243 protein-coding genes, 7 pseudogenes and 2 riboswitches (1 of these 252 running past the window's edge) are annotated in these 230,686 nt (G+C 49.5%); of the genes and pseudogenes, 52 read left to right on the plus strand and 198 right to left on the minus strand.

The window, feature by feature from the left end:
- The 4 genes in view from PG862_RS00440 to PG862_RS00455 are tightly spaced (at most 46 nt apart) and all read right to left on the minus strand, a layout consistent with a single transcriptional unit that may run on beyond the window.
- Window positions 1-107, minus strand: the beginning of a protein-coding gene (locus tag PG862_RS00440; RefSeq protein WP_118522173.1) for a Gfo/Idh/MocA family protein. The gene continues 1,027 nt to the left of window position 1, outside the view; only the first 107 of its 1,134 coding nucleotides appear in the window; the start codon lies at window positions 105-107; the stop codon falls past the left edge of the window.
- Window positions 108-153: 46 nt separating this feature from the next.
- On the minus strand, window positions 154-1,014 hold the full coding sequence (locus PG862_RS00445; protein ID WP_118522174.1) for a sugar phosphate isomerase/epimerase family protein: 861 nt from the start codon (window positions 1,012-1,014) through the stop codon (window positions 154-156).
- Between the two features lie 26 nt (window positions 1,015-1,040).
- Complete coding sequence (gene fsa / locus PG862_RS00450; protein ID WP_118522250.1) at window positions 1,041-1,697, minus strand: fructose-6-phosphate aldolase; 657 nt, start codon at window positions 1,695-1,697, stop codon at window positions 1,041-1,043.
- Between the two features lie 31 nt (window positions 1,698-1,728).
- Complete coding sequence (locus PG862_RS00455) at window positions 1,729-3,114, minus strand: MFS transporter (protein ID WP_118522175.1); 1,386 nt, start codon at window positions 3,112-3,114, stop codon at window positions 1,729-1,731.
- 437 nt (window positions 3,115-3,551) lie between these two features.
- Here PG862_RS00455 and PG862_RS00460 point away from each other — a divergent pair, with 437 nt between their 5' ends.
- Together PG862_RS00460 and PG862_RS00465 are read left to right on the plus strand one after the other, a co-directional pair.
- The gene (locus PG862_RS00460) at window positions 3,552-4,469 is read left to right on the plus strand and encodes a helix-turn-helix transcriptional regulator (RefSeq protein ID WP_270706183.1); all 918 of its coding nucleotides are present in this window, start codon (window positions 3,552-3,554) and stop codon (window positions 4,467-4,469) included.
- A 144-nt stretch (window positions 4,470-4,613) separates the two neighbouring features.
- Entirely contained in the window at window positions 4,614-5,957 is a 1,344-nt protein-coding gene (locus tag PG862_RS00465; protein WP_270706184.1) for an MATE family efflux transporter, read from the plus strand.
- A 170-nt stretch (window positions 5,958-6,127) separates the two neighbouring features.
- On the opposite strand, the gene PG862_RS00470 is transcribed toward PG862_RS00465, so the two are convergent.
- Together PG862_RS00470 and PG862_RS00475 are read right to left on the minus strand one after the other, a co-directional pair.
- Window positions 6,128-10,120: a glycosyltransferase gene (locus tag PG862_RS00470; RefSeq protein WP_270706185.1), complete on the minus strand. Its 3,993-nt coding sequence runs from the start codon at window positions 10,118-10,120 to the stop codon at window positions 6,128-6,130.
- A 16-nt stretch (window positions 10,121-10,136) separates the two neighbouring features.
- Entirely contained in the window at window positions 10,137-11,717 is a 1,581-nt protein-coding gene (locus PG862_RS00475) for an ABC transporter ATP-binding protein (RefSeq protein WP_117796861.1), read from the minus strand.
- Window positions 11,718-11,916: 199 nt separating this feature from the next.
- Here PG862_RS00475 and PG862_RS00480 point away from each other — a divergent pair, with 199 nt between their 5' ends.
- The 3 genes from PG862_RS00480 to PG862_RS14325 all read left to right on the plus strand — a co-directional run bounded on the left by PG862_RS00480 (window position 11,917) and on the right by PG862_RS14325 (window position 14,305).
- Entirely contained in the window at window positions 11,917-12,381 is a 465-nt protein-coding gene (locus PG862_RS00480) for a methylglyoxal synthase (protein ID WP_117796860.1), read from the plus strand.
- An 87-nt stretch (window positions 12,382-12,468) separates the two neighbouring features.
- Window positions 12,469-13,782, plus strand: a complete 1,314-nt coding sequence (locus tag PG862_RS00485; RefSeq protein WP_118637832.1) for an MATE family efflux transporter — start codon at window positions 12,469-12,471, stop codon at window positions 13,780-13,782.
- A 97-nt stretch (window positions 13,783-13,879) separates the two neighbouring features.
- On the plus strand, window positions 13,880-14,305 hold the full coding sequence (locus tag PG862_RS14325; protein WP_309403200.1) for a hypothetical protein: 426 nt from the start codon (window positions 13,880-13,882) through the stop codon (window positions 14,303-14,305).
- A 48-nt stretch (window positions 14,306-14,353) separates the two neighbouring features.
- Here PG862_RS14325 and PG862_RS00495 read toward each other — a convergent pair whose 3' ends face one another.
- The 18 genes from PG862_RS00495 to PG862_RS00580 all read right to left on the minus strand — a co-directional run bounded on the left by PG862_RS00495 (window position 14,354) and on the right by PG862_RS00580 (window position 31,836).
- Window positions 14,354-14,560, minus strand: a complete 207-nt coding sequence (locus tag PG862_RS00495) for a hypothetical protein (RefSeq protein WP_107000704.1) — start codon at window positions 14,558-14,560, stop codon at window positions 14,354-14,356.
- Window positions 14,561-14,996: 436 nt separating this feature from the next.
- Window positions 14,997-15,275, minus strand: coding sequence for a helix-turn-helix domain-containing protein (locus PG862_RS00500; RefSeq protein ID WP_107000705.1), 279 nt, complete (start codon window positions 15,273-15,275; stop codon window positions 14,997-14,999).
- 17 nt (window positions 15,276-15,292) lie between these two features.
- On the minus strand, window positions 15,293-16,423 hold the full coding sequence (locus PG862_RS00505) for a type II toxin-antitoxin system HipA family toxin (protein WP_107000706.1): 1,131 nt from the start codon (window positions 16,421-16,423) through the stop codon (window positions 15,293-15,295).
- 364 nt (window positions 16,424-16,787) lie between these two features.
- Window positions 16,788-17,924 carry an alginate O-acetyltransferase AlgX-related protein gene (locus tag PG862_RS00510; RefSeq protein ID WP_182448400.1) on the minus strand — a complete coding sequence of 379 codons (1,137 nt, stop codon included), beginning with the start codon at window positions 17,922-17,924 and terminating at the stop codon, window positions 16,788-16,790.
- A 116-nt stretch (window positions 17,925-18,040) separates the two neighbouring features.
- Complete coding sequence (locus tag PG862_RS00515; RefSeq protein ID WP_118469204.1) at window positions 18,041-19,447, minus strand: MBOAT family O-acyltransferase; 1,407 nt, start codon at window positions 19,445-19,447, stop codon at window positions 18,041-18,043.
- Between the two features lie 137 nt (window positions 19,448-19,584).
- Window positions 19,585-20,400, minus strand: coding sequence for an ABC transporter permease (locus PG862_RS00520; protein ID WP_022360049.1), 816 nt, complete (start codon window positions 20,398-20,400; stop codon window positions 19,585-19,587).
- Between the two features lie 18 nt (window positions 20,401-20,418).
- Complete coding sequence (gene rfbC, locus PG862_RS00525) at window positions 20,419-20,973, minus strand: dTDP-4-dehydrorhamnose 3,5-epimerase (protein ID WP_022360048.1); 555 nt, start codon at window positions 20,971-20,973, stop codon at window positions 20,419-20,421.
- A 90-nt stretch (window positions 20,974-21,063) separates the two neighbouring features.
- On the minus strand, window positions 21,064-21,447 hold the full coding sequence (locus tag PG862_RS00530) for a DUF2304 domain-containing protein (protein WP_107000709.1): 384 nt from the start codon (window positions 21,445-21,447) through the stop codon (window positions 21,064-21,066).
- A gap of 4 nt (window positions 21,448-21,451) precedes the next feature.
- Window positions 21,452-22,189 (minus strand): glycosyltransferase family 2 protein, encoded by a 738-nt coding sequence (locus PG862_RS00535; protein WP_107000710.1) that lies wholly within the window; start codon window positions 22,187-22,189, stop codon window positions 21,452-21,454.
- Entirely contained in the window at window positions 22,179-23,129 is a 951-nt protein-coding gene (locus PG862_RS00540; RefSeq protein WP_270706186.1) for a glycosyltransferase family 2 protein, read from the minus strand. Before PG862_RS00540 ends, PG862_RS00535 begins: the two co-directional genes overlap by 11 nt.
- On the minus strand, window positions 23,126-23,974 hold the full coding sequence (locus PG862_RS00545) for a glycosyltransferase family A protein (RefSeq protein ID WP_270706187.1): 849 nt from the start codon (window positions 23,972-23,974) through the stop codon (window positions 23,126-23,128). Before PG862_RS00545 ends, PG862_RS00540 begins: the two co-directional genes overlap by 4 nt.
- 117 nt (window positions 23,975-24,091) lie before the next feature.
- Entirely contained in the window at window positions 24,092-26,152 is a 2,061-nt protein-coding gene (locus PG862_RS00550; RefSeq protein WP_270706189.1) for a DUF2142 domain-containing protein, read from the minus strand.
- 128 nt (window positions 26,153-26,280) lie between these two features.
- Window positions 26,281-27,000: a phosphocholine cytidylyltransferase family protein gene (locus PG862_RS00555; RefSeq protein WP_270706190.1), complete on the minus strand. Its 720-nt coding sequence runs from the start codon at window positions 26,998-27,000 to the stop codon at window positions 26,281-26,283.
- Window positions 26,997-28,088 carry a pyridoxal-phosphate-dependent aminotransferase family protein gene (locus PG862_RS00560; protein WP_270706191.1) on the minus strand — a complete coding sequence of 364 codons (1,092 nt, stop codon included), beginning with the start codon at window positions 28,086-28,088 and terminating at the stop codon, window positions 26,997-26,999. Before PG862_RS00560 ends, PG862_RS00555 begins: the two co-directional genes overlap by 4 nt.
- Window positions 28,089-28,284: 196 nt before the next feature.
- The gene (locus PG862_RS00565; RefSeq protein ID WP_333491307.1) at window positions 28,285-29,568 is read right to left on the minus strand and encodes a lipopolysaccharide biosynthesis protein; all 1,284 of its coding nucleotides are present in this window, start codon (window positions 29,566-29,568) and stop codon (window positions 28,285-28,287) included.
- Window positions 29,568-30,428: a LicD family protein gene (locus tag PG862_RS00570; protein ID WP_233430211.1), complete on the minus strand. Its 861-nt coding sequence runs from the start codon at window positions 30,426-30,428 to the stop codon at window positions 29,568-29,570. Before PG862_RS00570 ends, PG862_RS00565 begins: the two co-directional genes overlap by 1 nt.
- Before the next feature lie 119 nt (window positions 30,429-30,547).
- Window positions 30,548-31,030, minus strand: coding sequence for a threonine/serine exporter family protein (locus PG862_RS00575; protein ID WP_243099882.1), 483 nt, complete (start codon window positions 31,028-31,030; stop codon window positions 30,548-30,550).
- Window positions 31,030-31,836: a threonine/serine exporter family protein gene (locus PG862_RS00580; protein ID WP_107000715.1), complete on the minus strand. Its 807-nt coding sequence runs from the start codon at window positions 31,834-31,836 to the stop codon at window positions 31,030-31,032. Before PG862_RS00580 ends, PG862_RS00575 begins: the two co-directional genes overlap by 1 nt.
- Before the next feature lie 244 nt (window positions 31,837-32,080).
- Between PG862_RS00580 and PG862_RS00585 the strand changes: the two genes are divergently transcribed.
- Window positions 32,081-32,674, plus strand: a complete 594-nt coding sequence (locus PG862_RS00585; protein WP_022360036.1) for a cupin domain-containing protein — start codon at window positions 32,081-32,083, stop codon at window positions 32,672-32,674.
- Between the two features lie 137 nt (window positions 32,675-32,811).
- Here the strand turns inward: PG862_RS00585 and PG862_RS00590 are convergent, their stop codons facing one another.
- From PG862_RS00590 to PG862_RS00735, 30 genes and pseudogenes are all read right to left on the minus strand, one after another.
- Entirely contained in the window at window positions 32,812-34,011 is a 1,200-nt protein-coding gene (locus PG862_RS00590; RefSeq protein ID WP_270231203.1) for an amidohydrolase family protein, read from the minus strand.
- Between the two features lie 404 nt (window positions 34,012-34,415).
- Complete coding sequence (gene leuA / locus PG862_RS00595; RefSeq protein ID WP_270706194.1) at window positions 34,416-36,083, minus strand: 2-isopropylmalate synthase; 1,668 nt, start codon at window positions 36,081-36,083, stop codon at window positions 34,416-34,418.
- Between the two features lie 476 nt (window positions 36,084-36,559).
- Window positions 36,560-37,114, minus strand: a complete 555-nt coding sequence (locus tag PG862_RS00600) for a phosphatase PAP2 family protein (protein ID WP_333491420.1) — start codon at window positions 37,112-37,114, stop codon at window positions 36,560-36,562.
- A 23-nt stretch (window positions 37,115-37,137) separates the two neighbouring features.
- The gene (locus tag PG862_RS00605) at window positions 37,138-38,490 is read right to left on the minus strand and encodes an MATE family efflux transporter (protein ID WP_107000719.1); all 1,353 of its coding nucleotides are present in this window, start codon (window positions 38,488-38,490) and stop codon (window positions 37,138-37,140) included.
- A gap of 154 nt (window positions 38,491-38,644) precedes the next feature.
- Window positions 38,645-39,934, minus strand: a complete 1,290-nt coding sequence (locus tag PG862_RS00610) for a type II restriction enzyme (protein WP_270706195.1) — start codon at window positions 39,932-39,934, stop codon at window positions 38,645-38,647.
- The gene (locus PG862_RS00615; RefSeq protein ID WP_118493355.1) at window positions 39,921-40,769 is read right to left on the minus strand and encodes a DNA adenine methylase; all 849 of its coding nucleotides are present in this window, start codon (window positions 40,767-40,769) and stop codon (window positions 39,921-39,923) included. The genes PG862_RS00610 and PG862_RS00615 overlap by 14 nt, the downstream gene beginning before the upstream one ends.
- Window positions 40,770-41,083: 314 nt before the next feature.
- Window positions 41,084-41,479: a prepilin-type N-terminal cleavage/methylation domain-containing protein gene (locus PG862_RS00620; protein WP_270706196.1), complete on the minus strand. Its 396-nt coding sequence runs from the start codon at window positions 41,477-41,479 to the stop codon at window positions 41,084-41,086.
- Window positions 41,480-41,614: 135 nt separating this feature from the next.
- Window positions 41,615-42,958 (minus strand): MATE family efflux transporter, encoded by a 1,344-nt coding sequence (locus tag PG862_RS00625; protein WP_270706197.1) that lies wholly within the window; start codon window positions 42,956-42,958, stop codon window positions 41,615-41,617.
- Between the two features lie 4 nt (window positions 42,959-42,962).
- The gene (locus PG862_RS00630; RefSeq protein ID WP_182457033.1) at window positions 42,963-43,100 is read right to left on the minus strand and encodes a hypothetical protein; all 138 of its coding nucleotides are present in this window, start codon (window positions 43,098-43,100) and stop codon (window positions 42,963-42,965) included.
- A 240-nt stretch (window positions 43,101-43,340) separates the two neighbouring features.
- Window positions 43,341-44,009, minus strand: a complete 669-nt coding sequence (locus PG862_RS00635; RefSeq protein ID WP_118742821.1) for an aspartate/glutamate racemase family protein — start codon at window positions 44,007-44,009, stop codon at window positions 43,341-43,343.
- 78 nt (window positions 44,010-44,087) lie between these two features.
- On the minus strand, window positions 44,088-45,029 hold the full coding sequence (locus tag PG862_RS00640) for an aminopeptidase (protein ID WP_270706198.1): 942 nt from the start codon (window positions 45,027-45,029) through the stop codon (window positions 44,088-44,090).
- A 13-nt stretch (window positions 45,030-45,042) separates the two neighbouring features.
- Entirely contained in the window at window positions 45,043-45,720 is a 678-nt protein-coding gene (locus tag PG862_RS00645; protein ID WP_243032015.1) for an AroM family protein, read from the minus strand.
- Window positions 45,721-45,886: 166 nt separating this feature from the next.
- Window positions 45,887-46,972 (minus strand): DUF917 domain-containing protein, encoded by a 1,086-nt coding sequence (locus tag PG862_RS00650; RefSeq protein ID WP_118469235.1) that lies wholly within the window; start codon window positions 46,970-46,972, stop codon window positions 45,887-45,889.
- Between the two features lie 42 nt (window positions 46,973-47,014).
- The gene (locus PG862_RS00655; protein ID WP_270252219.1) at window positions 47,015-48,328 is read right to left on the minus strand and encodes a cytosine permease; all 1,314 of its coding nucleotides are present in this window, start codon (window positions 48,326-48,328) and stop codon (window positions 47,015-47,017) included.
- A 16-nt stretch (window positions 48,329-48,344) separates the two neighbouring features.
- Window positions 48,345-50,033 carry a nitrilase-related carbon-nitrogen hydrolase gene (locus tag PG862_RS00660; protein ID WP_118637816.1) on the minus strand — a complete coding sequence of 563 codons (1,689 nt, stop codon included), beginning with the start codon at window positions 50,031-50,033 and terminating at the stop codon, window positions 48,345-48,347.
- A gap of 243 nt (window positions 50,034-50,276) precedes the next feature.
- Entirely contained in the window at window positions 50,277-51,059 is a 783-nt protein-coding gene (locus PG862_RS00665; protein WP_118471480.1) for an IclR family transcriptional regulator, read from the minus strand.
- A 109-nt stretch (window positions 51,060-51,168) separates the two neighbouring features.
- On the minus strand, window positions 51,169-51,708 hold the full coding sequence (locus PG862_RS00670; protein ID WP_117796838.1) for a histidine phosphatase family protein: 540 nt from the start codon (window positions 51,706-51,708) through the stop codon (window positions 51,169-51,171).
- Between the two features lie 312 nt (window positions 51,709-52,020).
- A complete protein-coding gene (locus PG862_RS00675) occupies window positions 52,021-52,293 on the minus strand; it encodes a hypothetical protein (RefSeq protein WP_243022403.1) in 273 nt (90 codons plus the stop codon).
- A 3-nt stretch (window positions 52,294-52,296) separates the two neighbouring features.
- Window positions 52,297-53,481 (minus strand): AI-2E family transporter, encoded by a 1,185-nt coding sequence (locus PG862_RS00680; protein WP_270706202.1) that lies wholly within the window; start codon window positions 53,479-53,481, stop codon window positions 52,297-52,299.
- Between the two features lie 105 nt (window positions 53,482-53,586).
- Window positions 53,587-53,739 carry a CNNM domain-containing protein gene (locus PG862_RS14405; RefSeq protein ID WP_243017127.1) on the minus strand — a complete coding sequence of 51 codons (153 nt, stop codon included), beginning with the start codon at window positions 53,737-53,739 and terminating at the stop codon, window positions 53,587-53,589.
- 56 nt (window positions 53,740-53,795) lie between these two features.
- On the minus strand, window positions 53,796-54,542 hold the full coding sequence (locus PG862_RS00690) for a YoaP domain-containing protein (RefSeq protein WP_270706204.1): 747 nt from the start codon (window positions 54,540-54,542) through the stop codon (window positions 53,796-53,798).
- Window positions 54,539-55,195 carry a TetR/AcrR family transcriptional regulator gene (locus PG862_RS00695; protein WP_107000730.1) on the minus strand — a complete coding sequence of 219 codons (657 nt, stop codon included), beginning with the start codon at window positions 55,193-55,195 and terminating at the stop codon, window positions 54,539-54,541. Before PG862_RS00695 ends, PG862_RS00690 begins: the two co-directional genes overlap by 4 nt.
- Before the next feature lie 194 nt (window positions 55,196-55,389).
- Window positions 55,390-55,860: a flavodoxin gene (locus PG862_RS00705; protein ID WP_107000731.1), complete on the minus strand. Its 471-nt coding sequence runs from the start codon at window positions 55,858-55,860 to the stop codon at window positions 55,390-55,392.
- 122 nt (window positions 55,861-55,982) lie between these two features.
- Window positions 55,983-56,120: pseudogene (locus PG862_RS00710) on the minus strand (LysR family transcriptional regulator); the annotation flags it as partial.
- 37 nt (window positions 56,121-56,157) lie between these two features.
- Entirely contained in the window at window positions 56,158-56,376 is a 219-nt protein-coding gene (locus PG862_RS14410) for an ArsR/SmtB family transcription factor (RefSeq protein ID WP_408639985.1), read from the minus strand.
- Window positions 56,377-56,436: 60 nt separating this feature from the next.
- Window positions 56,437-58,437, minus strand: a complete 2,001-nt coding sequence (locus PG862_RS00715) for a heavy metal translocating P-type ATPase (protein WP_333563175.1) — start codon at window positions 58,435-58,437, stop codon at window positions 56,437-56,439.
- A gap of 98 nt (window positions 58,438-58,535) precedes the next feature.
- Entirely contained in the window at window positions 58,536-58,754 is a 219-nt protein-coding gene (locus tag PG862_RS00720; protein ID WP_107000734.1) for a cation transporter, read from the minus strand.
- A 247-nt stretch (window positions 58,755-59,001) separates the two neighbouring features.
- Window positions 59,002-59,109 (minus strand): annotated as a pseudogene (locus PG862_RS00725) (DNA-3-methyladenine glycosylase I); the annotation flags it as partial.
- Window positions 59,100-59,936, minus strand: a complete 837-nt coding sequence (locus tag PG862_RS00730; protein ID WP_270706205.1) for an SIR2 family NAD-dependent protein deacylase — start codon at window positions 59,934-59,936, stop codon at window positions 59,100-59,102. The gene PG862_RS00730 and the pseudogene PG862_RS00725, both read right to left, overlap by 10 nt.
- A gap of 60 nt (window positions 59,937-59,996) precedes the next feature.
- Window positions 59,997-60,953, minus strand: coding sequence for an SIR2 family NAD-dependent protein deacylase (locus PG862_RS00735; RefSeq protein WP_270231197.1), 957 nt, complete (start codon window positions 60,951-60,953; stop codon window positions 59,997-59,999).
- Window positions 60,954-61,080: 127 nt separating this feature from the next.
- Here PG862_RS00735 and PG862_RS00740 point away from each other — a divergent pair, with 127 nt between their 5' ends.
- The 4 genes from PG862_RS00740 (at window position 61,081) to PG862_RS00755 (ending at window position 63,590) form a co-directional block, all read left to right on the plus strand.
- Entirely contained in the window at window positions 61,081-61,524 is a 444-nt protein-coding gene (locus PG862_RS00740) for an Rrf2 family transcriptional regulator (RefSeq protein WP_117796831.1), read from the plus strand.
- A 244-nt stretch (window positions 61,525-61,768) separates the two neighbouring features.
- Window positions 61,769-62,131, plus strand: coding sequence for a CGGC domain-containing protein (locus PG862_RS00745; RefSeq protein WP_107000739.1), 363 nt, complete (start codon window positions 61,769-61,771; stop codon window positions 62,129-62,131).
- Window positions 62,132-62,184: 53 nt separating this feature from the next.
- Window positions 62,185-62,571, plus strand: coding sequence for an ArsR/SmtB family transcription factor (locus PG862_RS00750; RefSeq protein WP_270706207.1), 387 nt, complete (start codon window positions 62,185-62,187; stop codon window positions 62,569-62,571).
- On the plus strand, window positions 62,568-63,590 hold the full coding sequence (locus PG862_RS00755) for a helix-turn-helix domain-containing protein (protein WP_270706208.1): 1,023 nt from the start codon (window positions 62,568-62,570) through the stop codon (window positions 63,588-63,590). The genes PG862_RS00750 and PG862_RS00755 overlap by 4 nt, the downstream gene beginning before the upstream one ends.
- Before the next feature lie 126 nt (window positions 63,591-63,716).
- On the opposite strand, the gene PG862_RS00760 is transcribed toward PG862_RS00755, so the two are convergent.
- From PG862_RS00760 to PG862_RS00770, 3 genes are all read right to left on the minus strand, one after another.
- Window positions 63,717-64,310 carry a sugar O-acetyltransferase gene (locus PG862_RS00760; protein ID WP_118522255.1) on the minus strand — a complete coding sequence of 198 codons (594 nt, stop codon included), beginning with the start codon at window positions 64,308-64,310 and terminating at the stop codon, window positions 63,717-63,719.
- An 83-nt stretch (window positions 64,311-64,393) separates the two neighbouring features.
- Entirely contained in the window at window positions 64,394-64,504 is a 111-nt protein-coding gene (locus PG862_RS00765; protein WP_147353120.1) for a DUF2200 domain-containing protein, read from the minus strand.
- 142 nt (window positions 64,505-64,646) lie between these two features.
- Window positions 64,647-65,042, minus strand: a complete 396-nt coding sequence (locus tag PG862_RS00770) for a pyridoxamine 5'-phosphate oxidase family protein (protein ID WP_118481843.1) — start codon at window positions 65,040-65,042, stop codon at window positions 64,647-64,649.
- A gap of 119 nt (window positions 65,043-65,161) precedes the next feature.
- On the opposite strand from PG862_RS00770, the gene PG862_RS00775 reads away from it, so the two are divergent.
- Complete coding sequence (locus tag PG862_RS00775; RefSeq protein WP_107000743.1) at window positions 65,162-65,500, plus strand: winged helix-turn-helix transcriptional regulator; 339 nt, start codon at window positions 65,162-65,164, stop codon at window positions 65,498-65,500.
- A gap of 411 nt (window positions 65,501-65,911) precedes the next feature.
- On the opposite strand, the gene PG862_RS00780 is transcribed toward PG862_RS00775, so the two are convergent.
- Window positions 65,912-66,226: a hypothetical protein gene (locus PG862_RS00780; RefSeq protein ID WP_333563176.1), complete on the minus strand. Its 315-nt coding sequence runs from the start codon at window positions 66,224-66,226 to the stop codon at window positions 65,912-65,914.
- A gap of 12 nt (window positions 66,227-66,238) precedes the next feature.
- Window positions 66,239-66,502: an AAA family ATPase gene (locus PG862_RS00785; protein ID WP_333489792.1), complete on the minus strand. Its 264-nt coding sequence runs from the start codon at window positions 66,500-66,502 to the stop codon at window positions 66,239-66,241.
- A gap of 324 nt (window positions 66,503-66,826) precedes the next feature.
- Here PG862_RS00785 and PG862_RS00790 point away from each other — a divergent pair, with 324 nt between their 5' ends.
- Window positions 66,827-68,587, plus strand: coding sequence for a diguanylate cyclase domain-containing protein (locus tag PG862_RS00790; RefSeq protein WP_118637961.1), 1,761 nt, complete (start codon window positions 66,827-66,829; stop codon window positions 68,585-68,587).
- A gap of 370 nt (window positions 68,588-68,957) precedes the next feature.
- Complete coding sequence (locus PG862_RS00795) at window positions 68,958-69,248, plus strand: hypothetical protein (protein ID WP_182426667.1); 291 nt, start codon at window positions 68,958-68,960, stop codon at window positions 69,246-69,248.
- Here PG862_RS00795 and PG862_RS00800 read toward each other — a convergent pair.
- Complete coding sequence (locus PG862_RS00800; RefSeq protein WP_118469108.1) at window positions 69,234-70,385, minus strand: sensor histidine kinase; 1,152 nt, start codon at window positions 70,383-70,385, stop codon at window positions 69,234-69,236. The genes PG862_RS00795 and PG862_RS00800 overlap by 15 nt on opposite strands.
- Window positions 70,382-71,059, minus strand: coding sequence for a response regulator transcription factor (locus PG862_RS00805; protein WP_118469106.1), 678 nt, complete (start codon window positions 71,057-71,059; stop codon window positions 70,382-70,384). The genes PG862_RS00800 and PG862_RS00805 overlap by 4 nt, the downstream gene beginning before the upstream one ends.
- A gap of 147 nt (window positions 71,060-71,206) precedes the next feature.
- Between PG862_RS00805 and PG862_RS00810 the strand changes: the two genes are divergently transcribed.
- From PG862_RS00810 to PG862_RS00825, 4 genes and pseudogenes are all read left to right on the plus strand, one after another.
- Entirely contained in the window at window positions 71,207-71,353 is a 147-nt protein-coding gene (locus tag PG862_RS00810) for a CD1871A family CXXC motif-containing protein (RefSeq protein WP_182426666.1), read from the plus strand.
- 25 nt (window positions 71,354-71,378) lie between these two features.
- A complete protein-coding gene (locus PG862_RS00815; RefSeq protein ID WP_182430897.1) occupies window positions 71,379-72,272 on the plus strand; it encodes a 4Fe-4S binding protein in 894 nt (297 codons plus the stop codon).
- Between the two features lie 5 nt (window positions 72,273-72,277).
- Window positions 72,278-73,234, plus strand: a complete 957-nt coding sequence (locus PG862_RS00820) for a TlpA disulfide reductase family protein (protein ID WP_270231193.1) — start codon at window positions 72,278-72,280, stop codon at window positions 73,232-73,234.
- A gap of 101 nt (window positions 73,235-73,335) precedes the next feature.
- A pseudogene (locus PG862_RS00825) lies at window positions 73,336-73,566 on the plus strand (peptide-methionine (R)-S-oxide reductase); the annotation flags it as partial.
- Window positions 73,567-73,902: 336 nt separating this feature from the next.
- Here the strand turns inward: PG862_RS00825 and PG862_RS00830 are convergent.
- Together PG862_RS00830 and PG862_RS00835 are read right to left on the minus strand one after the other, a co-directional pair.
- Window positions 73,903-74,040, minus strand: a complete 138-nt coding sequence (locus tag PG862_RS00830; RefSeq protein ID WP_233430213.1) for a hypothetical protein — start codon at window positions 74,038-74,040, stop codon at window positions 73,903-73,905.
- Between the two features lie 211 nt (window positions 74,041-74,251).
- The gene (locus tag PG862_RS00835; protein ID WP_107000749.1) at window positions 74,252-75,568 is read right to left on the minus strand and encodes a hemolysin family protein; all 1,317 of its coding nucleotides are present in this window, start codon (window positions 75,566-75,568) and stop codon (window positions 74,252-74,254) included.
- A gap of 567 nt (window positions 75,569-76,135) precedes the next feature.
- On the opposite strand from PG862_RS00835, the gene PG862_RS00845 reads away from it, so the two are divergent.
- Both PG862_RS00845 and PG862_RS14330 read left to right on the plus strand, forming a co-directional pair.
- A complete protein-coding gene (locus PG862_RS00845; RefSeq protein ID WP_270706406.1) occupies window positions 76,136-77,587 on the plus strand; it encodes a helix-turn-helix transcriptional regulator in 1,452 nt (483 codons plus the stop codon).
- 26 nt (window positions 77,588-77,613) lie between these two features.
- The gene (locus PG862_RS14330; protein WP_333491304.1) at window positions 77,614-78,279 is read left to right on the plus strand and encodes a type I restriction-modification system subunit M N-terminal domain-containing protein; all 666 of its coding nucleotides are present in this window, start codon (window positions 77,614-77,616) and stop codon (window positions 78,277-78,279) included.
- 521 nt (window positions 78,280-78,800) lie between these two features.
- Here PG862_RS14330 and PG862_RS00855 read toward each other — a convergent pair.
- The 21 genes from PG862_RS00855 to PG862_RS00960 form a co-directional block, all read right to left on the minus strand.
- A complete protein-coding gene (locus PG862_RS00855; RefSeq protein ID WP_227589447.1) occupies window positions 78,801-78,962 on the minus strand; it encodes a hypothetical protein in 162 nt (53 codons plus the stop codon).
- Between the two features lie 294 nt (window positions 78,963-79,256).
- Window positions 79,257-80,186 carry a thioredoxin-disulfide reductase gene (gene trxB / locus PG862_RS00860; RefSeq protein WP_118494270.1) on the minus strand — a complete coding sequence of 310 codons (930 nt, stop codon included), beginning with the start codon at window positions 80,184-80,186 and terminating at the stop codon, window positions 79,257-79,259.
- 14 nt (window positions 80,187-80,200) lie between these two features.
- Window positions 80,201-80,524, minus strand: a complete 324-nt coding sequence (locus tag PG862_RS00865) for a thioredoxin family protein (protein ID WP_107000750.1) — start codon at window positions 80,522-80,524, stop codon at window positions 80,201-80,203.
- Window positions 80,525-80,685: 161 nt separating this feature from the next.
- Entirely contained in the window at window positions 80,686-81,867 is a 1,182-nt protein-coding gene (locus tag PG862_RS00870; RefSeq protein WP_117470959.1) for an FprA family A-type flavoprotein, read from the minus strand.
- 37 nt (window positions 81,868-81,904) lie between these two features.
- The gene (locus PG862_RS00875) at window positions 81,905-82,948 is read right to left on the minus strand and encodes a ribonucleotide-diphosphate reductase subunit beta (protein ID WP_270706210.1); all 1,044 of its coding nucleotides are present in this window, start codon (window positions 82,946-82,948) and stop codon (window positions 81,905-81,907) included.
- Between the two features lie 10 nt (window positions 82,949-82,958).
- Window positions 82,959-85,475 (minus strand): ribonucleoside-diphosphate reductase subunit alpha, encoded by a 2,517-nt coding sequence (locus PG862_RS00880; protein WP_181357201.1) that lies wholly within the window; start codon window positions 85,473-85,475, stop codon window positions 82,959-82,961.
- A gap of 165 nt (window positions 85,476-85,640) precedes the next feature.
- Window positions 85,641-86,852, minus strand: a complete 1,212-nt coding sequence (locus tag PG862_RS00885) for an FprA family A-type flavoprotein (protein WP_107000753.1) — start codon at window positions 86,850-86,852, stop codon at window positions 85,641-85,643.
- A 22-nt stretch (window positions 86,853-86,874) separates the two neighbouring features.
- Complete coding sequence (locus PG862_RS00890) at window positions 86,875-88,788, minus strand: acyl-CoA dehydrogenase family protein (RefSeq protein ID WP_107000754.1); 1,914 nt, start codon at window positions 88,786-88,788, stop codon at window positions 86,875-86,877.
- 22 nt (window positions 88,789-88,810) lie between these two features.
- Window positions 88,811-89,242 carry an RrF2 family transcriptional regulator gene (locus tag PG862_RS00895; protein WP_015553424.1) on the minus strand — a complete coding sequence of 144 codons (432 nt, stop codon included), beginning with the start codon at window positions 89,240-89,242 and terminating at the stop codon, window positions 88,811-88,813.
- Window positions 89,243-89,585: 343 nt separating this feature from the next.
- Window positions 89,586-90,257 (minus strand): GTP pyrophosphokinase, encoded by a 672-nt coding sequence (locus PG862_RS00900; RefSeq protein WP_107000755.1) that lies wholly within the window; start codon window positions 90,255-90,257, stop codon window positions 89,586-89,588.
- On the minus strand, window positions 90,254-91,948 hold the full coding sequence (locus PG862_RS00905) for an FAD-dependent oxidoreductase (protein WP_270706212.1): 1,695 nt from the start codon (window positions 91,946-91,948) through the stop codon (window positions 90,254-90,256). The genes PG862_RS00900 and PG862_RS00905 overlap by 4 nt, the downstream gene beginning before the upstream one ends.
- On the minus strand, window positions 91,945-92,265 hold the full coding sequence (trxA, locus tag PG862_RS00910) for a thioredoxin (RefSeq protein WP_107000757.1): 321 nt from the start codon (window positions 92,263-92,265) through the stop codon (window positions 91,945-91,947). The genes PG862_RS00905 and trxA overlap by 4 nt, the downstream gene beginning before the upstream one ends.
- A 28-nt stretch (window positions 92,266-92,293) precedes the next feature.
- Window positions 92,294-92,869, minus strand: a complete 576-nt coding sequence (locus tag PG862_RS00915) for a 4Fe-4S binding protein (RefSeq protein WP_270706214.1) — start codon at window positions 92,867-92,869, stop codon at window positions 92,294-92,296.
- Entirely contained in the window at window positions 92,866-93,069 is a 204-nt protein-coding gene (locus tag PG862_RS00920; RefSeq protein WP_107000759.1) for a 4Fe-4S binding protein, read from the minus strand. The genes PG862_RS00915 and PG862_RS00920 overlap by 4 nt, the downstream gene beginning before the upstream one ends.
- A gap of 12 nt (window positions 93,070-93,081) precedes the next feature.
- Entirely contained in the window at window positions 93,082-93,327 is a 246-nt protein-coding gene (locus tag PG862_RS00925) for a ferredoxin-thioredoxin reductase catalytic domain-containing protein (RefSeq protein WP_270706216.1), read from the minus strand.
- A gap of 132 nt (window positions 93,328-93,459) precedes the next feature.
- Entirely contained in the window at window positions 93,460-93,618 is a 159-nt protein-coding gene (locus PG862_RS00930; RefSeq protein WP_107000760.1) for a rubredoxin, read from the minus strand.
- An 89-nt stretch (window positions 93,619-93,707) separates the two neighbouring features.
- Window positions 93,708-93,920: a DUF6219 family protein gene (locus PG862_RS00935; RefSeq protein WP_107000761.1), complete on the minus strand. Its 213-nt coding sequence runs from the start codon at window positions 93,918-93,920 to the stop codon at window positions 93,708-93,710.
- A 76-nt stretch (window positions 93,921-93,996) separates the two neighbouring features.
- Window positions 93,997-94,371, minus strand: a complete 375-nt coding sequence (locus PG862_RS00940; protein ID WP_033120174.1) for a desulfoferrodoxin family protein — start codon at window positions 94,369-94,371, stop codon at window positions 93,997-93,999.
- A 20-nt stretch (window positions 94,372-94,391) separates the two neighbouring features.
- The gene (rbr, locus tag PG862_RS00945) at window positions 94,392-94,934 is read right to left on the minus strand and encodes a rubrerythrin (protein WP_107000763.1); all 543 of its coding nucleotides are present in this window, start codon (window positions 94,932-94,934) and stop codon (window positions 94,392-94,394) included.
- Window positions 94,935-95,013: 79 nt separating this feature from the next.
- Window positions 95,014-95,670 carry a Crp/Fnr family transcriptional regulator gene (locus PG862_RS00950; RefSeq protein ID WP_107000764.1) on the minus strand — a complete coding sequence of 219 codons (657 nt, stop codon included), beginning with the start codon at window positions 95,668-95,670 and terminating at the stop codon, window positions 95,014-95,016.
- A 1-nt stretch (window position 95,671) separates the two neighbouring features.
- Window positions 95,672-97,561, minus strand: a complete 1,890-nt coding sequence (locus tag PG862_RS00960) for a recombinase family protein (RefSeq protein ID WP_456298764.1) — start codon at window positions 97,559-97,561, stop codon at window positions 95,672-95,674.
- Window positions 97,562-97,885: 324 nt separating this feature from the next.
- Between PG862_RS00960 and PG862_RS00965 the strand changes: the two genes are divergently transcribed.
- The 19 genes from PG862_RS00965 to PG862_RS01055 all read left to right on the plus strand — a co-directional run bounded on the left by PG862_RS00965 (window position 97,886) and on the right by PG862_RS01055 (window position 117,747).
- Window positions 97,886-98,869 carry a DUF6017 domain-containing protein gene (locus PG862_RS00965; RefSeq protein ID WP_002569163.1) on the plus strand — a complete coding sequence of 328 codons (984 nt, stop codon included), beginning with the start codon at window positions 97,886-97,888 and terminating at the stop codon, window positions 98,867-98,869.
- Between the two features lie 23 nt (window positions 98,870-98,892).
- Window positions 98,893-99,114, plus strand: coding sequence for a DUF5348 domain-containing protein (locus PG862_RS00970; RefSeq protein WP_002569164.1), 222 nt, complete (start codon window positions 98,893-98,895; stop codon window positions 99,112-99,114).
- Window positions 99,115-99,155: 41 nt separating this feature from the next.
- On the plus strand, window positions 99,156-99,632 hold the full coding sequence (locus PG862_RS00975; protein WP_002569165.1) for a PcfB family protein: 477 nt from the start codon (window positions 99,156-99,158) through the stop codon (window positions 99,630-99,632).
- A complete protein-coding gene (locus tag PG862_RS00980; protein WP_002569166.1) occupies window positions 99,629-101,437 on the plus strand; it encodes a VirD4-like conjugal transfer protein, CD1115 family in 1,809 nt (602 codons plus the stop codon). The genes PG862_RS00975 and PG862_RS00980 overlap by 4 nt, the downstream gene beginning before the upstream one ends.
- Window positions 101,424-101,594, plus strand: coding sequence for a hypothetical protein (locus PG862_RS00985; protein WP_002569167.1), 171 nt, complete (start codon window positions 101,424-101,426; stop codon window positions 101,592-101,594). The genes PG862_RS00980 and PG862_RS00985 overlap by 14 nt, the downstream gene beginning before the upstream one ends.
- A gap of 417 nt (window positions 101,595-102,011) precedes the next feature.
- A complete protein-coding gene (locus PG862_RS00990; protein ID WP_002569168.1) occupies window positions 102,012-102,227 on the plus strand; it encodes a Maff2 family mobile element protein in 216 nt (71 codons plus the stop codon).
- Between the two features lie 19 nt (window positions 102,228-102,246).
- Window positions 102,247-103,116: a VirB6/TrbL-like conjugal transfer protein, CD1112 family gene (locus PG862_RS00995; protein WP_002595174.1), complete on the plus strand. Its 870-nt coding sequence runs from the start codon at window positions 102,247-102,249 to the stop codon at window positions 103,114-103,116.
- Between the two features lie 177 nt (window positions 103,117-103,293).
- Window positions 103,294-103,695, plus strand: coding sequence for a PrgI family protein (locus tag PG862_RS01000; RefSeq protein ID WP_002569171.1), 402 nt, complete (start codon window positions 103,294-103,296; stop codon window positions 103,693-103,695).
- Window positions 103,646-106,084, plus strand: coding sequence for a VirB4-like conjugal transfer ATPase, CD1110 family (locus PG862_RS01005; RefSeq protein ID WP_002569172.1), 2,439 nt, complete (start codon window positions 103,646-103,648; stop codon window positions 106,082-106,084). The genes PG862_RS01000 and PG862_RS01005 overlap by 50 nt, the downstream gene beginning before the upstream one ends.
- The gene (locus PG862_RS01010) at window positions 106,081-107,040 is read left to right on the plus strand and encodes a DNA-methyltransferase (RefSeq protein ID WP_002569173.1); all 960 of its coding nucleotides are present in this window, start codon (window positions 106,081-106,083) and stop codon (window positions 107,038-107,040) included. Before PG862_RS01005 ends, PG862_RS01010 begins: the two co-directional genes overlap by 4 nt.
- Window positions 107,041-107,075: 35 nt before the next feature.
- Entirely contained in the window at window positions 107,076-109,145 is a 2,070-nt protein-coding gene (locus tag PG862_RS01015) for a C40 family peptidase (RefSeq protein WP_002569174.1), read from the plus strand.
- A 34-nt stretch (window positions 109,146-109,179) separates the two neighbouring features.
- A complete protein-coding gene (locus PG862_RS01020; protein ID WP_002569175.1) occupies window positions 109,180-109,458 on the plus strand; it encodes a DUF4315 family protein in 279 nt (92 codons plus the stop codon).
- The gene (locus PG862_RS01025; protein WP_002569176.1) at window positions 109,451-110,152 is read left to right on the plus strand and encodes a DUF4366 domain-containing protein; all 702 of its coding nucleotides are present in this window, start codon (window positions 109,451-109,453) and stop codon (window positions 110,150-110,152) included. The genes PG862_RS01020 and PG862_RS01025 overlap by 8 nt, the downstream gene beginning before the upstream one ends.
- The gene (locus PG862_RS01030) at window positions 110,149-110,337 is read left to right on the plus strand and encodes a hypothetical protein (RefSeq protein WP_002569177.1); all 189 of its coding nucleotides are present in this window, start codon (window positions 110,149-110,151) and stop codon (window positions 110,335-110,337) included. Before PG862_RS01025 ends, PG862_RS01030 begins: the two co-directional genes overlap by 4 nt.
- Before the next feature lie 15 nt (window positions 110,338-110,352).
- On the plus strand, window positions 110,353-112,443 hold the full coding sequence (locus PG862_RS01035; protein WP_002569178.1) for a DNA topoisomerase 3: 2,091 nt from the start codon (window positions 110,353-110,355) through the stop codon (window positions 112,441-112,443).
- Window positions 112,444-112,655: 212 nt separating this feature from the next.
- Entirely contained in the window at window positions 112,656-116,219 is a 3,564-nt protein-coding gene (locus PG862_RS01040; RefSeq protein WP_002569179.1) for a YodL domain-containing protein, read from the plus strand.
- Between the two features lie 3 nt (window positions 116,220-116,222).
- Window positions 116,223-117,176, plus strand: coding sequence for a hypothetical protein (locus tag PG862_RS01045; RefSeq protein ID WP_002569180.1), 954 nt, complete (start codon window positions 116,223-116,225; stop codon window positions 117,174-117,176).
- Window positions 117,177-117,178: 2 nt separating this feature from the next.
- A complete protein-coding gene (locus tag PG862_RS01050; protein WP_002569181.1) occupies window positions 117,179-117,385 on the plus strand; it encodes a transposon-transfer assisting family protein in 207 nt (68 codons plus the stop codon).
- On the plus strand, window positions 117,382-117,747 hold the full coding sequence (locus tag PG862_RS01055) for a cysteine-rich VLP domain-containing protein (protein WP_002569182.1): 366 nt from the start codon (window positions 117,382-117,384) through the stop codon (window positions 117,745-117,747). The genes PG862_RS01050 and PG862_RS01055 overlap by 4 nt, the downstream gene beginning before the upstream one ends.
- Window positions 117,748-117,924: 177 nt before the next feature.
- Here the strand turns inward: PG862_RS01055 and PG862_RS01060 are convergent, their stop codons facing one another.
- The 4 genes from PG862_RS01060 to PG862_RS01075 all read right to left on the minus strand — a co-directional run bounded on the left by PG862_RS01060 (window position 117,925) and on the right by PG862_RS01075 (window position 120,497).
- Complete coding sequence (locus tag PG862_RS01060; RefSeq protein ID WP_002569183.1) at window positions 117,925-118,176, minus strand: helix-turn-helix domain-containing protein; 252 nt, start codon at window positions 118,174-118,176, stop codon at window positions 117,925-117,927.
- 63 nt (window positions 118,177-118,239) lie between these two features.
- On the minus strand, window positions 118,240-119,586 hold the full coding sequence (locus PG862_RS01065) for a relaxase/mobilization nuclease domain-containing protein (protein WP_002569184.1): 1,347 nt from the start codon (window positions 119,584-119,586) through the stop codon (window positions 118,240-118,242).
- Window positions 119,547-119,876, minus strand: a complete 330-nt coding sequence (locus tag PG862_RS01070; protein WP_002569185.1) for a plasmid mobilization protein — start codon at window positions 119,874-119,876, stop codon at window positions 119,547-119,549. The genes PG862_RS01065 and PG862_RS01070 overlap by 40 nt, the downstream gene beginning before the upstream one ends.
- A 267-nt stretch (window positions 119,877-120,143) precedes the next feature.
- Entirely contained in the window at window positions 120,144-120,497 is a 354-nt protein-coding gene (locus tag PG862_RS01075) for a helix-turn-helix transcriptional regulator (protein ID WP_002569186.1), read from the minus strand.
- Window positions 120,498-120,881: 384 nt separating this feature from the next.
- On the opposite strand from PG862_RS01075, the gene PG862_RS01080 reads away from it, so the two are divergent.
- From PG862_RS01080 to PG862_RS01110, 7 genes and pseudogenes are all read left to right on the plus strand, one after another.
- Window positions 120,882-121,061 (plus strand): cysteine-rich KTR domain-containing protein, encoded by a 180-nt coding sequence (locus PG862_RS01080; RefSeq protein WP_002588768.1) that lies wholly within the window; start codon window positions 120,882-120,884, stop codon window positions 121,059-121,061.
- Window positions 121,062-121,084: 23 nt separating this feature from the next.
- Window positions 121,085-122,074 (plus strand): 23S rRNA (adenine(2503)-C(2))-methyltransferase RlmN, encoded by a 990-nt coding sequence (rlmN, locus tag PG862_RS01085; RefSeq protein WP_002569187.1) that lies wholly within the window; start codon window positions 121,085-121,087, stop codon window positions 122,072-122,074.
- 250 nt (window positions 122,075-122,324) lie between these two features.
- A complete protein-coding gene (locus tag PG862_RS01090) occupies window positions 122,325-122,510 on the plus strand; it encodes a hypothetical protein (protein WP_009243795.1) in 186 nt (61 codons plus the stop codon).
- 107 nt (window positions 122,511-122,617) lie between these two features.
- A pseudogene (locus PG862_RS01095) lies at window positions 122,618-123,052 on the plus strand (RNA polymerase sigma factor); the annotation flags it as partial.
- Window positions 123,033-123,293 (plus strand): helix-turn-helix domain-containing protein, encoded by a 261-nt coding sequence (locus PG862_RS01100; RefSeq protein WP_002569189.1) that lies wholly within the window; start codon window positions 123,033-123,035, stop codon window positions 123,291-123,293. The pseudogene PG862_RS01095 and the gene PG862_RS01100, both read left to right, overlap by 20 nt.
- A gap of 417 nt (window positions 123,294-123,710) precedes the next feature.
- Entirely contained in the window at window positions 123,711-123,938 is a 228-nt protein-coding gene (locus PG862_RS01105; protein WP_004613661.1) for a transposon-encoded TnpW family protein, read from the plus strand.
- A 100-nt stretch (window positions 123,939-124,038) separates the two neighbouring features.
- Window positions 124,039-125,715 carry a recombinase family protein gene (locus PG862_RS01110; RefSeq protein ID WP_002569190.1) on the plus strand — a complete coding sequence of 559 codons (1,677 nt, stop codon included), beginning with the start codon at window positions 124,039-124,041 and terminating at the stop codon, window positions 125,713-125,715.
- A 48-nt stretch (window positions 125,716-125,763) separates the two neighbouring features.
- Here the strand turns inward: PG862_RS01110 and PG862_RS01115 are convergent, their stop codons facing one another.
- The 47 genes and pseudogenes from PG862_RS01115 to PG862_RS01345 form a co-directional block, all read right to left on the minus strand.
- The gene (locus PG862_RS01115; RefSeq protein ID WP_073383015.1) at window positions 125,764-125,970 is read right to left on the minus strand and encodes a recombinase family protein; all 207 of its coding nucleotides are present in this window, start codon (window positions 125,968-125,970) and stop codon (window positions 125,764-125,766) included.
- A 54-nt stretch (window positions 125,971-126,024) separates the two neighbouring features.
- The gene (locus tag PG862_RS01120; protein ID WP_002596259.1) at window positions 126,025-126,216 is read right to left on the minus strand and encodes a hypothetical protein; all 192 of its coding nucleotides are present in this window, start codon (window positions 126,214-126,216) and stop codon (window positions 126,025-126,027) included.
- A 70-nt stretch (window positions 126,217-126,286) separates the two neighbouring features.
- On the minus strand, window positions 126,287-126,517 hold the full coding sequence (locus PG862_RS01125) for a YdbC family protein (protein WP_002596258.1): 231 nt from the start codon (window positions 126,515-126,517) through the stop codon (window positions 126,287-126,289).
- Between the two features lie 45 nt (window positions 126,518-126,562).
- Window positions 126,563-127,417 carry a ParB/RepB/Spo0J family partition protein gene (locus PG862_RS01130; protein ID WP_002596257.1) on the minus strand — a complete coding sequence of 285 codons (855 nt, stop codon included), beginning with the start codon at window positions 127,415-127,417 and terminating at the stop codon, window positions 126,563-126,565.
- An 8-nt stretch (window positions 127,418-127,425) separates the two neighbouring features.
- Window positions 127,426-128,391, minus strand: a complete 966-nt coding sequence (gene mobV / locus PG862_RS01135) for a MobV family relaxase (RefSeq protein WP_002596256.1) — start codon at window positions 128,389-128,391, stop codon at window positions 127,426-127,428.
- Window positions 128,392-128,397: 6 nt separating this feature from the next.
- On the minus strand, window positions 128,398-128,577 hold the full coding sequence (locus PG862_RS01140) for a hypothetical protein (RefSeq protein ID WP_004613323.1): 180 nt from the start codon (window positions 128,575-128,577) through the stop codon (window positions 128,398-128,400).
- A 330-nt stretch (window positions 128,578-128,907) separates the two neighbouring features.
- Window positions 128,908-129,939 (minus strand): AAA family ATPase, encoded by a 1,032-nt coding sequence (locus tag PG862_RS01145; RefSeq protein WP_002596255.1) that lies wholly within the window; start codon window positions 129,937-129,939, stop codon window positions 128,908-128,910.
- 155 nt (window positions 129,940-130,094) lie between these two features.
- Complete coding sequence (locus tag PG862_RS01150; protein WP_002596254.1) at window positions 130,095-130,568, minus strand: RNA polymerase sigma factor; 474 nt, start codon at window positions 130,566-130,568, stop codon at window positions 130,095-130,097.
- Between the two features lie 76 nt (window positions 130,569-130,644).
- Window positions 130,645-131,076 (minus strand): RNA polymerase sigma factor, encoded by a 432-nt coding sequence (locus PG862_RS01155; RefSeq protein WP_002596253.1) that lies wholly within the window; start codon window positions 131,074-131,076, stop codon window positions 130,645-130,647.
- A 95-nt stretch (window positions 131,077-131,171) separates the two neighbouring features.
- A complete protein-coding gene (locus PG862_RS01160) occupies window positions 131,172-131,681 on the minus strand; it encodes a sigma-70 family RNA polymerase sigma factor (RefSeq protein WP_002596252.1) in 510 nt (169 codons plus the stop codon).
- Between the two features lie 474 nt (window positions 131,682-132,155).
- A pseudogene (locus PG862_RS01165) lies at window positions 132,156-132,345 on the minus strand (cysteine-rich KTR domain-containing protein).
- A gap of 51 nt (window positions 132,346-132,396) precedes the next feature.
- Window positions 132,397-134,316, minus strand: coding sequence for a tetracycline resistance ribosomal protection protein Tet(O) (gene tet(O), locus PG862_RS01170; protein ID WP_002596250.1), 1,920 nt, complete (start codon window positions 134,314-134,316; stop codon window positions 132,397-132,399).
- Window positions 134,317-134,682: 366 nt separating this feature from the next.
- Window positions 134,683-135,057: a TnpV protein gene (locus tag PG862_RS01175; protein WP_001129922.1), complete on the minus strand. Its 375-nt coding sequence runs from the start codon at window positions 135,055-135,057 to the stop codon at window positions 134,683-134,685.
- Between the two features lie 51 nt (window positions 135,058-135,108).
- A complete protein-coding gene (locus tag PG862_RS01180) occupies window positions 135,109-135,648 on the minus strand; it encodes a DUF134 domain-containing protein (RefSeq protein ID WP_270706223.1) in 540 nt (179 codons plus the stop codon).
- A gap of 188 nt (window positions 135,649-135,836) precedes the next feature.
- A pseudogene (locus PG862_RS01185) lies at window positions 135,837-137,147 on the minus strand (VirB4-like conjugal transfer ATPase, CD1110 family); the annotation flags it as partial.
- Complete coding sequence (locus PG862_RS01190) at window positions 137,134-137,697, minus strand: helix-turn-helix domain-containing protein (RefSeq protein WP_270706224.1); 564 nt, start codon at window positions 137,695-137,697, stop codon at window positions 137,134-137,136. The gene PG862_RS01190 and the pseudogene PG862_RS01185, both read right to left, overlap by 14 nt.
- Window positions 137,678-137,845 (minus strand): hypothetical protein, encoded by a 168-nt coding sequence (locus PG862_RS01195; RefSeq protein WP_002576412.1) that lies wholly within the window; start codon window positions 137,843-137,845, stop codon window positions 137,678-137,680. Before PG862_RS01195 ends, PG862_RS01190 begins: the two co-directional genes overlap by 20 nt.
- On the minus strand, window positions 137,842-138,195 hold the full coding sequence (locus PG862_RS01200; RefSeq protein WP_243021893.1) for a phage antirepressor KilAC domain-containing protein: 354 nt from the start codon (window positions 138,193-138,195) through the stop codon (window positions 137,842-137,844). Before PG862_RS01200 ends, PG862_RS01195 begins: the two co-directional genes overlap by 4 nt.
- 36 nt (window positions 138,196-138,231) lie before the next feature.
- Window positions 138,232-138,672: a BRO-N domain-containing protein gene (locus PG862_RS01205; RefSeq protein WP_243098978.1), complete on the minus strand. Its 441-nt coding sequence runs from the start codon at window positions 138,670-138,672 to the stop codon at window positions 138,232-138,234.
- Between the two features lie 433 nt (window positions 138,673-139,105).
- Window positions 139,106-139,495 carry a 30S ribosomal protein S9 gene (rpsI, locus tag PG862_RS01210; RefSeq protein WP_022358510.1) on the minus strand — a complete coding sequence of 130 codons (390 nt, stop codon included), beginning with the start codon at window positions 139,493-139,495 and terminating at the stop codon, window positions 139,106-139,108.
- A gap of 28 nt (window positions 139,496-139,523) precedes the next feature.
- On the minus strand, window positions 139,524-139,958 hold the full coding sequence (gene rplM, locus PG862_RS01215; RefSeq protein ID WP_107000767.1) for a 50S ribosomal protein L13: 435 nt from the start codon (window positions 139,956-139,958) through the stop codon (window positions 139,524-139,526).
- Window positions 139,959-140,361: 403 nt separating this feature from the next.
- Window positions 140,362-141,171 (minus strand): putative hydro-lyase, encoded by an 810-nt coding sequence (locus PG862_RS01220; RefSeq protein ID WP_022358508.1) that lies wholly within the window; start codon window positions 141,169-141,171, stop codon window positions 140,362-140,364.
- Between the two features lie 36 nt (window positions 141,172-141,207).
- On the minus strand, window positions 141,208-142,305 hold the full coding sequence (locus PG862_RS01225; protein ID WP_117796819.1) for a 5-oxoprolinase subunit C family protein: 1,098 nt from the start codon (window positions 142,303-142,305) through the stop codon (window positions 141,208-141,210).
- Window positions 142,306-142,307: 2 nt separating this feature from the next.
- Window positions 142,308-143,036: a 5-oxoprolinase subunit PxpB gene (gene pxpB, locus PG862_RS01230; protein WP_022358506.1), complete on the minus strand. Its 729-nt coding sequence runs from the start codon at window positions 143,034-143,036 to the stop codon at window positions 142,308-142,310.
- A gap of 223 nt (window positions 143,037-143,259) precedes the next feature.
- Window positions 143,260-144,483, minus strand: coding sequence for an NRAMP family divalent metal transporter (locus PG862_RS01235; protein WP_117796818.1), 1,224 nt, complete (start codon window positions 144,481-144,483; stop codon window positions 143,260-143,262).
- Between the two features lie 24 nt (window positions 144,484-144,507).
- A complete protein-coding gene (locus PG862_RS01240) occupies window positions 144,508-145,269 on the minus strand; it encodes a LamB/YcsF family protein (protein WP_022358636.1) in 762 nt (253 codons plus the stop codon).
- Window positions 145,270-145,622: 353 nt separating this feature from the next.
- Complete coding sequence (locus PG862_RS01245; RefSeq protein WP_107000771.1) at window positions 145,623-146,987, minus strand: sigma-54-dependent transcriptional regulator; 1,365 nt, start codon at window positions 146,985-146,987, stop codon at window positions 145,623-145,625.
- 75 nt (window positions 146,988-147,062) lie between these two features.
- Complete coding sequence (locus PG862_RS01250; RefSeq protein WP_118481849.1) at window positions 147,063-148,379, minus strand: sensor histidine kinase; 1,317 nt, start codon at window positions 148,377-148,379, stop codon at window positions 147,063-147,065.
- Between the two features lie 61 nt (window positions 148,380-148,440).
- The gene (locus tag PG862_RS01255; RefSeq protein WP_118293461.1) at window positions 148,441-149,868 is read right to left on the minus strand and encodes a sodium:solute symporter family protein; all 1,428 of its coding nucleotides are present in this window, start codon (window positions 149,866-149,868) and stop codon (window positions 148,441-148,443) included.
- 2 nt (window positions 149,869-149,870) lie between these two features.
- On the minus strand, window positions 149,871-150,902 hold the full coding sequence (gene truA / locus PG862_RS01260) for a tRNA pseudouridine(38-40) synthase TruA (protein ID WP_270706228.1): 1,032 nt from the start codon (window positions 150,900-150,902) through the stop codon (window positions 149,871-149,873).
- Between the two features lie 156 nt (window positions 150,903-151,058).
- On the minus strand, window positions 151,059-152,060 hold the full coding sequence (locus tag PG862_RS01265; protein ID WP_118695756.1) for a M14 family metallopeptidase: 1,002 nt from the start codon (window positions 152,058-152,060) through the stop codon (window positions 151,059-151,061).
- Window positions 152,061-152,110: 50 nt separating this feature from the next.
- Window positions 152,111-152,893 carry an ABC transporter ATP-binding protein gene (locus tag PG862_RS01270; protein ID WP_270706230.1) on the minus strand — a complete coding sequence of 261 codons (783 nt, stop codon included), beginning with the start codon at window positions 152,891-152,893 and terminating at the stop codon, window positions 152,111-152,113.
- Entirely contained in the window at window positions 152,881-153,735 is an 855-nt protein-coding gene (locus PG862_RS01275) for an ABC transporter ATP-binding protein (protein WP_107000777.1), read from the minus strand. The genes PG862_RS01270 and PG862_RS01275 overlap by 13 nt, the downstream gene beginning before the upstream one ends.
- The gene (gene opp1C / locus PG862_RS01280; RefSeq protein ID WP_107000778.1) at window positions 153,732-154,556 is read right to left on the minus strand and encodes a nickel/cobalt ABC transporter permease; all 825 of its coding nucleotides are present in this window, start codon (window positions 154,554-154,556) and stop codon (window positions 153,732-153,734) included. Before opp1C ends, PG862_RS01275 begins: the two co-directional genes overlap by 4 nt.
- Window positions 154,556-155,497: a nickel/cobalt ABC transporter permease gene (gene opp1B, locus PG862_RS01285; protein ID WP_117796486.1), complete on the minus strand. Its 942-nt coding sequence runs from the start codon at window positions 155,495-155,497 to the stop codon at window positions 154,556-154,558. The genes opp1C and opp1B overlap by 1 nt, the downstream gene beginning before the upstream one ends.
- Before the next feature lie 11 nt (window positions 155,498-155,508).
- Window positions 155,509-157,134, minus strand: coding sequence for a nickel ABC transporter substrate-binding protein (gene nikA, locus PG862_RS01290; RefSeq protein ID WP_118481853.1), 1,626 nt, complete (start codon window positions 157,132-157,134; stop codon window positions 155,509-155,511).
- Window positions 157,135-157,304: 170 nt separating this feature from the next.
- A complete protein-coding gene (locus PG862_RS01295) occupies window positions 157,305-158,207 on the minus strand; it encodes a LysR family transcriptional regulator (protein ID WP_107000780.1) in 903 nt (300 codons plus the stop codon).
- A gap of 150 nt (window positions 158,208-158,357) precedes the next feature.
- A complete protein-coding gene (locus tag PG862_RS01300; RefSeq protein ID WP_117796488.1) occupies window positions 158,358-159,158 on the minus strand; it encodes an energy-coupling factor transporter transmembrane component T family protein in 801 nt (266 codons plus the stop codon).
- Window positions 159,155-160,018, minus strand: a complete 864-nt coding sequence (locus tag PG862_RS01305; protein WP_107000782.1) for an energy-coupling factor transporter ATPase — start codon at window positions 160,016-160,018, stop codon at window positions 159,155-159,157. The genes PG862_RS01300 and PG862_RS01305 overlap by 4 nt, the downstream gene beginning before the upstream one ends.
- A gap of 2 nt (window positions 160,019-160,020) precedes the next feature.
- Window positions 160,021-160,881, minus strand: a complete 861-nt coding sequence (locus PG862_RS01310) for an energy-coupling factor transporter ATPase (RefSeq protein WP_107001012.1) — start codon at window positions 160,879-160,881, stop codon at window positions 160,021-160,023.
- A 148-nt stretch (window positions 160,882-161,029) separates the two neighbouring features.
- Window positions 161,030-162,025: a peptidylprolyl isomerase gene (locus tag PG862_RS01315; protein ID WP_118471530.1), complete on the minus strand. Its 996-nt coding sequence runs from the start codon at window positions 162,023-162,025 to the stop codon at window positions 161,030-161,032.
- Between the two features lie 393 nt (window positions 162,026-162,418).
- Window positions 162,419-163,075, minus strand: coding sequence for a Maf family protein (locus PG862_RS01320; RefSeq protein WP_118695759.1), 657 nt, complete (start codon window positions 163,073-163,075; stop codon window positions 162,419-162,421).
- 99 nt (window positions 163,076-163,174) lie between these two features.
- Entirely contained in the window at window positions 163,175-163,636 is a 462-nt protein-coding gene (locus PG862_RS01325) for a divergent PAP2 family protein (RefSeq protein ID WP_022358457.1), read from the minus strand.
- 78 nt (window positions 163,637-163,714) lie between these two features.
- The gene (gene glgA / locus PG862_RS01330) at window positions 163,715-165,160 is read right to left on the minus strand and encodes a glycogen synthase GlgA (protein ID WP_022358456.1); all 1,446 of its coding nucleotides are present in this window, start codon (window positions 165,158-165,160) and stop codon (window positions 163,715-163,717) included.
- A gap of 259 nt (window positions 165,161-165,419) precedes the next feature.
- Window positions 165,420-166,088 carry a hydrolase gene (locus PG862_RS01335; protein WP_117796493.1) on the minus strand — a complete coding sequence of 223 codons (669 nt, stop codon included), beginning with the start codon at window positions 166,086-166,088 and terminating at the stop codon, window positions 165,420-165,422.
- 348 nt (window positions 166,089-166,436) lie between these two features.
- On the minus strand, window positions 166,437-167,243 hold the full coding sequence (spo0A, locus tag PG862_RS01340) for a sporulation transcription factor Spo0A (RefSeq protein WP_117796494.1): 807 nt from the start codon (window positions 167,241-167,243) through the stop codon (window positions 166,437-166,439).
- A 428-nt stretch (window positions 167,244-167,671) separates the two neighbouring features.
- Window positions 167,672-167,747: riboswitch (cyclic di-GMP riboswitch) on the minus strand.
- Window positions 167,748-167,961: 214 nt separating this feature from the next.
- A pseudogene (locus PG862_RS01345) lies at window positions 167,962-168,078 on the minus strand (SpoIVB peptidase S55 domain-containing protein); the annotation flags it as partial.
- A gap of 94 nt (window positions 168,079-168,172) precedes the next feature.
- On the opposite strand from PG862_RS01345, the gene PG862_RS01350 reads away from it, so the two are divergent.
- Window positions 168,173-168,535 carry a winged helix-turn-helix domain-containing protein gene (locus tag PG862_RS01350; RefSeq protein ID WP_182457230.1) on the plus strand — a complete coding sequence of 121 codons (363 nt, stop codon included), beginning with the start codon at window positions 168,173-168,175 and terminating at the stop codon, window positions 168,533-168,535.
- 131 nt (window positions 168,536-168,666) lie between these two features.
- Here PG862_RS01350 and spoIVB read toward each other — a convergent pair whose 3' ends face one another.
- From spoIVB to PG862_RS01520, 34 genes are all read right to left on the minus strand, one after another.
- A complete protein-coding gene (gene spoIVB / locus PG862_RS01355) occupies window positions 168,667-169,992 on the minus strand; it encodes a SpoIVB peptidase (RefSeq protein WP_333563178.1) in 1,326 nt (441 codons plus the stop codon).
- 379 nt (window positions 169,993-170,371) lie between these two features.
- Window positions 170,372-170,908, minus strand: coding sequence for a bL17 family ribosomal protein (locus tag PG862_RS01360; protein WP_022360547.1), 537 nt, complete (start codon window positions 170,906-170,908; stop codon window positions 170,372-170,374).
- Window positions 170,909-171,085: 177 nt separating this feature from the next.
- Complete coding sequence (locus PG862_RS01365) at window positions 171,086-172,048, minus strand: DNA-directed RNA polymerase subunit alpha (RefSeq protein ID WP_270706235.1); 963 nt, start codon at window positions 172,046-172,048, stop codon at window positions 171,086-171,088.
- 123 nt (window positions 172,049-172,171) lie between these two features.
- Window positions 172,172-172,765, minus strand: coding sequence for a 30S ribosomal protein S4 (gene rpsD, locus PG862_RS01370; RefSeq protein ID WP_107000789.1), 594 nt, complete (start codon window positions 172,763-172,765; stop codon window positions 172,172-172,174).
- Window positions 172,766-172,783: 18 nt separating this feature from the next.
- Complete coding sequence (rpsK, locus tag PG862_RS01375; protein ID WP_022360550.1) at window positions 172,784-173,185, minus strand: 30S ribosomal protein S11; 402 nt, start codon at window positions 173,183-173,185, stop codon at window positions 172,784-172,786.
- A gap of 75 nt (window positions 173,186-173,260) precedes the next feature.
- Window positions 173,261-173,629, minus strand: a complete 369-nt coding sequence (rpsM, locus tag PG862_RS01380) for a 30S ribosomal protein S13 (protein ID WP_022360551.1) — start codon at window positions 173,627-173,629, stop codon at window positions 173,261-173,263.
- A 131-nt stretch (window positions 173,630-173,760) separates the two neighbouring features.
- Window positions 173,761-173,874 carry a 50S ribosomal protein L36 gene (gene rpmJ, locus PG862_RS01385; protein WP_003497809.1) on the minus strand — a complete coding sequence of 38 codons (114 nt, stop codon included), beginning with the start codon at window positions 173,872-173,874 and terminating at the stop codon, window positions 173,761-173,763.
- Window positions 173,875-174,123: 249 nt separating this feature from the next.
- Complete coding sequence (gene infA, locus PG862_RS01390; protein WP_022360552.1) at window positions 174,124-174,342, minus strand: translation initiation factor IF-1; 219 nt, start codon at window positions 174,340-174,342, stop codon at window positions 174,124-174,126.
- A 1-nt stretch (window position 174,343) separates the two neighbouring features.
- Complete coding sequence (locus PG862_RS01395; protein ID WP_270706237.1) at window positions 174,344-174,616, minus strand: hypothetical protein; 273 nt, start codon at window positions 174,614-174,616, stop codon at window positions 174,344-174,346.
- Between the two features lie 253 nt (window positions 174,617-174,869).
- A complete protein-coding gene (gene map / locus PG862_RS01400; protein WP_117796496.1) occupies window positions 174,870-175,619 on the minus strand; it encodes a type I methionyl aminopeptidase in 750 nt (249 codons plus the stop codon).
- A gap of 3 nt (window positions 175,620-175,622) precedes the next feature.
- Window positions 175,623-176,267: an adenylate kinase gene (locus PG862_RS01405; protein WP_022360555.1), complete on the minus strand. Its 645-nt coding sequence runs from the start codon at window positions 176,265-176,267 to the stop codon at window positions 175,623-175,625.
- A gap of 108 nt (window positions 176,268-176,375) precedes the next feature.
- Window positions 176,376-177,692 carry a preprotein translocase subunit SecY gene (secY, locus tag PG862_RS01410; RefSeq protein WP_107000793.1) on the minus strand — a complete coding sequence of 439 codons (1,317 nt, stop codon included), beginning with the start codon at window positions 177,690-177,692 and terminating at the stop codon, window positions 176,376-176,378.
- A gap of 1 nt (window position 177,693) precedes the next feature.
- Complete coding sequence (rplO, locus tag PG862_RS01415) at window positions 177,694-178,134, minus strand: 50S ribosomal protein L15 (protein ID WP_022360557.1); 441 nt, start codon at window positions 178,132-178,134, stop codon at window positions 177,694-177,696.
- 23 nt (window positions 178,135-178,157) lie between these two features.
- Window positions 178,158-178,340, minus strand: a complete 183-nt coding sequence (gene rpmD, locus PG862_RS01420) for a 50S ribosomal protein L30 (protein ID WP_022360558.1) — start codon at window positions 178,338-178,340, stop codon at window positions 178,158-178,160.
- A gap of 15 nt (window positions 178,341-178,355) precedes the next feature.
- Window positions 178,356-178,865, minus strand: coding sequence for a 30S ribosomal protein S5 (gene rpsE, locus PG862_RS01425; RefSeq protein ID WP_022360559.1), 510 nt, complete (start codon window positions 178,863-178,865; stop codon window positions 178,356-178,358).
- Between the two features lie 19 nt (window positions 178,866-178,884).
- On the minus strand, window positions 178,885-179,253 hold the full coding sequence (gene rplR / locus PG862_RS01430) for a 50S ribosomal protein L18 (protein WP_022360560.1): 369 nt from the start codon (window positions 179,251-179,253) through the stop codon (window positions 178,885-178,887).
- 17 nt (window positions 179,254-179,270) lie between these two features.
- Entirely contained in the window at window positions 179,271-179,813 is a 543-nt protein-coding gene (rplF, locus tag PG862_RS01435) for a 50S ribosomal protein L6 (protein ID WP_022360561.1), read from the minus strand.
- A gap of 178 nt (window positions 179,814-179,991) precedes the next feature.
- Complete coding sequence (gene rpsH / locus PG862_RS01440; protein ID WP_022360562.1) at window positions 179,992-180,393, minus strand: 30S ribosomal protein S8; 402 nt, start codon at window positions 180,391-180,393, stop codon at window positions 179,992-179,994.
- Window positions 180,394-180,594: 201 nt separating this feature from the next.
- Window positions 180,595-180,780, minus strand: a complete 186-nt coding sequence (locus PG862_RS01445) for a type Z 30S ribosomal protein S14 (protein ID WP_022345134.1) — start codon at window positions 180,778-180,780, stop codon at window positions 180,595-180,597.
- 14 nt (window positions 180,781-180,794) lie between these two features.
- A complete protein-coding gene (gene rplE, locus PG862_RS01450) occupies window positions 180,795-181,334 on the minus strand; it encodes a 50S ribosomal protein L5 (protein ID WP_022360563.1) in 540 nt (179 codons plus the stop codon).
- Between the two features lie 23 nt (window positions 181,335-181,357).
- Window positions 181,358-181,663, minus strand: coding sequence for a 50S ribosomal protein L24 (gene rplX, locus PG862_RS01455; protein WP_022360564.1), 306 nt, complete (start codon window positions 181,661-181,663; stop codon window positions 181,358-181,360).
- A gap of 12 nt (window positions 181,664-181,675) precedes the next feature.
- Entirely contained in the window at window positions 181,676-182,044 is a 369-nt protein-coding gene (gene rplN / locus PG862_RS01460) for a 50S ribosomal protein L14 (RefSeq protein ID WP_022360565.1), read from the minus strand.
- Between the two features lie 27 nt (window positions 182,045-182,071).
- Complete coding sequence (rpsQ, locus tag PG862_RS01465) at window positions 182,072-182,326, minus strand: 30S ribosomal protein S17 (protein WP_107000794.1); 255 nt, start codon at window positions 182,324-182,326, stop codon at window positions 182,072-182,074.
- 39 nt (window positions 182,327-182,365) lie between these two features.
- Window positions 182,366-182,566, minus strand: a complete 201-nt coding sequence (gene rpmC, locus PG862_RS01470; RefSeq protein WP_270706241.1) for a 50S ribosomal protein L29 — start codon at window positions 182,564-182,566, stop codon at window positions 182,366-182,368.
- Window positions 182,556-182,993, minus strand: coding sequence for a 50S ribosomal protein L16 (gene rplP, locus PG862_RS01475; RefSeq protein WP_022360568.1), 438 nt, complete (start codon window positions 182,991-182,993; stop codon window positions 182,556-182,558). Before rplP ends, rpmC begins: the two co-directional genes overlap by 11 nt.
- Window positions 182,993-183,649, minus strand: a complete 657-nt coding sequence (gene rpsC, locus PG862_RS01480; RefSeq protein ID WP_022360569.1) for a 30S ribosomal protein S3 — start codon at window positions 183,647-183,649, stop codon at window positions 182,993-182,995. The genes rplP and rpsC overlap by 1 nt, the downstream gene beginning before the upstream one ends.
- A gap of 12 nt (window positions 183,650-183,661) precedes the next feature.
- Window positions 183,662-184,048 (minus strand): 50S ribosomal protein L22, encoded by a 387-nt coding sequence (gene rplV, locus PG862_RS01485; protein ID WP_022360570.1) that lies wholly within the window; start codon window positions 184,046-184,048, stop codon window positions 183,662-183,664.
- Window positions 184,049-184,074: 26 nt separating this feature from the next.
- Window positions 184,075-184,356, minus strand: coding sequence for a 30S ribosomal protein S19 (gene rpsS / locus PG862_RS01490; protein ID WP_022360571.1), 282 nt, complete (start codon window positions 184,354-184,356; stop codon window positions 184,075-184,077).
- Between the two features lie 14 nt (window positions 184,357-184,370).
- Complete coding sequence (rplB, locus tag PG862_RS01495) at window positions 184,371-185,210, minus strand: 50S ribosomal protein L2 (protein WP_022360572.1); 840 nt, start codon at window positions 185,208-185,210, stop codon at window positions 184,371-184,373.
- Between the two features lie 91 nt (window positions 185,211-185,301).
- Window positions 185,302-185,601: a 50S ribosomal protein L23 gene (rplW, locus tag PG862_RS01500; protein WP_022360573.1), complete on the minus strand. Its 300-nt coding sequence runs from the start codon at window positions 185,599-185,601 to the stop codon at window positions 185,302-185,304.
- Entirely contained in the window at window positions 185,601-186,221 is a 621-nt protein-coding gene (rplD, locus tag PG862_RS01505) for a 50S ribosomal protein L4 (protein WP_022360574.1), read from the minus strand. The genes rplW and rplD overlap by 1 nt, the downstream gene beginning before the upstream one ends.
- 29 nt (window positions 186,222-186,250) lie before the next feature.
- Window positions 186,251-186,886 (minus strand): 50S ribosomal protein L3, encoded by a 636-nt coding sequence (rplC, locus tag PG862_RS01510; protein ID WP_022360575.1) that lies wholly within the window; start codon window positions 186,884-186,886, stop codon window positions 186,251-186,253.
- A 105-nt stretch (window positions 186,887-186,991) separates the two neighbouring features.
- A complete protein-coding gene (rpsJ, locus tag PG862_RS01515) occupies window positions 186,992-187,309 on the minus strand; it encodes a 30S ribosomal protein S10 (RefSeq protein WP_022360576.1) in 318 nt (105 codons plus the stop codon).
- 423 nt (window positions 187,310-187,732) lie between these two features.
- Complete coding sequence (locus PG862_RS01520) at window positions 187,733-189,121, minus strand: N-acetylmuramoyl-L-alanine amidase family protein (RefSeq protein ID WP_118481969.1); 1,389 nt, start codon at window positions 189,119-189,121, stop codon at window positions 187,733-187,735.
- A gap of 556 nt (window positions 189,122-189,677) precedes the next feature.
- Between PG862_RS01520 and PG862_RS01525 the strand changes: the two genes are divergently transcribed.
- Complete coding sequence (locus PG862_RS01525; protein WP_117796499.1) at window positions 189,678-190,544, plus strand: class I SAM-dependent methyltransferase; 867 nt, start codon at window positions 189,678-189,680, stop codon at window positions 190,542-190,544.
- Window positions 190,545-190,590: 46 nt separating this feature from the next.
- On the opposite strand, the gene PG862_RS01530 is transcribed toward PG862_RS01525, so the two are convergent.
- From PG862_RS01530 to PG862_RS01565, 8 genes are all read right to left on the minus strand, one after another.
- Window positions 190,591-191,385 carry a creatininase family protein gene (locus PG862_RS01530; protein WP_107000797.1) on the minus strand — a complete coding sequence of 265 codons (795 nt, stop codon included), beginning with the start codon at window positions 191,383-191,385 and terminating at the stop codon, window positions 190,591-190,593.
- A gap of 183 nt (window positions 191,386-191,568) precedes the next feature.
- Window positions 191,569-192,180 carry an ECF transporter S component gene (locus PG862_RS01535; protein ID WP_022360580.1) on the minus strand — a complete coding sequence of 204 codons (612 nt, stop codon included), beginning with the start codon at window positions 192,178-192,180 and terminating at the stop codon, window positions 191,569-191,571.
- Between the two features lie 181 nt (window positions 192,181-192,361).
- Window positions 192,362-192,479: riboswitch (FMN riboswitch) on the minus strand.
- Between the two features lie 130 nt (window positions 192,480-192,609).
- Window positions 192,610-193,791, minus strand: a complete 1,182-nt coding sequence (locus PG862_RS01540; protein WP_270706242.1) for a S8 family peptidase — start codon at window positions 193,789-193,791, stop codon at window positions 192,610-192,612.
- Between the two features lie 28 nt (window positions 193,792-193,819).
- On the minus strand, window positions 193,820-195,841 hold the full coding sequence (locus tag PG862_RS01545) for an alpha amylase C-terminal domain-containing protein (protein ID WP_243031994.1): 2,022 nt from the start codon (window positions 195,839-195,841) through the stop codon (window positions 193,820-193,822).
- 189 nt (window positions 195,842-196,030) lie between these two features.
- Window positions 196,031-197,899, minus strand: coding sequence for an ABC-F family ATP-binding cassette domain-containing protein (locus tag PG862_RS01550; protein ID WP_118538448.1), 1,869 nt, complete (start codon window positions 197,897-197,899; stop codon window positions 196,031-196,033).
- Window positions 197,896-198,666 (minus strand): exodeoxyribonuclease III, encoded by a 771-nt coding sequence (locus PG862_RS01555; protein WP_118471552.1) that lies wholly within the window; start codon window positions 198,664-198,666, stop codon window positions 197,896-197,898. The genes PG862_RS01550 and PG862_RS01555 overlap by 4 nt, the downstream gene beginning before the upstream one ends.
- A 275-nt stretch (window positions 198,667-198,941) precedes the next feature.
- Window positions 198,942-200,132, minus strand: coding sequence for a dicarboxylate/amino acid:cation symporter (locus PG862_RS01560; protein ID WP_117796583.1), 1,191 nt, complete (start codon window positions 200,130-200,132; stop codon window positions 198,942-198,944).
- 36 nt (window positions 200,133-200,168) lie between these two features.
- Window positions 200,169-201,095 carry a nucleotidyltransferase family protein gene (locus PG862_RS01565; RefSeq protein WP_107001017.1) on the minus strand — a complete coding sequence of 309 codons (927 nt, stop codon included), beginning with the start codon at window positions 201,093-201,095 and terminating at the stop codon, window positions 200,169-200,171.
- Between the two features lie 287 nt (window positions 201,096-201,382).
- Here PG862_RS01565 and PG862_RS01570 point away from each other — a divergent pair, with 287 nt between their 5' ends.
- A complete protein-coding gene (locus tag PG862_RS01570) occupies window positions 201,383-201,745 on the plus strand; it encodes a helix-turn-helix domain-containing protein (protein WP_022360587.1) in 363 nt (120 codons plus the stop codon).
- Window positions 201,746-201,918: 173 nt separating this feature from the next.
- Here the strand turns inward: PG862_RS01570 and PG862_RS01575 are convergent, their stop codons facing one another.
- The 7 genes from PG862_RS01575 to PG862_RS01605 all read right to left on the minus strand — a co-directional run bounded on the left by PG862_RS01575 (window position 201,919) and on the right by PG862_RS01605 (window position 208,850).
- Entirely contained in the window at window positions 201,919-203,556 is a 1,638-nt protein-coding gene (locus PG862_RS01575; RefSeq protein ID WP_022360588.1) for an ABC-F family ATP-binding cassette domain-containing protein, read from the minus strand.
- Window positions 203,557-203,698: 142 nt separating this feature from the next.
- Window positions 203,699-205,198, minus strand: a complete 1,500-nt coding sequence (gene malQ, locus PG862_RS01580) for a 4-alpha-glucanotransferase (protein WP_107000801.1) — start codon at window positions 205,196-205,198, stop codon at window positions 203,699-203,701.
- 14 nt (window positions 205,199-205,212) lie between these two features.
- The gene (locus PG862_RS01585; protein ID WP_107000802.1) at window positions 205,213-206,523 is read right to left on the minus strand and encodes a dihydroorotase; all 1,311 of its coding nucleotides are present in this window, start codon (window positions 206,521-206,523) and stop codon (window positions 205,213-205,215) included.
- Between the two features lie 89 nt (window positions 206,524-206,612).
- A complete protein-coding gene (locus tag PG862_RS01590; protein ID WP_107000803.1) occupies window positions 206,613-206,990 on the minus strand; it encodes a VOC family protein in 378 nt (125 codons plus the stop codon).
- Window positions 206,987-207,703, minus strand: a complete 717-nt coding sequence (locus PG862_RS01595; protein ID WP_107000804.1) for an MBL fold metallo-hydrolase — start codon at window positions 207,701-207,703, stop codon at window positions 206,987-206,989. Before PG862_RS01595 ends, PG862_RS01590 begins: the two co-directional genes overlap by 4 nt.
- A 238-nt stretch (window positions 207,704-207,941) precedes the next feature.
- Window positions 207,942-208,331 carry a thioesterase family protein gene (locus tag PG862_RS01600; RefSeq protein WP_022360593.1) on the minus strand — a complete coding sequence of 130 codons (390 nt, stop codon included), beginning with the start codon at window positions 208,329-208,331 and terminating at the stop codon, window positions 207,942-207,944.
- Between the two features lie 120 nt (window positions 208,332-208,451).
- Window positions 208,452-208,850: a zinc ribbon domain-containing protein gene (locus PG862_RS01605; protein ID WP_022360594.1), complete on the minus strand. Its 399-nt coding sequence runs from the start codon at window positions 208,848-208,850 to the stop codon at window positions 208,452-208,454.
- A gap of 344 nt (window positions 208,851-209,194) precedes the next feature.
- Between PG862_RS01605 and PG862_RS01610 the strand changes: the two genes are divergently transcribed.
- On the plus strand, window positions 209,195-210,142 hold the full coding sequence (locus PG862_RS01610) for a DNA-3-methyladenine glycosylase family protein (RefSeq protein ID WP_107000805.1): 948 nt from the start codon (window positions 209,195-209,197) through the stop codon (window positions 210,140-210,142).
- Here the strand turns inward: PG862_RS01610 and PG862_RS01615 are convergent.
- From PG862_RS01615 to glgB, 13 genes are all read right to left on the minus strand, one after another.
- Complete coding sequence (locus PG862_RS01615; protein ID WP_107000806.1) at window positions 210,139-210,996, minus strand: EamA family transporter; 858 nt, start codon at window positions 210,994-210,996, stop codon at window positions 210,139-210,141. The two genes, PG862_RS01610 and PG862_RS01615, sit on opposite strands and share 4 nt — an antisense overlap.
- A gap of 6 nt (window positions 210,997-211,002) precedes the next feature.
- Window positions 211,003-211,881: a radical SAM protein gene (locus PG862_RS01620; protein WP_107000807.1), complete on the minus strand. Its 879-nt coding sequence runs from the start codon at window positions 211,879-211,881 to the stop codon at window positions 211,003-211,005.
- The gene (locus tag PG862_RS01625) at window positions 211,844-213,565 is read right to left on the minus strand and encodes a metallophosphoesterase (protein WP_107000808.1); all 1,722 of its coding nucleotides are present in this window, start codon (window positions 213,563-213,565) and stop codon (window positions 211,844-211,846) included. Before PG862_RS01625 ends, PG862_RS01620 begins: the two co-directional genes overlap by 38 nt.
- Window positions 213,562-214,059 (minus strand): pyridoxamine 5'-phosphate oxidase family protein, encoded by a 498-nt coding sequence (locus PG862_RS01630; RefSeq protein WP_107000809.1) that lies wholly within the window; start codon window positions 214,057-214,059, stop codon window positions 213,562-213,564. Before PG862_RS01630 ends, PG862_RS01625 begins: the two co-directional genes overlap by 4 nt.
- Window positions 214,059-215,075, minus strand: coding sequence for a LysR family transcriptional regulator (locus PG862_RS01635; protein WP_107000810.1), 1,017 nt, complete (start codon window positions 215,073-215,075; stop codon window positions 214,059-214,061). The genes PG862_RS01630 and PG862_RS01635 overlap by 1 nt, the downstream gene beginning before the upstream one ends.
- Before the next feature lie 378 nt (window positions 215,076-215,453).
- On the minus strand, window positions 215,454-215,951 hold the full coding sequence (locus PG862_RS01640; protein ID WP_107000811.1) for an NUDIX hydrolase: 498 nt from the start codon (window positions 215,949-215,951) through the stop codon (window positions 215,454-215,456).
- 24 nt (window positions 215,952-215,975) lie between these two features.
- Window positions 215,976-217,430, minus strand: coding sequence for a metallophosphoesterase (locus PG862_RS01645; RefSeq protein ID WP_107000812.1), 1,455 nt, complete (start codon window positions 217,428-217,430; stop codon window positions 215,976-215,978).
- Between the two features lie 292 nt (window positions 217,431-217,722).
- Complete coding sequence (locus tag PG862_RS01650; RefSeq protein WP_107000813.1) at window positions 217,723-217,995, minus strand: GIY-YIG nuclease family protein; 273 nt, start codon at window positions 217,993-217,995, stop codon at window positions 217,723-217,725.
- 467 nt (window positions 217,996-218,462) lie between these two features.
- A complete protein-coding gene (locus tag PG862_RS01655) occupies window positions 218,463-220,004 on the minus strand; it encodes a DUF3794 and LysM peptidoglycan-binding domain-containing protein (protein ID WP_333563179.1) in 1,542 nt (513 codons plus the stop codon).
- A gap of 112 nt (window positions 220,005-220,116) precedes the next feature.
- A complete protein-coding gene (cysE, locus tag PG862_RS01660; RefSeq protein WP_022359459.1) occupies window positions 220,117-220,797 on the minus strand; it encodes a serine O-acetyltransferase in 681 nt (226 codons plus the stop codon).
- Window positions 220,798-220,938: 141 nt separating this feature from the next.
- Entirely contained in the window at window positions 220,939-221,502 is a 564-nt protein-coding gene (locus PG862_RS01665) for an HD domain-containing protein (RefSeq protein ID WP_118469051.1), read from the minus strand.
- Between the two features lie 43 nt (window positions 221,503-221,545).
- The gene (locus PG862_RS01670; protein WP_118469049.1) at window positions 221,546-222,436 is read right to left on the minus strand and encodes a mechanosensitive ion channel family protein; all 891 of its coding nucleotides are present in this window, start codon (window positions 222,434-222,436) and stop codon (window positions 221,546-221,548) included.
- Window positions 222,437-222,457: 21 nt separating this feature from the next.
- The gene (gene glgB / locus PG862_RS01675; protein ID WP_243099870.1) at window positions 222,458-224,980 is read right to left on the minus strand and encodes a 1,4-alpha-glucan branching protein GlgB; all 2,523 of its coding nucleotides are present in this window, start codon (window positions 224,978-224,980) and stop codon (window positions 222,458-222,460) included.
- A 441-nt stretch (window positions 224,981-225,421) separates the two neighbouring features.
- On the opposite strand from glgB, the gene lepB reads away from it, so the two are divergent.
- Together lepB and PG862_RS01685 are read left to right on the plus strand one after the other, a co-directional pair.
- A complete protein-coding gene (gene lepB, locus PG862_RS01680) occupies window positions 225,422-226,042 on the plus strand; it encodes a signal peptidase I (protein WP_265104101.1) in 621 nt (206 codons plus the stop codon).
- A 35-nt stretch (window positions 226,043-226,077) separates the two neighbouring features.
- On the plus strand, window positions 226,078-227,397 hold the full coding sequence (locus tag PG862_RS01685) for an aspartate kinase (RefSeq protein ID WP_107000817.1): 1,320 nt from the start codon (window positions 226,078-226,080) through the stop codon (window positions 227,395-227,397).
- A gap of 388 nt (window positions 227,398-227,785) precedes the next feature.
- Here the strand turns inward: PG862_RS01685 and PG862_RS01690 are convergent, their stop codons facing one another.
- The gene (locus tag PG862_RS01690) at window positions 227,786-229,432 is read right to left on the minus strand and encodes a DEAD/DEAH box helicase (protein ID WP_107000818.1); all 1,647 of its coding nucleotides are present in this window, start codon (window positions 229,430-229,432) and stop codon (window positions 227,786-227,788) included.
- 411 nt (window positions 229,433-229,843) lie between these two features.
- On the opposite strand from PG862_RS01690, the gene PG862_RS01695 reads away from it, so the two are divergent.
- Window positions 229,844-230,656, plus strand: coding sequence for an amidohydrolase family protein (locus PG862_RS01695; RefSeq protein ID WP_022359467.1), 813 nt, complete (start codon window positions 229,844-229,846; stop codon window positions 230,654-230,656).
- Window positions 230,657-230,686: the final 30 nt, after the last annotated feature.

The raw sequence follows: 230,686 nt of genomic DNA on the forward strand, positions 1-230,686 counted from the left end.
CCGCACACCAGCTCTGCTCTCGGATCAAACGCCAGTCCCTTACGATGCACTTCACCAATCAGTGCTTTCAGATCGCCACCTACCATTCCATACTGAACCTGTTTCATGTTCTCATCCTCTCTTTCTTTCATTTATATTTTCAGAGCATTAAGATCAGCTCTTTTTCATCGGTTTTTTCCTGCCGGATCCCCATGCCGGTGCTCCGTGCTTCTCTTCTCCCGCATATTCAAATCCACAAATTTTCATTGCCTGCTCAACCGCTGCAAATGTATTTTTCTCTGGGAAAAATTCAAGACACGCAGTTCCCTGAAAACCTCTTTCCCTCAGTTCATTCATCAGATAACTATAATTAATCTCCCCGGTTCCCGGTTCATGGCGGTCCGGTGCATCTGCAATATGTACATACGGTACAATATCCAGATTCCGAATTACATTTTCAAGTAAATCTCCATGCATCAGCTGCATATGGAAGAAGTCGCACAGCAGACGGATCTTCGGGGAATTTACGGTTCTTACAATCTCTGCTCCCTGGCTTGTATCCGTAATGGCCATTCCGCCATCCGCTCCATGGTTATGGAGCGGCTCCAGCAGAAGTGTAATGCCTTCTTTTTTGAGAATCGGTGCCAGCAGTCCCAGTGTTTCCTTGATATTGGCAACTTCCTCCTGCCAGCTGTATATATTTCTCAAATCTGAGCTTTTCCCATTTTCAAAATGATTGGAGAATGCAATCAGGGAATCACACTCCAGATAATGAGCCGTTTCGATGGAACGTTTTACCCACTCAATATACTCGCTGCGTTTCCTTCCGTCGCAAAGAGAATAATCCTGCTGACCACTGAAAGCAGTCACCTTTACTCCCTGATCTTCGCATAGTTCACGAATCCGCTTCACATCACGGTCTGCCCAGCTCCAGAACTCAATTCCGGAAATCCCTGCTTTACGAATCAGCGGAATTTTCTCATAAATATCCTTTCCCGGAAAAAGCGGTTCTATATTTGCTGCATATGTAATCATATTTCTCTCCTTTCCATCCGCTGCTTTTACTCTCCAAACACAGCCTGATAATCTTTCTGAAATTTGATAATTCCTGCATCTGTCAGCGGATGTGCCAGCATCTGCTTCAGCACACCATACGGTACAGTTGCAATGTCCGCGCCTGCCAGCGCGCATTCTGTCACATGAATCGGGTTACGGATGCTTGCCGCAATGATTCTGGTGCGTATTTCCGGATAATTTTTAAACATTTCTGCAATCGTCCGGATCAGTTCCGTTCCGTGCTCCGAAATATCATCCAAGCGTCCTAAGAACGGAGATACATAAGTTGCCCCCGCTTTTGCCGCCAGAAGCGCCTGATTCGCAGTAAACACAAGCGTCACGTTCGTCTTGATGCCTTCTGCCGCTAACGTCTTCACCGCTTTTAATCCCTCTCCTGTCATCGGAATTTTTACGACCATATTCGGATGAATCGCTGCTATCGCCCGGCCTTCTTTAACCATTTCTGCTGCCTGCGTTGTGGTTGCTTTTACTTCACCACTGATCGGACCATCTACAATCGAAACAATCTCACGAATTACTTCATTAAAATCTCGTCCTTCTTTTGCTATCAGGGACGGATTAGTCGTAACCCCACAGATAATTCCCATGTCATTTGCTTCCCGTATCTCCTCTACTTTTGCTGTATCGATAAATAAATCCATGTCCCATCTCTCCGTTTCTTCTTCCATTTTCCTACAGTTCCGCTGCTTCCTGTCTGGTCGAACCAAGGCGCCAGCGTCCTTCTGCCAGCTCGCTTTCTACATAAGCATATTCTTTATCCAGATGATAGAAGAAAAGCAATACTGCAATCCCTCCCCAGGCAATAAACGGAACCATCAGATACAGATTCTGAATTGCCGCCACTGCCGACTCCGGCACGCTTGCCGCCAGCCCATCAAATCCTGCATGTGACATTACAAATCCACAAACCGCATTTGTCAGGCCACCACCCAGCTTATAACCAACTGCTGATGCACAATAGCAAAGTCCTTCATTCCGGATACCTGTATACCAGTGTCCGTATTCAACCGTATCTGCCAGAAGTCCATAAATCAGTGCGCCTACAGTTCCTCCGCCTAATCCCCGTACAATCAGTCCAACCGTCAGGGTCGTCAGATTGTACGGCTGTGCTGCCATAATCGCCGCACCGGCTAAAAATAATACACTTCCTGCTATTGAACAGTTTCTCTTTCCCAACTTCTTTACGAATGGAGCCACTAAAACAACCGATAAAATAAGTGGAATCTTTTCTGCCAGTGTCAAAAGTGTTACCCTCTCATTATTTCCCAGCGCGTACTGTGCATAATAGGAAACCATCATTCCATTCAGCGAGAAATACATTCCCCAGAGAATGAATACTCCTGCAATAATCAGCCAATAACGGTTTTTAAATAACGCTCCGATGCTCTTTCCAACCGGCACCGCCGTATCTGCTACCGCTGTCGGATCCTCGGATACCTGTTCCTTACAGTTCAGAAAGCAGATGAATAAAAGAATCATTGAAATAATTGCATATCCAATGGAAATCATAATCCATGCTCTCTGATCGCCCCCCAGACGATTTGCCATCGGAAGTGTAAAGGCCGTTACAACAACTGCACCTATCGGTGCGATACACATACGGTACATATTCAGAACGGTACGTTCATTCTGGCTGGTTGTCATCAGCACGGCCATTGCACCATATGGTAAGTTCAAAGCTGTATAAACGATCGTTACAGCAAAATTATATGTAATAAATACATATATAGCCTGTGCCATCGCGCTTGCATGCGCCGGAACCATAAACATCAGCACCGCTGCAGCGCCAAACGGAATAATCATCCGCAGCACCCAGACTCTTGCTTTTCCATATTTTGATTTCGTCCTGTCTACAATTACTCCCATAATTGCATCGCTGAATCCATCAAACATTCTGGAAAGCAAAAGAATCGTTCCAACAACCGCCGCTGACATTCCCACAATGTTGGTATAAAAATAGGACGCCATATTCGCAGTTGCTGCAAATAATATGTTGCACGCCAGATCTCCGAATGAATACGACAATCGGGTTTTAAATGATAATTTTTTCTCCTCCAATTTTAAATCTCCTTCCCCGTTTCCAGATTTTCCCCAAAATCTGTATCTCTTTCATTTTTCCATCCCCATTTTCAATAATAGTAAAATAGTCTCTTGATTTTGATAGAATAGTCCCCGATAGAACTCTTATGAATCTGGCCTATCATTTTTACCTTTTCGGTATTTCGTCCTTCATTTTTTCCAGTCACAAGCAATTCCATTGTCATTCTACACAAAAACAACCAATTTATATTGTATTTTCAAGGACCATATTGACATTTTGTCTATATTCAGCTTATACTGATTCACAAACCATTTTTTATTTCTGGCATTATTTTACCCTAAGCAGGTTGCATGCTGCAATCTCAATTCTCTCATGTTTTGGTAATATAATTTCATCTTCCATGAGAAAGCAAGAATTATCCCATTCAACACCTGATGAAAGGAGATTTTGAATTATGATCAATCAGGAAGTAATTGTAAATCAGCAGCTTCAGGAACGTATCCACTATGATAATCCGGACTTTCCGCTTGCCCGTTTTATCGACGAAATGGATTATTTTGTAGATGGGGAATTTCTCTGTCACTGGCACCCAGAATTTGAATTAGCAATTATTTTAAAAGGCGGGATTGAATATCAGGTAGATCAGCAGGTTTTCCGCCTGCATCAGGGAGAGGGAATCTTTATTACTTCACGGGCCCTTCATTCTGCCCGACAATTAATTCCAGGATCCATCATTTTCAATATCGAATTTCCTGCTTCGCTCTTTCATACGATTGGTACCTCATTTCTGTACCAGAACTATTTCAACCCATCTTCCCTGAAAAAAATGGGCAGCTGGAAAATCCTCCCTGAAAATGAAGAAGGAAGTGAAATTCTTGAACGCCTTATGCACATCCACCGCTCCGATCCAGATAAATACGCCTATGAGCTTCTGTGCATGGAAGACATTTTACACATATGGCGTAATCTTCTGGTTCTATTGCATCGGTCCTTCCTGGTTCCTACTGACAATGATGAATTCATACGCGAACACCGCATGAGAAAAATGGTGAGCTATATCCAATCGCACTTTGAACAGCCCCTTACCATTGACGATATCGCCGGTGCCGCCAGTATCAGCCGCAGCGAATGTTTCCGATGCTTTTCCGGTTTCTGTCAGGTTTCGCCCATTGAGTACCTGAACCGCTACCGCCTTCAGAATGCAGCCCAGAAACTCTCTGGCAGTACTGCCAGTATCTCCGACATTTCTTTTCAATGTGGATTTAGCAGTATCAGCTATTTTGGCAAAGCATTCCGTAAAATGTACGGCTTATCTCCCTCTGAATATCGTCAGAAGAAGAAAAATGCCGTCTCAACCTCATTGAACGCATGAAGCTTTTCCCTTTCATCGCAGATATTTGCGGAACTTGCAACGATTTGTTGATTTTTTGGCATGATTCGACGAATTTTTTTATTTGGCAGACACTCTGTTCCGTGCTACAATCTTAGTTATAAATTGGGATTTGGAGGAATGCTTATGGCACGTGATATGACAAAAGGAAATATAACCGGACACCTGATTGCCTACGCGGTTCCGCTTGTTTTTGGAAATTTATTTCAACAGCTCTACCACACGGTCGATTCGGTGGTTGTCGGACAATTTTACGGAAAAGAAGCATTGGCGGCAGTCGGTGCGGCAGGTCCGATCATGAATATCCTGACTTTTCTGATTGTGGGACTGTCACTCGGCGCATCGATTTTAATGGCAAGCTACTTTGGTGCAAAAGATTACCAGGATTTGAAGGATGAATTTGCGACCTCTGTACTCTCCGGACTGCTTTTAACCATCGTACTCTCCGGAATCTCACTGGCGGGAAGCCGCCTGTTTATCCGCCTGACGCAGACGCCGGAAGAAATCTCAGCACAGGCGTCCTTGTATTTGCAGATTATCTCGCTGGGTCTTATTTTTACCTTTTTTTACAATATTTTCTCCGCCGCCCTGCGCGCGATCGGAGATTCCAGAGCGCCGCTCTATGTCCTGATCCTGACTACTATTGTCAATGTATTTCTGGATGTATTCCTGGTTGGCATCTGCCGCCTCGGTGTTCCCGGTGCGGCAATCGCTACAATCATCTCGCAGGCAGTCTCTGCGCTCGCCCTCTTTGTCTATATCTGGTCGAAGGTGCCGCTCTTACGGCTCGGCATCCGGGATCTGAAACTGAAAACCTCGATGCTCAAAAAAACGATCGATTTCAGCTCCATTTCCGCCGTCCAGCAGACGATTCTCTACGTCGGCCGCCTGCTCGTCCAGTCCGGCGTCAATGCGCTCGGTGTCGATGCAGTTGCCGCTTTTAATGCCGTCTCCATCATCGACAGCTACGTGCTCGCCCCGGGCGACAGCCTCGCGGCATCTATCACGACGTTCTCCGCACAGAACCTCGGCGCGAAAGAGTATGACCGGATTCCGAAAGGGCTTCGGAAAATGCTGGTGATTGCAGAAATTTATATTATTTTGACAGCGGTGGTCGTGCTGTTCTGCCGTCACCCGCTGCTCGGCATTTTCTTGAAGCCGAATGAAACGGAGGCGCTGCGTCAGGGCATGTCCTATCTGGTGCCGATGGCTAGCTTTTACTTCATCAGTGGTATCACCAATACCTTTCAGGGATATTACCGGGGAATCGGGCACCTGATGATCACCCTGTTCGCGACTCTGGTGCAGATTCCGATCCGCGTTGTGATCAGTTATGCGCTGTTTGGACGGCTGGGAATTCAGGCTGTAGCGATTGGTACGACGATTGGATGGGCTTGTATGGTGGTATTTGAGCTTTTGATGTATCGGAGGTATGGACGGGTGGAAGCGCTGCGGAAGAACGATCGGTAATATAGAGTGCTCTACCCGGTAGTACAGGAAAGAGCCTGCAGCATACCGGCGTAGCTAGCTCTTTCCTTCCTTGGATAACTTTAAATTACCCTTACGCAAGAAAACGATCAGAAGCACATTCCCCTGATCGTTTTCTTTATTATATATAATTTTCTATCTTTTACTATTTTTTATTCAAAATCTTCCTTAATCACATCCCAAGCCGCATCAATACTGAAATGCTCGCGGATATAAACCTGCGTTTTCTCTGCCAGGTCTTCCAGGCGTTTTTCGTCTTTGTAGAGTTCTACGACTGTCTCGGCAAACTCGTCCGGCTGATCCTTGACGAGGAGAACTTTTTCTACATCCGGGATTCCCTCGCTGCCGACGGAGGTGGTGACGATGGGGGCGCCGTTATAGATGGCTTCTACCACCTTGCCCTTAACACCTGCGCCGTAGCGGAGCGGTACCACTACAATCCGGCAGTTCCGGTACAGGTCTGCCAGTTCTTCTTCACTTACAAAACCTTTGACGATGATGCCGTTTCCAGGCTGTTCCAGTGCTTTGATCTCGTCGGTTACTTTGGAACCTACGATGTAGAAGTTGACCTTGATCTGTTCCCGGATCTTCGGGAATACTTCTTTCGCGAACCAGAGCACCGCGTCTGCGTTCGGCGGATGCGCGAAACCGCCGACAAACAGGAGTCCTTCCCGTTTGGCGAAGTCTTTATTCAGATTCTGCAAAAACTCCTCATAGACATATGCCGTGATCGCCTTGACCGGGATCGTCTCATCAACGGCGTGGATCGCCTCTTCTTCGACGTAGGACGGATAATAGGACACCGCCACTTTGTGGAAGAGTGAAAACTCGATCGATTTCCAATATTCGGATTCCTGACGCTTCTTCACATCGCCGGTCAGCTCATACTCGCGGAACTCACGCATAAAATGAAGGTCGTGACCGTAGTAAATCATCTTGATATCCGTGTGTTCTTTGATAAAATCCACATACTTCGTCGCGATATGCGGGCGGTTCAGATATGCCACGTGGATATCTTTTCCATTTTTCACCAGCCAGTCCCAGATACCGGTCAGGTATTCCTGTCCGTAGAGAACCTCGATTCCCATCTGCTGCAGCGTAGACGTATACGGTTCCTCATGGAGGTAATTATCTCCGATAAATTTAACAACATACCCCTTTTTCAGGAACATTTTCAGGTACTGGAACGTTGTCTTGGAACCGGCATCTTTGTCAAAGGTCGGCACATAGTGATCGATCACGACAATGATCTTTTTGCCCATGCTGCGCTCGCGTGCGCGGAATGGATTCGGATTGCCGGTGTTGACGCACTGGTTCTTAAATTCTTCTTTCCATTTTTCTTTGAGCTTCTCGCTGTTTTCCACCTGATACCGTTTCAGACCGGTTCCGTTGACATCCGTTCCGTTGGAAATGCCTTCGAAATGGATGACCTTGGATTTTGGCTGGTAAACGACGCGGTAGCCCGCTTTCCGCACCTCAAATGCCAGATCCGAATCCTCGCAGTATGCCGGGGCAAACCGCTCGTCGAAACCGCCGATCTGCTTCCAGAGTGCGGTGGATAAAAGAATCGCTGCGCCGGAAATATAGTCTACATCCTTGACGTAGTTATATTCTGCCTTATCCGGATCGTCGAGGCGGCCGTAATTCCAGCCGGAACCATCGCTCCAGATGATGCCGCCCGCCTCCTGTAAACGCCCATCCGGATATACCAGCTTAGAACCTACCATACCGATGGTGGAATCAGATTCAATCAAATTTACCAGGGAGCTTAGCCAGCCTTCTGTTACCTGGGTATCGTTGTTTAAAAACATCACGTATTTGCCGCGCGCCGCCTTCGCCGCCTGGTTGCAGTTGCGCAAGAAGCCCTGGTTCGTCTGGTTACGGCAGATCACCAGGTTATCGGCAAACTCTGCCAGATGCTCGGTGGCATCGGTTGAAACGTCATCTGCGATGATAACCTCATAGCTCACATCCTTCGTATGCTCCAGAATCGACTGCAGGCATAGATAAGTATAGTGAATCTGGTTGTATACCGGAATTACGATGGAAACCGTCGGATTTTCTTCCTTCGGAAGGTGGATTTTTCCGTAAGTCAGATACTCCTCACCTATCTCAAAATCACCTTTGATAAGGTTCTTTCCTTCCTCGGTGGTGTACATCTTCATCATTTTGCCCGGATGAAGAATTGTGCGTTTCCAGTAGCCGAGCTTCTTGCGGCGTACCGTGCCCTTTGGATAGCACCGGTTAAATGCCTGTCCGAGCTTGCGGCGCACCTTGAAAATGACCGCCTCATGACCATTTAAGTAGGTCAGCGTCTTGCCAAGCTCTGCATTTTCATGGCGCAGATCAGAAATGATAACGTCCAGATTCGCCACGTGGTTATTCGTCAGGCGCTGTACCTCCTGCACTTTGCGGAGTGCCGTATCTTTTTCCGAATTTTCTGCCCGGAGCGCATCCAGACGTTCGTTTGCCCTTGCAAGTTCTCCGTCCACATGGGAAAGATCGGCTAATGTCTTCGTCTTTACCATGTAATCTTCCTGGTAAGTGCGCTGGTTTTCCCCGTGCACGTACTCCTGGAAGCCGCGTTCCATCGCCTCGTAAAGCGAAAGCAGCTTCTCATCCGCCTTCACATACTCCGGGAACTGTCCGATAAATTCCCGCTCGGCCTGACCGCCCAACAGACTCTTATAACGGCGGTAGAAATAAACCAGTGTCCTGTATTTCACAAAACCAGCCGGAACCGGGAATAAGAAGACCCACTCATAGTCGATCGCATAAGTTCCGTCCGCCGTCACCAGCATATTTTCAAAAAGGGCGTCAATGTTGGAGGCGCTGCAGCTCTCGTCCGCAAGAACTGCCCCTAAAGAAGCCCATCCGCCGCCATTTTCTGTCTCTTTATCCCGATAGGAATCCAGCTCGCCCAGCGCATTAAATACCTTGATAAATTCCGGTGTCACCGCAAATGGTTTGCGTTCCTCCGGGCGGATGCTGTAGATCTCATCCATCGCAGCCCGGATCGCGGAAACCTCCGCATCCGCGCCCTGGGCAGTCAGAATTTCTCCCAGAAGTTCCGCCCGCGTTTTTCCCTCTAAATACGGAAATACCGCTGTCATTCCCTCGTCCTGAAGCTCCGGTTTTGCCAGTTTCAGGGACGGATTCTGACGGTCAAGCACCTGATATTTTTCTTCGAAGGACTGGATGTGCGCCTTTCCCTCCGGATAGAGCGCCGTCTTCCAGACCTCGCGGGTTCCATTCTTTTCACGGATCTCTGTCCGGATCTGGAAGCGGTCTTCGCGGGTGCGGTTGTATTTCACATAGATAACGTCCTGTGAAGCATTCTCAGCTTCCGGCGCAGCCTGTCTCTGCCAAAAAACCAGAAATGCATTCGCAAATTCCGGGAACCGTCCGTCTTCGCAGGCTGCATCGAGCGCCGCCCCCATATCCATCAGCATATACTGCGGACAGTCATAGACCGGTAACACACCGGTCAGATCGCCTTTTTTCGGCAGATAGGCATCTGAAAAAATCTCTCCCGCCGTCCGGTAATCCGGCATCGGATAGTAAAATTCCCCGCCCGGAAGCAGCTGCTTCATTTCGTTCCAGGAAAGTGCGCCCGTCTCCCGCTCTGCGCCTGCCATGTATTTCACGCCAAACCAGTTGGAAGCCGCCGCAATTAAGGTTCCATGAGCAGAAAGAAGCTGTTTTGCGGCTGTCATCTGTGCCGCGCGTCCCGCTTTATCTGCCGCCGTCAACCCCCCGATCAGCATTACATATCCATATGTCCCGCCACGCTTTTCCGCTTTCATCGCATACGTCTCCACATCCGCACAGACATAGCGGATCTTCGCCGCCAGCTCGGGATCTGTCTGGAAGCGGCGGCGTACTACCTCCAGATTTTCTTCGGAAGCATCCAGCACCGTTACCGACGATAAACGTCTGGCAAGCAGCCCTGTCAGCGCGCCCGCGTCCGCCCCGATCTGCAGCGCCTGCTGTTCCGGGTCAAATTGGCACCAGTCCAACAGGTTTTCCCGCAAATCTGCCAGTGCGTACAGATAGGAAAGCTTCTTATTTTCCCGCAGCGCCTGGCGCCGGTCACTGCCGTATTTATCAAACAGAGCAATCAGCTCCTGATTGATTTTTTTCATCTTATTTCTCCTTTTATCATGCCTGCAGATCTTCCTGTGCCGCCTCATCCGCACTAAGCGACTCCGCCTGCTTCGCTGCCTCTCCGGCCGGCGATAACCTGACCGCTACATCCGGCTCCATGTCGTAGACACCGACCGTGTTCTTATTAGAAATAACGGTAATATTTGCCACATCGTAGAGACGGTGGTACACCACGTGCTCGCCGCCTTCAAATCCGGTACAGCTCATGGACAGCAGGTATTCGCCGCCCTGCAGAGTCATCTTCTGCGTAAACGCGACATCGTAAATATCGCCCTCCTTGACCGGATGGACATCCGTTCCCTCAAACAGGGTGTTCGTGCCGGTCAGGTCGGTTCCTTTCTTATCCTTGATCGTATAAGTAAAGATCGGTGCCTGAATCGGTGCATTGAAACGGATGCGCTCGCGGATGGTAAACTCTTCGCCTTTTAAGAGCAGGTTAGTGATATTGCCGCGCGCGTCCACCAGTCCCAGATCGAAGATCTGCGCCCTTCCGTCGCCGTACTCCTCGCGGTTTGCGTTGATCGTCAGCTTGTCGCGCATTAAGCCCGGCTTTTTCGCCGTTTCTCCGTTCAAAGCAGCCGGATTTCCGGTGCCGTCCGATGCTGAAGCGACTCCATTTTCTGCGGTGCCATCCACTGCCCCGGAGCCGTTTATATTTCCGGCATCGTTATTTCCAGCCTCATTTCCAGATGCACCATTCTCCGCACTTCCGGCTCCTGCTTTCTCCGCTTTTACTACCTTGTCCCCGGAAAAATCGTTCATCACTTCCAGCTCGGCGCGCAGCGCGTCCATCTGTCCTGCCAGAATCTTTTTGTAGAGATCGACCATCTTGCCCGCCGAACCCTGTGCGATAAATTCTCCCTTATTGAGCAGCACTACCTTATCGCAGTATTTGATGATACTTCCCATATCATGGGTTACCATGATGATCGTCGTGCCGTTTTTGCGGATCTCCTCCATGCGGCGGTAGCACTTGGACTGGAAAAAGACATCCCCGACCGAGAGCGCCTCATCAACGATCAGGATCTCCGGCTCGACGTTGATCGCAAGCGCAAATGCCAGACGCACGAACATACCGCTCGAGTACGTCTTGACCGGCTGATAGACGAAATCGCCAATCTCGGCAAAATCGAGAATCTCCGGCAGCTTTGCATCCATCTCTTTTTTGGTATATCCCATCATAGTACCGTTCATATAGATATTTTCGATACCGGTGTAGTCCTGGTTAAATCCGGCTCCCAGCTCCAGCAGCGCCGAAATTTTGCCGCGCACCGTCACCTCGCCGGTCGTCGGCGTGAGAACGCCGGTAATGATCTTAAGGATCGTCGATTTACCCGAACCATTCGTACCGATGATGCCGACCGTCTGACCTTTTTCAACCGTAAAGGAAAGATCGCTCAACGCGTAGAAATCCTTGTGGTATTCTTTATGGCTGACGCTCAGCGATTCTTTCAGCCGGTCGATCGGTTTATCATACAGCCTGTATATCTTGGTCACATTTTTCACTTCGACCGCGTACTTCTCTGCGTTCTCCGCCTCTTGTGCCCCTGTGTTTGTTGTATTTTCAGCAGACATATATCTTTTTCGTTCCTCCTGTTCCACTATTCTCGTAGTATAGCATGTTTTCTATGTTTCTTGCAATTCCTGTACGCAGAAAAACACACCTCTTTCTATGTACTCACGAAAAACATTCGTATTTTTTTGTGAAATGTTTTGTATTTTCTTGACAATATCCAGATGCTATGCAAAAATCATGGCAAAGGAGGATGATTCTATGGATTTTTTAACAATGACAATTCGAAAACAAAAAAATATTGCACTCATCGCACACGACAATAAAAAACGTGAACTCATCGACTGGTGTGAGGCGAACAAAGAGATCCTCAAAAAACATTTCTTATGCGGAACCGGCACAACCGCCCGCATGATTACGGAATATACCGGGCTTCCGGTCAAGGGCTATAACAGCGGTCCTCTGGGCGGCGACCAGCAGATCGGTGCAAAAGTCGTCGAGGGACAGGTTGATTTTATCATCTTCTTCTCCGATCCCCTGACCGCCCAGCCGCACGATCCGGATGTCAAGGCGCTTCTTCGAATCGCCCAGGTTTACGATATCCCGATCGCCAACAATAAAGCGACTGCCGATTTTATGATTACCTCGCCGCTGATGGATGAGGAGTATGAGCATGACATCATCAACTTCCATCAGAATATTAAAGAGCGGGCCAAGAAGCTGTAAAAAAACACATTCTCCCTTGTATTTATTTCCATTCTTCGGTACAATGGTCGTTACCGTTTATGAGAATACATACAAGGGAGATTTTTTATGTTACAGAAATTTTTTAAATACATTTTCCAAAGCATGGCGGGCATGCTGGGAATTTCCGTCTACATCCTCGCAGACACCTATTTTATCTCGGTCTACTCCGGTGCAGATGGTCTGGCGGTCTTAAATCTGATTTTACCGGTTTACGGACTGATCTATGCGATTGGAGCAATGATCGGGATCGGATCGGCGACCCGTTATGCGATCGACCGTGCGCAGGGCAAAAACGCCAGCTTCTATTTTCTCTCCGCCGTAACCTGGGATATTCTCATCAGCATTCCGCTGGTGCTGGCAGGCATTTTCATCCCGGATAAAATCTTGCAGCTTCTCGGCGCAGACGCGGGGCTGACCGCGCTCGGAAAGCAGTATCTCCGCATTATTCTGGCTGCCTCGCCTTTTTTTATGTCCAACTACGCATTCACGGCGTTTGCGCGCAATGACAGCGCTCCGGCGATCGCGATGCTCGGCTCCATCGCCGGAAGTATGTTCAACATCGTGTTTGACTACATCTTCATGTTTCCGGCAGGTCTGGGACTGACCGGCGCGGCGTTAGCGACGGCATTCTGCCCGCTTGTGACGATGAGCATCTGCGGCACGCACTACCTGGGAAAACACAATCAGGTCGGATTCCGTTTTCGCGCTCCATCCCTGCGCCACCTGATCGCCTGCTGCCAGCTCGGCGTATCCGCCTTTGTCGGCGAAATATCCTCCGCCGTGATCGCGATCGTCTTTAATTTCCTGCTTCTGGGACTCGCCGGAAATGTCGGTGTCGCCGCTTACGGCGTCACTGCCAATCTCTCCGTCGTTGCCATGTGCCTGTTCAACGGACTCGCGCAGGGCACGCAGCCGCTCATCAGCGAAAGCTACGGAAAAGGCGATCACACGCAGAGCCGCCAGTTCCTGACCTGGGGCGTCATCGCCTGCCTGATCGTGGAAGCGATCATTCTGGTGCTGACCTGGAGCATGACCGATCCACTGATCCAGATCTTCAACCAGGAGCAGAACGCCGAACTTCTGCATTACGCCCACAGCGGGCTCCGGCTGTATTTCCTGGGCTTTCTCTTTGCTGGCATCAACATCCTGCTGGTTGCCTATTTTTCCGCCGTCGCGCAGCCAAAACCAGCCATCGCCGGTTCTCTGCTGCGCGGGGCCGTCGCTATCATCCCCTGCGCTGTCACACTGGCGCGCCTGTTTGGGCTGAACGGCGTCTGGCTGTCTTTCCTGGCGTCGGAAATGATCACTTTCTTCGCTATTTTGCTGCTGGCAAGGCTGGGACATACTTCCAAAGAATCACATAATTTTAAAAAAATTTAATTTTTTCTCAAAAAATATTTGACACTTTACATCATCGTAGTATATTGATGAAAAATCGAACACACCAAAACCGTTGAAGCGGAGATCAAAGCAGCATATGCGCGCACAGAGAGTCCGGGAGGCTGAGAACCGGGTCGAGATGCAGGCTGCCCAATGGACCGCTGATGGCGCAGCCAAAAACTGGATATATTTTCAGCCTAGTACTCTGCGACGTAGGGCTTATGTTAGTTGCCGGAGATATGCAGGTATCTCGCAAAGCGCATGGAATCACTCCATGAATCAAGGTGGCACCGGCGTCCGGAGTGAGATCACGACCGATATCGGCGCGATGGTAAATCTGATAAAAGAAGAAAGCGATATCCCGTGTGCCGTATGTGGCAGAATACGTGAAATCAATGAAAAACGCGATTCGGTAAAAAAAAGAAAACCGTCTGTAAAAGAATCTTTCATTCTTTCTCAGACGGTTTTCTTTTTCTGGCTTCAGAAGCCTTGTTCTGTCGTAAATGCTTTAGGTTGGTGGTAACTCATCCAATTCTGCCGGATGGTTATAAGCTTGCGAGCAGATTATCCATTACATTTCGCACAGAAACTCTTTTTCTACTTCTGCCTCAGACTCGGTATAACCTAACTGTGCAGCTAAACGATGTACCAGTACCGGCATTGCTTCCTGCTCTAAGGACTCGGAAACTACATGCTTTTCTGCTGGTGTGTTGTAATATGCCTGATATAAATTCTCCTGATATAAACCGTTATTGAATGTTCTTGTTGCTTTCATCATGATAATTACCTCCATCAAATAAAATTATATTTTTTCATATGATAGGCGGAAATCCATTGCAATATTCTTATGATACTATTACGATATCCGTCTGTGAAAATCTCTTGTTTCTTTCGATGGCAATAATATAACACTGTCAAACAAAAAGTACCATCCCCGGAAGTGGTATAAACTTATAAGTCATTTGCAATTATATAAACATAAGTTAATATATGTAATAAGTACCAATTTTGACACCCTGACTATGTACAAAAGTTACAAAAACAGCCATACTTGAAATATAAACAAAAACGTCCGGCGGCGATTTGCGGATTTGTGCATCCCGCCTAAAAAAGAATGTACCTTGGCTCATTCGGGCGTCTCGCGCGGTCGCCTGCGAACGGTTCTGGCAGGGCTACGCGGATGGGTGCTGCCTACACAATGCGTGAACGGTGGCTTAACGGGATTCGCGGATTACCTCCTCAATATTTTTGTACGGAACCCGCGTAAAAAGCCCCCGCAGCTCTTCCGCCAAATCCAGTGCCATCGCGATTTTTGTGAGTGACAAAAGGGAAATCTGCCCCGTCGCCTCAAATCGCTTAATTGAGCCATAACTCACCCCACTCATGTCCGCCAGTCTCTGCTGTGAAATAGCGCGGCGTTTCCGGATGTTACGCAGCCGTGATGCCAGTTTCTGATCCAGTTCATCTGCAGTTTCCCAGATAAGTGCTTCCATATTGCTCTCCTGCCTCTCTAAAGATAATGACCTAACATGTCCTGCACACATGTACGAATCTGTTTTATCATTTCCATGCATCTCGTTTTTTTCATTCCGGCTGCAAGCCCAACTGCAAGCAGCTCCTTCTCACCCGGATTTCGTCCATTGCCATCTACGCTGGTCGTATGTTCCCCATAATATGTGTTGCTGTACGTCAGATCATACGCTGGTCCCAGGCGCCATTGCTCTTCCTCCTCCCGATATATATAAGTAAAATTCTTTGAATGATCATCCCGGTTGTGGGCAAACACATTAAAACACATACGGCGGAACATGTTTTCTATATCTTCTGCCTTCCCATTCGTCAATATTTTCGTTAATTTCATCAATTGATGGTAATCCAGACTTGGCTGTTCAAAATCCAGTTCTAATAACGCCGCTGCCGTCAGCATATGAACCCGCTTTACCATCCCATTTTCTATTTCCCGATCAAATCGTCTGGTTCCAAAATATCCTTTGCATCGCCTTGAGGGAAACAATCTCGATTCACTCATGACAATTCCGCACTGTTTTGCACAGCACGCATAGTCATACTCCATCTTCCCTGCATCTTTTCCATCTATATGTGCCGGAAATTTAATCAGCCAGTCCTCTCCCTGAATCTGCGTCATGATTTTTGGGCGCGCACCTCCGCTTGTACCGCCCAGCCGGTACAGTTCATCCAGTTTGTCCGAGTATTCGGTATTTAATATTTTCTGGCAGGCCTCCGCAAGTTCGTCCAGATTATCATTTTTCTCCTCAACCGAAAGTTCCCGCTGCGGACGATAGGTCAACGCCCCCATCCCAGATCTTCCCACAACCGCCAGCCGGTCTAACACTGTCCAATCGTCTGGCTGCTGCTTATGCGCCAGCAAAAGACGCCGCAAAAGCAGGCGCCCCCACGCATCTGGCAGGCTATCCGCAAACACCCCAAACAAACCTTCAAAATAATCCTTATTTGGAATAAACACCTGCTTTTTCAAAGGCAGTGAAAACGGACTGATCGAAAATCCCTCTTCCAGCCATGCATCATCATACTCAAATGCCACCTTGTGATTCGCTGTTAATGCAAGAGTTCCTACCAGTCTGTCTTCATACATAACCTGAAGTTTCTTTCCTGTCTCCATCCGCCCTATCCTTTCTCCTTTATTATCCCATAAACACAAACTTTGGGGAAATTCTATTTTAATTTTTTCCATTTAAATCATGGATAATATATTATCTATTAATGCTATATTTTATTTGTTTTGTATAATATATTATCCATTTATTTTAATCTATCCACCCCTGATTTTCAAGCCTTCTACCTTCGCTTTTCAAAATTTCCCTCTTTACATCCTCTTCCATTTTTTTATAATAACCCTCGCGCAACAAAATATGGAATCAAGAGGCATAAAAAAAGAATCACCCGAACTAGCACTTTACGAGTGATTCTTTTTATTTAGTTTTAAAAAAACTTTGCAGCCCCCTTCCGCCCGGACATCCGGCACCTTACCCGTCCTTCTCCGGCACCTCATCCCGCCAGACAACCGGCTCCACATCCTCAAACAGCTCCTGGTTGCGCTCGACCGTCAGATAGACAAAATCATCCGGCTGGTACTCATCCAGAAGCGCCTCCGTGTATGTGTCAAAGGTCGCAAACACCGTTTTCCGGTACAGCTTCGGCATAAAATATTTAAGGTTCTGGCTAAAGGAATCGCCTACCACCAGAAGTGTTTTATCATTCGGCGAATCCGACTCAAATACTGCAAAGCTGTTGTCCTCGTTCATATCCACCGTCGTAGCCGTCACCTCCGGCAGATAATTCTGAATCACATATTCGGTATCGTCGCTGTACTCTGCTGCCATATTAAGCATCCGCGCCAGGTCTCCGGACGCCGGTCCTGCCGCCTCAATCGAGACTGCACTGAGCGGTGTCGAGGTTCCAAGCAAAGTCTGTGCAATCTGCTGGCTTCCGATAAAAGAGCCGATCTGGTTCCAGTGCGTATCATATTTGTAATAAAGCTGATACGTGTCCGCCTCTTTCAGAAGCTCCGGCTTCATGTCATACACCGGAAGTCCCTGCGCCGCAAGCTCCGGGAGCGCCGCATCCAGACGCGACTCACTTCCGTATACCCGGACCGAATCCGGCATATATTCCGCATAGACACTTTCCTTGTTGGGTGCCTCAAACATCACAAACCGGATGCCGCGCTCTTTCATTTTCTCGTTTACCGAGGTAATCGCGTCCGCCAGCGCTGTTTTCTCATCCGCCGTATAGAGATTTGTCCGCTGATAATCCGCCAGCGCATCCTCGCCGTCCTCCGAAACGGTGTAAAACAGCCAGTTTTCTTTTCCGACCGTCACATCCGAAATCGAGCTTTCATTTAAAAGCTCCAGATCCAGCTTTGTCTTCGCCTTGACAAACAGATTTTTAAACGGAACATGGTCGTTGTAATACGCTTCAAATTCCGTCGGAATATTGTCAAAATTGGCAGCCGACAGTTCCGGAAAGGATGCCAATTCCCTGTTTTCATAATTCTGCTGGTCCAGATGGCTCCTGACCGCCGGATAGACAAGCGTCGGCAGCACCAGGCTCGCCACAAAGGAACCAATCAGAAGTATTTTTGTCCCTGTCTCTCGATTCATATCTCTCGTTTTCTTCTCCCTGCATGAATCCATCTTTCTGTACTTTCACGCCCTGCCGCCCATGCTTTCATTTTTATGTTCTCATTGCACAGGCAAGCATGCTTTCTACACTGCTTTTAAAAACGGAAATAAATAAATGGATTGTATGTATTGTTGACAAGCAGCAAAATGGAAAACCACAGGATCGCCATGTAGCCGATCCAGCTTGTGACCGTCACCGAGCCATCCTGCGCCAGCACGCGCCCTTTCCATTTCATCCAGAACCACTGCACCGGACCGCATGCCAGCAGCGCCGCCGCCAGAAACATCCAGAGTTTCCGGTTCATGTAGCGCTCCATCAAAACGACTGCGCTGTGCGGCACAAACATATACCGAATAAAGGAAAATGCCTGCCCGATCGTGTCCGCGCGGAAGAAAATCCAGCCGATCAGCACGACAAACACCGCATAGATATGCGCCAACGGCCGGAATTTCTCCTGCTTCAGCCATTTTCCCAGAAAACAGCGCTCCAGCACGTTGAAAAAGCCATGGTAAATGCCCCAGAAAATGAACGTCCAGCCCGCTCCGTGCCAGATGCCGGTCAGCAGAAAGACCGTCCAAAGGTTGACATACGTCCGCGCCGTGCCCCTCCTGTTTCCGCCGAGCGGAATGTACACGTACTCTTTAAACCAGCTGGAGAGGGAAATATGCCATTTCCGCCAGAAATCCTGGATCGAAGTCGCTGTGTACGGCAGCCGGAAGTTTTCAATAAATGTAAAGCCAAACATTTTTCCAAGCCCAATCGCCATGTCCGAATAGCCGGAAAAATCGAAATAAATCTGCAGCATATAGAGAAGCGCCGTCAGCCAGAGCATCGCCTGGCTCACATCCGCCGCCTGATACGCGTAGACCGCGTCCACCACCTCGGCAAAGGTATTTGCCAGGATGACCTTCTTTCCCAGACCGAAAATAAAGCGTTTCACGCCGTAAGAAAAGCCCTCCAGCGTGACGGTCCGGTTTTCGATCTGCTCCTCGATGTCATGGTATTTCACGATGGGTCCCGCTATGAGCTGCGGGAAGAAGGAAATATAAAGCATCATGTTGAGCGGATTTTTCTGCGCCTGATTTTCGCCCCGGTACACATCCACCACGTAGGAAAGCGCCTGGAAGGTATAGAAGGAAATTCCGATCGGCAGCGTCACCTGAATCGCCGGAAGCGCTATATCAAACCCGCGAAGCAGCGGATTCAGCACCTCGGCGAGGAAATTGTAATATTTAAAATAGCCGAGGATCAGAAGATTGAGCGTCACGCAGAGCGCCAAAAGCCATCTCTTTTTCCCGAATTTCTCCACCAGACGCCCGAAACCGTAGTTGAGCAGAACCGAAAAAATCATGAGCACCACATACCGCGGTTCGCCCCAGGCATAGAAAAAGAGGCTGAATACGGTCAGGATGCCGTTTTTGAACGGTTTGGGGCTCACGTAGTAGAGGAGCAGGATGCAGGGGAGAAGAACCCATAGGAAGATGATTGAACTGAAAACCATTTTATGTAAACTCCTATTGATAAGTTGTCGCAGAAGGGAGCTGCCGGAGGCGGCACTGGCAGCTTCTCAGATTATCGTTGTTCGCATCTCGATAATCCAATAGCCGTCAACACCATCTACAGCAGCTCCCTTCCCATCTACAGTACGTCTGAGAAATGGGGACGAAGTTTTTTGAATACCTTCAGTCCTATTATCATCAAAATAAATGTTACCACCCAGAAATAAATCGTCATCGTCGGCCGCTCGAAGAACCAGCTTCCCGTAAGCATGCTGTCGCGGTAGCCTGCGGCGATGTAGTAGAATGGGTTAAGCTTGAATACCCACTCCAGCCAGGATGCGCGGCTGGTGAAGATTGCCTCGTCGTACATGATCGGGGTCAGCCACATGCCGAACTGGAGGCAGATGCCGACGATCTGCGCCATATCTTTAAAGAACACCTGCACGGCGCTGGTAAAATAGGTAAGCGCCAGTCCAAGCATCGACGCCGCAAAGGAATAGTATAACACCTGAATCCAGGTTGCAGACGGCATACGCCCGTCAATCAGGTACAGCCCCGCCATAATGATCAGGAAGCAGGCATGTACCAGGAAACAGGAGATAAGCTTGATAACCGGAAGCATCTCCACCTGGAATACTACCTTTTTAACCAGATAATGGTACTCCTGCAGGCAGTTTGTGCCCGTATTTAAAATCTCGCTGAAATAAAACCACGGGATGATACCCGGCGTCAGCCAGATGACATAGGTCGCCCCCGGAACCGGCGGCGCATTTTTCATGCCATGTTCACCGAAGATGAACGCATAGATCGCGATCGTAACCATCGGCTGAATAAACATCCAGACAATTCCAAAGTACGAGCCGACAAAGCGCTTGCGGAAATCCGCCTTGGCAAGCTCGGTGACCAATTTTCTTTTTCCTATCAGTTCCCGAAACAGGGAAATCAGTTCCCGCATTCTATCCTAACTCCATTCTTAAAATTTGAATGCATCCCGGAAGCCGCCCCATTTCTGGTCTTTCTCCGAAATAATCAACTCCATGCCTTCCTCGATCGGCCACTCAACGCCAATCTCCGGATCGTTCCATGCCATACCGCCCTCATCGCCAGGATGATAAAAATCGGTACATTTGTATGCAAATTCTGCCTCATCGGACAGTACCAGGAAGCCGTGTGCAAATCCTTCCGGAATGTAGAACTGCTTCTTGTTCTCCGCGGAAAGAACCACGCCAAACCATTTTCCGTAGGTCTCAGAACCAGTACGAAGGTCTACCGCCACATCAAATACGGTACCGCGCACTGCACGCACCAGCTTGCCCTGCGGATACTGTTTCTGGTAATGAAGTCCGCGCAGAACGCCCTTGACAGACATAGACTGGTTGTCCTGTACAAATACCATGTCGAGTCCCGCCTCATGGAAATCGTTCTGATTGTATGTCTCCATAAAATAACCGCGCTCGTCCTTGAAAACAGTCGGTTCGATTACATAAAGTCCCTTGATGTCACATGGTGTTACTTTAATCTTTCCCATTTTTCTATCTCCTTCTTATGCAGGTATTTCAATTCATTTTTCAATACGTAACTGGCATCATCCTTTTCGGCTGTGCCATCTTTAACTATATCATTCGTTTTTCTGGCTGACAACCTTTTTTACAGATGTTTGTGCCTCTTTCCCCCGCTCATTTTCATCCAGCGCAATCTTCTGCGCCAGATCCTTGACCTTCGTCTCCAGCTGCGACTGTTTGATCGACATATGGAACATTTTCACAATCAGAAGGAAAATAACCGCCAGATAGATAAAATTGGCAGTCGTGTACGTTCCCGCCAGCTCCGCCAAAAGATCCGGCAGCCCCGGAAAGATACTGAACACAATGAGAATGGACGAGAATCCCAGCCAGAAAATCGAATCCTCGATCTGGAGTTTTGACTGCCGGATCTTCCGCATAATCATAAAGGTTGTCAGGATCGACACGACGATCAGGACAACTCTGAGTGTTGGCGTCATGGCGCTACCTCCTCTTTCTGAAATTCTGGATTAACAGAATCGAAATCAGCATTTTAAGCATATACCGCATCGCATTGACCGGTGTCAGGTAACTGACTCCCAGAATCCGTTCATCCATGATGACCGGCACCTCCGCCACCCGCGCGCCCTGGCGGATCAGGTAGGAAACGGTGTCCGGCTCCGGACCGTAGTTAAGCCCCGATGCAAATTCGCGGATCATGCGCTTGCTGAACATCCGCATTCCCGAGGTCGGATCCTTGATATTGACACCAGTTGTGAAGCGGATCGCCATCTCGATCAGATTACTTCCAAGCATCCGCATCGTAAATGGCTTTTTCTCCCCGACAAACCGGGAACCGATGACGATATCGTAACCTTCTTCCATTTTCTTGATCATGGATTCCAGATACTCCGGACGGTGCTGTCCGTCTCCATCGAGCTGGACCGCATATTGATATCCGTACTTGTCGGCATATTTAAGTCCCGCCTGAAATGCCCCCGCCAGTCCCAGATTGACCGGAAGGTTCAACAGATTATATCCATTTCTCTGGCAGATCGCCGCCGTCTCATCGCGCGATCCGTCATTGACGACCACATAATCATACTGCGGAAAATTGGCAGTCAGATGGTTCACAACCCGCTCTATATTTTCGGCTTCGTTGTACGCCGGTATGACTATCAAAAGTTCGGCTTTTTCCGCCCCAGAAGCTTCTTCTGTGGACAATAACGCCTTATCTTCCATCGCCCGCTTCTCCTTCCCAGTATGCCGGATTCATCGTCAGGCTTCGAATCAGCCCCTCCGGCAGCTTTTTATAATGCTTTCCCAGCCAGTACCCGGCATATTTGCTTCCGCTCGCCATCACAAGCTGTGGCAGAAGAAGCACATGACCATTTTCCACCAGCCATTTCGCTGTTTTCTTCACCAGACGGATTCCCTCGCCCTCCGAATGAAGGTGCCCAAACACCTCGGGGTGATCCGCCTGCGATACGCCAAGGTCGAAATTCCGGTGCAGCTGCTGCATCGCCGTATAATTGTGGGAATGGATGACCTGCGCGTCCGCCGCGTAGGCAATCTGATACCCGGCTTCCACCGCGTGTCCGGCAAAAATCATATCCTCGTTGAAAATGGTTTTCTTCGTAAATCCGCCAAGCTTCAGGTAAATATCCCGCCGGTATGCCGCGCAGACATTGGAACAGAAATACGTCTTGATTCCCAGCTCGTCCTCGTCCTCTTTCCCTTTCAGACGGCTCACCGCCGGATAATTAAAGTCCCTCGTATACCGTTCAATCACACCGCAGTCCGCCGCCGGAAGCTGTCTCGCATATGCTGCCGCCACACGTTCCGAAGCATCCAGCGCCTCCAGAAGCTCTTTCACCAGATTCCGGTCATACGGCACGCAGTCGTGCGTCATGCAGATGCAGACATCCGCATCTGATTTCAAAATTCCCTCATGGCGCGTCCTTCCATGGTCAAATTCCGACTGGCGGATATGGCACACGGTCAGCTTCGTATCTTCCCCCTCAAATAAGGACTCAAACCGCTCAGCATCCCAGTACTTTTCTTCCGTATTCATGATGATCACACGGTCCACCGGCACACTCTGTTCCAACAGCCGCCGCAGAAGTTTTTCCAGCTTATCCCCCGGTTTGAACGTAGGTATAATCACATCGGCTTTTCTCATTTTTCGTACTCCTTATAGGCTTTTCTGTAAAAATGCATCAGAATCTTTACCATCCAGTCCGGCCACATTTTCCGGAACATCGCCATCTCATCCGCCGGGCGCCGGTTGTCCTCGATGCAGGCTTTCGTCGTCGCCGCCGCATGAACGCGGTAGGCAATCAGCGGTTTTTCCGAACAGATAAAACGCCCTTTTTTGCCCGCCAGCTCGTAAAGGTTGTCCCAGTCCAGCGCAAAATCATACTCCGAATGGAACATATCGTCCCCAATCTGTTCTTTATTGTACGTGCAGGACGGACAGCAGATTGAATTGCCAAACCAGACACTGCTCCGCTTGATCCATGTGCGGTTTGCCAGGAAACGAAGCCGCAGCGGCAGGCGCAGTATCTTTTTTACCAGCCAGACCATGTTAAATGGCTCCGGAATGGCTTTCATTTTTCCCTCTTTCTCCGTCATGCGGATCGTGAGATAATCGCTCGCAAACAGCAGCAGATCCGGATATTTCTTCCATGCCTTTAAAAGCTTTTCGGCATAATCGCTGCGGTATCGGTCGTCCTGATGCGCGATCGTGACAAAACGCCCCTGCGCTTTTCCATAGGCAAACATCCAGTCCTCACGGATATTGCTCGCCCCGTCCCGCACATAGAGCGGCACCCGATACCGCGCTGTCAGCTCCCGGACATAGCTGCTCGGCGTCGAGGTACAGCAGATCACCTCCGATTTGACCGTCTGGCTCGTCACCGAACGCAGACATTCTTCCAGATATGGCGAATCCTTATATGCACAGACCGCAAATGTATGAATGATTTCCTGCTGCATCTCGTTTCCCTTTCTCTCTCGCTCTTTCATGCCGCACTTCTGCCTTCTCGTTTTTCAAGAGCGGTACCTGCTTGAATTTATTTTTACCAGACTTATGATCGATTTTAACGTTTCAAACATCTTTTCCTGCTTCTGGCTTGCTTATGCTTACCGGCAGAACTTCATCCAGATATCCAGATAAACCGTTGCCGCCAGAATCAGCGCCGCCGCCCCTAACACCAGCGCATGATAGTTTTTATTCTCCATCCGCACCATCACCCGCTCCGGGTTTAATACCAGCCAGACAAGCGGCAGAAATGGCAGATAATAGCGCCCCTGTACGCCGTCGATATAGGTATTACCCGGTCTGGTAAATGCGATGTACATCGAAGTCCAGACCAGCACTGCCGTTCCCGCGCAGAGTACGGATATCCACAGCTTCTGTTTTTTTGACAGACGTTTTCCACAGGACGACTGCCCGGCTGTGAGGATAACTGCCGCCGAACCGGCGTACAGCGCCCACGGAAATGACATCGTTCCCGTGTGTCCCAGAAGCCCCAGCGAATTTTCGCCCAGCACATAGGACGGAAGCGTCCGGAACAGGTTGCACATCAGCACCCATGCATAGGCAAGCGGCTGTCCCAGAATGTATGCCATCTGCCCTTTCTCGCTGGTGCTGTCGCCTCTCGTATCCCCGATATCGCGCGGCGCGATCAGAACCGGCAGGATGAAAGATAACATCATCAGACCGCAGATCACGATAAATCCACCCTTCATCAGGTACATTTCCCGTTTAGAACGGAACTTTTCTGCCGGAATCATCAGTCCCAGCAGAATGAGCGGCGCATATACCGCCTTGACGCGGCAGCCCCATACAAAGGTAAGCACGATAAGCGCATACGCTTTCCAGTCCATTTTCCGCCCGCCAAGCGCCGCTTCCAGAATGCCCGCAAAAGACAGCCACAAAAACGCCGTGACGGTCGGGTCATAGGAATATGCCCCCGCCAGCATCATCGGCTCGGGCATCAGCGCCAGAAATGCCAGGATTGCCTTGCCGACCGGTGTTTTTTTGATGGCAAAATACAAAACTGCCGCATAGACATAGAGATTTCCCAGCCGCCCCAGCTTATACAGGATTCCAAATGGGATATGAAGCAGCCCGCCCGCTTTCAGCACCAGCGCCGAGCCCACATATCCGGTCATCGTCGTTTTGTTGAGATCCGTACTCCAGAGATGTTCACCGTGCCGGTAACCCGCATTCTGATTCAGATACGAAGTGAGCGCCGCCTGCTCGTCCTGGTTTTCCGGCTGGTTGTATGGCCAAGTATCTACGCCCGCCGTAAACTCCTGTAAAAGCGCCGGATCCGCCTGCACCGGCGTCCGGTAATTTGCCATCCAGAACGCCTGCGCGAAATGCACTTCCTCATCCCAGCTCACCTTATTTGCCGGGAGCGACAGTGAAAATATTGTTCCAAACGTCAGGGAGAGCAGCAGAAATCCAACCTCGATGCGCTTTGCCACAAAATCCCGGAAACAGAGAAGTGCGATCAAAACCGCCGCCGCACACCAGAACAGTCCCAGCCGGTACCAGTTGATACCTGCCCGCGCCACCGTCGCAAACCCGGTCAGTGCAAGCGGCATCCCGCCAAAATTCATGTAGGAAAGCCCTTCTTCGTCTAGATCCTCCCGCGTGATCAGAAGATCCACGTAGTCCAGCTTCCCATTCACCGGAACCGAAGAAAATTTCAGCACCCGGCAGTTGCGGTCCATGACCATCTTTGCGTCGTGCTCCCGCTGCTCGCCGTAGATGTTGCGGTAACCGAGGCGGACGGTGGCATTTAACAGACCATCGTAATCATAGTGGTAGAGAAACTGGCTGACATAGCTGCCGTCCAGTGGAATGTGAAGATAACCGCTTGCATCCGAAAGCTGCAGCACCTCTGTATTTTCCACCTGCCGCCTATTCTCTCCAATGATTTGCCCCGGATCTCCGGTGATTTCACCCAAACCGTTCTTTTCTGTCTCTACCCGCTCAAATCCGCTCACCTGCACCTCGTCCAGAGCGATCGTCCGCGTCGCCTGCCGCGTCCATCCATTTGCCCGGAGCGCCGGGAAATTGCAGACAAACTCGCCCAGAACACCGATCACAAAGACTGCCACAAGCGCCAGAAGCAGCCGCAGCACATCTTTTTTCTCTATTCGATTGATAAAATGCCTGTTAAACTGCATCTGTACTTCTCCCTTATTTTTCCCGTTTAAATTCGGTAAATTTCTGCTGCCACCACGTTTTCTTACGGCACTTTCGGTTCCAAAAGCGCCTACCCGTGAACCGTGTTTTGTCTTTCAAATCAAGCGCTCTAGCGCACTATCTTCTCCACACCTCTATGTTTCAGGATGCGCTCATAATCCTCAATATAATCAACCTCCGCCCAGAAATGCCCGCTGACGTCCTCGACATAGACCGGCTGCTGCCCGGTCATGCTGTAAACAACATTTTCCCACCAGACGCCGTGCTCCTGGCGGTCGATCATCTCCTCCATCCGGCAGATAAATTCCGGCATAAATGCCGCTGAAAACCGTCCGATTCCGATGTACTCGCCCGTCACATCATCCCCGGTCAGCTCTTTTCCATATTTTTTCAAAATTCCATCTTCATAGAAGAACTTATAATCCGCTGTCTCCCGTCGGCTCTCGTCCGCAAACATCACCGGGCTCCTGCCCTGCGCGAGGATCCGGTCAAGCAATTTTTCCTCCAGGTATACGTCACCGTTCATGATCAGCAGATCGTCCCCCATCAAGAACTCCTTCGCAAACCATGCAGACGCAATGCTGTTTGTCACATCGTAAAACGGGTTGTAAAAAAAGGATACTCCCTTATCTGCCAAAACCTCGCGGATCACCTGCGCCTCATAGCCCAGCACGATACCGATGTCCTGGATACCCCGGGAATGAAGCAGGTCGATCGTGTACTCGATCAGGCACTGTCCGCCGCCGATATCCACCGTACATTTTGGTTTTCCCGACAGATAACGCGAGATCCGGGTTCCCCGTCCCGCTGCCAGAATCAATACTTTCACAGAAGCCCCCTCCTTTGCATATCTTTCCACGCCGCAATCAGGCTGTCATTGTCTTCCGGCGTCAATGCGCCGATATGACCGACGCGGAACACCGTGTCGGCAAGCGCGCCGCCGTTCGGGCAGATCCAGATGCCGTATTCATCCTTCAAAATCTCAAAAATCCGATGCGCCGAGACCGGTTTTCCATCTTTATCCACACCCGTCGGGTGAAGCGGTGTCAATGCAGCCGAGAGAGAATTGGAAACAATCTCAAACGGCAGATCTTTAATTTTGCTTCGGAAATCCTCCGCCTGACAGCGGATCCGTGCCTGTTCTGCCGCAAGCCCTTTTTCCTCGATCATCGTCAGCCGTTTATGAAGCTGTAAAAGCACTCCGACCGCTGGTGTAAACGGCGTCTGCCCCCGCTCGCCATTTTTCAGATAGTCGCGCAGATCAAAATACATCGAGCGGACCACCGTCTCCTGCACTCTCGCGATCGCACGCGCCCCCAGCACCAGAATCGAGATTCCCGGCGGAAGTGCCAGCGCTTTCTGAGAACCGGTCAGCACCAGATCAACGCCCCATTTTCCCATCCAAAATGGATCGGCAAGAAACGAGCTGACCGCGTCAACCGCCAGGATCAGCTGGTTTCGTCTGCAAAAGTCCGAAATCAGCTCCATATCATAGAGAACGCCCGTGGAAGTCTCATGGACATTGACTAAAAATCCGGTAAATCCTTTTCCCTCATACGGTGCCAGGTCTTCTGCCCGAAGCGCCCGTCCGCTCTCCAGCTGGATCTCCTCATGAGGAACTTCATGGATCTCACAAATTTTCGCAAACCGCGCGCCAAAACTGCCGCCGTTTACGACCAGCACGCGGTCGCGCTCTGTAAAAAGGTTCATGACTGCCGCTTCCATCGCCGCCGTGCCCGAACCTGTCAGGAAAACCGCCCTCGCATCCTCCGGCGCCCCCGTGAACTGCTTCATCAGGCGCTCATTTTCCTTCATAATTGCAGAAAATTCCGGTGTGCGGAAATATGGCACTTCTTCCGCCCCGATCGCCCGGATTTCCTCGTCCATCTGAACCGGTCCTACCGCAAAATTAATCATACATTTCCTCCAAATCTATCTAATGTACTCTCGAAATCTTTCTGTGCTCGATTTTGTGAGATGATTTTTTGTCAGTTGTGCCCAAATTTCTGAGGCGTACGCGGTGCGTACGTTGATGAAATTCGGGTGCGGCTGGCGGAAAATCAGCCACAAAAGCAAGTGCAGAAAGACTCCGAGAGTACATTCTAAACAAGTTCTATATCCCGCGTACCCGTCTCCGGTACATCACAAGCGACGTCAGTCCAAAGCAGGCAGTCAGTGCCGCCATCAAAAGCAGATACGAAAGCGATCCTCCCAGCAGTCCCGCCGCCCGTACACAGGGCGAAGAAATAAGGAGCGCCGCTGCCGTCACACCGACATAACCCAGAAAAATTCGTTTCTGCTCCTGCATAATGATGAGTGCATAATAAAACAGATTCACATACGCATTGAACGCGCCGCCCAGAATGATAAACGTCAGCGCCAGGCGGCATTCCCGCAGCATGTACGCAATCTTCGGATATAATATTGAGAGGACCGGGATTCCGAGAATCCAAGCACCCCCGACTGCCAGCGCCGTAAGCGCCGCGATGATTGCCGCCAGCCGGCCTACCGTCCCGGCAAATTCCGGGAGCGCATTCCGCTCCCACTGATCCGAGAGTTTCGTGATATACGGGCGGATGACGAAGCCTGCCACCAGATTGATGACGCTGGTCGGCATAAAGATCGCACCGAATACCGCCTGATACTTGTCCGCCATATTGCCCTCGATCGCATATTTCGCGGCAGAAAAAATATAAAAATCCAGAATAACCGATAAAAACAGGACTACATTTTCTTTAAACAACAGCCCGACACGCCCGGAGCGGACCTCCCAGTCCACCTGCGGCAGATGACCGATTACCGAAAAATCAAACAGGCACACGCCCGCCAGCTGCGCCAGTACCGCCGCCAGGCAGGAGCCAACCAGGTTGTGGGTCGCATTCAAACTGCCTAAAAAGACACCGACCGATAAAACCGTCCTGAATGCGTTTGATTTGCCCGTCAGATACAGGCGTCCATCACGCTGAAATTCTGCCTCGTAAGCGTCCGCGAAACCGTCGATCACCTTGTACGCGACCATTAAAAACACCGTCGCCGCCTTGACAAAGGCATAGTCCCGGTTGATCACCGTCACATAAAAAAGCCCGGCTACCAGCGCCGCGCCGCAGGTCATCAGGCGCAGCCGCAGATATTCGCCAAACGTAAACCGCCGCCTCGTATCCGTGATCTGGAACGGGCGGATGCCAAAATAGGCCACCATAAACATATGCTGACCAAATGTAGAATACGCAAAGGAGAAGATACCGCCCTCATCCTCGCCGACAATCTGGATGACCGCGATCGTCAGCACCATGGACGCCAGTGCATAGAGAAAGCTCCCTATCATATTCCAGCTCATATTTCGTTTTTCAATCTGCCCGTCTCCACCGATCAGGGCGTTCGCTAAATATTTTACCACTACAGTATCTCTTCCTTTGAAAATTCCAGCCGGCTCGGCGTGTGTGTTTTGCGTTTTTCAACCGGCGGAAGCTGCATGAAATCGCCATACATTTTTGTCAGCATTTCCTCGATATTTCCTGGGAAATTCATGCGTCTGCCCTCAAATTCCAGCTTCCGGAGCGGATAACAGCGCGTCCGATCCACGACATTCCAGTATGGGCTTGTGTCCGGCAGAAATGCCATCCGGCGTGTCCGGTATTTATTGTATTTACGGCAGACCCGCTCACAGCGCATCCGCAGCCACTGAGGCGAGATATGGAGCAGCTTCATCGCCTTGTAGACCATCCCGCAGACCGCCCAGATAAGCTTCGCCTTGATGCCCCGCTGCTGCAGCGTCGGACGCGGAATCGCCCGCAGAATCATCAGCTTACTCCAGAACCAGGCCGTCCACGACTGAATCTGGTATAGAACCGGGTTGTCCGCCACATTGTCAAGCACATAAAGATCCAGAAAGATGCCGAACGGACAGTCCACATCCTTCATAACCTCCTCAACAAACACCGTCCCCTTCTTCACCAGACGGGTCGTCATCAGCGGATAATTGGGATATCGCTCTGCATTGAGAACCAGATACCGGTCGCTCATCTTCTTTTCCACGATCCGGAGCAGGCGCTCAAAATCCCGCCGCGGCATCGCAATATCGATATCGTCGTCCCAGGGAATAAATCCCTTGTGCCGCAGCGCACCAATTCCCGTTCCGGCTATCCCGAAATATTCCAGATGATAGTCTTCACAGATCCGGATAAAATCATCCAGAATCGACAGAATCTCTCCCTGCAGCTGTTTCAGAACTTCTGGCTCATAAAATTTACTGTCCATATCGATGTCTGTCCCCTCCATCAAGCCCGCAGAACACCCCACGCCTGCCGCAGCTGATCATATTTTCCTTAATAGTATGAGGGTATTCTACTATATTTTAAAAGAAAAGTAAACCGCGGCTACTTTTTACCCTCTTTCTCAGGTTCCCACACCTCTATCTCCCGCTTCCATCCAAACAGGTGTCCCGGAAGCGAATATGCCGCTCCGATCCCCAGCCCGATTGCGATCGCCATCTTGATTGTATCCATGCCATACTGGAGCGCCAGCGCTTCCTGCCCCATAAAAAAGTTGTAGGCGGTATAATAGATCGCCGCTCCGGGCACAAGCGGGAAGATGCCGCAGACCAGAAAGAGGAGCGTCGGCGCTTTCCGCTGTACCGCCAGACAGCGCGACAGCATCGTCAAAACCGCGCTCGCCGCGAAGGTCCCGATGATCGGCGTCTGATAAGCTGCCATGACCGCCAGATACACGCCCCAGCCGACTGCCCCGCAGATACCACAATCCAGCCAATACTTCTTCGGAACTCCAAACAGCGCCGAAAAGGCGGCAGTTCCGACACAGGCCGCCAGAAGCTGCCCCAGAATTTCCCCTGCCATTTCCATCAGAGCATACCTCCCATCGCAAACATCCAGAACCGCAGTGCCACACCAACTCCGATCGCGATACAGCCCGCCGTCAAAAAGGCGTCTACAAAACGGATCAGACCGGATAAATAATCATTTTCCAAAAAATTCCGGATCGAATTGGTCAGCGGCACCCCCGGCGCCAGCGTGAACACAGCTCCGATCATGACATGATCCAGGCTTTCTCCCAGCCCGATCCAACACAGAAAACAACAGCACAATGCAAGCACGCTGCTCGTCATGATCGTCTGCATCATCCGGGACGAGGAAAAGCGCGGAGCTGCGTATAAAAGGAACAAATACAGCAGCACGCCCGTCACAAATGCCGCCGCCGTATCGCGCAGACTGCCCTGGAACAGGTAACAAAATCCGGCGCTTCCAATTCCTGCCGCCAGAACCTTTCCCCGATTTTCGATCACTTTCATCTGTTCAATCTGCTCAAGGCGCATCCGCATCTCATAAGGACCACATTTACCCGCCGCAATCTTTCTCGACAAATCGTTTAAGGCATCCACCCGGCATAGAATCGTAGGTGCCAGCGGCACATGGCAGATACGGCTGGAATAAAACCGCCCGTCAATCACCACATTTGAAAAAATCCCATTTGCAATCACATACGCATTGAATGCTTCGAGACGCAGCGCCCGCGCCGCATACTCCATCGCCTGCTCCGCCCGGAATACCTCCCCGCCATTGGAAAGAATCGCATTCCCCAGACGAGTCACCAAACGGAAGCGCTCGATCTGGGAACAATCCTCGATCGAAGCGCGTACTATTTCCTTCATTCTGTTTCTCCCCCTGTTTTTATTTTCTGTCCACCCGTTTTCTCTATCCCATTTTCTCCCCCATCTATCCGCTCACTGATTCACTTCTCCAAATCCGCCGCCCATTTTGGTCTTTTCCCAAAAAATCGTTCCATTTCGAATTAAATTTACCCGTCAAAACTACCCCTTTGGTTGACGTTCCAACAAAAATCCTGTATAGTGAATATATTATATTAAAGAATGATGCCGCAAGGGGGATATATCTATGGATCATAATGTTACCATCGGTGCCAAGGTAAAAGCCTTCCGTACCGCAAAAAAATACACACTGAAACAGCTCAGCGAAGAGTCCGGTCTGTCCATCGGCTTTCTTTCCCAGTTGGAGCGCGGTCTCTCTTCGATTGCAATCGACTCTCTGGCAAAGCTTGCTACGATTCTCGGAGTCAGTCTGTCTTCGTTCTTTGACTCCTCCGCCGATCAGGAGAAATCCCCGGTCAGCCGGAGTTTTGCCATGCACTGTTCCCAGATCAACCCCCAGATCGTACAGTACCTGGTCAATGGAAATGCACAGGGATTTGCCTGTCTTCCGCGTATCTTCCACCTGATGCCGTCTGCCACCACAAGCTCTGAAAACCAGCTTGAGATGAATCAGCACGACGGTGAAGAATTTATCTACGTTCTGGAGGGTATCCTGACCGTATATCTGGACGGCAGCGAATACTGCCTGAATCCGGGCGACAGCATCCAGATCCACTCCCAGACCCCGCATGACTGGGTCAACAACACAAACCGTGTCGTTAAGATTCTGACCGTACACACGCCGAATCCGTTTGTTCATGGGAATGAAGTCGTATTTTAAACAGTCTGCGCGGTATAGATACATAATAAAAGCTGTCTCTTTTAGAATTTCAAGATGTTTTTATTTTCTTTTTGGTTTTCCCATCTCAGGAAACAAAAACTCCTGCACTTCTGAAAAAGACAGCTTTTTCATATCTTTTACACCGTATACACCATTTTTCCTGCCAGATACACTTCCAGCACATCATCCAGCGCACGAATATTCTTTGAGACATCTCCCTTTACAACCAGCAGATCCCCCGCCAGGCCCTCTTTCAGGCTACCCGTCTCCTTCTCGATTCCAAGCACGCTCGCCGCATTGTATGTTGCGGTTCTCACTGCCTCCACCGGCGTGATTCCATAGTCTACCATATAGCCGAGTTCCTGATGAATCGGAAGCGGCGGTGCTTTGTAGAGTACCATGTCGCTGCCTGCCAGCACCGTAACTCCCGTGTCATAGAGCTTTTTGAAATTGTCCCGGTATGCCTCAAACGCCGGTTTGAAAAATGCCTGATCGTGAACGGCTCTGGCGGCGATCGGGTTGTCCATGTCCACACCCGCCTCGATCATCTGCTTCGTCTGCTCATACAAATACGTGTACGCCGTGATCGTCGGCGTCCACGCGATTCCTTTTTCTGCCATCTGGCGCGCCTGCGCCTCTGTTAAAAAGGTTCCGTGCTCGATCGTGTCAAATCCCGCGTCAATACACATCTGAATCGACGGCTGTGTACCCGAATGAACCGCGATCTTCACCCCCTGGCGGTGCGCCTCATCGACCGCTGCATCCAGCTCTTCCTGCGTAAATTCCGGGATATCGCCACGGTTGCTCGTCAGGATCTTGACCCAGTCAGCTCCCGCGCGCAGCTGTCTTCGGATAGCGGCGCGCACGCCCCACGGGCTGTCCGCCTCCTCGACCCCATCCTGATGTCCGTGTCCTCCGGTCATGCAGATACCTGCGTCCGCATGGATGATACGCGGAACCGTCACATACCCCTTCTGCCCTGCCAGACGCAGCTGCTTCATCAGATTGGGCGGACAGGACAGATCGCGCACCGTCGTGATGCCGAGCCGCAGCGACTGTTTCGCCTGTTCCAGCGCATAGTATGCCACCATATAATCGTCATAATTATCCAGATCCGGCTGGCTGTAGTAGTAACCGAAATGCACATGCATATCAAACAGTCCCGGCAGGATCGTCGCCTCGCCGTAATCCTTTACCATCTCTTCCGGGTAGCGCCCCGCCGCTTCCGCAGCGTCTCCTATCCAGCCGATTTTTCCCTCTTTATCCAGATACACCGCCTGATCCTGCAAACAGGTTCTGCCATCTCCGGTAATTAAATACTTCGCCCTTAGAATCATTTTCACGGACTTCCTTTCTCTTTTTCATAAGCATGAAATTTTCAGTCGAATATCGTCATTTCATGCAGTTTTTCAGTTTTCTATATCGTAACACCGGGATTTTGTTCTTGTCAATATTGGAATGCGGAGTGTACGCTAAAACGTGTTTCAATTGTGTTACTGTTCACGCATACGTGCCCAGTAACGGAATTTGCCGTGGCTTCGCATTTAAATACGGCAAATTCCTGCTGCCACCACGTTTTCTTACGGCACTTTCGGTTCCAAAAGTGCCTACCTGTGAACAGTAACTCAATTGTTACTGTTCACGGGCAGGCAGAAAAAGAGCGGCACACATTTCTGCATACCGCCCAAACCAGCGACTGTCCACACACAAGCAGTCACTCTGAATTGATTCATTTTATTTTTTAGTAGAACAATCTGTTTACCGCACTGAAGATACCGCGGATAGATGCTCTCGTAATGTTGGAGCTGATGCCGACACCGTAGGTTGCCCGGCCGCTCTTTACATCCATCAGATGGATGTAGGACGCTGCCTGTGCGCCGGAACCGGAACGAAGTGCATGCTCGTTGTAGTCCAGAACACGGATCTCGATGCCAAGTGCCTCCTCGATCGCTCTCTGTACCGCATCGATCGGTCCGTTACCTACGCCCTCAACGGTGCGCTCGGTGTCATGAGCGGTAAAGGTAAGAGTTGCAACGGTTGCGAATGCGCCGCCCTCGTACTCCTTGTCTGTGATCTGGCATTTTTTGAAGTGCATCGGCTCTTTTCTGTCCAGGTAGTTTGCACGGAACTCGTCCATGATCTGCTCCGGAGCTACCTCGCCCTGCTTTTCTGCAATCTTCTGGATAATGTCAGCAAACTCTTTGTGCATTCCCTTCGGAAGACGGAATCCGTAGAAGGAATCCATGACGAAGGCTACGCCGCCCTTGCCGGACTGGCTGTTGATGCGGACAACCGGCTCGTACTCGCGTCCGATATCACTCGGATCGATCGGCAGGTACGGAACCTCCCAGATGCCATCGGTTCTCTTCTGAAGCGCCTGCATACCCTTGCTGATCGCATCCTGATGGGAACCGGAAAATGCGGTAAATACCAGCTTGCCTGCATACGGATGTCTCGGATCAACGGTCATCTTTGTGCAGCGCTCGCAAACCTCGGTGATCTCCTTTACATTTTCCAGATTCAACTCCGGGTTGATACCCTGCGAGAACATATTGTAAGCGATATTTAATATGTCGATATTACCAGTACGCTCGCCGTTTCCAAGCAGTGTACCCTCGACACGGTCTGCACCTGCCAAGAGAGCCAGCTCGGTCGCTGCAATGCCGGTACCACGGTCATTGTGCGGATGGATACTTAAAATAATGCTGTCACGGTTCTTAAAATGCCTGTTCATCCACTCGATCTGGTCTGCGTATACGTTCGGAGTCGTCATCTCAACCGTTGCCGGAAGGTTGATGATGATCTTATTGTCCGGGGTTGCGCCCCACTCTTCCTGTACAGCGGTGCAAATATCCAGTGCAAAATCAAGCTCGGTTCCGGTAAAGCTCTCCGGAGAGTACTCAAGGATTACTTTTCCGTCGTAATCTTTCATATATTTCTTTACCATGCGGGTACCATCGATCGCGATCTGCTTTACTTCCTCGCGGTCTGCATGGAATACAACCTCACGCTGTAAGGTAGAAGTCGAATTGTAAATATGTACGATCGCCTTCGGAATACCCTGGATGGCATCGAAGGTTCTCTTGATCAGGTGCTCGCGGCACTGGGTCAGAACCTGTACAACTACGTCGTCCGGGATAAGCTTGCGTTCTACTAACTGGCGCAGGAAATCGTACTCGATCTGGGAAGCTGCCGGGAAGCCAATCTCGATCTCTTTAAATCCAAGTTTTACCAGGAGGTTGAACATCTCAATCTTCTCCTCTACGACCATCGGCTCAACCAGTGCCTGGTTGCCGTCGCGCAGGTCAACGCTGCACCAGATCGGCGCTTTCTCAATCTCTTTATTCGGCCACTCACGCTCCGGGTAATTTACCACAGGAACTCTCTTATATTTCTTGTAATTTAACATGTCTTTCTCCTCCATCACTCTATAATGTACTCTCGGAGTCTTTTCTGCACCTGCTTTTGTGGCTGATTTTCCGCCAGCCGCACCCGAATTTCATCAACGTACGCACCGCGTACGCCTCAGAAATTTGGGCACAACTGACAAAAAAACATCTCACAAAATCAAGCACAGAAAGATTCCGAGAGCACATTACCCCTGGTCGCTTTCCAGGTACCTCATCATCAAAAAACGCAGTTCCTATCATCCTAAGCTTTGGAGTCGATAGATCACGCCGTACCTTTTAACAATGAATAAAATTACTGATTCTGGTCTAACCCCATCATAATCATCCCTTTTCTATCATAAAAGAAATTATTTCGATTATAGATTATACCATCGGAAATAAAGGATATCAAGAGAAAAACGGGGCAATTACAGGTATTCTGGCATTACTGTTCACGTATGCGTGAACAGTAACTTCTGGCATCTCTTACATAAAATTATCTATTTTTTCTGTCCTCTGGTTTTTTCATCTTCTGTCTCCAGGACCGTATCAGATGCGCCGCCAGCCGGTTTCCAAAATACCCCGCCGCGCACCCCACAATCATGCCGCCCAAAACATCGGTCGGGTAATGCACATATAAATACATTCTTGAAAACGCCATCAGGATCGCCAGAGGCAACGTGATTTTCCACCATTTTTTCGCCCCGGCAAAGTACAGAGCCGCGACCGCAGCAAACGAAGCTGCCGTATGTCCCGACGGGAAGGAATAGTCCGCCGGGCGGGCAATGATCAGCTGAACTGTCTGATTCACATCGCACGGACGGATCCGGCAAACCATAGGCTTTAGTAAGATATTACAGATGATCGCATCCAGACAGAGCGCTACCGCCAGCGCAGCTCCCCATCTTCTCGTCCGCGGAATCATAAGCAGCAGGCATGTAAACAGAATCCAAATCATTCCTGCATTTCCAAGCCGCGAAATAAACACCATCCAGACATCGCCCACCGGCGTCCGCATCTGCTGAATCCAATCCAGTATTTGTAACTCCATTTTCATTTTGCTCCCTCTGTTTTTTACACAACTTTATGCGCGAGCCATCTCCGGCCCATAAAGCGGAATGTGAATACGATGCCCCGGATCGTCCAGTCTGTAAACATGCCGATCCACACCGCGATCGGTCCGAAGCCGTGGACGCGGCAGAGATAAATGCACAGCGTCACCCGGAACGCCCACATACTGATGCAGGAGAGAATCATCGAAAACCTCACATCCCCGGCAGCCCGCATTCCATATGCCGGAATAAATGCGAGCGTCCAGACGATCGGCTTTACCACCGTGATCCATCCGACCATGTAGAGACACATCTTCGCACTCTCCGGCTCCATGCCGCCCAGAATCGTGACCGGTTTCGTCGCCAGAAATACGAGCGCACAGCTTGCGATGATGACGACCTCCGCCACTGCCGTCAATTTTTTGATATAATAGATCGCCTCATCCTTGCGCCCCGCGCCGAGACACTGTCCGACCACCGTCATCATGCCGATTCCGATACCGATCGCCGCGATGCCGTTTAAGTTTTCCAGAATATTCGTCATCGCCTGGGCTGCGATCGCGATCGTCCCGAGGGTCGAGACGGTTGACTGAATCGCAAGTTTTCCAAACTGGAACATCGCATTTTCGATACCGTTTGGGATTCCCAATGAGAGAATCCGCATAATCCGGCGTCCGTCCGGACGGATATGCAGATAGTCACGCACCGCAATTTCCTGGCTGGGATTGTGCAAAAAGGCGAACACCACCACTGCCGAGATAACGCGGGAACCGAGCGTGGCAATCGCCGCACCGGCAACTCCAAGATGGAAGCCCCAGATAAGCACCGCATTTCCGGCGATATTTAACCCGTTAGAGACGACCGCGATCGTCATCGGAAGCCTTGTATTTCCTTGCGCCCGGTAGATCGAGGAACCGGCATCATAGAGGGCGATAAATGGGAACGAAAGCGCCGTGTAGAAGAAATAGGTCTGCGCTGCCTCCATGACATCCGCCTCGACGCTGCCGAAAATCAGCCGCAGCAGCGGTCCGCGTGTCAGAAGGCAGACTGCCATGACCGCCGACGAGATGCACGCCACCACAAAAGATAACTGTCTCGCGGATTCCTCCGCATTTTTCTTATCTTTCTGTCCGATGTACTGGGAGCAGACGATCGTGCCGCCTGCCGCCAGCGCATAGAATGCCTGTATCACTAAAATATTGATGGAGTCAACCAACGAAACCGCCGAGATCGCCGCCGATCCCACGTTGCTGACCATAATGCTGTCCGCTGTACCCATCAGGGAGTTTAAAATCTGCTCTACGATCAGCGGAACCAGAAGAATCCGCAGATCGCGATTGCTGAAAAGATGATTTGTCTGCTCTTGTCTGCCCATATGCTGTCCTGTAACTTTCTATATTTTATTCTCTGTCCAAATGGTCTGTTTTTCTAACGGTCAGGCATAACATGCACGGACGCCGCCGCATCTGAGACAAAATTACCCCCCTTAGCATGATAACGGATACATATAATAATTCCGCACCATTTCCCTATCCTTCGTTCACCAGCGTCAGAATCCAGTACAGCCATGCCCGCACTGAACTTGACCTCCGCACGATCAGATTTTCCCCACAGACCTGGTATTCCCGCATTTTCTTTGCGACATACTCCTTGTCCGGAACATCTCCGATCTGAAGGGCAGCTTCAAATAAATCGTGGAAAATCGGGTGTTCCAGAATCAGGCGGACGTATTCGAGCTGGCGCGCCCTATACGGCAGTTTCAAAAGCCGTCTTCCTATCGCCGTGATATGCACTTTCACGCCGTCCTCATCCGTCTGCTTCTCCGCCAGCCCCAGATAGCGGCACGCGTTGAAATAATAGTCCGACTGTCGCTCCTTAAATCCAAAAAGCTGCGCGATCTCCCCGCCCGTCATTGGATTCTCGTTCAGCCGTTCCACCAGTGAAATAACCTTGTAAAAGCTGTCCGCCTGGATAAAGGTAACCGCCGGTTCCGGCTTGACCTTTGTCCGTGCCCAGACATCGTATAAATCATCCAGCGTGATCTCAATTTCCTCTAAGCTGTAATTTCGCTCCTGCACCAGCCGCAGCGAATTGTAGTAGCGCAGGTCCGTAAATTCATATTCCAGCAGGCGGAAAATATTATTCGAATACACCATAAACACCGGACGGATAGGCTTGTGTATCTTCTCCGCCCAGAGTCTCGCCGGATAATAGAGCTGCCGGATCAGAAAATTGCTGTGGACGACGTTTTTTCCCTCGATCAGCGTAAATACATTCTCATTTTCAAATCCGCCGTCGATCTCGACCTGCGAATTCTGTACCTGGATAAGCGGCTTTTTTTCAATCAGCTCTGATTTTTGATAGTCGCTGACATAAAACTCAAAATTTCCAGACCCCATCCGCCCCGAAACCGTCTGCACCATGCGATCTTCGCCCAGAAAATCATCCAGAATCCCCGTGATGCTCATAACGTTGATCGCGCTGGCTTCCGAACGGATGTCATGAAGGTCGATGGACTCAAAGTAATCGGGTATCTTCGCGCTCGTCACCCGCTTGATACCGGACGGAATCTCCGGAAAATCCTGATATAAGTCAAACTCGCCCAGCACATAGCCGCCGCGCGACACCGGAAGAATCGAAATTTTCTTTCCAAACACCCGCGGCAGGGATTCCCGCGTATCAAATTTCGTCATCAGACGCGGTTCCTTGACTTCACGGATCTGGTCGGCGGTAATGTAAAACCGCCCATGTTTCTCAATTTCCCGCTCAATCCGGTATTTATCAAATAAAATTCTCCATTTATCATCAATCAAGCTCATAATTGCGTACCAGAACTTCCTGAATCTCTCCGCGCTTCTCCGGTTTCACGTTGATCGCGCGCTTGGCATCCACGTGGTCGATGATGTAATCTTTATATAAATCCTCGATAAATTCGCAGGACGAATTGGAAAGCAGGAACTTGATGCCCTTTGCATTCAACATGTCACACTGCTCTTTTAATGCGATCTGCTCTTCCTCCCCGAAGCCGCCCGCGGTGTAGCCCGTGAACGACGCCGATGAGCTGATCGGCATATAAGGCGGGTCAAAATAGACGAACGCGCCCTTCCGGATGCCCTTTAACGCCTCGCGGTAATCGCCGCATTTGATCGTGATGTTTGCTTTATTTAAATACGCATTCAGCGCATGGATAGTCGCCTCGTTCGTGATATTCGGATTCTTATATCTGCCCCACGGAGAATTGAACTCGCCGGAGCTGTTGACGCGGAACAGGCCGTTGTAGCAGGTCTTGTTCAGGTAAATGATCCGCGCTGCCCGCTCGACGTTGGTCCGCGTCTGATACGTCTCCTTGTCGCGATCCCACGCCCGCACCGTATAATAATACTCCTCGCAATTCTGTTCCTTATGGGCGCTCAGCGCCGCAATCAACGCTTCCGGCTCTTCCTTGATCATCCGGTATACATTGATCAGCTCTTCGTTGGAGTCATTGATCACCGCCTTGTTCGGTTGTCTCCCAAAGAGCACCGCACCGCCCCCGATAAACGGCTCATAATAGGTCGAACATTCCGGGATCAGCGGATTGATGCTGTCCAGCAGCTGCCGTTTGCCGCCTACCCATTTGAGGATGGGCATAACGAACGGATTTTTTCTTGACATCGGATAGGGTACCTCCTTCTATTTGTCTTTCTATTCACCTACAGAACCTGCCGCCGGCAGCTTCTTCCGGATACATTGCAACACAAAAACGGGAAATCAGATGTCCGCTTGTGCTCTGATTACCCGTTTATTATAATCGTACAACTGTTCTAGTTTATTATACTTGACTTTGGGGTGGATGTCCAGCATTAGAAGTAGATGTTATCCACTTTACTATTAATTTGTTACTGTTCACTGCGTTCTCAGTAACACGCTTCGCGATGCACAGAATTTACACTTTCTGCGTAAATTCCTTATGCATTCTCAATACTCTATCATTGACTAGTGTAGTTCTCCCCCAAACCCAAGTCACATTTTTTATGCGTTTTATTACAGTGATACACAATTGAATATCCTTTATTATCAGTAAAACTAACTGCACAGGTTCCAGCCTTCATCTCAGCCTTATGCCCATCTAAAAAAGTCACCGAATGCCAGTCATCAGCGTTATCTATATCCCAATAAAGTTTAACCTTCGGATTCTGCTGCTGGGTAGACATATAATCTGCCTGTATTTCCGCATAATATGCCCTGAGATTCGCCCAGTCTGCCGCCACCTTCGCCTTGTGCATCTGTGCCGTAAAAATCGGAATTGAAATTGATACCAGTATTCCAATAATAACCACCACTATCAATAGCTCAGCCAGTGTAAAACCTTCCCGTCTCTTCATCACAAATTTCTCCTTCTGTCAGTTTATGTTATTATACCCATTTTTTTCTCTAATGCAAATACATATTTTTAACAAAATCGATATTCATAAATCAAACAAGGCAAAAGTATGTATTTCCTTTCAGTACATCCAAATTTATCGGGATGACTCCACTTTCTCAGCCGGCCAGGATTTTCTCAGTGCCGCATAGGACACCAAAAAGTTGGCAAGCCATCCTGCCGGCACGGCGAGCCAAACAAAATCAATGCCAAAACGTGGTGCACCGATCAATGCCACGGACAGGCGGATCGCAAGGTTTACCATGTTGGCAATGAGGAATGGCTGCATGATTCCGAGTCCGCGAAGGACTCCATCGGTCGCCATTTTAATTCCCATAAAGATAAAGAAGTAACCAAGCCATCTCATATAATCCCCAGACACCTGATAAGCCAGGGCGGTTCCATCTTTTCCAAGGAACAGTGAGGAAATCTGCGTGTGCAGCGTTTCAATGACAAGGAAAGCAAGCGCCGCAAAACACACATCAAGCACCAATGCTGCATGGTAGCCTTTTTTGATGCGCTGGGTTTTGTTTGCGCCAAGATTCTGGGAAACAAACGGAGAAACCGCATTGCCGATGGACACAAAAATCAGGGAAAAAACATTCTCCACACGCATCGTTGCCGCGTATCCGGCGAGTGCCTGTGTTCCAAAAGGATTTACCACCGCCTGTACGATCATCATACCGATGGATACGGTAGACTGCTGAAGAACCGACGGAACAGCAATCCGAAGCATCGAGCGCAGCTCCTGTCCGTCAAACCAGGCAAAGATACTCTTATACCGCCGCATCCGGTAAAAGAAAATCAAAAGTGAAAACACAGCCGAAATGCCCTGTGCGATCAAAGTTGCAAGCGCCGCACCGAACACGCCAAGTCCCAGACCGGCTACCATCCAAAGATCCATTACAATATTCAGGATTGATGAAAAGATCAGCAGTCCCAATGGAATTTTTGATTCACCGATGGAAGTGAACATGGTAGAGAGAATATTGTACATGAACAAAAACGGAAAGCCCACAAAATAGACCCGCAGGTACAGCACTGCTTCCTCCAGAATATCGGCAGGAGTCTGTAATCCGCTCATCATCGCATGGGAAAAACAAAAGCCAAAGACACCAAGGATGATGCTCAGTAGCAAAAAGCTGATCAGTGATGTAGACACAATCGTTTTCATTTTTCCATACTCTTTGGCACCGAAATAGCGGCTCACAAGCACACCTGCACCAGCACCGGCCCCCAGTGCCACACAAATGAAAACATTCGTCAGCGCTGCACAGGCGCCAACCGCCGCCAGTGCGGAGGAACCCACAAACTGGCCGACGATAATGGAGTCCGCCATATTGTATACCTGCTGAAAAAAACTGCCGAGAATCATCGGCATTGCAAAAACCGTCAACGCTTTCAGCGGCGCATCGGTAATCAAATACTCATCTTTTGACATGATCCTATTCCTCCACAACTTCCTGCTCTTTACCCGAAAGCACAAGCTTAGCAAGTACGATCCGTAACTCGTGTACAAAAATTCCGGCAAAACCAAAACAGGGTCCAGAAATAATTGGCATAACATTGTTAATTCGTTTCATAATTTCACTCATTCACTTTCTGCGCCACAGTTGCAGCTATGGTTATCCGGTGCCTCCATTGCCTTTTACTGTGTTCAGCAGCTGCTGGGAATGTATGTGTACCCAGCATAATATTTATATAAACCGCCAGTTTTTCTGTCTATTTATATTATAATCGATCTTCCATTTAAGATACAATCATTATACACAAAAAAGCTCCGCCTATATTTTAGTATAGACGAAGCTTCCTAATTCTAACTCCTAATCCTCCATATTTTCTCTTCTCAATAGCTCAAACAATGTCAGCAGTCCCTCACACAAAACAGGATCCAGAACCGGAATTCCTACTGTCTTTTCGATGGAGGGAGCAATACGGATACTGGACATTCCTGTACAGCTAAGGGCAATCACATCGGCCCCCATCTCTTTCTGCGCAGCCGCTGCTTTCATGGTGGCTTCATATCCTCTGTCTGTCATCAAATCCAGGACATTTTCTACCCCATCTCCCTTTGCATTGTCTACAATCCGATCACCGAATATCCGCTGATATCCTGACGGTACATCTTCAGTAATCCCCAACACAGCCGGATGACTGCCAAAAAACAGACTCAACGCTGCAGTACTGGCTCCCGCTCCTATAACCGGAATCGGTACGGCCTGTCTTGCCTCCGGAACTCCCGGGTCACCGGCACAGCTGATAATAATAGCCTGACAGCCTTCCTTCCACAGTTCCACTGCAAGATTCACCACCTTAGGTACACCTACAGCGAATGTTTCATCGTCATGAATTCCCTCCGGTTGTTCCGGAATACATCGTGACACCACCTGGAACATAGGGAAATACGATTCTATCAGCTTTCCATGCAGCTGCAGCAATTCCTCGTCCTCTGTGGTCAGCACCCGAATCAGACCAACTTTATAAGTTTTCATATTATACGTTCCTTCTCTCTTGGTTTCCTAAAAATAATTTCATGATCAAAATACTCAGGCAGCAATTGGAGTATCTCCTTAAATCTGGAAAACTCCATCTAATATAACTAGCTTGTCATCCAAATACAATGTGGGATTCTTAATAATTCCGTCCATATGGCAGTCTGCCTGATTATTTCCTCCAAATCCTACGTTAGTACCAAAGGCAATATGGACCGTTTGATAAGCTTTCTCATCCTCCAGAATAACGCCGATCAGTCTGGCCGCATAGTTGGTTCCAATGCCCAGTTCACACAGAGTGGCATTGTTCTTATTTCTCAAGAGAATCTCCAGTTTCTCTGCTTCTTTTCCCTGGATGCTTTGAAGAACCCCGTCCTTCACTTTCACTTCCAAAGGCTGTTCTAATAAACCGATTCCAACCATAGATCCATCAATTACCATCGTACCATTTGCTCCTGTCTCTATCGGAGCTATGTAGGACTCTCCGGAAGGAAGATTTCCCGCCTGCCCCTTTTCCCGATAGACACCAGGGCTAGATACTCCACGCCGTCCCCGAAGATCCAGCGTTAAAACATGTCCATCTTTCTCTATGCGTGCTGTATTGGCATTCGTCAATAAGTCAGTCACCTGCTCTGTAAGTGCCATAACACGACTGTAATCTGCAGTCATAGCACCCTTGGCAAACATTTCCTCCGTGATTCCCGGCATTGTAGCAATCCTTGCTCCAGCTTTCGCTGCCTCAATTTTGGCTCGTGTATGCGTAATAGATGTTTTCATGGGGCAAATCACCACATCCGCCGCTTTCATGGCAGCTGCCACTACAGCGGGTGGTTCCTGACCAGACACCTCTCTAGCAGTCATAGTCATTAACATAGCTTCTGCTTTCAAAAGTTTAGCTGCCTGATACAAGGTCTGACCAATGGCATACTTCTCATCATCGGTCACTATCAGTACATTCTCCCCCGGTTTGACATTCATGCAGTTTGTTAAAATATTTTTTCCAATTTCCGCCAGTTCCATCGCATTTCCCCCCTTATGACAGCAGTTCCATCATAGCCCGGACTGCAAGTGTCCGGGACAAAATCACCCGTTTTCCAGACAATTTTTGAAATTGTTCTTTCATTCCGATATTATAGCCAATGCAGTCCATTACCACCAGATCCACATCCATTTTCGCTGCAGCTCTAGCCGCCGCATCCAAATCATCCTGGCTACCGTAGGGAGAAGCCGGAATAATAATACTCTCCTTTACATACTGATTCCACTTTTTCTCTGTCTGATCCACGTGCTGCGGTGTTGGAACCACTACAGCGATCTTTCCTCGATTAGACAAGGCTGGCACAAGCCCATTAAGCACCTTGCACGGAAAAATCAATGGCACTTTAGAATGAAACACAGCCGGAAAATCCCCCGTGCACAAAAACAGAATCAAATTTACGCCCTGCTCTTCCAACCGTTCGATACACTGCTGCAGCTGGGGCAGAATATGTCGTTCGGCAATCATAACCGAACTTCCGTCCCGAAGTCGTGAGATTAAAGTATAATCCTCTGGTCCTGGTGCAAATGCCTGGATATCCTCCCGAGTGAGCCCATCTAATGCACCTGCCTGAATTAGTTCCACCTGCTCACCCATCAGCGGAAACAGTTCTTGTACCACATCCGTCCTGGGTGACTGCCCAATGGTTATTGCTCCAACTTTCATCTTCACCATCTTAATTTCCTCCATCTTATGCTTGTCCTATCGTAACTGTTCAGTACCTTCACAGTCACGCGCAATAAATGCACAAACCTACTGAACCGTTACGTCCTATCTACAAAGGCCCCGCTGCCAGCATTTTGGCGGCGGGGCCTTTCGCATAGATTCCCTTATCTCCTTATCAGAATGACACACAATCCACAATAGGACGGTTGATGATCTTCTCTACGCCCGCCAATAAGTCCTTGTCAAACATGGGAGCCGCCAACTTCAGATGCTGATAACCCACATGAATGAGATAAACTTCTTGGCCCTGCTTCAAGTCAGATGTAGGCGTTGGCCGTCCAGTCTGGCTGTCAAATGTCATAATCAGATCAGGGAATGTGCCTTTGCGCTGTCCATCTGGTCCATCCACCGTCATGTACTCATTCCAGAAAGACATCTCATATCCACCAATCTTAACGATACCTACATCAAAGCCACCTTCACTGCGCAGCTGATACTCCTCTACCGGACCGTGAGCCAATATCTCACCGCCTAAAAATTCACAAACCTCCTGCACACCATTTTCTACCGACTTTTCTAATCCCTGTGAATAACGGCGTCCCGTCTCAATAGCCAGTGACAAGCCCCCCACAGCGCTGTTTTTTTGCAGGAACGAAGCCTTCACCGGGTTCCGGATTACAGCCACAAGACCTCCAGCCTCCACAGCAGCCGCCCGCACCAGTTTAGAACAATGATCAATAGAACCTGTAACTGTACATTCCACGTGTCGGCCCAATTCCTTTCGTCCGCCCACACAGGTCATGGTAGTAATATAATTGGGATCACGATGAAGATTCAGGCTTCCCATCACTCCCGTAGGATGAGCACGGCCGTTGCAGGGAGCGTCTATCAGAGGGATTCCCAGCATGGATGCCTCTAGCCAGCCATTGAACGTAGAACCGCCTCCATTCTCATTAGTAACGATACCTCCTGGACGAATACCCGTGCTTTGAGTAAAGAGCTCCACGCAGCGCATCATATCTGCCGGGGAGACAAACTTCTCCTGTGCGGCAGGAGCTCCTACCATAGAGGCTGTGACAACCACGGTTTCCGGATCAATCTGATCCAACGGGGTTAATTCCAGCTGGCTGAACCGCACAGCCAGATCTCCGAACTCAGCTCCGGTCTTTGCCGAACCGCCTCCACCGCCGCCAAGAATAGAGCCACCAAGAGCCGCCCAACGGACATGTTCTTCTGTCAATTTCATTCCAATATGTTCCATAACTTCCTCCCTTTCTATATTCTACCTCAAGATGCTTCCACCTTAATTCTTCTTATTTGCCACCAGATTAAACACCACATGCAGCACAACCGTAGCTACCATACCATTAATAGCCTGAATGCCCGGAGAGAAAATAGCAACTGCTACACCACATCCCCAAGCCAGAACGGAAGGCCACTTGATAAGTGGAAGGTTTTCGTACGAAATGTCATTATAATTATAATTATGTTTTACTCCAAACAAAGGCAGTACCAAATAATCAGCCACCATAACTGCAGCCATTGGCGGGATTACAATACCAAGCCATGTCATATACGGCACAAAGTAGTCCACCACACCACAGAAACCTAAAGCAATTCCGATCGCGCCCAGAACAATGGTAACAGTACTTTTTTTCTTCACTTCAATAATGTTGCATGTCGCATTGGATGCAGAGTACAGGTTCTGCTGGTTAGTTGTCCATGCAGCTAAAGTAATAAGCAGAGCACCAATGATTCCCGAACCAGTTGCCAGTACGCCAATGTAATCAGATACTACTCCGAAATCCCATGTTTCCAGATGCAGAGCAGCTGCAATACCAGCAATTGGAAGCAGGAAATGACCAAAGAAGAGACCAGCGATCCAAACGATAGAGATCTTTATGATATCCGTCTTTGCAAATCGACCGCAGTCGGGAACAGTAGCCATTCCGGCTGCCCAGCTGCCAATAACTGTGGTAACGCCAGTAGCCATGGTGCCAATCTGACTTCCCGCAGGGCTATAAGAGAACAAAGAATCTACGCCAATCAATCTTACACAGTTAACCAGTGCCAAAACAATAAACAGAAGCAACGGAATCGCTGCAAATGTGCTTAACTTCTCCATTCCCTTAAATCCCTTAATCGCTGTAGATGCCATCATAATTCCGCCCAGCACTGCCAGGATCGGTACGCTTATCGGAATATACTGAGACCAAATCTGCCCAAAGAAGCCCAACTGGGTGGCAAACCAACCCACTGAGGTCACACAGATAATCGCCGAGAAAATATAAGTTCCTACCCGACCTACGGTAAACCGAATCAATGACATTGCTGCCAATCCGGTTTTTGAACCGATATACACAGTCATAATCATGACCGCCACTAATATAATATCGCCGATTGACAGGGCAATAAGAGCATCCCGAAACTTCATGCTGGATCCTAACGCCGTACCTGTAGCCAGGTCTCCTACTACTACATTCCAACATAACCAGACGAAAAACATCTTAATCCATCCGTACCGCTTATTTTGAGGAACCGGAGTATAAATATAATCCTGATCTTCCACGTTAGGCTCAGTTGTCACAGCATTCACATCATGTTTTTTATCGCTCATATGGCTCTCCCTTCTTTTAAAGCACACAATCCGTTTCTTCTATCAACTTGTCATACCATGTAGTATGTCTGGTTCCAAGCATTGGCTTTTCTCGAACCAGGTTTATCGCTGGACATCCACTTTCATCTGACAATATAAATCGAGTATCCATTGTCATATCTGCAAATCCGCTCTCGTTGAGCACCACTTCATTCCGCGGTACTAGGAACATATCTGGACCAAATATGCCGCTCACTCCTTTTTGAGCCGCAAAGACTGCGTATGTACTATTTTCATTAGCCCTTACCCTAGCAAGATGATAATGTTCCACCTCCTGTTGAACCTCTGGAATACCAGGAGGGCACGACGGATTTTCCACCGCTGGAACAGCTAAAATATCGCATCCGCTATTGGCCAGCAATCGAGGTACTTCCGTAATAAAAATTTCGTTGCCTAACAGTACACCGATTCTGCCATAAGGGCGATCAAGGACCAGTCCGGCACGGTCTCCTGCTTCCGCCCACTGTGCTTCCCTCTCAGTCAGATGACTCTTCCGATAGTAATGTCGAGAACCATCCTCGCACAAGCATGCTGCTGCATTCCATAGCTTCCCGTTTTCTTCTAATACAAAGCCCAGAATCACATCCACATGATTCTCCATGACTAGAGAAGATAGTTCTTTCCACACCGGATCATCCTCTCGAATGGCCACGCACTGTGCTTGCTGCAAGTCATCAGGTACACCTCCAAGCACCAGTTCTGGCAGAACCAGCAAGCGCTCTCCTTGCTTCCCAGCTTGACTGATAGCCTGCTTTACAGCCATAAACCCTTCTTCCCGATTCTCCGGTTTCATGCTGCATACCGCCGTTGAAAATTGCTTTCCCTCAAGCAATGGCTCCGTAGCATATGCTTGGTAATACTGGCTCTGATACCATGGATAACGCTGTAACTGAAGTTCACGGTAGAGCTTCGGGCGGCGTAAAGGAATCTCGCTTCGATCCGGCTTCATCTCTAAATCAATCTCAGCCATAGCAATTCCATCTCCATAAGGATGACACGCCACTACTCTGCCCTCTGGATCAATAATCCCGCTTCCGCCGCAGAAATCGAATCCTTTTTCATTTCCGTGTCGATTAGAAGCAATCACATACATACCGTTTTCCTTAGCACGTGTCAGCCAGATAGATGAAGGGATAGATGGCTCGTTCCAGTTCATAGGCGAACACAAAACCTGTGCTCCCATAAGCCTGCTTAACCTAGGTCCTTCCGGATAACTTAGATCCATACAAATCTGTATGCCTATATTTCCAATAGGAGTATTAAACACCTTTACCGGTTCATCTCCCGTTTTAGCCCATGTACTATCAGGAACATAATGGTGCATTTTCCGATGTCGGCCAATCAGCCCCTCCGGTCCTATAAGAACCGCTGAATTGTACAACCTCTCTCCATCCGACTCAGGAAGTCCTGCAACCAAATAGCAATCTAACTCCTTTGCTAAATTCTCCAATAATCGTACCGTTTGCCCATTTGCTATGGGCTCTGCCATCTCGGCCGCCTGTTCCATGCTATCAAAATAGTATCCAGTCGCACACATTTCTGGCAGGACAATGAGCTTCGCCCCTTGAGCTGCTGCCTGACGCACCAAGTTCGTCAGAGCAGCCAAGTTTTTCTCTTTATCCATAAAATGGCAGTCATATTGGATTGCAGCACCTTTGTATTTCATGATTCTCACGCTCCTTTCTATCGTTCATTTGTTTGAGATTCCTATTATAGGAACATCGTTGCTTAGATAGGAATTATGTTTTTATATTAGCATCTTGTCAGAGTCTTGTCAATATATTACATCATTTTCTAACAGATTAATTTTATGTCAATATTTTTAGCAATAAAAAAAGAAACCCAGACAAAAGAGTATTTCTTCTGTCCGAATTTCTCATATTATCATTCTTCTTTGCATCTCAACAAATCAATCAGATATTCTACTGTAATAGTTTGAGCCCATTTGATTATTGATCTCAACAGCCAGTTGACGCCCCTGCTGAATATATTTCTCCACAGCGTCTGGTCGTTCCAAATCATATACTCCCCCTACACTCAGACCAGCCACTAGCTGGTTAGCTGAGTTATAGATAGGAAATCCGACGGCAAACAGTCCCTCTGTCAGCCTGTTATGAGTAATATCATATCCACGAGCTCGAGCAGCTTTCAAATCCTCCTTCAGCTGAGTCTTCTCCTCTTCTGCCAACTCTAAGCTATTGAGATAGTTGCTTTGAAATTGAGGCGAAGCAAATGCCAGTAATACTCGATTGCTTGCCCCACGAAACAACGGGTATACTCCCCCCACAAACACTGAACTCAAACGCCCAGTATTATCTGAAACCACACGATCCACACACAAACTCTGATTCCCACACGGAATAGTAAGATAAGTGCTGATCTTGGTGCGCTCATGGAAATTCCAAAGAAAATCGTGAGCAATTCGTTTAACATCCAGCCTATGCACCGCACAAAATCCCAATATCAGCACCTGCTCTCCCAAAGAGTACTGTTTCGTAAAAGGATCCTGTATTAAGAATCCCTCTTCGGTCAAAGTATGTACCAATCGATAGGCGATGGTTTTTCCCACCCCCAGCTCCCTGGCAATCGACGGCAGAGACAGTGTATTCTGCTGTCTGAACATTTCTAAAATAGTTAGGGCACGGCCAACCGTCTGCAGGTAGCTCGCATCCTCCTTTTTATTTGGATTCATCTCTCCTCCTTGCGTTTGTAATTTTGTAACCGTTCAGTACCTTCACAGTTACGTGATTTTTACTCTCCCGTTGCTTCCCGGTAAGCTTTACTGCCCCCCTCGCTCCAGATTAGAAGTCATACCGCACCACCTGGCAGTTTTTTACGCCAAAGGATGCAAATTCTTCATTGGTCATATCCGTAAAATACGACTGAATCATCCTTGAAATTCCATTGTGTGCCACCAGAATGTATGTCTTATGGTCAGACTCCTGTTTTATCTCATCCAGCAGATTATAGATACGCTGTGCAAGCTGCAGCATGGATTCTCCCCCTTCATATCGGCAGGCAAAGGACTCTTTCGCCTTCTTAAACTCTTTGCCGTCTCTCGGCGTAGACTCCCATTTTCCAAAGTTCTGCTCTATGAGTCTTGGTTCTTCCCTGCAGGGAATCCCGCTCATTTCAGAAATAATTTTTGCTGTATCTGCTGCACGGCTAAGGGGTGAATAGAGAATTTCATCTGCCTTGATTCCGCTTTCTACAATATTTTTCCCGGTTTCAGCCGCCTGCTGCCGTCCATGCTCCGTCAACGGACTGTCTGTTGCTCCGCAAATTTTATTCTCCACATTCCACACAGTCTGTCCGTGTCTTACAAAATAAAAATGTCCCATGATGTCATCCCTTCTCATTAGCTTCGCAAGCTTTTTTATACCCAGGAAATTCCCTGCTGCCTATCATCGTCATACATCATTTCCGTCATTGATAATCCCGGGAAAGCAACTGTCATAATTGTATTATAACTATACTCAGGTTAAGATACAACTCTATCCTTTACTGGGCACGTATGCGCAAACAGTTCCAGTGCTGTTCTCAAAATCCGTTTCTTTGTGCCTTCTGCCATAATTATTTTCTTCATTAAAGTAACCATTCGATAACTACGCTATGATTACCGAATGGTTACTTATCAAGAACTAATGAATAATTCAAGTCGAACGTCTTCCATTTGACTTGCCTCCCTCGAAAACCCTTCGTTTTTCCTCGAACGGCAGCCCTAGATCAATGCCGGCTGCTTCCGACTCCCCCAACTTATCAGCAGATACTTTCAGAACCACACCATACCATTTATTATTGTCGTTGCGCCTCAGCACAGCTTTCCAGTCATTCCAGGGATATTCCAGCTCTGCGCCGTAATGGTCATCCATCTCATCGTAAATAATATGCTCGATAATTGCCGTGGTCTTTGTTGAATAGACCACAACTTAAAGGGTGCTTGCTTTCTTCATGAACTCCAGATAAAGGCTGAACAGCACGGCGCAGACGGGAACGCTGAACAGCATCCCTAAGATGCCAAATGCTTCGCCGCCAATCGTAACAGCCATCAGCACAAGCAGTCCAGGAAGTCCGACGGACTTGCCGACCACCTTGGGATAAATCAGATTGCCCTCCACCTGCTGCAAAACGACCAGAAAGAGAATGAACCACAGAGCCTTGCCAGGTTCTGCCAGCAGAATTAAAAACGCACCAAAGCCGCCGCCAATCCATGCGCCAAAAATCGGCATCAGCGCAGTGACGGCCACAAACGCGGAGACAGCACCGGCATACGGAATCCCAAGAATCAGCATTCCAAAGAAGCACAGAACACCGATGATAACCGCTTCGGTAAGCTGCCCGCTGACAAAATTTGTGAAGGTCTGATTGGTCAGCGCGGCAATACTAAGAAGCTGCTGCGCCGTCTTTTGCGGAAGGACTGTCACAATGAGTTTTTTCAAATGTGCCGCGACGACCTCCTTCTTTGCAAGCAAATAAAGTGCAAAAACAAGCCCCAAGAGAACATCTACAATAACCGACAGGACAGAGGTTGCCGCGCCCCATGTCACGGTGAGAATCCCGCTTTTCTCGTCACTGATCAAGGCGGTGACCTTCTCAATCAACAGGTCAGAGTCTATGACATATTCGGGCAGGACAATGTTATATTTTGCAGCAAACTGGACAACGCCAGCCCACCACCGCCCGATTTCCTCCACATAGACCGGAATGTTTTGGATAAACTCATCGCCGGATTCCCGCAAGCTGGGGAGCATCATAAACACCACAGCAAATAGAATTCCAAGGATAAGCACGGTGCTTGCTGTCAGGCACACGGGGCGAGTCAGCTTTGCAGGAGCTTTGCGGCACGCCTTGTTCCAGCAGCATTCCATCGGTCGAAGAACTACGTTGATCAAAAAAGCAATCGCGCCGCCGATCAGAAACGGAGTGAACAGTGCAAGCACCTTGCCGAGAAAACACAAAACAGCGTCAAGGTTTACCAGCGCCCATGCGAATACAATAAGCAGCAAAAAAGCACGGATGATATAGCGAATGATCGTCTCGTCCGGCCATTTGCCTCCCTGCGGTGCGGGTGTTTCATTTTTGTTAGAGGTTAGATTTTGCAATTTTTTCTCCATGTTTTTCCTTTCTGTCAGTATCGGAATCCCTTTTTTAAATCCGAAAGCACTTTTGCAGGGCTTTATACTCACTCCTTGTGAATCGCGCGATAGCTTTATTGTGTATTACAACGGTGTCAGGACCCAAATCCAGAGGCGAATAAACGGAGCACTGAACAACGCAAAGCGTTCAGGGGTATCCTTCGCAACACCCTTTGGGGTGATCGCACCAATATCTCCGTAAAGTTCGACAAACAGAAGCGTGACGATGCTTCGCATCCTTGCGGAGCGTTTATGTTGCGACTCAAAAGCGACACAAAAATAGCGGAGTAAAATCAATTTTGTAAACCTGCCAGCGCCAGGAATTTTTTATCTGACTGGATACTCTGTGTCAGAAACTGACCGTCCCGAAACAGTGCATAAGTCGTGACCGGTGCAGGTACATTCTGTGCTGATTCTTTGTCAGTGATGTGGATGGCATTGAACGGGATACCATGTTCCTTTGCCGCCTCCTGCACCTTTGGTACCCAATAATAGGTATATGGGCATTGATCGGTGTAATAAAGAACAAAACCTGCTTCTTCAATCACCGGATGTTTCGCACATTCCTTGAAATACGGCGGTTGTGCCCCCGATTCAATGGAAAGATACATAAGATTGATCCCGCAGTCGGATATGTCTGCCACACGGAAACCCTTATAAGTAAGGAATTTCGGGTCAGCGAGGAATTCCCGCTTTCGGCCCTCCGCGCACAAAATGCAAATACCTTTCTTTCCCTGCACCCTGGCATCACAGATACACGCCTCCAGCAGATCATTTGAGTATCCGCGTCCCTTCATGGAGCCGGATACCCATAGACAGTTAATGTAAAGATAACCATCTGCCGCAATCGGCACCCAGGCGTTTTCAGCCGGAATGTATTCAATAAAGCATTTACCGCGTTCCTCACTGCGATAGAAAACAAGTCCATCATCAAAGCGCTGCCGCAGCCATTCCTTTTTTACAACACTCTGCTTACCGGACATGGCGCAGCAGATATGTTCCTTGTCAATATTGTCTTTGGTGATCCGAATATAGTTCATCCGTTATTCCTCCTGCTTAAAACAGCTGTCCCGGCAGCTTCTGATCTGTAACCAGCCTCAACCTTGGCAATAAAGCGATCAATGTGTGTCGCCAATAAGGAAGAAACCGATTCTTTTTCCTCCGCACCGTCGTAGACACTGTATAGAAGATACATTGGCCCATAGAATTCCAACGCCAGCTGCATAGCCTCCTCATCAGAATCTGCCAATTTGCGGAAGATGGCTGCCATATACTCCAGAGGACCGCCCGCCAGATAGTCGTGGTGAAGCTGTGCAAGCTTGGAATCACGGTATTGCTCCAGCGTCAGCATTTTACGGAAATTGGAGGAAAACGGCTCCTTTGTCCAATGGTCAAACTGGGCAAGGCTGTATGTGCGAATTTTTTGAATTGGTGTATGCAGATATGCTTCCGCAAAGCCGTCTGGTTCCGTTTCCGGCATTTCATACGCCTCAGCGCGCTCATAGTCCATCTTGTTCATTCGCTCCACGATCTTATCTAAGATTTCCTGTTTGCTGGCATAGTGCTTATATAAAGCAGCTTTCGTAATTCCCAACTGCCCTGCAATATCATTCATAGATGTCCCCAGATAGCCGTTCTGCGCAAACAGTTCCAGTGCTGTTCTCAAAATCCGTTCCTTTGTACCCTCTGCCATAATTATCTCCTTTATCAAAGTAACCATTCGGTAACTACATTATAGTTACCGAATGGTTACTTGTCAAGAACGAATGAAAAAATTATGCCCTTTCGTTAAAATGTGCAAACTCCGGCGCAAATTCGCCAAGCGCATTTCTTCCTGCTGTCTGTACCATTTTTTCCATATTCTGTATACTTCCATAACACTGCTGTTTATAAAGAATTTACCCACTCACTGACTTTCTGTTTTGTTCCGCGGTTTAACAGACTGCCTTCTGTGATAACAGCCTCTGGTGCGGATGGCTGCAATTCTTTTACAGTATTACCGAATCCACTTCCACCGGATGTTGCAAAAAGAACGATCTTTTTACCGCTGAAATCATAGGCTTCCAAAAATGTATTGATAATTGTTGGAGCTACATACCACCAGATAGGGAATCCCAGAAGGATTTCATCATAAGAGCTCATATCTATCTCTTTCTTCATAATCTCCGGTCTGTATTTCTTATCACTCATTTCCACACTGCTCCGAGATTTTTTATCCATCCAGTCAAGATCAGCCTTTGTATATGGAACTTTTGGCTCAATCTCAAATAAATCAGCTTTTGCTTCCTCTGCAATCATCTCTGCTACTTTTTTTGTTGTTCCGCTTGCACTGAAAAATGCCACTAATTTTTTACTCATAATAAAAAGCCCCTTTCTTTGCAAATTTCTTGTATAAAAATAGATGTATAAGATTTGAATTTCTCTTATACATCTATTTTATACCCATTATTTTATTATGTCTAATGCTTATATTGAATTCTATCTACAAGTCCTTTTTTCATCATCTCATAAACCGTATCTGCTGTTGCGGTATGAAGTTCAATCTGAATCAGTGGGTATTTTTCTTTATACGTTTTACATATCCTTGCCAAGGTCTCTACTGCCGCAAATTCACCGCATAGCTCAAATTTTATGCTGTAATGCCATTACGATTTCTTACAATACAAATTCCGTCATTTCGGTCATATTCATCCAGCAGTTCTGGATAATGCGTAGTGAAAATAAGCGTTTTAGAACATAGTAAATAGCCTTTCCACTCCTGCGCCAGCGAACCAAACCTTTCATGCGTAAAATACGGATATGGTGAGAAACAGCGGACTCTGACCTATTCAGTTTGTCTGCAACTTCACTGACACATGCTTCTGAGGGACCAATTTAAAATAAAGCCTTCATGCGGGAAGGGTCCCCCCTTTTGTTTTTGTTTATTTCTGAACTTTAAAGATTTTTCACAAACAGTGCCCGGATAGCGTTGAGGACGGCTATAATCATCACGCCCACATCCGCAAACACGGCCAGCCACATATTGGCGAAGCCCAGAGCGACCAGCACGAGGCAGACCAGTTTTACGCCGATGGCCACCACGATGTTCTGATAGACGATGCCAAGGCACTTGCGTGAGATTTTGATTGCTTTGGAAATTTGCATTGGATCGTCATCCATCAGTACTACATCCGCAGCTTCAATGGCAGCGTCAGAACCCATAGCGCCCATAGCAATGCCGATGTCTGCCCGGCGAAGCACCGGGGCATCGTTGATGCCATCTCCCACAAAAGCCAGTTTTTCTTTCTCCGGCTTGTTCTGAATCAACTGCTCCACTTTCTCCACCTTGTCGGCAGGAAGCAGTTCACTGTAAACCTCATCCAGCCCCAGTGCGGAGGCTACACTATCAGCCACCTTCTTGGCGTCACCAGTAAGCATCACAGTCTTGCGAACCCCAGCCGACTTTAATGTCTGAATGGCTTCCTTGGAGTGAGGCTTCACGATATCGGAAATAACAATGTGCCCGGCATATTTCCCGTCAATCGCCATGTGAATAATGGTGCCTACGCTGTGGCACGGAATAGCCTGGACCCCCAGACGATTCATGAGCTTGTCGTTTCCAGCCGCGACCTGATGATCATCCACTGTGGCGATGACACCGTTGCCGCTGAGCTCCTGAATATTGGTTACACGGCTGCGGTCAATTTCCATGCCATAGGCTTTCTGTAAGCTCTTGCTGATGGGATGACTGGAAGCGCTCTCTGCCAGGGCCGCGTACTCCACCAGCTTGCGTTCGTCCATCTCGTTGTGGTGGATGGCGTTGACCTCGAACACGCCCTGGGTCAGAGTACCGGTCTTGTCAAAGACCACGATCTTAGCCTGTGACAGGGTCTCCAGATAGTTGGACCCCTTCACCAGAACGCCCGCCTTACTGGCTCCGCCAATTCCTGCAAAGAAGGACAAAGGAATGGAAATGACCAAAGCGCAGGGGCAACTGGCAACGAGGAAGGTCAGCGCACGATAGATCCAGGTCTCCCAGCCTGCATCCAGCCCCATGGCAAACATCCGTACCAGCGGCGGCAATACAGCCAGCGCCAGCGCGGCATAGCACACCGCAGGAGTGTAGATCTTGGCAAAGCGGGAAATGAAGTCCTCCGACTTGGACTTCCGGGAGGAGGCGTTCTCCACCAGATCCAGAATCCTGGAGACAGTGGACTCGCCAAATTCCTTGGTTGTCTGAATATGGAGCAAACCTGTCATGTTGATACAACCGGAGATGATCTCATCGCCAGTCTTGACCTCACGGGGCAAACTTTCACCAGTGAGAGCGGCAGTGTTCAAAGTGGATTCTCCCTGCACTACGGTACCGTCAATAGGAACTTTCTCACCGGGCTGTACCACAATAATGGTGCCGATACCCACTTCGTCCGGGTCTACCTGTTCCAGTTTTCCCTCCCGTTCGATATTGGCATAATCAGGACGGATGTCCATCAGATCACTGATGTTCCGGCGGCTCTTGCCCACAGCGTAGGACTGGAACCATTCGCCCACCTGGTAGAACAGCATCACCGCAATGGCCTCCAGATAGTCGCCGTTTTCATATACAGCCAGTGCCAGAGCCCCCAGCGTAGCCACCGCCATCAGAAAGTGCTCATCGAACACCTGACCGTTACGGATACCTTTTCCGGCTTTTTTCAGAATGTCGTAGCCAATAACCAGATAATCCACCAGGAACACAGCCAGACGTACCCAGCGGCCTGCCGAGCCAAACACTTCAAATGCGCCTGCGCCCAGGACCTGCAAAATTAACAGTAGAACCGTAGCAGTCAGAATCCGCCACAACATCACTTTTTGTTTTTTGGTCATACCGGCGGAGGGCCGCATGCCGATGATCTGAAGGATCACGGCCAGCAGAGCCACCACGATCAGCAGACCGTTGATGATATACTCCTGCATTTCGTTTTACCCCTTTCACAATTGCTTATTCGTTTATTTATCTAAGAGAAAAAATGCCCTGCAAGCTGCCGCTCGACAGGGCATTTCGTTTCGCTGGCTTACAGAAATATCTCGCAGTCGGGTTCCACCTTCTTGCAGGCTTTGCGAACCTCCTGCATAACAGCCTTGGGATCCTGATCTTCCTCGAACTCCACGTTCATCTTGAGGGTCATAAAGTTCACCGTAGCACTCTGTACGCCGCTGGTCTTGCGGGCGGCATCTTCCATCAGGTTGGCGCAGTTAGCGCAATCCACATCGATTTTGTAAGTCTTTTTCATTTTGAAAATCTCCTCTCTTAATTTGTTCCTGTTGTCAGAACAATTAAATCATCGTTTAATTGTATCTTCATCATACGCAGGAAAACCGTCCTCGTCAACGCTTTGAACCCATATCCTGCTATTCGGGAAAAGGGTTCTTCTGTTTGGGCAAAATGCAGCTTTTATCGGCACATTCCAGTACCCGGTAAAAAGCCGGGAGGCATTGACAATTTGAGTCAACTTCCCGGCGTTTTATTTTCTGCATTTTCTACTGCTGCAAAGGATTCAGAAAGCAAATTGATTCATGAGAGTTGATAGCTCCCACCGCCTGCAAATAGGCATAGATGATTATGGTCCCCACAAACTTCATGCCTCGCACGCCTCCCGGAGAGCAGGCAGCAGCTCATCCAGCCGCCCGTCCAGTCCGAAGGACTTCTCTTTGATATTGTCCGCAATGTAGATCTCCCCCAGATTGATGGTCACATAAGTGGCGTTTGGCTCGCCGGCCACCAGGCGCATCATCGGGGCCTTGATCAGCTGATTGCGCCAGCCAATGCCCAGCTCTAGAACCACCAGTTTCTTTCCGTGGTAGGTTTTCAGAAAGTTTTGGAACCGTGCCTGGGCAGCGGTATCCGGAATCATTCTCTGACCCGCGCCCATGTGGATGTCCATGGGACCTCCGCACTTGGGACAACGCGGCACCAACTCTGTAGGCACATGGCCGCCCTGTTCCGCAACCGATAATTTTTCGGCCACCTCTAAACTTGAATAGAGGGTGTCGTGGCAGGGGCGGGCACACTGCATCGTAAACCAGTTGCCCTCAATCTCATAGATTTTCGTCGGATCGAAACCACACCGTTCAAAGTGACCTTCTCCGTTTGATGTGACGACAAAGTAATCCTTCTCTCCCACAATGGCCTTCAAATCGTTCATCACCGGCGTAGGCTGGTATTGCCCGCAGTAATGATGGATGAGCCGGGCCCAGAAGGCCCATTTTTTCTCCTCGCTGGGCCATCCGGCCATCATTCCCTGCAAAATACAATGTAAGCCGTATTTTTGTTTGAAATCTCCAAACAATTCATCAAAGGCTGCATTATCTGCAAACAAATGCAGTCCTTCGGTGATGGACAGGCCGTTACTGGCCCCGATCAGGATAGCGTCCGCTTCTCTGAATTTTTCCGCAATAGGGTTCCAATCAATCATATTCGTTCGCTCCTTTCTATTTTATGGTTGCTGCGATGGATCGCACCTGCCGGAGGGCAGCTAGAGTTTTCGTGCATCCCGTAGCACTTGAGCAATGTCGGCCACAATGGTCATGCCCTTGTCCTCCAACTGTTTGGGCAGGAAGTCATACTTGTTGTTGACAGCAATATACCGGGCATGGGGAAAGCTGAGGGTCAGGTTCCAGAAAGGCTCCTGAATAAACATGGGAGTCATTCGGCCAACGCCCAGTTCCAGAAACAGAATTTTGCTGTCTTTGTGTTCCAGCACATAGCGAGAAATTTTTTCGTACTGTTCTTCGTATTTCTTTCCTTGCAGAAAATTCCCATATCCTCGCACCCAGGGGAATGCCTCACCGCCGCAGTGGGGGCACCGGGGAATGAGATCCGTAGGAATCTTCGTGCCATCCCCCATAGCGGCTACCATATCAGCCACCGGCTTTACCGCATCCCAAGTGTCATCGGTACAACAGGCGGCACACTGGAGGAAGCGGTGATCCCCCTGGACCTCCGCCACCTTCTCCTCCGGGTAGAGTTTGACAAACTGGGTATCCTGGTTAGTGGTGAGGATGAAGAAGTCCTTGCCTTTCAGCAAAGCGTCCAGATCCAGATAGGGATGACGCACAGGTGCGGTCTGGGTGGTGTGAAGGAAGGTGGCGAGATACCCCCAATACTCTTCCCTTGTCTTCCATGGGTGCATCATCCCTGCAAAAGCACCTTTGAAGTGGTACTTCTCGGCAAAAGGTCGGAAGTATTTGCGGTAGGAGTCGCTGTCCTCGTAGTAAAAATCTCCGCCACCAGCAGCGGACAGGCCGGAGGCCCCGCCCACTACCACACAGTCAGCTTCCTTTACCTCCTGTACCAACCGATTAATCTGTTCGCTATACGGCAGCGGCTTTTTGTCAGTCAGCTGATAAGGCGTACTGCCGGAAGCATAGATATGATAGTGTCTGGAATAATTCATCTGGGTCTGCATGACCAGATCATCATAGAAGTTCATTGTCACCATTCCTTTCAAATGGGTGTTATTTTTATTCTTACTTCAAATTATTTTAGCATCCCCTTGCGTCACTGTCAATATGCTGTTATAATAAAAATAACATCAAAACAAAAAAGGAGATCAGGCCATGAAATATCCAACCCGCCTTAGCGATGCTGTTCATATTCTAGCTTTTATCGCTCTGTACCCAGACTGCGATCTGACCAGTAACAAGCTGGCAGAGAGCATTCAGACAAATCCTGCCTATGTGCGCCAGCTCATGTCCGCCCTGCGGAAAGGTGGACTGCTGATCAGCGTGAAGGGACATCCCCGACCTGCTCTGGCTCGTGAGCCGGAGAAAATCACTCTACTGGATGTCTATCGAGCAGTAGAGGGCAACAAGCCCCTGCTCCATCAGGACATCCACACCAACCCCGCTTGTGGCGTGGGCGTGAACATTCAACTGGTGCTGCGGGATTTTTACTTGGACATTCAAAAAAAAGCGGAACAAAGAATGCAAGAAATTACACTGAAAGATGTACTGGAACAATATCACATGAAGTTAGAAGGGACGCTCTTGCAGCGTTTATGACGGATTGATTTTCAGAAACTCTTCCATTTGGGAGAAAAATTCTTCTGAACGGGAAATACAGAACCTCCTTGCGGAGCTATACTGAGAACCGGAGAGACCTATACCCCGTATTTTGTGAATGATTAAAGAGGATCGCTACTACGAGGACATTTCCATCCAGCTGTTGGAAAATCTGGTTACATAATAATAGACAATGGACCGGCCAAATCTGAATGGCAGGCCCTAAATTAAGGAGGAAACTAATATGAAACTTGGCATTATTCGTTGTATGCAGACAGAGGATTACTGCCCCGGAAGCCGGGATTTTCGGACAATCCGAGAGAGAAAAGGCGCTTTTATGGGAGAGGATGATATTCAGTTAGTGGGCTTCATCAACTGCGGCGGCTGCCCCGGAAAAAAAGCGGTGCTGCGGGCCCGTTCTCTGGTAGAACAGGGCGCTGACACCATTGCTTTTGCTTCTTGCATCAGCAAAGGGACTCCCATTGGTTACCCCTGTCCTTTTGCTAAGCGTATGCGAGAGCTGGTGCAGAAAGAGGTAGGCGATGGTGTCCGTATCTTGGATTACACCCATGACGCTGGCCCTGAACCAGAAACATCTCAAAAGTAAAGTTTCTTTTCTCTCCGGTCTATGATAAGATAGACTTCAAGGAGGAGTGCTAAATGATTCAGAACCACTTACCCCACGACCACGAACAAACTATCGAGCATGAACTGGAATATATGCCCAGCGTAGAAAACTTTCAAACCGTAGCTGATATTTTCAAGCAGCTGGGAGATGGCAGCCGTATTCGCATTTTTTGGTTGCTTTGCCACTGTGAGGAATGTGTTATCAATCTTTCAGCCATGGTAAATATGAGCAGTCCTGCAGTTTCTCACCATCTCAAGCAGTTGAAATCAGCGGGTCTGATCGTTAACCGCCGGGACGGAAAAGAGGTCTATTATAAAGCAGCTGATACCGAGCAGGCCCGAAATTTCCACCACATGATTGAGTGGCTTGTAAAAATCGCCTGTCCGTCGCAAGTAGAAAAACAAAAAGGAACGCCATGAAAAAAGAAGAATCCAAAGTTATCGCTCAAAAACTTCAAAAGATCCCAAACGGCACCCACGCCTTGAAGCATTGCCGGGCTGGTGGAACGGGTACTACACTCTTTGGAGAACAGTTTCGAGCGGTTACCGCTGGAAAAGGGTGTATGGAGGCATATGAAACTTTTCCTGGAATAGAGGTATCCTTCAATGTTTTTCTTGCTTCAGAGGTCAAGTTTCGGCATGATGCTTCGGATTCTGTTTTAGAAATTTACTATTGTCGCAGTGGTCGCGTGGGTTGGAATATGCACGGCGGTACTGCCGTCTATTTAGGTACAGGTGATGTGACAGCACACAGTATGGCCTGCTGCGCGGATTCCGCCATGATGTTTCCCCTAGGATATTCAGAGGGAATTTCCATTTCCGTGGATCTGAAACAGCTCTCTTCCATTTGCCCGGAAGCTTTAAAGAATGCCGGTGTGGAAGCAGACCAGTTACAGAATCGATTTTGCTCCGGAAAGCCATCCGCAATCCCGTCTTGTTCCGATTTAGAGCATATTTTTGCCCCACTCTTTTCTGCTCCTGTGTCCGTTCGAATTTCCCTCTTGAAATTGAAGGTGCTGGAAATTTTGATTTATTTGAGCAACATGAAATCGGAGCATAAAGAATTGACTCAATACTTTTCCCAGCAAACCGAATTGATAAAAGAAATTCATCAACAGTTGACAGAGCACTTGGAGCAACGATTTACGATTGCAGAACTTTCCAAACAGTATTTGATAAATACCTCCACTCTAAAGGAGATATTCAAGGCAGTCTACGGTCAGCCTATCGCCACCTATATGAAGGAATTTCGAGTGCGTCAGGCTATGAAATTATTACGGGAAACAAATGACACTATCGCGGATATTGCTTCCCAGGTAGGCTACCAAACCCAGGGAAAGTTTTCAAGCGCTTTTCAGTCTATCGTCAAAATGTCACCCAGAGAATACAGAAAAATCCAGGGTATAGCTCCATTGGATTCCTTTAGCAAAACACTGTAATGAAAAATCCCGAATTGTCATTCCCAGTATAACATGCCTTCTCCCCGCAGAAAAGCATGGCGAAAAACAAAAATGTCCCCGGAGAGCTTGTGCGTATGTTTTTTCAGCGTTTCCGATCTGAATTTCTCAGAACAGAATATCCTCCGGCTTGAACTTATCTTTTTCGGTAATGGGGCGGATCACCTTGCAGGGCACCCCTACTGCGATGACACCGGCGGGAATGTCATGGGTGACGACGCTTCCCGCCCCGATAACCGAGCCTGCCCCGATGGTAACGCCGCCGCAGACGGTGGAATTTGCACCGATCCAGACGTTTTCCTCCAGCGTAATAGGTGCTGAAGTTCCAATGCCGTGGCTGCGCTGCTCCGGGTCGATGGCATGACCGGAGCAGGCAAGGCATACGCCGGGGGCAATAAAGACACCTGCTCCGATGTTTACCGGAGAGGTATCCAGAATGACACAGTTATAGTTGATGACCGCCAAGCCGTGGGTATGGATGTTGAAGCCATAGTCACAGTGGAAATCCGGTTGAATGCCGGTCATGGGAGAACAGGTGCCCAGCAAGGTCTGCAGGATGCTGCGCCGCTTTTCCTGTTCGTTGGGAGCGGTGCGGTTGTACTCCCAGCACAGTTGCTTTGCACGGTTCTGTTCCTCCGTGGGGGTGTTTTCATAGCCGCTTACGTAGGCGGCAAGGCGTTTCATAATATCCAGAGCGTTCATCGTGTTTGTCCTTTCCATACAATGTTTCCTCAAGGATTATACCACATTCTCTGTCGGTGTGTAATAGGCTGCTTTCCCCTCCCTCATTTGTTTGTCCGCTTGATCTTCTCCATCACTTTGCCCTTAGCCAGCTCATCCACCAGCATGGGATATATTTTTGCAAATGGCATGGCATATACTTTTTCAGTTTCCATTTTCGTCCCTCCCTCAGGTGCGTCTATGTGCAGCGTATACCACTCTTCCGGATAATAAAGAATGTGTGCCGCCGCCCACAGCGCCAAACATCAGCCGGGGAATTTCCAGTCTGACAAACCGTAATGTACATTACTCAAAATTTTACAGATTGATAACCTTCGGTTCTTCTGTGAATGAATAAATAGTTGCGATGACACTTTCAAAAACGAATACCGTCATCAAATTGTCATCAACCGTATACATAGACTGGAGAGCATTTTTATTTGCTTCCATCATGGCTACACGAGCTTCACGGCGAGTATCTTCTTTTACTGCACCTTTCACACGAATCCAAGTACCTTTGTTCATTCCACACATTTCAACTTTTCCATTTACTTTCATCTGGTTGTAAACATCTTTTTTATTATTCGTTACAATATAAAGTTTTCCTTCAAATTCACATACAGCACCAAATGGGCGTACATGTGGCTGGTCTCCTTCTACCGTGGCAAGATAAAAAGTTCCGCATTCCTGCAAATATTTTACTACGTCATTCATTTCAAAATCCTCCTGAAAACAAATTGTATTTTTATTTTTTATGCGTATAATTATATATCATAGGAGAAAACAAACAAGTACGATATTTTACGATACTGGTATCAGAAAGGAACGTATATATGGAAAAGAAAAATCTATTTGGGCTTTGCCCGTATGTGACTTCGCAAAAAGTTTTAACAGGTAAATGGTCTATGTATATTATGTATTTGTTAACAGATGGCCCCATCCGGTTTAATGAATTACAAAGAAAAATGCCAGAAGAAATGACACATACAACGCTATCAAGACAGCTGAAAAAGTTGGAAGAAGAAGGCTTGATTGAACGCATAGAATATCAGCAGATTCCACCAAAAGTAGAATACAAATTAAGTGATATTGGAGAAAAATTCAGGAAAGTACTGAAGGAGTTGGAAATATGGGGAAACGAGTATATTCAATATTTAAACGATAAAGAATGATGAAATATTCTCCTACGAATATGGGTAGCATATAAGCTATTCAGTTTTCAAGGAACATCCGTTTTCGCGTTGGCCTCGTAGGCGCGCTTTGGTTGTCCTTGCAGGACTACCTACGGTTCGTTTTGACTTTTTTAGTGTCCTATGCAGTCGGATTGGGGCAAAAAAATACCCCGTTGGTTTCCCAACGAGGCATCGAAGACGATTCTATTCTGTTTTCTGTAAACTGGTAACCGTTTATCTCCTGGTGACCATTTGAGTCACGGCCAATGTATTAAAAAAGCAAAGCTCATCTCAGCAAATCAGACAAGCTGTATTCTCCTTTGGGGATATTTGCTGTTCTGCGATACTCTTTTATGGCTTTCACCAAGAGCTGTGGGTTACTGAAATACTGCTTCACAAAATCATACGACTTCACATCATGCATCCGAAGATTTGTTTTACAAAATTCGCTTGTTTTTTTCCAGAACGCTTAAACTGATCATATGCTTTACTCAATCGAAATTCCTCTCTGCGAGAATCCAAAATCCGTATCACAGAAATCTGCTCATCAAATCCTTTCCGTAAGTATCGCTCCTCGAATCGTTTAGCACTTCTGCAACGGATAACACATTCTTCCAACATTTCTTCTCTTGTGAAAATCAGAAGATCATTATCAACCAGTATGTCGATAATAGCTTCTTCGGCAGATCCTTCACATATACACGCCTTATATTTTGCTAATTCCATTCTGCTGCCTCCTTAATTGATTGAAGCAGCCAGGCTTTTCTTCAAGCGCATATACGCTTCATATGCTGGCGTTGTTCCCTCAAGGAAACCGCTCTGGTAGGCATCACTCTTTTTAATATCATTACGTTTCAATATATGGCTCAAATTTTCTGCTGTAATGCCATTACGGTTTCTTACAATACAAATTCCGTCATTTCGGTCATATTCATCCAGCAGTTCCGGATAATGCGTAGTGAAAATAAGCGTTCCGCCATTCTTGTTCAGTCGGCTATCCATAAAGAAGCGTAACCGCCATGTTGAATTCCAAAAGAAAAGATGCCATAAAAACAAGCAATCCAACAATCAAACTGTACTTTTTTTATTTGTTTAGGAGCACTACTTCTCTTTTCCATTGTACGCAAGGAAAACGTTATCAGTACAATGTAAAAACGTTCTATAACTTTTTGGGCAAAATTTATTCAATTTTTTTACTTCCGTGATATAATGCTTAATTATAAAAACATCAGTCAGAGACCCAACTCCCACTGAGACAAATTTGCTATTACTCACCACCTGAAGAGGTGGGAGTCTTCTCGACTGAGATAAAACGAGGTGAATCAGGTGAAAAAAAAGACACTTGTGCCTCTTCTCGTTTTTTTAATGGGCATATGCCTTGTTAGTTTAGTCGTATACAACACAGATACTCATGAAAAAGAGCAGAGCCGCACAACAGCACAATTAAATGCAACAACCTATGGAGAACGTATAGAGAATGAGATTATAAATGGAATAGAGATTACAGATGTTCTGAAACAGCTTTTGATCAGCGGAACTGGAGAAATCAATCAATTTGACACAATTGCAAAAAATATTATGTCGGATTCTGTTGAAAGCGTACAGCTTGCTCCGGCTGGTATTGTAACGGATATTTATCCGGCCGATGGAAATGAGGCAGGTAAGATTGATCTGATTCATGATAAAGAACGTGGTGAAATTTCCATATATGCAAGAGATCATCATACAATCGTTACACAGGGACCTTTTGAATTGAAACAGGGTGGATATGGAATTGCTGTCCGCAATCCTATTTATCTGAAAGATGAAAACGGGCAGGAATATTTTTGGGGATTTACCATTGTTATCCTTCGTGTTCCGGATATTTTTTCAGATGCGACAAGTGCGCTTTCGAAATTTGGATATGAATATAGTCTTTCCAAAACGGATAATCCATGGAGTGATAATTATAAAATTATTTATCAGTCAGATCGTCAATTAACGAATCCTGTTTCCTATGACTTTACGATAGGAACGGAGAACTGGAAGTTTGAAGTAATGCCTGAAAATGGCTGGGGAAACAATACATTAATAGCAGTAATCAGTGTTTTCTTTATTGCGATTACCATGCTTTTGGTAACTCTTACCCGGATGTGGCTGGTATCAAAAGAAAATAAAAACAAATTTCAAATACTGGCACACACAGATTCTCTTACAGGTATTTACAATCGCTATGGATTCGATGAACTGGCAGAAAAGATGATTAATAAAAATCCGAAAGCGAAATTTGTGGCTGTACTCCTTGATATTGATGATTTTAAATTTATTAATGATATCTATGGACATGTTTACGGAGACAAAGCATTAAGGAGTCTGGCAGACAGTATGAAAGCTTTTTTCCCGTCTGATGCGTTACTAGGAAGAAATGGTGGAGATGAGTTCTGTATTCTTTTAAAAAATTATTCCTACGAGGATGTAAAAGAGAAGCTACAGCAATTCACTATGGCTCCAAAGACATTTTCATATAAGGGAAAAGAATATCCATTTTATATTTCTCTTGGATATTCGGAATATCCGACATTTGCGTCTAACCGTTCACAGCTTATGCGCTGTGCAGATGCAGCCCTTTACGAAATAAAACTTCATGGAAAAAATGGCTGCATGGCTTATAGGGAAGGACTTGAATTAAGGGTTCGTAAACAACTGGGATTTGCATTTAGGGATATCTCCGAGCACCTTCCAGGAGCATTTATCATATACAGAGCAGACAAAGAAGATGATGAACTCTTTTATGCAAATCAGGAGTTTCTTCATATGGCCGGATATAAAGATATGGATGAACTATTCAGACTTACAAAGAAAAGTTTCAGCAACCTGATACGGGAAGATGAGAAGAAGAAGATAGAAGCAAGCATTTGGAAACAGATTGATAATGGCAATGGAAATGACTATATCCACTTTCATTTACGAAGAGCGGATGGATCGTATCTGTCTGTGCTTGACCATGGGAGAATTGTTGAGAGCCAGCAATATGGCAAAGTATTTTATGTATTGTTCATGGACTGGGAGGATATGAAAAGTCATTACAGTGAAAAATTTTCCGGATAATCGAAGGAAATATTGTAAAAAATATCGTTGTAAATAGAAAAATCCTGCTCATATTCATATATTGAACAGGATTTTTTTTAAATCGCAAGTGGAGCTTCTATTTTATTTGCCAAGGTATGATCTGTTTTCGCCAGTGAATTAAGCAATGCCCGCATCTTTGGATCCAGATTCTTTTTCTCATAAAATGCTTCTTCAAAACCCATGATAACTTAGAGGATGACACCCATCAAGGTATCCACCAAGTTAGCCACCAAGATTCTACGCCGTCAGCAGTTATACTGCGCCTAATAAAATTGTGTTAATAGGGTTATTTAAATACATCAGGTCAGCATGAGCAAAAAGTGGGATTCCAAGCCCGCGCTGGACGAGCATGGTTGCCGTGGAGCGTGAGGACTTTGACCGACTTTCCACTCTGGCAAAGAAGTACGTTACAGCAGAGAAAAAGGAATCCAAACTGCAAAAGGCGGTGGATGCGGCAAACAAGCTAATTGCAAAGCTCAAGGCTGAGATTGACAGTTTGAAACAGGAAATTTCTGATTATAAGTCTGTCCACAGCAAGCTCCGTGCGGCGGAATTGGAGCGTGAAAATACGGAGAGGGACGCCGCAGGGCGGCAAGCGAAGCAGCGAAAAACGAATAAAAGTGTTTTAGGGCTTCGTTGATTGTTGCGTTGGCAACCCCACCGCAATGGTAGTGCCCTTCTCCGAACTTTTCTCCACCCAAACGGAGCCGCCGTGGAGGTCGGCGATCTCCCATACCAGTGAGAGCCCCAGTCCTGCGCCACCGTATTCCCGGCTGCGAGACTTGTCCACCCGGAAGAAGGGCTGGAAAATACTGCGCTGATACACCTCCGGGATGCCGCAGCCGGTGTCGGAGACGCGGAGCAGGAGCTTTTCCAACTCCTGAGTGACAGAAACCCGTACCGAGCCGCCCGGCCGGTTGTACTTGACAGCATTCTCCGTCAGGTTGAAGATCAGCCGGTAAATCAGTGCATCGCTGCCGGTCATAATGCCGTCGCCCTCCGCCGTCAGCGTGACGCCGAGCTTATCTGAGAGCGGCGCAAGATCTGTGAAGATCTCCTCGATCATGGGAGCGAGCTGGATCCGCTCGTTCCGCGCCACCTGCTGCAGATTGCTCATCTCCAGCAGTGTCCTGGTCATCTGTATCAGCCGTTCCGTCTGCTCACGCAAAAGCGTGAGGAACTCCGCCGTCTCCGGTCGCACATCAGGATGCTCCGCGGAAAACAGCTCCAACTGCGCCTGCATTAGTGCCAGTGGCGTGCGCAGCTCGTGGGCGGCGTTGCCGGTGAACTGCCGCTGAGCGGAAAAGGCGTTGTTCAGCCGCTCCAGCATCTGGTTGAACGAGCGGCTCAGCTGCCGGAACTCCGAAATAGCGTCTTCATCGATCCTCATATCGGCAAGATTGTTCAGCTGCACCTGCTCCACCTGCGAGGTAAAGCTGCGCAGGGGCTTGAGAGCGCGTCCGCTGACGAAATAGGCGAGGATGCCGCTGAGCAGCGTTATCGCCGCCGTGATGTACCAGTTGGTGGTGCGGAAGCGCCCCTGCACCCCATCGACAATGATCGTCAGATCCTCGTCAGGGGCTATGAGCTGTGGGTCAAAGCTCGCCGCTCCGCCATCATTCAGGATCACCGTGCCGCCGCCTTGTAAGTTGTCCGCAATGGTGTCCATATAATACACACCGGAGGAGCACAGCAGCAGATTCATGGCCACGCAGGTGACACCGATGAGCAGGACGGACATCAACGTGATGCGCCACTGCAGGGAAAGCCGCTTCATTCCTCCTCACCTCCCATCAGATAGCCCTCGCCGATGCGGTTGCGGATGGGGTCATAGCCCAGCACGGTGCGGAGCTTTTTGCGCAGGGCGGAGATGTGGACGCGAATGGAATTGCTGAAGCTGTCCACGCTATTGTCCCAAACGTGATCCATCAGCTCCTCCTGACTTACTGGCCTTCCTTGATGCACCATCAGGTATTCCAGGATTCCTGTTTCCTTCCGGGTGAGCGTCAGCGTCTGCCCGTTGACGGTGGCGGTACGGGAACGGGTGTCAAAGGTCAGGTCTCCGCAGCTTAGCAGCACATCCTGCTGGGTGAACTGCCGCAATGTCAGGCTGCGGATGCGGGCCTCCAGCTCGGCAAGGTGGAAGGGCTTCGCCAGATAGTCGTTCGCCCCGGCGTCCAGCCCCTGCACCTTGTCCTCCACTTCGCTGCGGGCGGAGAGGATCAGCACCCGCGTCTCCCGGTCGGTCTGCCGCAGGGTGCGCAGCACCGTCATGCCGTCCTTTTTCGGCAGATTCAGATCAAGAAGCACCAGATCGTATCGTTCCACGCCCAGAAGCGCCAGCGCTTTTTCCCCGTCATAGCAGTAGTCCACGCTGTAGGCCAGCCGCCGCAGGCTGCGGACGATGGTCTCGCACAGGGCGCGTTCATCTTCAATTACTAAAAGGTGCATGAGAGCCCTCCTTTTTATTTCTTCGTTTTTGTGTTGCTTTCATTATAGCAAAAACAGATAAGGTTTGTGTTAAGTTTTCGTTCTTAACAGAGACTTTAACTCTCCCGCGCTATGATGGGGACAGAAAATCGGAAAGGGTGATGAAAAATGAGTTGCGAGAAAAAGGCAGCGGCGCAGATCGCGCTGCTGATGGCCGGAGCCGCCATGCTGTGCTTCGGTGTCTGGCGGGGCGAGGCGGCGACAGTGCTGAGCAAAGCAATCAAATTATGTCTGGAGTGTGTGGGCATTGGGTAAAAAGTTTTCAGGCGTTTCACAGACCATGTCCCGCTTCCGGGGCTGGATTCAGGCGGGGGCGACGCTGCTGACCAACCTGCATCTGCCGAACTTTCTCAAGGGCGGACTGTATCAGGGGGCGGGGAAGACCGTCTGCGTGCCGGGGCTGAACTGCTACTCCTGTCCGTCGGCGTCCGGGGCCTGCCCCATTGGGGCGTTTCAGGCGGTGGTGGGGTCTTCCAAGTTCAGCTTCTCCTACTATATCATAGGCTTCCTCATTCTGCTGGGCGTGCTGCTGGGGCGCTTTATCTGCGGCTTTCTATGCCCCTTCGGCTGGTTTCAGGAGCTGCTGCACAAAATCCCCACTAAGAAGCTTTCCACAAAGAGGCTGAAACTGCTGACATACCTGAAATACGCTGTCCTGCTGGTGATGGTTTTCCTGCTACCGGCATTCCTTGTGAACGATGTTGGCATGGGAGACCCGTTCTTCTGCAAATACCTCTGCCCCCAAGGCGTGCTGGAGGGAGCCATCCCGCTGTCCCTTGCCAATTCCGGCATCCGGGCGGCGCTGGGCAAGCTGTTTACATGGAAATTCAGCATCCTGCTGTCGGTGATTGCGCTGAGCGTACTGTTCTACCGACCGTTCTGCAAGTGGCTCTGCCCGCTGGGCGCGTTCTACGCGCTGTTCAACCGGGTGTCCCTCTTCCAGATGAAGGTGGATAAGAATAAGTGCGTTTCCTGCGGGAAATGCGCCAGAGCCTGCAAGATGGATGTGGATGTGACGAAAACGCCCAACCATACCGAGTGCATCCGCTGCGGAATGTGCATCCGCGCCTGTCCGACGAAAGCCGTGTGCTTCCGCTACGGCTTCGGAGACGGTAAAGATAAGGCAAAAGCAGCGGAAACACTACAGACAAACAACACTAACAGGGAGGAATAAAACGAATGAAGATGAATAGGACGAATACTGCCGGCAGAATTCTGGCTCTGCTGCTTACTGCACTGATGGTGCTCTCTCTGGCAGCCTGCGCCACAAAGGGCGGAGACAAAATGGACGGAATGAGTAGCGAACCGAAGAATGCCGAGGAAGCGGTTGCCATGCACAAGGAGCTGATGGCGCAGGAAAATGCCATTCTCTCGGAGAACACAGCGCTTTGGGAAAAAGTTTTCATAGCGGCCGACAAGGGCATGACCATGCAGGAGGACGGCAAAAACTATGGTGAGTTCTTGTTGGACACCATCGAAGGTTCCAAAGATCAGTTTACGGAGGATGAGCTGAAGCTGCTCAAGGAGGCGGCAGAGAAGATCCGCGAGATTGAAAACAAGCTGACCATGATAGAGAAAAAGTACCCCGAGGCGGCACAGCAATCTACGGATGGCGCTATGAGCGTGCCCGCGGACAGCGACATGACCACGCCGCCTGATGACGGCAGTATGCAGAAATTCCCCGTCTTTGAGGGCAAGGACCTGGATGGCAACACGGTGAAGAGCGACGAGCTGTTCTCCGCCAACGCCGTCACCGTGGTGAATTTCTGGTTCACCACCTGCAATCCCTGCGTAGGCGAGCTTTCCGAGCTGGATGCGCTGAACAAGGAACTGGCGGAGAAGGGCGGCTCCCTCATCGGCGTCAACACCTTCACGCTGGACGGCGACGAAACGGCAATTTCCGAGGCGAAGGATGTGCTTGCCAAGAAGGGCGCCACCTATCAGAATGTGTATTTTGACTCCGACGGTGAGGCGGGAAAGTTTACCACCAACATCTTTGCCTATCCCACCACCTATGTGGTCGACCGCAGCGGCAATATCGTGGGTGAACCCATCGTAGGCGCCATCACGGAAAAGAAGCAGGCGGAGACTCTGCAAAAACTCATCGACCAGGCTCTTGCCGCCGATATGGGCTGACAAACGAATTTATCTTCTCCGAAAGGAGGGATACACCATGTATCGGAGAGTATTGCCGCTTCTGCTCACCGCGGTACTGCTGCTGAGCGGCTTTCACAAAGCCCATTGAAGAGCCTGCCGTGGTGGAACTGGAGGATCTGAGCCACGGCAAGCGCCGTACAGAGGTCAGAAGCCGTGCCGGAGATTCTCACCTTGGTCATGTGTTCACCGGCGAGCCGGAGTCCCCCAATGGCGTGCGCTACTGCATCAACAGTGCGGTCCTGCGCTTTGTGCCTTACGCAAAGATGAAAGCAGAGGGTTACGGATATCTTCTGTATCTGTTCGAGGAATGAGTTCGCAAAATACTGTTATGTTTCTTAATATTTTTGCTATCAACATGTTCTCCTGCGGCCTTACGATCTGTCAAATCCATCCATGCTTTTGCCTTAAATGGAATCAAATATGCCGCATCCAAGACAGTCACTCCGTGCTTAAACTCTACGTCCTCATAGGTAACCTTGACTCCAAGAACTTTATCGAGATATTCCATGTCATCACCTGCATTCTTAACTCTTTTTCTGTATTATAACTTTTTTTGAGTTAAGATACAATATTTGAGTTAAGAGCAGTCAAAGATCAACATTATAAAAAATCATTTTCAAAGAAAAAAGCCCGGTGCAGCATGAGCATTACACCCACACTGCACCGGACATTCCATCATCGACTGCTTTGTCTATTTTCTTCTTCCTGCCGCACTTCCTGCTCATGCAGCTGCTCTTTTTCTGCTCGTCCTCTTTCAGGTTTTCCTGCATAATCTTCTGCGCCACAAGCCAATACTGCATTTCCGATTTGGTCTTGCGGTACTCTGCATGTGTTCGTCCGTCAACGGCAAAATTGGACTTCATGGATTAAACAAATGTGTGTCTCCCTCTTTTTTATCGCAACATCATTCTATCCCTGTTGTATTTGAAAATGTATATGTACTCTTCTGATATATCCCCTTGTTTCTAAAATAATTTTCAAATGCATTTCAAAATTTTATTCTAAAATTTCTATAATTGCATGTTCAACTTGATGTTCTTTTATTTTGTCAATGATTATATGCATATTTTCTATTTCTAATTCTATTTTTGTATCCCCATCCTTTGGTACCATACCAAATTTTTGAAATACAAATCCAGTAAATGTGTCACAATCTTCTGCTGTAAATGTAACACCTATAGCGTCTTCAATATCACTTAATCGTATATTTCCTTTCACTTCCCACTTGTTATCGCTTATTCTTATAATAACAGTTTCTTCTTCCGACGATATTGGTTCAATATCGTTTAAATCGCCAACAATTTCTTCTAATAAATCAAAAAGAGTTACTATTCCAACCACTCCACCATGCTCATCTAATACAATCGCCATAGATTGCTTCGATTGTTTCATATTTTTAAAAAGCACATCTGCTTTTGTAGTTTCCATAACAAAGTATGGTGCAGAAATTGCAGAATCTATAACCATATCCTTACTTTTTTCTTTTAATCTAAAATAGTCTTTTGCATTTAAAATACCAATAACATGATCTATCGAATCTCCACAGACGGGATAAAGGGTATGTCGTGTATTGTGGATCGTTTCATCCCACTCCTTCACATCATCAGACATCCATAATATTGTCACATCTGTTCGATGTGTAGCAATCGTACCAGCCATAATATCATTAAATTCAAAAACATTTTGAATAAACTCTTTTTCTTGATGATCTATTGTTCCTTTTTCACTTCCCGCATCAACAAGCATACGTATTTCTTCTTCACCTACTTGATCTTCCGCTTCATTTGGATCAATACCACAAATCCTCAAGACAATATTTGTTGATATTGAAAGAAATGAAACGATTGGCTTAAATAGGATAGAGATTCCCGTAACCAATCCTGAAATCCCCATTGCCAGTTCTTCAGATTTTTTCATTGCGATTCTCTTTGGAACTAATTCGCCAAAAACCAACGTGAAATATGATAAAATCAATGTAATCAATATAACAGCTATGGTATCTAAAGTAGAACGTGGAATATTCACACCCATCCCAACAACCCAATCAACTAAAGGTTCTGAGAAATTATCTGCTGCAAAAGCACTTCCTAAAAATCCCGACAATGTGATTGCAACCTGAATTGTCGCAAGAAATCGTGCCGGCTCTTGCGTTAATCGTACTAATCTCTTTGCCCGACCATTACCTTGTTCTGCCATTCGTTCTAGCTTTGTTTCATTCATTGATAAAACAGCGATCTCTGCACTCGCAAAAATCGCGTTTAATATAATTAAAATAATCTGCACTACTAAAAGAATAAAAATTGATGTACTCATAAATAAAACCTTTCTACAATAAAATTATCTAAATATCACACTTACTTAAAAGCAACAAAAGACATGGTCTATGTTCCGAATACATAGTCCATGCCTTGCGATATATAAATAAAAATTCTATTGAATTGGTTCGCTTCAGAATCATTATCACTTTCGTCCATGTTAAATATTCCTCCTCTCAAATAGTATTGTAGTACAGTATAACAAAAAGACCTAACATAATCAATTCGAAAAAAGCAAAAGTGTGTTAAATTTATGTAAAACATAAAATCCGATTATTTTTAATTTCTTTGGGAAATTCAATTTTCTTTATCATCACTTAACATCATTTTAAAGTAAAAAGCAAGCCATTTTCAGACTTGCTTTCCACCATATCATCTTCCTTATTGATAAATCATTTCTTTATTCACAATCTCCCTTGCACATGCTTGTATATCACTCATTCTCGTCTAAAACCTCTTTCTTTGTGCGTCTATGCTTTCCCTGCTCATCATAAAACATATTTCGGGTAGCAACCTTTACTTCGGGTTGTTCCAACATTTTCCGTTCACTAAATACCAGATGAATATGATAATTCGTCTTTGCAATGGTATTTTCAATCACACATCGTTGTGTCAATTTTACCAAGAAAGGCTTTTGCCCCAGGTCACGATACCTTTTGAGGAAAAGCCCACAAGTAATCTGCCCGGTGACAATCTGAGGTATTACAGACAGAGAAAGTCTCTGACTACCAGACAGCTTGCAGAGCAAATAGATGTTGTACCCGCAACTATCCTGATGTATGAACGAAATAAGCACCCGATCAAAGATTTTGAACATAACCCTATTTCTGATCAGTTGCTGGAAAGTATGGAAGCCAGCAAAAAAATAGCAGATAGTTTAGCGCCCATTCTGGAGCAAGAGGAAAAACTCAAGCGAATCGCAGAAGGTGCTACTGCACATATCCCCAATTTTGAGATTCCGACGCTTGCGTTGGATGCAATTTCAGAACCTTCGCCAGCTATGAAAGCGATTGCTGAACAGAGTAAAGCTATGAAGTTGGCTACCAGCGTAGGTACTGCAATAGATGCCCTACAACACAGTAGTACCATCCAGACTTTAGGAGAACTTGCAATAGTCGCTAATGTCCCCAACTATACTTTCAAGAATCCGCTGCTTGAACAAGCCAATTTAGGGATGACGGCGATGCTCCAGTCTTTCAATAATAGTGCGGTAAAACTACTTGCGGATTCTGTTCATGGAATTATAAGCTCCTTTGGGTCTGCACTTACAGCGACAATTCATTCGCCTGTGATGGATTGGCTTCAGAGCATTGACATCTCTCCAATGCGCTCTGTGTTGGAGAATCTTGCACTGGAACCGGATATTCTTGGGAGATACAAGAAGTTCAATCAAGCGTACTTGACGGCTATGTATGAATGCAAATGGTTCCCCTACGCTGGCTGGGCAGCGGATATTACCATGACAGCGGAAATATCGGACATCCTGGCAACAAGCCGAGGTGCAAGTAAGCGACGAGAAAAGCGTATCGACAAGGTCATTCTCGACTATTACGACAAGAATGAAATCAAATTCATCAAGCGAATATGGAGAGAATCTGATTTAGAACCACATATCAAACGAATTCTGGGACAGGCTCTTGAAGCACATCTCCGTGGTGAATATGCCCTGTGTATTTCCAGCTTGGCAACTATGTGGGAGGGCTTAATCTACATAAAGGCAAACAATGCTACCATGCAGGATCGTCACCGGCAAAGGATGGCGATCACTAAAAAAGAACTGGAAGATCTGATCGAGGCAAACGACTACGACAAGATCTTCAGCGATTATTTTAATACCTTCATTGTTTCTCAGTGCAATAAGGTTGATGATGTGGTTGATGGTGTGCCGAACCGGCATGGCGTTTCTCACAGCTGGTATCACAGCTATCCGAGCAAAAAAGCTTCTCTGAATGCTATTTTGCTTACCGACTTCATAATTGGTCTGGAGCCACTTGAAGGCACCCAGGCCAGTGCATAAAGAAAATACGAATCGAGGTACACACGATGTCTAACGATAAAATCCAAGCGGTAGGAGTAAATATTGCAGAAAAAGCAACGATGATCTGGAATGTGGCAGATATGCTCCGTGGCCCCTTTAAGCCCCATGAGTACGGACTTGTAATCCTTCCTATGACCGTGGTTAAACGTTTCCACGACTGTCTGCTTCCCACCCACGAAGCAGTCTTGGCACAGTATGAAAAGGTCAAGAAGCTGGCCGTCATTGATGGCTTTCTGACCAAGGCTTCCGGTTATCAGTTCTACAATACCAGCAAGTTCACATTTGAAAAGCTGCTGGCTGACCCGGATAACATCGAAGCCAACTTCCGGGACTATCTGGCTGGGTTCTCTCCCAATGTCCAGGATGTTCTGTCCAAATTCGATTTTGACAACATCATCAAGAGAAACAGTATGAATGTCATAATCGGATCAGTTGGCATATCCCATTATTTCGGATGTGTTAGCCCTGTCTATTATGTTTTCAAGGAAACAGAAGATGCTGATTTAAGGTTTATTAGTTACATCTTTAGCACTGTAGGTTTTCAGAAAGAGCTGCGGAAATATGCCAAGGGTATTATGGAAATTCGTTTAAGAATATCCGTATCAGATACACTTAGACGGGTTGTGCCATTACCAAAACTGGAAGAACAAGCCTGCCAGGTATCATGCTGATACAGCACCCAGCAGTGCTTTCTGAAAATATGGTTTCTCTGTACTTTTTCTTATCACCCCAGAGATGTAGGATTTCTCACAGGCGGCAGTGTGCTTCACTGCTCCATTGGAATTTAACCATCCCGCCTTCCTTATGGCCGGACCGCGAATTACGGAAGTATCATTGTCCCTGTCTGGCTTTAGCACCGCCGCCGGTTGCAATCCGGCATTTGCTTCTGCGAAACCGCTATCGCCCCGATGGGCTTCATGGCGTGCAGTCGATGGCTCGACCAAACAGGAATGTACCTGAAGAATGAGTATTCAGTTTTCAAGGGACATCCGGACTTTCGTCCTTACAAAGTAAGTTTAACAAGAATCCTCCGGTTTCGCGTTGGCCTCGTAGGCGCACTTTGGTTGTCCTTGCAGGACTACATATGGTTTGTTTTGATTTTTTCAGTGTCCTATGCAGTCGGATTGGGGCAAAAAAAATACCTCGTTGGTTTCCCAACGAGGCATCGAAGACGATTCTATCTCATACGACTTCACATCATGCATCCGAAGATTTCTTTTACAAAATTCGCTTGTTTTTTTCCAGAACGCTTAAACTGATCATATGCTCCTTCTGCATGAATAATCAGCATTTCAATTTCTGGAGCAGTAATGACATTTACCACGTCAATTTTCTGCTCATATGCTTTACTCAATCGAAATTCCTCTCTGCGAGAATCCAAAATCCGTATCACAGAAATCTGCTCATCGAATCCTTTCCGTAAGTACTATGCATAAAAGCACAGCCGCAGAGTACATCTGTGGCTGTGTTTTGTGTTCAGTTGCTCACTGTTGCGTGGACTGGATATGGAGAGACAACATATCTCCCGATCTTACATGGGTGATCTTATCTGCCATCACTCTGGCAGTTTTCCTTGCAGATATGTCGGCATCCCCACTGCGGTCGTATCCGGCCTGACCTTAAACATGGCTTTTTCAATCTACCTTCCTTATCGGTTTTCCGCGATATATTTCTCCGCCATGTGGACTGCCACCGCGCCGTCCGCCACGGCGGTGACCACCTGACGGAGGGGCTTCGTCCGCACGTCGCCCACGGCGTAAACGCCGGGAATACTGGTTTCCGTGGTCTCTCCGGCCACGATATAGCCGCCGCCGTCCAGCGCCAGTTGACCCACCGCCAGCGCCGTGGCGGGCTGTCGACCCACGCTGACAAATACGCCGTCGCAGTCCACCACGCTTTCCTCACCGGTGACGGTGTCCCGCAGGCGTACGCCGGTCAGCCTGTCCCCGGAAAGCAGCGCGGAAACGGTGCTGTTCCAGCGGAATTCCACATTTTCGGCCTGTTCCAGTGGCTCGTGATAGATCTTGGTGGCCCGCAGGGTGTCTCTGCGGTGGACGAGGATCACCTTTTTCGCCACGCGGCTGAGAAGGAGGGCATCTGCCGCGGCGGAATTGCCGCCGCCCACCACGACCACCGTTTTGTCCTTGTAAAACATCCCATCGCAGGCGGCGCAGTAGGCCACGCCCCGGCCCAACAGCTCCGTCTCTCCGGCAACGCCCAGCGTTCTGGGGTCTGCGCCGGTGGCCAGCACCACGGTTTTCCCCCGGAAGATCCCCTCGCTGGTCTCCACGAGCTTGGGAACCGCCGTCAGATCCATGCGGAGAACTTCCGCGTATTCGCTGCGTGCCCCAAAACGCTCCGCCTGCTTTTGCATCTTCTCCGCCAGAGAGAAGCCGTCGATCCCGTTCTCAAAGCCGGGGTAGTTGTCGATCTGCTCGGTCAGGGCCATCTGCCCGCCAGCAGACAGCTTTTCCAGCACGACGGTGTCCAGCCCCGCCCGGGCCGCGTACAGGGCGGCGGTGTAGCCGCCCGGGCCGCCGCCCACCACGAGCATATCATAAACATGATTGTTGTTCATATCTGAATCCTCCGTTATTTCGCCAAGGCTTCCTGAATGAAGCGGTCGATCTCTGCCTTTGAGCCGGGCGCGGTGATGGAATCCACGGCCTTTCCGTTCCGGTACAGCACCAGAGTTGGGATGACCTCGATCCCCTCGGCCCCCGCCAGCCGCGGCTCCTCGTCAATATTGATCTTGCTGACAACGAGGCTGTCCGCGTATTCCTCTCCAATCTTCTCATACGCAGGGCCGATCCTCCGGCAATAGCCGCACCAGGGCGCCCAGAAATCCACCAAAACGGGCTTTTCGCCCCGGGTCGCCTGCTCAAACTGCTCCTGATTCATATTCATAGCTGCCATATCTGTCAGCTCCTTTCTTTTGTTTGGGTATTCTCAAGACTCCGTTCTCGCCCCACACCACATCGTGACCTCAACCTGAGATGACGGTACTCTGCCCTTGGGACATAAAGCAGATGAGTAAGACCATCATCTGTACGAGAATAGCTGCGGTTTGTTGCAGCTTATTCCGCGCAGAGCTCCGCCACAAGAGCGTCCATCTGCGCTTCGCTGGTTTGGTTCAGTGCGCCGCGCAGCGATACCTCCGTTTCACACAGTCGGAGTTCCTTCATCTTTTCCAACTCGGCGCGCATCAGACGCGCGGCAGCAGGGGCCCATGAGCCGTTTTCCATGAGGCCGATCCGGCGGTTTCGGAATCCCTTTGTCTGTAAATGATCCAAAAAGGCCTTCATGGGCGGGAACAGTCCTCCGTCATAAGTGGAGCAGGCCAACACCAGTTTCCCGCAGTAGAACGCACTGGCAACAGCGTAGGAAAGATCTGTCACAGTGAGATCACATATGCTGACCTGCACGCCTTTTTTCTCTAATTTACCCTTGAGGGTCTTCGCCGCATGGGCAGTATTTCCATGGATGGATGCGTGGGCAATCAGTATGCTCTCCGATTCTTCTGGTTCCCATTGTGACCAGAGATCATAGAGCCGCAGACACTCCTCCAGCCCTTCTGTAAGCACGGGACCATGGAGCGGGCAGATCGTTTGGATCTCCAGCGCGGAGGTCTTTTTCAGCAGAGCCTGCACCTGTGCGCCATATTTCCCGATAATATTGTAATAATACCGTCGGGCCTGCGGCACCCAGGGGGCACGGGCAGTCCGTTCCAGTGAGCCAAAGCGTCCGAAGGCATCCGCCGAGAACAGGATTTTTTCCGTTTCCTCATACGCCGTCATCACCTCCGGCCAGTGTACCATCGGTGCCAGCAGGAAGCGCAGCCGGTGTGAGCCCAGAGAGATCGTGCTGCCCTCGCCAACCTCCAGCATACGGTCTTCCGACAATGCACCCGTGCCAAAGAACTGCTTGATCAGGGTAAATGTTTTCGCGTTTCCCACGATCTTCATCTCCGGGTACTCTTGTGCTATCCGCATGAGGCTGCCGGAATGATCCGGCTCCATGTGTGTGACCACAAGATAATCGGGGTTGCGCCCCCCCAACACCTGCGCTACATTGGAAAGCCATTCCTCCGCCGCCCGTGCGTCCACGCTGTCCATCACGGCGATTTTCTCGTCCAGAATGACATAGGAGTTGTAGCTCACTCCCATAGGCTGGACGGGGTACTGGTTTTCAAAGAGTGCCAATGTGTTATCATCCACCCCTACATAGCGGATGGCATCTGTTACCGTTCGGATATCCATATAAAAAATACCTCCTATTCTGATGTCTTTGGTTTTCTTATAAATCGTCTATCAGTGCGGTGCTCTTGGCGTAGGCGGTACTGCGTGCCTCAAAGAAATCGGTCTTGACCATATTGGCGTCAGCGTACTGGCTGACCCATTCCATGCTCTCCGGTTCGCTCTCAAAGCCCGGATACAATGCCGGATAGCCAAGGCTCGTCCAGCGAAGATTGCCGAGATAGCGGATGTAATCGCTGATCATCTGCCGGTTCAACCCCGGGATGTCGTCGCCGATCACATAATGCCCCCATGCGATCTCCTGCTCCACGCCCTCACGCATCATCTCGCGCAGCGCTTGTACGCTCTCGGCGGTGAACAACTCCGGCTGCTCCTTTTGCAGCTCCGTGATGATATTGCGGAACAGCCACAAGTGCGTGTTCTCGTCGCGGTTTATATAGCGGATCTCCTGCGCCGAGCCGGGCATCTTCCCGTTTCGGGAGAGATTGTAGAAGAACATAAAGCCGCTGTAAAAATAGATGCCCTCCAAAATATAGTTCGCCATCATCACGCGCAGCAGCGTGGGAGCGTCCTTCCGCTCCTGAAACTCGTTGTAGCAGTCCCCAATGAAGGTGTTGCGGCGCAGCAGATGCTCGTCCGTTTTCCATTGATAGAGGATGTCATTGCGCTCCACGGGGGAACAGATGGTGTCGAGCATATAGCTGTAGCTCTGTGAGTGGACACACTCCTGAAACGCCTGAATGGACAGGCAGAGATTGACCTCGTTGGCTGTAATGTAGGCGCCGATATTAGGCAGGTTCGCTGTCTGAATGGAATCCAAAAAGACAAGAAAACTCAGAATTTTATCGTAGGCGCTGCGCTCGGCTGACAGCAGGCGGGGATAGTCCTTCACATCCTTCGAGAGATTGATCTCCTCAGGGATCCAAAAGTTGTTCATGGCCTGCCGGTACCAGTCGCTGACCCAAGCGTACTTCATATTGTTGAAGTCGTTGAGGTTGGTGGTATTGCCGCCGATCATGCGCCGCAGGCGCACATCAAGGTCGCCCTCCGGGTTAAAGAGGGGATTTTTCTTCAGTTCCATCATGCTATCCTCCTTATGACGAGCAGCTTTCACAGGCCTCGACCTCAAGGGCCTTGCTGCGGACATAATAAATGGTCTTGACGCCGGCCCTCCACGCCTCCAAATACAGTCTGAGCACCTGACGCATGGAATAGTCGTTGGTGATATAGAGATTCATGCTCTGCGCCTGGTCAATATGTCTCTGGCGAAAGCCCGCGGCGCGTACCGACCAGCTTTGGTCGATCAGATGCGCCGCCTTATAGTACCACCATGTATCCATAGAAAGCTCCGGAGCAACGCGGGGCAGCATGCTGCCCTTTTTTTCCTCTAAAAAGAATTTCTTCATAATTGGATCGATGCCCGCCGACGTGCCGGAGAGGATGGATGTGCTGGAAGTGGGTGCGACAGCCAGCAGATAGGCGTTGCGCATTCCCTGCACCGCCACCGTTTCCGCAAGCGCCCGCCACTTTTCTGAGGTATAACCTCGCTTTTCAAAATACGCGCCTGTCTGCCAGTCGCTGCCCTCAAAGAGCGCATAGCGGCCCTTTTCCCGTGCCAGTGCTGTGTCCGCCTTGACGGCGGCGTAGTTGATATGCTCGAATACCGCATCGGTGAAGGCAAGGTGCTCATCGCTCTCCCATCGGATGCCGCGCTTTGCCAGCATGTGGTGGTAGCCGCTGACGCCCAGGCCGATGCTGCGGTACTTCTGATTGGTAAGCCGCGCGTATTCCAACGGGTAGAAGTTGAGGTCGATCACATTATCCAGTGCGCGGATGGCCGTTTCCACCGTGCGTTCCATATAGGCCTCGTCCTCCACCGCCAGATTACCGAGAGACAGACTCGCCAGGTTGCAGACCACAAACTCACCGGGGAGTGTGGCCGTCACCACCACTGTGTCGCCGTTCTCCGTGTGCACCTCAGTGCTGATATGCTCGATGGGCGCCATGTTCTGTGCGATCTCCGTGCAGAGATTGGAGCAATAGATCATTCCCGTGTGGCCGTTTGGGTTCATACGATTTACGCTGTCGCGGTTGAAGGCGAAGGGCGTGCCGGTCTCCACTGCCGAGCGAAGCACCAGCCGCACGATGTCCTTGACGGTGACGCTGCGCTTTTCGATGCGCGGGTCATTGACGCAGTCCAGATACCGCTTCTCCCATTCCGTACCCCAGTAATCCTCCAGTGCGTAGCCCTTGACCGTGAGGATCTCATGCGGACACATGAGATGCCACGGCGCGTCTATGTTCTCCTCCGCCAGTCGCCAGAAGAGATCCGGATAGCACACGGCGGGAAACACATCATGCGCCTTCATGCGGTCGTCGCCGTTGTTGGTGCGCAGTTGAAGGAATTCAGGCAGATCCCGGTGCCATGCGTCTAAGTAAACCGCCGCAGCGCCCTGCCGCATCCCCAACTGATCCACCGCCACGGCGGTGTCGTTGACCAACCGGATCCAGCGGATAACACCGCCCGCCGCCCCTTGAAAGCCGCGGATGGTGCTGCCTGCAGCGCGCACCTTACCGAAGTACATCCCCATTCCACCGCCAAATTTAGAGACCTTTGCGAAGTTGTCCAGCGAGCGGTAGATGCCGTCCAGACTGTCCGGCACAGTGTCCACAAAGCAGCTTGAAAGCTGATGGTAGGGCTTTCGTGCGTTGGACATGGTAGGTGTCGCCATCGTGACCTCCATACGGCTGAGCATATCGTAAAAGCGTTTTACCCACCCCATGCGGTCAGAGCCTTCGTTCATAGCAAGATGCAGCGCGATACCCAAAAACATCTCCTGCGGTGTTTCCAGCGGCACGCGGCTGCGTGACTGGATCACATAGCGTTTGAGCAGCAGGTCAAGGCCGGAGTAGGTGAACAACTCGTCCCGTTCCGGGCAGAGAAAGTCCTCCGCCATAGCGATCTCCTCGTGGGTATAGTGGGCAAGAATATAGTCACCGTAGAGTCCCTTATCCGTCAGATAGCGAAGCCTGCCATAGAGGTCGCCGACGCCGCGCCCCTCCCATTCCTGTGCGTTGCGACAGCGAAAGGAGTGGTTCAGAAGCCGCGCCGCGATGAACTCCCACTTGGGTGCCTCTGCCGTAGTCAGCTCTACCGCTGCCTTGGTCAGTGCCTCAGCCCTCTCATCCTCCGTCATGCCCGGGCGACAGAAGCTCTCAAACTTCATTTGAAGCGCCGCGAGGGAGTAGATTTCCTCGGTAAAATCCATCTGGATACGGCGCAGCACCTCGTCAAGCGAGTTATCCCCCACCGTCTGCGCGATGGTATGCCGGACGCGGCGCAGCGCAGACCGCTTTTCGCGATAGAGGATGTACGCCTTGGCCACCTCATAGTGTCCGCGCTCCATGAGCGTCCGCTCCACCTCGTCCTGCACACGTTCCACGGTGAGCGGTACTGTGACGGAGAGATTGTTGAGAACGGCGGCGAGGATCTCCTCCAGTTCTCCGCCCCCAATCTCCCTTCCCTGTCCATCAAACGCTTTTTTCATGGCGTTGAAAATTTTCTCCTGTTGAAAAGGAACAGACTTCCCGTTTCGTTTTCTGATCTCCATTTCGATCCTCTCATCTTCTCCGGTCACTTTTCATGTCCTTTTGGGCAAAGAGCGGGCAAGCGCAGTATCACGCTTGCCCGCTCTATTTTTGAAAGCCGGTTTTTCTGCAGCCGACACGGCGGGGCTGTTTGTTGTCTGTTGTCTTGGTTTTGGCTTTCCTGCCAGTTACTTCATAGATTCCAGAATGGCGTCCGCCAGTGCTTCCAGCTCAGTGCGCTTGTCCGTGCCCATGGACGAGGCGAGGCTGAGCCGCTCGTTGAGCACCGTCATGTTCTTAAGCTCATCGTTGACAAATTTCTGCATGAGGTCACCGGACTTCACCGCCCATGAGCCGTTTTCAATGATGGCAAAGGTGCGGTTTTGCAGATTCAGTGCCTTCATATCCATGAGGAAGTCATGCATGGCGGGGTAGATGCCGAGATTGTAGGTCACAGAGGCCAGGACAATGTGACTGTACTTAAACGCCTCGGAGATCAGCTGGGAGACATGAGTGGAGGACACATCGTACATCGCCACCTTGCTCATGCCCTTATCGCAAAGCGACGCCGCCAGCGCCTGCGCCGCGTTCTCCGTGTTGCCGTACATGGAGGCGTAGACGATGAGCACGCCCTGGGTCTCAGGGGCATAGCGGCTCCATGTGTCGTACTTTTCGATGAACCAGCCCAGATCCTTGCGCCACACGGGGCCGTGGAGCGGGCAGATGTACTGGATCTGATCCAAAACGCCGCCGGCCTTTTTCAGCAGGAGCTGGATGTGGGGGCCGTACTTGCCCACGATGTTGGTGAGATAGCGGCGGGCGTCGTCCAGCCAGTCCCGCTCGAAGTCCACCTCGTCGGCGAACAGCTTACCGTCCAGCGCGCCGAAGGTGCCGAAGGCGTCGGCGGAAAAGAGGACGCCGTCGGTGACGTCGAGGGTCACCATGGCCTCCGGCCAGTGAACCATAGGCGCGCCCACAAAGGTGACGGTGTGCTTGCCAAAGGAGAAGGTGTCGCCCTCCTTCACCTCGATGCACTCATGTCCGTCCACATGGAAGCCGAACTGCCGCATGAGCATGAATGCCTTCTCGTTGGAGATCAGCTTCACCTTAGGATGGCGCAGCAGGATCTCCTCGATGCAGGCGGCGTGATCCGGCTCCAGATGGTTGACCAGCAGGTAGTCCAGCTCGCGGCCATCCAGCACATACGCCAGATTTTCCAAAAGCTGGCGGCAGGCAGACCAGTCCACCGTGTCAAAGAGCACCGTCTTTTCATCCAGCAGGCAGTAAGCGTTGTAGCTTACGCCCCGGGGAATGGGAAAGCAGTTTTCAAACAGGGCCAGGCGATGGTCGTTGGCGCCCACCCAGTAGAGGTCGTTTGTTACTTTACGCACGCAATACATCTTATCTTACCTCCTTCACGGCTCAAGCCTTTACAAATTGATCCTTCGTCTCCGCGCACTCCGGGCACACCCACTCGGCGGGAAGCTGCTCAAAGAGCGTACCCGGCGCGATCTCGCCGTCCTCGTCGCCCAACTCCGGCACATACTCGTAGCCGCAGCCGCTGCAGACGTAGCGGTCGCCGATGGGGGCGGGCTTCGGCGGTGTGGGCCGCTTCATCTTTACCATAGGCGGCGCGGGCAGCTTTTCGCCGCTATCCAGCGCAGCAGTGAGCAGGGGCAGGATCTCCTCCACATCGCCCACGATGCCGTAGTCGCAGTTCTTGAAGATAGGCGCGTTACCGTTCTTATTGATGGCCACGATGGTGGAGGCGTCCTTGATGCCCTTAAGGTGCTGGGATGCGCCGGAGATGCCACAGGCGATGTACAGATTGCCGGTGAACTTCTGACCGGACATACCCACATAGCGGTTCAGCGGCAGATATTTGAGAGTCTCCGCCACAGGGCGGGAAGAACCGATGGCCGCGCCGGCAGCCTTGGCCAGCGACTCTACCAGTTTCATGTTCTTTTTCTCCCCGATGCCCTTGCCCGCGGAGACCACCCGCTCCGCCTGCGGGATGGGCGTATCCATAGGGATGCCCACGGAGAAGTCGTGACCATCCTTCTTCAGCGCCGCTACAAGGTCGGCCACCTGCTGGGCAGCATCCCCTTCCCGGAAGATGGTCTTTTTGCGAATGCCGGTGATGGGCGCGGGTTTCTTGGCCGCCGAACGGCTCTCGCCGCCGGAGCTCTTGCCCAGCCTGCCCACCAGATGAGAGGCGATGACCACCCGCTGGATCTCGTTAGTGCCCTCGTAGATGGTGGTGATCTTGGCGTCGCGGTAGGCCCGTTCCACCTCCATGCCCTTGAGGAAGCCACTGCCGCCGTGGATCTGCAAGGCATCGTTGGTGACCTCCAGCGCGATGTCCGAGGCGTACATCTTCGCCATGGCGGACTCCATGCCGTAAGGCGCGTGCTGCTCCTTCAGCTCCGCCGCGGAGTAGATGAGGAACCGGGCGCAGCGCAGCTTGGTGGCCATATCCGCCAGCTTGAAGGCGATGCTCTGCTGGGCCGCGATGGGCTTGCCGAACTGGACGCGCTCCTTGGAATAGCTCAACGCGTGCTCAAACGCGCCTTGGGCGATGCCCAGCGCCTGCGCGGCGATGCCGATGCGTCCGCCGTCCAGCGTGGACATGGCAATCTTGAAGCCCTCGCCCTCCTTGCCCAATAGGTTTTCCTTGGGAACCTTCACGTCGTTGAAGATCAGCTCCGCCGTGGAGGAGGAGCGAATGCCCATCTTGTCATAGTGGTCGCCGAACTCAAAGCCCTTCCAGCCCTTCTCCACGATGAAAGCGGAGATGCCCCGGGTGCCGATGTCCGGCGTGGTGACGGCGAAAACCACATAGGTGTCCGCCTTAGGGGCGTTGGTAATGAAGATCTTGCCGCCGTTGAGGAGGTAGTAGTCCCCCTTATCCAGCGCCGTGGTCTCCGTGCCGCCGGCATCGGATCCGGCGTTGGACTCCGTGAGGCCGAAGGCGCCGATCTTCTCGCCCTTGGCCAGCGGAACCAGATATTTCTTCTTCTGCTCCTCGGTGCCATAGGCGAAAATGGGCCATGAGCCGAGGGAGACGTGGGCGGAGAGGATTACGCCCGCGCCGCCGTCCACACGGGCCAGCTCCTCCACCGCGATGGCGTAGCTCAGGGCATCAAGACCGGCACCGCCGTACTCCTTGGGGTAGGGAATGCCCATCCAGCCCAGCTTACCCAGCTTCTTGACAGCCTCCTCGGGAAACTCATTGTTCTGATCCATTAAAAATGCGAGGGGCTTGATCTCCTCCTCCGCAAAACTCCGGATCTTCGCGCGCAGCTCTTCGTGCGCCGCCGTGGTTTGAAACAGCATATGGGTACCTCCTCTTAAAATTTTACAGCTTGCTTGTATCTTGGGGATCGGATCCGCCGGTCAGCAGCCTGCGCAGGCTCACGGCACGGAACGCCTCGTCCTGCTTTTGCTGCAAGGCCGCCAGCTGACAGTGGATGGCGCACCGCCCATGCTTGTCCTGCCAGCGGCATTCATATCCCGGCTCCATGCAGGCGCACAGGATGCCCCGCTCCCCCACGACCCCCATGAGATCGTAGAGGGAGGTCGCGTCCAGATCGCAGGACAGCGCGCAGCCGCCGAGGGCGCCGCGGCTCACCCGCACCAAATTGCCGGCGGAGAGCTTGCGCAGAATCTGGTAGGCAAACTGATTGGGGATCAATTCCGTTTCCGACATCTCGGCCACCGAATGCTTCTCCCCGTCCAGCAGCACCCGCAAAATGCGCAGTGCGTAGTCCGTCTCTTTGGTGATGATCATGCTCCACATCCTCTTTTCGCTTGCTTGTTAATGCCATTATATCAATCTTGATAAATTTTATCAAGATAATTTCCAAAAAAATATATCGTTTTAACACAGACCGCTCCAGCCCGGGTCAGCTTCGCTTTCCATTCAGCGAAAAGCCATGTTCCTTACAATATAGAAGCCGAAAAAGCTGTGCCGTGGCAGTCCGCCGAAAGCAGAAAAGACTATGCCTGAAAACCAGAAAGCGGAGAAATTGGTTGGGGCTCGCAGGGGTCGCCCACCCAAGGCGGATAAGGCGGTCCCTGGCAAGTCCAAGGCAAGCACCAAAGTGCGTGCTTTTCATTTTATATTCGACACATTATGTTATGATATGCAGTAAATGTTCCATCTTACCGTCCCATTCTCTGCTGGAATCGGCGCACTCTTTCAGTTCAGTTTCGACTTCAGCATTTATCGGCAAGTTTTTCTTATAGCGGATGGTATGCTCAAGGCTTGCCCAGAAGTCCATAGCGATTGTACGGAGTTGTATCTCCACCGGCACATGGATCACTTTTTCCGCAAAGAATACCGGCAGCCGGAGCGTCAGGTGCAGACTGCGATAGCCATTTGGCTTAGGGTGTGAAATATAATCTTTCTCTGTGATGATTTCAATGTCAGACTGTTTTTTTAAGCACTTTGCCAAAAAGAACACATCCTCCTCGAAAGAGCAGATCACCCGCACACCGGCAATATCCATGATATTTGTCTGCATGGTCGGAAAATCCAGAGGAAGTCCGCGTTTCTGCATCTTATTCATAATGCTGGACGGCGACTTCAAGCGGCTTTTTATACTTTCTATCGGATTGCGATCATGCTGCAATGAAAACTCTTCGTTTAGAATTTCCAACCTGCTTTCCAGTGCTTTCAGCGCACATCGGTATTGCAGCATGACTTCCTGATACCTGCGATTTTCGCTTAAAAGGCGCTGGCACTGCAAATCATCTAAGCCTTTATCTGCCGCAACCGTCAAGCCAAATAAATTCTCACTCATAGCTTCTCCATTCCGCAGGGATAGGCGCTCCGCGCTGTCTGCCGCTCTTGTATTACGACCTGATAAAAACTGTATCCGCCGGAGAGATGGGAACAGGTGAAACCGTACTGCGTCAAAAATCGGCAGGCCAGATAACTGCGAAGCCCTGTCTGGCAATTCACATAAACAGGCTTACCCCGGTCTAACTCGTCCAAATGCTCCCGCAGATCGTCCAGTGGAATATTGCGGAATCCATTCAAGTGCCCACGCCGATATTCGCCTTCTGTACGGACATCCAGCAGTGTCGCATTGCCATCGCAAGGCAAGTCCTCAACCTCATTCCAATGGAACTGCCGTACCTTCCCGCTCTCCAAATCCTCGATCATAAAACCGGCCATATTGACCGGGTCTTTGGCAGAGGAATAGGGCGGCGCATAGGAAAGGTCAAGCTCCGTCAGTTCCAAGGCTGTCATTTTTGCGCGAATGGCCGTTGCCAGTACATCAATGCGCTTGTCCACGCCCTCGCCGCCAACGATCTGCGCACCCAGCAGCCGCAGGCTTTCTTTTTCATACATCACCTTCATTGCCATAGACTGTGCGCCGGGATAATAGATAGCGTGGGATGCCGGGAATAATACGACTTTGTCGTAAGCGATCCCTGCTGCCTGCGCTGCCTTCTCATTGATCCCCGTGGAGGCCGCTGTCAAGCCAAACAGTTTCAGAACAGACGAGCCCTGAGAGCCGTGAAAGCGGCTGTTTCCGCCGCAGATATTGTCAGCGGCAATGCGTCCCTGCTTGTTGGCAGGCCCCGCCAGCGAGATCAATGCTTTTTGGCCGGTCACGAAATGGGTGACCTCTACGGCATCGCCCACAGCGTAGATATCCGGCACGGAGGTTTCCATCCGCTCGTTGACAGCGATGCTGCCCCGGATGCCCAGCTCAAGTCCGGCCTCTTTTGCCAGATGGGTGTCCGGCGTGACGCCGATGGCCAGCAGCACCATGTCGGAGCGCAGCGGCTCACTTTCCTCCAGCAGCGTCAGCACGGAATCTCCGTCCTGTCGGAATCCGGTGACGGTTTCATCCAACCGCAGAGCCACACCGTGTCTGCGCATTTCCGCATGGACAAAGCTGGCCATATCCGCATCCAGCGGCGCTAATAGCTGCTTCAGACGCTGGACGATGGTAACCGAAACGCCCATCTCCACAAGGTTTTCCGCCATTTCCAGACCGATAAAGCCGCCGCCAGCCAAAACAGCGGTTTTCGGCTTCTGATCCTCTACAAAGCGTCGAATGCGGAGGGTGTCTTCCACGGTGCGCAGGGTAAAGACCCGCTCGCTGTCCACACCGGAAAGCGCAGGAATCGTCGGCTTTGCGCCGGGGGCAAGAAGCAGTTTGTCATAGGTTTCCGTGTAGACCTTCCCGCTGTCCAGTGCGTGGACGGTGACGGTTTTCTCTGCGGGATTGATCGCAGTTACTTCCTGCCGTACTCGCACATCAATGCGAAAGCGATCCCAAAAGCTCTCCGGAGTTTGCAGCGTCAATTCTTCCTGCTCCTTGATCACACCGCCCACATAATACGGCAGACCGCAGTTGGCATAGGACACATAGCCGCTGCGCTCGATCATGATGATCTGCGCGTGTTCATCCAAACGGCGGATGCGGGCGGCGGCAGAAGCACCGCCCGCCACACCGCCTACGATTACAACTTTCATCTTGCGCCCTCCACCATTGCGGCAATCTCCGACTTAGGCCGATAGCCCACCGATTTGGCAACGGCCTTTCCATCCTTGAATACGACCAGCATCGGGATACTGGACACCTGAAAACGCATTGCCAGCTCCATCTGCTCGTCCACATTGACCTTTCCCACCTTGAGCGCGCCGCTTTTTTCTTCGGCAAGCTCATGCAGTATGGGAGAGAGCATTTTGCACGGTCCGCACCAGTCGGCGTAGAAGTCCAGCAAAATGGGCTTGTCGGAACGCAGTACCTCATTTTCAAAATTCGCAGCAGTAATTTTCAGTTCAGCCATGAGTAAGGCTCCTTTCTGTTATCTTTGTTTATTCTTTGTTTTTCAGCTTGCAAATCCCCTGCGTCATGGTTCCCATGGGGCAGAAGGCACACCATGTACGGGGCTTGTAGAGCACCATGACGATGAGGCCGATGAGCAGCGAGGTCAGCATGAGGCTGTAAAAGCCGAAGCTGAATTGGGCTACCCAGTCTGTCACCGTTCCGGCGGTGTAGGCCCAGCCCCACGGCACACGGAAGGTCCAGAACAGCTTAATGGCCTCCCGCAGGGACGAAGTACCCGCAGCGACCAGATATGTCTGAAACACCATGTTGCCGAACATCGTCAGGAAAAAGATCAAAAAGCCATAACGGAACCACTTGGAGGACATCCAGCGGGGCGTGGGCTTGCAGCGGGAGCATTTAAGGTCTGTCCCCAGCTTGCTGAACGGTTGACCCCGTCCGCAGAGGTGGTTGCAAAAGTATTTGTTCCCATCAAAGATGGCTAAGAACAGCGGCAGAAGAAAATCGATCATGCCCAGCCACGCGAACAGGATATTGAAAAAGCCCAGTGCAAAATAGATGATTGCATATACCCACAGGTAATCGTACCAATGCTTTACTTTCATGCGTCAGCCCTCACTTTCACCTCAATGCAGCCGACGGGACAGATCTTTGCGCACTTGCCGCAGCCTACGCATCGTTCCGCCTCCACAGCGGCGTAGCAGCCGCGGCGCACCTTGACGGCCCCCAGTGGACAGGTATTTTCACACACGCCGCAGGCGACGCACCGCGTCTTATCTATGGCGGCCAGTTTCTTTGACAGCATAGCGTTCCTCCCTTAATCCTGCAAGGATTTGTAATAGAGCATACAGTGGCAGAATTCCTCGAAGCCCGGATCTGCAATTTGATCCTTAAACTCCTGGCACATACATTTGGTCGCCTCTGTGCTCTCCCTGCGGCAGGGGCAGTACCCGCCGGTGCGCTTGAGTCCTTCTCTGATGGTGCTGACAATCTCCTGATCGGAATTGAGCTTGATTTTCATGTTCGCCACCTCTTTCTTGTTGATTGATTGTGGCTTTATCATACCGCAGTACAAAGCATTTTTCTGTGACGAGGTTACGTTACGGCAAATTTTTATATAAGTGAGAAAGAGCCGTGAAGCGGTATCTTACATACTGCTTCACGGCTCTTTGTTTATAGGTTTTTTTGTGCTTCCTTACTCAGCCACAGAAAACTGGTCTTTGCCAACAAAACATAAGGGGCATTCAAAATCATCCGGAATATCTTCCCATTTTGTACCCGGTGCAATGCCGCCTTCCGGATAGCCATTTTCTTCGTCGTATTCCCAACCACACACATCGCATACATATTTCATAATGAAATTCTTCTTTCTTGTTTTTTATTTCGCACACAACATTAGCCCGACTTTATCGTCATCAGAAACAATAACGATTCCTATCTTACTCAAAGAATATCCACAGCTTCCGCTTGTTTTACTCTCTTTGTTTTCTTATTCCCTGAAATCATTTTATGACCCGTATATACTGCCATAACCATGCAGATCAAGGAACTAAGCGCAAGGTACTTATGCGTTGTTTTTGAGCCTTTATATCCAGTGCAAAAAGTTCCAAACATGGTAATTACCGCTCCGATTGACCAATATTTATGTGCTTTCATGACTTGTTTGCCTCCTGCCTGCAATACATGACATTCAGTTCTCTATGTTGGTTCTAAGATACCATGCGCGGAACGATCACGCTTTCCACAGACTGTGGAGGTTGCAGTAGGCGTAGACCGCCTCGACTTCGTCGCCCTCGCAGAGCGCAAAGCAGACCTCCGGCTTCTCGCCCGGGTGCAGTTCCTTGCGCTGGTTGCCCTGCTTGGTGTGGAGGGACACCCACTCGATGTAGTGCTCCGGCAGCATGGGATGCTCTACGGAGCCGACCTTGACATGAACGATGCCGTTTTCCACAGTCCAGACAGGGACGTGCTTCTCCACGGCGGCGTCGGTGGTACCGGGGATGATCTCGCTCATCGGCTCACCGCAACAGATGACGGGAACGCCCGTGTCCTTGACCTTGGCAATGATGTTGCCGCAATGCTTGCAAATGTAAAACTTCTGCTCCATGATTCGTTCTCCTTTTCTCTTTAATAGTTTTCTGCGTGAATTTCAAAGTAGCTCTGGGGATGGTTGCAGGTCGGGCAGACCTCCGGTGCTTTCTCACCGATCACGATATGCCCGCAGTTGCGGCACTCCCATACCTTGACCTCACTCTTGGCGAAGACCTCCGCCATCTCCACATTGTGCAGCAGGGCACGGTAGCGCTCCTCATGATGCTTTTCAATGGCGGCTACCAGGCGGAAACGCTGGGCCAGCTCATGGAAACCCTCCTCGTCGGCGGTTTTGGCAAAGCCGTCGTACATATCCGTCCACTCGTAGTTCTCGCCCTCAGCGGCGGAGAGAAGGTTTTCGGCGGTGTCGCCAATGCCGTTCAGCTCTTTGAACCACAGCTTGGCGTGTTCCTTCTCATTATCAGCGGTTTTGAGGAACAGCGCCGCGATCTGCTCGTAGCCTTCCTTCTTGGCCTTGGATGCAAAATAGGTGTATTTGTTGCGCGCCTCGGACTCACCGGCAAAGGCAGCCATCAGGTTTTTTTCGGTTTGAGTTCCTGCGTATTTCGTTTCTTTCATGGTGGATACTCCTTCCTGTTTTTCTGCTTTTATTGTAGCAAATCTATGATTTTCTTCTGTAACGAAGTCACATTTCTTTTTATTTTAGACGATTTAGTCTGTTCTTATCCCGCAGCGTGATTGCACCACGCTTCAGCTCCACCAGCCCGTCCTCCGAGAAGCTTTTGAGCATCCGTGCCACTGCCTCCCGTGCCGAGCTGATGTGCTGGGCGATCTGCTCATGGGTCATGCGTATCGTGTCGGAGCCGGTACGTTCCGCTTCGGCAAAGAGAAATTCTGCCAGCCGCTGATCCAATCCCTTGAACATAATCTGCTGCATCGCCCACATCACATCAGAAAACCGTTTCGTTGCCAGTTCATAGAGAAAACAGCGGACATGGAGATTTTTCTCCTTGAGTGCAGCAATGACATTTGCAGAGATAATCAGAATGTCCGTATCCATTCCGGCAGTCATTTGCGTATCAAAGGTGATCTGACTGATCACGCAGGAGGCGGAAAGCACGCATAGTTCGCCCGGATACAGGCGGAACAGCGTTACCTCCCGCCCCTCATCAGAGAGAAGATAGGTGCGGATCTCGCCGGAAAGAATAAACAGCATTCCGAGACATTCATTGTCGCTGCTGTGAACGAACGCACCCTTTTTATAATGACGGACAAAGGCACTTCGGCGTAGTGTGTCCATTTCGCGTTCGGTCAAGGATGACCAGAACGGAAGTTGTGTCAGTGTGCGTTCCATATCAATGGCAGCTATGCTTGCCGCAGCCGTGGTCACCGCAGGAGTGACCAGCCTCGCCGTGTTCATGGTCATGGTGGTCACAGTGAACATTGGGATCGTAGCCCAAACTTCCGTTGAGCAATGCGCTCACCGCCGCGTCAGCGTCCCCGCTGACACCGCCGTAGAGCTTGATGCCCGCTTCGGCGAGTGCTGCCTGCGCACCGCCGCCGATGCCTCCGCAAATCAAAGTGTCCACGCCGTTCTGCATCAGTCGGTCATTTTTTGCGGACAGTTCAATACATGCCTGTCTGTTTCGCTCCCTGCTCCTGCGTTTGCTCTCGTTTGATTTCTCCCTCTGTATCTTCTTGGCACAAGCAGGACAATACTTCGATATGCCAGAGCGGGGAACATATTCAACACCGCACACCGTACAATTCTTAGGCTTTAACGCAGTCCACCGCTTTGTCGGTGTGATATGTAATTCACCGACAAAGCCGATGAATTTATAATAAATCTTGATTTCCTGCCGCACCATTCCGTCTGTAAGTTTCTCACGTTCCGAAACAAGTATCTTGTCTATAAGTGCGTTTATGATGGTTGCGTCCAGTTCCTTAATGCCTTGATAGTTGCGGATTAGGGAGAGGAAATCACGGACACCCTGCGTCTTCTCATAGCTGTCGCTGAGCGTTTCCGTTACCTCTTTCAGCCTTGCTTCAATTTCAAGCTGTTCTTTCTGGTATTTTCCCGACATCATCTCAAAATTCCGCTCGGTAATACGCTCCATCACCTTATCTTCATAGAGTGAGGAAAACAGCCTGTCCAGTTCTGCAAGGCGTTTGTTCAGTTTTCTTTGCTCCTTTTCCAGTGCCTTTGCCTTGCTCTGGTCTGTTTCCGTGAGCCGCTTTTCAATCGCCCTCACTGCCTTTTCATCATTGACTGCCATATCCGCAAATCGGTTGATGTCGGTGAGGACAGCGTTGAACAAGTCCCTCGCTTCAATGCTGTGTGCGGTACACATGATATTACCGTATCTGCCATAATTATTGCAGGAATATTGTACGCAGTCGATGATGTCGGGGCGTTTCCTCCTGTTGGCACTCATAGCCCGCATCGCATAGCCGCAGTCCGCACACTTAATAACGCCTGCAAAGATGTTCTCAAAGCCGCCCTTGTTTTCTGGTAATCTGCGGCTTGTAATAAGCTGCTGTACGGTATCAAATTCCTCCTGCGTGACTATCCCCTCATGGGTGTCTGGTATCACTTCCCATTCTTCGGGCAGCTTAGAGGGGCGTTTCTTGCTTTTCATGTTGGCGGCAATCCGCTTGTAGCCTGCAAGGTTTCCCGCATATATCGGGCTTCTTAAAATGCCCCTTACGCTGTTCTCGCTCCAAATATAACGGTTCTCCTCATTCTCCTCAAAATACCTCTCATAGCCTGTTGCCCCCTGCTCCGCCGCATAAGCGGCGGGGCGTAAGATATGCTGTTTGTTGATGTGCTTGCGGATTTTGGCGATTCCGTTGCCCGCTAACGCAAGGTCAAATATTTCCCTTACCACATGGGCAACTTTGTCATCTATCAGCAGATGGTTGTGGTCGGCGGGGTCTTTGACGTAACCGTATGGTGCTGTCGTCCCCATGAATTTCCCCTGCTGAAACCTCGCTCGGTACGCCGATTTTATCTTGACCGACACATCGGCGGAATACATTTCGTTTAGGATGTTGCGGAAAGGCGTGATGTCCATAGCGGATTTATTGAGCGTGTCCACGCCGTCATTGACCGCTATATACCTCACATTATGCTCTGGGAAAAACACTTCCAGATACAGTCCGCAATCAAGATAGTTCCTCCCCAGACGAGATAAATCTTTCGTGATAACGCAGTTTATCAGACCGCTTTCAATGTCCTTAATCATGTTCTGGAAACTTGGTCTTTGGAAAGCTGACGTTAGATAACGATACTTTTGAAAACACTGGAAAATCAAGGTTTTTCGAGCGACGGACAAGCAGGGTATTGTACTAAAAACTGAATACGACGCAGAAGCGGCGTTTCTTACTCTCTACATGGGAGAACAGGAACGCCGCTTTTTTATGCCCTTTGTTACGCAGTAGGGGCAGAAAAAGCCTTGCTACAAGCGATTTTGCGGGCGCGTATCTGGCGCGGCAAGGGATTTATACCTTATCCCCCGAAACCGCGCTTCTACTGCGTAACAAATCCACAGCAAAAGGAGTGATTTACTATGGCAGTTTTCAGAGTGGAACGGAACAAGGGCTACACCGTAATGAGCAACCACCACCTACGCAACAAGGAGCTTTCCTTAAAGGCAAAAGGGCTGTTGTCGCAAATGCTGTCACTCCCCGAAGATTGGGACTACACCTTGAAAGGCTTATCCCTTATCAACCGGGAGAAGATAGACGCTATCCGCGAAGCCATTAAGGAGCTTGAACGCGCCGGGTATATCGTTCGGTCAAGGGAGCGCGACGAGAAAGGACGCTTGCGGGGCGCGGACTATGTGATATTCGAGCAGCCGCAGCCGCCTACGCCGGATTTACCTACATTGGAAAATCCAACATTGGATAATCCAACGCAGGAAAAACCAACATTGGAAAAACCTACGTTGGAAAATCCAACGCAATTAAATAAAGATATACAAAGAACTGACTTACCAAAAAAAGAAAAATCAAATACAGATTTATCAAGTACCCATTCCATTCCTATCCTTTCCCCTAACCCCTCTCCTTGCAGAGAAGCGGCTACGCCGCCGGAACGGAAAGGAACGGAAGCGGCAGCACAGAGCGCAGTTGATATATACCGGGAAATCATCAAGGACAATATCGACTACCACATTCTCAAACAGGACATGAAGTTTGACGGGGACAGGCTGGACGAGATTGTAGACCTCATGCTTGAAACCGTATGCACCGCCAGAAAGCGGGTACGGATTGCGGGGGACGACTACCCGGCAGAGCTTGTGAAATCTAAGTTTATGAAACTGGACGGCGAGCATATCCGCTTTGTGCTTGACTGTATGCGGGAGAACACAACGAAAATCCGCAACATCAAGCAATATCTGAAAGCAGCCCTTTTCAACGCCCCGTCCACTATCGGCAATTATTACACTTCCCTTGTCGCCCATGACATGGCAAGCGGCGCACTGTCACCGAAGAAGCCGCAGTACGGCGACCCGGACTATTATTCATTCAAACCGGGCGAAAGCCTGTAAAACAACAAAAGGAGGATTTTATTATGGCACAGAAAATGACAGGAGCATTGGTATTTGACGAGCGCACCGACCGTTACGACATTCGCTTTGACTTAAACAGCTACTACGGGGGCTTGCATTGCGGTGAGTGCTTTGACGTATTCGTGCGGGGCAAGTGGAAGCCGACCCGGATTGAGTACGGCGACAACTGGTATCTTGTGGGTATCAGAGCCGAGGACTTGAACGGGCTGCGGGTGCGTATCTGACCGCCGCCCCATAAAGAAACGCGAAAGGAGGACGCGAGGAATTGCAGGACGAAGTAAACGAAAAGACCATAGCCCTTTACATCAAGACCGGGAAGCTGACCGCCCAGACGCTCCAAAAGGCAATGAAAGCCATACTGTCAAAGGGCAAAAAGCAGCTTGCAAAACCGCCACAGGGAAAGCAGAGCTTAAAGCAGCTTATGAAGCAGAACGCGGGCGTTTCCAACATTGAGATTACCGAGGGCAATATCAAAGCCTTTGAGAGTACGGCGAAAAAGTACGGTATCGACTTTGCGCTGAAAAAGGACGCAACGGAAAGCCCGCCCCGCTATCTGGTTTTTTTCAAGGGGCGGGACGCGGACGTGCTGACCGCAGCCTTTAAGGAGTTTTCCGCAAAGAAGCTGACACAGGAGAAAAAGCCCTCTATCCGAAAGCTGCTCTCTACGCTCAAAGAAGCCGCACAGGGCAAGAACGCGGAACGGGCAAAGGTCAAGAACAAGGACAGGGAGGTATCGCTATGAAGCCGGAAATCAAGAAGCTGCTTATCCTAAATCTCCCGTATCTGCTCTTTGTCTGGCTCTTTGATAAAGTGGGCGCGGCTGTCCGTCTATCCCCCGGCGCGGACGCAAGCGCAAAGCTGCTACATCTTGGGGACGGTTTTACCACCGCCTTTTCCAGTATCGCGCCGAGCTTCCACCCGGCAGACTTACTTATCGGCATTGCGGGGGCGGTCATTGTCCGGCTGATTATCTACACCAAAGGCAAGAACGCGAAGAAATACCGCCGCGGGACAGAATACGGTTCGGCGCGTTGGGGCGGGGCTGACGACATAAAGCCGTACACAGACCCGGTATTTGAGAACAATATCCCCTTAACGCAGACGGAACGGCTCACCATGAACAGCCGCCCGAAGCAGCCGAAATACGCAAGAAACAAAAATATTCTTGTAATCGGCGGTTCCGGCAGCGGCAAGACCCGGTTCTTTGTGAAACCGTCGCTCATGCAATGTACGTCAAAGGATTTTCCAACGTCGTATATCGTCACTGACCCGAAAGGAACACTGATTTTGGAAACCGGGAAAATGTTGCAGCGGTACAAATACCGTATCAAAGTGCTAAATACGATTAACTTCAAAAAATCCATGAAATACAATCCCTTTGCCTATCTGCGGAGCGAAAAGGACATTTTGAAATTAGTCAATACCATTATCGCCAACACCAAAGGCGACGGGGAAAAATCCGGCGAGGATTTCTGGGTGAAAGCGGAAAAGCTCTACTACACCGCACTAATCGGCTATATCTGGTATGAAGCCCCAGAGGACGAGAAGAACTTCACGACGCTGCTTGAAATGATAAATGCGTCGGAAGCCCGCGAGGACGACGAGGATTTCCAGAACCCGGTTGACCTCATGTTTGAACGTCTGGAAGAAAAAGACCCGGAACATTTTGCAGTCAAGCAGTACAAAAAATACAAACTGGCGGCGGGCAAGACCGCAAAAAGCATACTTATCTCATGCGGCGCGAGGTTAGCCCCATTCGACATTAAGGAGCTGCGGGAGCTTATGGAAACCGACGAAATGGAGCTTGACACCATAGGTGACAGAAAGACCGCCCTTTTCGTGATTATCAGCGACACCGACGACACCTTTAACTTTGTCGTGAGTATTCTCTACACACAGCTATTCAACCTCTTGTGCGACAAAGCAGATGATGAATACGGCGGGCGGCTTCCCGTCCATGTACGGTGCTTACTTGATGAATTTGCGAATATCGGGCAAATCCCCAAATTTGAGAAACTAATCGCAACCATACGGAGCCGGGAAATCTCCGCGTCAATCATCTTGCAGAGCCAGTCACAGCTAAAGGCAATCTACAAGGACAACGCCGATACCATAGTCGGCAACTGCGACACCACGCTTTTCTTGGGCGGCAAGGAAAAAACCACGCTCAAAGAAATATCGGAGATTTTAGGCAAGGAAACGATAGACAGCTTCAACACTTCCGAAACAAGGGGGCGGGAGCTTTCGCATGGGCTGAACTATCAGAAATTGGGAAAGCAGCTTATGACGGAAGATGAAATCGCAGTCATGGACGGAGGGAAATGTATCTTGCAGCTACGCGGGGTGCGCCCGTTCTTTTCGGACAAATTCGACATAACGAAACACCCGAAATACAAGTACCTATCCGACGCAGACCCGAAGAACGCCTTTGACATGGAAAAGCACCTTAAACGCCGCCCCGCCATTGTCAAGCCCGACGAGGTTTTTGACTATTACGAGATTGACGCAGCAGACTTACAGGAGGACGCAGACCATGAGGAAACGTAGCGCAGAGGAAAAACAAAAGCAGCTTGAACGGTTTTTAATGAATGTTGCGGAAGCCGCCGACGCTGCATTATGGGAGTATTGGCGGGAAAAGGAAGCGGAACACCGCCGTTTTGCAACGGAGTATGTCACGCGCCGGGGGCTTATCCCTCAACAGTGACAGCATGGCAGACCGCCGGGGAGGGGGGGACAGGGGAAGCTACACTTCCCCTACGCTGCCTTGCGGCAGCTACCCCTTTGTGAACTTGCGGGAAGCGAACACCTTGCTATGCAAGCTATTCACTTCCCGCAAGTCTGAATAATACCCGTCCGGCAGCACAGCGGGACACCGAAAGGAGGAATCGAAGCAATCACATATATCAATATCGGCTACATGATACGCGCCCCTACTTTCCGGCGCAGCACACAGCGGCAGGAGCCGCACCCCCCTACAACTGAATACCGCCGCGCCGCAGAACTTACGCAGCGCGGGGACAGCCGCCTTTACCAGAGGGCGGTTTTTTTATGCGGCGGCATACGCTGACCGCCTTTTGTCCGCTTGCCGGACAGCCGCAGACGCGGCAGAAAGGATTTATTTATGGCATTTTTCAATAGCGCAGTAGACGTTTTGCAGACCCTTGTTGTAGCACTTGGAGCCGGGCTTGGTATCTGGGGCGTTATCAATCTCATGGAGGGCTACGGCAACGACAATCCGGGCGCGAAGAGCCAGGGCATGAAGCAGCTTATGGCGGGCGGCGGCGTTGCCCTTATCGGCATGACCCTTGTACCGCTGCTTTCCGGCTTGTTCGGTTAAGAAGCGCGGGTAAAGGCTTATGCAGAGCATACTTGACGCGATTAACGAATGGATAAAGGAAATCCTCATAGGAGCCATAAACGGTAATCTGTCAACTATGTTCGGGGACGTAAACGAGAAAGTCGGCACTATCGCCGCAGAGGTAGGGCAGACCCCGCAAGGGTGGAACGCAAATATATTCTCCATGATACAGACCCTTAGTGAGAATGTAATCGTACCCATTGCGGGGCTTGTCATTACCTACGTCCTATGCTATGAGCTTATCAGCATGGTAACGGAAAAGAACAATATGCACGACGTTGACACTTCCATGTTCTTCAAGTGGGTGTTCAAGGCGTTTGTGGCAGTCTACCTTGTGACGCACACCTTTGACATCACTATGGCGGTGTTCGATATGGCGCAGCACGTTGTTTCCGGCGCGGCGGGGGTAATCGGCGGCAGCACAGAGATTGATGTTGCCGCCGCCCTTGCTTCCATGCAGGACGGGCTTGACGCTATGGAAATCCCCGAACTGCTCTTACTTGTCATGGAAACAAGCCTTGTGAGCTTGTGCATGAAAATCATGTCCGTACTGATAACCGTTATCCTCTACGGGCGCATGATAGAGATTTACCTTTACTGTTCGGTATCGCCTATCCCGTTTGCAACAATGACGAACCGGGAATGGGGGCAGATAGGAAACAACTACCTCAAATCCCTGTTCGCTATCGGTTTTCAAGGCTTCCTCATTATGATATGCGTCGGCATTTACGCGGTTCTGGTAAACAACATGATAATAGCGGACAATCTGCACAGCGCGATATTCTCCCTTGCAGCCTATACCGTTATCCTCTGTTTCTCCCTGTTCAAATCCGGCGCACTGGCGAAGTCGATATTCTCCGCGCATTAGCGGCGTGTCAAGGGCAGGGTGGAGATTTTCAGAGCGAAGCGGCGAAAATACGACCCGACCTTGACGCGGATAACCCCCATATAATACGGGCGGGCAAAGGGCATAGATTGACCTTTGCCTTGATTACCCTTATGGGAAGTTACAGCAACACCAAACCCAGAGAAAGGAGGTTTTCACTTGGCGTATGTACCCGTACCCAAAGACTTATCCAAAGTCAAGACAAAAGTAGCGTTCAACCTTACCAAACGGCAGATTGTATGTTTTGCGGCGGCTCTCCTGTTCGGCTTGCCGCTTTTCTTTCTGCTCAAAGACAGCACAGGCACAAGCCTTGCGTCTATGGCTATGATTGCCGTCATGCTGCCCTGTTTCCTCTTTGCCATGTATGAGAAGCATGGACAGCCCCTTGAAGTGGTGGTGAAGAACATCATTCAGACGAAATTCATAGCCCCCAAAGAACGACCATACAGGACAGACAACTTTTATTCCGTCTTAGAACGGCAGAGAAAACTTGAAAAGGAGGTATCAGCGATTGCAAAAGGAAACACGAAGAAACAGCGCGGCGGGAAGCGCAAAGCCTAACCCGCCCCGCAAGCTCACCCGCGCCGAGAAAAAGCAGATTGCGGAAATCATCAGACAGGCAAAGGGCGACGGGAAAGCGCACACCGCGCAGCAGACAATCCCTTATATCCAGATGTACCCGGACGGTATCTGCAAGGTTACGGGACGGAAATACTCAAAGACCGTCGCCTTTGAAGATATTAACTATCAGCTTGCACAGGCAGACGACAAGACCGCCATTTTTGAGAACTGGTGCGACTTCCTCAACTACTTTGACGCTTCCGTTTCGGTGCAGCTCTCTTTCATCAATCAGGGGACGCAGCGCGGCGAAGCGGAAAAGGCGGTCAATATCCCGGCACAGGAGGACGCTTTCAATTCTATCCGCACAGAATACCGGGATATGCTGAAAAACCAGCTTGCAAAGGGCAACAACGGGCTTGTCAAAGCAAAATATATCACCTTTGCCATTGAAGCCGACAGTCTGGGCGCGGCGAAATCCCGCCTTGCCCGTATCGAAACGGACGTACTCAACAACTTTAAGCTCTTGGGCGTGTCTGCCCGCCCCATGACAGGCTATGAACGCCTTAAAATGCTGCATGGCATTTTCCACCCGGAGGGCGGGCAGTTTGCCTTTGATTTTTCATGGCTTGCCCCGTCCGGGCTTTCCACAAAGGACTTTATCGCCCCGTCCTCTTTCCGTTTTGGCGAGGGGCGGTATTTCCGCATGGGGCGCAAAATCGGCGCGGTTTCATTCCTTGAAATCCTTGCGCCGGAATTAAACGACCGTATCTTATCTGACATTCTGGACTTGGAAACGGGCGTTATCGTCAATCTGCATATCCACAGTATCGACCAGACCGAAGCCATAAAGACAATCAAGCGGAAAATCACCGACCTTGACAAAATGAAAATCGAAGAACAGAAAAAAGCGGTACGCAGCGGCTACGACATGGATATAATCCCGTCCGACCTTGCCACTTTCGGCAGCGAAGCGAAGAACCTCTTACAGGACTTGCAGAGCCGGAATGAAAGAATGTTCCTCTTGACGTTCCTTGTGGTGAACATGGCAGACACAAAAAGGAAACTGGAAAATGACGTATTCGCGGCGGCGGGCATTGCACAGAAGAACAACTGCGCCTTAACCCGCCTTGACTACCAACAGGAAGCGGGGCTTATGTCCTCTGTACCGCTTGGGGAGAACCTTATCCCCATTCAAAGAGGGCTTACCACGTCAAGCACCGCTATCTTTATCCCCTTTATCACGCAGGAGCTTTTTCAGACGGGCGCGGCTTTGTATTACGGCTTAAACGCCCTGTCTAACAACATGATACTCTGCGACCGCAAGCAGCTAAAGAACCCCAACGGCTTAATCTTGGGTACGCCGGGAAGCGGGAAATCCTTTGCCGCCAAACGGGAAATGACAAACGCTTTCCTCATTACCGACGACGACATAATTATCTGCGACCCGGAAGCAGAGTATTTTTCCCTTGTGCAGCGGCTTGACGGGCAAGTGATACGGTTATCGCCTACGGGCAAGGGCATTGACGGGAAGCCCCAGTATGTGAACCCTATGGATATTAACCTCAATTACAGCGAGGACGACAGCCCCCTTGCGCTGAAATCCGACTTTATCCTCTCCCTCTGCGAGCTTGTCATAGGCGGCAAGGAGGGCTTGCAGCCCGTCGATAAGACCGTCATTGACCGCGCTGTTAGGAACGTGTACCGCCCTTTCCTTGCAGACCCCGACCCGGAGAAAATGCCTATCTTGGGCGACCTCTACAACGAGCTTTTGAAGCAGCCGGAGCCGGAAGCGGCGCGTATCGCGGCGGCGTTGGAGCTTTATGTTTCCGGGAGCCTTAACGTCTTTAACCACAGGACGAATGTAGAGCTTTCAAACCGCCTTGTCTGCTTTGACATCAAGCAGCTTGGGAAGCAGCTCAAAAAATTAGGTATGCTCATTGTGCAGGACCAGGTATGGAACCGCGTCACCGTCAACCGGGCAGAAAGGAAATCCACCCGGTATTTTATGGACGAATTTCATCTTCTCTTGAAAGAGGAACAGACCGCCGCCTATTCCGTTGAAATCTGGAAGCGTTTCAGAAAATGGGGCGGCATACCCACAGCAATCACGCAGAACGTCAAAGATTTGCTTGCTTCCCGCGAAGTGGAGAATATCTTTGAAAACTCTGATTTTGTCCTCATGCTCAATCAGGCGGCGGGCGACCGGGCTATCCTTGCAAAGCAGCTCAACATCTCCCCGCAGCAGATGAAGTATGTCACCCACACCGAAGCGGGCGAGGGGCTTATCTTCTACGGGAACGTGGTGCTGCCCTTTGTAGACCGCTTCCCGAAAGACACCGAGCTTTACCGGGTAATGACGACGAAGCCGGAGGAAGTGGGCGAAGCATGAACGGGCTGAAAACTGACACAATCATCAACCGGGACGCGCTCTATGCCTTGCGGGAGCTTCCAGAGGAAAGCGTACACTGTTGCGTCACAAGCCCGCCCTACTATGCGCTTAGGGATTACGGGCTTGATATGCAGATTGGGCGGGAGGACACGCCGGAGCAGTACATTGACAGGCTGACCGAGGTTTTCCGCGAGCTGCGCCGGGTACTGCGTTCTGACGGTACGCTCTGGCTGAATATCGCGGACACCTACTGCGGCACAGGAAATAAAGGCTACCATGCAGACCCGAAGAACCCGAAAGGCAGAAACGGACAGCAGATTGCAAGAAACAACCGCGTTTCCGGCTGCAAACAAAAGGACTTAATCGGTATCCCTTGGCTTTTAGCCTTTGCCCTACGCGCTGACGGGTGGTATTTACGGAGCGACATTATCTGGCAGAAAGAAAACCCCATGCCGGAGAGCGTGAAAGACCGCCCTACCCGCTGCTATGAACATATCTTTCTGCTTACGAAGTCAAAGAAGTATTTTTATGACGCAGCCGCCATAGCCGAGCCGTTAGCCCCCACAACGGCGGCGCGGTACCGCACCGGGCGCAGCGCGGGACAGAAATATGCGGACGAAGTACCCGGACAGGGGAACGTACAGGGGCTTAACCGGGCGCGAAGCGGCAGCTACTACGACGAAGCCCTCATGCCGACCATGCGGAACAGGCGGGACGTGTGGCTTATCAATACCGTTCCCTACAAGGGCGGGCATTTCGCCGCGTTCCCGCCAAAACTTGCCGAAACCTGTATCAAGGCGGGCTGTCCGAAAGGCGGCGTTGTGCTTGACCCCTTTTTCGGCAGCGGCACGACGGGGGCAGCCGCAAAGCAGCTTGACAGGCATTATATAGGCATTGAGATAAACGCCGAGTATTGCGCCCTTGCAAGGGCGCGGATTGGAGGGACAGACACATAAAACAATATAAGGCGCGTGAAAAAGTCACGCAGAAAATGACCCGCGAGGGGGCTGTCGAGGTAAACGCCGCTACCGGGAAAAAGAAACGTATCAGCAAGCGGATAAGGGACGCGGACTTTGCAAAGACCGAAGCCCCACCGCAGCCGGAACAGGCAGCGCAGCCCCTACCGGGCGGCGCAACTTCCCCGCCCTTAACCGACACGCCGCCGCTTCCCCATGCGCCGGGGGCAGAACGGGAACAGGACACCGCAGCAGCCGAGCGCGTCTTGGAACGTATCGACGGGGCGCGTACCAGAAAGGCGAGCAAAAAGGCGGCGAGGAAAGCACAGGCAGAAGCCACAGCAAAAGAAAAATCTTCCCGCTTGCAGTTTACCGACGAGGAACGGGCAACGCCGGAGCTTGAAAGGTATATCCGAAAATCGGACAAAGCAGCCGACCGTCTGGACGCGGCAAAGGCGGCTATCCCCAAAGAAAAGAAACTTGTACGGGAGCGCACCTTTGATGAAGCCACCGGGAAAGGCAAGACCCGCCTACATTTTGAGGAACAGGAAAAGCCCATAGGAAAGAATAAGCCCCACAATAACCCGCTATCCCGCCCCGCACAGGAAGCGGGTATTTTCGTCCACAACAAGATACATTCCGTTGAAAAGGACAATTCCGGCGTTGAGGGGGCGCACAAATCCGAAGAACTGGCAGAGCGCGGCGCAAAGTACGGGGCGCGGAAAGTCAAGGAGGGCTACCACAGCCACAAGCTCAAACCCTACCGGGCGGCGGCAAAGGCAGAGAAAGCGGCGTTCAAGGCGAATGTGGATTTTCAGTACCATAAAGCCCTGCATGACAATCCGCAGATTGCGGGCAATCCCCTTTCCCGCTTCATGCAGAAGCAGCAAATCAAGCGGCAGTATGCAAAGTCGGCAAGGAAAGGCGGCGCAAAAACGGCGCAGAAAGCCGCAGAGAACACCCGCAAGGCGGCAAAAAAGACCGCCGAGGAAACAAAAAAGGCAATCGCTTTTGTAGGGCGGCACCCGGCGGGCGTATGTATCGCCGTTGCCGCGCTACTCTTATTCATCATGGTATCGGCGGGGCTTTCCTCTTGCGGTTCCATGTTCTCCGGCTTGATGAACGGCATACTTGGGACTTCCTACACGTCGGAGGACAGCGACCTTGTGGCGACGGAGAACAATTACGCCGCAAAGGAAAACGAGCTTCAGCAGCAGATTGACAATATCGAAAGCACCCACCCCGGCTATGACGAATACCGCTATGACCTTGACAGTATCGGGCATAACCCCCATGAGTTAGCGTCCTACCTCACCGCCCTTTTACAGACCTACACCCCGCAGAGCGCACAGGCAGAGCTAAATCGCGTCTTTGCCATGCAGTACACTTTGACGCTGACAGAAGAAACGGAAATCCGCTACCGCACAGAAACAAGCACAGACCCGGAAACAGGGGAAACGACCACCGAGGAAGTACCCTACGAGTACCATATCCTCAACGTGAAGCTGACGAACAAGCCCATTTCCGAGATTGCGGAGGAACTTCTAACGCCACAGCAGCTTGAAATGTACCGCGTCTATCTGGAAACAAGCGGAAACAAACCGCTGATTTTCGGCGGCGGCTCCCCCGATATGGGCGCGTCCGAGGATTTAAGCGGCGTACAGCTTGTAAACGGCACACGCCCCGGCAACACCGCCGTTGTAGACCTTGCGAAGCGGCAAGTCGGCAACGTGGGCGGGCGACCCTTTTGGAGCTGGTACGGATTTAACAGCCGCGTGGAATGGTGCGCCTGTTTCGTTTCATGGTGCTACAATCAAGCCGGAAAGAGCGAGCCGCGCTTTGCCGGGTGCCAGTCACAGGGCGTACCCTGGTTCCAGTCACGCGGGCAATGGGGCGCGAGGGGCTATGAGAATATCGCCCCCGGCGACGCTATCTTTTTCGACTGGGACGGGGACGGGAGCGCAGACCATGTGGGGCTTGTTATCGGAACGGACGGGGAGCGCGTCTATACCGTCGAGGGCAATTCCGGCGACGCCTGCAAGATAAAGAGCTACCCCGTCAATTACTCCTGTATCAAAGGCTATGGGCTGATGAACTGGAATTAACATATTTTTGAGCAAAGAAAGGAGAAATTTATTGATGGCTATGAACAAAATTGAACGTATCGACAAAGAGATTGCAAAGACCCGCGAGAAAATCACCGAGTACCAGAACAGATTAAGGGGGCTTGAAGCGCAGAAAACCGAAGCGGAAAACCTGCAAATCGTACAGCTTGTGCGCTCCATGCGCCTTTCCCCGCATGAGCTTTCCGCTATGCTTTCCGGCGGCGGTATTCCGGGCATGGAAGCCGCGCCGGGCTACCCCGCAGAACCCGCAGACCACGACACCGAAGAAATGGAGGACACCGAGAATGAATAAGAAAATCCTTAGAACCTTGACCGCACTCTGCGCCGCCCTCATGCTGACGGGCGGCTTTTCCGTCACCGCCTTTGCACAGACCCCGGAGGGACAGGACGCGACCGACGACAGCGGCGTTGTCTATGAGGAACCCGAAAAGGAAGAACCCCTTACCCCGGACGGGAACGCGACCCTTGTAGACGATTTCGGCGGCAACAAGCAGCTTATCACAGTGACGACCAAAAACGGCAATTACTTTTATATCCTTATCGACCGGGACGACGAGGGCGAGGACACCGTACATTTCCTTAATCAAGTGGACGAAGCCGACCTTATGGCACTCATGGAGGACGGAAGCACCGAAGCAGCCCCGCCCGCCGTTTGCAGTTGCACCGATAAATGCGAAGCCGGAAAGGTAAATGTGAGCTGCCCTGTCTGCAAGGACAACATGACCGCTTGCAGCGGCAAGGAAGCGGAGCCGGAAACCGAGAAACCAACAGAGCAGCCCAAAGAGAAAGGCAATACAGGCGGGCTTGTGCTTTTCCTTGTCGTGGCACTTCTTGGCGGCGGGGGCGCGTTCTATTATTTTAAGTTTATGAAGCCAAAGCAGAACGTCAAGGGCGACACCGACCTTGAAGATTTCGATTTTGACGATTACGACGAGGACGAGGGGGACGGGCTTTCTGATGAAGAACAGGAGGACGAGGAAGCATGACGCTTTTTACCGAAAACCCTTTAGAAAAAATGATGGTACAAAGACCCACCGGGCGGCGTGACAGTGCGCCGCCCGTTCCAAAATCCCCGGCGTGTATGCGTTGCCCTTATAAGGCGCAATCCCCCTGTATCGGCTATTGTCTGAAACAGGCACAGGAGAAGAAGCACACCGCGCCGGAACGCTGAAAGGAGGATTTTTTCATGGCATTTAGACTTGTGATTGCAGAAAAGCCGAGCGTGGCGCAGACTATCGCCGCCGCGCTTGGCATTAAGGGGAAACAGGACGGGTATATCGAGGGCGGCGGCTACCTCATTTCATGGTGCGTCGGGCATTTGGTACAGCTTGCGGAAGCTGCCGCCTACGGGGAGCAATATAAAAAATGGAGTTTTGACAGCTTACCCATTCTGCCGGAGGAATGGCAGTACGCCGTTGACCCGGACAAGGGGAAGCAATTCAAAACCATTAAAGAGCTTATGCACCGCGCCGACGTTTCCGAAGTGGTAAATGCGTGTGACGCGGGGCGCGAGGGTGAATTGATTTTCCGCTTTGTCTACGAAGTGGCGGGCTGCAAGAAGCCCATGCGCCGCTTGTGGATTTCTTCAATGGAGGACGGGGCGATTAAGGCGGGCTTTGCTTCCCTCAAAGACGGGCGGGACTATGGCGCGCTCTTTGCGTCCGCCCTCTGCCGCGCAAAGGCTGACTGGCTTATCGGCATTAACGCCACCCGGCTTTTCTCCTGCCTGTATGGAAAGACCTTGAACGTGGGGCGCGTCCAGACCCCGACCTTAAAAATGCTCACCGACCGGGACGCGGCTATCTCCCATTTCCAGAAAGAAAAATATTATCATGTTCGCCTTGATTTATCCGGCGCGGACGCGGCAAGCGAAAGGATTTCGGACAAGGCAGAAGCCGACGCGCTGAAAGGGGCTTGCGAAGCGGGAAAGGCGGTATGCGTTTCCCTTACCAGAGAGAAGAAAACCGCAGCCCCGCCAAAGCTCTTTGACCTTACCTCTTTGCAGCGGGAAACGAACCGCATTTTCGGTTACACCGCAAAGCAGACCCTTGACCTTGCACAATCCCTTTATGAAAAGCGGCTCCTTACTTATCCGAGGACGGACAGCAGCTTTCTTACTGACGACATGGGCGGCACCGCAGCGGACATTATCGCGCTGCTTTGCGAAAAGCTCCCCTTTATGGCGGGCGCGGACTTCACGCCGGAGATTGCAAAGGTATTAGACAGCAAGAAAGTATCAGACCACCACGCAATCATTCCCACTATGGAGCTTGCAAAGGCTGACCCGGACGCGCTGCCGGAAAGCGAGAAGAATATCCTTACCCTTGCGGGGGCGCGTCTGCTTTTTGCCACCGCCGAGCCGCATATTTATGAAGCGGTTACGGCGGTTTTCTCATGCGCCGGGACAGACTTCACCGCAAGGGGAAAGACCGTACTTGCGGAGGGTTGGAAAGAGCTTGAACGCAGATACCGGGCGACGCTGAAAGATAAGCCCGAAGCAGAGGACGGGGAAAATGAGGGCGTGACGCTGCCGGAGCTTTCCGAGGGACAGAACTTTCCTAACCCCGCCGCAAAAGTAACGGAGCATACCACAACGCCGCCGAAGCCCCACAGCGAAGCGTCGCTTCTCTCTGCTATGGAGCGAGCCGGGAACGGGGACACCGACCCGGACGCGGAACGCCGGGGGCTTGGCACTCCCGCCACCCGCGCCGCCGTCATTGAAAAACTGGTAAAGGGCGGCTTTGCAGAGCGCAAGGGGAAGCAGCTTATCCCCACGCAGAACGGAGCCGCCCTTATATCAGTCTTGCCGGATATGCTCACTTCCCCGCAGCTTACCGCAGAATGGGAAAACAATCTGACGCAGATAGCAAAGGGAGCCGCAGACCCCGGCGAATTTCTGTCCGGCATTGAAGCTATGGCGCGGGAGCTTGTGCAGACACACGCCGCAGCACTGGACGGGAAAAAGGATTTGTTCCGGGAGGAAAAGCCCTCTGTCGGCAAATGCCCCCGTTGCGGTTCCCCCGTCCATGAGGGGAAGAAAAACTATTATTGCAGCAACAAAGAATGTGCCTTTGTCATGTGGAAGAATGACCGCTTTTTCGAGGAACGCAAGACCGCTTTTTCCGCGAAGATTGCCGCCGCGCTCCTTAAATCCGGCAAAGTGAATGTGAAGAAGCTCTATTCCCCGAAAACAGGCAAGACCTATGACGGAACTATCGTTCTGGCTGACACTGGCGGGAAATACGTCAACTACCGTATCGAAGTACAGAAGAACTAAAAACTTGAATAGCAAGCATAGGAAGCGGGTACCCACTTCCGTAAATCCCTGTCCTGCCGCTGACGCGCCGGACGGGGATTTTGCTTGTTGGGAAGTTTCCCAAACCCTCTAAAAAAATGAAAAAATTGTTGGCATAACGCACAGCCCACCGTAGTACGGGGCGAACCCCAAAAGCGCGGCGGTGCGCCGCCATTTCAGAAAGGAGCGAATGAATGGAAAAGAAAAAAGGTTACTCCATGTTTGAGCGTGACAAGTTAGACCCGGCTGACAGTATGCGGATAGAGCGAAATATTTATTTTGAGGAACAGACCGCTGACCTTTCCGGGCTTACCGCCCTGCCCTTAGAACAGTTACAGGCATTGCGGGAAGAATACGCGGCGGCTGAACAGGCAGCTTTTGAAGCCTTGCAAGAACAGGCGGCGGCATGGGACGAACAGGCGGGAAAGACCCTTGCCATTGACAAAGCCATTGAGTATGTGAGGACACCCGAAGCTACGCATACCGCGAACCAGTGGGAAGCTACGGACTACGGGAAGCACATCAGCAACCGCGTCTACCAAATGCGCTACCACATATCCGAGAATACCCGGTATGACAGGGAAAAAGAGAAATCCATTCCCTATTCGTGGACGCTTTCATGGAGTATTTACACCAACAGCCCCCACAATTACGGACAGGCAAAAATCGCCGGACAGGAAAGGAAAGTCTTTGCAGACAAGGCAGCTATGGAAAAATATCTGAATGGGCGTATCAAAGCCTATCAGCATTTATTCACCGAGGTATCGCCGCCTATCCCGCCAGAGTATGCAGAGCATTTCAAAGTAAACGGGCAGCTTTTACCGGGCTATGCTATCGAGGGCGAGGAACGGGCGCAGCCTACCGCTGAAAAAGCAGCCCCCACCACAGCAGAGCCGCCACAGGACACCGAACAGAGAAAGGAGCGTGAAACCATAAACGAGCAGTTTTCAATTCTTATCGACAGCCGCAGCCGCTTTGAAACAGGCAAACCGGGCGGCGTGTGGCTTCCCATGCCGACCACAACAGAGCAGCTTCATGCGGCTATGGAAAGCGTCGGCATTACCGCAGACAATCCGCAGGATTTTTTCATCAACGGGTATTCTTCTACGGAGGACTGCCCCTTTGACTTGCCGCTTTCCGTTATCCAAAGCGCAAGCATGGACGAGCTGAATTATTTTGGAAAACTTCTGGAAATGCAGAGTGACGGGGACAAGGATAAATTTGCGGCGGCGGTTACACATGGCGAGTATGCCGGAAGCATGAAAGACCTTATCAACCTTGCACAAAACCTTGACTGTTACTGGCTCTATCCCACTGTCCGCAGCGAAGAAGATTACGGTTATTATCTTATCGACGAACTGGACGAGCTGGAGCTTCCCGAAGAAGCAAAGAAATATTTCAAGTATGAAGAATACGGGCGGGACGCAGTTAGCAAGGATAAGGGGCAGTTTACCGAACAGGGCTATATCTATAACAATCAGAACACCTTTACCGAATGGTATCGGGGAACGGAAAACGAGATACCCAAAGAATACCGCGTTATGAGCTTCCCACAGCCGGAACGCGGCGGACAGGACAAGACCTTTATGGACGCAGCCGCCACAGAGCAGACCGCCCGAACCGCCGCAGAGCAGCCACAGGAGCCGCACCCGGTTATCCCTATCGTGCTGACAGCCGGGAAGCCCGCCGAGAAATTAAAAGAGATTACCGACCGTCTGGAACAGGGCATTACGGAACTCTTTGACAGCGAGCGTTACAAGGAATATCTGAAAGTCATGTCAAAATTCCATAATTACAGCTTCCGAAACACCGTCCTTATCGCCATGCAGAAGCCGGACGCTTCCCTTTTGGCGGGCTTTTCCGCTTGGAAGAACAACTTTGAGCGAAATGTGATGAGAGGGCAAAAGGGAATTAAAATCATTGCCCCGTCGCCCTATAAAATCAAACAGGAAATGCAGAAAATCGACCCGCACACGCAGAAGCCCATAATCGGCAAGGACGGAAAGCCCGTCACCGAGGAAAAGGAAATCACCATACCCGCCTACAAGGTGGTATCCGTCTTTGACGTTTCCCAGACCGAGGGAAAGGAACTGCCGGACATTGCCGTTGACGAACTGACAGGCGACGTTGACCGCTATAAGGACTTTTTCGCAGCCCTTGAAAAGACTTCCCCCGTTCCTATCGCCTTTGAGAATATCGAGGGCGGCTCTCATGGCTACTACCACTTGGAGGACAAGCGCATTGCTATCAACGAGGGCATGAGCGAATTACAGACCTTAAAGACCGCCATTCACGAAATCGCCCATGCGAAGCTGCACGACATTGACCTCAACGCGCCAAAGGACGAGCAACCCCGCGTTGACCGCCGCACCCGCGAAGTCGAAGCGGAAAGCGTCGCCTATACCGTCTGCCAACATTACGGGCTTGACACGTCGGACTATTCTTTCGGCTATGTCGCCGGGTGGAGCAGCGGGCGGGAGCTGTCCGAGCTGAAAAGCTCCCTTGAAACGATACGCAGCGCAGCCGCCGAGATTATCAATTCCATAGACGCGAATTTTGCGGAGCTGCAAAAGGCACAGGACAAGGAGCAGACCGCCGGACAGGAGCAGCCCACCAGAGAGGGACAAGAAGCCGCGCCACAGCCGGAAGCCCCGAAAAAAGCAGATACAGCCGGGAAAGAAAAGCCGGAAGCAGCCCCGAAAGAAGCCTTTACCCCGGAAACGATTTACAGAGTGCGCCGGAACCCTTACAGCGACAGCCGGGAAAACAGCCACCTCTTGCAAGCCTATGTGACACAGGAGAACGGGCGGGCGAAAATGGGCGACGTGCTTTATACGGGAACGCCGGAGAAATGCCGCGAGCTTATGGGGCAGCTCAAAAGCGGCGAGCTGACCGAGGGCGACGTAAAGCAGCTTTACGCAAAGGCACAGGAAACGGCGCAGACCACCGGACAGGACAAGGACACCTTTTCCATTTACCAGATAAAGGGCGGGGACGAAACAAGGGACTTCCGCTTTGAGCCTTACGACCGCCTGCAGGCGGCGGGAAATGTGGTTGATAAAGCGAACTATGAGCTTGTCTATTCCGCGCCCCTTGCGCCGGAAACTTCCCTTGAAGATATTTATACCCGCTTCAATATCGACCACCCAAAAGATTTTAAGGGACACAGCCTTTCCGTTTCGGACGTGGTAGTGCTTCATCAGAACGGACAGGACACCGCGCATTACGTTGACAGCGTAGGCTTCCGGCAAGTGCCGGAGTTTTTACAGGAGCAGAAGCAGCTTACCCCGGACGAGCTGACAACGGGCGAAACAATCCAGACACCGAGGGGGACTTTCCATGTGACCGCCATGAGCCGGGAGCAGATAGAAGCCGCCGGATATGGCTTTCACCACCAGTCGGACGACGGAAAGTATCTGATTATGGGGAACGGGACGCGGGCGTTTGCTGTTGCCGCAGAGCAGCCGGAAAAGGCAAACCCCTTGAAGCATATCGAGGACACCGTAGAGCAGAACGACAACAACTTTGACGGTATCATCAACAACACCCCTACCGTTGACGAACTGGAAGCAAAGGTTAAGGCGGGAGAAACAATTTCCCTTGTTGACCTGGCTAACGCGGTCAAAGCCGACAAAGAGCGCGGCAAGGAAGCGAAGCCGGAAAAGAAGCCCTCTATCCGGGCGCAGCTTAGGGCTGACAAGGAAAAGGCGCAGAAGAAAAACGCAAAGCAGAAATTACAGGATTTGGAAAGGAGCTGACCCATGCCGAAACAGAGTAAATTTGAGAACGTGGATTTGTTCGCTTCCCTCAATGCGGTTATGAAGCAGAACACAGGCTTTTACCAGAGCGACTTGGAGATTGACAAGGAGATTATCGCAAAGGCGGCGGCAAGCCCCCGCAAGGAGGACAAGACCCTTTTGTGGTTCTGCCGCCCGTCCGGGACGCATTGCTTCCGGGAGCGCGACGTTTTCCTCAAAGACACCGCGCCCCACAACACATGGCGTTTCTACATGGAGCAGACGAGCGACCGCGTCCTTGCCTATGCAATCGAGCTAACGGGGACGGAGCGCGGGAAAATCAAGGGCAATCTGTACGAACTGGACTACGCTAAACATTATGAGCGCGTCAAGGAAAAGGAGCTGCCCGCCGATACGGTGAAGCTGATTTATGAGCATGGGGAACGGGAGATACCCGCCGGACAGTTTTTCAACGGCAATCCCGATTATGAGCTTGGAAAGTTTGAACGCTTTGAAGCCGTACCCAACGACCCGGACGCGCTGCAATCGCTCTTACAGGAAGAACGGCGCAGCCGGGAGCAGCTTCCGCCGGGGGATTTCAAGGCGCATATCGCCGCATTGCGGGACGGGCTGATTGAAACGGAAGCGCGGCGCATTGTACGGGAAATGAAGCGGCACGACACGCCGAACAGCCCCAACAAGACCCATTTCATGGTAGAGCTTTCCCCGGCGTTCATGCAGCTTGCAGCCACAAAGGACACTGACCGCCTTTTCTCCATGCTGCCCTACAAGACCCTTGCCTTTTCCAAAATCGAGGGCAGACATGGGACGTATGCGCTGATTGACAAGGGGGAGAACCGGGACAGGAAGATAAGGAAGCCCCGCCCCTCTATCCGGGCGCAGCTTAAAGCAGACAAGGCAAAGACCGCCCCGAAAAAGGCGGCGGCAAAAACAAAAAATCACGATATGGAGGTATGAGCATGATTAGACTGACTGTTGAAGAAACAAACCTTTTGAGCATTTACAACGAGGGCGGCAAGCGGGCTTTGATTGAGAATGTCAACGCCGCGCTGCCCTACATGGACGCGGATATGCGGGAGCTTGCAAAGCGCACCCTTTCCAAAGTGGACGCTTTGACCGAAGCGGAATTTGCAGAGCTTCCCATTTACGCCGCTGATGAAGTATGAACGGGGTTAAGCGGCTGACGCCGCCCCAGAGCCGGAAAGTCAACGCCCTTGTGCGCCGGACGTGCTGCAATTATGATAACGGGAACTGTATCTTACTGGACGACGGGGACGAGTGCGTTTGTCCGCAGCTCATTTCCTATTCGCTTCTCTGCAAGTGGTTCCGGGCTGCGGTGCTTCCCGCCGACAGGCTACTCTATGCGGAGCTTTACCAGACAGGGGACAAGAAGAAGTGTACCGAGTGCGGCGCGTTCTTTGCGTCAACCTCTAACAGTGTCAAATACTGCCCCGTCTGCCGGAAGCGTATCACCCGCAGACAAGCTGCCGAGCGCATGAGGAAAAGACGCACCCCTGTTACGCAGTAGGTGCGGAAAATCCCTTGATTTACAGGGCTTTCCGGGCGTGAAAATCGGATAGGCGATACTTTATACCTTTACCCCCGAAAATGGCGTTCTACTGCGTAACATTCACGAAAACAGCACCCATAAAAAGACAGGGCGCGGAAGTCATATACTGGCTTCCGCGCCCTGTTCTTTTTTTGCCTATCTGACATTTCCCTTTTCCATTTCTTCAAGCGGGAACTGCGGGAGGGCTTCTATCAGCTTCTTTGTGATAGACTGGCGCATATCTTCGTTGATTTCCTGTTTCGTGCTTCCGTCTGGCTGTCTGACCGCTACCGTCGATAGCCTGTCGATTTCGTCCTTGTAGCAATCCACGACTTTCTCCACCGCCCATTTCTCCCCGGCAACGGCGGCGCGTATGGTTTCATATTCCGGCATTTTCTGGTTTTCCATGCTCAACGCTCCTCTGCTTTTTGATAGCCCTATCATAGCACAGCGGCGGGGATTTTGCTATCCTTATCCGCGTTCTGTTTCCTTTTCCCGTTCCGGCTGTCTGTCTGCCTGTAAAATGCTGTCAATGTTCTGCTTGATAATATCATATTCCCGGACTTTCTTTTTCAATTTTCCATAGTCGGCGTAAAGGGCTTCTTTCTGCGCTTGGAGGGCTTCATACTCCGATTGCAGCGCGGCGAGGTTCGGGAGCTTCGCAATGCCCGCCGCTTTCAGTGACCTTACGGCGGCTTCATGGAGGATAATTGCCTGTTCCTGTCCGGCGCGGTACTTCTCCCTGTTCCTTGCCTTGCGGTATGCGTCATAGACAGGCTTTGTCTTTTGATAGGTGGAAACATTCTTGATAAGCACCGCCATTTCCGCAAGCCGCTTTTCGGCGTTCTTCAATGCGTCTGCCGCCTGTCCGCTTTCCGCTGCCATTTCCTCAATCCGGCTGACTAAATCCGCGTACTGCTCAATCTTATGTTCCGTCAAGAAATTCATTGTTTTAGCTGCCTGTTTCAGATTGTGGATTTTCGCCCACTGTTCATAGCCCTTACTCTGCGCTGCCTTGATACTGTTCTCAATGTCGATAAGCAGCGACACGCCGCGCTGCTCTCTGGGAGCTTTCGCCACCTTTGTCCGTCTGCCCGCTATCCGTTCCCTTACGGCTTCCTCTGTATAGTCTGCGCCGAGGGTTTTAAGGCGGGTGAAGCGTTCCTGTCCGGGGGCGCGGCATGATACATATTTCCCCGGCTTTATCTCATAGCCCGCCGCCTGTAACCGCGTTAGCAATTCCTCAAAACTGGAAACTTGGGGGATAAGCGCGTCAACAGTGGTTTTCAGCTTGCCTTTCCAACTTGTACCCGTCTTTTCTGCCTGGTACTCCGCATAGCTCTTTCCCTTGCTGCCCTTGCCGGGGACGACAACGGACAAGCCATTTTCCCGGCACAGCTTGTCGCTCATGTTCCGTATGCCGTAATAGCTCCTTTTGTTGGAATTGTATTTATGGTGGTCTACAAAGTTCACCGCGCAAAAAATGATATGGTTATGGACGTGTCCTTTGTCAATGTGCGTCGTGAGTACATACTCATGCTGCCCCTTTGTTACCGCGTCGGCAAGCTGCTTTCCGATTTCATGGGCTTTCTGATAATCGACTTCCCCCGGCTCAAAGGACTGTATCAGATGAAAGGCTAAATTGTTCCCCTTTTGGAGTGCTTGCGACAGGGTATATTCAAACTCAATATCTGCCGTTTCATAGGAGCAACCGAAAGAGGACACAAGCATTTTCCCGTCCGTCTTGTCCGGGTTTTCGATATAGTCAAGGGCTTTGCTTAGAGTGCTTTTAATAGGCTTAATCTTTGTAACCGCCATATCTCCGCAAGCACCCCCTTTATTTCCTCTATGTCCTCTTGGTATGCGTTCCCCGTCGCGTTTACGCGGCGTGCTATCTGGTTGACGTTGACACCGATTTTCTGTATCTCTGCGGTCATAGCCTTTATATCGGCGTGGTCTATCTGAATGATATACCCGTCAATGGCAATCTTCCGCAGATACGCCGCCATGTTCCGGGTGGGTACGAGCTTCATTTTTTCCAGTATTAAATCCCGTTCCGCTTCCGTCACTCTGAATTTGATTTGCACTGTCCTTTTGCGTCCGTCCATGTGTTCGCTCCTTTCCTTTCCGTTCCGAGGGTTTGGGACACTTCCCAACAAGCAATTTTCAACCGACGCGCCGCAGCGCGGGAGGGCGAAAATACGGAAGTGGTACCCGCTTCCTATGCTTGCTACGAATGTTTTTATCCTTTAGGCTCTTATCACCTACTACGGAGAAAAAGCGATTTTGCCAAACTTACGCAAAAGAAAAACGCTGCAACCTCAAAAAAGATTACAACGCTTTCTAAATCCTGTTCAGTTTTAAGTCGGACATTCCTATTCGCCCTCTTTTTCGACTTCGGAAATCTCCTTTGCCGTTGCGGTTACAATCCGTATGCCTGTATCGCTCATACCGTCAAGAAGCGCGTCAAGCTGCCGCCGCTGCGTGTTCTTCTCCGGCGGCGTTTCTAAAAGGAATTGGTCTACGGATATATGGTAACGCTGTATCAGCTCAAAGAATATCTGTAAACTTGGGTGCTGCCCCTTGTTCTCAATGTTCGCAAGGTAGCGCGGCGAGATAAACATTTCGTCGCCTACTTTCTTGCGGCTCTCCTTGCATCCCTCACGCGCTGCCTTTATCGCTGCCCCAAAAGCCTTAAAGTCGTATCGTGGTACTGGTCTTTTTGCCATAGTTATTCACCCTATTACATTTTACTGTTCCCCTTTCTTCTTGGATATGTCTACGTAGTTCTATCAGTTAGCCAAAATAATTCATATATATATATGTTGACAACAAGCTGCTTTTGTATATAATATTATATAAAAGGGGGGGAATGTTTATGTTACATAGCATGCGTATTCGATAAGCATTGAAATCAAAAAAGATTTTTCCCATTTTCAATATGGGCTTTTTTGTCATGCTTATTTTGCGTATGCTATACAACAAAACTAACGACGTATAGACATAGTATAAAAACTATGCCTTAATTTTGTTGTAGTATTATATGTATAAATGCAGGTCAATGCTCATGTTGAGAATTGACCTGCATTTTTTTGCGCAAAAGGAGAAATATTATGCTTGAAAAATATTGGATAAAATGTCCAATTTGTAACGGAAAGACGAGGGTTCAAGTATTTTATAATACGGTATTAAGAAATTTTCCTCTTTTCTGCCCTAAATGTAAATTAACGCATATCGTTGATGTTGAAAAACTAGAAATCATAATCAAAAACTCTGAAAAACAAACTTTTTAATTTTGAAAAGGAAGGATATTTAAATGAAACACTTACCTAAAAGTACACCTACGGAAATATTGAATGACCCATACGGATTTACTTACAAAGAAATGTCGGAAGTAATTGGAGAGGATAAAGCAAGAGCCTTATATACGGAATTGTATAAACAGCCATTTCACAAAGAAAATCTATCAATATCAACAAAAAAAGTCTATAAAAGTAGCGATACTGAAAAGTATGTTTATGAATTGAAAGATAACAGGTATATTGAAACGGTTTTTATTAAACGGCGAGATGGTGGGACTGTTTGCGTAAGTACGCAAGTTGGTTGTTCTGTTGGCTGTATTTTTTGTGAGTCCGGACGCAATGGTTTTGTTCGTAATCTAACACCGTCTGAAATTGTGCAGCAGGTTGTATTGATACGTCAAAAAGTAAATCGTATCGTTTTTATGGGAATGGGAGAACCTTTATTCAATTACGACAACTTGATTGCAGCAATCCATATTCTTCGAGATAGAAATGGACTTAACTTTCCAACCGACGGCATTACCGTATCAACAGTTGGTCCAGTTAATCAATTAAAAAAATTGCGCGAAGAACATCTAAAAATTCAGTTGACAATATCTTTACATGCAGCAACACAGGCTGCGAGAAACTGTATCATTCCTCATATGCACATGTACGCTATTGAAGATGTTGTTAAGCAAGCATTGTCCTATTCTCAAAGGCATAATCGAAAAGTGGTATTTGCGTATTTGCTTTTACCAGGTATAAATGACCGTTCCTCAGATATAAGGCAACTTGCAAAATGGTTTAAGGGCAAAAATGTTATGATTAACGTGCTGCAATACAACCCGACGAGTAATTCAAAAATTAGAGCACCACAAAAACAAGAAATGGTTGCGTTCAAACATCAATTAGAGCAAACAGGACTTGAAGTTACCATGAGAGTTTCTCATGGTAGAGAGATTAAAGCAGCTTGTGGACAGTTAGCTAATACATATAATAAAGCCAAAAAACAACAGAAATAATTTAATTAAAAGAGCCAGACGCACAGACGCAGAGCCGATAATATGCAGTTTGAAATACTGCTGTTATCGGCTCTTTTTTGATTTTAATTTGTGCCCCTAATAACCATATTGGAGCAAAATCAGAACTGTTGCTTGTCGTTCTTTGATTTCCGCAGCAGCTTTGAAAAATCAAAGCCGCCGTTTCTTTTTATCTTCTAATGAAATGACGCGGTATCACTGTTGAAATCGGCGGCTAAAGGAGGTAGCCGCCATGAAGCAAAAAGCATATCGACAAAATCCGACAGTTATTGACTTATCAAAAAAAGCCCGCCCACCACCGGGGGAAACTACGCTTATATATATGAACTGTCTAATCATCTGGATACTGCTTACAATGCCTATGCGCCCGTCCGGGCTTTTCGGACGGGCGCATTTTGTACGTTCAAAAAATTTTTGAAGAAATTTCAAAAAATCTTCGGCGTTTTTGAAAAACGCCGTATTGCCCCGCGAAAAGGGGGGAAGCACCACCAACTTTCCAACGAGAAAGGAGGTGAGAATGTGTAACCTAATAGCAGGGAGTTTTACAAACAGTGTGCTTTTCAGAAGTTTTGTAATACGGTATTGCACAATGAAGCTTGCGACACCCATAGAGAACTTCGCAGACACAAGGCAAAGGAAGTGACCTTTTCCGACATGACCTTAGACGAAGCGCGGCAGCTTCATACGTTTGATGAATATTTCAAACGTGAAGCCGCCGAAACCGTCTTTGAGAAAGCCGGGAAGAAAATCACGCCAAAGCTGCTTCTTGAAGCAATCCGTACTTTGCCGGAAGAAAAGCGCAAAGCCATATTGCTGTATTACTTCGAGGGAATGAACGATACCGAGATTGCGGAGCTGTTCAACACGTCGAGAAGCACGATACAGTACAGGCGGACAAGCTCTTTTGAGAAATTAAGAAAATATCTGGAGGAAAATGCTGATGAATGGGACGAATGGTAACGAACCCGGCTACCCGGAAAATGCCCTTGTTCCTTATCCTGTCATTGTGGCAGCGACAAAGGGCGACCCGGACGCCATGAAGATTGTCTTGCAGCATTTCAGCGGCTACATAGCCCGCCTCTCCATGCGGAAGCTGTACGACGAGCGCGGGAACGTCTATTTTGGCGTAGACCACGACATTCGGGAACGGCTGCAAGCAAAACTGATGATGGCTGTCCTCACCTTTAAGGCAGAGGAATAAACCGCAGCGGCGGCGGGACGCTTTCTCTCTCCCCCTTTTCCGTTCCGCTGCTGACGCGGCAGCAAAGCCATTCTGAACCTTGACAAAGAAAGCGGCGCAAGATAACGGCGGCGCAGCATAGGGCAAATCGGATACGTTCCTTTTGCGCCGAGCCATACGGCGGGTGCGCCATGACGCTATCCGGGTGAGGTTATCCCCGCCCGGACAGCCGAGCGACCAACACCGCGCCGGAAAGCAAGTGTAGCGGCTTGCGGGCGACGACACGCAGAATATACAATGATACTTCCTTACAGCCACAGTCCGAGCGTTAAGAGCGTCGCAGGCAATGGGTAGGGCGGCATGAGAACCATGCCGGGGTGAAATTCCCATGAGGTTATGCTAATAACCGTCCGATTAAAGCCTTTGTTTTATTGAATAGTGGACTTGCTGCTATTCATAGACTATATTATATGTTTGCGAAAGAAAGGGGGATTTTCTTTGACGCAAAACCAAACGCCCGTTACCACAACGGAGCATAAAATAGGAAAAGTTACTTACCTTGTATGTTCGTCCGCAAGTGAACGCGCAACGGACACACTGGATAAAAAGATAAAAAAACTCATTCGCAAAGACATGGAACTGAACCCCGCAAACGCCCGGAAATAGGGCGTTTCTTCACATTTTATACATGACACAGGCAGCGGTATGTGGTATAATATAGACAGTACAAATACCATGCTTGTCTGTCGTCGGAAAGGAGGACAAAATGTTACAGACAGACAAGATTACCGCTTTATATTGCAGATTGAGCCAGGAAGATATGCAAGCCGGGGAAAGCGAGAGCATACAGAACCAAAAACTGATTTTACAAAAGTATGCTGACGAACACCACTTTTTCAACACGCGCTTTTTCGTAGACGACGGATTTTCCGGCGTGAGCTTTGAGCGTGAGGGGCTTCAAGCCATGCTGCATGAGGTTGAAGCCGGGAACGTGGCGACCGTCATAACAAAAGACCTTTCCCGTCTGGGACGTAATTATCTGAAAACCGGGGAGCTGATAGAGATTGTCTTTCCCGAATATGAAGTGCGCTACATTGCCATTAACGACGGTGTAGACACAGCAAGGGAAGATAACGAGTTTACCCCTCTGCGGAACTGGTTCAACGAGTTTTACGCCCGCGACACCTCAAAGAAAATCCGGGCTGTCAAACAGGCAAAGGCGCAGAAAGGCGAGCGCGTCAACGGCGAAGCTCCTTACGGCTACCTTATCGACCCGGATAACCGCAATCATCTGATACCCGACCCGGAAACGGCGCACGTCGTAAAACAGATTTTTGCAATGTATGTACGGGGCGACCGTATGTGTGAAATCCAGAACTGGCTGCGGGACAATGAAATACTGACCGTCGGGGAACTGCGCTACCGCAGGACAGGGAGCAAACGCCACCCCCGCCCACAGCTCAACGCATGGTACAACTGGCCGGATAAGACGCTGTACGACATTCTGACAAGGAAAGAATATTTAGGGCATACCATAACCGGGAAAACCTACAAGGTATCTTATAAGTCGAAAAAGACGAAAAAGAACCCGGAGGAAAAAAGGTATTTCTTCCCCAACACTCACGAACCTTTGATTGATGAAGAAACCTTTGAACTTGCACAGAAGCGGATTGCCACCCGGCAACGCCCGACAAAGGTTGATGAAATTGACCTGTTTTCCGGGCTGCTCTTTTGCGGGGACTGCGGCTACAAAATGTATGCAGTACGCGGAGCCGGGACGCTTGAACGGAAACACGCCTACACTTGCGGCAACTACCGCAACCGGGCAAGAAATGATATGCTCTGCACTACGCATTATATCCGCAAAAGCGTATTGAAAGAACTTGTCCTTGCAGACTTGCAGCGAGTAACGTCTTATGTGAAAGAGCATGAACAGGAGTTTATCGAAACAGCCAACGAGTGCAGCGCAAAGGCAGTACAAAAGACGCTGACACAGCAGCGGAAAGAGCTTGACAAGGCGCAGAACCGTATTAACGAGCTGAACATCTTATTCCGCAAGCTCTACGAGGACAACGCTTTAGGGAAACTTTCAGATGAACAATTTGCTTTTCTGACTTCCGGCTATGATGAAGAAAAAAAGACGCTGACCCGGAGGATTGCGGAGCTGTCACAGGAAATCGACAACGCCACCGAGCGCAGCGCGGACGTAAAAAGGTTTGTCGCACTGGTACGCAGATACACAGCGATTGAAGAACTGACCTACGAAAACGTCCATGAATTTATTGACCGTATTCTTATTCACGAACTGGATAAGGAAACGAACACCCGCAAAATCGAAATCTTTTATAGCTTTGTCGGCAGAGTTGATACAGGTGACAAGCCTACCGAAAGTATCTCCTATTTCAGACAGATAGGAGCCGACGTAAAGAGTTATGCTATCTAACATACATCAAAAAGAGGTAAGATAACACCCTCTGCAAAAAAGGTATCGTTATCTTACCTCAACAAAATTTGTACCAGAGTAACCGTCGTCCACATACGTTTTTGCTAAGTGCCATCCCTGCTTTTTCACATAATCCGTGAGGATGGATTTCTGTGTCGCAATGCTCGCACTCTCGTTATCCGTGCCATCGTCTTTTGACAAGCGGCAGTACATGCCGACTTCATAAATCTTGTTCTCCATTCTTATTCCTGCCATACTGTAAAACCTCCATATCTGTCCTATCTGTTTTCATGTTCCATTGCGTACATTCTAAGCGGACAGCCCCTCATTGTCGAAGGTGTCGCCCTCGGCAATCTTCTTCCGAATATCCTCGGAAATAATCGGGATAAACGCTTCTGTGACTGTCTGCGTGCCGACATATTCACGGCTGATTATCATCTGAACTGGTGCTTTCGGCACGATACGCTTTCTCTTTTTATCTGCTTTCTTATCCTCGCCCATACTTAAATCTTCCTTTCCAGACAGGGCAGGAGAACGTCTGGAAACGCCCCGCCCTGTCAATCAGATACCATCAATCCCCGCTGTTTACTTCTTTCTGTAATGCTTCAAGGAGTGCTGCTGCTTCATCAGCGTTCAACGTGATACCCTTTCCGCACTTCTCACGGTTCGGGGAAAAGCTGCGGATGTCATATTTCGGCTCTCTTCCGTTCCATGAGATAAGATTGATTTCTTTTGTGTAGCCGCTGTCGCCCTTAGACAATACGGCGATTTCCTTTACAATCTCATACTGGATTTCTTTCATTCTTCATACCTCAATTTTCTGCATTTACCTCCCGAAAAGAGAAGATTAGCGGCTGTCCCTGCCCCGTTTCCTCTGCAATTCACGCTCCAAAAGTTTAATGATGGTTTCCTCCATCTGCTTCGGCGTTGTGTTCTTCGGAAAATACTTTTTCAGCTTGCTTGTGTTGATTTTCAAGGTTTCTTTCTGGTTTCCCTTTTCCTCCGTCATAATTGCAAATATCGTATCCATGTCAAGCCGCCCGCTCTGGCTTAGGCTTTTCATCCGCTGTGCCTGTGAGAGTGAGGGCGTTGCTTCTTCGCTCTCCATCGTGGCAAAGAGGTTTTCCTGCTCGTCTTTCTTCAAAAAGGACAGTTCCACCGCAGGCGTGAGGGCGATTTTCCCCTCGTCCACCATCCGCAAAATCGGCGGTATCAGTTCCGTCAAACGGATAAATCTTTGTACGGTCATCCTGCCTACGCCGAAGCCCTGTGCCACCTTGTCGTCCGTCCGCAACTTCGTCACAACTTGTGACGAGGTTAAGTCTGTGCGGAAACCCTGCCGCTTCATGGCTTCGGATTTCATCTTGTAGGCAAACGCCCGCTCTGATGGCAGGATATTCTCACGCTGTAAATTACTGTCTACAAGGGTGATGATGGCTCGGTCACGGTCTAAGGGCAGGACAAACGCAGGCACGGTATTTATCCCTGCAAGTTCAGACGCACGGACACGCCGCTGCCCTGCAATCACTTCATAGCCGTTCCCGTCCTCTTTCGGGCGTGTGATTATCGGCGTGACAATGCCAAATTCCTTGATGCTTTCCGCTAATTCTGACAGCGTTTCATCCTCTGCCACATGAAACGGATTGTCGGGAAACGGGTACAAGTCTTTGGTCTTTAACACCTTAAAATCCTGTTTCTTCATTCACATATCTACCTTTCTTTCGCTCTGCTTTTATGGTTTTTCTGCAATTCTTCCAACACTTCGGGCGGTATCTTTGAGAGCAGCCGCCCCATCTGCTCGTTGGTTCTCTGCAACTCAAATATCTTCTGGTTCGCTTTCTGCACCTTTAGTTCCTGCTCATACTTTTCATCACGCATACGCCCCGCATAGTCTGATTCCTGCCCGATTTGCTCCTTTAGGCTATTGATATAGGCACTCTGCTTACTGATTTCCTTTGAGAATTTCTCCACGTCTGGGAGCCATGCCGCAATCAGTTCCAGAGCCTTGTCACGCTTCTTCCCTGCATTAAAGGCGTTGATGTCGGACAGTGCAGACACAATTTCCTCATACTGTTTATCAAGCCTGCCGCCCAACTTATAGAGCCATGTGGGGACATGTTTCCGCTTCGTTTCCATTGAGGACTGACCTCTTTCAAGCTGATTCCACCGTGAGGACATCCGCTCATGGTAGGCGGTCTGCCATTCGGACAGGCTCTTTTGATTGCCTAAAATTGTTTTGGCAGACAGCTTATTGTCTGGTGTAATCGGCACAAAACAGAGGTGCATATGCGGCGTTCTCTCGTCCATGTGGACGACTGCGGAGAGGATATTTTTCTCCCCGACACGCTCTGAAATGAAATCCAGAGCCATCGTAAAATACGCTTTCTGTTCTTTGGGCGGCAGGCTGTTCATAAATTCTGGCGAAGCCGTGATAAGCGTTTCCACCATCATCACGCTATCTTTCCTCGTCCTGCACCCTGCTTCGGCTACCATGCGGTTAATCTCTTTCTTGTAGGTGTACCTCGGCGGATTCACAAGATGGTAGTTATCTTTCGAGCGTTCCATATCTATATCTGGATTGCTTTTATAGGCTTCTTTTTTACGCTCGTTGTGGCGTTCGCAAGCCGCAACGCCGCCCGCTTTGCGTTTCTGGAAACGCAGGATTGCATAGGGCATAATTCATCATCTTCCTTTCTTCGGCGGGTAAACTGCCCTTTGGGTGACAGCGGTGACGGCGGTGACAGCAGTTTTGGGATACCCCCTACCGACTGCCTCAACTGTCACCCTTATTCCCTGCATGACGGTCATGTCGATGATGACGGTGTTTTTGGAATACCCCCTCGCAAGAGCCGTCACCGTCATGCTGCCATTCTTTTATCCGAAGCGTGGAGCGTAGGATAAGCAGGGCGTAAGACCTGCCATAAGGGAGTCCAGAGGGAACGTCTGGCACACGACTTTGCAGGGCAAAGTGTAGTGTGTTACACCCTGTAAACGCAGTCGGAAAAATCGGAAGGATTTTTCTGACCGCAGGGGTGGTTTTACACGCCGAAAAGGGCGGGTAAATCCTACGCCTGCACTTTGCGTTTACGGGGTGTTCTCCCGCAGGGATGACAGCGGCAGGGTATCCTAAAATCACTGTCACCGCCGTCACCGCTGTCACCCGCAGGGCAGAGTCGCCAGCTTTACACGGCTTTAAGCGTCAATGACAGTAACAGGGGGTATCCCAATATCGCTGTCACCACCGTCACCGCTGTCACCCGCCCGCTTTGCAAGCGAAATCTGCCTGCCGTGTTTTTTGCGGCTGTACTGATAAACGATATGGTTCTCATTTAAAAATGTGGTGCGGTATTCATTGAGCCATTTCGTAATCACCGTGGGTATGGTTTCCGTTTCCCTCATAGCGGCTAACAGCTCCGTTGCCGTGCCTGCCCATTCTTCCTTATCCCTCATAAAATCCACCAACCGAAAAAGGACGTCTGGTATCGTTTCTTTCGCAAGCTGCTCCTGCGTTTTTCTCTCCACAAGTTCCCAACTGCAATCACGGAAACGCAGCGTGTATTCCTGATAGGGCGTGTCCCTGCCCGTCACATACAGCTTGGCGGTGTCGGATGCCCGTTTCTCCTTTTCCAGAACAAAGGTAGCGTCCGCACTCCCCGTTAAGCCTGTCGTCCCAGACACCTTGTTGAACACATCGCTGTCATTCTGCTTTCGGATGTGGTGTACGACAATGACCGCCAATGAATGCCTGTCGGCAAAGTCTTTGATTAGTGAGATGTCCCCATAGTCGCTTGCGTAGGCATTGTCTTTTGAAGCTGTACGGACTTTCTGCAAAGTGTCAATGACAATAAGCCTGCTGTTTGGGTAATCTTTCAGATAATCTTCAAGCTGCACGATAAGACCGTCTGACAGCTTGCAGCTTGCCACGGCAAAGTGAAGCCGCCTGCTCGCTTCGTTCGTCAATCGGAACAGCCTGTCCTGTATACGGCAGAACGTGTCCTCAAGGCAGAGGTAAAGCACGTCGCCCTCCATTGTCGGCATATCCCACAAGGGAAGTCCCTGCGACACGCATAAACATAGCTTCAGCATGAGCCAGCTCTTTCCTATCTTCTGTGAGCCGCAGAACAGCGACAAGCCTGTGGGGATAAGGCTGTCCACCACAAAGGACGGCTTCTCAAGCGGTTCATAAAGGAGCGTTTCGGCGTTGACTGTCTGTAACTTCTGCATGGCTTTCCTCCTTTCGGGCGGTGTTTTTGTTTTCGTTGCACATAGGCGTTGACCTCCTTAAAAATAGATTTACTCCCACGAAGAAAAAGTGAGAGTATGTAATGCCGCCAATCCCACACAAATAAAAAACAGATTTCTTTTTCGGGCGGTGTCGGTCACGGTTGGAGATACTTCCTCATTTCCGCCTTTACTTTCTCCTTTGCAATCGCAACAGATTTCTGTATTGCCGAAGCGGTGCAATGCTCCATAGCGGCGATTTGGTAAAAATTGAACTCATACTCGTAGTAGAGCAGGAAACGCCGCCTTTGTATCTCTGGCAGTCCGTCAACCGCCTTACAGAGCAGTTCTGCCCGTTCTGCCTCAATCATTTGTTCCTCTATGCTCTTAGGCAGCTTCAACGCCCGCCTGTTCAGCGTTTCGTCCCATACTTCCGAAAACTCCCTGTGCCGCTCGTCCCATTGGAGGAGATTCCTGTTCCTGCGTTCCATCTGCCGAAACTCCATAAAGAACTGTTCCGACACTTCCAACTCGTGGGATTTGCCCTGCCCGTCCTTAAAGCTGATAAAATACCTTGTGCCGCTTTCCGTGGATTCCTCCCGAAGCGTGTACGCCTTAACTCTGTATGCCATCCCGCTTGCCTCCTGCAAAAAATAAGTGAGGGGATTTCCATCCCTCACCCAGTAGCCCGCAGGACGGCAGGCTGTTTTAGACGCTATAAAATTTTCGTAGCTTCTTCCGCAGATGGTCTAACCTCGCATAGATGGCACCAGTCGTCAAATGCACGAGCGGGGCAATCTCCTTTGTGGAATACCCCTGCATTTTCAGCAGGACGATTTTCAAGGTACGCCCGTCCACCGCGACTAATACTTGATAGAGATTTTCGCTCTCAATCTCGTCCAGTAACTCCGCAACCGTACCCACTTCCGTCTGCCGCTCCCTGTCTGCCATGTCCTCAAGGTATTCCGCAATGTCATTCGTCCATCGGTAAAACCGCCTGTTGGAATTGAAGTCTGCCCTGTCCGCAATGCGTATCTGCTCAATGGTCGCTTCATCAACGCCGCACTCACGCAGCAGCTTTTCCTCCGCTTCTTTCCAGATACGCCATTTCCTGTCCTCCCGTCCGTGGTTATATGCCATGCTTCTTTTCCTCCAATCAGAATTGATTGAGAGGGCAGAGAAAAACCCCCTCATTTTCCCAAAGGAAAAAACAAGGGGGCTGAACGCCTTAAATTTTAATTTTCTATTATCTTTCTTAGTTTTCTTAGGATTCTGGCTTTGCGTTTGTTCACAACGCTCTGGGTTATGCCGAACCTCGCCCCGACTTCACGCTCAGAAAGTCCGTCAAAAAAGATTGCCTGTATCAATTCCTGTTCACTATCCGACAGCAAAGGCAGGGCGGCTTTCAGCCTGTCCACCATAACCGCATTGACAACGGTTTCCGCAATGTCTGCCGCTTCATCAGCGATAAAGTCTAAAGGCTTCCCCTCGCTGTCCGTAAATCCATCCAGAGAAAGCAGGCTGTTCTTCGTATCTAATTTTTTCAGATAACGCCACCGTTCCTTATCTCGGTAGAAGTCCGTGTATTGCTCCCTCACGACTTCAAGCAGACAGCCTTGAATGGGGATAAACAGCTTGTCCATATAGGTCTGGTCGGATTCCCTGCGGCGGCAGAAATCCGTATAGGACAGTTCCACATATCTGCCGCTTTCCTTGATATATACCTTTCTCGGTGCGTATTTCACTGTAAGTACCTCCCATCTGAATTTTTGAAATGTTCAAAATCCAGATGGAGAGGTGGCGAACGACACCTAACACCACTAATAGCCCTATGGCACTTTCCAACAAAAATCGACAAAAGAAAAACCGCAAAGGCTCTATGACCTTTACGGTTATGGGAAATATTAATTCTGTTGTATGGAGATTGTACTTCTACATTCAAGGCAGGAAGTGCCGTTGCATAGGCAGAAATTTTTTTAACTGGTTTCCTGCCGTTCTCTGATATGCTATGTATTGATAAATTTTGCTTCGTATGAGCAGATAGATAACTGCCCGAAAAAAGGACATAAAAAAATCCCTCCAAATTTAAAAACAAATTCAGAGGGTAATTTAGGGTATAACAAAATAACCCACCCGAATATCGTTTTTTTTATTTGGTGAGTTTGTTCTTTCAAATACGAAACAAAAAGAGCCGATGATTCGTGAATTGTTCCACAATTTCATCGGCTCTGCGTCTTAAGCGTCTGGCTCTTTGATGACAGTTATCTTCAAGTTGTCAACTTTAATCAATCTTTCTTGTCTGCATTTTGGACAATAAAGGGGATAATTCTCCAAAACAGTGTCCTTCCTAATTTTATTACGGGTTTTGTTCCCACAAACAGGACACAATATCCATTCGCATTTCATCATAATTAGTCTCTAATCCTTTCAAATCTCATTTTATATGACTTTTGCAAGCTGTTAAGCTAACTTGTGGAACATATGCCGAACCTTATCTATACGGCTATTCGGGCGGCGGGGTTGGCAAATAAATTTACCAATAGCTGGCTGGTATCCTTTTAACTCTGTCAAGCAGACTCCCTGCCCATTTGTGAAATAAGTTAAATCGTTCCTGTATTCTTGAATACATCTAGCAGGGATTTCTCCTTTCAGAATGACCTCGTCATTCTTTATCTGAGTACTTACAATATCTGCACAATACCTTGGAGCATCATGATACGCCCGTGAGAGATATTCCTGCGGTGCATAAATTTCAAAGTGGAGATATGGCTCTAATAGTTCTGTCCCTGCTTTTTTTAAAGCCTGCTCCAATACGATAGGGGAAAGCAGCCGAAAGTCTGCGGGGGTACTTACAGGACTATAATACAATCCATATTCAAAACAGATTTTACAGTCTGTCACTTTCCATCCATACAGCCCCTGCTCGCAGCCATAAAGAACCCCCTCCATAACCGCATTTTGGAACGATTGATTTAAATATCCAAGTGAAACTCTGCTTTCATACTGCACTCCGCTTCCAATAGGGAGCGGCTCTATGGACAACCCGACAGAAGCCCAGAAAGGATTTGGCGGGACTTCTATGTGGATGGTATATTCTGCTTTTCTAAGCGGTCTTTCCATATATATAACAGTAGGCTCTTTTATTTCTGCCTCCACATGATATTTTTCCTCAAGGATGGCACAAATGACTTCCATCTGCACTTTCCCCAAAAAAGAAAGTATAATCTCATGCGTTGTAGTATCCACATAATATTTTAAAAGAGGGTCGCCATCTGAAATTTCTGTAAGTGCCCCAAGCAATATTTCCCGCTGTTCAGATTTCTTTACTGCAATCGTTGTTTGGAGCATAGGGAGAGGATTTTCAATAAATTTTCTCTGCGGCAACAGTATTCCGTTCCCCAAAATACTGTTTAGCTGCAAAACATCATTTGGTAAAATTACAATATCACCAGAGCAGGCTGTATCGGATGAATATAATTCACCGTTTGTCGGAACACACATCTCTGTGATTTTTATTTTCTCTTTTTCAGATATTCTAATAACATCCCTCAAATGCAATGTTCCGCTATATATACGCACATAAACAAAACGCCGCCTTTTCTCTGAATATTCAATCTTAAAAACCTGCCCGCATAGTTCAGATTGACCTTCAGGCGTTGATGAATAAAATTTACTGGCAATCACTTCTATAAGCTGCCGAATCCCCAGATTGTTTTTAGCGCTTCCGTGATAAACGGGAAATAACGTTCCGTTTTGGAATCTCCTGTTTTCTTCCTGTTCCAGTTCTGACATTTTAAACGGTTTCCCTGACATATATTTCTCTAATAGTTCATCGTTTCCCATAATTACCGCATCCCACTGTTCCATATCGTCATTGTCCGTTACATTTATATGGGGATGCTGCCCAACCTTTTGCTTCACTATAATTTCCGAAGAAAGCTTTGCTTTCATTTCTCGATATACCATTGGCAAATCAATCCCCTCTTGGTCAATTTTATTGATGAAAAAAATTGTCGGAATCTTCATTGTCTGTAGTGCATGAAACAGTATACGGGTCTGTGCCTGTATGCCATCCTTTGCAGAAACTAATAATACTGCTCCGTCTAATACGGATAAAGAACGGTATACTTCCGCCAAAAAATCCATATGGCCTGGCGTATCTATAATGTTGACTTTTACATCCTCCCACTGAAAAGATGTCACTGCTGTCTGGATAGTGATTCCCCTTTGACGCTCCAAATTCATTGTATCTGTCCTTGTTGTGCCTTCATCTACGCTCCCTAGTTCTGCAATTGCACCACTGGTATACAATAAACTTTCCGTTAATGTTGTCTTTCCTGCGTCAACGTGAGCCAGAATGCCTAAGTTAATTATTTTCATGTGATTTTCCTCCTATCAACACCCAAAAAAGGGCATAAAAATACCCAGTGATAAATACTCCTATCACTGGGTAAATAACTCCAATAGCCCCAAAACACTTATATGTTTTCGGGCATATAAAATTACATGATAAAAGTATTCTTAAACTGGGTACAAAAAACTAAGCCCCATATTAAAAGTGAAACGAGACTGCTACTTTTTGTTCCCACTATCAAATTGACAGTTTATTTAAGAATACCTTGCCGCATATTTATTAACTCCTTGTATAATACTGAATCTAATTATATTCCTTAACCCTTTATTTGTCAAGCTGACAAACTAAAGCAGAAAAAGCGGCAGGATTTCCCCCTGCCACTAATCATCTGTTTATGCAAAAATAATTTCCTTTTCCACAATCTCCCTCGCACAAGCCCTTATGTTATTGAGGCATCCTGTCCATTCTAAGGCGTTTTCTGCCTTTAGCTGTTCCGTTATGCCCTGTGCCTGTTTCATACCCTCTATGAGCCTTTCAAAGCGTTCCTGTGCCTGTCTGTTGATGTCGGCAAGGTAGGCGTTTAGCCTGCCGCTTGTAAGAAGATTGGTGTATGTAACTTTACGGTACTGTTTTAGATAATCTAAATGCCGTTGCCCCCAGATGCCTATTGCCTGTTCTTCTTCGGCGGGTACAGTTAAGCACGGTATCAAATAATCCCCTTGCCTTTCGTATTTGCCGCCCAGTTCCTCAAATAATGATTTTGCCATTGTCTGTTACCTCCACATTCTTTTTTATTTTGAATGTCCGCAAAATCCGTCCTACATCAGGAATCCTGCCAGTGCGCCGTGACCGCTGCCGTTGGTATCAACGACTTCCGCATGGACGATTTTGCCGTTCACAGATTCATAAAGCTTGAACTGCTCGGTGTGACCGAAATGCTGAAAGATCTGACCGTTGTCATAGGTAACTGCAATTTTCATAATGGAATCTCCTTTGCAAGTTTTGCCTGATTTTTCCATGTTGGCTCTCTGCAACCGGCAGCAACGGCCGCAGTGAGCTGCCTCCTGTCCTCCGCAGATGCGGTAGTTTCCCCCGGTGATGTGCAGCGGTTTCCCGTGGACAAGACACGCTACGATCTTGCTCCGTGCGCTTTCGTAAATCTCCTGCACGGTAGATCGGGAAATCTCCATTTGAGCGGCACACTGCTCGTGGGTTTGCTGCTCCAAGTCAACCAGCCGAATGACCTCGTATTCGTCCAGCGTCAGCAGGATCGGCTCGGTATTCTCGCACCCGTTAGGACAGAATGTATCGACCTGTGGTACGCCACAAATTCGACGGCACCGTGGCGGTCTTGGCATGGGAGCTTTCCTCCCTTTGTATTCGGTATATTCCGATTATAGCACTTTGAGCAGAAAAAGGCAATTTTTCAAAAGCTGCTACATTTTCCGTCCTCATATGTGTGCTGGCTGATATTCGGTGTCGAAGACTACGTGTGAGCCATGTTCGTATTGTCAGATTATCTACATTTGACAGAACTTCGCAGGGTATCCTCTTCCGAATAGTTCGCATTGATGTCCATCGGGTTGATATACTGCGCGCTGGAAGGGCTGATTTTAATGACCTGCCCCTCAAATTTCTTCACCAGTGCCGTGTACTCGGCTTCCGGATCGCACACAATTACATCGTCATCCGTCACCAGAAACGCATTGGCGATTTCTCGCTTGGCAGAGAAGGATTTACCGGAACCGGGAGTACCCAGAATCAGCCCGTTGGGGTTTTTGAGCTTTTTCCGGTCAACCATAATCAGGTTGTTGGACAGAGCATTCAGCCCATAGTACAGAGCCTCTTTCCCGGTCTGAAACAGTTCCTGGGTGGTAAACGGAACGAAAATTGCCGTGCTGCTGGTAGTCATGCTGCGCTGAATCTCAATCAGGTTCTGTGCCAGCGGCAGACAGCTCATCAGCCCCTGCTCCTGCTGAAAGTCCAGACGGCGCAGGTTGCAGTTGTACTTCTGCGCGATACTGGAAGCTTGAAACACATTGGTTTCCAGCTCCTGCTCCGTCTCGCCGGTATTCATCACCAGAAAGGTCAGCAGGAACATACGCTCATTCTGGCTCTGCAATTCCTTCAGCAGTGCCTTTGCGTCCCTGCCGTAAGTTGCCAAATCTGACGGAATGATGTCCATATCGTATCCGGAACGGACAGCTTTCTTCTGTTCCTCAATCTTGGAACGATCCAGCTCCGTAATGGTGTGCTTGATGGATTTGATTGCTTTGTTCTGGTCTACCGACTGAATGTGCATGGTCACAATCTGGCTGGATTCCATATCCAGAAAGTCCTTCAGCAGCTGATCCGACAGGTCGGAAGCCGTAATCTGGAGATAGGACATGGAACCATACATCCCACCCATCTGAAAAACACGGTTCTTCGGAAAGGCAAACCCGGTCGGGGCAATAAAGTCCTTTACCGACAGCCCGCTCTCCGGCAGCCACTTCCAATCGAAATTGAATCGGTCATGGTCACCCATGTGGAACATATCGTGCATCAGATGAAGCCGTTCCTTACCGTTCAGCAATTTTGCCCGGACACCCAAGCGTTTGAAGTTGTTCATCAGGTCGATCTCAATGTGATTGAGCCTCGGCTTTGCCTGTTTCATGGATTCTGCTTCAATGCCAAACGTCAGGTACTTCGTCTTGGTCAGGCCGTTGTTGCCCTGGGCAAGCTGGCGGCGCAGCATGGTGCTGTACTCCGTGCGCACCGGATTGAAATGATCCTTCTGGTACGGGATGCGCACCATCTTCTCAAAATTCGAGGCATCCGTAGCCATATTCATAAAAGAAAGCTCAAAGCGGATACTCAGAGAGCCGTTCCACCCGCATCTGATAATCTCCTGGGAACTCCTGCCGGAGCTTGCCGTATTCCGTGTCAGAGAGAAGGACATTTTCGTATGAGCCATACCGGTGCTGGATTTCCTTCTTCTCTCTTTTATTGATTGTTTCAGTACTTGTTCTATTAGTACTTAATTGCGCGGGATTTTCCGTAACCGATGTGTCCGTATCCGGATTTACCGTATACGGCTTTTCCGTACACGGTGATTCCGAACACGGCTTTTTCCTTGGCATCTCATAGATCACATACTCCGCTCTGCCCATCCGACCGTTGCTCTCACGCTGCTGGTTCCTTTCCAGATACCCAAGACGTTCTAGCTCTTTCAGAGCTGTAAGCACTCCATCTACGCCGTCCGGTGTAATCGAAGATAATCCCCGTACCGAATAGTTCCATGTGTCCGGTAAACTAAGCAGCATAGAGAGAAGTTCTTTTCCTTTCAGGCTGAGACCCTGATCCCGCAGGTGGTAATTGCACATCGTTGTGTAATTGCTGTTTTTCTCAACCCTGAATACCGGCATGGTGCTCACCATCCTTTTTCGCAGGCTCCGTTTTTTTCTTCGGACATTTGCGCGGACGATCTTCGCTGTCCTCCCGTCGATGGTATTTACCGGTATCCTGCATCATGCGTTCAAACGCCTGAAGGCGTCCCTCTGTAAAAAGCGTCATTCGATCACACCCCATTTCTTAAACAACTTGAAGAGATGATTCTTTCCCTTGCAGGTCACTCTCGTCTGCTGCACCAGTTTTCCGCTTCTGCCGTAGCAATCCCGGACAATAAAATAGCCCCTTGCAGATTTGTCTGCAAAAGGCATCAGCCAGCCGCTTGGACTGCGGTACAGATAGCGATGATCCAGTAAGAGAGCTACTGCCGTCTTCTCCGGGATTCCGATTTCCTTACAGAAATTCCGGATGCAGGTACAATCCTCCGAATTCACAAAGGTGTCGAAGTAGTCTGCCTTGGGCTGTGCCGCATCCAGCTGTTTGCGGATACCCTCAAGCTGCTCTCTCTCGGCCACAAGCTCCTTCGCCAGGGTGTAGATGACCTCCGGATGCTAAATCACCTGATCCAAAATAGAATCGCTCATATACACACCATGCTTTCGGATGGACGGGAGAACTTCATCAAACACCCAGTGTTCAAACCGTTCTGCCGATGGCAGCTTGCTGTGAACGATCAGCCGGTAAACATCACCTTCCGTGATAAAGGAGATTTCAACGACCTGCTCTCCAGCATCTCCATACTGATTCACCTTCTGAACGACCCCCTCGCGTTTCGTTAGGGGGCCTCTACAATGGCGTTTCACTGCGGCGTAGGGATTCACATATCCCAACGCTTTCGCCACGTCGCTTGCACAGAAGAAGGTCTTGCCTGCCTCCTGTAACAACCGGATCGAACCAAACTCCTGGTTCTCAAACACCTCCATCATCTGCCTCGACTGTCCGCCATGACTGCCCACATCGGTGTCATGGGTCTTCTGATTGAAATCCGTCATACCTGTTACCTCCTACTCAAATTTGTCTCGCCGGATTTCGGGCGAAAAAAATAAAGCCTCGACCCATTCTCGTTTTCAAAGAATGAGCCAAGGCTCTATGTAACAGGATACCTGATATTATTTTTTTGCAGATTTCGTCAGAACTCGCCAAACGAATCCGACACCATTTTTCATTCCGTTTCAGCCGGATTTTTCCCGAAAATCTGTCAAGGATATGGGGCGAATTTCCCCTCCAAAATGGCCTTCTGTAAACCCATTTTCCCACCCATTAGGCTCAAAAATAGACCGTAAACCCATGGTAAACCCATCAAAATGGGCTAATTTGAAGTCAAATTTCCTCAAATTTCACCATCGGAATCAGGTGATTTCAGGCATAGAAAAAGCCCGGAAAATGGCGTATTTCCGGGCTTTTTTAGCATTATTAAGCTGTAGATTATCGCTTGCTGAACTGCGGAGCGCGACGAGCTGCTTTGAGACCGTATTTCTTACGCTCTTTCATTCTCGGGTCACGAGTTAAGAAGCCTGCTTTCTTCAGTACCGGACGGTAATCAGCGTCTGCCTGAAGAAGTGCACGGGAGATGCCGTGTCTTACAGCGCCAGCCTGACCTGTGAAGCCGCCGCCACGTACATTTACAAGTACATCGAACTTATCAACTGTCTCGGTTGCTACGAGCGGCTGACGAACAACCACTTTCAGGGTCTCAAGACCAAAGTACTCGTCGATGTCTCTTTTATTGATAGTAATCTTGCCGGTTCCCGGTACAAGGTATACTCTAGCGATAGATTTTTTTCTTCTGCCTGTTCCGTAAAATTTGTTAGCCATTATAGTTTCCTCCTTCCAGTGCCTTTAATTAAAACTTGATTTCTAAAACTTCCGGCTTCTGAGCTGCCTGCTCGTGCTCCGGACCTGCGTATACATGAAGTTTTGTAATCATGCTTCTTCCTAAAGGTCCCTTTGGAAGCATACCTTTAACTGCTAACTCGATAACCTTCTCCGGCTTCTTAGCCATCATTTCACGAAGGGTTGTCTCTCTCATGCCACCTACATAATCAGAGTGATTGTAGTAGATTTTCTGATCCATCTTCTTACCAGTTACTTTGATCTTCTCTGCGTTTACTACGATTACATAATCGCCGCAATCCATGTGCGGTGTGAAGATCGGTTTGTTCTTGCCTCTTAATACCTTTGCTACCTCAGATGCAAGACGACCTAATGTATATCCTGTAGCGTCAACTACATACCATTTTCTTTCGATTGTTGCTGGACTAGCCATAAAACTCTTCATTGGTTGACCTCCTGTTTTACTTCATATAATTGAGATTAACTATATCATGAAATGCCTGCTCCGGGGCTTTGGTGCCGACATCTTCCTGACTCATGTCATACTGACTTATTATATTACACGCTTCCGGACGTGTCAAGCGGTTTTTCCTTGAAAATACAAGGTTTTTTCCCCGGATTTACAAGATAAGTTCGTTTCATTCCATGCATCTGATATACGCATGGGATACACATGAAAAAGGAAGACTTCCTCCTCTCAGATTCCATCTTCCCTTTTCGCCGCTTTTTAGGTTGGTAATGAACTTTTTCTCTTTTCTCAAGAGAATTTATTTGAAGGAGACTGGGAAATCTCCGTCAAACCTTATTTTTCGATAAAACCGTTCCTGCAATGGCAGAACCGATTCTGCCTATTTCTGCTTCTTCGCCTCCAGATAATCATTCAGCTCCGTATTCAGGACATTGGTAATGAACATATGTCCCGGTGCGTGGGTAATGACTAACGGAAGTTTTGCATTTTCAATCGCTGCCTGAGGGGTAACGCCGCAAGCCCAGAATACCGGGATCTCACCCTCGCGGATCTCGACTGGATCGCCATAGTCTGGTTTGGAAATATCCTTGATACCGATCGCTGCCGGATCGCCGATCTGGACCGGACCGCCGTGTACGTTTGGATAACGGTCTGTGATCTCTTTGGCTTTCTGTGCGTTTTCTGGGGTCATGGGACGCATGCTGACAACCATCGGTCCCTTGAACACGCCGGCGCTCTCACACTGGATGTTAGTCTTGTACATGGAAACATTGCAGCCCTGCGCGATATGGCGCACTTCAATGCCGGCTTTCATAAGCGCCTCCTCAAAGGAGAAGCTGCAGCCAATCAGGAATGCAACCGAATCTTCTTTCCAATAAGAAGAAACATCTGTCACCTCATCGACTTTCACACCGTCGCGGTAAATGAAATATTTCGGGATGTCCGTCACGATGCTCGCGCCCTCGCCCATATCGTGGATATCCGGTGTGCCCTCTACGACTTCCAGGATTGGACACGGTTTCGGGTTCTTTCTTGCAAATTCTTTAAAATCATCCGCGTACTTCTTCGGCAGGATAACCAGATTTGCCTGTGCATATCCGGCACACATGCCAGCCGTCGGGCGGGTAATCTCGCCAGTCCGAATCAGTTTCCATACTTCCGGTGGTGTCATTTTGCTATAATCTGCCATATACGTTCCCTCCATATCTTTCAATACATCTGAGGTTTATCTGAATCTTTCAGTCTCTTCCTCTAATTCAACCATATATTCAGTTCCATCGATCACAACCCGGTAGGTTCCAATCGGATTCCAGTATCTCTTCGATTCACATCCAACCGCTACCTGAATCACCGCATCGAGTTCTCCGCACGGTTCCGGTACTTTTGCCAATTCTTCTTTGAGTGCCTTGAGTTTTTCCACCTGCTCAATGTAGAGCTTCTGTGCTTCCTCAACCGTTACTTTCTGGAAATGTACTTTATAACCCGGTCTGGACTGTGCAACCAGCGGAAGATCCACAGAGATAACGCCAGCAATCTTCGTATAACCGCCGGTGGTCTGATGATCCGCCATCATGATAATCGGTTGTCCGTGGGACGGCACCTGAATCGCACCAAAGGCGATACCGTCTGTGATAATATCGCCGCCATTTTTATGCTCGATGACCTCGCCCTCGAGACGGCAGCCCATACGGTCGGACTCATTCGTAAATGCATATGTGCTGCTTAAGAAAGTCTCTACACCTTTCTCGGTAAAGCAGTCGTCCTGCGGTCCCATGACAACGCGGATGGTTTTCTCAGTCTGGGAGAAGTCCTCCGGCGTCACTTTTCTCTTTCTCATATTTGGAAGGGTCGTCTTCGGAGCGGCAAAACCAATCTCGTCCCCGCCACCGATCTTTCTTCCCTGATAACCGCCTACTTTCAGCTTTAAGTTGGTGGATTTGCTGCCCATCTGTACCGGGATATCCAGCCCGCCTGCTACTGCAATGTACACGCGGCTTCCACTTGTCATACCGGCAAAGTTCATGGAATCGCCCTTATGTACTAAAACTGCCTGATACATCGGAAGATCTTTTCCATTTACCTTTGGAACCAGATTGCCGCCGGTTACTGCGATAATATTGTCTTCTGTAAATTCCATCATCGGTCCCATCAGGGTTACTTCCAGAACCGCCTCGTTTTCATCATTTCCCACTAAAATATTCGCGATCGCTGCGGAACGCTGATCCATAACGCCTGATACAGACATACCGGACTCCTGATAGCCGGTGCGTCCCATGTCCTGTACGGTTGTGAGGAATCCGCCGCTTGCAAACTTAATGCCCATCTTTATACCTCCTTATCGTACACAACGTATTTGTAGGTTCCATCTTCGACTTCTTTTTCGATCTTTTTATACTCTTCCTCGGTTACTGCAGCAAACTTGATATACTGTCCCGCTTCCAGAAGCACTGGTTTCTCGCGGTCTGCATCATAGAGTTTTAACGGAGTCCGTCCAATTAACTGCCAGCCTCCCGGAGATGCTACCGGGTAGATACCGGTCTGCTCACCGGCAATACCGACGGAGCCGCCCTCAATCTTCACTCTCGGGCTCTTCAGACGCGGGGTTGCGATCTCTTTGCTCATGCCGCCCAGATATGGGAATCCAGCGATGAATCCAATCATGTAGATTAGATATTCTTCAGATGTATGAATCTTGATGACCTCTTCCACGGTCTTGTGATTGTGCTCCGCAACATTTTCAATATCCGGACCCATCTCTCCGCCGTAGAGAACCGGAATTTCGATAACGGTTGGCGGCGGGATCGGAATGCTGGATAAGGAACCCATCAATTTATCAAATTTTTCTGTGAGTGCCTTGAATCCGATCACTTCCGGATGATAATGTACTAATAAGGAGCGGTATGTCGGAACCGTCTCCACAATTCCCGGTATATCGCTTTTTTCAACCGCAATCTTGAATGCGCGGATTTTCTTGTTGATCTCCGGGCTGATTTCATTGCCAAACTCAACGCACACAGCGCTGTCGCCCGCTACAAGGTATCTTACCTCGCTCATATATACCTCCTGTCAGATAAACGAAGCCCCCGCCTGCCTGTTCTGCTTTTCTTCGAAAAACCTAAAAACTGCTTCCGACCCAACAAGCCAGTTACAGGGAAACGCCCGGCAGACCTGCTGCCATAAGCCAGCCATCTGCGTGCTCATCCAGCCAGTCCGCCGGGCGCCTGTCCGTTTAATCGTTTTTTATTATTTTACCACATTTTTTGCATTTTTTCATTCATTAACCAAAGATGGTAAGAATCTTCGGCAGAGCCTTGATTCCTGAGTAACCGGTCAGAAGAACAACGCATACACCAAGTACGATGAGTACGGTCGGATGTTTGTAATTTTCACCGACGATATCTTTCCTGCGGCTTGCCAGAAGAATGACAAGCAGTGTAATCGGAAGAATCAGTCCGTTTACGGAACCTGCCAGAACCAGAAGAGTTGCCGGCTGTCCAAGTAATGTCATGATAACGGTCGATACAGCGATGAAGCCGATAACGAACCATTTCTCATTCTCCATGATGAACGGATGCAGGGTCTTTAAGAAGGATACGGATGTATACGCTGCACCGATGATGGAGGTGATAGCTGCAAACAGGATAACCAGACCGAAGATCTTGTAACCGATGATGCCTGCGCCTGCCTTAAAAGCTGCTGCTGGCGGGCTTGCTACCCATGCTTCGCTTCCAACTACTTCCGGAGTTGCTGTAACAACGCCTAAAACTGCGAGGAACAGTAAAATTCTCATAACTCCCGATACGCTGATGCCCATTAATACGGAGCGGCGAACATGCGGAAGATCCTTGGTTCCGGAGAAACCTGCATCCAGAAGACGATGTGCACCGGAGAATGTGATGTAACCGCCGCAGCTTCCGCCAAGCAGGGTAATAATCGGGAATACCAGATTCGGGAATTCGTTCAGATGTCCAACACTGCCGATTGCCTCAACAACCGGAGGTTTGGAACGGAATGCTACATAAAGTACGGTAACAATCATGATGCTTCCTAAGTATTTGGTCAGCTTATCCATGAAGTTTTTCGCATCCTTGGATAAGAAGATCAGGATACCGATGACACCGGCTACAACGGTTCCGACTTTCAGCGGAAAACCGAATACGATGTTAAAACCGGTTGCGGCGCCGCCGACGTTACCGATATTGAATACCAGACCGCCGAGAGACACAAGGAACGCGATGAAATATCCGAGTCCCGGAACAACTTTATTTGCGATATCCTGTCCACGCATACCGGACACACCGATGATGGACCAGATATTTAACTGGGTTGTAACATCCAGAAGAATGGTACAGATGATTGCCAGTGCGAAAATAGAGCCGTACTGACCGGTAAAGGTTGCGGTCTGCGTCAGGAAACCAGGTCCGATCGCGGACGTTGCCATCAGGAACGCGGCGCCAATCAGGGCTGTCGTGTTCGCATTACTTTTTTTCTTTTCTCCCATATTTCTCTTCTCCTTACATATGTATTAGCGGAACAGATTTTTAATCTCCACTCCCTCGGCTACCAGGGTCTCACGAATGTTCTTTACGAACTCCAATGCTTTTGGGTTGTCTCCGTGTACACAGATGGAATCTGCCTTGATGGAAATGTCGTTTCCGTTGATGCTCTCAACTTTTCCTTCTTTTACCATTCTCACGACACGTTTGATTGCCAGGTCTTTATCTTTGATGACTGCTCCCGGAAGTTTTCTGGAAACCAGGGTTCCGTCATCGTTGTATGCACGGTCTGCGAACACCTCGCTCGCCGCCTGTAAACCAACCTCCTCAGCCGCCTTGATCATCTGGGATCCTGCCAGACCCATGAAGATGATATCTTTATCTACTTCATAGACTGCTTCGCACATTGCTCTCGCCAGCTTCTCATCAACAGCTGCCATGTTGTAGAATGCGCCGTGCGGTTTTACGTGCTGGATTTTTACGCCCTGGCTCTTAGTAAATGCGCTCAATGCGCCGAGCTGGTATTTCAGATATGCTTTCGCTTCTTCCGGAGTTACCACCATGTTTCTTCGACCGAAACCCATCAGATCCGGAAATCCTGGATGTGCTCCTACGGCGGTTCCGTATTTCTTTGCCAGTGCGATGGTCTTATCCATAACCATCGGATCACCTGCATGCCATCCACAGGCTACGTTGGCAGAAGACACGTACTGAAGAATTTCCTCATCCATACCAATCGTATAGTTACCGAAGCTCTCACCTAAATCACTGTTTAAATCGACATAAAACATGGTTCATTCCTCCCTTTCTTACCTCACACATCTCATTTTCGCGGCTTAGTGTTTCTTCTGTCTGTTTTCAACAGCTGTCGGAAACTATGTTTAAGATGAGATGTTTTTTGTATGTTCCCCTTGTTTTTTTGCTTCTACTGATATTTTATCTGACTTTTATGTATTTTTCAATCATAATTTTAATATTTTTCAAAATAATTTAATTTATATACAAAAATCGTGCAAAAACGCACGTTTTAGGCGTGCGTTTTTGCACGATGTGATTTTTTGCACCTTTTTACCATTCATTCCTGCACCCGGTTTACCAGACAACCGTTTTCGTCCTTCCTCCTGATACAGTTTTTCTGCTTTTTCTACTTCTCCCCGTCTTCCCGCTCCATCTTCCGTTTCATTGAGAACCGGGTGACACCGAGCAGCGCCGCCGCCCGCGTCAGGTTATTGCCGGAAAGTTTCAACGCCTCCGACATATATCGTTTCTCCAGCGCCGCGACCTCCTGCTCGAGGTCGATCGGTCCTTTTTTCAGATCTTTCAGATAGATGCAGTCCCCGCTCTCCGGCCTTGCCTCCCGCTCGACCGGCGCCAGCTCCACGTGTTTTTCCAGGATATTTCCCTGGCTGAAGAGAAAACAGCGCTCAAAAATATTTTTAAGCTCCCTGACATTGCCCTTCCAGTCATACAAGAGCAGCTCCCGCATGAAATCCGGATCCACTTTTTCAATATTGCGGGCAAAGGCTTTATTATAATAGTCAAGGTAATAGTCACAGAGCACCGGGATATCCTCGCGCCGGTCACGAAGCGGCGGAATCTCGATCTGCATAACATTCAGCCGGTAGAACAGATCCTCCCGGAATTGCCCCGCCTTGATCGCCTCCTCGAGATTTCTGTTCGTCGCCGCAATGATCCGAACATCAACCGCCGTGTCCTCCAGCGCGCCGATCCGCTTAAATTTCCGGTCATCCAGGAAGGTCAGAAGTTTCGTCTGCATCGCCATCGGCAATTCGCCGATCTCGTCCAAAAAGACCGTACCGCCGTCCGCCAGCTCAATCAAGCCCTTTTTCGTCTTGAGCGCCCCCGCAAACGCGCCGCGCTCGTAGCCAAAGAGCTCGCTCTCCATCAGATTTTCCGGAATCGCACCGCAGTTAATGCGTACCATCAGGTTATCCTTGCGGGCGCTGTTCGCATGAATCTGCCGCGCCACAACTTCCTTGCCCGTTCCCGTCTCCCCGCGCAGGAGTACATTGACCGACAAATTTTCCCCAAGCACCTGAATAAGGTGCCGGATCCGGGCAGCTGCCTCACTGACACCTAAAAACTGCGGCACATCGCCTTTCAGGAAGACGAGTGAATCCCGGTTGCGCTTCTGCTCCAGACACCGCTTGATCAGCATATCGATCTCATCCACATCAAACGGCTTTAAAATATAATCATATGCACCGCGCTTCGTCGCCTCAACCGCCTGGGAGACGGAACCGTACGCCGTCATCATGATGACCTGCAGTTCCTCATCTGCATTTTTGAAATTGACAATCTCATCCATCCCGACACTGTTTTCGAGGAGATTGTCAAGAAGGAGCACACCCGGATGATATTTCCTGACAAACTCCAGCCCTTCCTCGACGGTTGCGGCTGAATAGGCGTCATATCCCCTGTCTTTCAGTCCTTCCTCCAGTGTATAGCGAATCAGAAATTCATCGTCCACAATCAAAATTCGATCCATGTGCATCCTCCTCCCTGTTTCATAACATTATACTCTAAATACTAAATTCGTGAAATACCTCATTAAATGGTCACACTATACCATTTTCCCCGGAAATTTTAAAACCACGTCTGTCCCTACCCCCGGCTTGCTCACGATCTCCATCGTTCCTCCATTTGACTCCACCAGGCGGCTCACGATTGAGAGCCCAAGCCCGGTTCCGTTGATGCTCTTTGTATAAAATGGTTCCAGCGCCTTGGAGACTTCTTCCTCCGTCATGCCTTTTCCGTTGTCCCGCACCGTCACAAGCACTTCTTTCTCCTGCGCGGCTGCCATAAGCTTAATCTGTCCCTCGCGGTCCGGTACCAGCGCCCTCAGGCTGTTGCTGATCAGGTTGTGAATGATCTGGCGAAACTCATTTTCATTGAGACACGCCCTCAGTCCCTCTTCTGCCTCCACAAAAAGCGATGCGCGGCGGCTGTCCGGTCCTTTCGCATAGATCATTCCGATCTCCTTTAAAACACCGGTCACAGAAATCTCCGTTTTCGGTGATTCACGCCGGATTGACAAAGTCAGAAGGTTCATGATCAGCGCCGTGACACGGTCGATCTCATGGATCATGCTGTCACAGAGCATTTTATCGCCGTCCTTGACCGTCCTGCCCTTTAAAAGCTGAATGCCGGAGCGGATGCCCGCGATCGGGTTCTTGATCTCATGCGCCAGCGTCGCTGCCATCCGGCTGGTATATTCCATTTTCGTGTAATTATCCATGTTTTTGAGCAGCCCCTCAAAGGTAACCGCCAGCTGTCCGATCTCGTCGTGGCGGCTGACCGCCTCAAAACGGTATTTCTGATAACTGCCCTTGTTTTCCTCGATTTCCTTACAGGTATGGCTCATCCGGCGGATGGGGCGCGTGATACTGTGGGAAATGAAAATGCTTGCCTGGCAGATGAGAATCAGCGACGCGATGGCGCCGACTACCAGATAGCTCTGCTGCTCTAAGATGCGTTCCCCGAATATTCTCTCATCCATCCGGTACTCCAGCCGCCAGCCAAATGGATTGTCCCCCTTGCTGACTGCCAGTACCGATGTGTTTTCCCAACGGGTTCCAGCCGTGATCTCCTCACCGTCACGATCCAGAATCCGAATCCGCCCGCGCTCAAAATTCCGGTATTTTTCCGCGATCTCCTCCTCCGGCAGACGCTTTTCCAGAAAATGCAGATCGCGGTTTACATCCTCAAACAGCGTATCCGCCAGCTCCAGCTCGCTGTTTTTCTGCATCGTGTAGCCATTATAATAGGAAATCACGCTGAAACTTCCGATGACAAGGATTCCCACCAGAACAAAGGGAATCATGACCTCATTTTCAATCTGGAAAAACCAATTTGAAAGACGTTTCAGCCATTTATTCATCGCTCGTTTTCGCCTCCTTCTCGCTGTTGTCTGACAGCTTCATGTTTCCAAATGCCCGCCTTTAGCAAGCACGTTTTTTCCATATACTCTCCAGCACCGGGGCAAGGACAAAAACCAGGGTCGAACACAGCGTCACCGGAAATCCCCAGTAAACCGGCAGCTCGCGTGGCTGAAGCAGCACCGTCCCGGTTACCCCTGTCACAAATGCCGCCCATGCGCCCGTCCTCGTTGCCCGCTTATAATAAAGCGTGCCGTAGAGAAGTGGCGTCAGAATTGCTGAAAACAATCCCCAGATATCCGCGCCGAAAAACAGGCTGTTGGACGGTGGATTTAAGGAGAGCAGAAGCGCCAGCGTTCCGCCGAGAAAGATAAAGAGCTGCGTCAGCCCCAGGATACGGTCCTCTGTTTTCTTCCATTTTCCATACTGCGCCGCCACATCGTAGGACATCATCGAGCCAATCAGAAGCAGCTGCGAGTTCGCCGTCGACATGCACGCGCCGATCACGCTGATTAAGAAAAATCCGCTGAACCGCGATCGGAGCAAATAATTAATTGCGTAGACAAAAATATCGTCTGATCCGAAGTAATAGGACAGATAAGGAAACAGGATCCGAAGCCCCAGACCGATCTGGGTCAGGCAGAAATAAAAAAATGTCAAGAACACCAGCGAACAGATCAGGACTTTCCGCGCCGTCTCACGGCTCTTTGCCGCCACAATCCGGATCAGATACTGTGGGTTCGCTGCCAGCCCCATACCCCAGCCAAAAAACATCGTGAGGTACATGGTAAGGCTGTAATCTTTCATCAGATTTCCAAAACTGTCCGTCCCGCTGCCCGCCGCATTTCGGCTAAACACCTCCGCGTTTGTCAAAAATCCGCTTCCCTCTATTCCTCCGACCACGACAAAATAGACAACCACTATACTGATCGTGAGCATGATAAGGTTTCCGCCATCTGTCTTGGTAACCGAATTGAATCCTCCAAAGGTAGAATACAGAATAAACAGATAAACCAAAAAAATTGCAACTTTATAATCAATATTTAAAAGCGTCGCCGCCGCAATTCCAAATCCCTTTATCTGGATCACCAGATAAAAAACGTAACCGCCCGAGAGCAGCAGCGCACAGCAGGTCCGCAGAAAGCGGGAATGGTAGCGCTCCCCGATAAACTGCGGGATCGTGAGCATGTCGCAGTCATAGATACGACCGCTGATGAGATACAGCAGCCCCGCGCCGATGAACCACGGGATAACCGTCACAGCGATCACGGAGGTTCCATTTTCAAAAACATTGCCCGTGTATCCCAGAATGGTCGCAGCGGACACCCAGGTCCCGACGAAGGTGGAAAACAGCCGCCAGAACCCGCATTTCCGTTCTCCGATAAAAAATTTCCCTATCGAATCGCTCTCACCGAACGATGATTTTCCTATAATCAGGATAATCAGCGAATAGACGCTGAAACAGACCAGATAATCAAATGTTCTACTCATGCTCACCGATGTTCACCCTCGTAGACGGCTTCCAGCCAGCCTTCTTCCGTCTCCGGCTGCCGTCTCAGCCGGTAATATCCGCAGATGCTCCCCTCTTCTCCAAACGTATCCCGCACAAACACCCGTTTCGCGCCGTTTCGGTATGCCTGATGGATCACGCGGCGCAGCACGCCGTCAAGCTCTTCCGGCTCACAGCGCTGGATTGTGAGGTATGCAAGCCCTTTCTCCGGGACATTTCTCTGATCGAGCACATAGTGCCAGTGCTTATTTTCGCCCTCCAGGTACGGTGCCAGCTCTTTTTCATACTCCAGGCTTACGAGCGTCAGCCCGCGTGCTGGGATCGTAGGACCTGCTGCCGCCCGGTTTTTCTCCTCCAGAATCTCCTCCATCTTCTCCGGCGGGTAAACGCCCATGCCGATCTTAACCAGCGTCCCGGCGATGATCCGGACCATATTGTAGAGGAAACCGCTGCCGCTGATGCGGATCGTAATCAGGTCGTCCGCCTTCGTCACGGTCAGGCTGTAGATCGTCCGCACCGTCTCCTCCGCCTGCGTCCGCACCGTACAGAAACTCTTGAAATCGTGCTCGCCGATGAGATAGGATGCCGCCTTCTGCATTTTCTCTAAATCCAGATTGAAATAGCAGAAATGACTGTATAAGCGCTGCAGCGGCATATCGATCTTGCGGTTCAAAATCTTGTATTCATACGTTTTCACGCAGTTTGCCTTGCGTGGATGGAAGGTAAGCGGCACCTCCTCCGATGCCTGGATCCGCACATCGTCCGGCAGACGCTGGTTGAGTGCAAAGCAGATCTTATCCCCTGGAATCCGGCTTTCTGTATCAAAAACTGCCACATTTCCCATCGCATGGACACCCGAATCCGTCCGACTCGCCCCGATGACCTGAATATCCTCTTTTAAAAGAGAAGAAAGCGCCTGGTTCAGCACCTCCTCAATGGTCACTCCGTTGGGTTGAAGCTGCCACCCGCAGTAGGCGGTTCCGTCATAGGAAACCACTAGCTTAATTCGTCTCATATATATTCCTCTATTTCTATATTTATCCTCAAAAATCTATTTTCTGCTATTTATCATACCATATAATCCCCTTTTTTTGACAGATATTTTTTTATTGACCGTCTTTTCCTATGCAAAAAGCACCTTTGGATCCTTTCATCCAAAGATGCTTTTTTCTTAGCATTCGCCATATGCTACCAGCGGTTCTCCCTCACTTACCCCCAGTGACAAGGTATAGTAAAAGACCATGCCGTCAAGCTCTGATTCATAACGATACATCAGGCTGCCGTCAAGCCGCCGGATTTCTCCCAGTAAATCTCCTTTTTTCAGGCAGCTTCCTTCCCGGATAGCCGGATACCAGAATCCATTTCCCGGTGCCTCCAGATAGCGCATGATCCGAATCTCCCTTTGCTCTATTTTCCCGGATGGAAGTACCTCTGATTCCGGGGAGCTTTCTGAATCTTTTAAATTCATTCCTTTGACTGATTCCAGAATACTTTCTGGCAAAATATCCAGATGAATCAGCAGTTCATACAGGTTTATCCGATATGCATCCACCTCCCGTTCTGTCCAACGTCCCAGTCCGCCCCGTTCTAGTAGAAGAGCCGGGATTCCTTTCTGCGCTGCCCAGCTGTACAGACCATTTTTCGCCGTTGATGCCACTCTCCACGACAAAGACATCGCTCTTGCCGCTGCAGCCGCCTTTTTTTCTACCGTCTCGCCTGCTGCCACCGGAAAAAAGGCAAACGGAACTACCATCTCGTGAATATCTCCACTATGGAGATCCACGAGGAAGTCCGCATCTGGATACAGATACGTTTCCACAGCTGCTGCTATCTTCGCTGACCGGCTTCCCATTTCCGTTCCCGGAAATGCCCGATTTAAATTGACACCATCCTCCGGTACCAGCTGCTTGATTTCCTTATAAAATCCACCTTCATTAGCAATCGGAAGAAATACAACCTCTCCCTTCATCTGCCTCGGATCCAGTTCCTGAATCAGACGGGAAACTGCCAGAATTCCTATGTACTCACAGCCATGTACCCCCGCTGTAACAATCAACCGTTTTCCCGGTCTTGAACCACAGAAAGCCGCCGCTTTCAGGCTGCATTCCTCATCCACCGGAATTTTCAGCCACTGCTTCGTGCCTGCCTCCACCTTCGTTTCATATATTTTCATGTTCTATTTCCTGTTCTGAGAACTTTTCTGCTCCTTTTACTCAATTCCATCTAAACGATCGCCTGCAGCAGCCTGCGCGCATATTCATCCGTTGTCTTTCCCAGCTCCCGGACCGGACGGCATTCTGTGATATGTCCGCGGTATAAAAACAGCACCTCATCGCACAGATAGGTAACCGACGTCAAATCATGCGTAATAAATACATACGTCAGATTCAGTTTCTCCTTTAAATCTATAAGCAGATCCATAACCTGCACCTGCGTATGTGCATCCAAAGATGAAATCGCCTCATCGAACAGAATTATCTCCGGTTCGCAGGCTACCGCCCGGGCAATGCAGACTCGCTGGAGCTGACCGCCGGACAATTCATGGGGATATCGATCCAGAAAATCTGAACTTAGTCCCACCATCTCCATCAGCTCTCCGGCACCTTTTTTTATTTTCTCTCTTGAAAGCTTCCGGATTCCCTTTTTACGTGCTGCTGCCCGCTGTCCCTCCGCCAGAATATCCCGTATACGGAAACGCGGGTTCGCCAAGGTTGTATAATCCTGAAAAACAATACTGATTTTCTTCTGCAGATTCTTTCTCCCCTGACGGTTTCGATAAATCTCCTCCCCATCCAGAAGCACCTGCCCGGAATCCGGTTTTAAAAGTCCGCAAAGGACACGTCCAACCGTCGATTTTCCGCTTCCGGTTTCTCCTAAGATCCCCAGGCAGCTTCCCTTTTCCACCTGCAAAGATACGTCAAACAGCACCTGGTCCCTGGAGGTTCCAAACAATTTATCCTGACGCTCACTCCGGAAGCTGACACATATATCTTTTAATTCAAGCATAATTCCTCCTGATTATCCAGGCAAAGCCGGTAGCGCTCCATGACCGAGCGCCGTGTCTCTGCAAGCATCCGTGTATACGGATCCTTTGCATGCCTTAAGATATGTTCAAAATCGCCCTGTTCGACCAGTTTTCCTCCATTCATCACGACGATCTCGTCCGCAATCTTCGAAACCGCCCCCAAATCATGGGAGATAAATATCATCGCCGTATGACTTTCTTCCTTGATCCGCTGAAATTCCTTCAAAATTTCAGCCTGGGTGATGGCATCGATTGCCGTTGTCGGTTCATCTGCCACCAGAAGTGCCGGCTTCATCGCCAGTGCCAGCCCAATCATGATTCTCTGAAGCATTCCTCCGGAAAGCTGGTGTGGATACTGCCCCAGCACTTCCTCCGGATTATGAATTCTCATTTTTTCCAATACTTCCAGGGAAATCTCCCGGATCTTTGCCCGATCCCAATCTGTATGGGCTGCAAAGGTCTCGGCCATCTGGCTTCCAATCCGGTAAAGCGGATCAAAGCAGGTCATCGGATTCTGGAGAACCATGCCTATCTTCTGCCCACGCAGCCGCCGCAGTTCATCCCGTCCTGCCCGGCATAGATCCTTTCCCTCAAACCATGCCTGTCCTTCTATCCGGAACTGGCGGTCCAGAAGTCCCAGAATTGCTTTTACCGTCATGCTTTTTCCGCTTCCGGATTCTCCCAGAATACCCAGGCACTGCCCCGGCTCTACCTCAAAGCTTACATTCTCGACCAATTTTTTCTGTTTATTTCTGATTTTCAGTTCTACATTCAGTCCATCCACCCGCAGAATCGGCTGCACCCGCTCATGATTCAGGCTCATTTCTGCACCTCCTTCGGATCCAGTACATCCCGCAGGGCATCTCCCATCAGATTAAATGCCGCTACAAGAATTACCACCGCAATTCCCGGTACCAGCATCTGTACCGGATTGCTGGTGAGGACATTCTTCGCCTCGCTCAGCATCGCTCCCCATTCCGGTGTCGGCGCCTGTACACCCAGTCCCAGAAATGAGAGGGTTGAAATATTGATAATCGCCCATCCGACATCCAGAGAGGATAAAACTGCCAGATCTGCCGCAATTGACGGTACAAGATGGCGAAATAATATAAAAGATTCTGGTGTTCCTATACATCGTGAAAAGCGCACAAAGTTCCGGTCACGATACTGCATAACACCTGTCCGGATCATCCGCGCATACCAGGCCCATTTAATAAACACATTGGCCAGAATTACATTCTGCACGCTGATTCCCAACAGGGCTACCACTGCAAACACCATGATCTGGCTCGGAAATGAAAGCATTACATCGACTGTGCGCATGATCACCTCTTCCACGATCCCGCGGAAATAACCTGCCAAAAGTCCCATCAACGCTCCCAGGCCAATCGTTCCAAGCATGGTCAGGACTGCCAGCCCCAGCGTCGGACGGATTCCATAAATCATTCTCGACAAAATACACCGTCCCAGATTATCGGTACCAAGTGGATACTGCTGGCTGAATCCGGCAAATTTATTTAAAATATCCGTTGCATACGGATCATTCGGTGCGATAAACGGTGCAAAGATCCCTATGAGCGCCACGATAAGCACCAGACCAATCGTTCCAACGGCCGCCCGGTTTCGAATCAATCGTCCTACCATCAATGACTCTCCTTTCTAAGACGCGGATCTGAAATTGTCTGAAGAATATCAAATAATAAATTAAATCCGACAAATAGTACTCCGATCAATAGCACATACGTCTGGATCACCGGATAATCCCGGTTAAAAATCGAGCTGATACAGAGTGTCCCAAGCCCCGGCCAGGCAAATACATTCTCAACGACGATCGTTCCGGAAATCAGCTGCGGTATGCTCATTCCGATCGCTACAATACAAGTATGCATCGAATTTTTCAAAATGTGTTTAAGAAGAATCTGCCGGTTTGGAATGCCTCTCACATTGGCATAGAGAACATAATCCTGTTTCATGTTTTCCAACATATTATTGCGGATCAGGCGGATATACGTCGATATATAACTCAATGATACCGTAAACGATGGCAGAATCAGGTGTTTAAAGCTCCCGCTTCCGCTCGTTGGAAGCAGATCCAGCTTGATCGAAACCAGCCAGATCAGAAGAAGCCCTACCCAGTATGCAGGCATCGCCGTTGTCATAAAAACAATCGCCCGCATGATGCGGTCAAACACACCATCCTTATAAACGGCACAGAGCACTCCAATCGGAATGCTCAGTACCAGAACCATCACAAACGATACACCCGCAAGCTGCAGAGTCGCCGGAAGACAGCGCATCAGTTCGCCCGCAACTGTACGGCTCGGATTGACGTAACTGATTCCAAAATCTCCCCTCAGACAGTCAGCCAGCCAGGAAATATATCGTATCAGATATGGTTTGTCCAATCCAAGTTCCGCCCTTACCTGTGCCACCGCTTCTTCTGTAATAATCGGTACCTGGCGGATGCGCAGTGCCACCTCCGCCGGATCGGATGGTATCAGGTTAATAAACACAAAACACACAAACGAAATGATAATAAGAAGCGGAATTGCCGACAGGATTCGTTTTATGATATATTGTTTCATTTATTTTTCCTTTATTTCTTCTCTCCAAAATAGAAATCAGCGAACGGAACCTCATACTGAGTCTGCGTAAAATGGAAGCCCTGCAGATCCGAACGGTAGATTGCCTTATTGCACTCATAAGTAAGCGGAATATAGACCGCATCCTCATGCAGACGGGTCAGCACAAATGTATACAGCTCCTGACGGCGCTCTTCATCCGTGGAAACCAGGATCTCTGTAATCGCATCATCGATATCTGCCTTATCTTCCAGTCCCTGCTGTGCCGCAAAATCTCCATAAACCGGAGCGCGCATCGCCGCCAGGGAGGACTGCGGGTCATACGGAGTTCCCCAGCAGATATTAAATACCATGTCAAAGTTTCCAGCCTTCATACTATCACGGTAAGACTGTTCTTCCTCTCCATGAATGTTCAGGGAGACACCCAGCTTCTGGTATTCGCTCTGGAGGTACTCCGCAATCGCTTTTTCCGTCACACTATCGCTGTTATAAAGCAGCTCCAGTTCCATTTTCTGGCCGTCTTTTTCACGTACGCCGTCTCCAGCCAACGTCCAGCCTGCTTCCTCCAGCATCTTCGTTGCTTCTTCCACATCATACTCATATGGGGTCAGATTGATATCGCAGTAAGGAACGGTAGATGCAAACAGTGTATCCGCCGGCTGTTCCAGACCATAAAAAATACCTTCTGAAATCGCTGCTTTGTTTGTCGCATGCTGAAGTGCCTTACGCACTTCCTTCTCATCCAGAATATCACGGGTTGTATTCAGTACAATCTGCCGGGTCGAGGTCGGATCCGATAACGCAACCGTAAAATTGTCATTTCCCGTATACTGGTTAATTGCATCCGCATCAATCATATTTTTACCGAAAATCAGATCAATTTCCCCTTTTTCCAGTGCCATGATACGCGTCTGATTATCCGGTATTACTTTTACCGTAATCTTTTTGATGGACGGCTGCTCCCCCCAATAGTTTTCGTTTGCTTCAAATACTGCATACTCATCTGTCACAAAATCGGTCAGGACATATGGACCTGTTCCAATGTATTCGTTTACGCCATCCTTTGTGCTTCCGTCCTTCATCGCCTTCGGAGAAATCATTGCAAACGGACGGGTAACTCCCAACTCTGTCAGCAGAGGATAGTACGGCTCCGACAGTTCGATCACAAAGGTTTTATCATCCGGAGCCGAAACCCCAACCAGAAGATTCATCATTTCCAGCCAAGTGTGACGATCTTTGTTTTCAATGATTGCATCAAAGTTTGCCTTGATCGCGTTGGCGTCACACACCTCTCCGTCCGAAAATTTCACTCCATCACGGATGTGGAACGTGTAGGTCTTTCCATCTTCACTGATATCCCAGCTCTCTGCCAGGCAGCCCTCATACCCATTTTCTGTAATATTGACTAAGGTCTCGTAGAGCATTTCCTGTGCATACATTTCACCTGCATACAGATGTGGATTCAGATCACGGATATCCCGGTAATTAACAAATACCAGTTCATCCTTCGTGCTCTCTGCCGATGCACTCTGCTCTGATTTTGTCCCTTCTGTACTGTTTGAAGCGTTTCCGCCACATCCAGCCAAGACAGCCACGGAAAGAACACCAGCTGCCGCTATGAGTCTTTTACTTTTTTTCATATATGTCCTCCTGTTATGCCTGACGCAGGTTTGAAAGCCTGCATCTCTTTTATCTACTTTGTTAAAACAATTCGTTTTTACCGGCAGATAAAAGGATAACATAGTTACGCGCAACTAACCACTATCGTTTTACAGGGGGATTGCTATAACGATTTGTTATATCTAAACAATTAAAGCATTTTTTTGAAATGTTCTAAAAACCACGCTGCCTCCGCACTCAGCTTTTCTTCATTCTGGTAAATATATCCGATTACCAGAAATGGTTCACTATTCCGGATCTTCAGATTACGGATTGGATATTGTTTATAATCCTCATATAAAAAATCAATTCCCAGGCTGCAGATATCGCTCTGCATCAGGAGATTCATTGTCATATGATCGCTATTGGTATGTACAACCGTATTCAGCATATCCGTGCTGATCGCTCCCAGGCTCACATGGTTTAAATGATGCTCCATTGAGAAAAAATCCCGGATTCCGCTGACGAATTTTAACTGCGGAAGCTCGGTAAAATCGATACTCTCATCCTCATAACGCGGATGATTTGGTCCCACATAAACACAGGCAGGTTTGACATCCAGTTCCTGAAAAGACAATTTTTTGTGGGACAAAATATGCCGGAATGCCGGAACCTGTTTCTGTGCTACATACACAATCCCCAACTCCGAAATTCCCTGGGATACCTGATCACTAATCTCCTCCACACTGCCCTCCCGGTGGGAAATCTGGCACTCGCAGCCATATTTCTTATAAAAATCTGTCAGAAGCCTCGCAATCATGTTGCTCGGGTAGGTAGAAACGGTAAATTTCCGTTCCTGCGTATCTTCTGCCAGCGAGTTAATAAGACTCACATGATTTAAAATATTGTGTGCATACTCCCGGACCGTTTCTCCATATGGGGTAACCCTGAGCCCTCTGCTTGTCCGCTCAAATAACGCACGCCCCAGCTCCTGTTCCAGCATCCCGATCACCTTGCTGACATTCGGTTGGGATGTGTATAGGCATTCTGCTGCCTGATTAAAACTACCTTTTTCACAGGCAACCATAAAATATTCAAGCTGTTTTAATTCCATTGAAGTCCTCCTTCTGTTGTTCTCCATTCCACCTTATGTTAGCTGTAACTAACCAAAATACAAAAATCAAGAGGCACACAGCTTGCACAGCCTATGCACCTCTCTTTCGGTTCCAAAAGTGCCTACCCGCGGACAGTAACCCCTTTTTCGCTAAAAAACGATCCGCAGTACAATCACAATTCCCAGATAAGCCAGAAGAATCAAGTAGGTAATCCGGTCTCTCCTCTCATAATGCAGCGGCTTCATCTTCGTGCGCCCACTTCCGCCCCGGTAGCAGCGCGCCTCCATCGCCATCGCCAGATCCGTCGCGCGGCGGAACGCCGATACGAAAAGTGGTACCAGAATCGGGATCATGCTCTTTGCCCGCTGTACGAGATTGCCAGATTCAAAATCAGCGCCTCTCGCCATCTGTGCCTTCATGATCTTATCCGTCTCCTCAATCAGAATCGGGATAAAGCGCAGTGCGATGGACATCATCATCGAGATCTCATGCACCGGCACATGGAGACGGTTCAAGCATCCCAGACTCCGCTCCAAGCCGTCCGTAAGCTGGTTCGGGGTCGTCGTCAGCGTCATGACAGAGGAACCAATCACCAGATACATCAGGCGCAGACCCATGAAAACTGCCAGCCGCAAGCCCTCATGCGTCACTTTTAAGAATCCTATCTGAAAAATCACCCGTCCATTTGTCAGAAACAGATTAAAGCTGATACTGATAAGTAACAGGAACACGATCGCCTTGAGTCCTCGCACGATAAATTTAAATGGTACGCGTGAGGTGCGGACCGCCATCGCCAGAAATACGGTTGCCACTGCATAGCAGAGCAGGTTGTCCGCGAAAAATAATGAAATAATGTAGATCAGCGTTCCAAACAGCTTGGTACGCGGATCCAGCCGGTGAACCACTGATTCGACCGGATAATACTGTCCGATTGTGATATCCCGTATCATTGTTTCTCCCTCCGCTTGTTATACAGCGCCAGAATCGCCTCCCGCGCCTCTTCTACCGTCGTGATCGTGTCGTCGATCGGAATCCCGCGCTCCCGAAGTCCCTGCACCACATAAGTGATCTGCGGCGCGGCAAGACCGATCGCCTCTAACTCCTTGTAATGGCGGAATACCTCCTTCGGCGTATCGTCAAACATCTTCACGCCGTCGTTCATGACCATGATGCGGTCCACGTAGCGCGCCATGTCCTCCATGCTGTGGGAAACCACCAAAATCGTCAGCCCGTGCTCCCGGTTCAGGCGCTCGATCTGACCTAAAATCTCATCGCGCCCCTGCGGATCGAGTCCCGCCGTCGGCTCGTCGAGGATCATCATCTCCGGACGCATCGCCAGTACACCCGCGATCGCGACGCGGCGTTTCTGTCCGCCGGAAAGTTCAAACGGGGACTGCTTATAAAATTTTTCATCCATGCCGACCAGCTTTAAGGCATGGCGGGCACGTTTTTCCACCTCTTCCTGCGGAAGCCCCAGATTTTTCGGTCCGAAACAGACGTCTGTAAAAATATCTGCCTCAAAGAGCTGGTACTCCGGATACTGGAACACCAGCCCCACTTTACTCCGCAGATCCTTTAATTTATAACCCTGGCTGTAAATGCTGACACCCTGATACTTAATGTCGCCGCTGGTCGGCTTGATCAGACCGTTTAAATGCTGGATCAGGGTTGATTTTCCCGATCCAGTGTGACCAATCAGACCGACAAATTCGCCGTCCTGAATCTCAAAACTCACGTGCTTTAATGCCTGGCGCTCTAACGCCGTGCCCTCGCCGTAGGTGTAGCACAAATCTTCTACCTGTATTGCCATCTCTATTCCTCTTTCAAAAGCGGTACCAGTGCGTCCAGAAGCTCCGATTTACGAAGGATTCCATCTGGAAGCGGAATTCCCTTTTTCTTAAGCTCCCACGCAAGCTCCGTCACCTGCGGCACATCCATCCGGTATTGTTTTAGTTCCTCCACGCGGGAGAAAATCTCCTTCGGCGTGCCGTCCATCACGATATGACCGTCATCCATGACGATCACGCGGTCTGCATCGACCACCTCTTCCATATAATGGGTGATCAGCACCATCGTGATTCCTTCCACCCGGTTTAACTCATGGACGGTGCGGATAACCTCCTTGCGTCCGTTCGGATCGAGCATCGCCGTCGGCTCATCGAGCACGATACATTCTGGTTTCATCGCCATGACGCCCGCGATCGCCACACGCTGCTTCTGTCCGCCGGACAGATGGTTCGGGGACTGCTTGCGGTACATCGTCATCCCGACTGCCTTTAAGCTCTCATCCACTCGCTTCCAGATCTCCTCGGTCGGAACTCCGATATTTTCCGGACCGAATCCGACGTCCTCTTCCACTATATTTCCTATGATCTGGTTATCCGGGTTCTGAAAGACCATGCCCGCATTTTTGCGGATATCCCACAGATGCGCCTCGTCCCTCGTATCCATCTCCGATACAAAAAGCGTACCGTCAGTCGGGCTCAAAATGCCATTGATCTGCTTGGCAAATGTGGACTTGCCGGAACCATTGTGTCCCAGGATTGCCACAAAGCTGCCTTTCTCAATCTCCAGATTCACATGATCCAGGGCGCGCTTTACTTCCTCTACCTGCCCCTCTTCATCGCGTCTTATATAATCAAATACAAGATTGACCGCTTTTATGATATTCATGTATTTTTCCTCCACAGTATGTCCGCCTGACCGGACATTACCGTTCATTGTAGAAGAATTTTCCCCGGTAGTCAAGCGGTTGTTCCGAATTGTTATCCTTTTTTAAAAATAAGTTTACTTTTGTCTGCCCGCCCCAGGTACAGACTACCTATTTGATCGCATATTCTGCGTAAATCTCAAAGAAATCCGCGTCATTTTTCTCGAACTCCGAGGTCAGATCCAGACTGTCCCAGAGCCCGCTGCTGTAAGAAACGGAGATCGTATTGCTGAACCGGTCGTAGATCTCCTGAAAGGCGCGTTTTTTCCGCTCCTCGTAGATGCGCTCCTTGCGCGCCGCCGTCTCGTCCTCGTCGTAATCGTCCGTACATTTGAGCACATAGTACGCGTCGTCCGCATGGATCACCTGGCTGACTGTGCCCTCGGCAAGGGAAAATGCCTCTTTCTCATAGGCATCCGACTCATCGCCGCGCCCCAGCACCCGGTCACTCACCGTCAGCCCCGCCTCCTCGGCACAGGACTGGAAATCGGCATCTTCCTGCGATGCCGCCCGCTGGAAGGCGTCTGCCTCGCTCTCATCCGATGTCTTTATCTGACTAACATGGATCACCTTTGCCTCACTGTCGCTGACCTCCAGCGCCACATTGTCCGTGAGCTGTCCCGCCAGCTTCTCCGCCAGACCATAATCCTCATAGATATGCTGGACATCCGCCTCTGTCACGCCCATCGAGTCAATCGCCGACTGCGGCAGACGCCCAAAATACTCGGCTGCTGCCCGGTCCATCGCCGCCCGCTCCTCTGAAGTCAGGGAAATCCCCCGGTCGGCTGCCAGCAGGTTCATGATTTTCAGCTCATCCATAAACGAACGGATCTGTTTTTTTAGATACGTTTCAAAATCATCGCCCTTTTCTCCAACTGAAACGCCCCAGATCTGATCCGTACAGACCTCCTCATAGCGTTTTTTCTCCGTCATGGCGATCACCATCACTTCCGCGCGGGAATAACCCTTTTCATTCTTCTTTCCCACCACGATCGTGCTGCCGTCCGAGCCGCATCCAGTCAAAAGCCCCAGGCTGAGCGCCAGCCCCGCAAGCAGGGCACACGCCGCCCGGTGGATATGGTTTGTCTTCCTTTTCTGTTTCTGCATGGATACTCCTTTTCTCCTGCATATTTTAGCAATTCCTGTCACATATTCTCTCTGAGCGGCTGATTTATCTCAGTCGAGAAGACTCCCACCTCTTCAGGTGGTGAGTAATAGCAAATTTGTCTCAGTGGGAGTTGGGTCTCCGACTGAGATAAACGCTCCGCGAGGATGCGCAGTGATTCTGTAAAGAATATGTCAGCTTACGCTGACCAGAATCACGCGCCAAGTCTCACGGACGTTCGACTTGAATACTGTTCACACATATGACCAGCAGCGCTGCGTTCTGTCAATCCTTCCACTCTGGTTCACGATCTGCCACCACGTTTTCTTACGGCACTTTCGGTCCCAAAAGTGCCTACCCGTGAACAGTAACTTTCTTTCCATCCGCCATCCACCTCAGACCGTATGCTTGAGCAGATCCTCTATCTTCTCCGGGCAGATCCGCTTCAATTCCTGATAGAGTCTTCCGACCGGCAGCCCCATCACATTCGTGTAAGAACCGTCGATTCCGCGGATATGCGCGGCAAAGCTTCCCTGAATGCCGTATGCGCCCGCCTTGTCCATCGACTCGCCGCAGTCTACATACGCCTCGATCTCCGCATCGCTCATCGGATATACATCCACCCGCGTCTCAACCGCAAAGCAGCTCTCCCGATCCTCAGTCAGGATCGCCACGCCCGTGTATACACGGTGGCTGCGCCCCTGGATCCGTCCGATCATCTCAAGCGCCTCATCCCGATCCGCCGGTTTTCCTAAAATCTCGTCATCCACACTGACAACGGTATCGGAACCAATGATAATCCCGGAAAATGGGATTCCCGTCGTCCGCGCCTCCTCACGCACCTGCGCCATCACATCGCGCGCCTTCTGTCCCGCCAGTTCCATCACAACCTGCGCCGGTTCCGTACAGAGCGGCTTTTCCTCCAAAGTGCTCGGATGAATCTCCGGTTTCAGCCCAATCCGCTCCAAAAGCTCCCTGCGGCGCGGAGACGCACTCGCCAGAATTAACCGGCAGGCAGGTTTGGTATTTTCTATGTCTCTTCTCTGTTCCATTGTTCTGTTCTCATTTCCTCAGTTTCATTTAACGCTTAGATACACGTTATCCTTATATTTATACCATCTATCAGCCAAAATGAAAAGATCCGATGTTCGTTATATGAACATCGGATCAAGAATAAATGCAATCAAAATGCCTAAAATCGCGCCTGCTGCTACCTGTATCGGCGTATGCCCCACGTATTCCTTTAATTTTTCCTGTAATACCACGCCGTCCAGCTTGAGGAAATCATCGAAAAGAAGGCGGTTCAGAACTCTTGCCTGCTTTCCTGTCTCCTGCCGGACACCGATCGCGTCATACATAACAACCATCGCCAGAATAAAGCTGATGGAAAATTCAAAGCTTCCCACTCCGTACCGCAGCGCCGCCGCCGTTGCCAGCGAACATACAGTGGATGAGTGGGAACTCGGCATACCGCCGGAGCCAACCAGACGCTCCGGGTTGAACGAATGGTTCAGCCCGATGTCCAGAATCGTCTTGAGCACCTGGGCGACCACCCACCCGGTCACGCCGGTCATCAGCGTCTGGTTTGATGTCAATTCCTGAAAAAAAGTCATGTTTCTCTCCTGTACTATCTTAATTCCTCTGTTTTCTTCCACACATATGCCGCTGTCTCTAAATCACTCGGTCCGTCATTAATATCCTATCAGCCAGTCATACAATTCCTGATATTTTCCAGCCGATGTCTGCCAGGAAAAATCCGCCGCCATGCCGCGGTCTACAATCTTATTCCACTCGCGCTTCTTATTATAATAGATGTATTTTGCATAGCGGATGCAGTCGAGCATCTCATGTGCATTGTAGTTAGCAAAGGAAAATCCTGTTCCGGTTCCATCGTATTCATTGTATGGCCATACAGTATCCTTGAGACCACCCGTCTCACGAACGATCGGCACGGTTCCGTAGCGAAGCGCCATGAGCTGGCTCAGCCCACATGGTTCAAACAGCGACGGCATCAGGAATGCGTCACAGGCTGCATATACCTTATGCGACATATCTTCCGAATAATAAATATTAGCGGAAACACGATCATTGTACTTCCAGTCATAGTGGCGGAACATATTTTCATACCGTTCATCTCCGGTTCCCAGCACAACCAGCTGTACATCTTCCGTACAGATCTCATCCATCACACACTGTACCAGGTCAAGTCCCTTCTGGTCGGTCAGACGGGAGACGATACCGATCATGAACTTTTTCTCGTCCTGCGCCAGTCCCAGCTCCGCCTGCAGCGCCTTTTTATTCTTGGATTTCTCCTTGCGGAATGTCTTTGCGTTATAATTTTGTACGATCCGTTTATCTGTCTCCGGATTAAATTCATCGTAATCAATACCATTTAAGATACCGCGCAGACTGTTGCTTCTCGCACGCATCAGACCGTCCAGTCCCTCGCCGTAGAACGGAGTCTTAATCTCCTCCGCGTAGGTGTTGCTGACCGTCGTGATCGCATCCGCGTATACGATGCCGCCTTTTAACATATTGCCGTCTTTGTAAGCTTCCAGCTTATCCGGTGTAAAATAGTAGTCCGGCAGCTCAGAGAAATGCTGGATTGTCTTCACATCCCACACACCCTGGAATTTCAGGTTGTGGATCGTCATGACGGACTTGATATCCCGGAAGAACTCGCCGCCGTGGAATTTGTCCTTGAGATGCACCGGGATAAGTCCCGTCTGCCAGTCGTGGCAGTGGATGACATCCGGCTTGAAGCCGATCACCGGCAGGGATGAGAGAGCCGCCTTGCAGAAGAAGGAAAACTTCTCCAGATCGTAATACCAGTCCCCATACGGGCGGTCACCCCAGAAATAACTCTCATTATCAATAAAATAGAAGGTCACGCCCTCATATTCATATTCCAGGATGCCCACATACCGGTTCTGTCCCAGATAATCCATATAAAAATGGTTCACATACTTCATTTCATTGCGGAATGACTCTTTGATGCACAGATACTTCGGGATCATGACACGCACATCAAAATACTGCTTATCAAAACATTTTGGAAGGGATCCGACAACGTCTGCCAAACCTCCTGTTTTGATAAATGGAACCGCCTCCGATGCAATAAACAGAATATTCTTCATAGCTACTACCTCCCAACCGTGCCCGCTCGCGATCTGGCACCCTATTAAAATTATTATACAATAGAATCAGGGAATTAGAAAGTAGGCGACAGAGAAAAAAATCGGGAAATATATGACAAATAGTTCCGATTTGCAGACTGTATTTTCTGAATTGGATATTTTGCATAGTACCGGATGAATTATAAATTTTACCGCATAAAATAAAAGGCGGAGCCGAAAAGAAAATTATGTTTTCTCTTCGGCCCCGCCTTTTGTATAATCAGGGATTGATCTCCCTGTATTTCTTCATCGTCCGCGCAAACAGCTCGCCGTTGGACGGCGGCGTGTAGGTGATCGCATTGGCTCCTGCCTCGATCGTCTCCAAAATCGATTCGTTAGTCGGTCCTCCGGTCGCGATAATGGCAACGTCCGGATACTCCTTCCGGATCTCGGCTACCATCGATGCGGTGGCGGCAGCGCCTGATACATTTAAAATATCGGCTCCCGCCTCCAGTTTGCGGCGGACATCCGTGTGAACCGAAGCAATCGTCGCAATGACCGGAATGTCAACCACCCGCTTGATCTCCGTGATGACCTCATCCGCGATCGGCGCATTGACCACTACACCGTAGGCTCCCTGATGTTCTGCCTGAAGCGCCAGACGGACGGAACGCTTTCCTCCGGTCAGACCGCCGCCGACCCCGACAAACACCGGCACATCCGAGATGCTGATGATCGACTGTGAGATAGCTGCCTGCGGAGTAAACGGATAAACTGCGATGATCGCATCCGCGTTGATATTTTTGATGATTGCCACATCCGTTGAGAAGGCGATCGATTTGATACGCTTTCCAAAGATGCGGATTCCTGAACATTCACTGATACAATACGGACACATAATCGTGTGATCCCGCAGGGTTCCATTGTACGCCGGTACTTTTTTTTTCATAGGCAATTCTCCGTTCTTTTAGCTGCTTTCCTGACCTCTCTGTCCAGCTGTTTTATACAGGGGCAGTTTTTCAGTCCTGCATCTTTTATTTCCCCTTTATCTTATCATACACACATTTACCCATGCAATCAGTCACTTTCATAAATGTGTTACAATCGTGTTAAAAAGTTACTGTTCACGCATACGTGCCCAGTAACGGAATTTGCCGTGGCTTCGCATTTAAATACGGCAAATTCCTGCTGCCACCACGTTTTCTTACGGCACTTTCGGTTCCAAAAGTGCCTACCCATGAACAGTAACGTTAAAAAGGCTTACAGCACTTTCGACTCCAAAAAGCACCGCACGATTTTATACATCCCGCTTATAATCCAGGCAAATCTTATCAACAATCAATGCGATAAATTCCGAATTGGTCGGCTTTCCTTTCCCTGTGCTGACGGTATATCCAAATAGATCGTTGATCGTGTCCATCTTGCCGCGGCTCCATGCGACCTCAATCGCGTGGCGGATTGCCCGCTCGACACGGCTTGAAGTGGTCTGGCGCTTCTTGGCGATGGTCGGGTACAGGATTTTCGTCACAGAACCGAGCATTTCTTTATCACTGACTGACAAAATAATCGCATCCCGCAGGTACTGATATCCCTTAATATGAGCCGGAATCCCAATCTCATGCAGAATCTGCGTCACATCGCTCTCCAGATTCTGTCTTTCATATTCCGCCGACACCATATACGGCTCCACCTTCCGGTTGCCCGCCAGGGTCGAAGCGCGGTTCCTGTAATTCTTCAGGCGATGTACCTTGTCTAAAACCGCCTCCTTCGAAAATGGCTTTACTATGTAATAACAGGCGCCCATCCGAAAAGCATCCGCTGTCAGATTCTCGCTGCTCGCAGCTGTAATCATAACAAAGGAAGTGTCAGCTGAACAGTCTTGATTTGTCTTGATGCGCTCCATAACCGAAATTCCATCCATTCCCGGCATCACTACGTCCAGAAATACAATATCCGGCTTTGTCTTTACGATCATATTATAGGCATCGGTTCCGTTTTCCGCTTTTCCGACCACCTGAATCTCCTTATCACTTTCCAGTATATTTCCAAGCATATCCAATGCCTGACGATTATCCTCTGCGATCGCAATCTTCATTTCTGCCATAATATTCTCCTCCTCGGCACCTGTGATGATTAAAATAATTATAAATTCTTTTTTTAACAAGTTTCAACTCGTTTTGATCGCGCAGTTCGACACTCAACGCTCATTTTGTCTATCAATTCTTTTGATGCAAAATAAATTACACAAGATGCAAACTATATATAAGCATGTATTGTAGCTAACCGTATCTGTTAAGATTCCGCTATAAACCTTCTACCGCCCAGCCGCCATACGCCTATCTAACGATCCCTTATCACCACGTTTTACCGATTCCGGTCGAAAGACACACAAAATACACGCAATTAAAAAGCCTCCACGACCGGTTTCTGAACATGAAAATTCCATCTTTGCAGATCAAGTTTCGATAAATTCCTATAAAAAAACAGAGTTACGCCATAGCCATACAACTATAACATACTCTGTTATCGTGTTAATGCAACTGGCTGCCATTTTACAGGCCCTATAGCTTTGCGTCGCAGCTTTTCAACTGTTTTGCCAAATATGTAATTTGCTCTATTATATACGCTTTTTTTATATCCTGTCAATAAAGAGAGCAAAAACTTTGTACTTTGCATGTTACTGTTCACACACGTGTGCCCAGCAACAGGATTTTGCCGATGCTGCGCATTCAAAATCGGCAAAATCTGCTGCCAGAACTGTATCATATGGAATTTTAAGTTCAGAAAATTCCCACCCGTAAACAGTTACTTTGCATCCAGATTCAATGTCCCAGCATATTCTCCACCAGAATCCCATACCCACGCGTCGAATCCTGAATAAAAACGTGCGTAACTGCTCCGATGAGTTTTCCGTTCTGGATGATGGGGCTGCCGCTCACGAGTGATTGTCATTATGGACAACAATAAAAAGTAATATAGCTTGTATTATTATTTTTGGATGATATAATTAAAAAATGTGAGGTGAATATGCATATGATGTCTTTGGAAAATGAAAAACGTTTATTACTCTTGTTAAGTTCTTATTATTTAAGAACAAATGTCACAAAAAATAATGTTTTGGATTATATTGAAGATAATCATTGGATGACCTTTGATCAACATGATTTAGAAACAAAACATAACCGGAACGAACTTGTATGGCGAAACGATCTTGCGTTTGTTAGAAAGCATTTAGCACAAGACGGTTTGTTTATATCAGGAATTCGTAACAACTGGTCTATTACAGAAAAAGGTATTATAGAACTAAAAAGCCTTGCAAACGAAGCTCTTAACGAACCCAATCTTCGTAAAATAACCTCTAACGCTATTAACAGTATTAACAATTTGCATTTTTAAAACACATCAAAGGGCGAGGAATCACCTCCCCTTTTGACGTCTTAATTTAATCCTGCTTTTGGGACTTACTATAAAAAAGAAGCACTCACATAAGGGACAAACATCCCGGATGAGTGCTTCTTTGTTTTTGCTTAATTTATGCTGTTTTCAGCCGCTTCCAGCATATTCTCCGCAAAAATCCCATACCCACGCGTCGAATCCTGAATAAAAACGTGCGTAACTGCTCCGATGAGTTTTCCGTTCTGGATGATGGGGCTGCCGCTCATGCCCTGGACGATCCCGCCGGTCAGGGACAGAAGTTCCGGATCGGTTACGCGAATGACCATGTCCTTGTTATGGCGGTTGGAGGAGTGGTCTATTTTCTGAATCTCAATCTCGTAGTCTTTCAATTCCCCGGACACGCTGCTGCGGATGCAGGCACGGCCTTTTTTGACCTCCTGACGGTAACCGATCGGAATTGCAGGGTTCTTTACCCGGCTTAAAAAGCGCGGATTTGCCGTCCCGAAAATACCCTGATCCGTATTGGCCTCCACACTTCCCAGCCGCGACTGATTTCCATAGTAAATAACGCCCGACATCACGCCCGGCTTTCCGAAACTTCCCTTCTCCACGCCCAGAATCTCCGTATCGTATAGTTCGCCGCCGGAGGTCTGCACCAGAAGTCCCGTGTCGCCGTCGCTGATACCGTGTCCCAGCGCTCCAAACGCGCCGTTAGCACATACATAGGTCATCGTACCGATGCCCTGCGTATCGTCGCGGATCCACAGCCCCAGCTTATAGTCTCCCTCCTGCGTCTGTACCGGCGTCATCTGTACATCCATCGTCTCTCCCTCGCGGCGCACCGAAAGTGTCAGAGCCATATTTCCCGCTTCCTTGACCGCCTGTATCATATCTTTCTTGTCCGTCGCCGGCGTCCCGTTGATTGCCTCGATATAGTCTCCAGAACGCAGGATTCCGTCCGCCGGATCCATCACTTCTCCCGTCTGTGCCGTCACCTTTCCGGTTCCGATCACCATCAGTCCATCGGATTTCATGTAAATACCCACCGGCAGCCCGCAGGGAACCGCATACTGGACGTCCGACACATCTACCTCGATATCCTTTAATTTCCATATTCCAAAGAGTTTGAGACTTAAACGGTACGTTCCCTCCTGTTCGGAATAGATGGAAAAGGGCTGGTTAAGCTGCAGATGGATCTGGTCGGACGGAATTTTAGAGCTTCCGTTTAAAAGCACCTCCTCGCTCTCACTTTTCAGCAATGCCTGAAACGGCAGGCCAAAGCGAACTTGCTCCTGCCGGTCCACCACCACATTGATGCGGTCGGGAACCGCGTTCTTCACATATTGATAAGACATGCCGGCAAGCACAATGACCCCCGCACCAAAGATTACCAGCAGAACACGGCGAAGTTTTTCCTTCCGACTTGTTGTTTTCCACATACTAGGGTTTTTTCGCACGTTTTTTCCTCCTTCTACTCCTATGTACTTCCCCCGTTCCGTAGATTCCGCCCTGCGGCGAATTTCAACGAAATGCAGATGTACACTCTGTTTGAATCCAAGAAATTGTTCCATAAAATCGTTTAATCCTAGTATGCGGAAAACCGTAAAATTCAGTCTGCTATTTTTGCGCCATTCTTTCTATTTTTTTCATTCAATTAAAACCCTGGCTTTTTCTCATGGTAAACAGTTACAAAAATTCCATTCTAACGTCAAAAAACCCGGCTCAGAAGACAGATTTCTCTGTCTCCCAAACCGGGGTATAAAATCATCTTGCGATTCAAAACTTGCGTAAAAGAACGAAGATTTGATACAACTTAAACAAACGAATCTATCTAAATTATACCAGCTCTAACAGAACTTCCATAGCGCCGTCGCCCTTACGCTGACCGATCTTAACGATACGGCTGTAACCACCATTGCGGTTAGCATACTTCGGTGCAAGCTCATCAAAAAGCTTAGCCGGCATATCTACCTTCTTCGTGTTTTTCTTCTTGCCTGCTCTTGCAGTCGGAACATCTGTTACATCGTAGAGAACCTTCAGCATCTGTCTTCTAGCGTGAAGTCTGGAAGCTTTATCTTTCTTGATCTCTTTCTCTACTTCGTCGTAAACGGTAACTTTCTTGCCGTCAACAACTTCTTTTACTCTCTTGCCGTTCTCGTCTTTGCGAGCTACCTTAGCGGTAACTTTAACGGTCTCGAAGTTATCTTTCTCTTTTACTGCCAGAGCGATCAGACCCTCAGCGATCTTCTTCACTTCTTTTGCTCTTGCCTCAGTGGTAACGATCTTGCCGTTGAATAACAGTGCGGTTACCAGGCTGCGCAGCATTGCTTTTCTCTGACTGGAAGTTCTTCCAAGTTTTCTATATCCTGCCATGATTCATTTCCTCCATTTGCGGAAGCCGGCTTCCATGCCCTTTGGACTTACTGAATGCCTGCTAAATATAATATAATTGATTGATGGTTATGCAGGGACCTGTGCCATTCGGACTTACCCGTCCCCGTATCTGCATGAAAAGAACGCACTGCAAAGCACGTCCACCCACGCGGTATCTTAAGCCTCTTCGCTCGGATTAAGCTGAAGACCTAATTCTTTCAGTTTTGCAAGAACCTCTTCCAGGGATTTGCGACCCAGGTTTCTGACTTTCATCATATCCTCCGGTGTACGGTTGCACAGCTCCTCCACTGTATTGATTCCGGCTCTCTTTAAACAGTTGTAAGAACGAACGGATAACTCCAGCTCGTCGATGTTCATCTCAAGCACTTTCTCTTTCTCGTTGTCTTCCTTCTCTACCATAACCTCTGCGGTCTTAGCATTCTCGGAAAGGTCGATGAAGAGGTTCAGATGCTCGCTCAGAACCTTTGCTGCCAGGCTGACAGCTTCGTCTGGTGCCAGCGTTCCATTTGTGTATACATCTAATGTCAGCTTATCATAGTCTGTCACCTGACCCACACGGGTGTTCTCAACGGTCATATTGACACGCTCCACCGGTGTGTAGATAGAATCAACAGCCAGAACTCCGATTGGGAGGTCTTCGCTCTTGTTCTTGTCTGCGCTGATGTAGCCGCGGCCCTTCGTGATCGTCAGCTCCATGTAGAATTTGCTGTCCGCGCCGCCGCTTAATGTAGCGATGGTCTGTTCCGGATTCAAAATCTCAATGTCAGAATCAGCGTGAATGTCAGCTGCTGTGATGACGCCTTCGCCCTCGAACTCGATGTACGCAGTCTTCGGCTCATTGGTCTCGCTGCTGTTTTTGATCGCCAGACTCTTGATGTTCATGATGATCTCAGTTACATCCTCTTTCACACCCGGGATAGAACTGAACTCATGTAAAACGCCGTCGATTTTCACTTGACTTACTGCTGCACCAGGCAATGAAGAAAGCATAATTCTTCTTAAAGAATTACCTAAAGTGGTACCATAGCCTCTCTCAAGCGGCTCAACCACAAACTTGCCATATCTTTTGTCTTCGGAAATCTCAGCAATTTCAATTTTTGGTTTTTCAAAATCGAACACGATAGCCCCTCCTTTTGGGAACATTTTTGAGGGTCTGCCATACTCTTGTAGCCTCGGAATCTCCCAGGCAGCTGCATGAACAGGTACAAGGGAGATTCAAGACTAACATAATGATAATAATTATTATTTGGAGTACAGCTCGACGATAAGCACCTCGTTTACAGGAACGTCAATTTCGTCTCTGCTCGGTAACTCTTTAACAGTACCTTTCAGGTTCTCAGCGTCAACTTCCAGCCATGCCGGTACCATTCTTCCGCCGGTTACCTCAGCGATATCTTTATATCTCTGTGAAGATTTGTACTTCTCTTTGATCTCGATTACATCGCCAGCCTTAACTAAGTAGGACGGGATGTTTACGCTCTTGCCGTTTACGAGAACGTGCTTGTGATCTACGATCTGACGTGTCTCTTTTCTTGTACGGCCAAAGCCCATTCTGAATAATACATTATCCAGACGGCACTCCAGAAGGATCATCAGGTTAGCACCGACCTGACCATTCATTCTGGATGCTTTTGCATAGTAATTTCTAAACGGTTTCTCTAACACACCGTAGATGAATTTTGCTTTCTGCTTCTCTCTCAGCTGGAGTGCATACTCGCTCATCTTTCTGTTGGCTCTCGTTAATTTTCTCGTTGATTTCTTGTCGATTCCTAAATAAACCGGATCAAGGTCAAGAGATCTACATCTTTTAAGTACAGGAACTCTATCTACTGCCACTTTACTTGCACCTCCTAATTAGACTCTTCTACGTTTCGGCGGACGGCATCCGTTATGCGGAACCGGAGTTACGTCCTTAATGCTTGTTACTTCCAGACCACATGCCTGAAGAGCACGGATTGCTGCTTCACGACCAGATCCCGGACCTTTTACCATAACGTCTACAGACTTTAAGCCATGGATAAGAGCTGCCTTCGTTGCAGTTTCTGCAGCCATCTGAGCTGCATATGGAGTAGATTTCCTTGAACCTCTAAATCCCAGACCGCCTGCACTTGCCCATGATAAGGCATTACCCTGTGCATCTGTTAAAGTAACGATTGTGTTATTAAAAGATGACTGGATGTGCGCCTGTCCGCGTTCAACGTTTTTCTTTACACGCTTTTTTGTCACTTTCTTGCCAGTGGACACTTTTTTAGCCATTTTAAACTAACCTACTTTCTCAAATATTGAATCCTGTTGCTAAACCTAACCTGATTCAGTTTCCTTGTTACTTAATTATTTTTTCTTGTTTGCTACTGTCTTTCTCGGACCCTTACGAGTTCTAGCGTTGGTCTTTGTCTTCTGACCACGAACCGGAAGGCTCTTTCTATGACGGATGCCTCTGTAGCATCCAATCTCCTGCAGTCTCTTGATGTTCATAGCGATCTCTCTTCTCAGATCACCCTCAACCACCTGACTGTCAGCGATGATTGCCGCAAGCTTCTTAACTTCATCGTCAGTTAAGTCCTTAACACGAGTGTCAGGATTAACTTCAGCTTCGGCCAGGATACGGGCTGCACTTGCTCTACCGATACCGTAGATGTAAGTCAAGCCGATCTCTACGCGTTTCTCTCTTGGTAAATCGACACCTGAAATACGAGCCATGTGTGTAGTACACCTCCATTAGTTTTTCTTACTTCTTCGTTGATAATGTATAAATTTGCTTAAACTACTGAACAACTCATCCGAGTGGTTCATAATAGAAAGCCGCGCGAAAAAATAGATGCTAAATCAAATTAGCCCTGTCTTTGTTTGTGCTTCGGATTCTCACAGATTACTCTGATACTGCCTTTTCTCTTGATGATCTTGCACTTTTCGCAAATTGGTTTAACCGATGATCTAACCTTCACAGCAATTCTCCTTTCCGTAATAGTCCGTCCAATCTCGGACATACAATTTTTTATAACCTATTGCAGTCCTGTGTCGGACTTACAGGTACAACAGACTCGTTCCATCCCTCTGCCGTGAGAGGACAAAAGGGCGGATCTTACCTGATGCTTCAACAAAGTTCGCTAAAGCATTATAACATTTAAAATCCTATAATGCAAGCGAAATTTACACTTCTCTCAATATTTTTATTGAGAAAAATGGATTGGTCTTTATTTATCTCTCCAAATGATTCTTCCCTTAGAGAGATCGTATGGCGACATTTCCATTGTAACCTTATCGCCCGGCAGAATACGGATGTAGTTCATACGGAGTTTTCCGCTGATCGTAGCAAGTACGATGTGTCCGTTTTCCAGTTCTACCTTAAACATAGCGTTCGGCAGCTTCTCTGCTACTACGCCCTCAATCTCAATTACATCTGCTTTCGACATTCTATATACCTCCCTGCAATGATTTCTGAATGAAATAGCGGATCGCTTCATTCTGGACTGCCGCGCCGTCCGCAAACTGGGCTGCCAGCGCCTCATCCCATTTGTGGGAGAACTGCACGTGCTTTCTCTTCTTGCGTTTCGGCTTGGCGGCAGTTTTAGTGCGTCCGTCTGCCAGATACACGTAGCGTGCATCTTCTCTGACTATAATATAATAAGTGCCTTTGTCGTGGCCCGCAAGTGAGCGAACCAGACAGCCAGTTCCATATTCCGTCATTCTGATCTCCGTTTCTGTAGACAGGTGTTTCCGCTCCCGCCGCAGGCTTCTCAGATTACAGTTTGTTCGCTTGCCTATTTGCTCACTTAGCTTGCAAACAGGGCAAAAATTCATGCAGATTTGTCTTCGACAAAGAATTTTTGCCATTGCCCGCCTTATTGATCGGCTCGGACATCTGCCTCAAGATGCGTACATACTGTAATCGGAAAGCCTGCTTAGGTCTTCGTAAAAACTTCCCCAGCTTACTTCTTCTTTATAAGGAAAGGATCTCAGGTTCGCCCTCTGTAATAAGAATCGTATTTTCATAATGAGCAGCCCAGCCGCCATCTTCCGTCATGACGGTCCAGTCATCATCGAGCCAGACTACTTCGTAGCTGCCCTCGGTAATCATCGGCTCGATCGCGAGCGTCATGCCGGGCTGTAAGAGAATTCCTTTTCTTTTTCTTGCAAAATTCGGAATCTCCGGATCCTCATGCAGATGGGAACCGATTCCATGACCAACCAGATCCCTGACAACACCAAAACCGAAACTTTCGGCATATTTCTGGATCGCTGCAGAGATGTCATTGAGATGATTGCCAGCTTTGGCAAATTTAATTCCCTCAAAGAAGCTCTGTCTGGTAACTTCAATCAGTTTTTTGGCATCATCGTCGATCTCTCCGATGCCGTAAGTCCGGGCTGCGTCTGAGTGGTATCCTTTGTAGATCACTCCTGCATCCAGACTGACGATGTCTCCCTCATCGAGAAAATGTTCCTTGTGCGGGATTCCATGTACAACCTCATCATTGACAGAGACGCAGATCGATGCGGGATAGCCGTTGTAATTTTTGAACGAGGGAATGCAGCCGTAACTCCGGATGATTTCCTCTCCCATATGATCAATATCCCAGGTGGACATACCCGGCCGAAGATTCTTCGCCAGTTCCTCATGCGTTTTGGCGAGAATTCTTCCCGCCTCACGCATCAGTTCAATCTCCCTGGGAGATTTTATCGTCACTGCCATGTTTTAAGCTCCCAAAATATCCGTAATGTTCTTGAATACGTCTTCCATGGTCTGTGTACCGTCTACCGTATGAAGAACGCCCTTCTTCTCATAGTACTCGATCAGCGGGTGTGTCTGGTCATGGTATATTTCCAGACGTTTCTGTACAGTCTCCGGCTTGTCATCATCACGAAGCACCAGCTCAGAACCGCACTTGTCGCAGATTCCTTCTTTTTTCGGTGCTGCGAACTGGATGTGGTAGGTAGCGCCGCACTTTAAGCACGCACGGCGTCCTGCCATGCGGTTTACGATGTTTGCATCCGGCACATCTACGTTGAGCGCGAAATCAATCGCCTCGCCGTTTGCTGCCAGCGCCTCTGTCAGACTCTCAGCCTGCGGGATCGTTCTTGGGAATCCATCCAGAATATAGCCGTTCTTGCAGTCAGCCTCATGGATCCGGTCAAGAAGCATGCCGATCGTTACCTCGTCCGGTACTAAAAGCCCCTGATCGATGAACGATTTTGCTTTTTTACCAAGCTCTGTGCCTGCCTTGATATTGGAACGGAAAATATCTCCGGTAGAAATGTGCGGAATGCCGTATTTTTCTGCAATTCTCTGAGCCTGTGTTCCTTTTCCGGCTCCCGGTGCTCCTAACATAACAATCTTCATAATGGTTACAATCTCCCTATATACAACAGAATCGCCTCCAGGCAGGAGCTGTCTCCGGCCACCTCCAGCCGTAAAGTAAGCAAGCTCCCGCCCAGAAAGCGAGTTGTCTTAGTCGTTTAAGAATCCTTTATAGTTGCGAACCAGCATCTGTGATTCGACTGCTTTGATTGTCTCAAGTACTACACCTACGATAATGATAAGAGAAGTACCTCCGAAGGAGAGACGGCTCACTGAGAACAGTCCAGAGACAATGATCGGAACCAGGCAGACAATGATCAGTCCGCAGGCACCAATCAGTATAATATACTCCAGAATTCCATCCAGGTAATCGGATGTTGGCTTTCCTGGACGAATGCCCGGGATGAAGCCGCCAGATTTCTTCATGTTGTTTGCTACTTCAAGCGGGTTGAATGTAATGGATGTGTAGAAATACGCAAACACAATAATCAACGCGATGTAGACAATTAAACCAACTGAATAAGCCGGACGCTCTGGATTAAACCAGGAGCTGGAATTCAGAGCCAGAAGAATCTTTCCTCCGATGGTGTCATAATTAACCTGGAAAAATCCAGCAATTACCACCGGGAAAGACATCAGGGATGAAGCAAAGATAACAGGAATAACACCTGCTGTATTTACTTTTAACGGGATGCTTGTGGACTGACCGCCAACCATCTTACGTCCCTGCATCTTTTTAGAATACTGAACCGGAATTCTCCGCTCTGCATCCTGTAAAATGATAACAAATACAACCATCGCTACGATAACCGCTACGATAATCACGGCTGTTACAACTGCAACCGCCACGATCTTGCCCTGCAGGAAACGCTCATAGAGCGTAATCATATCGCTTGGCATGGTTGAAATGATATTGAACAGAAGCACGATAGAAATACCGTTTCCGACGCCGTTCTCGGTGATTCGCTCACCGATCCACATCAGCATGGCACTTCCGGCTGTCATTGTCACAATAGCGACAATCACATTCAGGGCAGTAAACTCAACTAAAAGTCCCTTGCCGCCGAAACCGATCGCCATAGCGACGGACTGCATCAGCGCCAGTGCAACCGTAAGGTAACGCGTATATTCCGCAATCTTCTTTCTTCCGTCCTCGCCCTCCTGCTGCATTTCCTCTAATTTCGGAATTGCAATTGTCAGAAGCTGCATGATAATGGAAGAAGTGATGTACGGGGTAATACTCAATGCGAATACCGACATGTTCGTGAACGAACCGCCGGTAATCGTATTGAAGAAACCAAACGCATCATTGGACTGTCTTGTAAACAGTTCCTGGAAAAATGTTGTATTAACTCCGGGAATCGGCAGCTGCGATCCGATACGGGTCACAACCAGCATAAAGAACGTATAGAGGAGTTTTTCTCTGACCTCTTTTATCTTAAATGCATTCTGGAGCGTTTTTAACATATTAGATCACCTCGCAGGTTCCGCCAACGGCCTCGATCTTAGCTTTCGCGCCTTCACTTACCGCATCAACCTTTACGTTCAGCTTTTTGGTCAGCTCGCCATTGCCGAGGATCTTAACGCCGTCACGCGGGTTCTTTACGATGCCTGCTTCGATTAATGTTTCAACCGTAACAACTGTGTCGTTCTCGAATCTCTCAAGAGCGCTTACGTTGATACCAACGATGGTCTTAGAATTTCTGTTTGTGAAGCCTCTCTTCGGGAGACGTCTATATAACGGCATCTGACCGCCTTCAAATCCTGGTCTCGGAGCGCCGGAACGAGCTTTCTGTCCCTTATGTCCCTTACCAGCAGTCTTACCGTTGCCTGATGCGTGACCACGACCTCTTCTGAAGCTGTCGCTGTGCTTAGAGCCTACCGCCGGCTTTAAATTGGATAAATCCATGACTGCACCTCCTTGCAAATATCTTAGATTTCCTCTACTTTAACTAAATGTCTAACATTCTGGATCATGCCTCTGATAGCGGCGTTGTCCGGCTGCTCAACTGTCTTGCCAGTCTTGTTTAAACCAAGAGCTGCAACCGTTGCTTTCTGCTTCGGGATAGCGCCAATAGGAGACTTAACCAATGTGATTTTTAATTTCTCTGCCATTTTTATCTCCTCCTATTAGTTCAGAATTTCTTCTACAGACTTACCGCGAAGTTTTGCAACCTCTTCCGGAGTCTTTAAAGAACCTAAGCCTGCCAGGGTAGCAAGAACTACGTTTGCCTTGTTGTTGGAACCAAGGGATTTTGTACGGATGTTCTTGTAACCAGCCAGATCCAGTACGGCACGAGCCGGACCACCAGCGATAATACCGGTACCTTCCGGAGCCTTCTTCAGAAGTACGTTAGCGCTTCCGAATTTGCCGAGGAAATCGTGCGGGATGCTATTGTTCTCATCGAACGGAACCTCCATCAGGTTTCTGGCAGCTGCCTCTTTGCCCTTGCGGATTGCTTCCGGAACCTCAGCAGCTTTTCCCATACCAGCACCAACGTGGCCGTTTTTATCTCCAACTACTACTAAAGCGGAAAAACGCATTGTACGTCCGCCCTTAACGGTCTTGGATACACGTTTGATTGCCACTACAGTATCCTCTAACTCGAACTGGTTGGCATCAATTTTTGTACGTTTCATGTGTATGTTCTCCTTCCTACTAGAATTCCAGACCAGCCTCGCGGGCTGCATCTGCTAATGCCTGAACTTTTCCGTGGTAAATAAATCCGCCTCTATCGAAGACAACTTCTTTAATACCTTTTTCAAGCGCTCTCTTAGCGATTACAGTTCCAACGTGAGCTGCTGCTGCAACATCGTTCGTCTTCTCCAGTTCAGCTTTAACTTCCTTCTCGGCAGTGGAAGCTGCTACTAAAGTTTTTCCAACTGTATCATCAATGATCTGAGCATACATATGATTATTACTTCTAAACACTGCTAAACGCGGTCTCTCGGCTGTGCCAGAAAAACGGTTGCGTAATCTAACGTGTTTTTTAACGCGAATTTCGCTTCTTGACTGTTTGCTAACCATCTTCACACTCTCCTTAATTATTTCTTACCAGTCTTACCAACTTTACGTCTGATAACCTCATCGGCATACTTAATACCTTTGCCCTTGTACGGCTCAGGTCTTCTCTTATCCCGAATCTCAGCTGCATACTGGCCAACTTTTTCTTTGCTGATACCTTTAACAGTGATCTTGTTCTGTCCTTCCAGAACAGTCTCAATGCCTTCCGGATCTTCCATCTCTACCGGATGGGAGTAACCAAGGCTGAGAACCAGTTTCTTGCCCTGCTTCGCTGCTCTGTAACCAACACCGTTAACTTCCAGGACTTTCTCATAGCCTTCTGTTACACCATGAATCATGTTGTTAATTAAGGTTCTTGTCAGACCGTGTAAAGATTTCATTTTCTTTAAGTCGTTCGGTCTGGTAACTACGATATGACCATCCTCTTCTTTGATGTTCATCTCAACCGGGAGTTCTCTCTCAAGAGTTCCCTTCGGACCTTTTACAGTCACTAAATTGTTCTCTGCGATTGTTACGGTTACGCCCGCCGGAATCGCAACTGGCATTCTTCCGATACGTGACATGCCTTTTACCTCCTACTTAGATTTTCGGAGAAGCCTGAGCGGCTTCTCTGTTTTCAGTTGTATCTATAATGTTTCGTCCACTCGACTAAGTTCGTCTATCGTCTTCGACTCTGACTCACTAAGGCTCGGGACGGGCTTTCGCACTAAACTCGAAAAGACCTCGTAAAGTGCTCAATGCCTACCAAACAAATGCAAGAACTTCTCCGCCTACGCCGAGTTCTCTTGCCTGCTTGTCAGTGATAACGCCCTGGTTGGTGGAGATGATAGCTACACCTAAACCGCCCAGTACCTTCGGCATATCTTCCTTGTTTGCGTAGATACGCAGACCCGGTTTGGATATTCTCTTGATGCCGGAGATGATTTTCTCGTTTTTGTCTTTACCATACTTTAAGGTAATACGGATAGTCTTGAAATTGCCGTCCTCAACAACGTCATATTTCTTGATGAAACCTTCCTTTACCAGGATGTCAGCGATTGCTAATTTCATCTTGGAAGACGGAACATCTACTGTATCATGTTTTGCAGTGTTAGCATTACGGATTCTTGTAAGCATATCTGCAATCGGATCGCTCATTGTCATTTTGAGTGTGCCTCCTTATAATTTGACTACCACTTACTGTAAGTGGGTTTCGGTGGGTTTTGGGAACACTAGGATGTGTCCTCTATAATATAGGCATCGTCCACTCGACTAAGCTCGTCTATCGTCTTCGACTCTGACTCACTAAGTCTCGGGACGGGCTTTCGCACTAGATTCGAAACTACCTCATCAAGTGCTCAATGCCTACCAGCTTGCTTTCTTTACGCCCGGAATTTCGCCCTTGTAAGCTAATTCACGGAAGCAAACTCTGCAGATGCCGTATTTTCTTAAATATGCATGCGGACGACCGCAGATTCTGCAGCGGTTATATTCTCTGGTGGAGAATTTTGCCGGACGCTGCTGTTTAATCTTCATTGAAGTTTTAGCCATGATAAATCCTCCTATTATTTAGCAAATGGCATGTTGAACTGAGTTAACAGCTCACGTGCTTCTTCGTCGGTCTTAGCAGTGGTAACGAAGATGATATCCATACCTCTTACCTTATCTACTTTATCGTACTCGATCTCCGGGAAGATAAGCTGCTCTTTGATACCCAGAGCGTAGTTGCCTCTGCCGTCAAATGCGTTCGGATTTACACCGCGGAAGTCTCTTACTCGCGGAAGAGCCAGGTTGATCAGACGATCAGCGAACTCATACATCTTCTCGCCACGCAAGGTAACTTTACAGCCGATAGCCATACCCTCTCTAAGTTTGAAGTTAGCGACTGATTTTTTCGCTTTTGTAAGAACTGCCTTCTGGCCAGTGATGATTTCCATATCTCTTACAGCAGAGTCCAGAACTTTAGCATTTTCTTTTGCCTCGCCAACGCCCATGTTGATAACAATCTTGTCCAGCTTCGGCACTTCCATGATATTTTTATATCCGAATTTTTTGATCATAGCGTCTACGATTTCGCTCTGATACATTTCTTTTAATCTAGCCAATTTTAACGTTCCTCCTCTCTGTATTAGTCAATTACTTTACCGGTTGCCTTAGCAACGCGGACTTTCTTGCCGTCTTCTACTTTGAAGCCAACTCTCGTAGCCTTGCCATCCACTACCAGCATAACGTTGGAAATGTCAAGCGCGCCTTCCTGATGGATGATGCCGCCCTGCTGATTAGCTGCAGACGGTTTGGTATGCTTTGTTACCATGTTGCATCCCTCAACCAGGACTGTATTCTTCTTTACATTAACGGAAAGAACTTTTCCGGTTTTGTCTTTGTCTTTACCTGTGATAACCTTTACCAGGTCGCCTTTTTTAATTTTATGCACAGCTGACACCTCCTACAGTACTTCCGGAGCCAGGGAAACAATCTTCATAAACTGTTTCTCACGAAGCTCTCTGGCAACCGGCCCAAAAATACGGGTTCCTCTCGGGTTCTTGTCGTCTTTGATGATAACGGCTGCGTTCTCATCAAATTTGATGTAGGAACCATCTTTACGGCGTGCGCCCTTAACGGTACGTACAACAACGGCCTTCACTACATCGCCTTTCTTTACAACACCGCCTGGTGTTGCATCTTTAACGCTGGCAACGATTACATCGCCAATATTTGCATATCTTCTAGTAGAGCCGCCCATAACGCGGATACAGAGTAATTCTTTCGCACCGGTATTGTCGGCAACCTTTAATCTGGTCTCCTGCTGAATCATGCCCAATACTCCTTTCTGATTTAGAAATTATCTCGCTTTCTCGATAATTTCGACGAGTCTCCATCTCTTATCCTTGGATAACGGTCTTGTTTCCATTACCTTTACAGTATCACCGATACCGCACTCGTTGTTCTCGTCGTGTGCTTTTAATTTATAAGTTCTCTTAACAATCTTACCGATTAAAGGATGTTTTACGTGGTTTTCGATAGCAACTACGATTGTTTTGTCCATCTTGTTGCTTACTACCTTACCGGTACGTGTTTTTCTAAGATTTCTTTCCACGGTAGATATCTCCTTTCCTATTTTAGGAATCTATGATAATTAGTTCGCTTTCTCTGTAATAACAGTCTGAATACGAGCGATGTTTCTGCGAACTTCTTTAATTCTGCTTGTATTATCCAGCTGGTTGGTAGCGTTCTGGAATCTTAAGTTGAAGAGTTCCTTCTTAGCAGCTACTAATTCTTTGTTTAATTCTGCAGATGTCTTAGCTTTTAAATCTTCTACATACTTATTAATTTTCACTGTTATCACCGCCTTCTAAATCTGCTTTAGAAGCAATCTTGCACTTGCACGGAAGTTTGTGCATAGCAAGACGAAGCGCTTCTCTCGCTGTCTCCTCTGGTACACCCGCGATCTCGAACATTACGCGGCCTGGTTTTACTACTGCTACCCAGTACTCAAGTGCGCCTTTACCGGAACCCATACGAGTCTCAGCCGGTTTAGCAGTTACTGGTTTATCCGGGAAAATCTTAATCCAAACTTTACCACCACGTTTGATGTAACGGGTCATGGCAACACGGGCTGCCTCGATCTGGTTGGATTTGATCCAGCACGGTTCTGTAGCGACTAAACCGTACTCACCGTAGTTGATTACATTTCCTCTAAGCGCCTTGCCGGCCATGGTACCACGGAACTGTTTACGACGCTTTACTCTTTTCGGCATTAACATTATTTATCGCTCCCTTCCTTATTTCCTTTCGCAGGAAGTACCTCGCCTTTGTAGATCCAAACCTTAACACCGGTCTTGCCGTATGTTGTGTTTGCCTCAGCGAAACCGTAGTCAATATCTGCTCTTAATGTCTGAAGCGGGATAGTGCCCTCGCTGTAGAACTCTGTACGAGCCATATCAGCACCGCCAAGACGTCCGGATACGGAAGCCTTGATACCCTTAGCTCCAGCCTTCATGGTTCTGCCCATAGCGGACTTCATCGCACGACGGAAGGAAATACGGTTCTCAAGCTGCTGAGCGATGTTCTCTGCAACGAGCTGAGCGTCTCTGTCTGGTCTCTTAACTTCTTTGATGTCTACAAAAACTTTCTTGTCAGTTAATTTCTGAACCTGAGCTTTTGTCTTCTCGATCTCTGCGCCGCCCTTACCGATAACAACGCCCGGTTTAGCAGTGTAAAGAATGATTTTTACTTTATCAGAAGCGCGCTCGATTTCGATTTTGGAAACACCGGCGCTGTATAATTTCTTCTTAAGGAAGGTTCTGATTTTGTGATCCTCTACCAGGTTATCTGCAAAATCAGCTTCCGCATACCATCTGGAATCCCAGTCTTTAATAACACCGACTCTTAAGCCGTGCGGATTAACTTTCTGTCCCATAATTGCCTCCTCTTATTTCTCATCAAGCACGATTGTGATGTGGCTCATTCTCTTTTCGATTCTGTAAGCGCGGCCCTGTGCTCTCGGTTTTACTCTCTTCATTGTCGGTCCCTTGTTAGCGAAGCATTCTGCAACGTACAGGTTCTCCGGATTCATCTGGTTGTTGTTCTCTGCGTTAGCAACAGCAGACTCGAGTAATTTTTTAATTAAAGTAGAAGCATATCTAGGATTGTATGTTACAATACCAAGCGCTGTCTTCACATCTTTGCCTCTGATGGCATCTAATACGAAGCATGCTTTCTGAACGGATACTCTGGCGTAAGACAGCTTAGCCGACGGTCTCGTATCCTTATTAGCATTTCTTTCTCTTTTAATCTGGGATCTATGTCCTTTAGCCATTGGTGAAACCTCCTTTCAAGCGTAACTTACTTACGTCCTGCTTTCTTCTCGTCTTTTCCGTGGCCTCTGTAAGTTCTAGTGGCTACGAACTCACCGAGTTTATGTCCAACCATGTCCTCTGTCACGTATACCGGAACATGTTTTCTACCATCGTGAACTGCGATTGTATGTCCAACCATCTGCGGGAAGATTGTGGAACGGCGGGACCAGGTTTTGATAACCTGTTTCTGTCCTGCTGCGTTCATCTCATCTACTTTCTTTAAAAGATGAGCATCTGCAAATGGTCCTTTTTTTAATGAACGACCCATTAGTATACCTCCTATTACTGTTTACCGTTTCTTCTTCTTACGATTAACTTATTAGACTGTTTGTTTTTCTTTCTGGTCTTCAGGCCGAGTGCCGGTTTGCCCCAAGGTGTGCAAGGACCTGGACGACCGATACTGGTCTTGCCCTCACCACCACCATGCGGATGGTCATTCGGGTTCATAACAGAACCGCGGACAGTCGGACGAATACCCATGTGACGTTTTCTACCAGCCTTACCGATATTGATCAGGTTGTGGTCGCCGTTGCCAACTACACCGATAGTAGCGCGGCAGCTGATCGGAACCATTCTCATCTCTCCGGACGGTAATCTAAGGGTTGCATATTTGCCTTCTTTAGCCATTAACTGAGCAGAGTTACCAGCGGAACGAACCAGCTGACCACCCTTGCCCGGAAGAAGCTCGATGTTGTGAATCTGTGCACCAACCGGGATTTCAGAAAGCGGTAAGCAGTTACCAACTTTTGCCTCAGCCTCTGCACCGCTCATAACCTTCTGTCCAACCTGTAAACCAGCCGGAGCAAGGATATAAGCTTTCTCGCCGTCTGCGTAGCAGATCAGAGCGATGTTTGCTGTACGGTTCGGATCGTACTCGATACCAAGTACGGTTGCTGCGATACCGTCTTTTGCATTTCTCTTGAAGTCGATGATTCTATATTTTCTTCTGGAACCGCCGCCTCTGTGACGAACGGTGATTTTACCCTGGTTGTTACGACCTGCGTTCTTCTTTAAAGAAACTACTAAGGATTTCTCCGGTGTGGATTTTGTAATCTCAGAGAAATCAGAGCCGGTCATATGTCTTCTGGAAGGTGTATATGGGCTGTAAGATTTAATTCCCATGACTTTGACTCCTTTCGTTCAACGCCTCCTGGCGTTTCTTCATGTTTTTCACGACATAGTGTTCGTCGTATAATTGTCTATTGAGGATGAATTATAAACCAGCGAAGATCTCGATCTCTTTGCTGTCCTCGGTCAGCTGAACGATAGCTTTCTTTGTTGCAGCTGTCTTACCGAATGTCATGCCTCTTCTCTTTGTCTTGCCGTCCATGTTCATGGTGTTGACACTCTTAACTTTGGTGCCCGGGAACATCTTCTCAACGGCTTCTTTGATCATAGTTTTGTTTGCCTCGGTGTGTACCAGGAAGGTGTATTTCTTGTCTGTCATAGCATTCATACTCTTCTCAGTTACAACCGGTTTGAGGATTACGTCATAGTACTGTACGTTTGCCATTATGCATATACCTCCTCGATAGAAGCTACAGCAGCCTTGGTTGCTACTACTGTGTTGTATTTCAGGATATCGTAAACGTTGATGGTGCTTACGGAAGCAGTCTTAACGTCTGCCACGTTTCTAGCGGATAATACAGCCTTGTCACAAGCCTCATCCAGAACAACTAAAGCTTTGTTTACTTTCAGGTTGTTCATAACCTCAACAAATTTCTTTGTCTTGATCTCGTCGAAGTTCATAGCCTCAACTACGATGAACTTGTTCTCGTTTACACGGCTTGTCAGAGCAGATTTAAGAGCAGCTCTCTTCTCTTTCTTATTTAAACGGATTGTGTAATCACGTGGTGTCGGAGCGAATACTACGCCGCCGCCCGTCCACTGCGGAGCTCTTGTTGAACCCTGTCTTGCATGTCCGGTACCTTTCTGTCTCCACGGTTTCTTACCACCGCCGGAAACTTCGGAACGGGTTTTTGCTTTCTGAGTTCCCTGACGTTTGTTAGCAAGCTGTGCTACAACTGCCATGTGAACCAGATGTTCATTTACTTCTACACCGAATACAGCATCATTCAGTTCTAATGTGCCAACTTCGTTGCCTTCTAAATTGAAAACAGATACGTTTGCCATCTGTATGTTCCTCCTTTCCCGTAAAAGCCTTATCTAGCGACCTTTACTGTCTCTTTGATTGTTACTAAGGATTTCTTCGGTCCCGGTACAGAGCCTTTAACAAGGAGTAAGTTGTTCTCAGTATCAACCTTAACAACCTCCAGGTTCTGAACAGTTACTTTTACGCTGCCCATGTGACCCGGCATTCCTTTGCCCTTAAATACGCGTCCCGGTGTGGTTGCAGAACCGTTGGAACCCTGATGACGATGGAACTTGGAACCGTGAGCCATCGGTCCTCTGTGCTGGCCGTGTCTCTTGATGGCACCCTGGAAACCTTTACCTTTGGAAATAGCAGTTGCATCAATTTTATCGCCTGCTGCGAAGATGTCTGCCTTGATTTCGTCTTTTACAGAATACTCTTCAGCATTCTCTAAGCGGAACTCTCTTACATATCTCTTGTAAGCAACGCCTGCTTTGTCAAAATGACCCTTAACCGGCTTTGTCACAAGTTTTTCTCTCTTGTCTACAAAACCAACCTGTACTGCTTTGTAGCCATCGTTCTCTTCTGTCTTAACCTGTGTAACAACACACGGTCCAGCCTGAAGAACGGTTACTGGAGTTAAAACTCCGTCTTCGTTGAAGATTTGAGTCATTCCGACTTTGGTAGCTAAAATCGCTTTCTTCATTAATCTGACCTCCTGTTTTTCTACAGCGGAACGCGTTCGTCAAACTCCCGCGTTCATCCTAGAACTGTCCAGATGTCTCTATCTAAACTAGTATAGGATTCTTAATTATTTGTTTTTCATCTTTACGTTGATGGACACGCCAGCCGGCATTTCCAGTCTCTGCAGTGCATCAACTGTCTTCTGGCTCGGAGCAATGATATCGATGAGTCTCTTATGAGTTCTCTGCTCGAACTGCTCTCTGGAATCTTTGTACTTATGAACTGCTCGCAGAATGGTTACTACCTCTTTCTTAGTTGGCAGCGGCACCGGTCCACTCACCTTTGATCCGTTTTTCTTTACAGTCTCAATGATTTTTGCAGCGGATGTATCTACCAGCTGATGATCATAAGCTTTCAGTGTGATTCTCATTACTTGACTTGCCATAAAAAAAGTCGCCTCCTTTTCGTACTATTAAGCACGACAAGCGGTGACTGTACACATACCCGTGTGTGTCCTCGCAGTCCACACACCAAATCCGTCATTTGTCTTCAGGATACTCTATTCTTGTACAGTGACTTGTCGCCAGTTTCCTAACTTGACATTCGCTCCGCGGAATAACCTGCTTATCATAAGCAGCAACCTCTCGTTTCATCGCTATCATGCCACAGCTTCGTTATAATAACACAGCTTTCTGGGAAATGCAAGTGTTTTTTAAAGAAAAAATCTATATTTTTCAAGAAAAAACAGGAGTTTCTTCTTCCGGTGGGTAATTGCACCTTTTATATAGAAGAAACTCCTGTTTATCCACAAGAATATATTTCCATGCAGAAATTTTATCTCAGTCGAGAAGACTCCCAGCTTTTTTAATTAATCCTCCCAATACGTCGGTTCCACCGGGGTTCTAGCCTCGTCGCTGCCATCGTCGCTTGTGCCGTCCACCTCTGTGACAACACCCGCAGAGCTTGTCTTAAACTTTGTGCCGTTCGCATCCTTCACGGTGCTGGATTTCACTACCTTGCCGCTCGTCGTTACCAGATAGTTTTTGTCATTGACTTCAATGACTTCATACTTGGTACCGCTGTCTGCCTTCTGAAGCTTACCCATGTAGTACAGGAATCCATCCTCCACACCTGAGTAGCCGCGTCCAGCCTTGTTGCCGCTGTCAGTGAAATAGAACTGTCCGGTCGTTCCGTCGCCCTCTACTACATTTCCCTTGCCTTTTACAACTGAGCTGGTCGCCTTGTCCGCGCCGAAGAAATAGCAGGCATACTGACCGCTCGTTCCTACCTCCAGACGTCTCAGACCATAGACCGGGTTGCCCTTCTCATTAAATAAGTAGGTAATATTGTTGATGCGGACCAGGTTGCTCGTCGAAGCGTCAGAAATCTTCGGACCCACCTTCGGCTCGCCGTTGCTTGAAAAATAATACCACTGTACATCGCTGCCGAGATCCAGATTGTAATCATCCTCCTCCGGCGGAGTCGTGGAGAGCCAGCCAGTCTGTACCTGACCGTTGCTCTGATAATAACGGTAATTTGCAAATCCAGAGGAATTTCCCATATCGACCCAGCCGGTCTGCATCGCTCCGTTTTCGTCGAAGCAGTAGTAGGTTCCGTCAATCTTATACTGTTTATATTTGGCACCGCCTAAAGAAGGCACATATTTCTTTCCTGAACTCTGAAAGTAGTACCAATGATGATCCTCATCGTCGTCGCCGGGTTTCACTTCATCATCGTCCTTTTTGGTATCATCCGGATCTTCCAAATATGCCCAGCCGATCTGCATGACACCATCTGCATTCGTGTAGTAGGTGTCATCATCCACCCAGCCCGTCTGCATCGCTCCATCACCGTCGAAGTAATAGTACTTGCCTCCGATCTTGGACCAGCCGTCGGATACCATCTTTCCGCTGGTGGAGAAATAGTACCAGACCGTCGTAGCGGAAGTCTCGTTCCATGCCGGATTGCGCTTCGGCAGTTTCAGCCACTTGTCAGTCGCCATGATGCCGGTACTCTCGACAAAGTATTCGTCGTCCACCCAGCAGTTCGACGCGATGTTGCCCTGGGAATCGAGATAGCGCCAGAGATTGTCTGCTCCCTTCTTCCAGGTATTCGTCACCTTGTTGCCATTGTTGTCCACATATATCCAGCTGTTTCCAGACTGCTGCCAGCCTTCTGCCGCGTAAGATGTCAGGGTCGCCGCCCCTATCATCAGCGCTGCGGAAAGGACGCAGACTGCCAGTTTCTGTTTCTTCATATACAAGCCCTCCCAGTTCACGATTGATAACGTCTATTCTCCCACCTGCTGCGCATTCGCACACTTCCCGTCGTGTGGAGACTGCATCAGATGCTTATAACGCCTTGTTTTGTTCCAGATACGTGCAATCTATCTTTTACCTAATATACATTTTAACAGGAGATGTAGGAATCTTCAAGGAGATTTATCTTTCAATTTATTTACTTTTTTTTGGCAGGAAGCCGTTCAAAAGGTTTGACACGCCAATCAATGACCGATATAATTAGGTATGCATTTCAACTGAACCGTTTTTCCGGTCAGACAGACTGCGTTTATGGTTACTGTGCGCGCATCGTGCCCAGTAACGGAATTTGCCGTGGCTTCGCATTTAAATACGGCAAATTCCTGCTGTCACCACGTTTTCTTACGGCACTTTCGGTTCCAAAAGTGCCTACCCGGGAACAGTAACCATTTATGCCATTTGGATGGAAATGGCTTATGGATAACACCGATTATAAAGGCGGCAGATACCCTTTTCCGGGGTTTGCGCCTCATTTTTTTGAAAGGATAAAATTTTATGTGGATTGCAGATGGATGGAACGATTATGAAGTGATTGACTGCTCCGAAGGAGAGAAACTGGAGCGGTGGGGCGACTATCTTCTGGTTCGCCCGGACCCGCAGGTTATCTGGAACACCCCCAAGACACACCGCGGCTGGAAAAAGATGAACGGACACTACCACAGAAGCTCCAAGGGCGGCGGCGAATGGGAATTTTTCGACCTGCCGGAGCAGTGGTCGATCCATTACAAAGAACTGACCTTTAACTTAAAACCGTTCAGCTTCAAGCACACAGGTCTCTTCCCGGAGCAGGCGGCAAACTGGGACTGGTTCGGTGACCGCATCCGCAATGCCGGACGCCCAATCAAGGTTTTAAACCTCTTTGCCTACACAGGCGGCGCTACCCTGGCGGCAGCCGCAGCCGGCGCCAGCGTGACCCATGTGGACGCCTCCAAGGGCATGGTAGCCTGGGCGAAGGAAAACTCCCGTTCCTCCGGGCTGGAAAATGCACCCATCCGCTGGATCGTCGATGACTGTGTGAAATTTGTTGAGCGTGAGATCCGCCGCGGCAACCATTACGACGGAATCATCATGGACCCGCCGTCCTACGGCCGCGGACCGAAAGGCGAGATCTGGAAGATCGAAACTTCGATTTACCCGTTCGTGCAGCTCTGTACGAAACTGTTATCGGACAACCCGCTCTTCTTCCTCATCAACTCCTACACCACCGGGCTGGCGCCGTCCGTCCTGACCTATATGCTCTCAACCGAAGTTGCCTCCACCCACGGCGGCACAGTGAAATCGGACGAGCTGGGACTTCCGGTTACCCGCACCGGACTGGTATTACCATGCGGTGCATCCGGACGCTGGGAATCTGGTAAATAACACTGGTATTCGGATGACATAGACACCCCATTTTTAAGTTTGATTCCTATTCATTCCAATCCCGGATATCTAACAGCCCCGGGACCAGTTCCCGCGCACTCGTCTCTAATATAATTCGCCCCTTCTCGGCGCTTGCACCAGACGGATCTCCTCCAATTCCAATCGGCGATCCGTCTTTTGTTTTCCAGTCCTCCGACACCCAGCCGATCGAAACCGGACCGTATGGCTTCAGGGCGCGGGTCTTCTCAAACGCCGTCGGCTCTCCCGCTTCCGAAAGTTCCAGCTTCACAAGACTCTCATCGACCGCCATTACCATCGATGTCTCCATCTCTCCACCGTGGAAATCCCAGATATTCCCCTTTGAAATCGTTGCTTTTACATCCGGATGACCAAATGCCCCCGATGAAAGGATAAACGGTGCAATCCCCAGCTCACTCCGAAGTTCCCGGCTTAAAACCTGCGCAATCGGCGCATTCCCACCATGGCATACCAAAAAAGCCAGCTTCTTAAAACCGTGATGCGCCAGGCTGACGCATATATCATATAAGAGATGATAGTAAGTGTCCGGCCGGACTGTGACCGAACCGCAGAAATTCTTATGCTCTGTACTTAAGCCCACCGGAATCACCGGAAACAGCAGCATCGGGAAGTCTTCTTCCCCCTCTGCCTCCAGTGCCTTTTTGATCTCCTGACTCATCGCCTCCGCGATAATATCATCCGTTCCCAGTGGTGCCTGATTGCCGTGCTGTTCCAGCGCCCCGAGCGGAATCAGGACAATCGTGTTCTCACGGTCCACCTGCTCCATTTCCCATCTTGTCAAATCTCTATAGTTACGTATCATAGTATCTCCTCCTCTTATAAAAACAGATATGTCTTTGCACGTTCCATCAAACAAAAAAGGATTGTCCGGGATTCTTCCCCCAGGCAGCTTTCCCAGCGGTTTCCCGACAATCCTTTCTATGAAATGGTTCTGCCGTTTCACAGCAAACAGCCAAATCCGTCAAACCATTCCTCTTATTTCATTTTATACTGCTTTCGGCACAATCTTCGCCGCACGCAGGCGTACAAACAAAAGCTGTCCAACGATATAGTTGAGTCCCACTTTCAATACATTGAATGGGATCGTCGCCAGGATGATAAATCCATTCAGGTCTTTGATCGCCGGGTTGACCGACGCTACCATGCGGATCACTTCATCCAGCGGCAGGCTCATCGCTTTCGCATATAACGGAAGCGTAATGTTCGCATTGATAAAGCATGCACACGCGGTGCGGATCACGATACTGAGCAGAAGTGCTTCTACAGCTGCCTTACGGTTAGCGCCCAGCTTCTGATAGAGGAACCACAGCGGCCATACGAACAGGAACGCCGCAATCAGGTTGGCCAGCTCACCGACGTACATCGTGTTAGTTCCGACAGTAATCAGCTTGATTAACAGCTTGATGACTTCTACACAGATACCGGATACCGGTCCCATCAGAAACACGGCAATCACAGACGGTACATCACTGAAATCCACCTTATAAAACGGCGGCATCATCGGAACCGAAAATTCCAATGACATCAGCACGCCAGCAACCGCTGCCAGCATCGCCGTATAAATCAATTTTTGAATACTCCATTTTCCTGTCTTCATCTTAAATCTCCTTTCGGTTTTAAAACTCATTTCTCCGAAGGAGGAGTATGAATCAAGTGCCGGACTAGCTGCATTTGTAAAACTAAAAAAACCCCAGGTTGTTCGGGACCTGGGATAATAAATCGCAACTTAGCCGATGTACACCAGCCTGCTTACGCTCAAGCGGTACACTCTCTGACTCCTGCCTCTTCTCTCATCCAGACTATACTGTCGGTTTCGGAATCTCACCGAATCGGCCGCCATCGCGGTTCGCGGACTATACCGCCGGTAGGGAATTTCGCCCTGCCCCGAAGAAATCATGGTAATTACTCCGTCTTCATACATATAAACATGTGAATCTGCGGAGTAATTATCTCACCCGGTCATAGTATCACATACAAACGAGAATTTCAATATTTTTTTAACAATCTTTCTTTTCATTTTTCCCATCTACGGCATTGCCGCCCCGGCATCCAGCATACCTCCGGTTGCCACCTTGCCGGACAGACTCTCAAGCGGCCGCGCCGACTGCAGAATACGGTTTCTCACATCCATAAGCGACAGGGACGCATCGCAGGAGTACAGCATTGCCGCCGTTCCGGTCACCATCGGCGCCGCCATCGATGTGCCGCTCATGTAGGCATAGTCATTGCCCGTGATCGTGCTCAGGATATAATTGCCCGGCGCTGCCAGATCCACGCTTCTCACCCCGTAATTGGACGCACGGTCGAGCTGACCGTCAAAGCGCAGGTTTGCCACGGAAATGATATTGTCCAGTTCAAAGCTTGCCGGGTACATCGGCTGCTCATCGATGCTGTAGCCATTGCCGGAGGCGTCGCCGTTTCCAGCCGCTACAATAAACAGCATCCCCGAATCCTTGATCGCCTGATACAGCTCCTCGCTATATTTCATCGTGCCAAAGCTCAGATTGCAGATCGACGCGCCATTCGCCTGCGCATACCGGATCGCCTTAACCACGTTGCTGACGGTTCCGACACCGGACGATGTTCCAAGCGTCTTGATCACCATGATCTTCACATACGCCGGATCGCAGATTCCAACCGTTCCGACTCCATTTCTCGCCGCCGCGATCGTGCCCGCCGAGTGGGTACCATGATTGTCATCCGTCCCGGTAAATACCTGGGCATTATTATCATAGAAATTCCAGCCGTAAACGTCATCGATATAACCATTTCCGTCATTGTCAATGCCATCGCCCGGAATTTCCCCCGTATTCGTCCAGATCGAACCGCTAAGCTCCGGGTGAGTTATGTCAACCCCTGTATCAATCAGCGCCACAATCACCTGACGTTTTCCACTTTTCGCGTCATATTTCTTCCATGCCGGGACAATATTCATATCGATTTCTTCCAGAGAACGGACTGTTCCATCTGCTGAGAGCGCCGGACTGCCGGTAATCGCCCCAATCGCCGCATCCACCGCCGCCGTATGGCTCGGCACCAGACGCAGTTCACCTGTATTTAAAAAAGCCCACTGATAGGAGGCATAGGAATCCGCATAGGGAACCGACTCCCGTGACGGACCCGCCGCATATGCCGGAAGCGCCGCGCTCCCTGCCATCATGGCAGCACACAGGGCGGCTGCCAGCCCTCTAAAAAGTTTCTTTTTCAACTTGCTTTATCCTCTTTCAATTCCGTTCTTACAGTTCGCGCGCTGCCGCAACCACAGTCTCCGCTTCCTTTGCCGGTTCTTTTCTGACATTCTGCCGTTTTACCGATTTTACCACTTTCCCAGCTTTTTTGCCATCCTTTTCGGATGCCGGACCGGAAATTGGCTTAAAGCCGCGAAATACCAGAATACTCCGCGGCGGAACCATATACTGGCGAAGCTCTTCCTGCGGCTCCTGCCCTGCCTCCAGGCTTTCCGGCGGACAGATTCCGTTATTGTCTGCGTCGTCTGTGTTGATGCACAGAGTCCACTGCATTCCCTTCGGAAGCTTCGGAAGATCAAATTCATGCGGCTCCCAGTGCATATTGTAGGCGACAAAGAAATAGTCATCGCTGGTGCCGTCCGCTCTTCGCCCGTACTCGCCGCAGTAGAGAATGCCGAGCTGGCGGCGGAAATTTTCAAACTCCGGGCACCATGTTTTGACGCCGTGGTAGGAAACATCCGGGTGTCCGCAGACGAGGTAATCAATATTTTTCGGCTCCACCGGCAGGTGGAACACTGGATGCGCTTTGCGGAACGCTATCATATATTTTACAAATTCGTAAATATCCCGGTTCGTCTCCAGCTGATGCCAGTTGAGCCAGGAAATCTCATTGTCCTGACAGTAAGCATTATTGTTGCCGTTCTGGGAATTGCCGAACTCATCGCCCGCTAAAAACATCGGCGTTCCCTGGCTCAGAAAGAGCAGCAAAAATGCGTTGCGGAGCTGTTTTTTCCGCATCTGCACAATCTTCTTTTTCCGCGTCGTGCCCTCGACGCCGCAGTTCCACGTATAATTATAATCGCTTCCGTCCCGGTTATTCTCCCCGTTCGCTTCGTTGTGCTTCTGCTCACAGGAAACCATATCCATCATCGTAAAGCCATTTGTCGCCGCCATATAGTTGATCACGCCATACGCGTCCGGATTCCGGCGTGTCTGGTAAATGAGACGGCCGACCTGATCCTCATCGCCCTTTAATACCCGGCGCATATCGATCAAAAATCCTTCATTGTACTCGCCCAGATGCCAGCGGCGCTCCCGCAGCTTCGGTGCCGCTGCCGTTTTTGGCACACGCACGCCATCCCAGGAAGCAGCTAATAGCTTCGTATCAGCTAACAGCGGATCCGACGCCAGCAGTTCGGCCGGCGCAAACCCGGACAGGTGCACGCCATCCACATGATACTCGTAAACCCAGAAACGAACCGCCTCCTGCGCCAGTGCCGCGCTCTCCTCGCCGGTAAAATAAAGCTCAACCAGCACTTCAATATCATTTTTATGAAATTCTTTCACCAGATCCTTAAATTCCCGCTCCGGTTCTTTCTCTTTCCCGGATGTGTACGAAGCTTTCGGCGCAAACAGGTATCCCGCCCCATAGCCCCAGTAATTGAGCCGTCCGGTCGGTGTCCCAGTCGCATACGGATTCCCGTCTGCCCCATCCTCCATCATCACTTCCTGAAATTCATTCGGCATCATTAATTCAACTGCTGTGATACCCAATTCCTTTAAATAGGGAATTTTCTCCGTCAGCGCACGGAACGTTCCCCGCTCCCCGGTGCCGGAAGAAGTATGACGGGTAAATCCGCGCACATGCAGCCGGTACAGGATCGTCTCATCATACGGATGTTTCAGCGGCTGATCCATTTCCCAGTCATACGTTTCTTCCGGGAAACGGCAGCGCACCGGACGGAGCGCCGCTTTTAAATCGCCCCAGCGCTCATGTCCTGTATAGATGCGCCCGCACGGATCCGGCAGCTCCCCCTGCTCAGTCTCGATCGTGTATTCCAGTCCCGAAAAATCATCGCCCGCAAGCTCCATCATCCAGAGATCCCCCACCCGTTCTTCCGGGGAAAATGGAATCCGAACACCCTGTTTTTTACCTGTCTCATAAATTGCCAGATGGCAGAATGTCCCCGGTGCCTCGACGCACAAGTGCATTCCCGTCTCTGTCCGCTTGATTCCCGGTGTAAAATCAGGGGTTCTTATCTTCTGTCTCACGATTTTTTCTGCTTTCACCTGTATCCCCTCCACGTTTTCATACGGCACTTTCGGTTCCAAAAGTGCCTATTTGTGAGCAGCCGCCTGCGCCTGTTACAGTCCACACATATGCAGACTGTAACAGGATTTTGCCGATGCTTCGCATTCCAAATCGGCAAAATCTGCTACCTCCACGTTTTCATACGGCACTTTCGGTTCCAAAAGTGCCTACTTGTGAGCAGCTGCCTGCGCTTCTATTTTTTCCGCCAGATCGTTCAGATACATCCAGCGGTCCATCTTTTCTTCCAAAAGAGCTTCTTTTTCCTCTTTTTCCTTTATGATGCCGTTCAGAGCCGTATAATCGCGGGCAGAGTCCTGCATCTGCTGCTCCAGATCCGCGATTGCCTCTTCCAGCGCCGCGATATCATCCTCGATCGTCTCCCACTCTTTCTGCTCCATATAGCTGAATTTGAGCTTTTTCTCGCGCTGGCGACCGCGGTTTTTATCCTTTGCCGTCTCCGCTGCATCTGACGTTCCCGCACCAGAAGCGCCTCCGGTCTTCTGGCCTCTGCCGTGTTCCTGACCGGATTCCTCCATCTCTGCCGCTATGCGTTCCCCACAGGCTGCCTGATAGTCGGTATAGCCACCCTCATACTGACGGATCGCGCCGCCGCCCTCAAAGGCGAAGATCCGGCGCACTACGCGATCAAGGAAATACCGGTCATGCGATACCGTAATCACGATCCCCTGGAAATGATCAAGATAATCCTCCAGAATCGTCAGCGTGCCGATATCGAGGTCGTTGGTCGGCTCGTCGAGCAGAAGGACGTTTGGCGCGCCCATCAGGATATGGAGCAGATAGAGTCTGCGCCGCTCGCCGCCCGATAGCTTGCCGATCAGCGTGTACTGCATATGGGACGGGAACAGGAACCGTTCCAACATCTGGGATGCCGATACCAGCCCGTCCGCCGTCCGCACGTACTCTGCCACATTTTTAATGTAGTCGATCACGCGCATCGACTGATCCATATCTTCGTTTTCCTGTGAAAAATAACCCATTTTTACGGTCTGGCCGATGATCGCCTCGCCCGAATCCGGTTTCACCCAGCCGGTAATCATCTTCATCAGCGTCGATTTGCCGCTGCCGTTCGGTCCGATGATGCCGATGCGGTCATCCTTCAAGAAGATATAGGAAAAATCATCGATCAGGAGGCGGTCACCATACGCCTTATGAAGATGGTGTGCCTCGACCGTGGTTCGTCCGAGACGGCTGGAAATCGAGCTCATCTCCACATTTCCATCTACTTTCGGCGCTTCCACCGCACTCAACGCCTCGAAGCGCTGAATACGCCCTTTCTGCTTCGTGCTGCGTGCCTGTGCGCCGCGTCGGATCCACGCCAGCTCCGTCCGCAGGATATTCTGGCGTTTCTGCTCCGAGCTCACCGCCATCGCCTCGCGCTCTGCCTTTAATTCCAGATAGCCCTCATAGCCGGACTGATAACTGTACAGCTTTCCCTTGTCCAGTTCGACGATGCGGTTCGTCACGTTATCAAGGAAATACCGGTCGTGCGTGATCATCAGAAGCGCGCCGCGGAATTTTTTCAGGTACTCTTCCAGCCAGTCCGCCATCGCACTGTCCAGATGGTTCGTCGGCTCGTCTAAAATCAACAGATCCGCCGTCGATAACAGCACCGCTGCGAGGGCAACGCGCTTTCTCTGTCCGCCCGAAAGTGTCTCCACCTTGGCACTATAATCGGTGATTCCAAGCTTATTCAGCATGGATTTCGCATCGCCCTCGAGATCCCAGGCGTGCTCATGCGCCATATTTTCCCGGATCACGCAGTCTAAGACGGTCCGTCCCGCTTCAAACTCCGGATTCTGAGGCAGATAACGGATATAGAGATTTCGTCCCTTTACTACCGTACCCTCATCCGGCTCTTCCAGACCGGCTACAATCTTTAGAAGAGTAGATTTTCCGGTTCCGTTGATGCCGATGAGACCAATCTTATCACCTTCACCGATGGAAAATGCCACGTCATCAAAAAGCAGCCGTTCCGTATATGATTTTTTCAGATGTTCTGCTGTCAGTAAATTCATGCCTCATCCCGATCCTTTATCTGTAATTCTACCGGGCAGTGATCCGAACCCAGTATCTCCGTATGAATCTGTGTGCCCGCCAGCCGGTCCTTCAGGCTCTTGGAAACACAGAAATAATCAATCCGCCACCCAGCATTCTTCTCGCGCGCCTTAAACCGGTACGACCACCAGGAATAAACGCCCTCTTTATCCGGGTAAAAATAGCGGTACGTGTCGATATATCCAGAGTCCAGAAGCTCCGTAAACTTGCTTCTCTCCTCATCCGTAAATCCGGCATTTTTCCGGTTCGTCTTTGGATTTTTCAGGTCAATCTCCGTGTGTGCCACATTCAGATCCCCACAGAAAATGACCGGCTTTTTCTCCTCCAGCTTCTTCAAAAACTGGCGGAAATCATCCTCCCACTGCATCCGGTACGGAAGTCTCGCCAACTCATTCTGGGAGTTCGGCGTATAGCAGGTCACCACATAATAATCCGGGTACTCCGCCGTAATGACGCGCCCTTCATGATCGTGCTCCTCAATACCCAGACCGTAGCTCACGCTAAGCGGCTCCTCCTTCGAAAACAACGCTGTTCCCGAATATCCCTTCTTCTCCGCATAGCTCCAATACTGATAATACCCCGGAAGCTCCAGATCAATCTGCCCTTCCTGCAGCTTGCTCTCCTGAATACAGAAAATATCCGCATCCAGCTCATGAAATACATCCAGAAATCCCTTTCCCACACACGCCCGCAAGCCGTTTACGTTCCAGGAAATCATTTTTTTCATTCTATCTCTCCTTTTTATCAAATAAGGTTTTTCCGATACATAAAAAGACAGCAGGCAGGTGGCAGACGCTCCGAAACTGGTCTGTGGATGCAGAGCAGGCTTTCGCCTATCAGTTGTACGCATCTTGAACACGCTTGTCCGAATGGGGCGGACGCAAGTCCGACACAGACGAACAAGTGTAGTGAAAGCAAGCGGACAACGATAGTGCGAAGAGCCAGCGGCGCATTCACAGACCTGTTTCGGGGCGGCTGCTGCCTGCCCCACCTCTCTCATTTTTATAAATCTACGTGTAAATCCTGATGTTTAATCCCATGTTTCTCCACATATCCCGTCAGCATCAGGGTCAGCGCGCCATCGCCCGTTACGTTGCAGGCAGTACCAAAACTGTCCTGAAGCGCAAAGATCGTCAGCATTAGCGCCGTTCCGGTCGCATCGAAACCGAGGACACCGGTGATCAGTCCCAGAGACGCCATAACCGTACCGCCCGGAACACCCGGTGCACCTACGGCAAATACACCTAAAAGAACACAGAACAGAACCATCGTCATCATATCCGGGAGGGCGCCGTACAAAATCTTGGATACCGTCATGACAAAGAATACCTCGGTCAGAACCGAACCGCACAGATGGATATTCGCAAACAGCGGAATACCGAAATCAACCATATCGTCACGAAGCGGCTCTGCCTTTTTGGCACAGCTGAGCGCCACTGCCAGGGTCGCCGCAGAAGACATCGTACCGACTGCCGTCAGATATGCCGGACCATAATGCTTGATAACGCCTCTCGGGTCACGGCCAGAGTAAATACCTGCCAGTGTATACAACAGCGCCATCCAGATATAGTGGCCTGCCATAACAATCAGGATAACCGAAATGAAGATCGGAGCCTGTTTTGTGATAGTTCCCTCATATGCCAGGGAACAGAACGTAAATGCGATGTAAACCGGAAGAATCGGAATGACAATCTTCTGTACAATCTCCAGAACGATCTTCTGGAACTCGTCTAAGAGTTTCGTTACCGTCACCGCCTTGGTCCAGGTCGCTGCCAGACCAATCATAACGGAAAATACCAGCGCACTCATGACGCCCATGATCGGCGGAATGTCCAGTTTAAAGACAACCTCCGGCAGGCTGCGCAGTCCATCGACTGCCGACTGAATCGACATATGCGGAATCAGCGTATATCCGGCTGCCATCGAAAACAGCGCCGCGCCAAGAGACGATGTATACGCCAGAATCAGCGCTACTCCAAGCAATCTGGAGGCATTCTTTCCAAGCTTCGTGATCGACGGGGCAATAAAGCCGATGACGATCAGCGGTACACAGAACGAAATAATCTGCCCAAAAATATAATTCAACGTCACAACGAGATTCATAAAACTTTCATTTGCTATAAGACCGGCAATAATACCGATCGCTACACCCAGCACCAGCCGAAACGGCAGGCTTTTCATCAACTTGCTCATACCCATTTTTCCTTCCTAATACCTATCTCTTCATTCTTACTCTTCCCAAAGTTTTTTCGGATACAGACCGCCGTCCTTCATCCCCTGGATCGCGTCTGTCACCATCTTCTTATCTTCCTTGTAGGTCACGCCGTACCAGCGGTCCACGCTCTTTAACACGGTCACCTCGGCTTTCCCCTCTTTCAGAAGTTCATCCACCACAAACGGGAGGAAATACTCACATTTGAGTGGATTTACCGACAGATTTTTCTCCAAAAATGGAACAAAACGCGCCTTTAACTCCTTTAAGATGCTGGAAGTAAAGCCCCAGAGGTTCATCGATACAAGCGTATCCTCCCCCAGCTGCTCCCAGGTTGCGCCGTCATCCTCGGTATATTCCGCCTGATCGCCGTGCTTCTCGATGCGCGTTCTCTCGTGGATATCTGCCAGATGTCCATCCGCATCCACCGTACAGACGCCGCGCGCCACATGCCCATTTTCCGTCAATGTGTTGTAGAGATGATAGGCAACCATCGCATACTGATATTTGTCATCATCACCGCAGGATGCCAGACGATCATAGATCGCCTTGAATGCCGATTTTCCATAGTAATCATCCGCGTTGATCACCGCAAACGGTCCGTCGATCACCTCGCTGCAGCAGAGAATCGCATGACCGGTTCCCCACGGTTTGACGCGTCCCTCTGGAACCTCAAATCCATCCGGAAGGCGGTCATTTTCCTGATACACATACTCCACCTGCACGTGCTTTTCCATGCGGTTTCCGATATGTTCCTTAAACTCTTTCTCAATCGATTTCTTGATAATAAATACGACCTTTTCGAATCCAGCCTCGACTGCGTCGAAGATCGAAAAATCGATGATCAGATCTCCTTCCCGATCGACCGGATCAATCTGCTTCAAGCCGCCGTACCGGCTGCCCATACCAGCCGCCATGATCACCAGAACTGGCTTCTGACTCATGAAAATTGTCCTCGCTTTCTGTTTCTTATCCACAATTCTGCCCGTTTTCATTCAAAGCAGAATTGCCTATTTCCTTTTATTTTAAACCAATTCGGGCAGACTGTAAACAGTAAAACAAAAACCCGGCTGCCGTTTTATTCCATAGAGCGGATATTCTTTTTTGTTTACATTTTTATAAATGTATTTTTTACTGTTTCTACACCAGTTAATTGTATCTTTTAGTTCTGCGCATACTTGTATGATAGATTGTTTTCACAAATATTTGATGTATGCGGGAGGTGCTTTAAATGATTGCTGCTGGTGACCGGCTCCGTGATTTACGGGAGGACAAAGGAAAAACGCAGGCGGAAATTTCCAGTCTGCTGGGTACAACTCAGCAAATCTATTCCCGCTATGAAACAAACCGGACGGATCTGCCTCTTCGGCATCTGATAAAACTGGCGGATTATTACCAGGTCAGCGCCGATTATATTCTCGGTCGAACCTCCTACCCGAAGAATCCGCCCGAAATGGCGAAACCATTTCTTAAAAATGTCACCTATGGAGAGGTCAATGGGCGTATCTCATCATTCCAGACTTCCACGAAAAAGCAGTTGATCGAATACATCAATTACCTGGTTTATCTGGAATCACGCCATAAGAAGGATTGATCACGCCAAAAACGGGACATTGACACCATAGATGTGCAAAAGACAGCTCCAGGCATCGCTCACATGCAGCGTCTGGGGCTGTCTTTTATCTTTCAGACTTTTGTGCTTTCATCTCGGCAATTGAATAACCGAGGATTCTCGCTTATTATCCTAAATCACTTTGATTCCAGCTCTTAGTCGTCCTCTTCCTCACTATCCGTAACAGTAAATACCTGACGTTTTCTCGCCATCTCATCGTTTGCCAGATACTCATCGTAAGTAGTAATCTTATCGATCAGCTTGCCGTTTACGATTTCCATGATACGGTTTGCGGTCGTCTCAACGATCTGGTGGTCACGGGAGGAGAATAACAGCACGCCCGGGAACTTGATCATACCGTTGTTCAGAGCGGTAATGGACTCCATATCCAGATGGTCGGTCGGCTCGTCCAGAATCAGGACATTGGAACCGGAGATCATCATCTTAGAAAGCATGCAGCGCACCTTCTCACCACCAGAAAGAACGCGGACCTTCTTCACGCCGTCCTCACCGGCAAACAGCATACGTCCTAAGAATCCGCGGACATAAGTCACATCCTTAACCGGAGAGTACTGGGTCAGCCAGTCTACGATCGTGTCGTCGTTATCGAACTCTTTCGAATTGTCCTTCGGAAAATATGCCTGACTGGTGGTCAGACCCCATTTATAGGATCCCTCATCCGGCTCCATCTCGCCGGAAAGAATCTTGAAGAGAACGGTCTTTGCCTGCTCGTTCGGTCCTACAAATGCTACCTTGTCCTCGCGTCCGAGAATGAAAGAAATATTATCAAGAACCTTCACACCATCGATAGTCTTAGACAGGTTCTCTACGCTTAATACCTCATTACCGATCTCACGTTCCGGACGGAAGTCGATATACGGGTACTTACGGCTGGACGGTTTGATCTCATCTAACTCAATCTTCTCCAGAGCACGTTTTCTGGAGGTTGCCTGCTTAGACTTGGAAGCATTGGCAGAAAATCGCTGGATGAACTCCTGCAGCTCCTTGATCTTCTCTTCCTTCTTCTTGTTGGCTTCCTTCATCTGCTTGATCATCAGCTGGCTGGACTCGTACCAGAAATCGTAGTTTCCGGCATAGAGCTGAATCTTGCCATAGTCGATATCTGCGATCTGGGTGCAGACTTTATTTAAGAAGTAACGGTCATGGGATACCACGATAACCGTATTCTCAAAGTTGATCAAGAACTCCTCGAGCCATGCGATCGCATCGAGATCCAAGTGGTTTGTCGGCTCGTCGAGAAGCAGGATGTCCGGGTTTCCGAACAGTGCCTGTGCCAGAAGAACTTTGACCTTCTGGGCACCGGTCAGATCTGCCATCTGTTTGTAGTGGAGATCCGTCTCGATTCCCAGACCATTTAAAAGGTTCGCCGCGTCGGACTCTGCCTCCCAGCCGTTCATCGTGGCGAACTCGCCCTCCAGCTCGGCAGCCTTGACGCCGTCCTCCTCGGAGAAGTCTTCCTTCATGTAGATAGCTTCCTTCTCTTTCATGATCTCGTAGAGTCTCGCATTTCCCATAATAACGGTATCAAGTACCGGATATGCGTCATATTTAAAGTGATCCTGCTGTAAGAATGAAAGTCTCTGTCCCGGTGTGATGATAACCTCACCATTGGTCGGTTCCAGCTGTCCGGACAGGATTCGTAAAAAGGTAGACTTCCCGGCACCGTTGGCACCGATGAGTCCGTAGCAGTTTCCCTCGATAAATTTAATGCTTACGTCCTCAAATAACGCCTTCTTTCCTACTCGCAGTGTTACATTGCTTGTACTAATCATGGCAATTTCCTTTCATACTGTTCAAATCGTTCATACTCCCCAGGTGCATCTTTGCCCCGGGCGGGTGCAATCCATGTATATTTTACAGGTTTTTCCCGAATTTGCAAGCATTTTACGGGTTTTTATTCCCATCCGCCAAAAACTAAAATCTTCCGAACGTATCCACCAGCCAGGACAAATAATCTGCCCGCTCATCCGTAAACTGCCCCGGAAGCAGACGCCAGCGCCAGTTTTCCCCGAGAGTTCCCGGCGTATTCATGCGCGCCCAGTTATCGAGCTTCAACACATCCTGCATCTGGAAAATGGCAACGCTCGCGACTGAACCGTATGCCGCGCGGAACACGCGGTCTACCACCTCACTCTGGTGTGCTGCACCGAGGTAATCGGCAATGTACTGAAGCTCCCACCACTGACGTTTTTCCGGTTTGAAATACCCCGCCAGCGTCTCATTGTCGTGCGTTCCACCGTAGACTACGGAGTTCGGGTCATAGCAGTGCGGCAGATGCTCGTTGAAACGGTCGCCACTGAACGCAAACTCAATGATCTTCATGCCCGGATAGCCCGTCTCTGCCAGCAGATCCTTGACCTCCTGACAGAAGACACCAAGATCCTCCGCGATGATCTTCGTCTCGCCTGCCGCCTCGTCAAGTGCGTCGGTCAGCTTTTTGCCCGGACCTTTCTCCCACTCGCCGTCTTTCGCAGTCACAGCGCCATACGGGATTGCATAATACTGCACCACGCCGATGAAATGGTCGATCCGCACCGCATCGTAGAGCTTCGCGGACGCTTTCATCCGGCTTCGCCACCAGGCGAAATCGGTTTGTTCCATTTTCTCCCAGTCGTAAAGCGGGTTGCCCCAGAGCTGTCCATCCTCTGAAAATGCATCCGGCGGCACACCCGATACCTTGAGCGGCGTCAGATTTTCCTCGTCGAGCTGGAACAGCTCCGGGTGGCTCCAGACATCCGCGCTGTCGAGCGCCACGTAAATCGGAATATCGCCGACGATCTGAAGTTCTTTTTCTTTTGCATACTGTTTTAATTTTTTCCACTGTTCAAAAAACTTAAACTGTAAGAACTTCCAGTAATTTATTTCTTCTGCCAGCTCTTCGCGGCATGCCGAAAGCGCCTCCGGACGGCGGAACCGGATGTCCTCGTCCCAGTCCATCCAGCCTTTTCCTTCATATTTACCCTTGACTGCCATATAGAGCGCATAGTCGTCCAGCCATTCTTCATTTTCTTCCAGAAATGCCTGATATTCCTCACTTTCCTTATGGCTGCTCCGCTCATACGCCTTGCGCAGAAGCGGAAAACGGTAATAATACAGCGCGTCATATTTGACCTGATCCTGCTTGTCGCACCACCAGCAGGCGTCTATCTCATCCTGGGTCAGAAGTTTCTCGTCTTTCAGCGTATCCAGATCAATAAAATACGGATTTCCCGCAAATGCAGAGTAGGACTGGTACGGGCTGTCCCCGTAGCAGGTCGGTCCCATCGGAAGCACCTGCCAGTACGTCTGGCGTCCGCGTTTTAACTGATCAATAAACTCATACGCCGCCCGTCCGAACGTACCGATTCCATACGGCGACGGCAGGCTGAAAATCGGCATCAGTACGCCTGCGCCGCGTTTTAACATTGTCTTCATCGCTTCGTTTCCTCCTATTCTGCCCGATATACTGTCTCACCGCTGCAGATGGTATAGTGAACCTTTCCATAGAGCTTCACTCCCACAAACGGGGAGTTAGACGCCTTGGAATGGAATTTTTCTACGGTATATGGTGTCTGGTCGTCAAAAAGAACCAGATCCGCCGCGCCGCCCTCGCGGATGCGTCCCGCCTCCTTCATCCGGTACAGCTTCGCCGGATTCAGGCACATTTTCTCAAACAGAGTCAGATAATCAATGTGACCAGCTTTTACCAGCCTGGTAACCGCCAATGGCAGGGAGGTTTCCAGCCCGATGATGCCGCTCGGTGCCTCGGTCAGCGGTTTTTCCTTCTCCTCGGCGCTGTGCGGTGCATGATCCGTCGCAATCATATCAATCGTGCCGTCCTTGATTGCTTCAATCAACGCCTCGCGATCCGCAGCACTCCGCAGCGGCGGATTCATTTTCGCCAGTGTTCCGTACTCCAGAACCGCCGTCTCGTCCAGTGTAAAATGATGCGGTGTCACCTCCGCCCAGACATGCGCGCCCAGCTTTTTCGCCAGCCCGACCATCTGCACCGCATTACGGGAACTGATGTGCTGGATATCCACATCTGCGCCCGTGTGAAGCGCGATCATGCAGTCGCGCGCCACCATCGAATCCTCCGCCAGCGCCGGGGAACCACCGATTCCCAGCTGCTCGGACACCGGACCGCGGTTGATGCCGTTGTTGAAAATAAATGCCGGATCCTCCTCATGGAAGCTGAGCGGCACATTGAGACGTTTCGCCGTCTCCATCGCCTCTTTGACCAATTTTTCGCTCATCAGCGGGATTCCGTCATCCGTAAATCCGATCGCACCCGCCTCTTTGAGGGACTCCATATCGGTCAGTTCTTTTCCTTGAAATCCCTTCGAGACTGCCGCGCAGGTTTCCACGTGGATTCCCGTTTTCGCACCCTTTTCCAGAATATACCGGACAATCTCCGGCGTATCGGCAACCGGTTTCGTGTTTGCCATACAGACCACCGTCGTAAAGCCGCCCGCCTTCGCAGCCGCCGCGCCCGTCTCGATGTCCTCCTTGTAGGTCAGACCCGGATCGCGGAAATGCACGTGGACGTCCACCAGTCCCGGCGCGACGATCAGCCCTTCTGCATCCAGCACCTCGGCATCCGCCGGGATGAACGGTGCGTCAGATGCCTCATCTGATTCTGATTTTGTATCTTTTTTCACGATTTTCTGGATTTTTCCATTTTCAATCCACAAATCTGCCCTTCCGTCGAATCTGCTCTCCGGATCGATGACTCTTCCGTTTTTAATTATTTTTACCATTCTAACCCCTTTTTAACTCATATGTTAAAACGTAACTGTTCAGTACCTTCACAATCACGTCAAAACATTTTTTCAGACAAACTCAGCCCTTAACTCCTCTTCGCCGGCACGATCTCCAGCCAGTATCCATCCGGATCGTTAATGAAATAAATACCCATCGCCGGATTTTCAAAACAGATGCATCCCATTTCCTTATGTTTGGCATGTGCCGCCTCCATGTCTTCCGTCTCAAATGCCAGATGGAACTCATTGTCGCCCAGGTTGTAGGAGTCCTTCTCCCAGTCGCGCAGCCAGGTCAGCTCCAGCTGGTAGCTGGTCGTGGCGTCGCCCAGATAAACAAGGATAAAGCTTCCGTCTGCCGCCTCCTTGCGGCGTACCTCCTTAAGTCCCAGTGCTTCCTCATAAAATTTCAGTGACTTGTCCAGATCGATGACATTGAAATTGTTGTGTGCAAATGTAAATTTCATCGAATAAACTCCTCTCCTTCCTTGTGAATCTCTACAATCCGATCCCGCCAGCCTTCACTGGATGGATGTTCGATTAATTTTGGTATAATCGTATAATCTTCCCAGAAATGCATCGGGAAAATCCATTTTGCGTCCGCCTGCTCCATAAAACCGGCAGCGCCCAGATAAAACCACTGCTCCTGCCTCGGATCGACCGGGATAAATGCCAGATCCGCCGTGCGCCCGGAAAGCTTTTTCATCTCCTGTTTATAAGAAGCCGCCATATTCCGGTTCCATGCCATATCTTCGCCTTCCCACCACCAGTTATTTAAGTCACCGGCGTGATAAATCTCCTTTCCTTCGCAGGAGAGCCAGAAGGCGACGCCTTCGTCGGTGGAATGGAACGTCTCGACGATAAGGCTTTCTTCAGAAATATTCAGGCAAAATCTTTCTCCTGCCTTTACCAGCCGTATCCTGTCTTTATATCGTTTACGATATTCCTCTGGTATCTTTTTCCCAATCTCTTTTGAGAGAATATAAAAAACATTTTCCCGTTTCTCTCCCAGCTGAAAGATTACCGGAGCATAATGATCGGCATGGAAATGGCTCGCAAAGATAAAGAGGGGCTTCCCTGCCGGGAACTCCGGGAGAGTTCCCTTAAAATAATCAAACAGAATCACGGCATTTTCAAGCTCAACTGAAAACGAGCTGTGATGAATATATGTGATTTTCAAACGAATTAATTCCCTTCTATAATGAAAAAGAATGTGCCTTGGCACATTCTCGCGCCGAGCGCGGTCGCTTGCGACATGTTTCTGCTTCGCGCGAGTGCGCATCATTGGCACGTTAGTGCCTTTTTGTGTAATAAGAAATTTCAAGGAATTTCCTATTACACGAAACAACAGCCAGCCAAAAGTATCCCGCATACGATACTCGCAGCGCTTTCAGCCGGCCGTGCTCTCTTCGCAACCTTTAGTTTTCTTTCTTGCTCTGTGCTTTTGCTAAGAATTTCTCATTTTTGATGATGAAACGCTCATGTGTGCCGCCGCCGATGGAACCTTTCGCGTCAAATGCCTCTACCTTAAATACGAGACGTCTGCCGTCTACTTCTACCAGCTCACTCTCACACCAAACCTGCATGCCGACCGGGGTCGCTGCATTATGGGCAATTTCCAGCTTTGTACCAACGGTTCCCTCACCGTCGTTTAAGTACGGAGCCACGCTCATCCACGCGGTTTTCTCCATCAGTGCAACCATCGCCGGAGTTGCAAACACCGGTAACAGACCGCTTCCCACTGCTGCTGCGGAATTTTCATCCGTAACCATAACTTCCTGTCTTCCCTTGATACCAGCTTCTAACATATTGTCTGCCTCTCTTTCTTTTTTGCGCCAAAATCTGCGCTGTATCAAATTTTTGTAACCGTCCCGTGCTTCCACAGCCGCCATCACTCTTTTAGCGGTATCCGTCTGTATTTCCCCGCCTTACAGCGGTTTGCCGCACTTTGGACAGTACGAAAAATCCTCATCCGTCTCAAATCCACAGGACGGACAGACCTTATGACGGTGTGATGCATCACTTCCCGTCCACGGATTTCCATTTCCATCCTGCCGAAGTGTCAGATCGCTTTCCGTGATCTCGACCTCCTCGCCCCGAAGCAGCCTCTTTCCTACCTCCGGATCCAGCTCATAGACCGCACCGCAGCACGACATTTCTACGAAAAAGCGCCGGTTCCATTTAAAAATCGGGATAAAAAAGAAACTAAAATACATATAGGTCATGTACACCTGATACCGCCCATAAGCGCCGCAGCGCCCGCAGATCACTGTTTTCAGGTACTCCAGCGGCTTCACGCCGGAACTGATGCCACCGATAAAAAACATCCGTCTCCCCTCCTGCCATAGAACAAAGAATGTGCCCTGACACATTCTCGCGCCGAGCGCGGTCGCTTGCGACATGATTCCTCTTCGCGCGAGTGCGCACATATATACATCATACCCAAGTAGCGCGTCTTTCGCAAGATTTTTTTACGCTCTGATGCAATTCTGATGCAATTCTGATGTAATTCCTTTCTGATAAAAGGTAACCGTTTGCAGTCAAAGGTCTTCTATGCTATGATACGTCTCATAAGAATTACATGATTTGATACTTTATGATTCAAGGTTTTATAACTTGATATTCCATTGATATAAGCAAAAAATATTTAAAAAAAAGAGGATGCCCTGCCATGAACACACATACAACAAACCTGCCTGCAATCGAAAAGCACAATTTTCCCAACTCCCACATCATCTCCTGCCTGAACCTGAACCTCGCACAGATCGCCGCCTCCGGTCAATGTTTCCGTATGCTTCCGGTTCCGGAAAAACCGGGGATCTGGTCACTCATCAGCGGGACGCACTATCTGGAAATTTCCGAGACGCCGGACGGTTTCTTCTTCGACTGCCCGGACGAAGCGCTTCCTTTTTGGAAACAATACTTCGATCTCGGCACCGATTACGGCTCTTTCATCGCCTCCATCCGCGCAGACGATGCCTACCTCGCGGCGGCGGCAGACGCCGGTTCCGGCATCCGGATTCTCCGTCAGGATCTCTGGGAAATGATGATCACCTTCCTGATCTCCCAGCAGAAAACCATCCCAAAGATCCGCGAAGCCGTCGAGACCCTGGCAAAAAAATACGGTGCGAAGAGAACCGCCGCCCTGTCCGACGGTTCTATCCGCACCTACTATTCTTTTCCCTCGCCCGAAGAACTGGCATCTGCCAGCCTGGACGACCTATTAGCCTTAAAACTCGGCTACCGCGCCAAATACATCCACCGCCTCATCCAGGATGTCCTCGCCGGAACCGTATCCTTAGAATCCCTCGCAGCCCTGCCGCCGGACGAAGCCATGACCGCACTTACCAGCCTCTATGGCATCGGTCCCAAGGTCGCCAACTGCGTCTGCCTCTTCGGACTCCACCACATCGACGCCTTCCCCGTCGATACCTGGATCGAACAGATCCTGACCAAAGAATACCTTCCCAAACATCCCATCCGCTACCGCCGCCTTCCAAAAAGCCGCCTGTACACTACTATTATCCAGGATTTTTTTGGAAGCTATAAAGGATACGCAGGGGTAATGCAACAGTATATCTTTTATTATGAGCGCAGCATCCGAAACGGAAAATTCTAAAGATTCAGCAGCGCCAATGCCACCAAAATAATCCCGCATCCCCCAATCTGTCTCCGGCTGATTGGATCCCCGAGCACCAGCACGCTCACAAAGCTGACCACCAGGATCGTGCCGACACTAAAGCTCGGATACACGATAAACGCCGGCAGTCTCGACACACTCGCCAGCAGCAGCGAGGTTGAAAAATAGTTTGGAAATCCGACTGCCACACCACTCAAAAAGTCCATCTTTCCAATCTTGCGGCGGGTTCTCTGCTGCTCGAGAAATGCCAGAACCACAGTCAGAACCAGTGCGGTCAGGAACGTATAGAACAGAAACAGCGCATCAAACCGTCTCTCGCCGATCCTCTCCGTTACCTTGGACATCCCGTCTGCCATACCGCTGACGACAAATAAAACGAGCAGAAGTCCCGCCGAACCCATCCTCCGTCTGCGTCCGCAGCCGCGGTCCCCCTCGCTGTTGATGACCCAGATCGCCACAATAACCAGCACAATTCCCACCAGCTGGAACAGCGTCGGGATCTCACCTAAAAACAGGATACTCGCCGTGACCGGAATCACGATACCAAGCTTCGCAAATGCCGACGACAGAACTGCCCCATTTTCACGGATGCATTTCTGCATCAGAACCAGATTTCCTGTAAACAAAAATCCATTCACGATTCCCGTGAGAACCGCCGTCCGGCTGCCTGCCGCAAAGATATTTTTATCTGGAAGCAGAATAAATGCCACCACCAGGCAGGTCACATAATTTCCAACCAAAATCCCATATCGGTTATCGCTGAACGTCTCACTGATCCGCAGCGCCAGCGCCAGGGACGCGCTGAAAAGAATCGCAAAAATCAGATAAATCATACCTACTTATAAGAGATCGCCAGTCTCCCGGAATTTCCGGTAATGATGCGTTCTCTTTGCCTCCTCCAGTTTTTTAAGCATGGCCGGGATATCCCCGTTTAAGGTTCCCGCCAGAATCACGTAGTTCGACGCATGGTTCGTCCGGAATACAGTGCCCGGAGAATCCACATTTTTCAGGAAAATTTCTATTTCATCCACAATTTCATCCGGGGTTATCCGCTGGAACCGCCCTTCCACGACATCTGCATACATCGGCGTGCCCTCGTACAGGCGCAGCGTCAGGAAGGATGCGTACTCCGGGTTCATCGCCGTGATGAGCTTCGCACAGGACAGGGCATGTTCTTCCACCTTGCTGCGTCCGCCAAGCCCCGAAATCAGCGTCACTGAGGTCGCGATGCCGCAGCGTTTCAGCTTCTGCCCTGCCTCAATGGTCTGTTCCGCCGTCACGCCTTTATTGATATATTTTAAAATCTCATTGTCGCCGGATTCCGCGCCCACATAGACGATTCCGAGTCCCGCCTCGCGCAGGCGGATCAGCTCTTCTTCCGATTTCCGCAAAATATCCTGTGCCGTTCCGTAGGAAGCCACCCGCTTCACGCCCGGATACAGGCGGTGGATCGCATCCAGAATTACCAGAAGATCCTCTGTTTTCATAACCAGCGCATCGCCGTCCGCCAAAAATACCTTCTCGATATACGGCGCATACGGATTGTGCGAAACCTCCGTCAAATCTGCCAGAATCTCCGCCAGGCTCCGGATCCGGAACTTCTTTTCTTTATACATATTGCAAAAGCCGCAGGTGTTGTGTGCACATCCGATCGTCACCTGAATGATCAGGCTGCGCGCCTCACTCGGCGGTCTGTATACAATTCCCTCGTAGTCCATATGATTCCTCCTTTTTCTGTATCTCCTCTGCCGGACTGCCCGCATCTGCTCCGACAGTTTCCTCTTTTTCTGCATTCTCCGGGTTTTCTATCGTCTCCCCCGGCAGCGGGAAATCCACACCCGCTTTCAGCTCCAGCACCGTGTTGTCCGTCCGGGCATCGTGCAGGATCGCCTGCAGCCTTGCCAGCCAAAAATCATTGCCGCTATAACGGATCCAGTACTGATATGCCTCGCTTTTTCTGATCTTTGCCACATCAATCTTCGTGCCCGAACAATAATCACGGTTCATATCGGCATAGAGCCTTGCCATCTCTTCTTTGATATCCTTTGATGCCGACTGCAGCGCCTTAAACGCCTGTTTCGAAATCACATCTACCAGAAACTGATCCGCATAAGCATCAAAATTGAGAAGATTCTCGTCTTCTTCCCCGTAGCGCTGCGCCCAGCCTGCTATGTCTACCTTTTTTGTATGGTAGGACAGACTGCCATCCGTCTGCCAGTTTAGGATACTGTACTGGCACGGCGCCATCGGAAGCGGAGAAGTCACTATCTCCCGGATTCCATATCCGCCCGGTGTATTCAGATTTGACGTATGCTTCTTGATTCTCTGCAAATGCAGATGCCCGCTCAAATACACCGGAACTCCATATGCTTCCAGAAGCGCGGTCACTTCTTTCGTATTTTCAATCGTGCATTCCTCCGGATAGAGTGTACTCTCATCCAGCAGATTGTGGTGTGAAACCGGAATGACCGTCACACCCTGTTTTTTCGCCTCCTCCAGCTGTGTTTTCATCCACGCAACCGTCTCTTCGCTTAGCTTTCCGCCCGTCTCATGGACCGGTTCACACATACAGCTGTCCAGCATCATCAGCCAATATTTTTCATCCAGGCGGTAAACATAACTCAGCGAATCCGAAGCCCGGGACACCGCCTGATCATAGCCAAACTTATGGTAAATCTGGTAAAACTCTTCCGAACTTGTTCCCTCTGCCGGGGATACCTGATCATCAAAATACGTTGCCGCCCACGGGTGGTTAATATCATGGTTGCCCGGAATCACCAGCACCGGAATTCCCGCTGCCTGCACCCGCTCTAGCTTCTCTGCAAGCGCTTCATGGTTTGCTTTCTCACCATTCTGGGAGAGATCTCCGCTCAAAACCAGTGCCGATGGATGCGCCGTCCGCACCTCCTCCAGAAATGCCTCCGTAATCTCATCCAGATACGGCACGATCGTCCCATCATTTCCCATCGTATAGGTATCAAACGCCGACTGGAAATCTGTCATCTGCGGGGACTGATAGTGAAGATCCGTCGCCAGCCAGATGGTCGGCGGCATATAAACTGTCTCTTCCTGTGCCTTCTGGGGCTCTTTTTTTCTTTTATACAGCTGTTTCCGGGAAGTCCGGCGCTTTAAAGCCGTTTCTCCATCCGAAGCGTTCTCATCTGCATCATCCTGTATCACTTCCCCGGCGGATGATTCATCCTCCTCCAGATTCCCGGCGGCTCTATTTTTTTCATTCTCCGCCACATCGCCGCCATCTGTCTCAGCTTCCGAAGCTTCCGTCCCGGATGCATGCTTTTTCCCTGCATCCGGCACCAGCCATACAACCAGAAAAAGTGCGAGGACCAGCAGCAGAAGCTGTGCCCCCCGCACCAGAATCGACATCTGTCTTAACTGTTTCATGGCTGCTCCGGTTTCGGCGCATTGCTCTTACCTGTCAGAGTTTCCACACGCAGGCAGAGGACGGTGGTTCTCGCCGCTACCTCCGGAGCAAACTCATACGGTCCGCCCTCCGGGTCATACTGCTGCATGATCCTTGTCAGTGCCTCTCCTTTCTCCCCAGGAGCAGCCACACGGGATAACCGTCCAGTCCCGCAGACACTCTCATAAATCATCGTGCTTCTGCATGCCGGTTCCAGAATCTTTATCTCTTTTTCATTCTGCACACAGAATGCCACCCGGTTGTCGCGCTCCATATGCTCAATCTTCGTTCCCACCGGAGCGCCGTGGAAATACAGCACCGGCATCTCCTGGTCTTCGTTCCACACAAAACCATAATTTAACGGGATCACATACGGGTATTCATCCCCGGAAAAGGCGAGACTACACACCCGGCAGTGTTCCAAAATGGCTTTCTGCCCGTCTTTCGACTCAATCGCACGTTCTCCTCTTCGCATTATTTATCCCCCTTCTTATCCGAACCTTTCCTCTCCTGATTCTCTTTCTCCCGTTGCTCCCGTACCTTCTGGAACGCCTCGTCGCCGACTGCCACGCGGATAAACTCCTCCATCGCCTTCGTGAGGTATTTATTTCTCTTCTTGTACAAATAAACGTAACGGACCGCCAGCTCTTCATTCATCTTGTAAAAGCACAGCGGCACTTCATATGGAAGATTGACGATCAGGCCATCCGGGATGAAGGTCGCGCCCACGCCCCGTCCTGCCATGTTGAACGCAGAGACAACCTGGTCCGGTTTCATGATAATATTCGGCGAATAATTCTGGCGGCTGCACATCTTCATGCTGCGCTTGTAAATACTGTTTTCCTCTTTGACGAAGATAAACGGAGTACTCTTTAAGAGCGGCAGCGGCAGTACCGGGAACTCCGCCTGACTGTGGCGTCCTGCCCGGATATCTTCCGCGGTAAGCTGATACTGGGTCAGCTCCTCATTGATCGGAAAACTCTTCGGAACAGCCAGAATAATTCTCTCCGTGCTATAATAATACTTTTCATAATTTTTGTCATCCAGTTCCGAGTTATCGATCAGAAGATCCAGTTCCTCGGCAACCAGCTTATCGGTCAGCTGTGTGGTCGTGCCCTCCTGCAGATCAATCTTGATCTGCGGATACCGATGGGAAAACTCGCTCAACACGCCCGGAAGTACAAACGAGGTAAAAAAGATCGTTCCGCCAACCGACAGCTTGCCCGCCAGAAGCCCATTTAAGTTATTCAGTTGATTGAGCGTGTTCTGTTCCAGCGCAAACAGCTTTTCGATCGCGTCGATATAAACTTCACCGCCCGGCGTCAGTCCGATCGGAGAGGTGCTCCGGTCAAAAATCGGAGTTCCTATCTTTTTCTCCACCTTCTTGATCGCCGTGCTTAACGCCGGCTGCGTAATATACAGTTTCTGCGCCGCCTTCGAAAAACTCTTTTCCTCGTAGACCGCGTATACATACTCTTTTCCGTCGAACATGTTTCCTCCTATGTACCCTGCTTTTTCTCATCGCTGCATCCTGCGGGATATTTCATCCCGAAACTTCCCGCCCGTGAACATTCTCATTCTGTTCCATTCTTTCCCCTTTATCTACAGGGTTTCCGGCACTTTTGTCCACTTGTGATTCTATAACAAAAAATTTATAATAATTATCTTCTTATTTATATTTGATTATATACGATGAATGATATATAATCAAGTTAAAGATAAGGAACAAGAGAAAATAATTCATCTTCTTATCTTTCTGGCATAGCCAACCACCCCGATTTTCCCCAAAATCGGTTCCCATATATTGATTATTCCTCATGAGCACGCACTGCAGAACCCTCGTTCCCCAACCAACCCGCAGTTGCGTGCTTATTTGTATGTAATTTTTACCCCGTCCAGCTCAGTTTCTATCAGCTCGTCCCCATCATATGACAATTTCAATGAAAAAAACGTATCCCTTTCAATCAGAAGCTTCAAAAAGATCCGATCGCCGTCCCAGAGCCGCAGAGCCGATACATCCTTTTTCGCCACCCAGGCAAGCTCGCCCTCGTCACATTCGCGAAGCGTTCCCTCAAATCCATCCGCCGTGTACAGGCACATATATTCCGTCGGCCAGCCTTTCGCGATAAACGTCACGATTCCGCGGAAGCGCCAGGAAGTCAGAGTCAGCCCTGTCTCCTCCTTCACTTCGCGCAGCAGGCAGTTCTCCGGGCTTTCATTCTCCTCAAAATGTCCGCCGACGCCAATCCATTTTCCTTCATTCACATCCTGTTTCTTCTTAATGCGGTGCAGCATCAGATATGAATCGTCTTTTTCAATGTAGCAGAGCGTTGTCAGCGGCGAACGCTGTTTTTTTGTCTCTCCCATGCCTCCTGGTACCTCCATTTTTATTTAATGTACGCTCGGAATCTTCAGATGCCCGTAGTCCTTCGCCTCGTCCTCCAGGATATTCTGCAAAAAATCGCTCAGTTCGCTGACATAGCCGATCTTGTTCCAATCTTCCAGCACTGGATTTTCCTTTGCGGCTTCCTCGATCTGATACATCCGTCCTTCATAATAATTCACGCACAGATCCGCGTAGTACGAAGCCATTTCCTGTTTCTTCTCGTCCGTAAAAAATGCATGGCGATCCTCGATATGGCGATTCAGATCCCGAATTGCATCGCGGATTGCCGCCCGACGCAGGATCGACTCCGAATAAGCCGTAAAATCTGCCAGATCTCGGTTGTGGTACGAGTGGCGTATCGCCCAGCCGTCCACATCGACAGGTTTCGCATTATACTGGTAGGTCCCGTCGTTCCAGATGCGGACAATCCCGTAATGGCACGGAGCCATCACCATGGAACCCGTCACAACCTCATAGATGCCCGTGTCCTCGTCTTCCTTATAATGCTGGATATGCAGATGTCCGCTCAAGTGCAGGCGCACGCCATGATCCGACAGCATCCGCACCAGTTCCTCGTTGTGCTCGATCGTACAGTTGTCATAAAAGGTCCGGCTCACTCCGCTCTCATCCAGCAGGTTATGATGGCTGACGGATATCACGCGGGCGCCTTCCCGCTCCGCCTCTTCCAGAATCGGCTCCATCCACTCATACGTTTCCCGGCGGATCATGCCGCCGACCTCATTTTTCGGTTCATACTGACAGGAATCCAGCATCAGCACCCAGTTTGCACTGTCTATCTTATAAAGATAACTCAGCGATGCCGGATCCCGGCTGTCCGCCGCTACATAGCCAAAATCAGCATAGATATCCCGGAACTCGTCCGCTGTGATGGACTCCACCTTTTCCGCTCCATCCGCCGTATAGCGGCGGGCATCCGGGTTATTGATATCGTGGTTTCCCGGTATAACCGCGACCTCAATTCCCGCCTCGCTGAGTCCTTCCAGAAGTTCTGCCAGTTCCTCATGGCTCGCTTTCTCTCCGTCCAGCGTCAGATCTCCGCTCAGAATCAGGAGGTCTGGATCTTCCTTCTTCATATCATCGAGAAAGGCGTCCATGACCTCCCAGCCGTACTCCAGCACGCGCCCGTCTCCGCCCCTCGCCATTCCGACAAAGGAATCACAGCGGTTTCCTGCCAGTTTCTCGGCAAAATAGTGCATATCCGTTGCCACCACGATCTTCTTTTCCACGAAATGGTCCTCGGTTTCCTCTTCCCCGCTTTCTTCGTCTTCGGCAGCCTCATGGCTCTCCTGTGTCTCCTCTGTCTCAGCTGTCTCAGTCTCCGACTCCTGTGTGGCACCCGGACTTTCCGTTTCCGCCTTGCTGGAAACCTCCGTCGCGTCTGCCTCCTTCGATAGAAACGAACAGCCGCCAAGCAGCGCTGCCAGAAGGACTGTTGCCATCACTATACATCCTTTGTTTCTTCTACTTTTTCTCACTGTACCTATCCGCTCCTGTTTTCTCTCTATCTTTCAATTTCTGTAACTGTTCAGTACCTTCACAGTCACGCGCAAAAATCCATTAAAAATTGCCTACGGCAATGGGATTTTTGCCTGCTGGCCCATGTTTTCGTACGGTCAGCACAGTAAATGTGCAGACCTACTGAACAGTTACCAATTTCTACTGCTGTTTCTTGCCTTTACCGCTATTGTTTGTACCAATTCTTCGTACATAATCTGCCCCGGCGCGATATATCTACGTCTCGTCATCCACCGGAAGCTCCGTCCGTCCCAGCGCTGCCATCTCCTCTTTTTCCTTTTTGGTCAGTTTCTTGATCGCTGCCTCCCGGCGCATCGCCTCGCTGCGCGTCGCATATTCTTCATAGTATGCCAGCACTACCGGACGGCGGGCTTTCGTGTATTTTGCACCTTTCCCGGCATTGTGTGCCGCCACCCGCGCTGCCAGATGGTTCGTCCACCCGCAGTACAAGGTTCCGTCCGCGCAGCGCAAAAGATATGTATAATTCATGCCTCATCCTGCCTTTATGGTTCGCACTCCCGACAAAAATTTCTCAGTACACAGGAAAACGCATCCGGATGCCCTATGTAAACGGCGCCGCGCCTTGCAATGCACGGGCACCGCCCGGTTCGGGAAACTCCTTCCCCGGATCTATCATCAAGCACCGGCCGGATGCGTTTTCCTAGCTTACAAGGCGAAAATCCTTTGTCAAAGTCAAATCTGCATGGATTTTTGCTTGTAACTGTGAAGATATTGAACCGTTACAATAATAGTATATAAAGTTTTCCCCCAAATGCAACCATTCCGGCTGGATTTTTTGTTACTGTACACGCATACGTGTCCAGTAACGGAATTTGCCGTGGCTTCGAATTTCAATACGGCAAATTCCTGCTGCCACCACGTTTTCTTACGGCACTTTCGGTCCCAAAAGTGCCCACCCGTGAACAGAAACGATTTTTTCTCTCTAAAATTACTACCTATGAACAGTTACCCGCCGTTACCTCTTTGATCAGAAGCAGCCGCGCCCCTGCTCCGGCTTCCTCCCCGTCGATTTCATTCATTTCCCGCACCTGATCCACCGTCGTGTGGAATTTTTTTGCAATTTTCCACAGAGAATCCCCCGGCTGCACAATATAACCCACAATCCCTGGCTGCTGCTCCCAGCGCTTTAAATCGAACGGCTGTGTCTGCACGGATGTAACCACCTCTTCCTGCATCGGCTGGAATACAAGCAGTTCCACCGTGAGCTGCGCCTTGACCTCCGCCTCACCGCCGCCCAGCATCACCGCGCCGAGCTGTTCCAGCCCCAGATTCAACTGCCAGACGCAGTCTTCCCGGATCCCCTCCGCCTCGACCGTGCCGGAAAATGGCAGAACCTCAGAAATTGCCCCGACCGGCGCCGCGTCATCATCCGTCAGATACAGGAGACTGACTTCCAGCACTCCCTCGATCGCCAGACCGTTTTCTGACGGGCGGCTCTCATCCAGCCGGACAATCCCACTGCTGTGGCAAATCTGCAGAATTCGATCCGGTTTCTGAAAAGAAACGCTTCCGCCCACTCGCATTTTGCAGCTGTTGCGCGTCAAAAGCCGGTCAAAGCACACCTCCCCCTGCTCGCTCACGACCTCGCAGCCGGTCGAATAGAGATCGCTTAAAAGTTCCACTGATTCTTCTTTATAAAGTCGGATGTCCAGCTCCAGCACCGCCTCCACTTCCACTTCGCGCATCTCCCCATCGCTGTCCGGCTTTTTGTCCGCCTCTGCATGAAGAATCCGGACCCCGACCGCCGGGATCATCTCCTCCACCGCCTCCGAGAGTTCCACTTCACCGGAAAACGGAATACTCTCCTCCAACCACTGAACCGGCGTGTGCTCGCCCTCGCCGCTGTAAATCAGGAACACCGACAATTCACCGTCCAGATGCAGTTTTCCATCCAACGGGCGCACCGAAACATCCCGAAGACGCATCTCCTGCCAGAGAATCGTCTCAATATTCGGCTTATTTGCCGATACGCTTACTTCCTCCCGGACCCGGTAGATATCTTTGCGCCGCACTGCAAGCGTCGCTGCCGGAACGCTTCTCTTCAGGACTTGCAGCCCCGCATCGTCCGTCTCGACGTCCGCGGCAGCCTGCGCATCGACGCGGCTTTCCGCCCGCACCGTAAGCGTCAGCACCGCTTTGGCGCTCAGCTTGCGCGAATGAATCATGGTAATATTCAAATCTTCGATATTCCATACGATCTGCGTATAGTCGCGCTCCGAAAGCTCCGGCACATTGACCGTTTCCTCAAATGGAATCTCCCCGCCCATCGCCTGCAGCCCGCCCGACTCCCGGCGGTACAGCACCCGGAACACAAGCTTTCCCCGGATCAACACCTTTTCTCCCTGAATCCGTGAATTTTCTATCTGAACTTCCCCGTCTGACAGCAGTATCTGCACCGCATCATCCAGCGCATCCGGCACAATAAAATCATCATCCAGCGTCAGCTGCGACACCGCCGTCCCCCTCTGCCGATTCATATGTATCTCTTTTTTGATCAGCTCTATCATAAAAAACGCCCCTTTCCAAACCGCACGCATTTCTCTCAAAGAAATTTATGCAGCCGAAAGGGGCGTTATGAATAATTTTGTGTCAGGCTTTCTCCTGTCCTGCCCGCACTGCCTCCAGTTCCTTCCGCAGGTTTGCCGACTCTTCTCTAAGTTCCTGAAGCTCTTTCCGGAGCGCGTCGATCTGCTCTAAAATACGCTGATCGTCCTCGCCGATGATCATCTTCTGCTTCTTCGGCAGCGCCACGCCGTCCTTCTTGACCGGACGCGCCGGAATGCCGACAGCCGTGGTATTTTCCTCGAGCGGGCGGAGCAGAACCGCATTTGCCGCTACGGAACAGTTATCACCGACCTCGAAAGAACCGAGAATCTTTGCGCCGGAACCGACCGTCACATTATTTCCCAGCGTCGGATGACGTTTACCCTTCTGTGTTCCGACACCGCCCAGCGTCACACCCTGGTAAATCGTACAGTTGTCGCCGACCACCGCCGTCTCACCGATGACAACGCCGCAGCCGTGGTCAATCAGAATACCGTGTCCGAGCTGTGCACCCGGATGAATCTCAATCAATGTAAAGAAACGTGCCACCTGTGAAATCAGGCGCGCAATGAAAAACATATGGTGCTCATAAAACCAGTGCGCCACCCGGTGCCAGATCAGGGCATGTACGCCCTGATATAAAAGTAGTACCTCCAATGCATTTCTCGCAGCCGGATCTCGCTCCTGAACCGCTTTTACATCCATCCAAATATCTTTTAAAATCATGTCTCTTCCCCTTTTACTGAACTGAATGACCTTTCCGTTTCCGCAAAATCTCAGAACCTACCATCCTTCTCCGACAGCCATTCTTTCTGACTGGCTGCTGCAGTTTCTCATTGTCATCCTATGTTGTTTTTATGCTGCCGTTCATATATTTTGTAAACTACAACACCCTGCGATCCCGCCAAATACCTTGCCGCAGAGACGCACATATTCCTGATATTCCGGTGTCTCATTCAAGTCCTTTAAAAGGTCTATCATCGACGTGTAATACCACGCCTGTTTCTCTCTGTCCTTCATATTAAACCGCTGCCAGAGCTCCTCCCCGACCAACAGATAGTCACGCGCCATGCTGCGGATATTGCTCAGCTTGTCCGCCATCGTCAGGATCTTCTCCGCCGGACTCGCTGTTTTCAGATGTTCCAGCGTGTGCCCCTTGCGCTCAATCCAGGTTTTGGACTTATCCTCGCTCTCCGCCGCGACCAGATCCGCAACCCGGGTGCCAAACTCCTGTTTCAAATCCTCGTAGGTCACACCCGTGTCCTCGATCGTATCATGCAGAAGTGCCGCTGCCAGTATCTCCTCATCGTTCGTCAGCATCGACGCAATCAGCGCCGTCTCCAGCGGATGAACGATATACGGAATTCTGGTTCCCTTCCGGTGTGCGCCCTTATGCGCCTGTTCTGCGAATTTTGCCGCTCTGTCAATCATGGTTGTTCCTCTGTCTATATTGCTTATACTGTTTAAACGATTGCTACTGTTTCAAATGTACATCCATCTTGTTGTATGGAATTTCGATGCCCGCCTCGTCAAATGACAGCTTGATCCGTTCCAGAATGTCCCATCTCGTCTGCCAGTAATCGGACGTCTCTACCCAGCCCCGGATACCAAGCACCACGCTGCTGTCGCCCAGGCTGTCCACAAATACCTTGATGTCCTCGTCCTTCTTCACCATCGGATGTTCCCTGTAAACGCGCTCTAACACTGCCTTTGCCGTCCGGATATCTGCCTCATAGGCGATACCGACCTTGAGTTCCAGCATCCGCTTGTCCATCGCCGTCACGTTGGTCACGGTTGAGTTTGAAAGGGTGCCATTCGGGATGGTAATTGCTTTATTATCGGTTGTCAGGATAGTCGTGTAAACCAGCCCGACCATCGAAACCCTTCCCTCCCCGGACGGGGAAATGATATAATCCCCCACCCGGAACGGTTTCATAATTAAAATCAAGAGTCCGCCCGCAAAGTTTCCAAGACTCTGCTGGAGCGCCAAACTCAGCGCAAGACCTGCCGCGCCAAGAACCGCCACAATCGAGGCGCTGTCCATGCCAAGCTGCCCTGCAATCATAAAAAGCAGGAATACATTCATCACAAACTGGGTCAGCGCCCGCAGGAAACGAGTCACACCCACATCCATACCGGCATGCTCCATCGAGCGGGACAGCATCTTCTCGATCATCGAAATGACCTTACGTCCAATCAGGAAAATGATGAGCGCCACCAGTACCTTCTGTCCCAATGCCATAAGCCCCGGGCCAATCCGGTGCATGATCGCAGCCATCGTATCCACGTTCAAATTTGCCGGATCCGATAGTGACTCTGCTACCGCCGCGATCTCCTCGCCTGTCAGCTCTGCCGCTGTTGCCATCTATTTCATTCCTTCCTGTACTTACTCTTTTCCCACCTTTTTATCCAGACCTTCTTCCAATCCCGCCTGTCGTCTCGCAATCGAGGACAGACTGATAATCTTGGAGGAAAGCCCCGCCTTCGCCTCTGCCAGCTTATCTGAAATACCCGCCAGGCGTTCTGCTGCCGCAGCAGCTGTCCCCCCGGCTTTTCCATTGAATGCCGCCGCTGCATCCGCCATCATGCTCTGGAGATCGGTTTCAGCCTTTTCTTTTACACTCTTAGTGCTGTGGGTCGTCTTTTTCGTCTTCGCCGGTTTTTCTTTCTTCTCCGGCTCCGTCGGCGTGCAGTTGAAGACGCTGATGCCAAGCGGCGCCAGCTGGATCGTGATGGAATTTTCCTTTCCATCACATTCCTCTGCCTTCGAGGACTTCATACGCGGATTGACCTTTCCGCTTCCGCCGAACTTCTCCGCATCGCTGTTGAAAATCTCTTTGTATTTTCCCTTAAACGGTACGCCGACCGTCAGCTTCTCATGCAGCTGCGGGGCAAAGTTGCAGACAAAGAGCAGTGTCTCATCCGCGCCGCGCCGGAGAAATGCAATGATATTGTCCGCTGCATCCATGCAGTTGATCCACTCGAAGCCTTCCGTCTGATAATCTTTCTGATAGAGCGCCGGATGGCTGGTATAAAAGTGATTTAACTCCTTCACATACTCCTTCATCTGGCTGTGGATCGGATACTGCAGCAGCTCCCACTCGATCGATGCATTCTCATTCCACTCATCCATCTGGGCGAAATCCTGTCCCATGAAGAGGAGTTTCTTGCCCGGATGTCCCATCATAAAACCGTATGCCGCCCGCAGGTTCGCAAACTTGTCCTCAAACGTCTGTCCCGGCATCTTATTGACCAGGGAACCTTTTCCGTGAACCACCTCGTCGTGTGAGAAGACGAGGACGAAATTTTCACTGTAGGCGTAAATCATGCTGAAGGTCAGCTCATTGTAGTGGTGGCACCGGAAATACGGATCCTGCTCCATATAGCCCAGAAAATCGTTCATCCAGCCCATGTTCCATTTATAATCAAAGCCAAGACCGCCGTTCTTCACGTCACCGGTAACCTTCGGCCATGCCGTCGATTCCTCGGCAATCAGAATCGCGCCGTCCTTGCGTCCCCTGAAGACAGAGTTCAGATGCTTTAAGAACTCGACCGCCTCCAGATTCTCATGACCGCCGTACATATTGGCAATCCATTCACCCGGATTCTTGCCATAATCCAGATACAGCATCGACGCCACCGCATCAAACCGGATGCCGTCCGCGTGATAGCGGTCCGCCCAGAACATCGCATTCGCAATCAGGAAGTTTGAAACCCCCGGTCTGCCGTAGTTGTAGATCAGCGTACCCCAGTGCGGATGCGCCCCCTGTCTCGGATCCTTGTGCTCATAGAGGCAGCTTCCGTCAAACTGCGCCATGCCCCATGCATCACGCGGGAAATGTGCCGGAACCCAGTCAAGGATAACGCCAATCCCCTGTCCGTGCAGGTAATCCATAAAATACATGAAATCATCCGGTGTGCCGAAGCGGCTGGTCGGTGCGTAATATCCCGTCACCTGATAGCCCCACGAAGCATCCAGCGGATGTTCCATGACCGGCAGAAGTTCCACATGGGTATACCCCATTTCCTTCACATATTCCGCCAGCTTGACCGCGATCTCACGGTAATTGTAAAACTCCGATCCGACAATCTCGCGCCCTCTCTTATCCACCTCGGTCGGTTTTCGCATCCAGGAACCGAGATGTACCTCATAGATCGACATCGGCGCCGTCTTCGTGTCGAGCGCCGCCCGTTTCTTCATCCAGTCCTGATCGTTCCATTTATATTCGTCCAGATCCCAGACGATGGATGCCGTGTTCGGTCTAAGTTCCGCATAGTTCGCATAGGGATCCGCCTTCAGCGCCGGGTCGCCGTTCTTGAACTTAATTTCATATTTATAAACAGCGCCCTTTTTTAGCTCCGGGATAAAAATCTCAAACACGCCCGAATCTCCCAACCGCCGCATCTGGCTGCGTCTGCCATCCCACAGGTTGAAATCACCGACGACACTCACGCGCATCGCTTCCGGCGCCCAGACTGCAAAATAGACGCCGCTCACACCTTTGACCGTCATCGGATGCGCGCCCATCTTATTATAAATGCTGTAGTGGACGCCCGCCTCGAATTTCTTCAAATCCGATTCCGTAAACTGCGGTGCAAAGGAATACGGATCGTGTATCTCGCTTAACGTACCATTATCATAAAACACAAGGAGGGTATAATCCGCCAGAGTCTTGCGCGGAATCAGCGCCGCAAAAAAGCCAGTCTCGTCCGCCATCTCCATCTGGTATTGCTTGCCGGTTGCCGAAAGTTTGACCGTAATATCGCGCGCCGTCGGAATAAACGCCTGTACCAGCATTCCCTCCGGCGTCATATGGGCTCCCAGCATCCGGTGCGGGTTTGCCGCTTCCGAATAGACAATTTCTTCAATTCCAGCCCAGTCCATCAGATCGTATAATGTTTTATCCATACATACGCCCCCTTGCGTTCCTTTGTGGTTTTTGGTTTTAGCTTCATTTTAGCATCCCGCGCCCAATAATACAATCATACACTTCAAAACATTTATGAATTTTCCCGAAATTTCGTGAAAAAACTTGATAAATCAAGGCATCTCATATACACTATTATGTCAGAAGGTTACCATTTACAGTAGCCTATTACTGCTCATGCGTTGCACAAACGTTACTGCCGTAGCAGACACCTTTGGAACTGAAAGTGCCATAAGATAACGTCACACAGACAGCAACAGCAGAGAGAGGAGATATATATGGAAGATCAAGATAGAGACCATATTTCGTCCCGAAGCAATTTCTCCGGGCGTTCCGATCAGGAACTGGATGAGATGCTCGATGAACTCCGCGCCGGAAAAATCGGCATCAACCAGCCAGGCCAGAACTCTTCGGAACACGATTTGGAAGATACGCCCGAAGAGAACAACAACGCTTCAGGTACCGGAAATGCCGCAAAATCCAAGAAGGGCAAGAGCCGCAAGGAAGGCTTCAATCTCAAGGACGAGGTCATAAGCTGGATTCAGGTCCTGGTTGCCGCCGCTATTATCGCATTTTGCGTCAACCATTTCATCATCGCCAACAGCGAAGTCCCGACCAGCTCGATGGAAACGACCATCATGGCTGGCGACCGCGTCATCGGCTCACGGTTAAGCTACAAATTCGGAGATCCGCAGCGGGGTGACATCGCCATTTTCATTTATCCGGATGATGAAGCGAAAGGCATCAAAACATACTATGTCAAACGTATCATCGGTATGCCGGGCGACACGATCGACATCGTGGACGGCAAGGTATACTTAAATGGTTCCGATACACCGCTCGACGAGCCGTATCTGCATGAACCGATGGAACCGGAAGAACCGCAGCACTACGAAGTGCCGGATGGCTGCTATTTCATGCTGGGCGACAACCGGAACTATTCCAACGACGCCCGCCGCTGGACGCACAAATACGTCAAGCGCGACAAACTGGTTGCCAAGGTACTGTTCCAGTATTTTCCGAAGATCCAGAAACTGAATTAACCCAATGTTTACTTTAGGAAGGAACAAAGAACATCATGAAGAAAGTAGTAAAGTTTGGCGGAAGTTCCCTCGCCAGCGCAAAACAGTTCAAAAAAGTCGGAGATATTATCCGTGCTGATAAATCCAGACGCTACGTTGTACCGTCTGCTCCGGGCAAACGCAACAAAAATGACACCAAAGTAACCGATATGCTCTATGCCTGCTACGAGGCAGCTTCCACCGGCGCAAGCTACGGCAAGCTTCTCTCCGCCATCAAAGAGCGCTATGAGCAGATCATCGACGGTCTGGAGTTGAATTTAAACCTCGATTATGAGTTCAAGACCATCGAGGAAAACTTTATCGCAAAAAAAGGCAGCGATTACGCAGCTTCCCGCGGTGAGTATTTAAACGGTATCATCATGTCCCATTACCTGGGCTATGAGTTCATCGATGCAGCCGAGGTAATCTTCTTTGACGAGAATGGTACATTCCTGTCCGAGAAAACCAATGAAGAGCTGTCCGAACGCCTCGCGCACACTGAGCGCGCCGTTATCCCAGGCTTCTACGGGTCCAATCCGGACGGCACGATCCACACCTTCTCCCGCGGTGGTTCGGATATCACTGGCTCCATCGTAGCCCGCGCGATTCACGCAGACCTCTACGAGAACTGGACCGATGTATCCGGTTTCCTGGTAACCGACCCGCGCATCGTGGAAAATCCGGTTCCGATCGAGACCATCACCTACAAAGAACTGCGTGAACTGGCTTACATGGGTGCCAGCGTCCTTCATGAGGATGCCATCTTCCCGGTACGCCGCGAGGGCATCCCGATCAACATTCGCAACACCAACAAGCCGGAGGATCCGGGTACACTCATCGTCGAGAATACCTGCCGGAAGCCGAAATACACCATCACCGGTATCGCCGGAAAGACTGGTTTCTGCTCTGTTACCATCGAGAAAGCGATGATGAACTCCGAAATTGGGTTTGGGAGAAAAGTTCTGGGTGTCTTCGAGGACTGCGGTATTTCCTTCGAGCATATGCCGTCCGGAATCGATACGATGACCATCTTCGTACACCAGTCCGAATTCGAACAGCATGAGCAGTTCGTTATCTCCAACATCCACCGCGCAGTACAGCCGGATTCCATCGAGCTTGAGTCCGATTTAGCACTCATCGCCGTCGTAGGCCGCGGCATGAAATCCACCCGCGGAACCGCCGGACGTATCTTCTCCGCCCTGGCACACGCCCGCATCAACGTCAAGATGATCGACCAGGGTTCCAGTGAACTCAACATCATCATCGGCGTGAAGAACGCAGATTTCGAGGCGGCTGTGAAAGCGATTTATGATATTTTTATTACAGCGGAGCTGTAAGAGCAAATTTTAAAGTTATTAAGATAAAAAGTCATCTTTGAGACAAACAAAACATCTCAAAGATGACTTTTTATAATTTTATCTTTATGATATACTAATACAGCTACCACCCCTAGACAGGTGCAGAAAGGGGGGTGTGCCATTTTGAATATATTTCTGTCTTTTCTTGTGTCCGTCGTGGCAAGTGTAATCGCCTATTACATATGCAAGTAGTTGGACGGACATCGTTAGGTAGTCAGCCAGAGGCTTAAGCCACCTCGCCCAAATGGAATAAAATCCCTCAGGTGTGCCCGCACCTGAGGGATTTGTTTTTGTGCCACTTTGAACACTTTTGTCTTTTCGCCTAATGGCATTATAGCATATGCCAAATATAATTTCAATATGCTCTTTACTTCCGGTTCGCCTTCTCCATATGCACGTTCTTGCCCTTGATCTTCGCACCGCGCATCGCCTGCAGTACAACGTCCGCATGCTCTCTCGGCACCTCGACGAATGTGTAATTATCGAACATATCGATACTTCCGACCATACGTCCCGGCATGCCGGATTCTCCGGCGATCGCACCGAGGATATCGCCCGGACGGATGCCCTGGTTCTTTCCGATGTTGATGAAGAGACGCGCTACGTCCTCATTTCTGCCACGGCTTCCTCTGCCGTTTCTACCACCACGGCTGCGGCGGCTCTCATCCTCGAGATCCTCCAGCTCACGCAGCGGACGGTTCTCCTCTAAGAGCTCCTCGCCCTCTTCGCCCATCATCATTTTGAGCAGCGCTGCTGCCAGATCGAGCGTCGTGTAGTCCTCTTCCAGCACACGTTTTTCTACAATATCGATCACCTTGCTCAGATCGCTGTCCTGCAGCACCTCGCCCACCTGGTCGAGAATCTTATCTGCCTTGATGGAGGTCACATCGTCCAGAGACGGAATCGCCTGCGGAATGATGCGGGTCTTGCAATAGCGCTGGATCTCGCGCAGCTTGTAAACCTCTTTGCCGACTACGAGGTTAAACGCCTTGCCCTCGCGTCCGGCACGGCCGGTACGTCCGATGCGATGTACATAATACTCGTCATCCTGCGGTACATCATAGTTGAATACCGCCTCGACATCATCGACGTCGATACCGCGGGCTGCCACATCCGTTGCCACCAGAATGTCCGTCCGTCCGGTACGGAATGCACGCATGACACGGTCACGCTGCTCCTGTTTCAAATCGCCGTGAAGCCCTTCTGCAAAATAGCCGCGTCCCTGTAAGCCCTGTACCAGCTCATCGACCTGCTTTTTCGTGTTGCAAAATACCACTGAGAGCTTCGGATCATAGAGATCCAGCAGACGGCACATAACCTCCAGCTTATTCTTCGGTTTTACTTCATAATAATACTGGGTTACCTTCGGAACGGTCAGCTCTTTCTTGACCACGCGCACAATCTGCGGATCTTTCTGGAAGTTCGTCGCGATCCGCTGAATCGCCTGCGGCATCGTCGCTGAGAACATCAGCGTCTGTCTCTCCTCCGGCAGTGCGCTTAAGATGGTTTCCATATCCTCTAAAAAGCCCATGTTCAGCATCTCGTCCGCCTCGTCGAGGACAACCGTGTGGATCTGATCCATCTTGACGGTTTTGCGGCGCATGTGATCCATCACACGCCCCGGCGTACCGATGATAACCTGCACACCATCCTTGAGGGAACGGATCTGACGTCCGATCTCCTGTCCGCCGTAGATCGGCAGAACCTTGACACCGTGCATGTATTTTGCCAGGCGGCGGATCTCCTCAGATACCTGGATGGCAAGTTCACGGGTCGGGCAGAGAATGATCGCCTGCGGCTTCTTATTCTTCGGATCGATCTTCTGTAACAGCGGAATACCAAACGCAGCCGTCTTACCGGTACCGGTCTGTGCCTGTCCGATGATATCCAGTCCCTGCAGTTCCAGCGGAATCGCCTGTCCCTGAATCGGAGAAGCCGCCTCGAACCCCATATCGGTGATCGCACGCATGATCTTTGCATCTAACTCTAAATCTTCAAATCTGATTGTTTCCATTCTATTCCTTTCATTGTCTGATTAACGGTCTGCACATTCCGGAGATACATTTCATATATCATATTAGTTATCTTTTTTGCATTCTTCCGGAATATTTACAAAAAAAGAAAGAGGCAGTTTGCCCCTTTGCAATACGCATAGCTATCACTATACCAGATCATAGTGTGGATGTCAAACAGATGGAGAAAAATTTGACATCCACCCCATTTGGGACTACACTAACAGTTGATTTCATACAGTTGCTGCATGCTCTATGAACCTGCCGGACTGTCACTGCATTTCTTATTTATATACACCCGAAGTTTTGTTGCACCGGATTTTCTCAAAACTTCCAGACATACATCACAGCAGAAAGGAGGACAGCGCCGTTCTTTTTCCAAAAGGTTTTTGATACAGGCGCCTGTTATCATTATGAAAATCATTGATTCACATTTGCACTTTTGTCCCGGTTACCCGCATTTCGATGAGATTGCCATCGAAGCCGGTCATATCAATAATGAAGAGCATCTGCGGGAATGCTTTCAGAAATATAATATCGTCGGCGGCATCGTCATGGGAAACCGCGGCGTTCACCCGGATAATCACACATACCCGGATTTTCTGCGCTATTGCGTCGGCGTCGAAGCACGAAAACTGACGCCGGAAAAGATTCAGAAGACATGCGATCTTGTCGAAGAAAACTTAAAACGGAATACCTGCGTCGGCATCAAACTCTATCCGGGATATGATTCCATCTACGTTACCGACGAGCGCTTCGAACCGATCTACGACCTCGCCAAGGCGTATAAAAAGCCGGTTGCCATCCACACCGGACAGACCGCCGGTTCCAAAGCATTCATCAAATACAGCCATCCGCTGACCCTCGATGAAGCCGCCGTCCGCCATCCGGATGTCCAGTTCGTCATGTGCCACTTCGGCAACCCGTGGCTGATGGATGCCGCCGCCGTTGTCGAGAAAAATGAAAATGTCGCCGCCGACCTCTCTGGGCTTTTAGAGGGCAAATTTGACATTCCGGAGTTTCTGGAAGAGCAAAGCGGGTATATCAGCACCCTGAAAACCTGGCTTGCCTACATCCGCGACTATGATAAGCTCATGTTCGGCACCGACTGGCCGCTCGCCAACTATGAAGATTACATCGAAATTACGAAACGGCTGATTCCGGAAAAATATTGGGAAACTGTGTTCTATCAGGCGGCGGAGCGGATTTATCATTGCAATTTTTAATGGATTTTTAGAAATCATAGCTCTTTTAAA

The sequence above is a fragment of the Clostridium fessum genome (genome assembly GCF_027698965.1).
GTDB lineage: Bacteria > Bacillota > Clostridia > Lachnospirales > Lachnospiraceae > Otoolea > Otoolea fessa.

Bases quoted from the DNA above. Each gene is read 5' to 3' on its own strand.
- PG862_RS00915 (WP_270706214.1), bottom strand. From the start codon at position 92,869: ATGAAAGTAAAGCATTGGTACGATTACCTGTGGGTATATGCAATCATC.
- PG862_RS00835 (WP_107000749.1), bottom strand. From the start codon at position 75,568: ATGAGTACATCAATTTTTATTCTTTTAGTAGTGCAGATTATTTTAATT.
- PG862_RS14330 (WP_333491304.1), top strand. From the start codon at position 77,614: ATGTCTAACGATAAAATCCAAGCGGTAGGAGTAAATATTGCAGAAAAA.
- PG862_RS00695 (WP_107000730.1), bottom strand. From the start codon at position 55,195: ATGGCAGAGGGTACAAAGGAACGGATTTTGAGAACAGCACTGGAACTG.
- PG862_RS00620 (WP_270706196.1), bottom strand. From the start codon at position 41,479: ATGAAGAGACGGGAAGGTTTTACACTGGCTGAGCTATTGATAGTGGTG.
- rplW (WP_022360573.1), bottom strand. From the start codon at position 185,601: ATGGCAAACGTACAGTACTATGACGTAATCCTCAAACCGGTTGTAACT.
- PG862_RS00890 (WP_107000754.1), bottom strand. From the start codon at position 88,788: ATGCTGTTTCAAACCACGGCGGCGCACGAAGAGCTGCGCGCGAAGATC.
- rpsJ (WP_022360576.1), bottom strand. From the start codon at position 187,309: ATGGCAAGTCAAGTAATGAGAATCACACTGAAAGCTTATGATCATCAG.
- PG862_RS01320 (WP_118695759.1), bottom strand. From the start codon at position 163,075: ATGGAACAGAGAAGAGACATAGAAAATACCAAACCTGCCTGCCGGTTA.
- rpsC (WP_022360569.1), bottom strand. From the start codon at position 183,649: ATGGGACAGAAAGTTAATCCGCACGGCTTAAGAGTCGGTGTTATTAAA.
- PG862_RS01560 (WP_117796583.1), bottom strand. From the start codon at position 200,132: ATGAGCAAGTTGATGAAAAGCCTGCCGTTTCGGCTGGTGCTGGGTGTA.
- PG862_RS00640 (WP_270706198.1), bottom strand. From the start codon at position 45,029: ATGGAACTGGCGGAAATTGGAAAAAATATTTTAACAAACTGCATGAAT.
- PG862_RS00520 (WP_022360049.1), bottom strand. From the start codon at position 20,400: ATGCGGGAACTGATTTCCCTGTTTCGGGAACTGATAGGAAAAAGAAAA.
- PG862_RS01570 (WP_022360587.1), top strand. From the start codon at position 201,383: ATGATTGCTGCTGGTGACCGGCTCCGTGATTTACGGGAGGACAAAGGA.
- PG862_RS01685 (WP_107000817.1), top strand. From the start codon at position 226,078: ATGAAGAAAGTAGTAAAGTTTGGCGGAAGTTCCCTCGCCAGCGCAAAA.
- rplP (WP_022360568.1), bottom strand. From the start codon at position 182,993: ATGTTAATGCCGAAAAGAGTAAAGCGTCGTAAACAGTTCCGTGGTACC.
- PG862_RS00905 (WP_270706212.1), bottom strand. From the start codon at position 91,948: ATGAAAGTTGTAATCGTAGGCGGTGTGGCGGGCGGTGCTTCTGCCGCC.
- PG862_RS01225 (WP_117796819.1), bottom strand. From the start codon at position 142,305: ATGGGCATTAAGTTTGCAAGCGGCGGATTCCTCACAACCGTACAGGAC.
- mobV (WP_002596256.1), bottom strand. From the start codon at position 128,391: ATGCCCTATGCAATCCTGCGTTTCCAGAAACGCAAAGCGGGCGGCGTT.
- PG862_RS01265 (WP_118695756.1), bottom strand. From the start codon at position 152,060: ATGAAAATATATGAAACGAAGGTGGAGGCAGGCACGAAGCAGTGGCTG.
- rpsK (WP_022360550.1), bottom strand. From the start codon at position 173,185: ATGGCTAAAAAAGTGTCCACTGGCAAGAAAGTGACAAAAAAGCGTGTA.
- PG862_RS01610 (WP_107000805.1), top strand. From the start codon at position 209,195: ATGAACACACATACAACAAACCTGCCTGCAATCGAAAAGCACAATTTT.
- PG862_RS00560 (WP_270706191.1), bottom strand. From the start codon at position 28,088: ATGATTAATTTTGCGGTAGGACCGGTTCAGATGGACGAGGAAATCCGG.
- PG862_RS00635 (WP_118742821.1), bottom strand. From the start codon at position 44,009: ATGAAAACTTATAAAGTTGGTCTGATTCGGGTGCTGACCACAGAGGAC.
- PG862_RS01620 (WP_107000807.1), bottom strand. From the start codon at position 211,881: ATGGACTACGAGGGAATTGTATACAGACCGCCGAGTGAGGCGCGCAGC.
- PG862_RS00715 (WP_333563175.1), bottom strand. From the start codon at position 58,437: ATGCAGGAGTATATCATCAACGGTCTGCTGATCGTGGTGGCTCTGCTG.
- rplD (WP_022360574.1), bottom strand. From the start codon at position 186,221: ATGGCAAACGTATCTGTTTTCAATTTAGAAGGCAACGAAGTTGGCACA.
- PG862_RS00805 (WP_118469106.1), bottom strand. From the start codon at position 71,059: ATGCACCTTTTAGTAATTGAAGATGAACGCGCCCTGTGCGAGACCATC.
- glgA (WP_022358456.1), bottom strand. From the start codon at position 165,160: ATGAAGAATATTCTGTTTATTGCATCGGAGGCGGTTCCATTTATCAAA.
- PG862_RS00870 (WP_117470959.1), bottom strand. From the start codon at position 81,867: ATGGATATCCGAACGGTAACAGATGCCATCCGCTATGTAGGGGTGGAT.
- PG862_RS00810 (WP_182426666.1), top strand. From the start codon at position 71,207: ATGAGTTGCGAGAAAAAGGCAGCGGCGCAGATCGCGCTGCTGATGGCC.
- PG862_RS01125 (WP_002596258.1), bottom strand. From the start codon at position 126,517: ATGAAAGAAATCCAGTATGAGATTGTAAAGGAAATCGCCGTATTGTCT.
- PG862_RS00920 (WP_107000759.1), bottom strand. From the start codon at position 93,069: ATGCTGTCAAAGAAACTGGCCGCCATAGATAAGACGCGGTGCGTCGCC.
- PG862_RS00580 (WP_107000715.1), bottom strand. From the start codon at position 31,836: ATGAAGGAAATAGTACGCGCTTCGATCGAGGATTGTTCCCAGATCGAG.
- PG862_RS00730 (WP_270706205.1), bottom strand. From the start codon at position 59,936: ATGATTGATTGGAACCCTATTGCGGAAAAATTCAGAGAAGCGGACGCT.
- PG862_RS00770 (WP_118481843.1), bottom strand. From the start codon at position 65,042: ATGAATGACGTAGTAAAATATTTGCAGGAATGCGGAACTTTTTATCTT.
- rpsM (WP_022360551.1), bottom strand. From the start codon at position 173,629: ATGGCTCGTATTTCAGGTGTCGATTTACCAAGAGAGAAACGCGTAGAG.
- PG862_RS00655 (WP_270252219.1), bottom strand. From the start codon at position 48,328: ATGAGCGATAAAAAACATGATGTGAATGCTGTGACAACTGAGCCTAAC.
- PG862_RS00985 (WP_002569167.1), top strand. From the start codon at position 101,424: ATGAGGAAACGTAGCGCAGAGGAAAAACAAAAGCAGCTTGAACGGTTT.
- PG862_RS01525 (WP_117796499.1), top strand. From the start codon at position 189,678: ATGTGGATTGCAGATGGATGGAACGATTATGAAGTGATTGACTGCTCC.
- PG862_RS01190 (WP_270706224.1), bottom strand. From the start codon at position 137,697: ATGCCGGTATTCAGGGTTGAGAAAAACAGCAATTACACAACGATGTGC.
- PG862_RS00750 (WP_270706207.1), top strand. From the start codon at position 62,185: ATGATTCAGAACCACTTACCCCACGACCACGAACAAACTATCGAGCAT.
- PG862_RS01310 (WP_107001012.1), bottom strand. From the start codon at position 160,881: ATGAATATCATAAAAGCGGTCAATCTTGTATTTGATTATATAAGACGC.
- PG862_RS00785 (WP_333489792.1), bottom strand. From the start codon at position 66,502: ATGGATAGCCGACTGAACAAGAATGGCGGAACGCTTATTTTCACTACG.
- PG862_RS01695 (WP_022359467.1), top strand. From the start codon at position 229,844: ATGAAAATCATTGATTCACATTTGCACTTTTGTCCCGGTTACCCGCAT.
- PG862_RS00865 (WP_107000750.1), bottom strand. From the start codon at position 80,524: ATGGCAGCTATGAATATGAATCAGGAGCAGTTTGAGCAGGCGACCCGG.
- map (WP_117796496.1), bottom strand. From the start codon at position 175,619: ATGGCAGTGACGATAAAATCTCCCAGGGAGATTGAACTGATGCGTGAG.
- PG862_RS01665 (WP_118469051.1), bottom strand. From the start codon at position 221,502: ATGATTGACAGAGCGGCAAAATTCGCAGAACAGGCGCATAAGGGCGCA.
- rlmN (WP_002569187.1), top strand. From the start codon at position 121,085: ATGAAACACTTACCTAAAAGTACACCTACGGAAATATTGAATGACCCA.
- rpsE (WP_022360559.1), bottom strand. From the start codon at position 178,865: ATGAAACGTACAAAAATTGATGCCAACCAGTTCGAGTTAGAGGATACT.
- PG862_RS01115 (WP_073383015.1), bottom strand. From the start codon at position 125,970: ATGGCAGGAATAAGAATGGAGAACAAGATTTATGAAGTCGGCATGTAC.
- PG862_RS01235 (WP_117796818.1), bottom strand. From the start codon at position 144,483: ATGGGAGAAAAGAAAAAAAGTAATGCGAACACGACAGCCCTGATTGGC.
- PG862_RS00445 (WP_118522174.1), bottom strand. From the start codon at position 1,014: ATGATTACATATGCAGCAAATATAGAACCGCTTTTTCCGGGAAAGGAT.
- PG862_RS01655 (WP_333563179.1), bottom strand. From the start codon at position 220,004: ATGAATCGGCAGAGGGGGACGGCGGTGTCGCAGCTGACGCTGGATGAT.
- PG862_RS00550 (WP_270706189.1), bottom strand. From the start codon at position 26,152: ATGCAGTTTAACAGGCATTTTATCAATCGAATAGAGAAAAAAGATGTG.
- spo0A (WP_117796494.1), bottom strand. From the start codon at position 167,243: ATGGCAGAAATGAAGATTGCGATCGCAGAGGATAATCGTCAGGCATTG.
- PG862_RS01070 (WP_002569185.1), bottom strand. From the start codon at position 119,876: ATGGACGGACGCAAAAGGACAGTGCAAATCAAATTCAGAGTGACGGAA.
- trxB (WP_118494270.1), bottom strand. From the start codon at position 80,186: ATGAACAACAATCATGTTTATGATATGCTCGTGGTGGGCGGCGGCCCG.
- PG862_RS00575 (WP_243099882.1), bottom strand. From the start codon at position 31,030: ATGGAAATGGCAGGGGAAATTCTGGGGCAGCTTCTGGCGGCCTGTGTC.
- PG862_RS00535 (WP_107000710.1), bottom strand. From the start codon at position 22,189: ATGGAAGATAAGGCGTTATTGTCCACAGAAGAAGCTTCTGGGGCGGAA.
- rplV (WP_022360570.1), bottom strand. From the start codon at position 184,048: ATGGCTAAAGGACATAGATCCCAGATTAAAAGAGAAAGAAATGCTAAT.
- PG862_RS00925 (WP_270706216.1), bottom strand. From the start codon at position 93,327: ATGATAAAGCCACAATCAATCAACAAGAAAGAGGTGGCGAACATGAAA.
- PG862_RS01630 (WP_107000809.1), bottom strand. From the start codon at position 214,059: ATGCGAAGAGGAGAACGTGCGATTGAGTCGAAAGACGGGCAGAAAGCC.
- PG862_RS01305 (WP_107000782.1), bottom strand. From the start codon at position 160,018: ATGGCAATACAGGTAGAAGATTTGTGCTACACCTACGGCGAGGGCACG.
- PG862_RS01010 (WP_002569173.1), top strand. From the start codon at position 106,081: ATGAACGGGCTGAAAACTGACACAATCATCAACCGGGACGCGCTCTAT.
- PG862_RS00515 (WP_118469204.1), bottom strand. From the start codon at position 19,447: ATGGTTTTCAGTTCAATCATCTTCCTATGGGTTCTTCTCCCCTGCATC.
- PG862_RS00740 (WP_117796831.1), top strand. From the start codon at position 61,081: ATGAAATATCCAACCCGCCTTAGCGATGCTGTTCATATTCTAGCTTTT.
- PG862_RS00980 (WP_002569166.1), top strand. From the start codon at position 99,629: ATGAAGCCGGAAATCAAGAAGCTGCTTATCCTAAATCTCCCGTATCTG.
- PG862_RS01035 (WP_002569178.1), top strand. From the start codon at position 110,353: ATGGCATTTAGACTTGTGATTGCAGAAAAGCCGAGCGTGGCGCAGACT.
- PG862_RS00500 (WP_107000705.1), bottom strand. From the start codon at position 15,275: ATGGAAGCACTTATCTGGGAAACTGCAGATGAACTGGATCAGAAACTG.
- trxA (WP_107000757.1), bottom strand. From the start codon at position 92,265: ATGGCTGAACTGAAAATTACTGCTGCGAATTTTGAAAATGAGGTACTG.
- PG862_RS00600 (WP_333491420.1), bottom strand. From the start codon at position 37,114: ATGGAGTTACAAATACTGGATTGGATTCAGCAGATGCGGACGCCGGTG.
- PG862_RS00465 (WP_270706184.1), top strand. From the start codon at position 4,614: ATGGCACGTGATATGACAAAAGGAAATATAACCGGACACCTGATTGCC.
- rpmD (WP_022360558.1), bottom strand. From the start codon at position 178,340: ATGGCAGAGAAATTAAAAATCACATTGGTTAAGTCTCCTATTGGCGCT.
- PG862_RS01045 (WP_002569180.1), top strand. From the start codon at position 116,223: ATGCCGAAACAGAGTAAATTTGAGAACGTGGATTTGTTCGCTTCCCTC.
- PG862_RS01575 (WP_022360588.1), bottom strand. From the start codon at position 203,556: ATGATTAGTACAAGCAATGTAACACTGCGAGTAGGAAAGAAGGCGTTA.
- PG862_RS00625 (WP_270706197.1), bottom strand. From the start codon at position 42,958: ATGTCAAAAGATGAGTATTTGATTACCGATGCGCCGCTGAAAGCGTTG.
- PG862_RS01645 (WP_107000812.1), bottom strand. From the start codon at position 217,430: ATGGCAACAGTCCTTCTGGCAGCGCTGCTTGGCGGCTGTTCGTTTCTA.
- PG862_RS01055 (WP_002569182.1), top strand. From the start codon at position 117,382: ATGAACGGGGTTAAGCGGCTGACGCCGCCCCAGAGCCGGAAAGTCAAC.
- PG862_RS01020 (WP_002569175.1), top strand. From the start codon at position 109,180: ATGGCTATGAACAAAATTGAACGTATCGACAAAGAGATTGCAAAGACC.
- PG862_RS01590 (WP_107000803.1), bottom strand. From the start codon at position 206,990: ATGAAATTTACATTTGCACACAACAATTTCAATGTCATCGATCTGGAC.
- PG862_RS01060 (WP_002569183.1), bottom strand. From the start codon at position 118,176: ATGGAAAACCAGAAAATGCCGGAATATGAAACCATACGCGCCGCCGTT.
- rplF (WP_022360561.1), bottom strand. From the start codon at position 179,813: ATGTCACGTATCGGAAGAATGCCAGTTGCGATTCCGGCGGGCGTAACC.
- rbr (WP_107000763.1), bottom strand. From the start codon at position 94,934: ATGAAAGAAACGAAATACGCAGGAACTCAAACCGAAAAAAACCTGATG.
- PG862_RS00690 (WP_270706204.1), bottom strand. From the start codon at position 54,542: ATGAACTATATTCGGATCACCAAAGACAATATTGACAAGGAACATATC.
- PG862_RS00800 (WP_118469108.1), bottom strand. From the start codon at position 70,385: ATGAAGCGGCTTTCCCTGCAGTGGCGCATCACGTTGATGTCCGTCCTG.
- PG862_RS00665 (WP_118471480.1), bottom strand. From the start codon at position 51,059: ATGAATCCAAATAAAAAGGAGGATGCGAGCTACCTGCAGACGGTTGGC.
- PG862_RS01395 (WP_270706237.1), bottom strand. From the start codon at position 174,616: ATGACGGAATATGGAACTGGCTGTCTGGTTCGCTCACTTGCGGGCCAC.
- PG862_RS00940 (WP_033120174.1), bottom strand. From the start codon at position 94,371: ATGGAGCAGAAGTTTTACATTTGCAAGCATTGCGGCAACATCATTGCC.
- malQ (WP_107000801.1), bottom strand. From the start codon at position 205,198: ATGAAGACAATGTTAAAACGCGGCGCAGGCGTACTGATGCCGATTTTC.
- PG862_RS01240 (WP_022358636.1), bottom strand. From the start codon at position 145,269: ATGTTTTATGTCGATTTAAACAGTGATTTAGGTGAGAGCTTCGGTAAC.
- PG862_RS01615 (WP_107000806.1), bottom strand. From the start codon at position 210,996: ATGATTTATCTGATTTTTGCGATTCTTTTCAGCGCGTCCCTGGCGCTG.
- PG862_RS00545 (WP_270706187.1), bottom strand. From the start codon at position 23,974: ATGAAAGAGCGAGAGAGAAAGGGAAACGAGATGCAGCAGGAAATCATT.
- PG862_RS00815 (WP_182430897.1), top strand. From the start codon at position 71,379: ATGTCCCGCTTCCGGGGCTGGATTCAGGCGGGGGCGACGCTGCTGACC.
- PG862_RS01445 (WP_022345134.1), bottom strand. From the start codon at position 180,780: ATGGCTAAAACTTCAATGAAGATTAAACAGCAGCGTCCGGCAAAATTC.
- PG862_RS01625 (WP_107000808.1), bottom strand. From the start codon at position 213,565: ATGAAACAGTTAAGACAGATGTCGATTCTGGTGCGGGGGGCACAGCTT.
- PG862_RS01075 (WP_002569186.1), bottom strand. From the start codon at position 120,497: ATGGCAAAAAGACCAGTACCACGATACGACTTTAAGGCTTTTGGGGCA.
- PG862_RS01015 (WP_002569174.1), top strand. From the start codon at position 107,076: ATGACCCGCGAGGGGGCTGTCGAGGTAAACGCCGCTACCGGGAAAAAG.
- PG862_RS01220 (WP_022358508.1), bottom strand. From the start codon at position 141,171: ATGGCAGATTATAGCAAAATGACACCACCGGAAGTATGGAAACTGATT.
- PG862_RS00735 (WP_270231197.1), bottom strand. From the start codon at position 60,953: ATGAACTTCTATGATGATCTGGTCATGCAGACCCAGATGAATTATTCC.
- PG862_RS00460 (WP_270706183.1), top strand. From the start codon at position 3,552: ATGATCAATCAGGAAGTAATTGTAAATCAGCAGCTTCAGGAACGTATC.
- PG862_RS00765 (WP_147353120.1), bottom strand. From the start codon at position 64,504: ATGGAAACTGAAAAAGTATATGCCATGCCATTTGCAAAAATATATCCC.
- PG862_RS00630 (WP_182457033.1), bottom strand. From the start codon at position 43,100: ATGAAACGAATTAACAATGTTATGCCAATTATTTCTGGACCCTGTTTT.
- PG862_RS00930 (WP_107000760.1), bottom strand. From the start codon at position 93,618: ATGAAATATGTATGCGATGTGTGTGGTTGGGAATACGACGAAGAAAAT.
- PG862_RS01050 (WP_002569181.1), top strand. From the start codon at position 117,179: ATGATTAGACTGACTGTTGAAGAAACAAACCTTTTGAGCATTTACAAC.
- PG862_RS01275 (WP_107000777.1), bottom strand. From the start codon at position 153,735: ATGAGCCTGAATCATGAGCGGGTGCAGCCGATTCTGCGGGTGGATGGA.
- PG862_RS00495 (WP_107000704.1), bottom strand. From the start codon at position 14,560: ATGATGAAAGCAACAAGAACATTCAATAACGGTTTATATCAGGAGAAT.
- PG862_RS00470 (WP_270706185.1), bottom strand. From the start codon at position 10,120: ATGAAAAAAATCAATCAGGAGCTGATTGCTCTGTTTGATAAATACGGC.
- PG862_RS00845 (WP_270706406.1), top strand. From the start codon at position 76,136: ATGATAATTCGTCTTTGCAATGGTATTTTCAATCACACATCGTTGTGT.
- PG862_RS00775 (WP_107000743.1), top strand. From the start codon at position 65,162: ATGGAAAAGAAAAATCTATTTGGGCTTTGCCCGTATGTGACTTCGCAA.
- PG862_RS01080 (WP_002588768.1), top strand. From the start codon at position 120,882: ATGCTTGAAAAATATTGGATAAAATGTCCAATTTGTAACGGAAAGACG.
- pxpB (WP_022358506.1), bottom strand. From the start codon at position 143,036: ATGAGCGAGGTAAGATACCTTGTAGCGGGCGACAGCGCTGTGTGCGTT.
- rplM (WP_107000767.1), bottom strand. From the start codon at position 139,958: ATGAAGAGTTTTATGGCTAGTCCAGCAACAATCGAAAGAAAATGGTAT.
- PG862_RS00590 (WP_270231203.1), bottom strand. From the start codon at position 34,011: ATGATTCTAAGGGCGAAGTATTTAATTACCGGAGATGGCAGAACCTGT.
- PG862_RS00755 (WP_270706208.1), top strand. From the start codon at position 62,568: ATGAAAAAAGAAGAATCCAAAGTTATCGCTCAAAAACTTCAAAAGATC.
- PG862_RS00820 (WP_270231193.1), top strand. From the start codon at position 72,278: ATGAAGATGAATAGGACGAATACTGCCGGCAGAATTCTGGCTCTGCTG.
- PG862_RS01555 (WP_118471552.1), bottom strand. From the start codon at position 198,666: ATGAAAAAAATGATTTCCTGGAACGTAAACGGCTTGCGGGCGTGTGTG.
- PG862_RS00540 (WP_270706186.1), bottom strand. From the start codon at position 23,129: ATGAGAAAAGCCGATGTGATTATACCTACGTTCAAACCGGGGGATAAG.
- PG862_RS00875 (WP_270706210.1), bottom strand. From the start codon at position 82,948: ATGATGGAACTGAAGAAAAATCCCCTCTTTAACCCGGAGGGCGACCTT.
- fsa (WP_118522250.1), bottom strand. From the start codon at position 1,697: ATGGATTTATTTATCGATACAGCAAAAGTAGAGGAGATACGGGAAGCA.
- cysE (WP_022359459.1), bottom strand. From the start codon at position 220,797: ATGATTTTAAAAGATATTTGGATGGATGTAAAAGCGGTTCAGGAGCGA.
- PG862_RS01140 (WP_004613323.1), bottom strand. From the start codon at position 128,577: ATGACGGTGACGGCTCTTGCGAGGGGGTATTCCAAAAACACCGTCATC.
- PG862_RS00720 (WP_107000734.1), bottom strand. From the start codon at position 58,754: ATGAAAAAGACTTACAAAATCGATGTGGATTGCGCTAACTGCGCCAAC.
- PG862_RS01535 (WP_022360580.1), bottom strand. From the start codon at position 192,180: ATGAAGACAGGAAAATGGAGTATTCAAAAATTGATTTATACGGCGATG.
- PG862_RS01295 (WP_107000780.1), bottom strand. From the start codon at position 158,207: ATGGAATTAAAACAGCTTGAATATTTTATGGTTGCCTGTGAAAAAGGT.
- PG862_RS01255 (WP_118293461.1), bottom strand. From the start codon at position 149,868: ATGAGTAGAACATTTGATTATCTGGTCTGTTTCAGCGTCTATTCGCTG.
- PG862_RS00705 (WP_107000731.1), bottom strand. From the start codon at position 55,860: ATGAGTAAAAAATTAGTGGCATTTTTCAGTGCAAGCGGAACAACAAAA.
- rplC (WP_022360575.1), bottom strand. From the start codon at position 186,886: ATGAAGAAAGCGATTTTAGCTACCAAAGTCGGAATGACTCAAATCTTC.
- PG862_RS01605 (WP_022360594.1), bottom strand. From the start codon at position 208,850: ATGTTTTTTATCGGTGGCATCAGTTCCGGCGTGAAGCCGCTGGAGTAC.
- rpsI (WP_022358510.1), bottom strand. From the start codon at position 139,495: ATGGCTAACAAATTTTACGGAACAGGCAGAAGAAAAAAATCTATCGCT.
- PG862_RS00505 (WP_107000706.1), bottom strand. From the start codon at position 16,423: ATGGAGACAGGAAAGAAACTTCAGGTTATGTATGAAGACAGACTGGTA.
- PG862_RS01325 (WP_022358457.1), bottom strand. From the start codon at position 163,636: ATGACTTTTTTTCAGGAATTGACATCAAACCAGACGCTGATGACCGGC.
- PG862_RS01405 (WP_022360555.1), bottom strand. From the start codon at position 176,267: ATGAAGATTGTTATGTTAGGAGCACCGGGAGCCGGAAAAGGAACACAG.
- rpsS (WP_022360571.1), bottom strand. From the start codon at position 184,356: ATGGGTCGTTCATTAAAAAAAGGACCATTTGCAGATGCTCATCTTTTA.
- PG862_RS01270 (WP_270706230.1), bottom strand. From the start codon at position 152,893: ATGCTTGAATTAAAAGATATATGTGTCAGCTTCCGGAGTGAGCGTCAG.
- PG862_RS01530 (WP_107000797.1), bottom strand. From the start codon at position 191,385: ATGATACGTAACTATAGAGATTTGACAAGATGGGAAATGGAGCAGGTG.
- PG862_RS00935 (WP_107000761.1), bottom strand. From the start codon at position 93,920: ATGAAAGCACATAAATATTGGTCAATCGGAGCGGTAATTACCATGTTT.
- PG862_RS00660 (WP_118637816.1), bottom strand. From the start codon at position 50,033: ATGAAATACAAAGGTGCTGCAATCCAATATGACTGCCATTTTATGGAT.
- PG862_RS00510 (WP_182448400.1), bottom strand. From the start codon at position 17,924: ATGAATCGAGAGACAGGGACAAAAATACTTCTGATTGGTTCCTTTGTG.
- PG862_RS01130 (WP_002596257.1), bottom strand. From the start codon at position 127,417: ATGAAGAAACAGGATTTTAAGGTGTTAAAGACCAAAGACTTGTACCCG.
- rfbC (WP_022360048.1), bottom strand. From the start codon at position 20,973: ATGGGAAAGATTAAAGTAACACCATGTGACATCAAGGGACTTTATGTA.
- PG862_RS01250 (WP_118481849.1), bottom strand. From the start codon at position 148,379: ATGAATAAATGGCTGAAACGTCTTTCAAATTGGTTTTTCCAGATTGAA.
- PG862_RS01195 (WP_002576412.1), bottom strand. From the start codon at position 137,845: ATGACGCTTTTTACAGAGGGACGCCTTCAGGCGTTTGAACGCATGATG.
- infA (WP_022360552.1), bottom strand. From the start codon at position 174,342: ATGTCGAAAGCAGATGTAATTGAGATTGAGGGCGTAGTAGCAGAGAAG.
- opp1B (WP_117796486.1), bottom strand. From the start codon at position 155,497: ATGAAACAATATATCATAAAACGAATCCTGTCGGCAATTCCGCTTCTT.
- PG862_RS00610 (WP_270706195.1), bottom strand. From the start codon at position 39,934: ATGAGCTTGATTGATGATAAATGGAGAATTTTATTTGATAAATACCGG.
- PG862_RS01550 (WP_118538448.1), bottom strand. From the start codon at position 197,899: ATGAATTTACTGACAGCAGAACATCTGAAAAAATCATATACGGAACGG.
- PG862_RS00570 (WP_233430211.1), bottom strand. From the start codon at position 30,428: ATGGACAGTAAATTTTATGAGCCAGAAGTTCTGAAACAGCTGCAGGGA.
- PG862_RS00900 (WP_107000755.1), bottom strand. From the start codon at position 90,257: ATGAGTGAGAATTTATTTGGCTTGACGGTTGCGGCAGATAAAGGCTTA.
- glgB (WP_243099870.1), bottom strand. From the start codon at position 224,980: ATGGATAAAACATTATACGATCTGATGGACTGGGCTGGAATTGAAGAA.
- PG862_RS00965 (WP_002569163.1), top strand. From the start codon at position 97,886: ATGGCAGTTTTCAGAGTGGAACGGAACAAGGGCTACACCGTAATGAGC.
- rplB (WP_022360572.1), bottom strand. From the start codon at position 185,210: ATGGGAATTAAATCTTACAGCCCATATACACCTTCCAGAAGACATATG.
- PG862_RS01520 (WP_118481969.1), bottom strand. From the start codon at position 189,121: ATGAAGAAACAGAAACTGGCAGTCTGCGTCCTTTCCGCAGCGCTGATG.
- PG862_RS01300 (WP_117796488.1), bottom strand. From the start codon at position 159,158: ATGATACGGGATATCACAATCGGACAGTATTATCCGGTCGAATCAGTG.
- PG862_RS00475 (WP_117796861.1), bottom strand. From the start codon at position 11,717: ATGTCTGCTGAAAATACAACAAACACAGGGGCACAAGAGGCGGAGAAC.
- PG862_RS00960 (WP_456298764.1), bottom strand. From the start codon at position 97,561: ATGATTAAGGACATTGAAAGCGGTCTGATAAACTGCGTTATCACGAAA.
- PG862_RS00680 (WP_270706202.1), bottom strand. From the start codon at position 53,481: ATGGAGAAAAAATTGCAAAATCTAACCTCTAACAAAAATGAAACACCC.
- PG862_RS00585 (WP_022360036.1), top strand. From the start codon at position 32,081: ATGGATCATAATGTTACCATCGGTGCCAAGGTAAAAGCCTTCCGTACC.
- PG862_RS01335 (WP_117796493.1), bottom strand. From the start codon at position 166,088: ATGAAAAAAAAAGTACCGGCGTACAATGGAACCCTGCGGGATCACACG.
- truA (WP_270706228.1), bottom strand. From the start codon at position 150,902: ATGAGACGAATTAAGCTAGTGGTTTCCTATGACGGAACCGCCTACTGC.
- PG862_RS01360 (WP_022360547.1), bottom strand. From the start codon at position 170,908: ATGGCAGGATATAGAAAACTTGGAAGAACTTCCAGTCAGAGAAAAGCA.
- PG862_RS01690 (WP_107000818.1), bottom strand. From the start codon at position 229,432: ATGGAAACAATCAGATTTGAAGATTTAGAGTTAGATGCAAAGATCATG.
- PG862_RS01245 (WP_107000771.1), bottom strand. From the start codon at position 146,987: ATGGATCGAATTTTGATTGTGGACGATGAATTTCTGATTCGCTATACA.
- PG862_RS01025 (WP_002569176.1), top strand. From the start codon at position 109,451: ATGAATAAGAAAATCCTTAGAACCTTGACCGCACTCTGCGCCGCCCTC.
- PG862_RS00745 (WP_107000739.1), top strand. From the start codon at position 61,769: ATGAAACTTGGCATTATTCGTTGTATGCAGACAGAGGATTACTGCCCC.
- PG862_RS01150 (WP_002596254.1), bottom strand. From the start codon at position 130,568: ATGGCATACAGAGTTAAGGCGTACACGCTTCGGGAGGAATCCACGGAA.
- PG862_RS00530 (WP_107000709.1), bottom strand. From the start codon at position 21,447: ATGACGCCAACACTCAGAGTTGTCCTGATCGTCGTGTCGATCCTGACA.
- PG862_RS01030 (WP_002569177.1), top strand. From the start codon at position 110,149: ATGACGCTTTTTACCGAAAACCCTTTAGAAAAAATGATGGTACAAAGA.
- PG862_RS00970 (WP_002569164.1), top strand. From the start codon at position 98,893: ATGGCACAGAAAATGACAGGAGCATTGGTATTTGACGAGCGCACCGAC.
- PG862_RS01650 (WP_107000813.1), bottom strand. From the start codon at position 217,995: ATGAATTATACATATCTTTTGCGCTGCGCGGACGGAACCTTGTACTGC.
- PG862_RS01565 (WP_107001017.1), bottom strand. From the start codon at position 201,095: ATGAGTCAGAAGCCAGTTCTGGTGATCATGGCGGCTGGTATGGGCAGC.
- PG862_RS01040 (WP_002569179.1), top strand. From the start codon at position 112,656: ATGGAAAAGAAAAAAGGTTACTCCATGTTTGAGCGTGACAAGTTAGAC.
- PG862_RS01175 (WP_001129922.1), bottom strand. From the start codon at position 135,057: ATGGCAAAATCATTATTTGAGGAACTGGGCGGCAAATACGAAAGGCAA.
- PG862_RS14325 (WP_309403200.1), top strand. From the start codon at position 13,880: ATGCGCGCACAGAGAGTCCGGGAGGCTGAGAACCGGGTCGAGATGCAG.
- PG862_RS01350 (WP_182457230.1), top strand. From the start codon at position 168,173: ATGATGTCTTTGGAAAATGAAAAACGTTTATTACTCTTGTTAAGTTCT.
- rplR (WP_022360560.1), bottom strand. From the start codon at position 179,253: ATGGTTAGCAAACAGTCAAGAAGCGAAATTCGCGTTAAAAAACACGTT.
- PG862_RS00995 (WP_002595174.1), top strand. From the start codon at position 102,247: ATGCAGAGCATACTTGACGCGATTAACGAATGGATAAAGGAAATCCTC.
- PG862_RS00615 (WP_118493355.1), bottom strand. From the start codon at position 40,769: ATGTCAAGAAAAAATCCGTTCGTTATGCCCATCCTCAAATGGGTAGGC.
- PG862_RS01635 (WP_107000810.1), bottom strand. From the start codon at position 215,075: ATGTTCGACGGAAAAGAGTATGTATACGCGGTCTACGAGGAAAAGAGT.
- PG862_RS01065 (WP_002569184.1), bottom strand. From the start codon at position 119,586: ATGGCGGTTACAAAGATTAAGCCTATTAAAAGCACTCTAAGCAAAGCC.
- PG862_RS01205 (WP_243098978.1), bottom strand. From the start codon at position 138,672: ATGACGGATTTCAATCAGAAGACCCATGACACCGATGTGGGCAGTCAT.
- PG862_RS01640 (WP_107000811.1), bottom strand. From the start codon at position 215,951: ATGGGAGAGACAAAAAAACAGCGTTCGCCGCTGACAACGCTCTGCTAC.
- PG862_RS00990 (WP_002569168.1), top strand. From the start codon at position 102,012: ATGGCATTTTTCAATAGCGCAGTAGACGTTTTGCAGACCCTTGTTGTA.
- PG862_RS00780 (WP_333563176.1), bottom strand. From the start codon at position 66,226: ATGGAATTAGCAAAATATAAGGCGTGTATATGTGAAGGATCTGCCGAA.
- PG862_RS01120 (WP_002596259.1), bottom strand. From the start codon at position 126,216: ATGGGCGAGGATAAGAAAGCAGATAAAAAGAGAAAGCGTATCGTGCCG.
- PG862_RS01155 (WP_002596253.1), bottom strand. From the start codon at position 131,076: ATGGCATATAACCACGGACGGGAGGACAGGAAATGGCGTATCTGGAAA.
- PG862_RS00885 (WP_107000753.1), bottom strand. From the start codon at position 86,852: ATGTATTGCGTGCGTAAAGTAACAAACGACCTCTACTGGGTGGGCGCC.
- PG862_RS01315 (WP_118471530.1), bottom strand. From the start codon at position 162,025: ATGCAGAAACAGAAAAGGAAGACAAACCATATCCACCGGGCGGCGTGT.
- PG862_RS01145 (WP_002596255.1), bottom strand. From the start codon at position 129,939: ATGCAGAAGTTACAGACAGTCAACGCCGAAACGCTCCTTTATGAACCG.
- leuA (WP_270706194.1), bottom strand. From the start codon at position 36,083: ATGTTAAATTACAAGAAATATAAGAGAGTTCCTGTGGTAAATTACCCG.
- PG862_RS01180 (WP_270706223.1), bottom strand. From the start codon at position 135,648: ATGCCAAGACCGCCACGGTGCCGTCGAATTTGTGGCGTACCACAGGTC.
- PG862_RS00645 (WP_243032015.1), bottom strand. From the start codon at position 45,720: ATGGTGAAGATGAAAGTTGGAGCAATAACCATTGGGCAGTCACCCAGG.
- PG862_RS01100 (WP_002569189.1), top strand. From the start codon at position 123,033: ATGAATGGGACGAATGGTAACGAACCCGGCTACCCGGAAAATGCCCTT.
- PG862_RS00895 (WP_015553424.1), bottom strand. From the start codon at position 89,242: ATGATCATCACCAAAGAGACGGACTACGCACTGCGCATTTTGCGGGTG.
- PG862_RS01110 (WP_002569190.1), top strand. From the start codon at position 124,039: ATGTTACAGACAGACAAGATTACCGCTTTATATTGCAGATTGAGCCAG.
- PG862_RS00650 (WP_118469235.1), bottom strand. From the start codon at position 46,972: ATGGAACATATTGGAATGAAATTGACAGAAGAACATGTCCGTTGGGCG.
- PG862_RS01670 (WP_118469049.1), bottom strand. From the start codon at position 222,436: ATGGCAACAGCGGCAGAGCTGACAGGCGAGGAGATCGCGGCGGTAGCA.
- rpsH (WP_022360562.1), bottom strand. From the start codon at position 180,393: ATGACAATGAGCGATCCGATTGCAGATATGCTTACAAGAATCCGTAAT.
- PG862_RS00760 (WP_118522255.1), bottom strand. From the start codon at position 64,310: ATGAACGCTCTGGATATTATGAAACGCCTTGCCGCCTACGTAAGCGGC.
- secY (WP_107000793.1), bottom strand. From the start codon at position 177,692: ATGTTAAAAACGCTCCAGAATGCATTTAAGATAAAAGAGGTCAGAGAA.
- PG862_RS00480 (WP_117796860.1), top strand. From the start codon at position 11,917: ATGGATTTTTTAACAATGACAATTCGAAAACAAAAAAATATTGCACTC.
- PG862_RS01600 (WP_022360593.1), bottom strand. From the start codon at position 208,331: ATGTTAGAAGCTGGTATCAAGGGAAGACAGGAAGTTATGGTTACGGAT.
- opp1C (WP_107000778.1), bottom strand. From the start codon at position 154,556: ATGGTAGGACGATTGATTCGAAACCGGGCGGCCGTTGGAACGATTGGT.
- PG862_RS00880 (WP_181357201.1), bottom strand. From the start codon at position 85,475: ATGGAGATCAGAAAACGAAACGGGAAGTCTGTTCCTTTTCAACAGGAG.
- PG862_RS14405 (WP_243017127.1), bottom strand. From the start codon at position 53,739: ATGCGAAGCATCGTCACGCTTCTGTTTGTCGAACTTTACGGAGATATT.
- PG862_RS00670 (WP_117796838.1), bottom strand. From the start codon at position 51,708: ATGGGACATTTTTATTTTGTAAGACACGGACAGACTGTGTGGAATGTG.
- PG862_RS00605 (WP_107000719.1), bottom strand. From the start codon at position 38,490: ATGGGCAGACAAGAGCAGACAAATCATCTTTTCAGCAATCGCGATCTG.
- PG862_RS01585 (WP_107000802.1), bottom strand. From the start codon at position 206,523: ATGGTAAAAATAATTAAAAACGGAAGAGTCATCGATCCGGAGAGCAGA.
- rplO (WP_022360557.1), bottom strand. From the start codon at position 178,134: ATGGATTTATCCAATTTAAAGCCGGCGGTAGGCTCTAAGCACAGCGAC.
- PG862_RS00485 (WP_118637832.1), top strand. From the start codon at position 12,469: ATGTTACAGAAATTTTTTAAATACATTTTCCAAAGCATGGCGGGCATG.
- rplN (WP_022360565.1), bottom strand. From the start codon at position 182,044: ATGATTCAGCAGGAGACCAGATTAAAGGTTGCCGACAATACCGGTGCG.
- nikA (WP_118481853.1), bottom strand. From the start codon at position 157,134: ATGAAAAAAAGTAAAAGACTCATAGCGGCAGCTGGTGTTCTTTCCGTG.
- PG862_RS01090 (WP_009243795.1), top strand. From the start codon at position 122,325: ATGAAGCAAAAAGCATATCGACAAAATCCGACAGTTATTGACTTATCA.
- PG862_RS00795 (WP_182426667.1), top strand. From the start codon at position 68,958: ATGGTTGCCGTGGAGCGTGAGGACTTTGACCGACTTTCCACTCTGGCA.
- PG862_RS00950 (WP_107000764.1), bottom strand. From the start codon at position 95,670: ATGGAACGCACACTGACACAACTTCCGTTCTGGTCATCCTTGACCGAA.